Here is a 171,117-nt window from a genome sequence, read left to right as displayed (position 1 = left end):
GTGGCAGAAACCTCCTTACAGTCGGACTGCCCCACGCTCAGCACTAGAATGCCTGAGCTAGACGCAGTACTAACTCGTCTTGCCTCGTATGATCGCCGAGGCAGACTCGTGTCGCAAGTAATTTATAGAAAAAGGAGTAAAAAATGTCTAAAAAATTGACTTTCCACTGCGTCAGTGGCAGAAACCTCCTTACAGTCGGACTGCCCCACGCTCAGCACTAGAATGCCTGAGCTAGACGCAGTACTAACTCGTCTTGCCTCGTATGATCGCCGAGGCAGACTCGTGTCGCAAGTAATTTATATAAAAAGGAGTAAACAATGTCTAAGAAAATAACATTTTACTGCGTCAGTGGCAGAGACCTCCTTACAGTCGGGCTGCTCCACGCTCAGCACTAGAGTGTCTGAGCTAGACGCAGTACTAACTCGTCTTGCCTCGTATAATCGACGAGGCAGACTCGTGTCGCAAGTAATTTATATAAAAAGGAGTAAAAAATGTCTAAAAAATTGACTTTCCAGGAAATCATCCTTACTTTGCAACAATTTTGGAATGACCAAGGTTGTATGCTTATGCAGGCTTATGACAATGAAAAAGGTGCGGGAACTATGAGTCCTTACACTTTCCTTCGTGCTATCGGACCTGAGCCATGGAATGCGGCTTATGTAGAGCCATCACGTCGTCCTGCTGACGGTCGTTACGGGGAAAACCCTAACCGTCTTTACCAACACCACCAATTCCAAGTGGTCATGAAACCTTCTCCATCAAACATCCAAGAACTTTACCTTGAGTCTTTGGAAAAATTGGGTATCAATCCTTTGGAGCACGATATTCGTTTCGTTGAAGACAACTGGGAAAATCCTTCAACTGGTTCAGCTGGTCTTGGTTGGGAAGTTTGGCTTGATGGGATGGAAATTACTCAGTTCACTTATTTCCAACAAGTCGGTGGATTGGCAACTGGCCCTGTGACTGCGGAAGTTACCTATGGTTTGGAGCGTTTGGCTTCTTACATCCAAGAAGTAGATTCTGTATATGATATTGAGTGGGCTGATGGTGTAAAATACGGAGAAATCTTCATCCAGCCTGAGTATGAGCACTCAAAATATTCATTTGAAATTTCAGATCAAGAAATGTTGCTGGAAAACTTTGATAAGTTTGAAAAAGAAGCTGGTCGTGCATTAGAAGAAGGCTTGGTGCACCCTGCCTATGACTACGTTCTCAAATGTTCACACACCTTTAACCTGCTTGATGCGCGTGGTGCGGTATCTGTAACAGAGCGTGCAGGCTATATCGCTCGTATCCGTAACTTAGCTCGTGTCGTAGCCAAAACCTTTGTCGCAGAACGCAAACGCCTAGGCTACCCACTTTTAGATGAAGCAACACGAGCTAAACTCCTAGCAGAAGACGCAGAATAGTGAGTAATACTGTGCTCTAAAATCGTTAGAGGCAAGTCGAAGACTTGCTAGAGGGATATGCACTGCTGTACTGTTATGTGGGGATTTTTGAAACCTTAGGGTCAAAAATCAGTCAGCTAAATCCACTTTGATGAGACTGTTGGAAATCTTGATCAATATTGCATTAGATTTCCATACAAACTCACAAAGTTAGTTAGCTACGTCCCCAGTACCTAAGGTGCATATCAAAAAAAGATTGAAGAAAATGTAAAGGAAAAAACATGACAAAAAACTTATTAGTAGAACTCGGTCTTGAAGAATTACCAGCCTATGTTGTCACACCAAGTGAAAAACAACTAGGCGAAAAAATGGCAGCCTTCCTCAAGGAAAACCGCCTATCTTTTGAAGCTATTCAAACCTTCTCAACACCACGTCGTTTGGCTGTTCGTGTGACTGGTCTTGCAGACAAACAGTCTGATTTGACAGAAGATTTCAAGGGTCCAGCAAAGAAAATTGCCTTGGATAGTGATGGAAACTTCACAAAAGCAGCCCAAGGATTTGTCCGTGGAAAAGGATTGACTGTTGAAGATATCGAATTCCGTGAAATCAAGGGTGAAGAATATGTCTATGTCACTAAGGAAGAAATTGGTCAACCAGTTGAAGCCATTGTTCCAGGTGTAGTAGACGTCTTGAAGTCCTTGACTTTCCCTGTCAGCATGCACTGGGCTAACAACACCTTTGAATACATTCGTCCTGTTCACACTTTAACTGTTCTTTTAGATGAAGAAGAGTTTGATTTGGATTTCCTTGATATTAAGGGAGGGCGTGTGAGCCGTGGCCATCGTTTCTTGGGACAAGAAACCCAGATTCAGTCAGCTTTGAGCTATGAAGAAGCCCTTCGTCGTCAGTTTGTAATCGCAGATCCACGTGAACGTGAGCAAATGATTGTTGACCAAATCAAAGCAATCGAAACTGAGCATGGTGTACATATCGAAATTGATGCGGATTTGCTGAATGAAGTCTTGAACTTGGTTGAATACCCAACTGCCTTTATGGGAAGCTTTGATGCCAAATACCTTGAAGTTCCAGAAGAAGTCTTGGTGACTTCGATGAAAGAACACCAACGTTACTTTGTTGTTCGTGATCAAGATGGAAAACTATTGCCAAACTTCATTTCTGTTCGTAATGGAAATGCAGAGCATTTGGAAAATGTTATCAAAGGAAATGAAAAAGTCTTGGTAGCCCGTTTGGAAGACGGAGAATTCTTCTGGCGTGAAGACCAAAAATTAGTTATTTCTGACCTTGTTGAAAAATTAAACAATGTGACCTTCCATGAGAAAATTGGTTCCCTTCGTGAACACATGATTCGTACTGGTCAAATTGCTATTCTCTTGGCAGAAAAAGCAGGCTTGTCAGCGGATGAAACGATTGACCTAGCCCGTGCAGCAGCCATTTACAAGTTTGACTTGTTGACAGGTATGGTTGGCGAATTTGACGAGCTTCAAGGAATTATGGGTGAAAAATATGCCCTTCTTGCTGGGGAAACTCCAGCGGTAGCAGCTGCTATTCGTGAACACTACATGCCTACATCAGCCGAAGGAGAACTTCCAGAGAGCAAGGTCGGCGCAGTGCTTGCCATTGCAGATAAATTGGATACGATTTTGAGTTTCTTCTCAGTAGGCTTGATTCCATCAGGTTCTAATGACCCGTATGCCCTTCGTCGTGCGACCCAAGGTGTGGTTCGTATCTTGGATGCTTTTGGTTGGCACATTGCTATGGACGAGCTGATTGATAGCCTTTATGCTCTAACATTTGACAGCTTGACTTATGAAAATAAGGCAGAGGTTATGGACTTTATCAAGGCTCGTGTTGATAAGATGATGGGATCTACTCCAAAAGACATCAAGGAAGCCGTTCTTGCAGGTTCAAACTTTGTTGTGGCGGATATGTTGGAAGCAGCAAGTGCTCTCGTAGAAGCAAGCAAGGAAGAAGACTTTAAACCATCTGTTGAATCACTTTCTCGTGCCTTTAACTTGGCTGAGAAGGCAGAAGTAGTAGCTACAGTTGATTCAGCTCTCTTTGAAAATGAAGAAGAGAAAGCCTTGGCAGAAGCAGTAGAATCACTTGTTTTGTCAGGGACTGCAAGTCAACAATTGAAACATCTCTTTGCGCTTAGCCCTGTCATCGATGCCTTCTTTGAGAATACTATGGTTATGGCTGAAGATCAGACTGTTCGACAAAATCGTTTGGCAATCTTGTCGCAATTAACCAAGAAAGCAGCTAAACTTGCACGTTTTAACCAAATCAATACCAAATAAAATCTGTTAAACGGATTAAATCTTATCATAAAGGAGAGAAACATGGATCCTAAAAAAATTGATCGTATCAACGAACTTGCTAAAAAGAAAAAAACAGAAGGCTTGACCCCAGAAGAAAAAGTAGAACAAGCCAAACTACGTGAGGAGTACATCGAAGGTTATCGTCGCACTGTTCGTCATCACATTGAGGGAATCAAAATTGTAGACGAAGAAGGGAACGATGTTACACCAGAAAAACTACGCCAAGCCCAACGTGAAAAAGGCTTACATGGCCGTAGTCTTGATGATCCAAATTCATAATCAGTATTCTTTCTTTTAACAAAGATAGATGAAATAATAACCAAAAGACTAGCAGACACAAACTGCTAGTCTTTTGTCACTTAAAAAGGAACCAAAATGGTTCCTAAAACGGCTCTATCATTAGTAACTTGCACCGGCTGTAGCGTCTGCGCCACCACCGTGACCTCCAGCATCACTTGAATCAGAAGCTCCAGATGTAGCATCTGCTCCGCCATGTCCTCCAGCAGGAGCTGCAGCATTTCCACCAACTAGACGTTGACCAGTTGTTTCCAAGTACCAATCGAGCCATGGTTGGAAATTGAAGATGATTTCATTGATTCCAGCATATGAACCATCTGGATAGTACATTGCCTTGTAGTTATGTGTATTGATAACACCTTCAGGTGTTCCCGGCACAATTGTACGGACATATTCTTGATCTCCGTTACGTAGTACACCGACAACCCATTCAACGTTTTTCATTCTTTCAGGTGGTAGGGAAGCATGTACTGTTCCTAGTCGGCTACCTGCTTGAACGCGCACACGTTTACCATACATTGTATTTGGATCTTGATGGGCGTTATTATAGTACAAGAATTGGTTATTATCATCCGCATATGTCAACTCAAATGGCATTGCTTTCAAGAACATATCAATTTGGTTAACTGTCAAGATACCGTGGTCTAATTTAACGTAAGTATCTCCTGAAACAGCTCCAACAAGCTCAGCTGCTTTTTCTACCCATTCAGGATCATCAGGGTCAACACCTTGAATTGTAGTTGCGATTGGTTTTGTACAATATAAATCTTCTGGTGCGATTGGTTTTGGTTTTTTCAATTTTGAAACGACTCCCACATATTTTACAAAGTTGTCTAAACATGTTTCAAGGAAATTAACAGTTCCTTCATTTGTTATATTCCCATCAACATCAAAAGCTTCTTTGGCTTTACCAAGAAGGAATTCATTTCCTGGAAGAGTGTAGGCATTGACACCTGGAGCGTCAAGAATCTTACGAAGGTGAACTTGGGCACGAGAAGTACCTTGGTCGTAGTAAGAAGCTCCCACAATCATAACTGGTTTGTTTTCAAATGGATGAACTTCGTATGAAAGCCATTCAAGAACCGATTTTAGAGAAGCTGAGATTGTGTGGTTGTGCTCAGGAGTAGCAATAATGACACCATCAGCACGAGTAATTTTGTTATATAAATAACGTAATTGGAAACTTTCATCCCATTTTTCGTCTTGGTTAAACATTGGAACTTCATCAATTTCGAGAACTTCTAATTCAAATTTGAGTTTGAAGTGACGGCGGATGAATTCCAAGAGTTTACGGTTATATGATTGATCGTAGTTTGATCCTACAAGTCCAACAAATTTCATTCTTTTTGGTCTCCTATCTTACAAATTTTCCCAGTCAAAGTCTTCAGCATCTTTGCGAAGTAATTCTTGTGCATTACGCAATTTTTCTGTGATTTTTACAAAGATACGGAAGTCGTCAAAAGTAGCATCCAGTTTTTTGATAACATCAAGATCCACTAGGTCTCCACTTGGGTTAAAAGCTTGAAGAGAATGTGAAAGCAAGAATTCATCTGGAAGGACACTTGCTTTGATTTCTGGAGCATTCAAGATTTGGCGAAGTTGCATTTGGGCGCGTGATGAACCGAGTGTACCGTAAGAAGCACCTGTAATCATGATTGGTTTGTTCAAAAGTGGGTAAATACCATAAGACAACCAAGCAAGAGCGCTCATCAAAACAGCTGGGATAGAGTGGTCGTACTCAGGAGTACCGATAATAACGCCATCTGCTTCTTCAATTTTAGCAGCAATTTCCAATATTTCAGCAGGTACTTGCTTGTCAGCTGGTTTATTGAAGACAGGAATGTCTTTGATTTCAACAAGTTCAATTTCAGCTTTGTCAGCAAAGTGTTTTTGCATGTATTGAAGCAATTGACGGTTTGTAGAACGTTTTGAATTTGTTCCAACAATAGCAATAAGTTTTAACATGAGATTTCCTTTCTCTTTTTACATAATACAATTTTAAAACTCCATTGAAACAGTTGTCTCTATAGAGTAGGAATTCCTGAAGAACAGCTTAGGTGACCTTCCTTATCGATGAGGATAGCTTCGATGCCCTTCAAACTTTCGACTTGCCAGAGGATAGAAGCTGGTCTTTCTCCAAATAGACGAGTTGTCCAGATTTCACCATCGACTGATTTATCAGAGATGATTGTTAGACTTGCTAGTTCCGTTTCAACAGGATATCCTGTTTGACTGTCAAAAATGTGATGGTAATCTTGTCCATCGACGGTCAGGTGACGTTCATAAATGCCTGAAGTCACGACAGATTGATTGACAACAGGAATGGTCATTAAGTGATTTCCCCTCGGATTGGCTGGGTCTTGAATACCTATTTGCCAAGGCTGATTTCCTCTTGCCTGATTTTTTCCAATGGTCAGGATATTCCCTCCCAGATTGATTAAGGCAGATGTCACTCCCTCTTCTCTCAGAAATTGGGCAACCTTATCCGCACTGTATCCTTTGGCTAAACAACCAAGATCGATTTTCATTCCTCTCTTCTTTAAGAATACAGTGGAAGTAGAAGAATCTAACTCGATATCATGAGGATTGATTAGAGGCAGCACCGCTTCAATTTCTTGAGGCTGGGCGACCTTGGCATCTGAAAAACCGATACGCCAGGTTTGAATTAAGGGACCAATACTGATGTTGAGATGGCTAGAGGGCGCTAGGCTATGCTCTAATCCAAGTGAAATCAGTTCAAACAGGTCTGGATGAACTTTGACTGGAGCTATTCCAGCTTGATGATTGATTTCCATCAACTCAGATTCCTGACTATTGGCATTGAAGCGGTATTCGAGCTCTTTGAGCAAGTCAAAGGATTTTTGGAGCAAGCTATCGGATCGCTCATCTACTAATGAAATAGTGATAGTAGTCCCCATTAGCCGTTCGGAATGTGAACTAAGAGGCAATCTACCAACTCCTTTCTCTTATAGAAAATAAGTTGTAATATCAAATAATTATCTAAATTGAAGCCCTTACATTTTATTTTCATGTTATTAGAATACCATAAAGTTAGAATTTTAACAAATAAAATTTGGAAAAAGTCAAGAAATATGCTCATAAAATTCATTAGTCTTGAAATCAGGATAAATGGGGAATTATTTTTGATAAAAAATGCTGAAATAATAGTAAACCACTTGTAAACGCTAACAGTAAATGGTATACTAGTAAGGTAAATTTAGAATGAAGGCAGGAAATTTTTTATGAGTAAAATCGTTGTAGTCGGTGCTAACCACGCTGGTACAGCATGTATCAATACCATGTTGGATAATTTTGGAAATGAGAACGAAATTGTTGTATTTGACCAAAACTCTAACATCTCTTTCCTAGGATGTGGAATGGCTCTTTGGATTGGTGAACAAATTGACGGTGCTGAAGGCTTGTTCTATTCTGATAAAGAAAAATTGGAAGCTAAAGGTGCTAAGGTTTATATGAATTCACCAGTTCTTTCAATCGACTATGATAACAAAGTAGTTACAGCGGAAGTTGAAGGAAAAGAGCACAAAGAATCATACGAAAAATTGATTTTCGCTACAGGTTCTACACCAATCTTGCCACCAATCGAAGGTGTTGAAATTGTTAAAGGAAACCGCGAATTTAAAGCAACTCTTGAAAACGTACAATTCGTGAAATTGTACCAAAATGCTGAAGAAGTTATCAATAAACTTGCTGATAAGAGCCAACACCTTGACCGTATCGCCGTTGTTGGTGGTGGTTACATCGGTGTTGAACTTGCTGAAGCCTTTGAACGTCTTGGAAAAGAGGTTGTCCTTGTTGACATCGTAGATACTGTCTTGAACGGTTACTATGACAAAGACTTCACACAAATGATGGCGAAGAACTTGGAAGACCACAACATCCGCTTGGCGCTTGGTCAAACTGTTAAAGCAATTGAGGGTGACGGTAAAGTTGAACGTTTGATTACTGATAAAGAAACTTTCGATGTGGATATGGTCATCCTTGCAGTTGGTTTCCGTCCAAACACAGCCCTTGCAGATGGTAAGATTGAACTCTTCCGTAACGGTGCTTTCCTTGTAGACAAGAAACAAGAAACTTCAATTCCAGGAGTTTATGCAGTAGGTGACTGTGCAACTGTTTATGATAATGCTCGTAAAGATACAAGCTACATCGCTCTTGCTTCAAATGCTGTTCGTACTGGTATTGTTGGTGCTTACAACGCTTGTGGACATGAATTGGAAGGAATCGGTGTTCAAGGTTCAAACGGTATCTCAATCTACGGCCTTCACATGGTTTCAACTGGTTTAACTCTTGAAAAAGCAAAAGCAGCAGGTTACAATGCGACTGAAACAGGCTTTAACGATCTACAAAAACCAGAATTCATGAAACATGATAACCATGAAGTAGCCATCAAGATTGTCTTTGATAAAGATAGTCGTGAAATTCTTGGCGCTCAAATGGTATCACGTGATTCTGCTATCAGTATGGGAATCCATATGTTCTCACTTGCTATCCAAGAGCATGTGACAATTGATAAATTGGCATTGACAGACCTATTCTTCTTGCCACACTTCAACAAACCATACAACTACATCACAATGGCTGCCCTTACAGCTGAAAAATAAAAATGATGAACTATCTGGCCTTAAGTTAAGGTCAGATAGTTTTTTAGTCAATCTGTACCCATACAATTATGGTTTTTTTATCTTGTGATTCATTCTGTTCTGACTTAAAATGAAATGGTAGCTACCAATACAAATAATGAGGATAAAACAAATGACTGAAAATCGTTATGAACTAAATAAAAACTTGGCACAGATGCTTAAAGGCGGGGTTATCATGGATGTTCAGAATCCTGAACAGGCTCGTATTGCAGAGGCTGCTGGCGCGGCAGCTGTGATGGCCTTGGAGCGGATTCCAGCTGATATTCGTGCAGCTGGTGGTGTTTCCCGTATGAGTGATCCAAAGATGATTAAGGAAATCCAAGAAGCGGTTAGTATTCCAGTAATGGCCAAGGTCAGAATCGGGCATTTTGTTGAAGCTCAGATTTTAGAGGCTATTGAAATTGACTATATCGATGAGAGTGAAGTTTTATCTCCAGCTGACGATCGTTTCCATGTGGACAAGAAAGAATTTCAAGTACCTTTTGTCTGTGGGGCTAAGGATTTGGGAGAAGCCTTGCGTCGTATCGCTGAAGGTGCTTCTATGATTCGTACAAAAGGAGAACCGGGTACAGGAGATATTGTCCAAGCTGTTCGCCATATGCGTATGATGAATCAGGAAATTCGCCGCATTCAAAACTTGCGTGAGGACGAACTTTATGTTGCTGCCAAGGACTTGCAAGTCCCTGTAGAATTGGTCCAATATGTCCATGAACATGGGAAATTGCCAGTTGTTAACTTCGCAGCTGGAGGCGTTGCAACGCCAGCAGATGCTGCGTTGATGATGCAATTAGGGGCAGAGGGTGTCTTTGTCGGTTCAGGTATTTTCAAGTCAGGAGATCCTGTTAAACGAGCGAGCGCCATTGTTAAAGCTGTGACTAACTTCCGTAATCCTCAAATCCTAGCTCAAATCTCTGAAGATTTAGGAGAAGCCATGGTTGGTATCAATGAAAATGAAATCCAAATTCTCATGGCTGAGCGAGGAAAATAGATGAAAATCGGAATATTGGCCTTGCAAGGTGCCTTTGCAGAACATGCAAAAGTGCTAGATCAATTAGGTGTCGAGAGTGTTGAAATCAGAAATCTAGATGATTTTCAGCAAGATCAGAGTGACTTGTCGGGTTTGATATTACCTGGAGGTGAGTCTACAACCATGGGCAAGCTCTTACGAGACCAGAACATGCTGATTCCTATTCGAGAAGCAATTCTATCTGGTTTACCAGTGTTTGGGACCTGTGCAGGCTTGATTTTGCTGGCTAAGGAAATTACTTCTCAGGATGAGAGTCATCTAGGAACTATGGATATGGTGGTCGAGCGTAATGCTTATGGGCGCCAATTAGGAAGTTTCTATACGGAAGCAGAATGTAAGGGAGTCGGTCAGATTCCAATGGCCTTTATTCGTGGTCCGATTATCAGCAGTGTTGGAGAAGATGTAGAAATTCTAGCAACAGTGGACAATCAAATCGTTGCAGCCCAAGAAAAAAATATGTTGGTAACTTCTTTTCATCCAGAATTGACTGATGATGTGCGCTTGCACCAGTACTTTATCGAAATGTGTAAAGAAAAAAGTTGAGACTGAATGTCTCAACTTTTTTACATGTAATAAACAATAGCGATGTATTGGAGTGCGGACGCAGCTAGGATAAAGAGATGCCAAATCATGTGGAAATAAGGTTTTTTCTTGGCGTAAAATCCAGCTCCAACTGTATAAGAGAGTCCGCCAGTTACCATGAGACTCCAGAAAATTGGCGTTGTTTGACTGATAATGGCAGGAATGATAGTCAGAACCAACCAGCCCATAATCAGGTAAAGAGCAAGGCTAAATTTCTCATTGACCTTTTTAGCAAAGATTTTATAGAGAATACCAAAGATAGTCGTTCCCCATTGGATGGCAATAATCAGATAGCCAAACCAGTTATTCATCAAAGTCAGTACGACAGGTGTATAAGAGCCAGCAATGGCAACATAAATCATAGAATGGTCAATAATTCTCAAGACATATTTGTGGGTTGAACCATAGGCCATAGAGTGATAAATGGTGGATGATAGAAACATGAGAAAGAGACTAATAACGAAAATGGAAACGCCGATAGATGATAAAAATCCGTGTGCCTCATAACTATAGGTGGATGAAATGGGGAGTAAGATGAGCATGATGACTGCACCTACGGCATGGGTCACACTATTAGCAATCTCTTCTCCAAAACTGAGTTGTTTGCTGAGTTTAAGACTAGTGTTCACTTGATTACCTCCTCTTGAGTATGATGGATTAAGGCTAGGGTTTGATGATAGAGTTTAACGGTTTGGCAGCTGGTTTGGATAATGGGGTTAGCTGGATCAATTCCTTGGTTCATGTAGTCCACAAAAGCATCGTAGAGTTGGTCTGAACTTGCTTGAGTTTGGAGAGTATTCAGTGTCTGAGCTATTTCTTGAATCGAAAATACAGATTTGAGGGTTGTGATAGCAATCAGACGGGCAATCTGTTGGCGTTGGTATTTTTTCTTGTCAGGCTTTGTCAGATAACCATGTTTGACATAGTTATTGACCATGGATGCTGTTAGACCCTTATCTTTATCTGGAGAGACAGGGGCGCAGACCTGATTGACATAGAGTAAAACCTGGTCCAGATAGAGGTCAATGTTTGGAATTTCTGCCCATTTTGGGTAGGAAAAGGTAGTTTTCATTTTCAACTCCTTTTTATCTAGTTTTGATAACTAGATTATAAAATAACAAAAACAGAAAGTCAAGTTTTAACTGCTTGTGAAAAGGCTTAAATTATGCTATGATGGGAGAAACTAGTCAGAAATGAGGAGAAAAGATGGAGATTCGTTTAGCTTTTCCAAATGAAGTAGATGACATCATGCAAGTGATGGAGGATGCTAAAAAATGTTTAGCGGATGCTGGTAGTGACCAGTGGCAAAATGGTTATCCAAATGCTGATATTATTATTGAAGATATTATCTCAGGTCAAGCCTATGTAGCCTTGGAAGATGGAGAACTATTAGCCTATGCTGCTGTGACCAAGAGTCCAGAGGCAACCTATGAAGCCATTTATGAAGGAAAATGGCAAGCTGGAGAGTCAGAATACCTAGTCTTTCACCGTATCGCTGTGGCAGCAGATGTCCAGGGACAGGGGGTTGCTCAGACTTTCCTAGAAGGCTTGATTGAAGGATTTGATTACCTAGATTTTCGATCAGATACGCATGTTGCAAACAAGGCTATGCAACATATTTTTGAAAAACTCGGATTTAAACAGGTTGGTAAGGTTCCAGTTGATGGCGAACGCTTGGCCTATCAAAAATTGAAGAAATAATGCAAAAGAAGTACGTAAAAATGCGCTACTTTTCGCCAATAGGAACCTTGTCTTTGGTTGCCGACGAGCAATATCTGTATGGCATTTGGGTGCAGGAGCAGAAGCATTTTGAGAGGGGACTAGGAGATGAGACGATAGAAGCAGTTGTTAGTCATCCCATTTTAGACCCAGTTATTACTTGCTTAGATGCTTACTTTAAAGGAAAGTCTCAGGATTTATCCAACTTGCCCTTGGCTCCAATCGGAACAGATTTTGAAAAGCGAGTTTGGTCCTATTTACAGGAAATTCCTTATGGTCAGACAGTGACCTATGGTCAAATAGCCCAAGATTTGCAAGTGGCTTCTGCTCAAGCAATTGGTGGAGCGGTGGGACGCAATCCTTGGTCTATCCTAGTACCTTGTCACCGTGTGCTGGGAGCAGGCAAGCGTCTGACAGGTTATGCTGCAGGAGTGGAAAAGAAAGCCTGGCTCTTGGAGCATGAAGACGCAGATTTTAAAGATAGAAACAATAGAAAGTGAAACACATGTTAGAATTTATCGAATACCCAAAATGTTCAACTTGTAAAAAAGCAAAACAAGAATTAAACCAACTCGGTGTGGACTATAAAGCCGTTCATATCGTCGAAGAAACACCTAGCCAAGAAGTCATTTTAAACTGGCTAGAAACCTCAGGGTTCGAGTTGAAGCAATTTTTTAACACCAGTGGGATTAAATATCGTGAATTAGGGCTGAAAGATAAGGTAGGAAGTCTGTCAAACCAAGAAGCGGCTGAGTTACTAGCAAGTGACGGTATGTTGTTAAAACGGCCCATTTTAGTAGAAAATGGAACTGTTAAGCAAATTGGTTATCGAAAACCTTATGAAGAATTGGGATTGAAATAGTTTTTACTTATCTCTTTGATAGATAAAATATATAACCTCCCTGTTTCAAAGTATGATAAACTAGTAGGTAGACAAAGTCTGTATCTGACCGTAGCAAATAATTTCATTGACGGCAGAAGTATGGTAGAATGAATCATTATCAGGAGAGGATGTTTTTATGAATGTTACAACGATTTTAGCATCAGATTGGTACCAAAACTTGATGCAATTGATTCCGGATGGCAAGCTGTTTAGCCTGCGTTCGGTCTTTGATGGAATCCCGAGAATTGTCCAACAACTTCCAACAACGATTATGTTGACAATTGGTGGTGCCTTTTTTGGCTTGGTTTTGGCGCTTCTTTTTGCCATTGTGAAGATCAATCGTGTTAAGATTTTATATCCCTTGCAGGCCTTCTTTGTTAGTTTCTTAAAAGGGACACCGATTTTAGTGCAACTAATGTTGACCTACTACGGAATTCCTTTGGCTTTGAAAGCCCTCAATCAGCAATGGGGCACTGGTCTCAATATCAATGCGATTCCAGCTGCTGCTTTTGCGATTGTCGCCTTTGCCTTTAATGAGGCAGCTTATGCTAGTGAAACCATTCGTGCAGCCATTCTCTCAGTTAATCCTGGTGAGATTGAGGCGGCACGCAGTCTGGGCATGACCCGAGCACAAGTTTATCGTCGAGTGATTATTCCAAATGCAGCAGTTGTGGCGACTCCAACCTTAATCAATTCCCTAATCGGCTTGACCAAGGGAACTTCCCTAGCCTTCAGTGCGGGCGTTGTGGAAGTCTTTGCCCAAGCTCAGATTTTGGGTGGAGCTGATTACCGCTATTTTGAACGCTTTATCTCCGTTGCCCTTGTTTATTGGGTAGTCAATATCGGAATTGAAAGCCTCGGTCGTTTCATCGAGAGAAAAATGGCTATTTCTGCACCTGATACAGTGCAAACAGATGTGAAAGGAGACCTTCGTTAATGATTAAGATTTCGAATTTAAGCAAATCCTTTTCAGGACAGACTGTCTTGGATCATCTGGACTTGGATATTCAAAAAGGGGAAGTTGTAGCCTTGATTGGTTCTTCAGGAGCTGGAAAATCAACCTTTCTTCGCAGTCTCAATTATCTTGAAACACCTGACAGTGGCTCGATTCAGATTGATGATTTCTCTGTTGATTTTTCTAAGATCACTCAAGAAGAAATCCTTGCCCTACGCCGTAAGCTGTCTATGGTTTTCCAACAGTTTAATTTGTTTGAACGCCGCACGGCACTTGATAATGTGAAAGAAGGCTTGCTTGTTGTCAAGAAATTATCTGACCAAGAAGCAACCAAGATTGCCAAGGAAGAGTTGGCTAAGGTTGGGCTTTCTGACCGTGAAAACCATTACCCTCGCCATTTATCAGGTGGACAGAAGCAACGGGTTGCCCTAGCACGTGCTCTTGCCATGAAACCAGATGTCTTGCTCTTAGACGAACCAACTTCAGCCCTTGACCCAGAATTGGTCGGTGAAGTAGAAAAGTCTATTGCAGATGCTGCTAAGTCAGGTCAGACCATGATTTTGGTCAGTCATGACATGTCCTTTGTAGCCCAAGTGGCTGATAAGATTCTCTTCTTAGATAAGGGGAAAATCATCGAGTCTGGAACACCGGATGAGATTATCCACCATCCTAAAGAAGAGCGGACAAAAGAATTCTTCGCTAGTTACAAACGGACTTATATTTGATATAATAGATAAAGGAAAACTCAGTTAGCTGGACTAGCTGAGTTTACTCTTTAAAAAAGAAAGAAATGAGAGAAATCATGCTACTGCAACTATTTTCTTTATATTTCGAGAGTTTGATCTTGACCACCATCCTCGTCCTGATTTTTTTAGGGATTTGGATTGGACTGAGAGCCATGTCGGGAGTTGATAAGACAGCCAAGGCTCGCCAAGCCCATCTCTATGATATGATTATGATTGGAGTCTTGGTTGTTCCAGTATTATCCTTTGCGGTTATGAGTTTAATTCTTGTTTTCAAGGCATAATCCTTGCTTGATTGACAAGAAAGAGTTAGAATAAAGATAGTTACAACAAGAAAGAAGGAATCTATATGTACGATACTATTATTATCGGTGCTGGACCTGCAGGGGTGACTGCAGCCTTGTATGCTGCTCGAAGCAATTTGAAAGTAGCCTTGATTGAAGGTGGTCTGCCAGGCGGTCAGATGAATAATACATCTGATATCGAAAATTACCCAGGATATGCTAATATTAGTGGGCCTGAATTGGCTGAAAAGATGTTTGAACCGCTTGAAAATCTTGGTGTTGAGCACATTTATGCTTATGTTGAAAATGTCCAAGATCATGGTGATTTTAAGAAAGTGATGACCGATGACCAAACATATGAAACTCGTACAGTTATCGTAGCAACTGGTTCTAAACACCGTCCTTTGGGAGTACCTGGAGAAGAAGAACTAAACAGTCGTGGTGTTTCATACTGTGCCGTGTGTGATGGTGCCTTCTTCCGTGACCAAGATTTGTTGGTAGTTGGTGGCGGAGATTCAGCTGTCGAAGAAGCCCTCTTCTTGACTCGTTTTGCTAAGACTGTTACCATTGTTCACCGTCGTGACCAACTTCGTGCCCAAAAGGTTTTACAAGACCGCGCCTTTGCGAATGAGAAAATCAGCTTTATCTGGGATTCTGTAGTCAAGGAAATCAAGGGTGAAAACCGAGTAGAATCTGTCGTATTTGAAAATGTGAAAACAGGTCAAGTGACAGAGCAAGCCTTTGGTGGTGTCTTTATCTATGTTGGTTTGGACCCTGTTAGCGATTTTGTTAAAGAATTGAATATTCAAGACAAGGCTGGATGGATTGTGACAGATAATCACATGAAAACTGCAGTTGATGGTATTTTTGCGGTTGGAGATGTTCGCTTGAAAGACCTTCGCCAAGTTACAACAGCAGTTGGAGATGGAGCTATCGCTGGTCAAGAAGCCTATAAATTTATCACAGAACATAGTTAATCATAAAAAAGTTTCCAATCAGATGACTGGAAACTTTTTTATAGTCTATTTCGAAAAACTTCGTACATAAGAATGGCTGCAGCAACACTGGCATTGAGACTTTGAACATGTCCATTCATAGGAATGGTAATCATTTCATCGACCTGTTTTTTGATGTTGCTAGAAATGCCTTTTCCTTCATTTCCAATGATGAGGGCGATTTTTCCTTTTGTATTCCACTTGTGGCAAGGAGTACCGTTCATATCCGTTCCAAAGGTCCAGAAGCCTTCATCCTTGAGTTTGTCTAAGGTTTGACTGAGATTGGTTACTCGGGCGATTGGAACATGCTCAATAGCACCTGTGGCCGTTTTGGCAACGACAGGAGTAACGCCGACAGCACGGTGCTTGGGAATGATGACCCCTGAAACATTGGTCGCATCAGCGGTTCTTAAGATGGAGCCTAAGTTGTGAGGATCAGTTAACCCGTCCAGAATCAATAGCAAAGGATTTTCTTCTTGACGCGTTTGGGCAAGAATGTAATCTAGCTCGCTATAGGCAAATTCAGACACTCGTAGAACAAAACCTTGGTGAACAGCACCTTCAGTCATCTCAGAGAGGGATTTTTTTGAAGTCCAAGAAATGGACACCTTCTTTTCTGTAGCCAGTTCTTTGACTTTCTCAACATTCTTACCTCGGAGATCTTCTTGGAGGTAAAGTTTGTTTCCTGTGTTTGCAAGGAGGGCTTCGGTAACGGCGTGGACGCCATAGACAATATCATTTGTTTTCATGCCTCTATTATAACACAAAACCCCGTCTTGCAACGGGATTTTCTTTATTCCAGAATCAGTAAACCATCTTTAACTGCAAATGGGTCTTTTTCATTGATGCGATCGTAAAACATGATTCCGTTAATGTGGTCAATTTCATGCTGAACAACGATGGAGTTGTAGCCTTTGAGTTTGATGCGGTGTTTTTCGCCATCCTTGTCAAAGTAGTCAACAGTGACGCGAGCATGACGCACCACATAGCCAGGCACGTTGCGGTCAACAGATAGGCAACCTTCTCCTTCGCCAAGAGCAGCGTCTTGAACCGAGTGAGAGACGATTTTTGGATTGTACATAATAGCTTGCAAGTCGTAGGCTTCCTCTGGAGTTTCGCCTTCTTCAACAATATTAGGTACCAAAACAGCGATAATGCGTTTTGAGATATCCAACTGAGGAGCAGCCAGTCCAACCCCACCGCGGAGCCCCATTTTTTCAGCCATGACAGGATCTTGGGAATGTTTGAGGAATTGCATCATCTTTTCGCCAAGGATGATTTCTTGGTCAGACAAGGGAAAAGTGACTTCCTCAGCAACCGCGCGTAGAGTTGGGTTCCCTTCGCGGATAATATCGTTCATATCAATTAAGTGAGCAGCTTTTGTAATACGTTCTATAGCAGACATTTTCTCTCCTTTCATTACCTCTACATGATAACACAAAATGACAAGGATTGAAAGCATTATATCCTTTAGGATTTATAGAAAATAGATAGCGAAAAATAGATAGGAAGTTCAATTCAATTGTGAAAGAATTACTTATCTGTGATATAATAAAAAGAAAAGGCTTGCATAAGAAAGTAGGGAGAATGAAGATGCAAAGAAGACAAGATAGAAATCAGGGTGGTTTAGCTTTTCGTTTTATGAAGGGCCTGGTAAACTTTTTTAGGAGTTATCGCAAGTGGAGCAATAAAGGATTTGTGGCGGTACTCTTGCTAGCAGTTGCTTTATCAATGGGCTTGGTCTTGTTGTTTGAAAGTTTCCAAGGCATGCCTCTGACCAGTCAAAAACGAGATACTATTTCTCAAGAGGGGACTAAGCAAAAGTCTCAGGAGCAGGAAGAGGAAAAAACTGCCAGAATTATGGCCCACGGGGATTTGCTCTACCACGATGGACTTTTCTTTTCAGCTAAAAAAGAAGACGGTACCTATGACTTTCATGAGAATTTTGAGTATGTGACACCTTGGCTTAAGCAAGCAGATTTAGCTATTGGTGACTTTGAAGGAACCATTAATAAGGATCATTATTTAGCAGGCTATCCTCTCTTTAATGCTCCTGCTGAAGTTATGGATGCCATTAAGGATGCAGGTTATCATGTGCTGGATTTAGCTCATAATCACATTTTGGATTCGCAAATTGAGGGAGTTATTTCAACGGCCGATATTATTGAGAAAGCTGGAATCACTCCAATCGGAGTTTATACGCATGAACCACGTGATCAGGCTCCGCTGGTCATTAAGGAAGTGAATGGTATCAAGATTGCACTGTTAGCCTATTCCTATGGATTCAATGGAATTGAACAGTATATTTCTCAGGAAGACTATAATCGTTATCTTTCAGATTTAAACGAAGATAAGATGAAGGCTGAAATTGAACGGGCGGAAAAGGAAGCAGATATCACCATTATCATGCCTCAGATGGGTGTTGAGTATCGATTGGAACCAACTGAAGAACAAAAAGCTCTTTATCACAAGATGATTGATTGGGGGGCGGATATCATCTTTGGAGGGCATCCTCACGTTGTGGAACCATCTGAAACGGTTGAAAAAGATGGAGACAAGAAACTCATTATCTATTCAATGGGGAACTTCATTTCCAATCAACGGATTGAATCTATGGGAGATGAAGAAAATGCTAAGTGGACTGAACGTGGTGTTCTTATGGACGTGACCATTAAGAAGAAGGATAGAAAAACAACTATCGGAACAGCTAAAGCTCATCCTACTTGGGTCAATCGAACACCAAAGGGAACCTTTTCACCAGAAGGCTATCCTTTATATCATTACCAAACCTATATCTTAGAAGATTTTATCGAGGGTGGCAGTCATCGTGATCAATTAGATGAAGCGACTAAGGAACGAATTGATACAGCCTATAAAGAAATGAACGAACATGTGGGATTGAAGTGGGATTAGTTTGAATCCAGAGGAAAGTAAATGACGATTAAAGTAATTGCGACAGATATGGATGGAACCTTGCTGGATGCTAGAGGCCAGCTGGATCTCCCACGATTGTAAAAGATTTTAGATCAGTTGGATAAAAGGGGCATTCGTTTTGTTATCGCGACGGGCAATGAAATTCACCGCATGAGGCAACTACTGAGGTACTTGGTGAATCGAGTGGTTCTGGTTGTTGCTAACGGTGCTCGTATTTTTGAAAACAATGAACTGATTCAGGCTCAGACATGGGATGACGCCATTGTCGATAAGGCTTTGGCTCATTTCAAGGGTCGAGCGTGTCAGGACCAGTTTGTGGTAACGGGGATGAAGGGTGGTTTTGTCAAAGAAGGTACTATTTTTACAGACCTTGAAAGTTTTATGACTCCAGAAATGATTGAAAAATTCTACCAACGGATGCAATTTGTGGATGAGTTAATATCTGACCTCTTTGGTGGTGTTCTCAAGATGAGTATGGTTGTTGGTGAGGAACGTTTGAGTTCGGTTTTGGAAGAAATCAATGACCTCTTTGATGGCCGTGTTCGTGCTGTATCGAGTGGCTATGGTTGCATTGATATCCTTCAAGCTGGGATTCATAAAGCATGGGGCTTGGAAGAATTACTCAAGCGTTGGGACTTGAACCCCCAACAAATTATGGCTTTTGGTGACAGTGAAAATGATGTTGAAATGCTTGAAATGGCTGGAATTGCCTATGCGATGGAAAATGCTGATGATAAGGCCAAAGCTGTGGCGACTGCTCTAGCACCAGCCAACAGCCAAGGAGGAGTTTACCAAGTCTTGGAAAACTGGTTAGAAAAAGGAGAATGAAGTGGCAGTACAGTTATTAGAAAATTGGCTCCTAAAGGAACAAGGTAAAATTCAAACCAAGTATCGTCACCTAAATCAAGTTTCTGTTATAGAGCCAGATGTTCTTTTTATTGGGGATTCCATTGTTGAATATTATCCTCTGCAGGAACTATTCGGGACTTCGAAGACAATTGTCAATCGAGGAATTCGTGGCTATCAGACAGGACTGTTATTAGAGAATCTAGATGCGCATCTGTACGGTGGGGCAGTAGATAAAATTGTCCTTTTGATTGGGACAAATGATGTCGGAAAAGATGTGCCTGTGAATGAGACTCTCAATAATCTCGAAGCTATCATACAGTCTATTGCTTGCGATTATCCATTAACTGAGATTAAATTGCTTTCTATTTTGCCAGTCAATGAGGGAGAGGAGTACAAGCAGACAGTCTATATCCGCACGAATGAAAAAATTCAGAATTGGAATCAAGCCTATCAAGAACTTGCCTCTGCCTATATGCAGGTGGACTTTGTGCCAGTTTTTGATAGTTTGACAGACCAAGCAGGCCAACTCAAAAAAGACTATACAACTGATGGGCTGCACCTCAGTGTTGCCGGTTATCAGGTTTTGACCAAAGCTTTGAAAGACTATCTTTACTAAATAGCTAAATAATGTTAAATTTGAGCATAATATCTTGTAAAAAATTCTAAAATCCTTTAAAATAAAAAGTGACGGAGGAATTTATGAATGTAAATCAGATTGTACGGATTATTCCTACTTTAAAAGTTAATAATAGAAAATTAAATGAAACATTTTATATTGAAACCCTTGGTATGAAGGTCTTGTTAGAGGAGTCAGCCTTTCTGTCACTAGGTGATCAAACAGGTCTTGAGAAGCTGGTTTTGGAAGAAGCTCCCAGTATGCGTACTCGTAAGGTAGAGGGAAGAAAAAAACTGGCCAGATTGATTATCAAGGTGGAAAATCCCTTGGAAATCGAAGGACTCTTATCTAAGACAGATTCGATTCATCGATTATATAAGGGGCAAAATGGCTACGCTTTTGAAATTTTTTCACCAGAAGATGATTTGATTTTGATTCATGCGGAAGATGACAGAGCAAGTCTAGTAGAAGTAGGAGAAAAGCCAGAATTTCAAACAGATCTGGAGTCAATTTCTTTAAGTAAATTTGAAATTTCTATGGAATTACACCTCCCAACGGATGTAGATAGTTTCTTGGAACTATCTGAGATTGTGCCATCACTTGATTTTATACCAGCTCAGGGGCAAGATTTGACTGTGGATAATACGGTTACTTGGGACTTATCTATGCTCAAGTTCTTGGTCAATGAACTAGATATAGCAAGTCTTCGCCAGAAGTTTGAGTCTACCGAATATTTTATTCCTAAGTCTGAAAAATTCTTCCTTGGTAAAGATCGAAATAATGTTGAATTGTGGTTTGAAGAAGTATGAAGTGGACCAAGATTATTAAGAAAATAGAAGAACAAATCGAGGCAGGGATCTATCCCGGAGCCTCTTTTGTGTATTTTAAGGACCATAAATGGACAGAGTTCTATTTAGGCCAGAGTGACCCAGAGCATGGCTTGCAGACAGAGGCAGGACTAGTTTATGACCTAGCCAGTGTCAGCAAAGTTGTTGGCGTTGGCACCGTTTTTACTTTTTTGTGGGAAAAAGGTCAATTAGATATTGACAGACCAGTAACAGATTTTTTACCTGAGAGTGATTATCCAGACATCACTATTCGCCAGCTCTTAACTCACGCTACAGATCTTGATCCTTTTATTCCCAATCGTGATCTTTTAACAGCTTCTGAATTAAAGGAAGCGATGTTTCATCTCAAGAGACGAAGTCAACCAGCCTTTCTTTATTCGGATGTCCATTTTTTGCTGTTGGGTTTTATTTTGGAAAGAATCTTTGATCAAGATTTGGATGTGATTTTACAAGAACAAGTCTGGAAACCGTGGGGAATGACGGAAACCCAATTTGGACCTGTTGAGCTTGCTGTTCCAACCGTCAGAGGTGTAGAGGCAGGTCTGGTACATGATCCCAAGGCTCGTCTCTTGGGCAGACATACTGGTAGTGCTGGTTTATTTTCGACTGTAAAGGATTTACAAATCTTTTTAGAACACTATTTAGCAGATGATTTTGCAAGAGATTTGAGTAAAAATTTTTCTCCTTTGGATGACAAGGAACGTTCTTTGGCATGGAATTTGGAAGGAGATTGGCTAGACCATACGGGCTATACAGGTACCTTTATCATGTGGAATCGTCAGAAGCAAGAAGCGGCTATTTTCCTATCGAATCGTACCTATGAAAAGGATGAGAGAGCTCAATGGATTTTGGATCGCAATCAAGTGATGGACTTGATTCGTAAAGAAGAGTAAGGAGAGACATGTCAAACAGTTTAAAAGGGACTTTATTAACAGTTGTGGCTGGGATTGCTTGGGGCTTGTCAGGAACGAGTGGCCAATACCTGATGGCACACGGAATTTCGGCTCTGGTTTTGACCAACTTGCGCCTTTTAATCGCTGGTGGGATTCTCGTGCTCTTGGCTTATGCTACTGCAAAGGATAAAATGCTGGCCTTTTTAAAGGATAGAAAGAGTTTGCTGTCTCTTCTTATTTTTGCTCTAATTGGTCTCTTCCTCAATCAATTTGCCTATCTAACTGCTATTCAGGAAACCAATGCAGGTACTGCAACAGTGCTTCAGTATGTTTGTCCTGTCGGAATTTTGATTTATAGCTGTATCAAGGATAAGGTGGCTCCGATGCTAGGAGAAATTATTTCCATCATATTAGCCATTGGAGGGACCTTCCTGATCGCCACTCATGGGCAGTTGGACCAGTTATCTATGACACCTGCAGGCCTGTTCTGGGGTCTCTTTTCTGCCTTGACTTATGCACTTTATATCATTTTGCCCATAGCCCTGATTAAGAAGTGGGGGAGCAGTTTGGTCATTGGTGTGGGAATGGTCATAGCAGGTTTGGTCGCCCTTCCTTTTACAGGGGTTCTACAGGCCAATATACCGACCAGTCTTGATTTTCTCCTTGCTTTTGCAGGTATTATCCTTATCGGGACTGTCTTTGCCTATACAGCCTTTCTAAAAGGAGCCAGTCTGATTGGGCCGGTCAAGTCAAGTTTGTTGGCTTCAATTGAGCCAATTTCGGCTGTTTTCTTTGCCTTCCTAATCATGAATGAACAATTTTATCCCATTGATTTTCTTGGTATGACAATGATTTTAATTGCAGTAACTCTGATTTCTTTGAAAGATTTACTCTTAGAAAAATAAAAAGACTCTTTGTCCGTGACAGAGAGTTTTTTGCATAGTATTTTATACTCAATGAAAATCAAAGAGCAAAATAGGAAACTAGCCGCAGGCTGCTCAAAGCACTGCTTTGAGGTTGTAGATAAGACTGACAAAGTCAGTCACATATATAATCCAAGGTGACGTTGACGCGGTTTGAATTTGATTTTCGAAGAGTATTAATTATTTTCAAGATAAAATTCAAAACGTTCGCCTACATATTGACTTTTTACGTATTCAAAAGCAGTACCATCTTCTAGGTAAGAAACCTGAGTCAGACCAAGAATAGCATGTCCTTTTTCAACTTCTAAATAGTGGGCAATCTTTTCTTTAGCGAGGCGAGCATAGATGGTCTGCTGTGATTTACCGATACGGTAGCCGTGTTTTTGTAGGGTTTGGAAGAAATGACTGGTGATTTCTTCTTTTTTAAAGTTCCTAATGAATTTTTCAGGAATAGAAGCAACTTCATAAACCAGAGGAACATTGTCGGCATAGCGAACACGTTCCATTCGGATAATGTTTTCGGTTGGAGAAATTCCTAACTTAGCAACTTCTTGCTCATTGGGAATGGTTTTTCTGTAGGAAATGAGTTGGCTAGAGGGAACTTTACCTTGGGCCTTAACAATTTCAGTAAAACTGGTTGTCCCTCGCATCTTTTCTTGTACTCGAGTACTGGAAACAAAGGTGCCGCTTCCTACACGACGCTCTAAAACGCCTTCTTCGACTAATAGAGATACAGCTTGGCGAAGGGTCATACGACTGACCTCAAACTGCTCTGCTAAATCTCGTTCACTAGGAAGCCTCTCCCCAATAGCCCAACGATGCTCGTCAATATCCTTTTTAATCTGATCATGGATTTTCATATAAGCGGGTAGCATATTTTTCACTTCATTTCTATCTTTTCTCTATTGTACCCTAATAAACTAGAAAAAGTCAAACTTCTCCTTGTTTAGTTGGTAATTCGCCCTTATTTGTGATAGAATATTGAAAAAAGATATTTCTTTTGAGAAAGGAAAAAGATGAGCAACATTTCAACTGATTTGCAAGATGTAGAAAAAATCATCGTATTGGACTATGGTAGCCAATACAACCAGCTGATTTCACGCCGTATCCGTGAGATTGGTGTTTTTTCAGAACTAAAAAGCCATAAAATTTCAGCTGCTGAAGTTCGTGAAATCAATCCTGTAGGAATTATCCTTTCAGGTGGTCCAAACTCTGTATACGAAGATGGTTCATTTGATATTGACCCAGAAATCTTCGAACTCGGAATTCCTATTTTGGGAATCTGTTATGGTATGCAGTTATTGACCCATAAACTTGGAGGAAAAGTTGTTCCTGCAGGTGACGCTGGGAATCGTGAATACGGTCAATCAACTCTTACTCATACACCATCAGCTCTTTTTGAATCAACACCAGACGAGCAGACTGTTTTGATGAGCCATGGTGATGCGGTTACTGAGATTCCTGCTGACTTTGTTCGTACAGGTACATCAGCTGACTGCCCATACGCAGCCATCGAAAACCCAGATAAACACATTTACGGTATCCAATTCCACCCAGAAGTTCGTCATTCTGTATACGGAAATGATATCCTTCGTAACTTTGCCCTTAAGATCTGTAAGGCTAAAGGCGACTGGTCAATGGATAACTTCATCGATATGCAGATCCAAAAAATCCGTGAAACAGTCGGTGATAAACGTGTCCTTCTTGGTCTATCAGGTGGAGTTGACTCATCTGTCGTTGGGGTTCTTCTCCAAAAGGCTATTGGCGATCAATTGATCTGTATCTTCGTAGACCACGGTCTTCTTCGTAAAGGTGAAGCAGATCAAGTTATGGACATGCTTGGTGGTAAGTTTGGTTTGAATATCGTCAAAGCAGACGCTGCTAAACGTTTCCTTGACAAACTTGCTGGCGTTTCTGACCCTGAACAAAAACGTAAAATCATTGGTAATGAGTTTGTGTATGTATTCGATGACGAAGCAAGCAAGCTCAAAGATGTGAAATTTCTTGCTCAAGGTACGCTTTACACCGACGTGATCGAGTCTGGTACGGATACAGCTCAAACTATCAAGTCGCACCACAACGTGGGTGGTCTTCCAGAAGACATGCAATTTGAATTGATTGAACCACTCAACACTCTTTATAAAGATGAAGTTCGTGCCCTTGGTACAGAGCTTGGTATGCCAGACCATATTGTATGGCGCCAACCATTCCCAGGACCAGGACTTGCTATCCGTGTCATGGGTGAAATCACTGAAGAGAAACTTGAAACTGTTCGTGAATCAGATGCTATCCTTCGTGAGGAAATTGCTAAAGCTGGTCTTGACCGCGATATCTGGCAATACTTCACAGTTAATACAGGTGTTCGTTCAGTTGGTGTTATGGGTGACGGTCGTACGTATGACTATACAATTGCAATCCGTGCCATCACCTCTATTGATGGTATGACTGCTGATTTTGCCAAAATTCCTTGGGATGTCCTTCAAAAAATCTCAGTACGTATCGTAAATGAAGTAGATCACGTTAACCGTATCGTCTACGATATTACAAGTAAACCACCTGCAACAGTTGAGTGGGAATAAGAAAAATTACAATAAAAAGGCTTTGAAATCAATGTTTCAGAGCCTTTAATTAAATAATCGCAAACAATTCGCAAACAAAGGAGAAATAAGATGTGTGATGATATTTTTATTAAAACAATTATTGAAAAATTACCTAAAATAGATGATAAAAACGCTTGGGACTTACTTGGTTTTGTAAATGAAAAGAAAGAAGTTTTCCCATTTGGAAATGATTCAAAAATAATAGGACGATTATTTGAAGTGATAGTATATCCATATTTGCTTGAAGTTGCAGAGGAGTTAGGATATAAGTTGTTTGAATCTGAAAAGCAGACAGTCTATCCAGATTTTTATTTCTTGAAACCTGATAAGAAAAGAATTGCACTTGATATTAAAACAACTTATCGACAATTTGATAAACAAGGTCAAATTAAAGAGTTCAATTTTACAGCTGGAAGTTTTACTAGTTACTTAAGAAATGGAACTAAAAATATTGATGGTAATTATAGTGAATATGATAAGCATTATATTCTAGGTTTTCTATATTCAAGGAATGAAAGTGCAAGTATTAGAAAGGTTAATTTAGAATCAGAAGACATTTCTTCAATAGTACCAGCTTATAAAGATGTAGAATATTTTGTTCAAGAAAAATATAAAGTAGCTGGTACAAGTAAAGGAAGTGGAAATACAGATAACATTGGAACCTTTAAATCTAAAATAATTAAGGATTTTCAAGATGGTAATGGTCCTTTTAGTAAATTAGGGAACGACCTTTTCCATATTTATTGGGAAAATTTTCCTAAATATAAAGATTCTCAAGAAGTAAAAGATAAACTCTTTAATAACTTAGAGACATTTACAGAGTGGGGAAAAGAAACTAAACAATTATCAACCGAACAATTAACACGACTTGAAAAATATTTATCAGTTGAAACAAATAAAGAATGTGAATAATAAAAAAAGGATACACTTTGTATCCTTTTTTATTTAGAATAATAGAATTTGTTGTTGTTCGTGATAAACTTCTTCTAAATTCAAATGTTTTTCACTTATTACTAGGGCTTCTATCATTTTATTTCGATTAGATTCCTTTGCTCCTAAGTGATAAAAATGTTCAGTAGTTAACAACTTTCCATCCGTCCATTTTTCCATGTGGGTATTTTTTCTATACTGATTTTCGTACCACATACTAAAGGCGTATCCTGCTTTTCCTTTTTGAGTAAGTTCTGCGAGTAATGTCGCGTATTCTTCACTCCAAGAATCATAATATCCATCATATCGATCAATGTACGGAGGGTCTAAATAAACAAAGTCATTTTCTCCCATCATCTCAAATGCTTTAGTGAAAGGAATACAGATAAATTCCCAATCTTTACCCTTCATTATTTTTTCAATCCATGAAACTTGATTTACAATTTTTGTAATCAATGCTTTTTGAAATCTCTCTGGTTTTCGTCCAAAAGGAACATTATAATTACCTTTATTATTAAAACGTATCATTCCATTAAAATTGGAACGTTGTAAAAATAAAAAATCTAAAGAGCTATGTTCTTTATTAAATCTATCTCTAACTTCATAGTAATAAGATGTCTTATCAGCCGGAGTACTAGATAATTTAGTTGCTTCATTTTCTAAAAAAGTTCTAACTGTTTGAGCAGTAATCTTCTTTGATTGAATATCTTTGTAAAATTGAATGATATAGGGATTGGTGTCACTAAAAATAGCCTTCTGTGGTTCTAAATTAAAACCTACTACACCAGATCCCATAAATGGTTCAAAGTATGTTCCTTTACCATCCCACTTTATTGATTCAGCAATAAATGGAACTAATTTAGTTTTTATTCCTTGGATTTTAATAGGTGGTACTTTAGGTGTGATAATTTTTTTAGGTAACAATTGTAATTCTCCTCCCCTACTATATGTATTCTATTATAGCATTTTTTATACTTTTTTCTTCAAAAACTGATTATAAACTTCTCCTCTTCCTAAAATGTAAAGTTAAACGCATAAAATATTTAACACTACAAAAAATAGTCAAATAAATGCATTCTGCATTCAAAATTGGTCTAATCATTGTTAGTTCTCCTTTATATAATTTCAGTGTTGTAATTATTTCACGCCACTGTTATAAAATAAGTGTCGTGTTTTGTCGACACATAAAATTGAAATAAAAAAAATAGGCTTGAAGCCTAAATTTTTCCGTGACGCACTAAAAGAGAACCCCTCACTATCATTCTGATAACAAAAGAAGTGGTTACATAATTTGTTTCTGTATATAGAGGTAAAATCTTTTTTAACTCAGCAATATCATCAATAGTAGTTTGATTTACTTGTAAATCAGTTCGAGTTTTTGGGGCACTTCGTTCTTCAACTTGAGACCCAAATTTTAATACTTTATCCCAGTTTTGTTCAGCAGTAATTTTTTTAGAATCTAAATAAGCTTGATTTACGACAAACCCATTAGTAAGATGAAGATTATCAAATTCTCCAGTTGCTTTTATTTCTTTTTTTAGAGTATCGATGCTATTTCGTGTTTCTATTGCTAATCTGACAGCTAATCTCACTATCTCACCACCTTTTTTTACTAATACTATTATACAAAAAATGTTGTGTTTTTGCTACACATTAATTTCAACTCTGTAAACAATTTACAAATAACAGAAATTAATTTTAATAAATTCTTATAAAAATAACTGAGTATAAATCCTTAATTTCACACTATATCGAACCTTATCAATTTAGAAAACAGTTGAGTGGGAATAGTCATCTAAGAACTAATTTATATAGTATAACGGGCCAGTATCTTTGGATACTGGTTTTTGCTCTTTCCTAAACTTTTTGAATACTTGTTAAAACTGGGGTAATTTTCGATTGTTTAACAGTTATTATGCAAAGTCTAAAAGATTAGAATTGTCAAAACAATCTGTCTAGGCTTGATTTTATGGCTTATTTACTATAAAATGAGAAGGAAAAATGTCAAACTTTTATATTGCAAATAGGAGAAATTATGACAAAAACATTAAAACGTCCTGAGGTTTTATCACCTGCAGGGACTTTAGAGAAGCTAAAAGTAGCTGTTCAGTATGGGGCAGATGCTGTCTTTATCGGCGGTCAGGCCTATGGTCTTCGTAGCCGAGCAGGTAACTTTACCTTTGAACAGATGGAAGAAGGCGTCCAGTTTGCTGCCAAGTACGGTGCCAAGGTCTATGTAGCGGCTAATATGGTTATGCACGAAGGGAATGAAGAGGGAGCTGGTGAGTGGTTCCGTAAACTGCGTGATATCGGAATTGCGGCAGTTATTGTGTCTGACCCAGCCTTGATTATGATTGCAGCAACAGAAGCACCAGGTCTTGAAATCCATCTCTCTACCCAAGCAAGTGCCACTAACTATGAAACCCTTGAGTTCTGGAAAGAGCTAGGCTTAACACGTGTCGTTTTGGCGCGTGAGGTTTCAATGGAAGAATTAGCTGAAATTCGCAAACGTACAGATGTTGAGATTGAAGCCTTTGTCCACGGAGCCATGTGTATTTCTTACTCTGGGCGTTGTACTCTTTCAAACCACATGAGTATGCGTGATGCCAACCGTGGTGGTTGTTCTCAGTCTTGCCGTTGGAAATACGACCTTTACGATATGCCATTTGGGAAAGAACGTAAGAGCCTTAAGGGAGAGATTCCAGAAGAATTTTCAATGTCAGCCGTTGATATGTCTATGATTGACCATATTCCAGATATGATTGAAAATGGAGTGGACAGTCTTAAGATTGAAGGGCGTATGAAGTCTATTCACTACGTATCAACAGTAACCAACTGCTACAAGGCGGCTGTGGATGCCTATCTTGAAAGTCCTGAAAAGTTTGAATCTATCAAACAAGACTTGATTGATGAGATGTGGAAGGTTGCCCAACGTGAATTGGCAACAGGTTTTTACTATGGTACACCATCTGAAAATGAGCAGTTGTTTGGTGCTCGCCGTAAAATTCCTGAGTACAAGTTTGTTGCTGAAGTGGTTTCTTATGATGACGCAACACAAACAGCAACTATTCGTCAACGAAACGTCATTAACGAAGGCGATCAAGTTGAGTTTTATGGACCAGGTTTCCGTCATTTTGAAACTTATATTGAAGATTTGCACGATGCTAAAGGCAATAAAATCGACCGTGCTCCAAATCCAATGGAGCTATTGACTATTAAGGTGCCTCAACCTGTTCAAGCAGGAGACATGGTTCGTGCATTAAAAGAAGGACTCATCAATCTTTACAAAGAAGATGGAACTAGTGTCACAGTTCGAGCTTAATGTAGTTGTTTAGTTTTAAAAAATTATGCAAAGCTCCATATACAACACTTAAACGAGATTAAAGAATGGCGAAATCCCTTGATGTGCAAGGGATTAGCTGTCCTTTTTTATTTTTTAAGTGATAAAGTCGGAGCTTAGGTATCCAAAGCCTATCAAATTAAACAAAGAAGCGATGCCGTCGATATTTTGAAATTATATATTTAAACTAAAAACTCTCTATCTTTTTGTGGTAGAGAGTTTTTTTGTTAATAAAATTTTACAAAATGACATTTATATATTGCATTAAGTTAGATATATGATATAATGTTGTTAAAAAGAGGCGCAACTTTTTAAACTCAATAAGAATCAAAGAGCAAACAATGAATATTAATGGAGGAATAAAAAATGGAAGTTATAAATGTAAGTAAGCATTATGGCCATTCAATCATTCTCAAAGGTATAAATTTTGCACTTAATAAGGGTGAAATTGTTGGTCTAGTAGGGAGAAACGGAGTTGGTAAGAGTACATTGATGAAAATTCTTGTTCAGAATAATCAACCGACTGCAGGGAATATTATAAGTAGTGATAATGTTGGGTATTTAATCGAAGAACCAAAGTTATTTTTATCTAAAACAGGTTTAGAGAATTTAAAATATTTGTCAAATTTATATGGTGTTGACTACAATCAAGAAAGATTTGGGAGTTTGATTCAAGAGTTAGATTTGACTCAGTCTATTAATAAAAAAGTAAAGACCTATTCTTTGGGTACAAAACAAAAATTAGCTTTGCTTCTAACTCTCGTTACGGAACCTGATATATTGATTTTAGATGAACCGACTAATGGTTTAGATATTGAATCATCACAAATAGTTTTAGCGGTTCTAAAAAACTTAGCTTTAAGTGAAAATGTGGGAATTTTAATATCGAGTCATAAATTAGAAGATATTGAAGAAATTTGTGAGAGAGTTCTTTTCTTGGAGAACGGGCTTTTGACATTTCAAAAAGTAGGAAAAGATAGTCATAATTACTTGTTTGAGATAGCTTTCTCATCAGCTACAGATAGAGACATTTTCCTTACCAAACAAGAATTTGGGGATATTGTTCAGGAAGAGGGACTGAAAATTACTATGTCTGGGAATATTCAAAGTAGTGAGCTTTTTAAATTTTTTAACGAAAACTCTATTAAAGTAGTTGATTTTGAAACTAAAAAAGAGACGCTTAAAGATATTTATCTAAATCGTTCAAAATAAAGGAAGGTTATAATCATGAAATTAAATAAATTGAATTTTCTTAAGGAAAATATAAGAGATTTATATTCATCAGGCGTAATATATCTAGGATTGGTTATCTCGTTTATACCGCCTATACTGGTTACATTCTTTATTCTAAAGACTCAAGGGACATCACTTGGTATTAAGCATATTTCAAATTTTTATGCTATGCTCGGTATGTTAATGGCTGTTATACATGCTAACCGAATTATTAGCAGGGATTTTTCCCACAATACGATCAGTTTATTTTATAATCAACAGAAAAATCGGATGATTTACGTCTTGTCCAATTTTCTATATGCCATCTCAGTTTCCATTATCTATGCTTTGAATGGTATTGTGTTACTAGTCATCGTAAGTAAATTGGGTGTTCCAGGTGATTTAGGATTAGATTTTATTGTAGCCATTGTAGTCAATACAATTTTGTTAGTCCTATTTTATTTTCTATTATCTTACATTTTCTATTTATATAAATTGAAAAGTGGCTTGGTATTTGGTATTTTAGTAGCTTTACTACTCTTTGTCCCTAATATATTAAATACGATTATGATGAATACTAGTAATGATTTGTTTATCAAAGCGATTGAACTTCTTCCTTTTTATTCCTTACCTGTATTTGTTGCTTCAAATACGATGTCTATTAGTCAGTATCTTGTGGTAATCACTACAATCATTTTATTGTATTTTTTCACTCTCAAGAAAAGCAAGGAGTATTCATTTTAGTTTCATTTAGTATTATTTTGTAGACTTAAAATCTAGTAAAAAATCAGTCATCTTGCTATGCTCCTGCTCTTGCTGTTTACCACGTTTTTGACTTATACTAGACTCATTTCCAAAAGCATTATATAATAGTGATATGAAATCAACTAAATAAGAAATACAAGCAATCAAAACTCGCTTAAAAGACCCTACTAAAGCTAATACTAAACAAAAAATCAAATAGCAAACTAGGAAGTTTATTTCAAACAATCCAACATACTGATTTTAGGCTGAAGATAATATTGGAGTGCTAATTAATGAGGTTATAATAAATAGCTGACAGCTTGTGTTGGTTTTGGATTTTTTAAGAGTAGATGAGTATTAAAACTATAAGGAGGACGCAGGTGGCTAAAAATTTAAAATTAAAATTAGCTCGGATAGAGCTTGATTTAACACAAGGTCAACTGGCAGAGGCTGTGGGGGTGACGCGCCAGACTATAGGCTTGATAGAAGCAGGGAAATACAATCCTAGTCTCTCCCTTTGCCAGTCTATTTGCAGATGCTTAGGAAAAACTTTAGACCAACTATTTTGGGAGGAAGAAGATGGTAAATAAATTTATTCATTATCAATTACTTGACGAAAGAGAAGAACAACTAATCAATAAAGCTGGGGCAGAGTCTTTTTCACTCTTTATTGGGCTTGTACTTCTAAGCTATTTGGTGGCAGTGTTGGCTCCCTCTCTTTTTAATCCGAATTTTCTAGTCTATACCCTGATAGTAGGAATTTTCTTCTTTTTCAATCGTGCCCGTTATCTGGGAGTGACCTACTATAGTCGTTTTCATTTTACGATTTTGGGTTGTTTTTGTCTAACCTTGGCTATTACGGCTCTTTTGATGTTGCAGAATTATCAATTCAACATAGAAATTTATCAGTACAATCCTTTGAACGTTAAATACCTATCTGCTTGGGCGATTACTTATGTCATTTACCTTCCATGGGTCTTTATTGGCAATCTTGGTCTGAAGAGCTATGGTGAATGGGCTCAGAAAAAGTTTGAACAAGATATGGATGAACTAGAGAGTGGTGAATAGCTTGTTACTCTTTTCTCAATCCAGCTAAAATGTGATATAATAGTACTAATTTATTGGAATACATGAAAGTTCTTGAAAATTTTCATGGGTTTCTAGCTAAGGAAGTAGGAAAAGTATGTATCCAGATGATAGTTTGACATTGCACACGGACTTGTACCAGATTAACATGATGCAGGTTTACTTTGACCAGGGGATTCACAATAAAAAGGCGGTTTTTGAGGTGTATTTCCGCCAGCAGCCTTTTAAGAACGGCTATGCGGTTTTTGCTGGTTTGGAAAGAATTGTGAACTATCTTGAAGATTTGCGTTTTTCAGATAGTGATATTGCCTATTTGGAGTCGCTGGGCTATCATGGGGCATTCTTGGACTACCTCCGCAATTTCAAGTTGGAGTTGACCGTTCGTTCTGCCCAAGAAGGAGACCTGGTTTTTGCTAATGAACCGATTGTGCAGGTGGAAGGCCCTCTAGCCCAATGTCAGTTGGTCGAAACAGCCCTTTTGAACATCGTCAACTACCAGACCTTGGTGGCGACTAAGGCAGCTCGTATTCGCTCGGTTATTGAAGATGAACCCTTGATGGAGTTTGGGACACGTCGGGCTCAAGAAATGGATGCGGCTATCTGGGGAACACGCGCAGCGGTGATTGGTGGTGCTAATGGAACCAGCAATGTGCGTGCTGGTAAACTCTTTGATATTCCTGTCTTGGGGACTCACGCCCATTCCTTGGTGCAGGTTTATGGTAATGATTATGAGGCTTTCAAGGCTTATGCTGCGACCCACAAAAATTGCGTCTTTCTTGTGGATACCTATGATACCCTTCGCATCGGAGTTCCAGCTGCCATTCAGGTGGCGCGTGAGCTAGGAGACCAGATTAACTTTATGGGTGTGCGGATTGACTCTGGGGATATTGCCTACATTTCCAAAAAAGTCCGTCAGCAACTGGACGAGGCTGGCTTTACAGAAGCTAAGATTTATGCTTCTAATGATCTAGATGAAAATACTATCCTCAACCTCAAGATGCAAAAGGCCAAGATTGATGTCTGGGGTGTGGGTACCAAGCTGATTACAGCCTATGATCAGCCAGCTCTTGGGGCAGTTTACAAGATTGTTGCGATAGAAGATGAAAATGGTCAGATGCGCAATACCATCAAGCTGTCAAATAATGCTGAAAAAGTGTCTACGCCAGGTAAGAAGCAGGTGTGGCGCATTACCAGTCGTGAAAAAGGTAAGTCAGAGGGTGACTACATTACTTATGACGGTGTGGATGTCGCTAGTATGACAGAAATCAAGATGTTCCATCCGACTTATACTTACATCAAGAAGACCGTTCGTAATTTTGATGCCGTTCCTCTCTTAGTGGATATCTTCAAAGACGGAAAATTGATTTACAACCTGCCTAGCTTGACTGAGATTCAGGATTATGCTCGTAAGGAATTTGACAAGCTTTGGGATGAGTACAAGCGCGTGCTCAATCCGCAGCATTATCCAGTGGATTTGGCGCGTGATGTATGGCAAGACAAGATGGACTTGATTGACAAAATGCGCAAGGAAGCCCTTGGTGAAGGAGAAGAAGAATGAGTTTGCAAGAAACGATTATCCAAGAATTGGGCGTAAAACCAGTGATTGATACCCAGGAAGAAATCCGTTGTTCTATTGATTTCTTAAAAAGATACCTGAAAAAACATCCCTTTCTTAAAACTTTTGTGCTAGGGATTTCTGGAGGGCAGGACTCGACTTTGGCAGGTCGTTTGGCTCAACTAGCTATGGAAGAACTGCGAGCAGAAACGGGAGACGACAGCTACAAATTTATCGCTGTCCGCCTGCCTTATGGAGTACAAGCCGATGAAGCAGACGCTCAAAAAGCCCTAGACTTCATCCAGCCAGATGTCAGTTTAGTCGTCAATATTAAGGAATCAGCTGACGCTATGACAGCTGCTGTTGAAGCGACAGGTAGTCCTGTTTCAGATTTTAACAAGGGCAATATCAAGGCTCGTAGTCGTATGATTGCCCAATATGCCCTTGCGGGTGCCCATAGTGGAGCGGTCATTGGGACAGACCACGCCGCGGAAAATATCACAGGTTTCTTTACCAAGTTTGGTGACGGTGGTGCAGATATTCTCCCTCTTTATCGCCTCAATAAACGTCAAGGAAAACAACTCTTGAAGGAACTTGGTGCAGACCCAGCCCTTTATGAAAAAATCCCAACAGCAGACCTAGAAGAAGATAAACCAGGTCTAGCTGACGAAGTAGCCCTCGGAGTCACTTATGAAGAGATTGACGACTACCTAGAAGGCAAAACAATCAGCCCAGAAGCCCAAGCAAGAATCGAAAACTGGTGGCACAAAGGCCAACATAAACGCCACCTACCCATCACCGTATTTGATGACTTTTGGGAGTGAAAACCTCCAGTGGAGGTTTTCAGCCTCTCACCTAGAAATGAGAAAGTGAGAGAAGGTTCGGGGAACCTTTTTAGCTTCTTGCCCTGAAATTAAAAAGCAAGAAAAACCTCCAGTGGAGGTTTTCAGCCTCTCACCTTGAAATAAAAAAGTGAGAGTAGGTCTGGGGGATCTTGAACCCCGAGTTTAGAAATAAGAAAATGAGGCAGATTCGGTAACTCGAAGAGTTCGATTTCATCGTCTTACCCCTGCAACGATGACTAGGTTTGAAAAAGCTTGCTAGAGCGCATTTCAAACCAGGCAGCGACTGCGTCAAGAAATTAGAAGACAAACTCGTTTTCTAGCTGTTACTGAGTTGAGCCTTTTTACTACGAGCATAGAAATAAGGAAGTGAGGTAGCATCATGAAAGCTATCGGTACGCAAATATTACAGACAGAACGTTTGATTTTAAGAAGATTTGTGGAGAGTGATTCAGAAGCTATGTTTCAAAATTGGGCTTCATCCGCTGAGAATCTGACCTATGTTACCTGGGATCCCCATCCTGATGTCGAGGTGACTCGAAATTCGATTCGTAACTGGGTTGCTTCCTATACTAATCCCAACTATTACAAATGGGCTATTTGTCTCAAAGAAAACCCAGAGCAAGTGATAGGAGATATCAGCATCGTTGCAATAGATGAGAACAATTCTTCTTGTGAAATTGGCTATATTTTAGGAAAAAACTATTGGGGTCGTGGTCTTATGACAGAGGCCTTAAAAGCTGTCTTGGACTTTTGTTTTACTCAAGTAGGATTTCAAAAAGTCAAAGCTCGATATGCCAGTCTCAACCCAGCTTCAGGTCGTGTCATGGAGAAGGCTGGAATGTCCTATCTACAAACGATTGTTAATGGTGTAGAGAGAAAAGGCTATCTTGCGGATCTTATTTATTATCAGATAAGTAGGGAAGAATGTTGAATTCTATTTTCTGTTTCCATCGAAGTCAACTATTTATTGTAAATACAATAATTGGCATCCCAAGTTTATTTACAACTTTAAAATAGCACATTGATTAGCACAAGACAAATGTTCTAGTTCCTTCTTTAATCTTGTTTAGTATTAGTTAAAAAATCGCTTTAATCTTGTAACTAAGAGGGAGCTAATCGACTAGATTCTCCAGCCGAACAGGTGGTAATATGTTTTTTTATAGTGTAATCCTAGCTGTTGTTAAATTTAAAATAGAATCCTCTATCGAGTTAGGGAATTAAATTCAACCAATTTTATTTATGTTTCTCTATCGAAATATCTAACATTAAAATAGTCTCATTCTGATGAGCAAACTATTCGATTGTTACTGCATAGTTGTATAAGGAATGATGAAAGATGAGTGAAAATTATCAAGTTGGAATATTTGTATCTAAATATATTAGCATGTATTTGGATAAGATGTCTGCAATCCTCTATATATGAGATTGATTACGATATAGTTAAAGTGTTAGTTCAATAATCAATATATCATTCTAAGTTTATTTGATATATGGAACATATTATTTAACATTTGCCAGAAAAGATGCTACTACTAGAAGTAGTAACTTTTAGAAGGAGGATGTAATGGCAAAATCTAATACCAATAAGCGCTATGCATTACGTAAACTCGGAAAGATTTTTGGTTCTGTGATGGTCGGGCTAACTTTATTTTTAGGAGGAGTCCTGAATACAAGTTTTGTTCATGCTGATGGAACAGGAGTGACATTTATTAAAGACGATACCCGCCGTAAAGGAGAGGAACCGGAGACTGATGTTGATGAAGTAGGAAATATTATTGTTAAGGTTCCGGCTAAGGATAGCGTTGAAACAAAAGTAATTCCAATCGAAACAGAATATGAAGCGGATCCAACTCTTGATAAAGGGGAAAAGAAAGATGATCCAACTCGGCCAGGTGAGGCAGGAACTGAAACCATCACAACCACTTACAAAATTGAAGGCGGTAAGGCAGTTGAAGATAAGAAGACTAGTGAAGTAACAACGCCGATGGTTAAGAAAGTAGTTAAGGTCGGGACAAAACCGACTGAAACAACTGAGCCTACAACTTCCACGGAAGTGAGGTATGAAAAGGATCCAGAACATACAAGAGGAAGCCAACCTACGACTATTCCAAGCGAAGATGGACTGAAAACAGTTACGACTAGTTATAAAGTTGATTCTAAGACAGGCGATATTAAGGTAGCAGATGTTTCGGAGACGGTTACTAAAGCAGCTACACCTATTATTGTTAAGGTTCCGGCTAAAGATAGCGTTGAAACAAAAGTAATTCCAATCGAAACAGAGTATGAAGCGGATCCAACTCTTGATAAAGGGGAAAAGAAAGATGATCCAACTCGGCCAGGTGAGGCAGGAACTGAAACCATCACAACCACTTACAAAATTGAAGGCGGTAAGGCAGTTGAAGATAAGAAGACCAGTGAAGTAACAACTGCGATGGTTAAGAAAGTAGTTAAGGTCGGGACAAAACCGACTGAAACAACTGAGCCTACAACTTCCACGGAAGTGAGGTATGAAAAGGATTCAGAACATATAAGAGGAAGTCAACCTACGACTATTCCAAGCGAAGATGGACTGAAAACAGTTACGACTAGTTATAAAGTTGATTCTAAGACAGGCGATATTAAGGTAGCAACTGTTTCAGAGATGGTTACTAAAGCAGCTACACCTATTATTGTTAAAGTTCCAGCTAAAGATAGCGTTGAAACAAAAGTAATTCCAATCGAAACAGAGTATGAAGCAGATCCAACTCTTGTTAAAGGGGAAAAGAAAGATGATCCAACTCGTCCAGGTAAGGCAGGAACTGAAACCATTACGACTACTTATAAAATCGAAGGTGGTAAGGCAGTAGAAGATAAGAAGACTAGTGAAGTAACAACTGAGATGGTTAAGAAAGTAGTTAAAGTTGGGACAAAACCGACTGAAACAACTGAGTCTACAACTTCCACGGAAGTGAGGTATGAAAAGGATTCAGAACATATAAGAGGAAGTCAACCTACGACTATTCCAAGCGAAGATGGACTGAAAACAGTTACGACTAGTTATAAAGTTGATTCTAAGACAGGCGATATTACGGTAGCAACTGTTTCAGAGATGGTTACTAAAGCAGCTACACCTATTATTGTTAAAGTTCCGGCTAAGGATAGCGTTGAAACAAAGGCTATTCCAATCGAAACAGAGTATGAAGCAGATCCAACTCTTGTTAAAGGGGAAAAGAAAGATGATCCAACTCGTCCAGGTAAGGCAGGAACTGAAACCATTACGACTACTTATAAAATCGAAGGTGGTAAGGCAGTAGAAGATAAGAAGACTAGTGAAGTAACAACTGAGATGGTTAAGAAAGTAGTTAAAGTTGGGACAAAACCGACTGAAACAACTGAGTCTACAACTTCCACGGAAGTGAGGTATGAAAAGGATTCAGAACATATAAGAGGAAGTCAACCTACGACTATTCCAAGCGAAGATGGACTGAAAACAGTTACGACTAGTTATAAAGTTGATTCTAAGACAGGCGATATTACGGTAGCAACTGTTTCAGAGACGGTTACTAAAGCAGCTACACCTATTATTGTTAAAGTTCCAGCTAAGGATAGCGTTGAAACAAAAGTAATCCCAATTGAAACAGAATATCTCGATGACCCAACTCTTGATAAAGGTCAAGAAATAGAAGAAGCAGGAGAAATTGGTGAAATTACGCTTACTACAATCTATACTGTAGATGAACGTGATGGAACAATTGAAGAAACTACTTCTCGTCAAATTACTAAAGAGATGGTAAAAAGACGTATAAGGAGAGGGACGAGAGAACCTGAAAAAGTTGTTGTTCCTAAGAAATCATCTATTCCTTCGTATCCTGTATCTGTTACATCTAACCAAGGAACGGATGCAGCAGTAGAACCAGCTAAACCAGTTGCTCCAACAACAGGCTGGAAACAAGAAAATGGTATGTGGTATTTTTATAATACTGATGGTTCCATGGCAACAGGTTGGGTACAAGTGAATGGTTCATGGTACTATCTAAACTCTAACGGTTCCATGGCAACAGGTTGGGAGCAAGTTGATGGTTCATGGTACTATCTAAACGATAATGGTTCTATGGAGACAGGTTGGCTACAAAATAATGGTTCATGGTACTACCTCAACAGCAACGGTTCTATGAAAGCCAACCAATGGTTCCAAGTTGGTAGTAAATGGTATTATGTAAATTCATCGGGTGAGCTAGCGGTCAATACAAGTATAGATGGCTATAGAGTCAATGATAATGGTGAATGGGTGCGTTAATAGATTCCTCCCTGCAACACAATTGATAATAGTATATCTGAATATATAATTATGTATAAAAAGCTATAGATAAGCTTATCTTATAGCGACTATAAAAAGTGAACAAACCTAGTCTTCTATACATTAGAATTCAGGTTTGTTCACTTTTTGTTTAATACTCAATGAAAATCAAAGAGCAAACTAGCCGCAGGTTGCTCAACGCACTGCTTTGAGGTTGTAGATAGAACTGACGAAGTCAGCTCAAAACACTGTTTTGAGGTTGTGGATGAAGTTGACGCGGTTTGAAGAGATTTTCGAAGAGTATAAGTCTTTGATTTTGAGACTAAGGAGAGTCAGGGTCAAAGTAGTGAATGATTCTGAAACAACTCATAATAGTCTCTTGAGAGGACAGATAAGAGTAACAAATATGGTGCTACTCATATGTCTTGCATTTTGATTTACAAACAGCGAAGAAAATATAGGAAGCTGAAATAAAATATAGATGAATCAATTTGGAGAGTCAACGCAATCTATTGTAGGTATAATATCTTAGTGATTTATTGGTATTAGAAGATTTAGAGAGATTCTTTCTCAATAGATAAACATGGCGTCACCAAAACTAAAGAAGCGGTAGTGTTCTTGAATGGCATGGTGATAAGCGTCTAAGACCAATTCGCGACCTGCAAAGGCAGAAACCAACATGACCAGAGTTGATTTTGGCAGGTGGAAATTGGTTGAAAAGGCATCCACGACCTTCCATTCATAGCCAGGTTTGATAAAAATACTGGTCCAGCCAGAATCTGCTTGGATTTGTCCATCAAACTTGGAACCAATAGTCTCCAAGGTGCGGATAGAAGTGGTTCCAACAGCGATGACGCGACCTCCATTTTCTTTAACCGAGCGGAGGGTGGCAGCAGCTTCCTCAGAAAGTTGGTAAAATTCTGAGTGCATTTCGTGTTCGTCCAGATTATCCACAGAAACAGGTCTAAAGGTTCCGAGTCCGACATGAAGAGTCAGATAGACTAGATGAACACCCTTAGCTTGGATTTCTGCCAGCAATTCTTTAGTGAAGTGTAGTCCAGCAGTTGGTGCAGCAGCAGAGCCACTTTCCTTGGCGTAAACGGTTTGATAGCGTTCACGGTCATCCAGTTTTTCGTGGATATAAGGTGGCAGAGGCATTTCACCCAGACTTTCTAAGACTTCTAGGAAAATTCCTTGGTATTCAAAGCGGACAATGCGGCCTCCGTGAGTCAATTCTTCCGTAACGACAGCGCTGAGGCGACCATCACCAAAGCTGACACGAGTACCGACCTTGAGGCGTTTGGCAGGTTTAGCCAGAACTTCCCACTCATCTCCACTAGTATTTTTAAGCAGGAGAAGTTCCACATGACCTCCTGTTTCCTCTTTTTGACCATAGAGGCGGGCAGGGAGAACGCGGGTGTCGTTCATGACAAGGGCGTCACCAGGTTCCAGCATATCAATAATAGAGTGGAAGTGTTTATCCTGCATTTCTCCAGTCTCACGGTTGACAATGAGGAGTTTAGAAGCGTCCCGTTTTTCAAGGGGCGTTTGGGCAATCAATTCCTCGGGTAAGTGGAAATCAAAATCAGCTGTATTCATATATCTGTTCATTCTTTCTAAGTTCTAATCTTATCCATTATAACATGTTTCAAGTTTGGGCGCTCTTTTTTTGAAAATTAAATCGTTTTCACTTGACAAAAATTGGTCTATACCATATAATAAATATAGATTGAAACGGAGGATAAAAAGATGAAAGTTATTAAAGTTGAAAACCAAATCGAAGGTGGAAAAGTTGCTTTTGAGATTTTGAAGGAAAAATTGGCCAATGGAGCTCAAACACTAGGACTTGCGACAGGAAGTAGCCCACTTGAATTTTACAAGAAAATTGTTGAGAGTGACCTTGATTTTTCAAACCTAACCAGTGTCAACCTTGATGAGTATGTAGGTCTTGATGGGGACAATCCACAGTCTTACCGTTACTTCATGCAAGAAAACTTGTTCAACCAAAAACCATTTAAAGAAAGTTTCTTACCTCGTGGAGTTAAGGACAATGCTGAAGCTGAAGTTGAACGCTACAACCAAATTTTGGCTGACCATCCAGTTGACCTCCAAATCTTGGGAATCGGTCGCAATGGACATATCGGATTTAATGAACCTGGTACTCCATTTGACAGTAAAACGCATCTAGTCGAACTGGATCAGTCTACTATCGAAGCCAATGCTCGCTTCTTTGACAAGATTGAAGATGTTCCAACCCAAGCCATTTCAATGGGAATTAAAAACATCTTGGATGCCAAGTCAATTATTCTCTTTGCTTACGGCGAATCAAAAGCAGAAGCCATTGCCGGCACCGTGTCTGGTCCAGTGACCGAGAACCTACCAGCAAGTAGCCTCCAAAATCACCCTGATGTGACGATTATTGCGGATGCTGAGGCGCTTAGCTTACTTGAAAAATAAAAAGCAATATTCTATTGAACGCTTTCAACTCTTGTATAAATGGAAGAAAAAATCAAAATTAAACCGCATTTTTTCTTGACAATTATTCCCTTTACGTGTAAAATAGAATAGATCTTGAACTTGAAGGGAGTGAAAAAAATGTCTAAAACAGTAGTACGTAAGAATGAATCTCTTGACGACGCACTTCGTCGTTTCAAACGTGCGGTTACTAAAGCTGGTACTCTTCAAGAAACACGCAAACGTGAATTCTATGAAAAACCTTCTGTAAAACGTAAACGTAAATCAGAAGCAGCTCGTAAACGTAAAAAATTCTAATTAGAAATGAAAGGCTGGAGAAATCTAGTCTTTTTTCTTTCAATACTCTTCGAAAATCTCTTCAAACCTCGTCAACGTCGCCTTGCCGTAGATATGGTTACTGACTTCGTCAGTTTCATCTACAACCTCAAAGCAGTGCTTTGAGCTGACTTCGTCAGTTTCATCTACAACCTCAAAACAGTGTTTTGAGCAACCTGCGGTTAATTTCCTAGTTTGCTCTTTGATTTTCATTGAGTATAAATAAATACTCCAAAGCCTGCAAAAATCTGAAACTTCCTCCCACAATTTGATATAATAGTAAAAAGAACTCGATTGAAGGAGGAAATGATGTCGGTTTTAGTAAAAGAAGTGATTGAAAAGCTTAGACTAGACATTGTCTATGGCGAACCAGAATTGCTTGAAAAGGAAATCAATACAGCGGATATTACGCGACCTGGTCTTGAAATGACAGGCTATTTTGACTACTATACGCCAGAGCGGATTCAACTTTTGGGGATGAAGGAGTGGTCTTATCTGATCAGTATGCCTTCCAACAGCCGCTATGAAGTTTTGAAAAAAATGTTTCTACCTGAGACACCTGCGGTCATTGTTGCCCGTGGTTTGGTGGTTCCAGAGGAGATGTTAAAGGCTGCTAGAGAATGTAAGATTGCTATTTTAACCAGCCGTACGGCTACTAGTCGTTTGTCTGGAGAGTTATCTAGCTATCTGGATTCTCGTTTGGCAGAACGGACTAGTGTGCACGGTGTCTTGATGGATATCTATGGGATGGGTGTATTGATTCAGGGAGATAGTGGAATCGGTAAGAGTGAGACAGGTCTGGAGCTTGTCAAACGTGGTCACCGTTTGGTAGCCGATGACCGTGTTGATATCTTTGCCAAGGATGAGATTACTCTCTGGGGTGAACCAGCTGAAATTTTGAAACACTTGATTGAAATTCGTGGGGTTGGGATTATTGATGTTATGAGTCTCTACGGTGCCAGTGCTGTCAAGGATTCTTCACAGGTTCAGCTTGCTGTCTATTTGGAAAATTACGATACGCATAAAACTTTTGATCGTCTTGGAAACAATGCAGAGGAACTTGAAATTTCTGGCGTAGCCATTCCTCGTATCCGTATCCCAGTTAAAACAGGTCGTAATATTTCTGTCGTGATTGAGGCAGCTGCCATGAATTATCGTGCCAAGGAAATGGGCTTTGATGCGACCCGTTTGTTCGAAGAACGGCTGACCAATCTCATCGCTCGAAATGAGGTGACTAATGCTTGATCCAATTGCTATTCAACTAGGCCCTCTAGCCATTCGTTGGTATGCCTTATGTATTGTGACAGGCTTGATTCTTGCGGTTTATTTGACCATGAAAGAAGCGCCTAGAAAGAAGATCATACCAGACGATATTTTAGATTTTATCTTGATAGCCTTTCCTTTGGCTATTTTAGGAGCTCGTCTCTACTATGTCATTTTCCGTTTTGATTACTATAGTCAGAATTTGGGAGAGATTTTTGCCATTTGGAATGGTGGTTTGGCCATTTACGGTGGTTTGATAACTGGGGCTATTGTGCTCTATATCTTTGCTGATCGTAAACTCATTAACACTTGGGATTTTCTAGATATTGCGGCGCCTAGCGTCATGATAGCCCAAAGTTTGGGTCGCTGGGGCAATTTCTTTAACCAAGAAGCTTATGGTGCAGCGGTGGATAATCTGGGGTATCTACCTGCCTTTATCCGTGACCAGATGTATATTGAGGGGAGCTACCGTCAACCGACTTTCCTTTATGAGTCTCTATGGAATCTGCTTGGCTTTGCCTTGATTTTGATATTCAGAAGAAAATGGAAGAGTCTCAGACGAGGTCATATCACTGCTTTCTACTTGATTTGGTATGGTTTCGGTCGTATGGTCATCGAAGGCATGAGAACAGATAGCCTCATGTTCTTTGGTCTTCGAGTGTCTCAATGGCTATCAGTTGTCCTTATCGGTCTCGGTATTTTTATCATTCTTTATCAAAATCGAAAGAAGGCCCCTTACTATGTTACAGAGGAGGAAAACTAAATGTTAGAAGTCGCATATATTCTTGTAGCCCTAGCTTTGATTGTCTTTTTAGTCTATCTAATCATTACTGTACAAAAGCTTGGACGTGTGATTGATGAAACAGAAAAGACGATTAAAACCTTGACTTCAGATGTGGATGTGACCTTGCATCATACCAATGAATTGCTGTCTAAGGTTAATGTCTTGGCAGATGATATCAATGTCAAGGTGGCAACGATTGATCCACTCTTTAGTGCTGTTGCAGATTTATCTCTATCCGTTTCAGACCTCAATGACCATGCGCGTGTCTTGAGTAAGAAAGCTTCATCAGCTGGTTCAAAAACACTCAAGACTGGGGCAAGTTTGTCAGCTCTTCGTCTTGCAAGTAAATTTTTCAAAAAATAAAAAAGGAGAATCCTTATGGGTAAATTATCCTCAATCCTTTTAGGAACCGTTTCAGGTGCAGCTCTTGCCTTGTTTTTAACAAGTGACAAGGGCAAACAAGTTTGCAGTCAGGCTCAAGATTTTCTGGATGATTTGAGAGGAGATCCTGAGTATGCCAAGGAGCAGGTCTGTGAAAAACTGACAGAAGTCAAGGAGCAGGCTACAGATTTCGTTCTGAAAACCAAAGAACAGGTCGAGTCAGGTGAAATCACTGTGGACAGTGTACTTGCTCAAGCAAAATCATGTGCTCGTCAAGCGACAGAAGTATCAAAAGATCGATTCAATAATCTCAAAGAGCAATGGCAAGAAAAGGCCGGAACTCTTGATGACTCAGAAGAGATTGTGATTGATATTAGAGACGAAAAAATCTAGATTTGACAGAGAGGGAAACCTCTCTTTTTGTTCGGAATGATATAATATGTTGATATTTTATAAATAAAAATTTTTAACTTTATTTGATAGAATAAATCGTTTTATATTTGTGTAAATATAGTAAAACTGGTATAATTGAGCTGTGATGGCTGTGATGGCTGTGATGGCTGTGATGGCTGTGATGGCTGTGATGGCTGTGATGGCTGTGATGGCTGTGATGGCTGTGATGGCTGTGATGGCTGTGATGGCTGTGATGTTATTTGCCTATAGCAATCATCATAGTGATTTTTGTAGCTTAACTCTTTTTAAGGAGTTGAAGTTAGAAAGATTGCTTTTTTATTATATTTTCCTTAGGAGAAGAAATGGAACACAAATCGAATTCATATAAAGTAAATCGACAGCAACGTGAAAAGGTACTGCGCTTTTCGATTCGTAAATATAGCTTTGGTGCAGCTTCAGTAGCTGTTGCGGCATTGATGTTTTTGTCTGGGCATCAGGCTGTTCGAGTTGAGGCTGCTCAAGTTTCAGATACTACTGAAGCACCGGTTATCCCAGATAAAGAAGAGGCTCATACTGCTACAATAGTAGATTTGCCTAAAACAGAAGATTCTCTAACTACAGGTAAAGAAGAAAAATCACTAACCACTGCTGAGAATCCGGCTGAGACTTTATCTGAGAAACTACCTGAAACTTCAACTGAGAATGCATCTGAAAACGAGACTACTGCCCTTGATAAAGAGGTAGTTGAAAAACAAACATTAGATAAGACTAAATTACAAGCTAATATTACAAAAGTTCAAGAACTCTTGGATAAGGTCGACAAGGAAAAAGCTCCAGCTTCGACCCTTGCCGCAATCCAGGCAGATTTAGAAGCAGCTAATAGTGTGCTTAATAACAATAGTCTTGAATTGACACAAGCTGAAATTGATGCAATCGCTAAAAAACTTAATGAGAAGATTTTTGTCTTATCTTCGATGCCTAAGATAAATGCGCCTAAGAAGGTTTTAAAAGAAGGTGAAAATACGATTGCCAATACTGGGTCTCGTGATTCACGTAATGGCGAAACCATGGAAGAAGGATCTGATCTTCGCTCAGCACCTATTGATAAAAATACCAAACGTGGTGAATTAGGAATCGTTGTAGCCAACTCTGGATTTATTACAGGATATGCAACACCATCTTCAAAAATTGAGATTAAGAGAAATGGTACAACTGTGCTGACTTCTAAATTAGATGACACAGGAGCCTTCAAATTAAATGCTCCAGGTATTGAAGTTGGAGATGTGGTTGAATTAGTGGTTAATGGCCAAACTGTTACTACTACTACAGTAAAACAAACAGACACAGTAGCTTTTAATGATAGTTTAGCAGGAATTGCTCAAGTTGATGGATACACAGCGGCAGAAGCAGATGTTGAAGTAACAGTCGGAGGAAAAACTTATACTACCAGATCGCAAACAAATGGTTACTTTACAGTGAATGTTGATACGAACTTAATGGTAAACGATGCGGTTGTTACAACTGTTATCAAAAAGAATGGTCAAGAAGTTGGTCGTGGAACAAGTACAGTACGTAACACGAAAGTAACAGACTTCGGGGTTGGTTGGATTAAAAACCCTATGATTAACTATTCACATCGTGACGTGTTCTCTCCAGATACAAAACAATATGCCTTCGTAAGTAAGGGAACTGCTGATCAAGCCTATGACAATATTCGTGTTTACCGTGAAATGCGTATTGAAAATAATGGGGATAAATATTATTACTGGATATTAGATTCAGGGCCAAGACCAAATGGATTGGCTGGTGTTTCTAAAAAAATTTCACTTGCGATTCCACGTACGGTTGGAGATCCTTATGAATTTACGTATACAAAATACCAAGATGGAAAACAGACCTTCCATAAGGATTATGTTAGTGCATCAGCATGGGAGTATGAACACTCTGCTTTTCGTGCTTATGTAAAAGATGGCGTCCGACGTTCAGGGGCGGCTTATACTGAAAATGTAGACGGATGGCTTAAATATATAAACCCAGAGGCTGGTACTAGACTGAATAATTGGAGGTTTAATATTTATCGTAAAAATAGCGGAGATGGTACAGAACCTAACAACGATGCCTTTTCTCGTGTTAGTGATATATTGGGGATTCGTAAAGATGGTCTTGAATACAATCTTGTTCGAGGTGTTATAGAAGACAGAATGAACGTAGTTGCAGGGCAACGTTCAATTATTACTTTCAAGACGAAAATTCTTGAAGGAAAAGAGCTAAATGATAGTATTATGTCGGATTGGGGAGATAAAAACACTAATAACCCTATGCTTGACGAAATAAAAAAACGTCTAGCCAATGACCCATTCCTTGCTTATGGAGGATATACAGAGGGTGGATATAGACGCTATAGAACTGGTGAAAATGCAATTATCGGTGTATTACCGTTGAAACCAGACGAAGCAGCTAAATATAATCTTAAACCAGTATCTAAAGAGCAAACAACTAATAAAGGTGTCGTTCCAGATGCAATTAATAGTATTGCTAATACAAAAGACTTACCTGCTGGTACAACATACCGTTGGTTTAAAGATCCAGATGTATCAAGACCTACAGCACCAAATGTACCTGTGTATGGTAAAGTGGAAGTCATTATTCCAGAACGTGGAACATTTATTGTAGATGCACCTGTGCATGTTTTAGAAGATAAGGAAAAAACACCAGAAGCTCCATCAGCAACAGCAAAAGAAGATGGATCTGTAACAGCTAAACCGCAAGATTCAACAAAAGTAGATAAAATTAAAGTTAGCTACACAGGAGAAGATGGTTCTAATAAGACGGCTGAAGGAAATAAAGGTGGAAATGGAACGTGGACTGTTGTGAACAATCCAGACGTTCAAATTGATGCAAGTACTGGTGAAATCACAATCCCAGCTGATAAAGTCAAAGACAATACAGAAGTAACAGCAGTAACAACAAATGGAAACAGTGATGAATCAGCTCCAGCCAAAGCAACTGCAAAAGCACCAAAACCTGAAAAACCAATCTTAACTGCACCAAATAACGGTAATGTAACAGCAAAACCACAAGATCCAGCCAAAGCAGATAAAATTACGGTTACTTATAAAGACGAAGATGGAACAAATGTAACGGTAGTAGGTAATAAAGGAAATGATGGTACATGGACTGTTGTGAACAATCCAGGTGTAACTATTGATTCTAATACAGGTGAAATTACAATTCCAGCTGATAAGGTAAGAGATAATACCGTAGTAACAGCTATCACAAAAAATGGAAATAGTGTTGACTCAGACCCAGCAACAGAAACAGCAAGAGCACCAAAACCAGAAAAACCAATAGTAGTAGCAAATGAGGATGGGTCTGTAACAGCAAAACCACAAGATCCAACCAAAGCAGATAAAATTACGGTTACTTACACAGGAGAAGATGATTCACCAAAAACAGTAGTAGGAACAAAAAATCCATTTAATCAATGGATTTCAGATGATCCAGAAATCAACATCAATGAAGACACAGGTGAAATTACAATCCCTGCTGAAAAAGTAAAAAATGAAACAGTTGTAACAGCTATCACCAAAAATGGAACGAGTGATGATTCAGAACCAGCAAAAGCAACTGCAATAAAACCGGATAATGAACCACCTATTTTAACACTATCTGCTAACAACCTAAAAGTAGTAGAAGGCGAAACTATAACATTTAGAGTAAAAGCAAAAGATGATAAAAATGTTACTTTTGAAGCGACTGAATTTTTAGCTAAATATTTTAAGAGGTACAATGTTGGAACAACAGGAGTAGTGTCGTCTAGATATGTGAAAAATACAGAAAAAGAAAAAGAAATAGAGATTACAATTAATACTATAGCTGAAGATGTTGGTAAACAAAATACAATTATATTTAACGCAACAGATGATGCAGGAAATAAAGCTACACCAGTGATTTTCTCATTTGATGTAACACCACGTGATAGAACAGCACCAACGATTTCAGCTAATGGAGCTACAGTTACAAATCGTGAGGAAATTATACCAATTCCAGTAACAGCTAAAGATAACGATGGTGGAGTTGGAATGCGTGAAGATACTCCAATCGAAGTAAAAGACTTACCAGATGGATTGAAATTTGAAAATAATCAAATCGTAGGAACTCCAACTGGAGCCTCAGGAGTAACAAAAGTAACGATTACAGCTTATGATAAGAATGATAATAAGGCTGAAAAAACAATTGAAATTGTAGTTAAAGGACAAAATGACAAGTATAACCCAGTAGGAATCAATCGAACAGTTCCTAAAAACTCAACACCTAACGCAGAAGATAGTATTGGAAACAAACAAGATTTGCCACAAGGAACAAAATATCATTGGTTAACGCCACCAGATACGAGCCAAGGTGGACAAACTGTCTCGGCAGTTGTTGTGGTAGAGTATCCAGATAAAACAACAGATAACGTTAGTGTAAATATTAGTGTACCTACGAATTTGACAGCAGAAGTTACGAAACCAAATGAAGTTTTGGAGAAACGTGCAGTTGACTCTAAAAAAGTTGTCACACCAAATAAAGAGGGTTCAACGATTGCAACGCCAGATGAAGTGAATGGATTAACAGTTAATGGAGAAGGTAAATTAACAGGAACGCCAAAAGTAGAAAATTGGGGCAAAGACGAAGAAAAACGTGCTATCACAATTCCAGTTAAAGTTACGAATGGAAACGAAGAAATCACAGTAAGCGTACCAGTTACAATTTTACGTGATACGGATGGAGATGGAGAACCAGACACTACAGATCCAGATGATGACGGTGACAAAATTACGGATGAGGAAGAAAAGGCAAAGGGAACAGATCCAAAGATTTTTGATAAACCAGACAAGCCAACCTCATATGGTCTAACAGGAGCAGTAAAACCATCTACTGTTACTGAGAATAAACAAGTGACTGAACCAGGAGTTGTTACACCAAATAAGACAGGATCAACGATTGAAACACCAGCTTCTGTAAATGGATTAACCGTTGATAATAATGGAAGTTTAACAGGAACTCCAAAAGTAGACTCTTGGGGTGAAGGTGAAGAAGAACGTGATATTACTATCCCAGTAAAAGTTAAGAAGGATTCGGAAGAAGCTAATGTAAGTGTACCGGTTAAAATCCAACGCGATACAGACGGAGATGGCAATCCAGATGTGACAGATACAGATGATGATAACGATGGAATTTCAGATGACGATGAAAAGAGAAATGGAACAGATCCAAAAGTAGCAAATGGTCTGACAGGAATCGTTACAGCTCCAGCTAAAGTGAAAGAAAAAACTCCAGTACCGACACCTTTACCAAAAGTCGTAACACCGAATAAAAAAGATGCAACAATTGAGCCATCAAATCCAGAAAATGGTTTAACCGTTAATGGAGAAGGTAACTTAGAAGGAACACCAACAGTCAATAAATGGAATGACGGTGAAGAAGAACGCAATATCACAATTCCTGTTAAAATTACGAGAGAAAAAGACGGTAAAAAAGAAGAAGCTACGGTATATGTTCCAGTGACAATCCAACGTGATACAGACGGAGATGGAACTCCGGATGTTGACGATTTAGATGATGATAACGATGGAATTTCAGATGAGGATGAAAAGAATAATGGAACAGATCCAAAAGTAGCAAATGATCTAACAGCAGCAGTTACAAAACCGAATGTAGTGCTGGAGAAAAAAGAAGTTACTCCAAAAGAAGTTGTCACTCCAAATAAAAAAGATGCAACAATTACTACAACTACGCCAGAAGTGAACGGTCTGACAGTTAATGGAGAAGGTAAATTAACAGGAACTCCAACAGTGGACAATTGGGGCGATGATGAAGAAAAAACTATCAACATTCCGGTTAAAGTTACAAAAGATGTTGAAAAAGTAACGGCAAATGGTAAAGAAACTGTTACGGAAACTGTTAATGTTGATGTTCCAGTCACAATCCAACGTGATACAGATGGAGATGGAACACCAGACGTTTTAGATACAGATGATGATAATGATGGAATTCCAGATGATGTAGAAAAGAGTAATCATACAAATCCAAAAGTTCCTGATAATCTAACAGCAATAGTTGCTTCACCAACTAAAGTTAAAGAGAAAAAACCAGTAACTCCAACAAAAGTTGTCACACCGAATATGCCAAATTCAGCAATTACGACAGAAAATCCAATGAATGGCTTGAAAGTCAATAATGAAGGTAACTTAGAAGGAACACCGTCAGTAGATAATTGGAAAAAAGACGAAGAAGAACGTCATATCTTAATTCCGGTTAAAGTAAAAAATGGTGATAAAGAAATCATAGTAAAAGTTCCAGTAACAATCCAACGTGATACAGATAATGATGGAATCCCAGATTCAGAAGACACAGATGATGATAACGATGGAATCCCAGACACTGTAGAGGATACAAACGGAACAGATCCAAAAGCTGCAAATGATTTAGAAGTAGCAGTTACAAATCCAGACAAAGTGAAGGAGAAACAACCAGTTACTCCAATAAAAGTTGTAACTCCAAATAAAGAAGGTTCAACGATTGTAACAAACGCCCCAAATGGAACAGTGAACGGACTAAAAGTCAATGATAAAGGCGAACTGGAAGGAATCCCAACAGTAAATGATTGGGATAAAGAGGAAGAAGAACGCCCTATCGACATTCCGGTTAAAGTTACTAAAGTTGTAGAAAAATTCACAGAAAATGGTAAAGAAGAAGTAACGGAAGAAAAAGACGTAACAGTTCGAGTAACAATCCAACGTGACACAGATGGAGACGGAGATCCAGATGTTACAGATACAGATGATGATAACGATGGAATTCCAGATGAAGTTGAAAAAGCAAATGGAACAGATCCGAAAAATGCAAACAACCTAACTGCAAAAGTTTCAGATCCAACTAAAGTTACAGAGAAGAAACCAGTTCCTTCAACATTAGCGAAAGTTGTCACACCGAATAAAGACGGTTCAACAATTACAACAGAAAACCCAGTAAATGGATTAAGTGTTGATAAAGATGGTAAATTAACAGGAACACCGAGCGTAACTAATTGGGGTAGTGATGAAGAACGTAAAATCACCATTCCAGTTAAAGTTAAGAATGGTGATGAGGAAATTCGAGTAGAAGTTCCAGTTATTATTCAACGTGATACAGATGGAGATGGAGATCCAGATGTGACAGATAAAGATGATGATAATGATGGAATTTCAGATGAGGAAGAAAAGAAAAACGGAACAGATCCAAAAGTTGCTACAACACAAACTCCTGTGGAAATAACTATTACACGTGAGAAAAATGGAGACGCAATTGTTACACCGAAAAAACCAGACGGAAAACCGTACCCTAAAGATACGAAGGTAGAAATTCCAGGTGAAAATGGAACAACAATAGTAGTAACGATAGGTGACAAAGGTTTTGGAACAGTACCAAATGATCAACTTCCAAAAGGTGAAGTACCAGGACAAGGTGTCGTAACAGAACCAAACAAACAACCATCAAAACCAGTAGATGTAACAACGCCAGTTCGTAAGACACCAACGGTAGAGTTGACTCAAAACCCAAGCACAGGAGATGTTACAGTAACACCGAAGAAAATAGATGGCTCAAACTATCCTACAGGAACTACTGTAACAATCCCAGGCAAAGATGGAAAAACGATTGATGTAGTAATCGGTGAAAATGGTTCAGGTACAGTTGCAAATGGTGATTTACCAGAAAGAGATGTACCAGGAACAGCTATCATTACAGAACCAAATCAAAAACCATCACAACCAGTGAATATTACAACACCAGCTAAAAAGGTTCCAACACTACAATTAGATCAAGATCCAAAAACTGGAGATGTCACAGTAACACCGAAAAAACCAGATGGAACAACATATCCATCAGGAACTAAGGTAGAAATTCCAGGGAAAGATGGAAATCCAATCACTGTAACAATTGGAAAAGATGGTACAGGAAAAGTTCCTAATAATGATTTACCGGATGAAGATACTCCAGGAACAGGTAAGATTAAAGAAGATGGTAAACCAGAGGTAGAGATTAAGGTAGAAACACCGAAAAAAATTGACCCTAGTGCGCCAGAAACAGCACAAGTAGGGACAATTGAAATCACAAGAAAACCAAACGGAGATGCTGTAGTTACACCTAAGACCACAGATGGAAAAAATTATCCTAAAGATACTAAAGTGAAAATTCCAGGAGAAAATGGAACAAGCATCGTAGTAACGATAGGAGAAAATGGTTCAGGAGAAGTACCGAATGACCAACTTCCAAAATATGAAGTACCAGGAAAAGGAACAGTAACAGAACCGAATAAGAAACCGTCACAACCAGTGGCTGTAACAACACCAGCTCGTAAGACACCAACAGTGGAAATGGAACAAAATCCAAACACAGGAGATGTAACGGTAACACCGAAGAAACCAGATGGAACAACATATCCACCAGGAACGAGGGTAGAAATTCCAGGAAAAGATGGAAAAACTATTGAAGTAACACTTGACAAAGATGGCAAAGGTACAGTTCCGAATAATGATTTACCTGATGAGGATACTCCAGGAACAGGTAAGATTAAAGAAGATGGTAAACCTGAGATAGATGTTAAGGTAGAAACACCGAAAAAAATCAATCCAAATCATCCAGCTACAGAACAACCAACTGAAATTGACATCACAAGAAAACCAAATGGAGATGCGATTGTTACACCTAAGAAACCAGATGGAACACCATATCAAGCAGGAACGACTGTGAAAATTCCAGGAGAAAATGGAACACCTATTGTTGTGACAATCGGAAAAGATGGTTTTGGATTAGTTCCGAATGACAAACTTCCAAAAGATGAAGTGCCAGGAAAAGGAATAGTAACAGAGCCAGGAGCTAGACCGTCACAACCAGTGGATGTGATAACGCCTGCTCGTAAGCCGTCAACTATACGTTTGGATCAAGATCCAAAAACTGGAGATGTAACAGTGATTCCTATGAAGCCAGGTGGAGGAACATATCCACCAGGAACTAAGGTCGAAATACCAGGTAAAAATGGTAATCCAATTGTAGTAGAAATCGGACAAGGTGGAACAGGAACAGTTCCAAATAACGACTTACCAGATGGAAATGTACCTGGAACAGGTAAGATTACAGAACCAGGAAAACCAACTACGGAAGCTCAGGTGCTAACGCCAGGTAAAATCAATCCAATCGCTCCTCAAACAGACCAATCAGGTAAGATTGAAATTACAAGAAATCCAAATGGAGATGCAGTAGTTACACCTAAGAAACCAGATGGCTCAACATATCCATCAGGAACTAAGGTTGTGATTCCAGGAGAAAATGGAACATCTATTATTGTAACGATTGGAGATAACGGCTCAGGAACAGTTCCAAATGATAAACTTCCAAAAGAAGCTGTCACAGGAAAAGGAATTGTAACAGAGCCGAATAAGAAACCGTCACAACCAGTAGCTGTAACGACACCTGCTCGTAAGACTCCAACAGTAGAGCTGACACAAGATCCAGCTACAGGAAATGTCACCGTCACACCGAAAAAACCAGATGGAACAACATATCCACCAGGAACTACGGTAGAAATTCCAGGGAAAGATGGCAAGCCAATCGTTGTACCAATCGGAAATGATGGAACAGGAACAGTTCCAAATAATGATTTACCTGATGAAGATACTCCAGGAACAGGTAGGATTAAGGAACCAGGTAAGACAACAGTTGAAGTTAAGGTAGAAACACCGAAAAAAATTGATCCTACTGCGCCAGAAACGGCAGAATTAGGTACAATTGAAATCACAATAAAACCAAATGGAGATGCAGTCGTCACACCGAAGAAGAAAACAGATAAAACAACGTATCCGGAAGGTAGTAGGGTGAAAATTCCAGGAGAAAATGGAACATCTATAGTAGTGACAATTGGAAAAGATGGCTCAGGAACAGTTCCAAATGACCAACTTCCAAAAGAAGCTAAACCAGGAAAAGGAACCGTAACAGAACCAGGTAAGAAACCATCTAATCCGGTGGATGTAACAACCCCAGCTCGTAAGACACCAACAGTAGAGTTGAATCAAGATCCAAATACAGGGGATGTGACGGTAACACCTAAGAAACCAGATGGAACACTATATCCAGAAAATACTAAGGTAGAAATACCAGGTAAGAATGGTAAACCTATCGTCGTAATAATTGGAAAAGACGGAAAAGGAACTATACCTAATAAAGATTTACCAGATGGAATAGAACCAGGAAAAGGAACGATTACTGAACCAGGAAAAGATCCTGTAGAAGTAATTGTAACAACCCCAGCCCGTAAGATACCAACACTAGATGTTTATCAAGATCCAAATACAGGTGACGTTACAGTAACGCCTAAGAAACCAGACGGTTCAACATATCCACCAGGAACGAAGGTAGAAATTCCAGGTAAGAATGGCACACCAATTGTCGTAATAATTGGACAAGACGGAAAAGCTACAATACCAAACAGTGAATTACCAGACGGTAAAGTTCCAGGTACAGGTAAGATTACTGAACCAGGTCAACCAGCTGTAGAAGTTCCAGTAGAAACTCCAGCTAAGGTAACACCAGCAACACCAACAGATACAAATCCAGTTGCACCAGTGACACCTGATACGCCAGTCAAACCTGACACTAATGGAGGTTCTGGTCAAGATACACCTGCGCCTATGCCTGCACCAACAACTCCAATTCCAGATGCAGTTACACCGAATGCAGATCATGAAGATACTACAGATGCTAGTGATAACGGAGCTAAATCAAATGATTCTCAAAATGTATTGCCAAATACAGGAACAGAATCAAATGCGACTCTTGCATCTCTAGGACTTCTTGGTATTCTAAGTGGTCTCGGACTTGCTCTTAGAAAGAAAAAAGAAGACTAAAAATTTAGTCAAATGAACATTCATTCTTTTGTATTGTAAAGACAAACTAGATTGGTTCTGGGAATCGTGTTCGTCATAAAATACAAAGAATGTTTAGATAAAGAAAGCGAACAATGCTAGGATTTTGTTAAAGGGAATTCTAAGTATTGTTCGCTTTTGTGGTATAATAATTACTATGCAGAAAAAACCAACGTCAGCCTATGTGCACATTCCATTTTGTACCCAGATTTGTTATTATTGTGACTTTTCAAAAGTTTTTATCAAGAATCAGCCAGTCGACAGTTATTTAGAGCATCTGTTAGAAGAGTTTCGTTCTTATGATATTCAAAAGTTGAGAACCCTCTATATCGGTGGTGGAACACCGACAGCCCTGTCGGCTACGCAACTAGAGGTGTTATTGAAGGGCTTGACTAAAAACTTGGACCTGTCTGTCTTAGAAGAGTTGACCATTGAGGCAAATCCAGGGGACTTGGATGCGGATAAAATTGCTGTTTTGAAGAACTCGGCTGTCAATCGTGTTTCGCTAGGTGTGCAAACCTTTGACGACAAAATGCTGAAAAAGATTGGGCGCAGTCATTTGGAGAAGGATATTTATGAAAATATCGACCGCCTGAAATTGGCTGGTTTTGACAATATCTCTATCGACTTGATTTATGCGTTGCCTGGTCAGACCATGGAGCAGGTCAAGGAAAATGTGGCTAAAGCCATTGGGTTGGATATTCCCCATATGAGTCTGTATAGCTTGATTTTGGAAAATCACACGGTCTTTATGAATCGTATGCGACGAGGGAAATTACCTCTGCCTAAGGAGGAACTGGAAGCTGAGATGTTTGAGTACATCATCGCAGCGCTGGAGCGAGCTGGTTTTGAGCATTATGAGATTTCCAATTTCTCCAAACCCGGTTTTGAAAGTCGTCACAATCTCATGTACTGGGACAATGCTGAATACTATGGCATCGGTGCTGGAGCATCTGGTTATGTCAATGGAGTGCGCTATAAAAATCATGGTCCCATTCGTCATTATCTCAGTGCAGTTGAGGAAGGTAATGCTCGCATCACAGAAGAGCACCTGAGTCAAAAGGAGCAAATGGAAGAAGAAATGTTCTTGGGGCTCCGCAAGAAATCAGGGGTCTCTATGGCGCGATTTGAAGAAAAATTTGGACGGTCTTTCGATGGACTTTATGGAGAAATTGTCAGAGACTTGGTTCAACAAGGTCTCATGCAAATAGACGGTGATCGCGTGCGCATGACAAAAAGAGGTCTCTTTTTAGGAGACATCGTAGCAGAACGATTTATTTTGGAGTAGGATGATGGGCTTAACTTATCAAATGAAAATGAAAATTCCTTTTGATATGGCTGATATGAACGGTCATATCAAGCTTCCAGATGTGATTTTGCTGTCCCTGCAAGTTTCAGGGATGCAGTCGATTGAACTGGGAGTTAGTGATAAGGCCATTTTGGAAAACTATAATCTGGTCTGGATTATCACAGAATACGATATTGAGGTGGTTCGTTTGCCTCGTTTTGCGGAAGAAATTACCATCGAAACGGAAGCCCTGAGCTACAATCGACTCTTTTGCTACCGTCGCTTTACCATTTATGATGAAGCGGGGCAGGACCTTATCTACATGATGGCGACCTTTGTTCTCATGGATCGAGACAGTCGAAAAGTCCATGCTGTCGAACCTGAGATTGTGGCTCCTTACCAGTCTGATTTTGATAAAAAACTTATCCGCGGGCCAAAGTATGAGTCCTTGGAAGAGCCAATCAGTAAGGATTACCATGTTCGTTTTTACGATTTGGATATGAATGGTCATGTCAATAACAGTAAATACTTGGACTGGATTTTTGAGATCATGGGAGCGGACTTTTTGACCCACTATATTCCCCAAAAAATTAACCTCAAGTATGTCAAGGAAGTTCGACCAGGTGGGGTGATTACATCGGATGTTGAACGGACTGGACTGGAAAGCAAGCATGAGATTACAAGCGACGGTGCGACCAATGCCCAAGCTATCATCGCTTGGCAAGAAATAAAAAAGGATTAGGGAGAAATAGATGAAATATAAAGGCTATTTAATTGATTTAGACGGAACCATTTATAAGGGGAAAGACCGAATTCCAGCAGGAGAGGCTTTTGTCCATGAATTGCAAAAGCGGGACATTCCCTATCTCTTTGTGACCAACAATACAACCCGCACTCCAGAGAGTGTTCAGGAGATGTTGGCTCAGAATTTTAATATCGATACGCCCCTATCGACTGTCTACACAGCTACTTTGGCGACTATCGACTATATGAATGACTTGGGTCTTGAAAAGACGGTCTATGTCATCGGAGAAGCAGGGCTCAAGGAAGCCATCAAGGCGGCTGGTTATGTGGAAGACAAGGATAATCCTGCCTATGTGGTAGTAGGTCTGGACTGGCAAGTCGACTATGAAAAATTTGCGACAGCAACTCTGGCTATCCAAAAGGGTGCTCACTTTATCGGAACTAATCCAGACCTCAACATCCCGACAGAACGAGGGCTTTTGCCAGGTGCTGGTTCACTGATTACCCTTCTTGAAGTAGCAACACGAGTGAAGCCTGTTTATATCGGAAAACCAAATGCCATCATTATGGACAAGGCGGTTGAGCACTTAGGCTTGGAACGTGAAGAATTAATCATGGTTGGGGACAATTACCTGACTGATATTCGAGCAGGGATTGACAATGGCATTCCAACGCTCTTAGTGACAACAGGTTTTACTAAGGCAGAAGAAGTAGCAGACCTTCTAATCGCACCGACACATGTGGTTTCTAGTCTTGCGGAGTGGGATTTTGATGAAAACTAAACTGACCTTTTGGAGCTCTATGCTCTTTCTCCTCTCCCTCTCAATCCTTTTGACCATTTATTTGGCTTGGATTTTTTATCCGCTGGAAATTCAGTGGTTGAACTTAATGGATAGGGTCTATTTAAAACCAGAAACCATTCAATACAACTTTCATATCTTGATGGATTACCTGACCGATCCTTTTAGTCAGGTCTTGCAGATGCCAGATTTTCGTTCGTCAGCAGCTGGGCTGCACCATTTTGCGGTGGTCAAGGACCTCTTTCATCTAGTTCAACTAGTTGCTCTAGTGACATTACCAAGTTTCTATGTCTTTGTCAAAGGGATTGTGAAAAAGGGCTTTTTATCTTTATTTAGTAAGGGACTTCTGACTCTAGTAGTTTTGCCTTTGGTGATTGGTCTTGGGGGAGTTTTGATTGGTTTTGACCAATTTTTTACTCTTTTCCATCAAATTCTCTTTGTGGGAGATGATACCTGGCTTTTTGATCCAGCCAAGGATTCAGTTATTCTGATTTTGCCAGAGACCTTTTTCCTTCATGCTTTTCTTCTCTTTTTTGCCCTCTATGAAAGCTTCTTTGGCTATCTGTGTCTAAAAAGTCGTAAGAAGTGAAAAGAAAGATGTTTTTAATTTATATATATAAAAATGTATATCATTTGAAATCATTGTTAAGAGTGAATTAACCAAATCCAATTGTATCAATCGTTCGCGAACAGTCTATTTTTCTTGAAAAAATAGGCTTTTTTTCTAAAAATCTCTAGTCAAGCGCTTTATTTTTTTGTATAATAGAAGTAGCAAAGTATAGATAAGAAGAGAAAAGCATGATTACACTATTTCTATCACCGAGCTGTACATCATGTCGTAAGGCTAAGGCCTGGTTAGAAAAACATAAGGTTCCCTTTGTGGAACACAATATTATGACCAGTCCTTTAACAAGAAAAGAATTGCAACACATCCTTTCCTTGACCGAAAATGGTACTGATGACATCATTTCAACTCGTTCAAAAATTTTTCAAAAATTGAATATTGATGTAGAGAGTATTTCGGTATCGGAATTACTTCATTTGATTGAGCAGTATCCTAGTCTTTTGCGTCGTCCAATTATTATCGATGCTAAACGTATGCAGATCGGTTTTAATGAAGATGAGATTCGTGCTTTTCTCCCTCGTAGTTACCGTAAGCAAGAGCTAAAAGAAGCAAGAATGAGAGCTGGTATTAGTTAATGAACAAACAGTATAGTTACCCACTAGATTTGTCGTGGAGCACTGAAGAACTTGCTTCAGTGCTTTCTTTTTTTAATGATGTTGAAGCTGCCTATGAAAGCAAGGTAGAGGCTCAAAAGTTACTGGGCTCCTATAAGGGATTCAAAGCGGTTGTGCCAAGCAAGAGCGAAGAGAAACGTTTGGGACGAGAATTTGAAACAGTTAGTGGCTATTCGCTTTACCGAGCGGTTCAGGCTGCCAAGGAAAAAGGGGAAGGAAAGATTTCTCTTGGAAAGTAAATTTGAATTTGCCAAAGAGCTTGTCAAGAGGGCGGGCCAGTACATCCTTGACCATATGCAGGAAGACTTGCGTGTTGAGACCAAGTCCTCTCCAACAGATTTAGTGACCAGACTGGACAAGGAAGTTCAGGAGCTCTTGGTTGGTGAGATTTTGTCTCGTTATCCTGAGGATAAGATTTGTGCTGAAGAAGGTTGTCTGCGAGCCTCGGTTCAAGAGGGCAAGGTTTGGGTCATTGATCCCATTGATGGTACCAATAATTTTGTGGCTCAGCAGGAAGATTTTGCTGTCATGATGGCTTATTTTGAAAATGGTCAGGGGCAGTTTGGACTGATTTATGATGTGGTCAAAGGGGATTGTTACCATGGTGGTGGAGCCTTTCCAGTTTGTCGAAACGATAAGCTCCTAGCTCCCTTTAAAGCCAAACCACTTGGAGATTTTCTCATTGCGGGAAATAGTGGCATGCTGGAAACCAACGAATGGGGGCTGGCTGATTTGAGTCGAGCAGTACTTGGTGTTCGTGTCTATGGGAGTGCGGCCATTAGTTTTGCCAAGATTTTGTCAGGGCGTTTATTGACCTATGTCACTTATCTGCAACCATGGGATTATGCTGCAGCTAGTATTTTAGGGGAAGGTCTGGGCTATCGGGTGGTGACCCTTTCTGGTAAAGCTCCTGATTTTCAAACCAGACAGCCGGTCATGATGGTGCCTCTTGAGATGCTGGAGGAAATTCAGTCCTATATTTACGAAAGGAAAAGAACTTAAATGCAATTTCCAGAAGGATTTGTTGAAAAATATGAAGAGATACTAGGAGATGAGGCAAGAGATTTTCTTGCCTCTTTTGAGGAGGAAGCGGTTTCGGCTTTTCGGGTCAATCCTTTAAAAGAAGCGCCAGTTTCCTTTCCTGATGACATTCCTCAAACTCCTTGGGGACATTATGGGAAGGTTTCAGGGAAATCGCCTGAGCATGCTACTGGTTTAGTTTATTCGCAAGAACCCGCTGCCCAGATGGTTGCTCAGGTAGCCCAGCCCAGTCCTGGTATGAAAGTCTTGGATTTGGCTGCTGCACCGGGTGGAAAATCAACTCAGTTGGCAGCCTATCTAGCTGGAGAGGGCCTTCTCGTTTCCAATGAAATTTCAAGCAAACGGGCTAAGATTTTGGTTGAAAACATGGAGCGCTTTGGAGCGACAAATGTTGTGGTGACCAATGAATCTGCTGACCGTTTGGCCAAGGTCTTTAAAGGCTATTTTGATTTAATCGTTCTCGATGCCCCTTGCTCTGGTGAAGGAATGTTCCGTAAGCAGCCAGATGCTATGGACTATTGGAGCTTAGATTATCCAAGTCAATGTGCTAGCTTGCAAAGAGAAATTCTGGAAGATGCAGTGACCATGCTAGCAGAGGGTGGTCGTCTGGTTTATTCAACCTGTACCTGGGCACCAGAGGAAAACGAAGAGATCGTCAATTGGCTGCTGGAAGAGTATGATTTTGATTTGCTGCCAGTAGAGCATATCAATGGAATGGTAGCTGGTATTGACCTGCCAGAAACGGCTCGGATGTACCCTCATCAGTTTAAGGGAGAGGGTCAGTTTGTAGCTCATCTACAATTTAAAGGAGGAAATCCAGCCCCTAAATGTAAGACAAGTAAGAGCAATCTCAGCCGTGAACAAGTTGCCTTGTGGCAGGAATTTGCCCAAAAACATTTGAAAATCAATCTAAGGGGTATCTTGCAGACTTTTGGGGACCAACTCTATCTCCTGCCAGAACTTTTGCCAGATTTAGGGAAACTCAAGATTGCTCGGAATGGACTGCATCTAGGGACCTTTAAGAAGAAACGCTTTGAGCCTAGTTTTGCTCTTGGTCTAGCCTTGAAACCGAGTCAGGTCAAGCAGTCGGTTGAAATTGCCCAAGAGGAGTTTGTAAAGTATGCGGCTGGAGAAACTGTTCAGCTGGCAGAAAGTTTGCCAAATGGTTGGTACCAAGTTTTAGTTCAAGGAAATGGTTTGGGCTTTGCAAAGGTTACTGGAAATGTTTTGAAAAATTATTTTCCTAAAGGCCTCAGATTCAAGTGAAAATGCTAGTCAAAGTAGCTTGTCTATGTTATAGTGGAAATATGGATTTTTTTCAAATTATCTTTCATTTTAAGTCAAAATTGGTGGGAAAGGTAACTAAGCAAATTTCTAGTTAAACCAAGCTAATACTCTTCGAAAATCAAATTCAAACCGCGTCAACGTCGCCTTGCCGTATATATGTGACTGACTTCGTCAGTCTTATCTACAACCTCAAAGCGGTGCTTTGAGCAGCCTGCGGCTAGTTTCCTAGTTTGCTCTTTGATTTTCATTGAGTATAAGAACTTTAGTTGGCTCCCAATTTTCAAAAGAAAAACATAAATAAAAAGTTGAAAAAATTCACGGCATTCACCATTATTTTCAAGGAGAAAAACAGTGAAAAAAAGGAAAAAACTCGCTCTATCCCTTGCAGCTCTTTTGCTGGCAGGTTCTTTGGCGGGATGTGCTAGCTGGATTGATCGTGGAGAATCCATGACAGCTGTTGGTTCAACGGCTCTTCAGCCCTTGGTCGAAGCAGCAGCAGATGAATTTGGCTCTATGCACATTGGAAAAACAGTCAACGTCCAAGGTGGAGGATCTGGTACAGGTCTGTCTCAGGTTCAGTCTGGAGCCGTTGATGTAGGAAATTCAGACGTATTTGCCGAGGAAAAAGACGGTATAAACGCATCCGCTCTAGTAGACCACAAGGTTGCTGTAGCGGGCTTGGCAGTGATTGTAAACAAAGAAGTTGACGTTGAAAATCTGACAACTGAACAACTCCGTAGCATCTTCACAGGTCAAGTGACCAACTGGAAAGAGGTTGGTGGGAAAGACCTAGCCATTTCCATTATCAACCGCGCGGCAAGTTCTGGTTCGCGTGCAACCTTTGATAGTGTTATCATGGATGGCCAATCTGCCGTGCAGAGTCAAGAACAGGATTCAAATGGGATGGTCAAAAACATTGTTTCCCAGACACCAGGAGCCATTTCTTACCTAGCCTTTGCCTATGTGGATGACTCGGTGAAACGCATGAAGTTGAATGGCTATGAGCCGATTGCAGAAAATGTTACAAGCAATAACTGGCCTTTGTGGTCTTATGAACACATGTACACCCTAGGTCAACCAAATGAATTGGTGGCAGAATTTCTCAACTTTGTCCTCTCAGATGAAGCGCAAAGTGGAATCGTTAAGGGGATGGGTTACATTTCTGTCAAGGAAATGAAGGTTGAAAAAGATGCTGCAGGAACGGTGACAGCGCTAGAAGGGAGTCACTAATGAATCAAGAAGAATTAGCTAAAAAATTACTTTCTCCCTCAAAGAACTCCCGTCTAGAGAAATTAGGAAAAGGCTTGACCTTTGCCTGTCTGTCTTTGATTGTTATCATTGTGGCCATGATTTTGATTTTCGTAGCCCAAAAAGGTTTGTCGACCTTCTTTGTAAATGGGGTCAACATCTTTGATTTCCTCTTTGGGCAAACTTGGAATCCTTCAGGTAAACAATTTGGTGCCCTTCCCATGATTTTGGGTTCCTTTATTGTCACCATCCTATCAGCCCTTATCGCAACTCCTTTTGCCATTGGTGCGGCAGTCTTTATGACGGAAGTCTCACCAAAAGGTGCTAGAATCTTGCAACCAGCCATTGAATTGCTAGTCGGGATTCCTTCAGTCGTGTATGGATTTATCGGTTTGCAGGTCGTAGTTCCCTTTGTCCGTAGTGTCTTTGGTGGAACTGGTTTTGGGATTTTGTCAGGTATTTTTGTTCTCTTTGTCATGATTTTACCGACGGTAACCTTTATGACAACGGACAGCTTACGTGCGGTGCCTCGTCATTACCGCGAAGCTAGTTTGGCTATGGGAGCCACTCGTTGGCAAACCATCTGGCGCGTAACCTTAAAGGCAGCGCGTTCAGGGATTTTCACCGCAGTGGTCTTTGGGATGGCGCGTGCCTTTGGTGAGGCTCTGGCCATTCAGATGGTGGTCGGAAACTCAGCCGTAGTCCCAACTTCATTGACAACACCTGCTGCAACCTTGACCTCTGTTTTGACCATGGGTATTGGAAATACCGTTATGGGAACAGTTGACAATAATGTTCTCTGGTCACTGGCCTTAGTCTTGCTTTTGATGAGTTTGGCCTTCAACAGTGTGATTAAATTGATTACGAAAGAAAGAGGAAAGAAAAACTATGCACGCTAAGAAATTAGATAAAATTGCAACAGCTGTCCTCTACTCAATTGCAGGAATTATCGTTGCCATCTTGGCATCCTTGATTCTTTATATCTTAGTTCGTGGTTTGCCCCACATCTCTTGGTCTTTCTTGACTGGCAAATCATCTTCTTACCAAGCAGGCGGAGGGATTGGAATTCAGCTCTATAATTCTTTCTTCCTTCTGGTCATCACCTTGATTATCTCTGTACCTTTGTCCATGGGAGCTGGGATTTTCCTAGCTGAATATGCCAAAAAAGGTCCTGTGACCAATTTTGTCAGAACCTGTATTGAAATCTTGTCTTCACTGCCATCTGTGGTTGTGGGTCTCTTTGGTTATTTGATCTTTGTAGTTCAGTTTGAGTATGGATTTTCAATCATTTCAGGTGCCTTGGCTTTGACAGTCTTTAACTTGCCTCAGATGACTCGTAATGTCGAGGACAGTTTGAAACATGTTCACCATACGCAACGTGAGGCTGGTCTGGCCCTTGGGATTTCTCGTTGGGAAACTGTGGTCCATGTGGTCATTCCAGAAGCACTACCAGGTATTGTAACGGGTGTCGTCTTGGCCTCTGGTCGTATCTTTGGTGAGGCTGCGGCTCTTATCTATACAGCAGGGCAATCTGCACCAGCACTAGACTGGTCTAACTGGAATATTCTCAGTGTGACTAGCCCAATCTCTATCTTCCGTCAAGCAGAAACCTTGGCTGTCCACATTTGGAAAGTTAATAGTGAAGGAACCATTCCTGATGGCACCATTGTATCAGCAGGTTCTGCGGCCGTGCTCCTCATCTTTATTCTCATTTTTAACTTTGGAGCCCGTAAACTCGGAAGTTACCTACATAAGAAATTAACCGCTGCCTAAAGGAGAAGCCATGTCAAAATATAATTGGGATGAAAAGCATATCATCACCTTTCCTGAAGAGAAAGTGGCCCTCTCTACTAAGGATTTACATGTTTACTACGGTAAAAATGAATCTATCAAGGGCATCGATATGCAATTTGAAAAGAATAAAATTACGGCCTTAATTGGCCCTTCTGGTTCAGGGAAATCAACCTACCTCCGCAGTCTCAACCGTATGAATGATACCATTGATATTGCCAAGGTAACAGGTCAAATTCTCTATCAAGGGATTGATGTCAACCGTCCAGAAATCAACGTTTATGAGATGCGTAAGCACATCGGTATGGTCTTCCAACGACCAAATCCCTTTGCCAAGTCTATCTACCGCAACATCACTTTTGCCCATGAACGTGCAGGTGTTAAGGACAAGCAAGTCTTGGATGAAATTGTGGAAACCTCTCTTCGTCAGGCTGCCCTTTGGGACCAGGTCAAAGACGATTTGCACAAGTCAGCCTTGACCCTATCAGGTGGTCAGCAGCAACGTCTCTGTATCGCTCGTGCTATCTCCGTTAAACCAGATATTCTCTTGATGGATGAGCCAGCGTCAGCCTTGGATCCGATTGCGACAGCCCAGCTGGAAGAAACCATGCTGGAATTGAAGAAGGACTTCACCATCATCATCGTGACCCATAGTATGCAGCAGGCTGCGCGTGCTAGTGACTACACAGGATTTTTCTACTTGGGTGACTTGATTGAGTATGATAAGACGTCTAATATTTTCCAAAATGCGAAACTACAGTCAACCAATGACTACGTAACAGGACACTTTGGATAGAAAGGAAACAGTATGACAGAAGCGATTTTACAGGTATCAGACCTGTCCGTTTACTACAATCAAAAAAAGGCCTTGAATAGTGTTTCCCTATCTTTCCAACCTAAGGAAATTACAGCCTTGATCGGTCCATCTGGATCAGGGAAGTCAACTCTTCTCAAGGCTATCAATCGCATGGGGGATCTCAATCCAGAGGTGACCACAACTGGTTCAGTGGTTTACAACGGCCACAATATCTACAGTCCGCGTACAGATACAGTTGAATTGCGGAAGGAAATCGGCATGGTTTTCCAACAACCAAACCCTTTTCCTATGTCTATCTACGAAAATGTTGTTTACGGGCTTCGTATCAATGGAGTGAAGAATAAGCAGGTTCTGGATGAAGCGGTAGAAAAAGCCTTGCAACGAGCTTCTATCTGGGATGAGGTCAAGGACCGCCTGCATGATTCAGCTATCGGGCTTTCAGGTGGACAGCAGCAACGTGTCTGTGTTGCCCGTGTCTTAGCAACCAGTCCTAAAATCATTCTCTTGGATGAACCGACTTCAGCCTTGGACCCTATCTCTGCTGGTAAGATTGAGGAAACCTTGTATGGTCTAAAAGATAAATACACCATGCTCTTGGTTACGCGTTCCATGCAACAAGCCTCTCGTATCTCTGACAAGACAGGATTTTTCCTTGATGGAGATTTGATCGAGTTTAACGATACCAAGAAGATGTTCCTCAACCCACAACACAAGGAAACAGAAGATTATATTTCAGGAAAATTTGGATAAGGAGATAAATGATGTTACGTTCTCAATTTGAAGAAGATTTAGAGAAATTGCATAACCAGTTCTATGCTATGGGACAAGAAGTGCTATCCCAAATCAATCGTACAGTGCGTGCCTTTGTTACGCATGACCGTGATTTGGCCAAGGAAGTCATCGAAGATGATGCAGAAGTAAACGAATACGAAGTGAAGTTGGAGAAGAAATCATTTGAAATGATTGCCCTCCAACAACCGGTTTCTCAGGACTTGCGTACTGTTTTGACAGTCTTGAAGGCTGTATCTGACTTGGAACGTATGGGGGACCATGCCGTTTCCATTGCCAAAGCGGCAATTCGTATGAAGGGGGAGCAACGCATCCCAGCTGTTGAAGAAGAAATCAAGAGAATGGGGCGCGATGTCAAGAATTTCGTCGAAGCAGCCCTTGAACTCTATCTGAATGGTTCAGTAGACCAGGCCTACGAAGTAGCAGCCATGGATGAAAAAATCAATCATTACTTTGATAGCATTCGTGACTTGGCTACAGAAGAAATCAAGAAAAATCCAGATGCCATCGTTACAGGTCGTGATTACTTCCAAGTGATTGCCTTCTTGGAACGTATTGGAGACTATGCTAAAAATATCTGTGAATGGGTTGTTTACTTTGAAACAGGTAAGATTGTCGAACTATAAAACAGGTTCATTCTGTATAAAAAGGAGCTGGAAATCAACTGACGGCTCCTTTTATTGAATGAAAAAAATATTTTTAAGATAAAAATTCAAAAAAGCACTTGACAAGTAGCTTGAATAGCGTTATAATTATACAAAATCAACAGAGAGGTTGTTTATTTATGAAATCAAAAAAATGGATATTTGTTTTATGTAGTTTTCTTGCAAGTTTCTTCTTAGTAGCTTGCCAGTCAGGTTCGAATGGTTCTCAGTCAGCTGTTGAGGCCATTAAGCAAAAGGGGAAATTAGTTGTGGCGACTAGTCCTGACTATGCACCTTTTGAATTTCAGTCTTTAGTTGACGGGAAAAATCAGGTAGTCGGTGCGGACATTGATATGGCTCAAGCTATCGCTGATGAACTTGGGGTGAAGTTGGAAATCTCAAGCATGAGTTTTGACAATGTTTTAACCAGTCTTCAAACTGGTAAGGCTGACCTAGCAGTTGCGGGAATTAGTGCTACTGACGAGAGAAAAGAAGTTTTTGATTTTTCAATCCCTTACTATGAGAACAAGATTAGTTTCTTGGTTCGTAAAGCTGATGTAGAAAAATACAAGGATTTAACTAGCCTTGAAAGTGCTAATATTGCAGCCCAAAAAGGGACTGTTCCAGAATCTATGGTCAAGGAACAATTACCAAAAGCACAGCTGACTTCCCTAACCAATATGGGGGAAGCAGTTAATGAATTGCAGGCTGGAAAAGTAGATGCTGTTCATATGGATGAGCCTGTTGCCCTTAGCTATGCTGCTAAAAACGCGGACCTAGCTGTCGCAACTGTCAGCTTGAAGATGAAGGACGGCGAAGCCAACGCAGTTGCCCTTAGAAAAAATAGTGCTGATTTGAAAGAAGTGGTGGACAAGGTCATCCAAAAACTCAAGGATGACGGCACCTACCAAAAATATCTTGAAAAGGCAGCAACCTTAACAGAAGTTGAAGAATAATACTCAATGAAAATCAAAGAGCAAACTAGGAAGCTAGCCGCAGGTTGCTCAAAGCACTGCTTTGAGGTTGTAGATAAGACTGACGAAGTTCAGCTCAAAACACTGTTTTGAGGTTGTGGATAGAACTGACGAAGTCAGTAACCATATCTACGGTAAGACGACGCTGACGTGGTTTGAAGAGATTTTCGAAGAGTATAAAAAAAGCAGAGTTGGAAGTCATTCCAATTCTGCTTTTAAATAGTTTAAAACCTTTTCCAGATTGTCTAAGGATACCTTGGCAAATTGATAAGGACAGGCATCCAAGTAAGCCTCTTCAAAGAAATCCAAGCCCAGTTGACTGTGTTTGAGACTGGCGATTTTAGAATACTGTCTCAAGTCTAGTAATAAACCATCGTGTAGGGGATAATGAGGAAGGGGACAAGGTGTTTTGGTTAAACTTTTCTCGAGTTGTTTTTGGTAGTCTTCTTGATTGGACAAGCGAGCTAGACGGTTTTTCTCAAACAGTTGACTGTCAATATAGAGTGACAGAGCTTTTTGCATGATGAGGTTGCTGTCGTAGTCTAGGATATTTTTGTAGGCCACAAAGGCTTCTTTAATAGTATTTGGAAGAATGAGCGCCGTAATCCGCAGGGCTGGAAAGAGGCTGGTTGAGAAGGACTTGATATAAATGACGCGCTCTTCTGTATCCAGATAGTGGAAGGTCTGGCCCTTCTTGGAGTCCAAATCACCTAGATAGTCGTCCTCTACGATATAGACACCGTACTTGGTAGCTAAGTCAAGGATAGCTCGTTTGTCCTGCTCAGAATAGGAATGCCCCAGAGGATAGTGAAAACGAGGGATGGTATAGAAAAACTTAATTTTTCCTGTTTTGAAGTGACTTTCCAGCTCCTCCAAGTCAATCCCATCAATGCCTCGTTCAATGGTTTGATAGTCCAGACCTTGAGCAATCAAGAGTCGATTCATCCGATGATAGGTCGGTTGTTCCACCAAGATTTCCTTTGCTTGGCTAGGGAAGGATATTTGAGAAAGGATAAACAGGGCTTGTTGGGTCCCAGAAGTCAATACTAGTTGGTCAGCCTTGCAGTAGAGGGCTTGATCAAAGAGGAGTTTATGAATAGACTGTCTTAGGTCTTCTAATCCTTCTTGATTGTCATAGTAGTTGAAGAGGTAGTTTTCCCGTCCAATCAAGGTTTCATTGACGCAGAGTCGGAAATCGTCATAGGCACTGGCATGTTCGTCAGTGACTTCGATTTCTAGGTCCTGGTGTTGCCCTTGCTCTAAGACATAGTAGCCACTCTGGGGCTTGGCATAGAGGTATTGTTCGTGCCGTAATTCCAGCAGGGCACGTTGAATGGTGTCCTTGCTACAGTGAAAGTCAAGGCTCAGTTGACGGATAGAAGGCAGGCGACTTCCCGTTGGAAAACGTCCAGACTCGATACCGTTTTTCAGATAGGAAACGACCTCTTGGTACTTGCTTTGTTTCTTCATTCCAGACCTCCCTTGATTTTGTTACATTGTACCTTTTTTTTTCCTTCTTGGCAATGTCTAAAGTGTTTCTCTCGTTCACATCTAGGGGCAAATGTGGTATACTTAGGAGTAAGATTTATAGAATAATAGACAAGAAAGAGAATGGATAAGAACGTGCAGGAACCAGTGAAATTATTTCAATACAATACCCTTGGAGCCTTGATGGCTGGCCTTTATGGTGGTACTATGACAGTAGGAGAATTGCTAGAGCATGGTGACCTTGGTTTGGGAACCTTGGATTCCATTGATGGGGAATTGATTGTCTTGGATGGCAAGGCTTATCAGGCCAAAGGATCAGGCGACCAGCCAGAAATTGTGGAGGTGTCACCAGATGCCCTTATTCCTTATGCAGCAGTAGTACCGCACCAGGCAGAGGTCATTTTCCGCCAGCGCTTTGAGATGACAGACAAGGAATTGGAAGAGCGAATCGAGTCTTATTATGATGGGGAAAATCTTTTCCGCTCAATTAAGATTCGTGGCGAATTTTCACATATGCATGTGCGCATGATTCCCAAGTCGACACCAGATACCAAGTTTGCTGATGTCGCGACCCATCAACCGGAATATAGTCGTGACAATGTGGCGGGGACCATTGTTGGTTTCTGGACGCCAGAGATTTTCCATGGAGTCAGTGTGGCAGGCTACCATCTGCACTTCATTTCAGATGATTTGACCTTCGGTGGTCATGTCATGGACTTTGTCATCAAGGAAGGTATTATCGAGGTGGGAGCTGTTGACCAATTGGACCAACGTTTCCCAGTCCAAGATCGTCAATACTTGTTTGCTAAGTTCAATGTTGATGAGATGAAAAAAGATATTGAAAAGGCAGAATAGGAGAAGAAAATGAACATTCATATCATTATTACCATTGTGTTTTTGCTGACTTTTCTAACAGAGAGCATTTGGTATGCCAAAAAGAAATACCAGATTAATCTAGCTGTCTTGGGCTTGGGTGCTGTTGCCTTCTTTGTTTCTTCGCAGATTTTAGAAAAACTGGTGCATATCTTAGTTTTACATCCTCAAAAAGACGGTAGTATTGCCCTCTTGCAAGACCATCCGCTTGTCTATATCATCTATGGCCTAGCCATGGCAGCATTTTTTGAGGAAACTGCTCGTCTTATTTTCTTCAAATGGTTGGAGAAAAAGAGAAGTTTGGAAAAGGCAGACGCCTTGGCCTATGGGTTAGGGCATGGTGGCTTGGAGTTGATTTTCCTAGGTCTTACTAGTTTGCTTAATCTCTACTTCGTTCTCTCAGCAGTTCAAACGCAGAATCCACAGGTCATGCAATTGCTGTCTGAAAATATGTTGAAAACTATCCAGTCGCTATCAGTCTGGCAGATTTATTTGCTTGGTTTTGAGCGAATCTTGGCCCTAGGTTTCCAATTACTCTTGACTGTTTGGGTTTACCAAGCTGTTCGCCAGAAGAAATGGATTTATCTCCTAGCAGCCTATGGCCTACATGCCTTCTTTGACCTAGCACCATCTCTAGTCCAAGTTGGCTGGTTGACAAATCCAACCTTGGTTGAAGTTGTCCTAGCACTTGAGCTCATTCTGGTTGCCTATGGAACCAAGGCTATCTTTTGCAAAAAATCATAAAAAGAGGGGAAACCTCTTTTTCTTATGCAAAAACCAAACAAGGTCTTTTTATGGTCGTCAAATGGTCTTAAAAATGGTATAATGGAATGAATTTTGTAAAAGGAAGAGTGACATGTCTGTAAGAGAAAAAATGCTTGAAATCTTAGAAGGAATTGATATCCGTTTCAAGGAACCCTTGCATAGCTATAGTTATACAAAAGTAGGTGGAGAGGCTGATTATCTGGTCTTTCCACGAAATCGTTTTGAGTTGGCGCGCCTTGTGAAATTTGCCAATCAAGAAAATATCCCTTGGATGGTCCTTGGAAATGCCAGCAACATTATCGTTCGTGATGGTGGGATTCGCGGATTTGTCATCTTGTGTGACAAGCTCAATAACGTTTCCGTTGATGGCTATACCATTGAAGCTGAAGCTGGTGCCAACTTGATTGAAACAACTCGCATTGCCCTTCGTCATAGTTTGACTGGCTTCGAGTTTGCTTGTGGCATTCCAGGAAGCGTTGGCGGTGCTGTCTTTATGAATGCGGGTGCCTATGGGGGCGAGATTGCCCATATCTTGCAGTCTTGTAAGGTCTTGACCAAGGATGGAGAAATCGAGACCCTGTCTGCCAAGGATTTGGCTTTTGGTTACCGCCATTCAGCTATTCAGGAGTCTGGTGCAGTTGTCTTGTCAGCTAAATTTGCCCTAGCCCCAGGAACCCATCAGGTTATCAAGCAGGAAATGGATCGCTTGACGCACCTACGTGAACTCAAGCAACCTTTGGAATACCCATCTTGTGGTTCGGTCTTTAAACGTCCAGTAGGGCATTTTGCAGGTCAATTAATTTCAGAAGCTGGCTTGAAAGGTTATCGTATCGGTGGCGTAGAAGTCTCAGAAAAACACGCAGGATTTATGATCAATGTTGCTGACGGAACGGCCAAAGACTACGAAGACTTGATTGAGTCTGTTATCGAAAAAGTCAAGGAACACTCTGGCGTTACTCTTGAGAGAGAAGTCCGTATTCTAGGTGAAAGCAAGTAGGAAGCTGTAGTTGAAAAGCTGCTGCTATGTCATGGAAAGGGGGTGAAAGCCTATCGTTAGTGCAGAAGAATGTAGGCAGTTCAATTTCCTACACGAGGTAGTAGCGGCCTGACAGAGCCCTGATCTGTTAATCTATGAAAAAGAAGGAATAAATGACAATTGAAAAAACCAATTATTGAATTCAAAAACGTCTCAAAAGTTTTTGAAGACAGCAACACTAAGGTTCTCAAAGACATCAACTTTGAGTTGGAAGAAGGGAAATTCTACACCCTTCTAGGCGCATCTGGTTCAGGGAAATCAACTATCCTTAACATCATTGCAGGTTTACTGGATGCGACGACAGGAGATATTTTGCTGGATGGTGTCCGTATCAATGACATTCCAACCAACAAGCGAGACGTCCATACAGTCTTCCAATCCTATGCCTTGTTTCCACATATGAATGTGTTTGAAAATGTTGCCTTTCCGCTCCGCTTGCGTAAAATTGACAAGAAAGAAATCGAGAAACGCGTAGCGGAAGTTCTCAAGATGGTTCAGTTGGAAGGTTACGAAAAACGTTCCATCCGTAAACTCTCTGGAGGACAACGTCAGCGTGTGGCTATTGCCCGTGCCATCATCAACCAACCCCGTGTGGTTTTGCTGGACGAGCCTCTGTCAGCGCTGGACTTGAAATTAAGAACAGATATGCAGTACGAACTGCGTGAACTGCAACAACGATTGGGCATTACCTTTGTCTTTGTCACTCACGATCAGGAAGAAGCCTTGGCTATGAGTGACTGGATTTTCGTTATGAATGATGGCGAGATTGTCCAGTCTGGAACACCTGTGGATATCTACGATGAGCCGATCAATCACTTTGTTGCCACCTTTATCGGTGAGTCAAATATCTTGCCAGGAATCATGATTGAGGACTACTTGGTTGAGTTCAACGGCAAACGCTTCGAAGCGGTTGATGGTGGGATGAAGCCAAATGAACCTGTTGAGGTTGTTATTCGTCCAGAGGATTTGCGGATTACCCTTCCTGAAGAAGGCAAGCTCCAAGTTAAGGTCGATACCCAGCTCTTCCGTGGGGTTCACTATGAGATTATTGCCTATGACGAACTTGGAAATGAATGGATGATCCACTCGACTCGCAAGGCCATTGTGGGTGAGGAAATCGGTCTGGACTTTGAACCAGAAGACATCCACATCATGCGTCTCAATGAAACCGAAGAAGAGTTCGATGCCCGTATCGAAGAATACGTGGAAATCGAAGAGCAAGAAGCAGGTTTGATCAATGCAATCGAGGAGGAAAGAGATGAAGAAAACAAGCTCTAAACTCTTTGTAGTGCCCTACATGCTTTGGATTGCACTCTTTGTCCTGGCACCCTTGGTATTGATTTTCGGCCAATCCTTTTTCAACATTGAAGGACAATTCAGTTTAGAAAATTATAAGTCCTATTTTGCGTCACAAAACTTGACCTACCTAAAAATGAGTTTCAACTCTGTACTCTATGCAGGAATTGTGACCTTTGTGACCTTGCTTATCAGCTATCCAACAGCCCTCTTTTTGACCCGTCTCAAGCACCGTCAACTCTGGCTTATGCTGATTATCCTGCCTACTTGGATCAATTTGCTCCTTAAAGCCTATGCTTTTATCGGGATTTTTGGTCAGAATGGCTCTATTAACCAATTCTTGGAATTTATCGGAATCGGTTCACAGCAATTGCTCTTTACCGATTTCTCCTTCATCTTTGTCGCAAGCTACATCGAGCTTCCCTTTATGATTTTGCCGATTTTCAATGTCTTGGACGATATGGATAACAATCTCATCAATGCCAGCTATGACCTCGGTGCGACCAAGTGGGAGACCTTCCGTCATGTCATCTTCCCTTTATCGATGAACGGCGTGCGAAGTGGAGTTCAGTCGGTCTTTATTCCAAGCTTGAGTCTCTTCATGCTGACCCGTTTGATTGGTGGGAACCGCGTTATCACCTTGGGGACAGCCATTGAGCAGAACTTCCTGACCAATGACAACTACGGTATGGGTTCAACCATCGGTGTGATTCTCATTCTGACCATGTTCATCACCATGTGGGTGACCAAGGAAAGGAGAGAACGATGAAAAAATTTGCCAATCTATATCTGGGACTGGTCTTTCTTGTCCTCTACCTGCCTATCTTTTACCTGATTGGCTACGCCTTTAATGCAGGCAACGACATGAACAGCTTTACAGGCTTTAGTTTGAGCCATTTTAAAACCATGTTTGGCGATGGTCGTCTCATGTTGATTGTGACTCAGACCTTTTTCTTGGCCTTTCTGTCAGCCTTGATAGCGACCATTATCGGGACTTTCGGTGCTATTTACATTTATCAGTCTCGTAAGAAATACCAAGAAGCCTTTCTTTCCCTCAATAATATCCTCATGGTTGCTCCTGATGTTATGATTGGTGCTAGCTTCTTGATTCTCTTTACCCAACTCAAGTTTTCACTTGGATTCTTGACAGTTCTTTCCAGTCACGTGGCCTTCTCCATTCCTATCGTGGTCTTGATGGTCTTGCCTCGACTCAAGGAAATGAATGGCGACATGATTCATGCGGCTTACGACTTGGGAGCCAGTCAATTTCAGATGTTCAAGGAAATCATGCTTCCTTACCTGACACCGTCTATCATTGCAGGTTATTTCATGGCCTTCACCTATTCGCTAGATGACTTTGCCGTGACCTTCTTTGTAACGGGAAATGGCTTTTCAACCCTCTCAGTCGAGATTTACTCTCGAGCTCGCAAGGGGATTTCGCTAGAAATCAATGCCCTGTCTGCCCTTGTCTTTCTCTTTAGTATTATCCTAGTTGTTGGATATTACTTTATCTCACGTGAGAAGGAGGAGCAAGCATGAAAAAACTCTATTCATTTTTAGCAGGAATTGTAGCCATTATCCTTGTCTTGTGGGGAATTGCGACTCATCTCGATAGTAAAATCAATAGCCGAGATAGTCAAAAACTGGTTATCTACAACTGGGGAGACTATATCGATCCAGAACTCTTGGAGCAATTCACAGAAGAAACAGGAATCCAAGTCCAGTATGAGACCTTTGATTCCAACGAAGCCATGTATACCAAGATTAAGCAGGGTGGAACGACTTATGATATTGCCATCCCAAGTGAGTACATGATTAACAAGATGAAGGACGAAGACCTTTTGGTGCCACTTGATTATTCAAAACTTGAAGGAATCGAAAATATCGGACCAGAGTTTCTCAACCAATCCTTTGATCCAGGTAATAAATTCTCTATTCCTTACTTCTGGGGAACACTGGGAATTGTCTACAATGAAACTATGGTCGATGAAGTGCCTGAGCATTGGGATGACCTCTGGAAGCCAGAGTATAAGAACTCTATCATGCTCTTTGATGGGGCGCGTGAGGTGCTGGGACTAGGACTCAATTCGCTAGGCTACAGCCTCAACTCCAAGGATACCCAGCAGTTGGAAGAGACAGTGGACAAGCTTTACAAGCTCACTCCAAATATCAAGGCTATTGTGGCGGACGAGATGAAGGGATACATGATTCAGAATAACGCTGCTATCGGCGTGACCTTCTCTGGTGAAGCCAGCCAAATGCTAGAAAAAAATGAAAATCTACGCTATGTGGTACCGACAGAAGCCAGCAACCTTTGGTTTGACAATATGGTCATTCCCAAAACAGTCAAAAACCAAGATGCAGCCTATGCCTTTATCAACTTTATGTTGAAACCTGAAAATGCTCTCCAAAATGCGGAGTATGTCGGCTATTCAACTCCAAACCTACCAGCCAAGGAACTGCTACCAGAGGAGAAAAAAGAAGACAAAGCCTTCTATCCAGACGCTGAAACTATGAAACACCTAGAAGTTTATGAGAAATTTGACCATAAATGGACAGGAAAATATAGCGACCTCTTCCTGCAGTTTAAAATGTATCGGAAGTAGGAGTTAGCAGTCACGAAACGAATCAGTTAGAGCTGGTTCGTTTTTTTTTGAATCAGATGGAAGTGTCAGTATGAAATTGAAAAATTCAATTCTCAATAAACCTTTGAAAAAAATATTTAAGCCCTTGACCGTTATTAAGACCTTCTGTATAATGATATAAGAGAGATTATGCAAAATTTTCCATATAAATAAAAGAGAAATACAATATGAATGAAAAGATATATTTGAAGGATATTTTCAGATTTAATGAGTTATTGTCACAATCGGAGTATAAAGGGTATCGTATTAAGTTACGATTTAACAAGAATTGGGATGATTATAGTTTTGTTGATGATTATATCAGTGGATCTGAAGATTTTTTACCATGGATTTTAAGTAATGGTTCAGATAAAAAAAGTCGAAATCGTAGAAACGAAATTCAGTTTCAATTTATAGAAGTGGAGTATCATAAATGGCTCTTTGTTGGGGCCTATCTTATAAAAGAAACGAATAGTCAGATAAAGCAAGTGACCTATGGGAACCATCATGTTAAGTTCGCTTTAGCTGAACGATTAGAAGAGTATGATAAGTTTATAGAAAAAGTTTTGGTTAATCATACTAATACAGGTCAATCATGGTTTTATGTTAATCCTAAAATAATTGAATCAGTTGTAGTAGAATCTGTAAACAGTATTTCCTATTTTAATCAAACGTCTCATTTTCCAGGTTATGAAAATATTTCATTTTCTTATCAAGAATTAAAGAAAAATTGGGCAAACAGTTCTTGGAGACAATATCTATCAGCTGTTTATGGTGTCTATGTTATTACTGATGTTAGGACAGGAAAGCTCTATGTAGGTTCTGCTTATGGAGATAATGGAGTTTATGGAAGATGGTCTACATACTTAAGTGAAGGATATGATAAATCCGAAATGGAAGAAAATCGTTATCCGAATAAAAGATTGTGTGAGATAGTCGAAAAATATGGAATAAGTTATATTAAAAAGTATTTTCAATATAGTATATTAGAGATTTTTCCAAAGAATGAAGTTGGAAAACAAAAGGCACTTCAACGTGAACGATATTGGAAGAAAGTATTAAAATCTAAAGAACATGGTTATAATGCAAATTAGGAGAGGCTATGAATAATTTGAATGATTGGGAAAAAGCTCGTCGAGAAGAAGAATTGAATCAAGAGCTAAAAAGACAGAATAACTTGTTGGAACAGCAGAGATGGGAACAGCAGTTTTCTAACCAAAAACAACAGGCAGCACTAGATGAACAAAATCGTCTTGCTCGAGAACAACAAGAAACATTAAAAGAGAGAAATGAGTTAGAACGTCAGAGGCAATGGGATGAGGAATCTCGACATCAAAGAGAGTTAGAATTACGTATTGAGCAACAATATAAAGATAATATATTTGATTTAAAAAAACTGTGGGCCAAAGCTGAATCAGAAAATGAGAGAGGGAGAATTCAGATACTCTTAGCAGAAGCAGAAGCTGACTGGAATGAGTATATACTGGAGAAAGAGAGAGAAGCAGAAAGAAAGCGATTGGCTACAGAGCAATTTCAAATAAAACAGCAGGAAGAAAGAGAACAGAATGAATTATTAGAGCGCCGTAGACAGAAAATTAGTAGGATAAAGTGGTTTTTTGGAATAGTTATAAGCTTACTTTTATTAGTGATAATTGTAACTTTTTTCATAGGTATGAATAAGTCTAAATCATCTCATAATAGTACTAAGCAATCAACTCAATCATCTAATTCAGCAACCTCCACAAGTTCTACAAAGCAAGCTTCTCTTGGTGGAAATAAATCTAAAGATAAACAAACTTCATCAACAAGTTCTGCTTCTTCTAGACCACAGGCTACAAAAGTATATATTGGAAACCTTATTGGTTTAAGTAAATCTGATGCTATATCAGAATTGAAGAGTAGAAAAATTACTGAGAATCATATAAAAGTTGAGGAAGAAGAAAGTGATGAATATTCTCCCGGTACAATTTTACGTCAGAGTTTATCGGAGGGAACTTTATATGATTTGAATGATTCATCCGATATTATTTTGACTGTTGCAAAAGAACGAACTAGCGCTACAATGCCAAATTATGCAGGTTCAAGTTTTGAATTTACCAAAAATAATTTAATCACATTGTTGGTATTAAAGAAGCCAATATTGAAAGAGTAGAAGTTTCAACTGCTCCTGAAGGTACATCGGAGGGAACTGTAGTAGATCAAAGTCCGAAAGTAGGAGAGGAAGTTGATTTGAAACGTACACGAGTTAAAATTTCAATTTATAAGCCCAAAAATTCTCAAACATCACGAAGTAGATCTAGATAAATTAAGAGGTTAATGCAGAAAGTTAACTTATGGCTAACACATGCTATTTGGTTAGAATCATTTCCAGTTGACGCAAGTTCAAAAAAACGTTATAATAAGAAAGTTGAGAATTGATTTTCTCTTGTCTTAGTCCAGAGAAATGGCGGTGCTGCGAGCCATCTAAGCTAGAAAGTCATGCTACTCAATTTAACAATTGCATAAGAACAAGAGAATGACAAGTTCATTGAATGAAGGTGGTACCGCGGTTTTTCGCCCTTCGTGATATGAGCTTGTCTTTTGATTTTTGGAGGTGTTGATGAAAACATTTCTTGTCAAACAAAAGTTTCGTCTTGGAGGCGAACGCTTCGCTATCAAGGATGACAGGGGAGAAATCGCCTATCAGGTGGAGGGATCATTTTTTAAGATTCCCAAAACTTTTACCATCTATGATGTGGCTGGTGAACAAGTCAGTCAGATCAGTAAAGAAATCTTGACCTTGCTTCCTCGTTTTGAGATTCAGCTTAGGGATGGCTCGAGTTTTGTCATTCGTAAGAAGTTGACCTTCTGGCGAGATAAGTATGAGTTTGATAATCTAGGTCTTCGTATCGAGGGCAATATCTGGGATTTGGATTTCAAATTGCTGGATGATCGCGATCAGCTGATTGCGGAAATTAAGAAGGAACTCTTCCATCTGACCTCTACCTATACCGTAACGGTTCTTGAGGATGCTTATGCAGACCTAGTCATTTCTCTCTGTGTCGCGATTGACTATGTGGAAATGCTGGAAAGCCAATCACATTAAACAAGTAATAAGGAGACAATATGAAACAACTATCTAGTGCACAAGTCCGCCAAATGTGGCTTGATTTCTGGGCGACCAAAGGACACTCTGTAGAACCATCAGTGAGTTTGGTTCCTGTAAATGACCCAACACTTTTGTGGATCAACTCTGGGGTAGCAACCCTTAAGAAATACTTTGATGGGACTATCATCCCTGAAAATCCACGTATTACCAATGCCCAAAAAGCGATTCGTACCAACGACATCGAAAACGTAGGGAAGACAGCACGTCACCATACTATGTTTGAAATGTTGGGGAACTTCTCTATCGGGGATTACTTCCGTGACGAAGCTATCACTTGGGCTTATGAGCTTTTGACAAGCCCTGAGTGGTTTGACTTCCCAGCTGAAAAACTTTACATGACTTACTATCCAGATGATAAAGATTCTTACAACCGCTGGATTGAGGTAGGAGTGGACCCAAGTCACTTGATTCCGATTGAGGACAACTTCTGGGAAATCGGTGCAGGACCTTCTGGACCTGATACAGAGATTTTCTTTGACCGTGGAGAAGCATTTGACCCAGAAAATATCGGTCTTCGTTTGCTTGCAGAAGATATTGAAAACGACCGTTATATCGAAATCTGGAACATCGTTTTGTCACAATTTAACGCAGACCCTGCTGTTCCTCGTAGCGAATACAAGGAATTGCCACACAAGAACATTGATACGGGCGCTGGTTTGGAGCGTTTGGTGGCCGTTATCCAAGGGGCTAAGACCAACTTTGAAACAGACCTCTTCATGCCAATCATTCGTGAAGTAGAGAAATTGTCTGGTAAGGTCTATGACCAAGATGGCGACAACATGAGCTTCAAGGTCATCGCAGACCACATCCGTTCACTTTCATTTGCTATCGGTGATGGTGCCCTTCCAGGAAATGAAGGCCGTGGTTATGTCCTTCGTCGTCTCCTTCGCCGTGCTTCTATGCATGGTCAAAAATTGGGAATCAACGAGCCTTTCCTTTACAAACTCGTTCCAACTGTTGGAAAAATCATGGAAAGCTACTACCCAGAAGTGCTTGAAAAACGTGACTTTATTGAGAAAATCGTTAAGAGCGAAGAAGAATCATTTGCGCGTACTCTTCACTCAGGTCAACACTTTGCCCAAGGCATTGTAGCAGACTTGAAAGAAAAAGGTCAATCTGTTATCGCTGGTTCAGATGTATTCAAACTCTATGATACTTATGGATTCCCAGTTGAATTGACTGAAGAAATCGCTGAAGAAGCTGGTATGACTGTGGACCGTGAAGGCTTTGAAGCAGCCATGAAAGAACAGCAAGAACGCGCGCGTGCCTCAGCTGTTAAAGGTGGTTCAATGGGTATGCAAAATGAAACCCTTCAAAACATCACTGTAGAAAGTGTCTTCAACTACAATGCTAGCCAATTGTCTTCTAAATTGGTGGCTATCGTGGCTGACAATGCAGAAGTAGAAGCTGTATCAGAAGGAACTGCCTCACTTATCTTTGCGGAAACGCCATTCTATGCTGAAATGGGTGGACAAGTAGCTGACCACGGACAAATCTTGGATGAGTCAGGTAAGGTCGTAGCTACTGTGACCAATGTTCAAAAAGCTCCAAACGGACAAGCTCTTCATACAGTTGAAGTTCTTGCACCGCTTGCTTTGAATCAAGAATACAAATTGGCAATCGATACTAATCGTCGTCACCGTGTTATGAAAAACCACACAGCGACTCACTTGCTTCACGCTGCTCTTCACAATATCCTTGGAAACCACGCAACACAAGCAGGATCTCTTAACGAAGTTGAATTCCTTCGCTTTGACTTTACCCATTTCCAAGCAGTAACTGCAGAAGAATTGCGTGCGATTGAACAGCAAGTCAACGAAAAAATCTGGGAAGCTCTTGAAGTGAAAACAGTTGAAACGGATATTGACACTGCCAAGGAAATGGGAGCTATGGCTCTCTTTGGTGAGAAATACGGTAAAGAAGTCCGTGTTGTTACTATCGGTGACTACTCTATCGAGCTTTGTGGTGGTACCCACGTTGGCAACACTTCTGAAATTGGTCTTTTCAAGATTGTCAAAGAAGAAGGTATCGGATCAGGAACTCGCCGTATCTTGGCAGTGACTGGTAAGGAAGCCTTTGAAGCTTACCGTGAACAAGAAGACGCTCTTAAAGCTGTCGCAGCAACCTTGAAAGCACCTCAAGTCAAGGAAGTACCTCACAAGGTAGAAGGACTTCAAGAACAACTTCGTCAACTTCAAAAAGAAAATGCTGAATTGAAAGAAAAAGCCGCAGCTGCAGCCGCAGGCGATATCTTCAAGGATGTGAAGGAAGTCAATGGTCATCGTTACATTGCTAGTCAAGTTTCTGTATCAGATGCAGGTGCCCTTCGTACCTTTGCGGACAACTGGAAACAAAAAGACTACTCTGATCTTCTTGTCCTAGTTGCTGCTATCGGTGACAAAGTCAATGTCCTTGTAGCAAGCAAGACAAAAGACCTTCATGCAGGAAACCTTGTCAAAGAATTGGCACCAATCGTCGATGGACGTGGTGGTGGTAAACCAGACATGGCCATGGCAGGAGGAAGCAACCAAGCTAAAATCCAAGAATTGTTGGATGAAGTAGCAGGTAAATTGTAATCAAGTAATACTCTTCGAAAATCAAATTCAAACAACGTCAGCTTCGCCTTGCCGTACTCAAGTACAGCCTGCGGCTAGCTTCCTAGTTTGCTCTTTGATTTTCATTGAGTTTAAAGATCTATCCATTTGGGTAGGTCTTTTTATGACTACAAAAAAGCCAACCCCCCTTGGACCTGGCTTGATAATCATTGGCAATTAGATTGCATTGGCTGCCCAGACACTTACGGATCTAGCTGAGACTGGGAATTGTCCATAACCTTCTTCATTAATTGTAATTTGACCTTGGTGGTTTCCAAGTAAATCTACAAAGGTTTGGTTAGCCCATTCTTGGCCGACAAACATTGACTTGTTATTTTCTTGGTCATTTGAAATCAAGACTGCGATTGGGGATTGATGTTCAGCACCTGAACGTACCCAACCGATACAGTTAGGGTCATCAAAGTAGTCTGTTTGATCTCCATAGGCCAAATCTTTTCGGATGGTTAGGAGGCGGTCAAGGACTTCTTTGAAATCTTGTTGAGCATATTGCCCTGAAATCCCATAGTAGTCGCCGTAAAAGACACATGGAAGGCCATTTTGGCGTAACAGAATGAGGGCATAGGCTGCTGGTTTGAACCATTCTTCAACGGTAGACTCAAGAGCCTGACCTCGTTGGGTATCGTGGTTGTCGACAAAAGTCACAGCCTTGTCAGGTTTGAGTTCAACCAAGCTATCTGTAAAAATACCACGAAGGTCATAGTTGGAACCTGCTCGGCTAGCATCAAAGAGATTCTGGTGGAGACGAACATCGACAAGGTCAAAGCGTTCTTCCGTTTTTTCGAGATAGTCCAGATTGGCTTCCTTGTCTGGATTCCAAAATTCACCGAAAACATAGAAATCCTCACCGTATTTTTCCTTCATATCACGGATGAAATTGCGCATGAAGAAAGAGTCGATGTGCTTGACGGCATCCAAGCGGAAACCAGCTACACCAGTTGTTTCCATGAACCAGTCAGCCCAGTCATAGATATTTTGGATGACTTCAGGATGTTTAAAATCTAGGTCGGCATACATGAGGTAGTCGTAGTTACCGTTTTCGTTATCGACCAATTCCTCATTTGCCCAACCCTTGTTGTCCCCTTGAATCAGATAAATCCCAGACTTACGACGTTTGGCATCGTAGTCTGTACCTGTGAAGTGGTACCAGTGCCAGTGGAAGTCATTGTAGGTATCTTGGCGACCATCGAAGGTAAAACTAGTCCAGCCATTGATGGTGAAGGGTTCTCCAAGTTCAACTGTACGGTCTACAGGATCCACTTCGATGACCTGAAAGGCTTCCATGTGATCGGCCGCAGCCTTATGATTGAGAACTACATCGGCCATTGGTTGAATTCCCTGTGCTTTTAGGGTTTGAATAGCTTGAAGATAGTCTTCTTTGAAACCATACTTGGTGCGGACAGTCCCTTTTTGGTTAAACTCTCCAAGGTCAAATAAGTCATAGACCCCATAGCCCACATCTTTTTCATTGGTAGCCTTAAAAGCTGGTGGCATCCAGACGTGACTAATTCCCAGATCAGCTAGGTGTGGAGCATCTTCAGCCAGACGCGTCCAGTGCTGGCCGTCGTGGGGCAGATACCATTCAAAGTATTGAATGAGTGTTTGATTTTGCATTGTTTTTCCTCTTACTTGTCAATCTTGTTCTTTATTCTATCATAAAGTATCTCCTAACGCAAACGTTTGCGCAAAATAGAAGGAAACTATTTTAACTACTTAAAATAAAGTATTGATTTTTTTGTATCAAAGTGCTAGTATAATAGTATGTAATATAGATAAAGATAGGAGTCATCCCATGATTGAATTTCAAAATGTTAGTAAGTTGTATGGTGATAAAGAGGCCTTGAGCAATCTCAATTTGCAGATTGAAAATGGGGAGATTATGGGCTTGATTGGCCATAATGGGGCTGGAAAATCGACCACTATAAAATCCCTAGTCAGTATCATTTCACCCAGCAGTGGTCGTATTTTGGTAGACGGTCAGGAGTTATCGGAAAATCGCTTGGCTATTAAACGAAAGATTGGCTACGTAGCAGACTCGCCTGACTTATTTTTACGCTTAACGGCCAATGAATTTTGGGAATTGATCGCCTCATCCTATGATCTGAGCAGCTCTGATTTGGAAGATAGTCTAGCTAGGCTATTGAATGTTTTTGATTTTGCTGAAAATCGTTATCAGGTCATTGAAACCCTTTCTCACGGAATGCGTCAGAAAGTCTTTGTCATCGGAGCACTCTTGTCTGATCCTGATATTTGGGTCTTGGATGAACCCTTGACAGGTTTGGATCCTCAGGCTGCCTTTGATTTGAAACAGATGATGAAGGAACATGCACAAAAAGGCAAGACAGTCTTGTTTTCAACCCATGTCCTAGAGGTAGCTGAGCAAGTTTGTGATCGGATTGCCATTTTGAAAAAGGGACATTTGATTTATTGTGGTAGCGTAGAGGACTTGAGAAAAGACCATCCAGACCAGTCTTTAGAAAGTATCTATCTTAGCCTTGCTGGTAGAAAAGAGGAGGTTTCAGATGCGTCTCAAGGTCATTAAAAAATTAGTTGATATCAATATCCTTTATTCATCTCAAGAAGCTAATCTGGCTAACCTACGAAAGAAGCAAGCTAAAAATCCTGGAAAAAAAGTAAATGTTTCCGCTAGAGTCCTAAGTTCTTACATTTTTTCCAGTCTCTTGATGCTTTTCATGTTTATAAATATAGCCTTTCGTTTTCCTTTTGAGGAAATGCCAAGTTTTTTTAGTAGCATGGTTGCTATTTTACTGGTGCTTGCCTTTTCAACTTCTTTCACTGCATTTTACAATGTCTTTTATGAGAGTAAGGATTTGGTATCGTATAGGCCCTATGCCTTTAAAGAATCAGAGATTATAATGGCCAAAGGTCTGTCTGTCCTCTTGCCAGCTCTAGCTGGAATTGTACCAATCCTAGCTTATTTTCTGGTCCTCTACATTAGGCTAGCACCTTCTCTTTGGCTGGGTTTGCCTTTGATGCTACTGTCCTTGACCTTATTATTTGTCTCTGTTACTTTAGTGATGGTAGTGGCAGTGCATTTCTTGGCTCAGACTAGGGTCTTCAGAAAGTATCAGTCTATTTTTGCCAATGTGATGATTGGGATAGGAGTTCTCATACCTTTAATATTTGTCCTCTTTCTACAGTCGACTTTTGGAAGTATTGTTGACAAAGTTAGAGACATTCCATTTCTCCTTTATCCTCTTCATATCTTTTACAAAATAGCAGTGGAGCCTTTTTCGACAGAAGCCATACTGGGTCTGCTCGCTTGGATAACTCTAACTGTCTTCTTACTTTACCTGACCAAAAAGAAGGTTCTTCCTCATTTTTATGACGTGATTCTGCTTAACAGTGAGGAGAAGGTCAAGAAAGAACGTCGCAATAAGGAGAGAATTTCAACTACTAATAAAAAGGGCTTTTTCCGTATGGTTTTACGCTACCACCTCACCCTCTTGGGACAGGGAACTGGCGTGGTTACAGTGCTTTTTACAAGTGCTTTCCTTCCTTATCTCATGATGATTGGTCTGATTTCCAAAATCCGAGATTCTCAGATAGTTCCATATATTCATCCTCTATACTGGTTACCCTTGTTTTTTGTAGGAGTGTTTATAGCAGTTGTCAATAACAATATCACCAGCCTGCATTCAATTGCTTTATCCTTGGAGAGGGAAAATGTTGATTTTCTGAAGAGTTTACCCTTTGATTTTGCTCGTTATGTGAAAGTGAAATTTTGGATTATATTTGCTGTCCAGTCCTTTTTACCAGTTCTGACTTTACTTGGCTTTTCTCTATATCTAGGCTTGCCCATCCTTTCGATGATTTACCTTCTTGTGGCATGGATCCTTGCCAGTGTTATCCTTTCTTGCCACCATTACCTTAAGGACGTGAAAAATCTGTCAACCAATTGGAGTAGTATTACTGACCTGGTGAACCGTTCAAATCGTATAGTAGCAATAGTTTTGATTTTTATTTATAGTGCAATCTTAATGGCCCTTGTAATAGGGAGCTTATTCTTGGTTCGGTCTCTCGCCCCTGTCCTTGCCATCAGCTTGGGAGTAGGAGTTCTTATCCTCTTGCTTGCTCTTGCTATTTTTGGATATCATTACTACCTGTCACGCATATTGACAGAAATAGAAAAAAGATGAGCTAGTTGGTCGCTTGCTTGATAAATTCAATTCTACAAACGCTTTTATAGTTTGTTATAATGTAGTTGTAAATGATTAAGATTGGTAATCAAAAAATATAGGGAGGAATGTTTTGAATAAGAAATATAACATAGTTCTATTTTTGTTGTTTATAGTTTATTTATTGGGATATTTTTCAATTTCAAAAACTTTCATTCCTATAATGTGTGTGATCCAAGTGTTTTTGATAGAACATATATTTAAAGTTCGAAATAGAATGATGCAAATAGGCGAAATTTTAATTATTGTTGCTTCTATAATATTATTTATTGATAGTATATTGAGTTTGTAACAAAAGGCTTTTCTATAAAATTAAATTTTCCAGATACCTGCTGAAGCTGATTTATCTTCTACTATCTACGTCACTAAACTTGACAGACATATATTGTAGTTACAACCTCTCTACCTATAATCTCAAAGTTAATCTGAGGCTAGTTTTTTAGTTTGCTCTTTGATTTTCATTGATAAAAAGAAATGCTCCTCCACGATGGAAGAGCATCTTTTATTGTGATTTTGATTCGGTTTCTGCCGACTCGGGATGGAGTTCTTGGTAACTTGGTGCCTTGAAAAGGTCAGCACTGGTCTTACCTTGTCGTTGGCTAAAGAGACTGGTTGATTGACTACCTTTTTCCTGCTCAATCTTTTGAAGAATTGGTAAAGAATTGAGGTAAGAAATACTTTCAGTATCAACTTTTCCAAGATGATCTGCTTGGTAGAAACGGATCAAATCGCCAGTTTGAATCTGGTCGCTGATTTTCAGCTGTTGACTGGCTGCCTGACGAACGCTTTCCAGTTCGGTCTGAGTTTGTTCATCAAAATTGCTGATTTCAAGACCGCTCTCAGTATAGTAGGTTCGTCCGTCGTAGCTGGTATATTTGGGTGTGACGAAGGAATTGGCAGTCCGAAAGGCAACGATTTCTTGATGATCTGGAGACAGAAGGTCTTGGCCGACTTGAAGGAAGGAATTGGACTCAATACCAAGGAGGTGTTCGAGAGTCGGTAAGATATCGATTTGTCCACCGTAGGTATTGATGATTTGCCCCTTTTCATAACCAGGCATGACCACCATAAAAGGCACTCGTTGCAACATGGCATTGTCGTAATTCGACCAGTTCTCAGAAGTCTTGCCAATCAAGGGTGCCAGCTCAGGATTGCGGGAGTTGGAAATCCCATAATGGTCTCCGTAAATGACGATGATGGATTTTTCATAGAGGCCACTTTCTTTGAGATAGTCAAAGAAAGCCTTGATGGCACTGTCCAGATAGTTGGCGGTTTGGAAGTAGCCGTTGATTGTTTCATCTTTGGTCTTAGCCAGTGGGAAACCAAGCTCATCGCCTGTCAGATTGCTAGCATAGGGATAGTGATTGGACACTGTGATATACTTAGCATAAAAAGGTTGCTGTAAATGCTCCAGATACTGAATAGAATCTTTCATCATGATTTTATCATTTAAACCATATTGGAAAGAATTGCTACTGTCCTGCTTGGTGAAGTAGGAAGCATCAAAGAAGTATTGGTAGCCCCATTGTTTGTAGGTCGTATTTCGGTTCCAGAAGGTCCCAATATTACCGTGAAAGACAGCACTTGATTGGTAGCCATTTTTCGATAGGATAAAAGGCGCTGCCTGCTGGGTATTGGTACCACCGTAATTGACCATAAAGGAACCTTGGTCAAGTCCAAACAAACCAGTCTCCAGCATGGTTTCTGCATCTGAGGTCTTCCCAGCCTTGACTTGGTTAAAGATATTCGAAAAGGCTAGGGTTGATTGCGAATGGTAGAGGGAGTTGAGGAAGGGAGTGACTTCATGCTCAGTTCCATCTATGTTGAGTTTATAGTCAAGCAGGAACTGTTGGAAACTCTCCAAGTGGAGATAAATCACATTTTTTCCTTTGGCAAGGCCAAAATAGTCTGGATTGGGTTTAGCAGAATGTTCTTGAATATAATCTGTAATAGGTTGCAGGTCGGTCTCAGAGGCCTTGGCACGTTCCTTGTTGGCGCTGTAGGATTGGTTGGCACTATAACCTAGAAAAGCTGGTAAACTGAGGGCGCGGACAACATAATAATTCGAAAATCCTCGCGACAGGAGATCGGGACGTTCAATTTCAGCCAAGAAAAGATTAGCAGAAAAGAGCAGGGCTGAGAGAGCAGTGATAGCAACACTGGAGCGGAATTTGAAGGGTCTCCTATCCAGTTGGATGAATTTTTTATAGAAAAGGAAAGCCAGCAATGGGAAATCCATAAAATAGATGAAATCCCAAGGACGCAGTAACTCTAGTTCTGCAGTGCCGACAGACACCTTGCTGACCACCTTCATGGTATTAGCCGTGATAAAGTCGCTAAATTCTCGATAGTAAAAGACGTTAGAATAAAGCCAAATGAATAAAAGGCTATAAATAGCTATACTCAGGCCATAAAAAATCTTGGTTGACCGAGCATAGAGGGCTAGAGCCAGCAGGAGTAGTCCCAAGGGAAGGGGATTGAAAAAGGCGATAAAGGCAAGGTAATTTCCCTGCAACTTGCCCACTTGAATATCTAAATTAAAGTCAACGGCATAGGCTAATAAGGTTTTGAGCCAATATAGGATTAAAAGGGTTAGGACAAAACCCAGTCTGGTACCGACGGCTTTTTGGATTTTGTTAAAATTGCTTTTCACACATTTACTTCCTAATTTTTTATTAGTATTAGTATACCATTTTTTAAAAGAAGAGTAAAAAAGCAAGGGTAGTTTCTTTTTTGAGAATTGTCTAAAAGTTTGATATAATGGTAGTTATGAATAGAATAAGAGTCAGCAAAAGGGGTGAAAAGAAGCTCGCTAAGGGGCTAGTTTTACTAGAAGCCAGTGATCTTGAGAATGTCAATCTTAAGAATCAGGAAGTAGAAGTGCAGAGTCAGGAAGGAACCTTTCTTGGGACTGCCTACCTTTCGCAGCAAAACAAGGGCTTGGGCTGGTTTGTTAGTAAGGACAAGGTGGCCTTCAATCAAGCTTTCTTTGAAACGCTGTTTAGACAAGCTAAAGAAAAGAGAAGCGCCTACTATCAAGATGATTTGACAACTGCCTTTCGTCTCTTCAACCAAGAGGGAGATGGCTTTGGTGGTCTGACAGTGGACCTTTATGGCGACTATACTGTCTTTTCTTGGTATAACTCTTATGTTTATCAGATTCGTCAGACCATCTCAGAAGCCTTTAGACAGGTTTTTCCTGAGGTGTTAGGGGCCTATGAGAAGATACGCTTTAAGGGTTTGGACTATGAATCAGCCCATGTTTATGGTCAAGAAGTACCTGACTTTTTCACTGTTTTGGAAAATGGTGTCTTGTATCAGGTCTTTATGAATGATGGTTTGATGACAGGAATTTTCCTAGACCAGCATGAAGTTCGAGGTAGCTTAGTTGACGGTTTGGCTATGGGTAAATCCTTGCTCAACATGTTTTCTTATACAGCAGCCTTTTCAGTGGCTGCGGCCATGGGAGGAGCAAGCCAGACTACTTCGGTTGATTTAGCCAAACGTTCACGAGAATTGTCTCAAGCGCATTTTCAGGTAAATGGGCTCAGCACAGACGACCATCGTTTTATAGTCATGGATGTCTTTGAATATTTCAAATACGCTAAGAGAAAATGCTTGACCTACGATGTGATTGTCCTAGATCCGCCTAGCTTTGCTCGGAACAAAAAACAAACATTCTCTGTGGTCAAGGATTATCACAAGTTGATATCCCAGAGTCTTGAGATTTTAAATCCGGGAGGAATTATCATTGCCAGTACCAATGCTGCTAATGTTTCCCGTCAGAAATTTACAGAACAAATTGATAAAGGCTTTGCAGGAAGAAGTTACCAGATTTTAAATAAATACGGTCTTCCAGCAGATTTCGCCTATAATAAAAAAGATGAAAGTAGTAATTACCTCAAGGTGATTAGTATGAAGGTTAGTAAATGAAATTAATCGTTTCAGTAATGCCAAGAAGTTTAGAGGAGGCCCAGGCTTTGGACGCCACGAGGTACCTGGATGCCGACATCATTGAATGGCGTGCCGACTATCTGCCTAAAGAAGCGATTTTGCAGGTGGCTCCAGCTATTTTTGAAAAATTTGCAGGTCGTGAATTGGTTTTCACGCTGCGAACTCGTTCTGAAGGGGGAGAAATCGAACTTTCTCCAGAAGAATATATCCATCTGATCAAGGAAGTGGCGCAACTCTATCAACCAGACTATATTGATTTTGAGTACTATAGCTACAAGGATGTTTTTGAGGAAATGCTGGACTTCCCAAATCTCGTTTTGAGTTACCACAATTTCCAAGAAACACCTGAAAATATGATGGAAATCTTGTCAGAGTTGACGAGCCTAAATCCAAAACTTGTTAAGGTTGCGGTGATGGCTCATACGGAGCAGGATGTGCTAGACTTGATGAACTATACACGGGGATTTAAAACCCTCAATCCTGAACAGGAATATGTAACCATTTCTATGGGCAAGGTGGGCAAGGTCTCTCGTATCACTGCGGATGTGACGGGTTCGAGTTGGTCTTTTGCCAGTCTGGATGAGGCTAGTGCCCCAGGTCAGATTTCTCTAGCCAACATGAAAAAAATTCGGGAGATTTTGGATGAAGCTTGATGGCTATACACGTTTAGCTGCCGTTGTTGCCAATCCTATTAAGCATTCTATTTCCCCCTTCATCCACAATAGGGCCTTTGAGGCGACAGCTACCAATGGTGCTTACGTGGCTTGGGAGATTGAAGCGGCTGACTTGGCAGAAACAGTGGCCAATATTCGTCGCTACCAGATGTTTGGTATCAACCTGTCCATGCCCTATAAGGAGCAGGTGATTCCTTATTTGGATGAGCTGAGTGACGAAGCGCGCTTGATTGGTGCAGTTAATACGGTTGTCAATGAGAATGGCAATTTAATCGGATATAATACAGATGGCAAGGGATTTTTTAAGAGCTTGCCTTCTTTTATAATTACAGGTAAGAAGATGACCCTGCTGGGTGCAGGCGGTGCGGCCAAGTCTATCTTGGCACAGGCTATTTTGGATGGTGTCAGTCAGATTTCTGTCTTTGTTCGTTCCGTTTCTATGGAAAAAACAAGACCTTACCTAGACAAGTTACAGGAGCAGATAGGCTTTAAAGTGGACTTGTATGCTTTAGAAGATGTTCCTGAACTGCAAGTAAGGATTGCTGAGTCGGATTTACTTGTCAATGCGACAAGTGTAGGGATGGATAGTCAATCATCTCCAGTTCCTGAAAGCATCAATTTGCCAGAAACTCTCTTAGTAGCAGACATCATTTACAAGCCTTTTGAAACCCCATTTTTGAAATGGGCTAGAAGTCAGGGCAATCCAGCAGTCAATGGTCTGGGAATGTTGCTCTATCAAGCTGCAGAAGCTTTTCAACTGTGGACAGGAAAGGAAATGCCAACAGAAGAAATTTGGCAGTCCTTAACAGAAAAATACCAATAAAGAAAAGGAGACTCTCCTATGAAAATCAGAATCGATATTCCTCATCATCCTTATGATATTCAGATTGAAAAAGGCTGTCTGGCTCAGGCTGGTCAATGGTTGCGAGAACTCTGGCAACCACAAAAGGTAGTCATTGTGACAGACAACCATGTAGCTTCTCTTTATGCAGAGAAGGTCAAGCTCAGCCTAGAAGATGCTGGTTTTCAGGTGGCAGTATTTGACTTTTTGGAAGGGGAAGAAAGAAAGAATTTAACCACTGTCCAGAAAGTCTATGAATTTCTAGTTAAGCAGGGGTTGACTCGTAGCGATGGAATCGTGGCTCTTGGTGGTGGTGTTGTTGGCGATCTGGCTGGTTTCGTAGCCTCTACCTATATGCGGGGAATTCACTTTGTTCAGATTCCGACCAGTTTGACAGCTCAGGTTGATTCTTCTATCGGTGGAAAGACAGGTGTTAATACTCCATTTGCTAAAAATATGGTGGGGACCTTTGCCCAGCCAGACGGGGTTCTGATTGATCCGCTTGTCCTTGAAACGCTCGGAAAGAGAGAGTTGATTGAAGGAATGGGTGAGGTCATCAAGTATGGCTTGATTGAGGATCCAGCACTTTGGGCTCTCTTGACGGAGCTAGATGGTTCTGTAGAGAGCATTCTGGAACATGCAGAAACCTTGATTGAACATTCTTGTCAGGTTAAGCGCAAGATGGTGGTTGAGGATGAGTTGGACAATGGTGTTCGCCTTTACCTCAACTTTGGCCACACTATTGGTCATGCCATTGAAGCGACTGCCGGTTATGGTAAAGTCATGCATGGTGAGGCTGTTGCCATGGGAATGGTACAGATTTCCAAGGTTGCTGAGGAAAAAGGTCTCATGCCAGTTGGCATAACTCAGTCCATCACAGAAATGTGTCAGAAATTTGGCTTGCCTGTTGACTATGAGAGCTGGGATGTTGACAAGCTTTATCAGGCTTTGACTCATGATAAGAAAGCGCGTGGCAATACCTTGAAATTGGTCTTGGTGCCAGAGCTCGGTTCTGCAACCATCCACCCAGTTTCTCTGGAAGAGATGAAAGACTACTTGGTAAAATAAGGAGAACGTATGAGATATTTAACTGCAGGAGAATCACACGGTCCCCGTCTGACGACTATCATTGAAGGAATTCCAGCTGGACTTCCTTTGACAGCTGAGGACATCAATGAGGATTTGAAACGTCGTCAGGGTGGCTACGGCCGCGGTGGTCGTATGAAGATTGAGAGTGACCAAGTTATCTTTACTTCGGGTGTTCGCCATGGGAAGACTACTGGGGCTCCCATTACCATGGATGTCGTCAATAAGGACCATCAGAAATGGCTAGATATCATGTCTGCGGAGGACATTGAAGACCGCCTTAAAAGCAAACGAAAAATCACCCATCCTCGTCCAGGTCATGCCGATTTAGTTGGGGGCATCAAGTACCGTTTTGATGATTTGAGAAATTCTTTAGAACGTTCATCAGCTCGTGAAACCACCATGCGGGTGGCAGTTGGAGCAGTAGCCAAACGCCTCTTGGCTGAACTGGATATGGAGATTGCCAACCATGTCGTAGTCTTTGGTGGCAAGGAAATCGATGTACCTGAAAATCTGACAGTCACTGAGATTAAGGAAAGAGCTGCCCAGTCTGACGTTTCTATTGTCAACCAAGAAAGAGAACAGGAAATCAAGGATTATATTGACCAAATCAAACGTGACGGTGATACCATCGGTGGGGTTGTGGAGACAGTCGTTGGAGGTGTTCCAGTTGGTCTTGGTTCCTATGTCCAATGGGACAGAAAATTGGATGCACGATTAGCCCAAGCTGTTGTCTCTATAAATGCCTTTAAAGGGGTAGAATTTGGTCTTGGATTTGAGGCTGGTTATTGTAAAGGAAGCCAGGTCATGGATGAAATTCTCTGGTCTAAAGAAGACGGCTATACTCGCCGTACAAACAATCTAGGTGGCTTTGAAGGCGGTATGACTAATGGGCAACCGATTGTTGTTCGTGGCGTCATGAAGCCCATTCCTACTCTCTACAAACCACTCATGAGTGTGGATATCGAAACCCATGAACCCTACAAGGCAACTGTGGAGAGAAGTGATCCGACTGCTCTTCCAGCTGCAGGTGTAGTTATGGAAGCTGTTGTGGCAACGGTTTTAGCACAAGAAATCCTCGAAAAATTCTCATCAGACAATCTAGAGGAATTAAAAGAAGCAGTGGTCAAGCACCGAGACTATACAAAGAACTATTAAGGAGTTTCTATGGCAAAAACAGTCTATATCGCGGGCCTTGGATTGATTGGTGCCTCGATGGCCCTTGGTATCAAACGCGATCATCCAGATTATGAAATTTTAGGTTATAATCGCAGTCAAGCTTCGAGAGATATTGCCTTGAAAGAAGGCATGATTGACCGTGCAACGGATGATTTTGCTAGTTTTGCTCCTTTGGCAGATATCATCATTCTCAGCTTGCCAATCAAGCAAACCATTGCTTTCATTAAGGAGTTGGCCAACTTGGACTTAAAAGAAGGCGTGATTATCTCAGATGCTGGTTCGACCAAGTCAGCCATTGTAGATGCGGCGGAGAACTATTTAGCTGGTAAGCCTGTTCGCTTTGTCGGGGCCCATCCCATGGCTGGTAGTCACAAGACAGGGGCTGCTTCTGCGGATGTCAATCTTTTTGAAAATGCCTATTATATCTTTACACCTTCGAGGCTGACAAGTCCTGACACACTTGAGGAAATGAAGGACTTACTTTCAGGTCTTCATGCTCGTTTTATCGAGATTGATGCCAAGGAGCACGATCGAGTCACTTCTCAGATTAGCCATTTTCCTCATATTCTGGCTTCTAGTCTCATGGAACAGACCGTGGTCTATGCTCAAGAACATGAGATGGCAAGGCGTTTTGCTGCCGGTGGTTTTCGAGATATGACCCGAATTGCGGAAAGCGAGCCAGGTATGTGGACCTCCATTCTCTTGTCCAATCGTGAAACAATTTTAGATAGAATTGGGGATTTCAAGGAGCGTTTGGACGAGATTGGACAAGCTATCAGTAAGGGTGATGAAAACCAAATCTGGAACTTTTTCAACCAAGCGCGTGAGCAACGTCAGGCCATGGAAATTCATAAGCGTGGTGGTGTGGATAGTTCTTACGACCTCTATGTCGACGTTCCCGATGAAGAAGATGTCATCTTGAGGATTTTGGAACTACTACGTGGAACTTCCTTGGTCAATATTCATATCAACGAGGAAAACCGTGAGGATATTCACGGGATTCTACAAATTTCATTTAAAAATGCTCAAGACTTGGAAAGAGCTGAGCATCTAATAACAGAAAATACCGACTACACAGTCGTTGTCAAATAAGGAGAAAAATATGCCTAAAATAGAGCCTAGATTCATATTTGGTATTATCTTTATTTCTTTTATCTTACTTAGAGCTTACGCTGTTAAAAAAGATGTGAAAACTACTTCAGAAGCTAGTGTTGAGACAAAAAATGAACCATCCAACAAGGAAATAAGTTAAGAGAAAACCAATTCAAAGTATGTAGACGATAGAATTATTAATGAGTTTATCAATAGCTATAATCAAAATTCTAATAGCCCATTGGAAAATATCAAAAAAGGAAATATAAAAATAAAATATTTCGCATCAAGCTACGGATACTACTTGGAACTTTTACATGCAATTGATACTGCTAAAATCAACGTAACAATAAATCAGACAAATGAAAATAGTGAATCTGGTGTTGCAGGAATGAAAGAAGTATTTCATGATATTGTTAAATCGATTGAATCATCCTTATCTGATGATGAGATAGAGAACTATTTTGATAATCTTATGTCAAATGAAATAAAAACAGGTTCTAATTTAGGAACTTTGAAGATCGAGTATATACCAGATAAGGAATTAAGGAATGGACATTCAAGAGGTCATATAAAAGTGATTGCACAATAATAAAGACCACAGAGTGACTAGTAATTTTAAAAGAAATGAATAAGGAGAACATCATGTCAAATATTTACGATAGTGCAAACGAACTCAGTCGCGGCCTACGCGAATTACCAGAATACAAGGCTGTCAAAGCGGCTAAAGATGCGATTTCAGCAGATGCTGAGGCAAGCAAAATCTTTACAGAATATGTTGCTTTCCAAGAGGAAATTCAAAGATTAGCGCAGACAGGTCAAATGCCAGATGCATCCTTCCAAGCGAAAATGGAAGGCTTTGGTAAACAGATTCAAGGAAATAGCCTCTTGTCAGAATTCTTTACTAAGCAACAACAATTGGCAATTTACCTTTCTGACATTGAAAAAATTGTTTTTGAACCAGTTTCAGAATTGCTAAAATAAGAAAATAACTATCATAAAGTCAGGAATTTTTAAGGAATTTCTGACTTTTTATGATAAAATAAGTAAAAGTATTGCAAGTATGAGGTCCAGTATGAAACTAAAAACAAACATTCGCCACTTACATGGCAGTATCCGCGTTCCAGGTGATAAGTCTATCAGCCACCGTTCCATTATCTTTGGAAGTTTGGCTGAGGGTGAGACCAAGGTTTATGATATTCTGCGAGGTGAAGACGTTCTTTCGACCGTGCAGGTTTTTCGTGACCTTGGTGTTGATATTGAGGATAAAGATGGGGTTATTACCATTCAAGGTGTCGGTATGGACGGCCTAAAAGCTCCGCAAAATGCTCTTGATATGGGAAATTCTGGAACCTCGATTCGTCTGATTTCAGGTGTTCTTGCTTGTGCAGACTTTGAAGTAGAAATGTTCGGAGACGACAGTCTATCCAAACGTCCTATGGACCGTGTGACGATTCCACTGAAAAAAATGGGTGTTAACATTTCTGGGCAAGCTGAGCGAGACCTGCCTCCCCTTCACTTAAAAGGGACGAAAAACCTAAGACCTATTCAGTATGAGTTGCCAATTGCCTCTGCCCAAGTTAAGTCAGCCTTGATGTTTGCAGCTTTACAAGCTAAGGGGGAGTCAGTTATTATCGAAAAAGAATGCACCCGTAATCATACTGAAGATATGTTGCAACAATTTGGTGGTCATTTAAGTGTGGACGGCAAGAAAATCACAGTCCAAGGGCCACAAAAATTGACAGGACAAAAGGTGGTTGTTCCAGGAGATATTTCCAGTGCAGCCTTTTGGTTGGTCGCAGGTTTGATTGTTCCAAACTCTCGTCTAGTGCTGCAGAATGTGGGGATCAACGAAACGCGCACCGGTATTATTGATGTCATTCGCGCCATGGGTGGAAAATTGGAAATAACTGAAATCAATCCAGTCGCTAAATCTGCTACTTTGACTGTTGAGTCTTCTGATTTAAAAGGAACAGAGATTGGTGGCGCTTTGATTCCACGTTTGATTGATGAATTGCCTATTATTTCCCTACTTGCGACCCAAGCCCAAGGTGTTACAGTTATCAAGGATGCTGAGGAGCTCAAGGTCAAGGAAACAGACCGCATTCAGGTTGTGGCAGACGCCTTAAATAGCATGGGAGCAGATATTACTCCTACAGCAGATGGAATGATTATCAAAGGAAAATCAGCCCTTCACGGTGCTAGAGTCAATACGTTTGGAGACCATCGTATCGGAATGATGACAGCCATTGCAGCCCTTTTGGTTGCAGATGGAGAGGTGGAGCTTGACCGTGCAGAAGCCATCAATACCAGTTATCCTAGCTTCTTTGATGATTTGGAGAGCTTGATTCATGGCTAAGGTATTACTAGGATTTATGGGGGCTGGCAAATCGACTATTGCAAGAGGCTTGGATCCTAATTACCTTGATATGGATGCCCTGATTGAGAAGCGCCTAGGTATGTCCATTGCGAATTTTTTTGCTGAAAAGGGAGAATCAGCCTTTCGTCGGATAGAATCAGAAGTTCTAGCTGAGTTACTACAAACAGATCAAGTTGTGTCAACTGGTGGGGGAGTGGTTATTTCTCAGCGAAATCGTGACTTACTCAAGACTAATACAGATAACATCTACCTGAAAGCCGATTTTGAAACCCTCTACCATCGTATCGCAGCTGATAAGGACAATCAGCGCCCGCTTTTTCTAAATAATAGTAAGGAAGAACTAGCAACAATTTTCCAAGAAAGACAGGCTTGGTATGAGGAAGTGGCTAGTCGGGTTTTGGATGTGACCAAGTTAAGCCCAGAGGAAATTATAGAGGAACTGAGATGAAAATTGCTTATCTAGGTCCCAAGGGATCATTTTCACACCACGTTGTGCAGACAGCTTTTCCTCATGAGGAATTGCAGGCCTTTGCCAATATTACAGATGTCATCAAGGCTTATGAGCAAGGATTAGTGGACTATTCTGTGGTGCCAGTTGAAAATTCTATTGAGGGTAGTGTTCATGAAACCTTGGACTACCTTTTTCATCAGGCTCGCATTCAAGCAGTTGCAGAAATCGTTCAGCCTATTCATCAGCAGTTGATGGTGGTTCCAGGCCATACTAAGATTGAAAAGATTTTTTCACATCCACAGGCCTTGGCTCAAGGAAAGAAATTCATCGATGAACAGTATCCAGAGGCTCAAATAGAGGTGACTGCTAGTACAGCTTATGCGGCCCGCTTTATTTCCGAACATCCAGATCAGCCCTTTGCAGCAATTGCACCTAGAAGTTCTGCTGAAGAATATGGCTTAGAACTGATTGCCGAGGATATTCAGGAAATGGAAGCCAATTTCACACGCTTCTGGGTTTTGGGAGCTGAAGGTACAGCCATTCCCTTGCAAGCACAAACTGAGAAAATGACTTTGGCCTTGACCTTACCTGACAACCTTCCAGGTGCACTTTATAAGGCACTGTCGACCTTTGCTTGGCGAGGAATTGACTTAACAAAAATTGAAAGTCGTCCACTCAAGACAGCACTGGGAGAATACTTTTTCATTATCGATGTGGACTATGCTGATAAGGGCCTGGTCCACTTTGCCCAAAAAGAATTAGAAGCCATCGGAATCCAGTATAAGGTTCTGGGTGCCTATCCTATTTATCCAATATCAGACCATGGAAAGGAGAGAAGATGAGTAAAGAAAATCCTCTCAGTCATCATGAAAAATTACGTTATGATTATTTGCTAAAAAATATTCACTATCTCAATGAGAGAGAAAAAAATGAGTTTGCCTATTTGCAAGAAAAGCTAACTCTTGCTAGGGTAAATAGTAGTTCCAGCTTGGAACAAGAAAGAGAAGAGCAGGTTGACTTACCAAGCTATGCGAACCGGAGTCGCTCACAATCCAAATCACAAGCACACTCTGCTCCTCCCAAAAAGAAAAGACGGAAGCTCCGTCTTAAACGCATTTTTATGGTGATTTTCTCTCTTCTAGTCTGTGTGGCTTTGACCATGGTATTCATGTTTTTGCGTGGTTACCAAGATGCTAGCGCAAAGAAAACTGCTGATGCTAAGGCAGCACAGGTTCAAGTTTTTAATGGTCAAGATACTAGAGATGGAGTTAATATTTTGATCATGGGGACGGACGGTCGAATCGGTCAAAATAGTGCTGAGACGCGGACGGACTCTATTATGGTCTTAAATGTCGGAGGTTCGGACAAGAAAATCAAGCTAGTCAGTTTCATGCGTGATAATTTGGTCTATATAGATGGTTATAGTCAAGTGATTAACGGTAGAAAACAGACGGATAACAAGTTAAACGTAGCCTATGAGTTAGGAGAACAAGAGGGGCAAAAAGGGGCAGAAATGGTTCGCCAAGTCTTGAAAGATAATTTTGACTTGGACATTAAGTACTATGCCTTGGTTGATTTTCAGGCCTTTGCAACAGCGATTGACACGCTTTTCCCTGATGGGGTGACGATTGATGCCCAATTTTCAACATTGAATGGGCGTCCACTAACAGAAGCTACAGTCGGAGATGATTTACACGCTACTGAGACTGAGTCCCCAACCCAAACCATCAAAGTCGGAAAACAGCAGATGAATGGCTCGACCCTGCTCAATTATGCTCGTTTCCGTGATGACGATGAGGCGGATTACGGCCGTACAAAAAGACAGCAACAAGTTTTAACAGCAATTTTAGAGCAAATTAAAGATCCTACTAAACTTTTCACTGGTTCTGAAGCTCTTGGAAAGGTTTTTGCTATGACCTCAACCAATGCACCCTATACTTTCCTCCTAACAAACGGTTTATCTGTTTTGGATGGAGCAAAAAATGGTATTGAAAAGCTGACGATTCCAGAACTTGGTGACTGGGTAGATGCCTATGATGTTTATGGAGGCTTGGGTTTGCTGGTCGATCAAAACAAATATCAAACCAAGCTCGCTCAAATGGGCTTGAGATAAGATAATACTCAATGAAAATCAAAGTGCAAACTAGGAAGCTAGCCGCAGTCTGCTAAAAACACAGTTTTGAGATTGTAGATAAGACTGATGAAGTCAGTTACCTATACCTACGGCAAGGTGAAGCTGACGTGGTTTGAAGAGATTTTCGAAGAGTATAAGACAGAAGAATCAAAGTTTGAAGGCTATTTATCTAGCAGTCAGGCTTTGATTTTTTACAGTCTGCAATAGATTTTCACCCCCTATTTGTGGTATAATGAAACGATACGATAGAAAGAATAATGAACAATATGACTGATTTAAAAGCAATTCAGGCTCGTAGTCTGGAGATGGCTGAATATTTTGTGGCCTTTTGTAAAGAACATGATTTGCTTTGTTACCTCTGTGGAGGGGGTGCTATTGGTGCCCTTCGAAACAAGGGCTTTATTCCTTGGGACGACGACCTAGACTTTTTTATGCCCCGTAAAGATTATGAGAAATTAGCAGAATTATGGCCTCGTTATGCAGATGAACGTTATTTCTTGTCAAAGAGTCACAAGGATTTTGTCGATCGTAATCTTTTTATTACCATTCGTGACAAGGAAACTACCTGCATTAAACCTTACCAGCAAGATTTGGATTTGCCACATGGTTTGGCTTTGGATGTTTTGCCTTTAGATTATTATCCTAAAAATCCAGCTGAGCGGAAAAAACAGGTTCGTTGGGCACTGATTTATTCTCTTTTTTGTGCTCAAACTATTCCAGAAAAGCATGGCGCACTTATGAAATGGGGAAGCCGTATTTTACTGGGTGTGACTCCAAAATCTCTCCGTTATCGCATTTGGAAAAAAGCTGAGAAAGAAATGACCAAGTATGATTTGGCTGAGAGCGATGGAATTACGGAACTATGCTCAGGTCCTGGTTACATGAGAAACAAGTACCCAATCGCATCCTTTGAAGACAATCTTTTCCTACCATTTGAGGGGACAGAGATGCCTATTCCAGTTGGTTATGATGCCTATCTCAGTACTGCTTTTGGGGATTATATGACGCCACCACCAGCAGACAAGCAGCTACCGCATCATGATGCTGTCATCGCTGATATGGATAAGTCTTATACAGAATACAAGGGAGAATATGGTGGCTAAGAAAAAAATCTTATTTTTTATGTGGTCTTTTTCTCTCGGAGGTGGAGCAGAGAAGATTTTATCTACCATTGTTTCAAATCTGGATCCAGAAAAGTATGATATTGATATTCTTGAAATGGAGCATTTTGACAAGGGATACGAATCAGTTCCTAAACATGTAGGCATTTTAAAATCCTTTCAGGATTATCGCCAAGCCAGATGGTTACGAGCTCTTTTGTGGAGAATGAGAATTTATTTTCCAAGACTGACTCGGCGCTTGCTTGTGAAAGATGACTATGATGTTGAAGTTTCCTTTACCATTATGAATCCACCACTGTTGTTCTCTAAAAGAAAAGAAGTCAAGAAAATCTCTTGGATTCATGGAAGTATCGAAGAATTTCTTAAGGATAGCTCCAAAAGAGAATCACATAGACGCCAGTTGGATGCTGCGGATACCATTGTAGGAATTTCGAATAAAACCAGCAATTCTATCAAGGAAGTCTATCCAGATTATGCTTCGAAATTACAGACAGTCTACAATGGATATGATTTTAAGACTATTTTAGAAAAATCTCAAGAGAAGATCGATATCGAGATTGCTCCTCAAAGTATCTGTACCATCGGACGGATTGAGGAAAATAAGGGTTCTGACCGTGTGGTGGAAGTGATACGGTTATTGCACCAAGAGGGGAAAAACTATCATCTCTATTTTATCGGGGCTGGTGATATGGAAGAGGAACTGAAAAAACGAGTCAAAGAGTATAAGCTTGAGGACTATGTACATTTCCTTGGTTATCAAAAAAATCCTTATCAATATTTGTCTCAGATGAAGGTCCTCTTGTCTATGTCTAAACAAGAAGGTTTTCCTGGTGTTTATGTGGAATCCTTGAGCCTTGGAATCCCTTTTGTCTCTACGGATGTTGGAGGGGCTGAGGAACTATCACAAGAAGGAAGATTTGGACAAATCATTGAGAGCAATCAAGAGGCAGCTCAGGCAATTACGAACTACATGACCTCTGCCTCAAACTTTGATGTCGATGAGGCTAGCCAATTCATTCAACAATTTACAATTGCCAAACAAATCGAACAAGTAGAAAAACTATTAGAGGAGTAGCATGGAAACTGCATTAATTAGTGTCATTGTGCCAGTCTATAATGTGGCGCAGTACCTAGAAAAATCGATAGCTTCCATTCAGAAGCAGACCTATCAAAATCTGGAAATTATTCTTGTTGATGATGGTGCAACAGATGAGAGTGGTCGCTTGTGTGATTCAATCGCTGAACAAGATGACAGGGTGTCAGTGCTTCATAAAAAGAACGAAGGATTGTCGCAAGCACGAAATGATGGAATGAAGCAGGCTCACGGGGATTATCTGATTTTTATTGACTCAGATGATTATATCCATCCAGAAATGATTCAGAACTTATATGAGCAATTAGTTCAAGAAGATGCGGATGTTTCGAGCTGTGGTGTCATGAATGTCTATGCTAATGATGAAAGTCCACAGTCAGCTAATCAGGATGACTATTTTGTCTGTGATTCCCAAAAATTTCTGAGGGAATACCTCATAGGTGAAAAAATACCTGGAACGATTTGCAATAAGCTAATCAAGAGAGAGATTGCAACTGCCCTATCCTTTCCAAAGGGATTGATTTACGAAGATGCCTATTATCATTTTGATTTAATCAAGTTGGCTAAGAGGTACGTTGTTAATACCAAACCCTATTATTACTATTTCCATAGAGGGGATAGTATTACGACTAAACCCTATGCAGAGAAGGATTTAGCCTATATTGATATCTACCAAAAGTTTTACAATGAAGTTGTGAAAAACTATCCAGATTTGAAAGAGGTTGCTTTTTTCAGATTGGCCTATGCCTACTTCTTTATTCTGGATAAGATGTTGCTAGATGATCAGTATAAACAGTTTGAAGCCTATTCCAAGATTCATCGTTTTTTAAAAGGCCATGCCCTTGCTATTTCTAGGAATCCAATTTTCCGTAAGGGGAGAAGAATTAGTGCTTTGGCCCTATTCATAAATATTTCCTTATACCGATTCTTATTACTAAAAAATATTGAAAAATCTAAAAAATTACATTAGAACGGGGGTGAGCAAGTGATTGATGGAAAACGATTATTATTTAGTTTGACCATAGTCAGTTATGCCTTGACGCTAGTAAGTGGAATTGTGTATCTGTTTAATAATAACAATGTTAGCTTGCTTTCTACTTTATTGTTCTTACTGGTTAGTAGCTTAATTGCTTGTTGGAATGATATCAAGTATTACTTAATCCATTTTATTTTCTATTTAACCATTTTTGTTTTTCTGGTATCAAGGCCAACCATTGATTACTTTAGGGATGGAGCTTTGGATACCTATCATCCCATAGCCTATCGTTTTGCCTTTATAGTCGTCATGGTTTCGATTCTGGGCTTGACCACAGGAGGCGTACTGGCTCGTTACTTCATAGCTAGGAAGAAAATAAAAGTAGCAAATATAGGAAGTTCTCTAAAAGAGGTTTATATCAAGCGGTTACGCTTTGTTTCGCTAGGAGTTTTTCTTCTCACCTATCCTTTCTATTTCATTCGGTTATTTGAACGGCTCCTGTATCGCTTGCAGACGTCCTACTATGCCTACTATGCAAATTTTGAAAGTAAACTGCCTTATTTTACCTACATTTTATCTACCTTTACGGTCTACGCAATGTGTATGTATCTGGCAACCAAGCCAAAGAAATTGCAGGCAACAGCAGTGCTTGTCTCCTTTATTGCAGCTAATACTATTCATTTGGCAATCGGGACACGAAATCCCTTTATTTTAAGTATTTTATTTGCTTTTGTTTATTACTTTATGAGAGAGCAAACTGAAAAGGGAAAATGGATTGGGTTTAAAGAAAAGTTAGCGATTTTTGTGGGTTCTCCTATTCTCATGTTAGCGATGGGAGTGCTCAATTATGTACGGGATAATGTCCAAGTTTCCCATACAGGTTTCTGGGATATCCTGCTTGACTTTATCTATAAACAAGGAACCAGTTTTGGCGTTCTGGCTCGAGGTTTTCTATTTAACAGTAGCCTCCCTTACCGAGATTTCCGTAATTTTACTTTTGGTCCTGTCCTTGATTATTTTGCAAGGGGAAGCTTGGGGGCTATTTTCGGAGGAAAAGCCTTTGAACATACAACCAATAGTGTGGAGCTAGCTATTGATAGTAATAGTTATGCCCACAATTTGTCCTATCTTGTTTTGAACAAGGAATATTTGAAAGGACATGGTATCGGAAGTAGTTATATCATGGAGTTGTATACAGATTATGGTATGATAGGAGTCTTTCTACTTAGTCTCTTACTCGGTATGCTATTTATAGCCATGTTGCAAGTAGCCTATCGCTCTAGAACAATCTTATTTGCCTTGTCCTTACTCATCTTGAATAATCTATTCTTTATGCCAAGAAGTAGCTTTTCAGAAAGTTTCTTCAATCTATTTACAATGCAATTCTGGGGAATTGTTCTTGTGATTATATTTGTAGCAAAAATGCTTACAAAAGAGAACCAGTATCTACTAAACAAAGGAGAAAAAAATCATGTTTGAACATTATTCAGTAGCTGATTTGTTTGCAAATCTTTATAAAAAACGAAAAGTAAATATTTTAGCTCTTATCGCTTTATTTGCTCTCATTGCTGTACCATTTACAATTAAAGCAGTTAGGAATAAAAACACTGTCAAAGATACAACAAGTTATTCAACTTATCTTAGTTATAAAATCACTCCTCCAGAAGATTCAGCTAAAACGATTTTGAATCATCAAATTGGTGGTTATAGTGATTTTTATGGGAAATTGATTGATGGTAATTTGAATGGAGCTTATCTTTTCAATGATGTAGAACCCAGTGAGTTGAAAAAAATTGCCAGTGAATTAGACACGACAGAAACAACCTTGAAAAATTCAACGAATGACTATTGGTGGAAAAAATTGACCGTCTACTATATGATTGACGATGCAGGGGTTGGTGTGAAAATTTTGACACCAAGTAAAGATGTCAATGACTTGTTAGAGCGAAAAATTGATGGATTGATTGAGAAATTTAAACATGTCTATGCAAATGTAAAAATTGAAAAATTGGAAACCATCAACTCTAAAGAATTGAATGCAAATGGTGAAACAGCGCTTGGCTTAAATGTGAAAAATCTGATTCTTCGTTTAGCTGTTATTGGAGTGGTTTGTGTGATTTTGGTTGTGATGGGAAATGTATTGGTTTATCTCTTTAACCCAACAATCAATAGAGCAGGTGATTTTTCTCAGTATCAAATTGATTTTGTAACAGAGATTACAACAATTGCTAACCTAGCAGATGTTTTGTCATACAAAAACGCTGGACAGGAATTGACCATCGTTAGCTCAAATAAAGCTATCCTAGATAAATTGAAACAGAGTCAAGAAGCTTTAAAAGGAATGCATTTTGTCGATTTACAAGATGTGCCATCGCTTTTGGAAAGAGATACAGTCCTTCTTGTTGAAGAGTACGGAGTGACTCGTTATAAGAAATTTGAGCAAAGTCTTCAAATTCTCAGAAACTTAAATCGTTCTATCCTCGGTGTAGCAACCTTTAAATTATAAGGATTCTGATGCATCAGGTCTTCAAAGTTGGCTAAGAGCCGATTTTGAAGGCTTTTTCTATTTGTTAGCAGAAATTTTCTTTTATACTCAATGAAAATCAAAAATCAAACTAGGAAGCTAGCCGCAGGTTGCTCAAAACACTGTTTTGAGGTTGCAGATAGAGCTGACGTGGTTTGAAGAGATTTTCGAAGAGTATTATAGTCTTCTACAGAAGTTACCCTATGGAAAATCTATCCCGACAGAGGAGCCTTCTTTTGATAAAATCGTAAAAATCTAGTATAATAGATAGAACTGAAAGTATGAGGTTACTAGCAATGAAAATGAAACAAATTAGTGATACAACTTTGAAAATCACGATGTCTTTAGAGGATTTGATGGATCGAGGCATGGAGATTGCTGACTTTCTTGTTCCTCAAGAAAAAACAGAAGAGTTCTTTTATGCTATCTTGGATGAGTTAGAGATGCCTGATAGCTTTCTAGATACAGGTATGTTGAGCTTCCGTGTGACTCCAAAACCTGATAAGGTAGATGTCTTTGTAACCAAATCAAAGATTGACCAAAATCTAGATTTTGAAGACTTATCGGATTTACCAGATATGGAAGAATTGGCTCAAATGTCGCCAGATGAATTTATCAAAACCTTGGAAAAGAGCATTGCAGAAAAGACTAAAGATGATATTGAAGCGATTCAATCTTTAGAGCAAGTCGAAGCCAAGGAAGAAGAGCAGGAGCAAGCTGAACAAGAAGTTGAGAACAAGAAAGAGCCCTACATCTATTACATCCTTTCTTTTTCTAAGTTAGCTGATTTGGTGGCTTTTTCAAAGACAGTGACTTTTGAGATGGAAACTTCTGAACTCTACAAAATGAACGAGCGCTATTATTTGACCATTCTAGTGGATATTGAAAATCATCCAAGTCCATATCCAGCTTGGCTTTTGGCTCGTATGCGCGAGTTTGCGGACGATAGTGACATCAGTCGCTCGGTCTTGCAAGAGTATGGTCAAGTCTTGATGAATCACGATGCAGTACTTAATCTGCAAAAGATTGGATAATCCTTTCTGGAAAATTATTTCTAGATTTTAGGAAGAGCGAATCATCTGATTCGTTTTTTCTTTTTATACTGAAATAGTGATTTACTATAATAGGAATTTTCACAAAATTCTGTTATAATGGCTATATTAGAAAATTTCGAGGAGACAAACATGACAGTTAAAATTGCTTTACTAGGATTTGGTACCGTTGCAAGTGGCGTGCCTTTCCTCCTAAAGGAAAATGGAGAAAAAATCAATCAATCAGCACATTCAGATATCGAAGTTGCCAAGGTATTGGTCAAGGATGAAGATGAAAAGAATCGCTTGCTTGCAGCAGGGAATGACTTTAACTTTGTAACCAATGTAGATGATATTTTATCAGATCAAGACATTACGATCGTAGTGGAATTGATGGGACGTATCGAACCTGCTAAAACCTTTATCACTCGTGCCTTGGAGGCTGGCAAACACGTTGTTACTGCTAACAAGGACCTTTTGGCTGTCCATGGCGCAGAATTGTTAGAAATCGCTCAAGCTAACAAGGTAGCACTTTACTACGAAGCAGCGGTAGCTGGTGGTATTCCAATTCTTCGTACCTTGGCAAATTCCTTGGCTTCAGATAAAATCACGCGAGTGCTTGGAGTAGTCAACGGAACTTCTAACTTCATGATGACCAAAATGGTGGAAGAAGGCTGGTCATACGATGATGCTCTTGCGGAAGCGCAAAGACTTGGATTTGCAGAAAGTGACCCGACAAATGACGTAGATGGAATTGATGCAGCCTACAAGATGGTGATTTTGAGCCAATTTTCCTTTGGCATGAAGGTTGCATTTGACGATGTAGCCCACAAGGGAATTCGTAACATCACACCAGAAGATGTAGCTGTAGCCCAAGAACTTGGCTATGTAGTGAAATTGGTTGGTTCTATCGAGGAAACTCCTTCAGGAATTGCTGCAGAAGTGACTCCAACCTTCCTACCTAAAGCACACCCGCTTGCCAGTGTGAATGGGGTAATGAACGCTGTTTTTGTAGAATCTATCGGTATTGGTGAGTCTATGTACTACGGACCAGGTGCAGGCCAAAAACCAACTGCAACAAGTGTTGTGGCGGACATTGTCCGTATCGTTCGTCGCTTGAATGATGGTACCATTGGCAAAGACTTCAACGAATATAGCCGTGACTTGGTCTTGGCAAATCCAGAGGATGTCAAAGCAAATTACTACTTCTCAATCTTGGCACCAGACTCAAAAGGTCAGGTCTTGAAGTTGGCTGAAATCTTTAATGCCCAAGAAATTTCCTTTAAGCAAATTCTCCAAGATGGAAAAGATGGTGACAAGGCGCGTGTTGTGATCATCACACACAAGATTAATAAAGCCCAGCTTGAAAATGTCTCAGCTGAATTGAAGAAGGTTTCAGAATTCGACCTCTTGAATACCTTCAAGGTGCTAGGAGAATAAGATGAAGATTATTGTACCTGCAACCAGTGCCAATATCGGGCCAGGTTTTGACTCGGTCGGTGTAGCTGTAACCAAGTATCTTCAAATCGAGGTTTGCGAAGAACGAGAAGAGTGGCTGATTGAACACCAGATTGGCAAATGGATTCCTCATGACGAGCGTAATCTCTTGCTCAAAATTGCTTTGCAAATTGTACCAGATTTACAATCAAGACGTTTGAAAATGACTAGTGATGTTCCCTTGGCGCGTGGTTTGGGTTCTTCCAGCTCGGTTATTGTAGCTGGGATTGAACTAGCCAACCAATTGGGGCAACTCAACTTGTCAGACCATGAAAAATTGCAGTTGGCGACCAAGATTGAAGGACACCCTGATAATGTAGCTCCAGCCATTTATGGTAATCTCGTTATTGCAAGCTCAGTTGATGGACAAGTTTCTGCTATCGTAGCAGACTTCCCAGAGTGTGATTTCCTAGCCTACATTCCAAACTATGAATTGCGTACTCGAGACAGCCGTGGCGTCTTACCTAAGAAATTGTCTTACAAGGAAGCTGTTGCAGCTAGTTCTATCGCCAATGTGGCGGTTGCGGCCTTGTTGGCAGGAGACATGGTGACAGCTGGGCAAGCAATCGAGGGAGACCTCTTCCATGAACGCTATCGTCAGGACTTGGTGAGAGAATTTGCGACGATTAAGCAAGTAGCCAAAGAAAATGGTGCCTATGCAACCTATCTCTCTGGTGCCGGGCCGACAGTTATGATCTTGGCTTCTCATGGCAAGATGCCAACGATTAAGGCAGAATTGGAAAAGCAACCTTTCAAAGGCAAACTGCATGACTTGAAGGTTGATACCCAAGGTGTCCGTGTAGAAGCAAAATAAAGAATAGAAGATAGGATGGGGAAAGTCTCGACTAGGGGCCTTCCTATCCTTTTTTTGAAAAGAAGTTTATACTCAATGAAAATCAAAGAGCAAACTAGGAAACTAGCCGCAGGTTGCTCAAAGCACTGCTTTGAGGTTGTAGATAAGACTGACGAAGTCAGCTCAAAACAGTGTTTTGAGGTTGTGGATAGAACTGACGAAGTTAGCTCAAAATACTGTTTTGAGGTTGCAGATGTAAGGTGACGTGGTTTGAAGAGATTTTCGAAGAGTATTAGTTAAAAACTTGATAAAGGAGAAATAAAGATGACAGAAATTTATCTAGCAGGCGGTTGTTTTTGGGGCCTAGAGGAATATTTTTCACGCATTTCTGGAGTGCTAGCAACCAGTGTTGGCTACGCTAATGGGCAAGTCGAAACGACCAATTACCAGTTGCTCAAGGAAACAGACCATGCAGAAACGGTTCAAGTGATTTACGATGAGAAGGAAGTAGCATTCAGAGAGATTTTACTTTATTATTTCCGTGTCATCGACCCTTTATCCATCAATCAACAAGGGAATGACCGTGGACGTCAGTATCGGACCGGTATATATTACCAGGATGAAGCAGACTTGCCAGCTATCTACACAGTGGTGCAGGAGCAGGAGCGCATGCTTGGTCGAAAGATTGCAGTGGAAGTGGAGAAACTACGTCATTACATTCTAGCTGAAGATTACCACCAAGACTATCTTAAGAAAAATCCTTCAGGTTATTGTCATATCGATGTGACTGATGCTGAGAAGCCATTGATTGATGCCTCTAACTATGAAAAGCCTAGTCAAGAGATGTTAAAGGAAAGTTTATCAGAAGAATCCTATCGTGTTACCCAAGAAGCTGCTACAGAGGCTCCATTTACCAATGCCTATGACCAAACCTTTGAAGAAGGGATTTATGTAGACATCACGACGGGTGAGCCACTCTTTTTCGCCAAGGATAAGTTTGCCTCAGGATGTGGTTGGCCAAGTTTTAGCCGTCCGATTTCCAAGGAATTGATTCATTATTACAAGGACATGAGCCATGGAATGGAGCGAATCGAGGTTCGTTCTCGGTCAGGCAATGCTCACTTGGGTCATGTTTTCACAGATGGCCCTCGGGAGTTAGGTGGCCTCCGTTACTGTATCAACTCTGCCTCTCTGCGCTTTGTGGCCAAGGATGAGATGGAAGAGGAAGGATATAGTTATCTATTGCCTTACTTAAACAAATAAAACAGAGATGGTGGGCGCTTCCCACTTTCTTCATTTCTAGAATACGAATAGAAGGGATTTATGAAACACTTATTATCTTACTTCAAACCCTACATTAAGGAATCGATTTTAGCCCCTCTGTTCAAGCTGTTAGAAGCTGTGTTTGAGCTCTTGGTTCCCATGGTGATTGCTGGGATTGTTGACCAATCCTTGCCTCAGAGAAATCAAGGGCATCTCTGGATGCAGATTGGCCTGCTCCTTATATTTGCAGTGATTGGCGTTTTAGTGGCCTTGATAGCTCAATTTTACTCAGCAAAGGCAGCAGTAGGTTTTGCCAAGGAATTGACAAACGATCTTTATCGTCATATTCTTTCCTTGCCCAAGGATAGTAGAGATCGTCTGACCACTTCTAGCTTGGTGACTCGCTTGACTTCAGATACCTACCAGATTCAGACTGGTATCAATCAATTCCTGCGTCTCTTTTTGCGAGCGCCTATTATCGTTTTTGGGGCAATCTTTATGGCCTATCGCATCTCAGCTGAGCTGACTTTCTGGTTCTTGGTCATGGTTGTCATTTTGACCATCGTCATTGTAGGACTCTCTAGACTGGTTAATCCTCTCTACAGTAGTCTTAGAAAGAAAACGGACCAACTGGTTCAGGAAACACGCCAGCAATTACAAGGGATGCGGGTTATTCGTGCTTTTGGTCAAGAAAAACGAGAGTTACAAATTTTTCAAACCCTTAACCAAGTCTATGCTAGATTACAAGAAAAGACAGGTTTCTGGTCTAGTTTATTAACACCTCTGACCTATCTGATTGTTAATGGAACTCTTCTCGTTATTATCTGGCAAGGCTATATTTCTATTCAAGGAGGATTGCTAAGTCAAGGTGCTCTCATTGCCCTTATTAATTATCTCCTACAGATCTTGGTGGAATTGGTCAAGCTCGCCATGCTGATCAATTCTCTAAACCAGTCTTACATCTCTGCTAAGCGAATCGAGGAAGTCTTTGCTGAAGCTCCAGAGGATATCCATTCAGAATTAGAGAAAAAGCAAGTTACCAGTGATCAGATTATACAAGTTCAAGAACTGACCTTTACCTATCCTGATGCGGCCCAGCCTTCTTTGAGAGACATTTCCTTTGATATGCAGCAAGGGCAAATCCTTGGTATTATTGGGGGAACAGGTTCTGGTAAATCAAGCTTAGTACAACTCATCCTTGGACTTTATCCAGCAGACAAGGGGAGCATAGACCTTTATCGAGATGGATTTAGTCCTCGTAATCTTGAGCAGTGGCGGTCTTGGATTGCCTATGTGCCCCAAAAAGTCGAACTCTTTAAGGGAACTATTCGTTCCAACTTGACTCTAGGTTTCAATCAAGAAGTAAGAGACCAAGAACTCTGGCAAGCCTTGGAAATCGCGCAAGCCAAGGATTTTGTCAGTGAAAAGGAAGGACTCTTGGATGCCCTAGTTGAGGCAGGAGGTCGAAATTTCTCAGGTGGACAAAAACAACGGTTGTCTATCGCACGAGCAGTCTTGCACCAGGCACCGTTTCTCATCTTAGATGATGCTACCTCGGCACTGGACACTATCACTGAGTCCAAACTCTTGAAAGCTATTCGAGAAAATTTGCCAAATACGAACTTAATTTTGATTTCTCAACGAACATCGACTTTACAGATGGCAGACCAGATTCTCCTCTTAGAAAAAGGTGATCTCCTAGCTATCGGCAAGCACGAGGACTTGATGAAATCTAGTCAAGTCTATCGTGAAATCAATGCATCCCAACATGGAAAGGAGGACTAGCATGAGACGACAAACTGCAAACCAGACTCTCAAACGTTTGGCCAAAGATTTAGCAAGCCATCCCTTCCTCCTTTTTCTAGCCTTTCTAGGAACTATTGCCCAAGTTGGTTTATCAATTTACCTACCTATTCTGATTGGGCAGGTCATCGACCAAGTCCTAGTGGCTGGTTCTTCACCAGTTTTTTGGCAGATCTTTATTCAAATGATCTTGGTGGTCATAGGAAATACCCTTGTGCAGTGGGCCAATCCTCTCCTCTATAATCGCCTAATTTTCTCTTATACCAGAGACTTACGAGAGCGAATCATCCATAAGCTCCATCGTTTACCGATTGCCTTTGTGGATCGGCAAGGCAGTGGGGAGATGGTCAGTCGGGTGACAACAGACATAGAACAGTTGGCAGCTGGCTTGATCATGATCTTTAACCAATTCTTCATTGGTGTCTTGATGATTTTAGTCAGCATTCTAGCCATGATTCAAATTCATCTCCTCATGACTCTTTTGGTCTTGCTGTTGACGCCACTGTCTATGGTAATCTCACGCTTTATTGCCAAACGCTCCTATCATCACTTCCAAAAGCAAACAGAGACGAGGGGAATTCAGACTCAGTTGATTGAAGAATCGTTGAGCCAGCAGACCATTATCCAGTCCTTTAATGCTCAAGAAGATTTTATCCAAAGACTGCACGAGGCGAATGCCAACTATGCAGGTTATTCGCAGTCAGCTATCTTTTATTCTTCAACGGTCAATCCTTCGACTCGCTTTGTCAATGCGCTTATTTATGCCCTTCTAGCTGGAGTGGGAGCTTATCGTATCATGATGGGTTCCACCTTGACCATTGGGCGTTTAGTGACTTTTTTGAACTATGTTCAACAGTACACCAAGCCTTTTAACGATATTTCTTCAGTGCTAGCTGAGTTGCAAAGTGCTCTGGCTTGTGCAGAGCGCGTCTATGCTGTCTTAGAAAGTCCTGAGGTTGCTGAAACAGGCAAGGAAGTCTTGACCAGTGACCAAGTTAAGGGAGCTATTTCCTTTAAACATGTCTCTTTTGGTTACCATCCTGAAAAGATTTTGATTAAGGACTTATCTATCGCTATTCCAGCTGGTAGCAAGGTTGCCATTGTTGGTCCGACAGGTGCTGGCAAATCAACCCTTATCAATCTCCTCATGCGTTTTTATCCCATTAATTCAGGAGATATCTTGCTGGATGGGAAATCCATTTATGACTATAGTCGTGCCTCTTTACGCCAGCAGTTTGGCATGGTGCTCCAAGAAACCTGGCTCAAGCAAGGGACTATTCATGACAATATTGCCTTTGGAAATCCTAAAGCCAGTAGGGAGCAGGTGATTACTGCTGCCAAAGCAGCCAATGCGGACTTTTTCATCCAACAGTTGCCACAGGGATACGATACCAAGTTGGAAAATGCAGGAGAATCTCTCTCTGTTGGGCAAGCCCAGCTCCTGACCATCGCCCGAGTCTTTCTGGCTATTCCAAAGATTCTTATCTTAGACGAAGCAACTTCATCCATCGATACGCGGACAGAAGTGCTGGTACAGGATGCCTTTGCTAAACTCATGAAGGGGCGTACAAGCTTTATCATTGCTCACCGTTTGTCAACTATTCAGGATGCAGATTTGATTCTTGTCTTGGTGGATGGCGATATTGTGGAGCATGGCAATCATCAGGACCTCATGGCTAGAAAAGGCAAGTATTACCAAATGCAGCAAGCTGCAGCTTTTAGCTCTGAATAAGCCATTCTCTTTTGAAAGTTTATGGACGAAAAAAGTTGCCTTCGGGTGACTTTTTTGTTACAATAGCTAGAAAAATTGTTCACTGTAAATTGTCTTTTAGAAAAGGAGCCTAGAATGAAAGTCTTTCATCATGTAAATATCGTGACTTGTGACAAAGATTTCCATGTTTATCTAGATGGAATCTTAGCTGTTAAGGATTCTCAAATAGTCTATGTCGGTCAAGAGCAGTCAGAGATTTTAGAGCAAGCTGAGCAGATTATAGACTATCAGGGGGCCTGGATTATGCCTGGTTTGGTCAATTGTCACACCCATTCTGCTATGACAGGATTGAGAGGAATTCGAGATGATAGCAATCTCCATGAATGGCTTAATGACTATATCTGGCCAGCAGAAGCAGGATTTACTCCCGACATGACTACAAGAGCGGTTAAAGAAGCTATGATAGAGATGCTCCAGTCGGGAACAACAACCTTTAACGATATGTATAATCCCAATGGTGTGGATATTGAACGGATTTATCAGGCAGTGAAAACTTCCAAGATGCGTTGTTATTTCTCACCGACTCTTTTTTCTTCAGAGGCAGAGACAACTGCTGAGACCATAAGCAGAACTCGAGCAATCATTGAGGAAATTATTGGATATAAAAATCCAAATTTCAAGGTGATGGTAGCCCCACATTCTCCCTACAGCTGTGATAGAGACTTGCTGGAAGAAAGTTTAGACATGGCAAAAGAGCTTGCTATTCCAATCCATATCCACGTGGCGGAGACCAAGGAGGAGTCAGGAATTATCCTGAAACGATACGGCAAACGCCCCCTCGCCTTTCTTGAAGAACTGGGTTACTTAGATCATCCGTCTGTCTTTGCTCACGGGGTCGAATTAAACGAGAGAGAAATTGAACGCTTGGCAACTTCTCAAGTGTCTATTGCCCACAATCCTATTAGTAACCTCAAACTGGCATCAGGGATTGCTCCTATCATTCAACTGCAAAAAGCAGGAGTAGCAGTCGGAATTGCGACGGATTCGGTTGCCTCCAATAACAATCTAGATATGTTTGAGGAAGGACGGACTGCAGCCCTTCTTCAGAAGATGAAAAGTGGGGATGCCAGCCAATTCCCTATTGAAACAGCTCTCAAGGCACTAACAATCGAAGGGGCTAAGGTCCTAGGAATGGAAAATCAGATAGGAAGTCTAGAAGTCGGCAAGAAGGCAGATTTTCTCGTTATTCAACCACAAGGCAAAATTCATCTCCAACCTCAGGAAAATATGCTTTCTCACCTCGTCTATGCTGTTAAATCCAGTGACGTTGATGATGTTTATATCGCTGGAGAACAGGTTGTTAAGCAAGGCCAAGTCCTAACAGTAGAACTTTAAAAGAAAAATCACGAAAAAAGTTTGCAAAAGTCTTGCATTCTTTTTTTGACTATGCTATACTTATATACGGTTTGAAAAAACTGCCTAAGACAGTAGGGGAGTTCGACTCATAAATATCCTACCGAGGACAAAACGTATCATGTAAAAAGAAGCGTATTGTACTTTCGTGTCTAGGTTTGGGCGCGTTTTTCTTTTGAAAAATTTCCCCAAGCAAAATAATAACGGAGGTGAACACACTAATGAGTGAAGCAATTATTGCTAAAAAAGCGGAACTAGTTGACGTAGTAGCTGAAAAAATGAAAGCTGCTGCATCTATCGTCGTTGTAGACGCTCGTGGTTTGACAGTTGAGCAAGATACAGTTCTTCGTCGTGAGCTTCGTGGAAGCGAAGTTGAGTATAAAGTGATTAAAAACTCAATCTTGCGTCGTGCAGCTGAAAAAGCTGGTCTTGAAGATCTTGCATCTGTATTTGTTGGACCATCTGCAGTAGCATTTTCTAACGAAGATGTTATCGCACCAGCGAAAATCTTGAACGACTTTTCTAAAAACGCTGAAGCACTTGAAATCAAAGGTGGTGCAATCGAAGGCGCTGTCGCATCTAAAGAAGAGATTCTTGCTCTTGCAACTCTTCCAAACCGCGAAGGACTTCTTTCTATGCTCCTTTCTGTACTTCAAGCGCCAGTGCGCAACGTTGCTCTTGCAGTCAAAGCGGTTGCAGACAACAAAGAAGACGCAGCTTAATCTTAAGCTACGCAGCGTAGCCTAGCTACGAAAATCTATTATAAATTTAAAACATATTTGGAGGAAATAACAATGGCATTGAACATTGAAAACATTATTGCTGAAATTAAAGAAGCTTCAATCCTTGAATTGAACGACCTTGTAAAAGCTATCGAAGAAGAATTTGGTGTAACTGCAGCTGCTCCTGTAGCTGTTGCTGCAGCTGGTGCTGCTGACGCTGGTGCTGCTAAAGATTCATTCGACGTTGAACTGACATCTGCAGGCGACAAAAAAGTTGGCGTTATCAAAGTTGTACGTGAAATCACAGGTCTTGGACTTAAAGAAGCTAAAGAACTTGTTGACGGTGCACCAGCACTTGTTAAAGAAGGCGTTGCAACTGCAGAAGCTGAAGAAATCAAAGCTAAATTGGAAGAAGCTGGAGCTTCAGTTACTCTTAAATAAGAGGCATATACCAATTAGAATTCGGGATACTATAGTATCAGCCTTTTAGAATCGTGAACACATTTTAGAAACTGATAAATTAATTTAGTTTCCTACCAAAAACCCTACCAAAAATTAATTTGGCAGGGTTTTTCTTTTTAATAAAATTATTTTGGAGAACAGGGTTCGTTTTAAATGACCAGAAGTAAGCTATGTATAGATTCGAATTATAGTAGAATTTCGTATTTCAAATTTTGTAGAAATTTTTAAGACCCCTGACTATCGTTGTCACTATTTTGCAAAACATAAAAAATCAGAGTCAGATTTAGATTTTGCGGAATTTGTCTTTCAAAATCGGGGAAATCCAGATGAATTACAACACCAATTTGGTTTTATCTATGGTGTTCAGACTGATGACAATCCACCCCAAGCTTTAGCTCGTTTTCGTCAGAATGAAATTACAAAAGAAGAAATGCTTGCTGAGTTTAGAAACCCCTATTCTTTTAAATAATTATCCATTCACAACCAATCTTTTTGTGATATAATGAAAATAGAGAAGGTTTATCAATCAAAAACAGGAGAGGAGTTACAAAAATGGCAGTAGTATCATTGGAAAATAATATTAAACTATATAGTTCAGAATTATTTCAAGCACTGTTAAAAGCCTCCAATTATAAATTGGATGAGCGTATTGCTCAGACTGTTACAGAAGTCTATGCTCGTAATCTAGATTATTCTGATCCTGAACGGATGCATGTTGGTGTAACTTCTGTTGCTAACAATTTGCTTACAAAAATTAAACAAGAGTATTTTAATGTATAGTATTTTGAAAAGCCACCGAAAAAGGAATTACTCTTTAAGGTGGCTTTTATAGAAGTAAAGTTTAGGCTAGAAAAACAAGAAATAACGCACCATTTTTGGTGCGTTTTGCTTTTTTATGCTATAATGGATTTATAAAAATAAAGGAGTTTGCCATGATTGGAAAGAACATAAAATCCTTACGTAAAACACATGACTTAACACAACCCGAATTTGCCCAAATTATAGGAATTTCTCGCAATAGCTTGAGTCGTTATGAAAATGGAACTAGTCCAGTCTCTACGGAACTAATAGATATCATTTGTCAGAAGTTTAATGTATCTTATGTTGATATCGTAGGAGAAGACAAAATGCTCAATCCTGTTGAAGATTATGAATTGACTTTAAAAATTGAAATTGTGAAAGAACGAGGTGCTAATCTATTATCTCGACTCTATCGTTATCAAGATAGTCAGGGAATTAGCATTGATGATGAATCTAATCCTTGGATTTTAATGAGTGATGATCTATCTGACTTGATTCATACGAATATCTATTTAGTAGAAACTTTTGATGAAATAGAGAGATATATCGGTTATTTGGATGGAATTGAACGTATGTTAGAGATATCTGAAAAACGGATGGTAGCCTAATGGAAATCCAAGATTATACCGATAGTGAATTCAAACATGCTTTGGCACGGAATCTTCGTTCTCTGACAAGAGGAAAAAAGTTCAGTAAGCAACCTATAGCGATTTTGCTTGGAGGGCAAAGTGGTGCTGGCAAGACTACAATTCATCGTATTAAACAGAAAGAATTTCAAGGAAATATTGTTATCATAGATGGCGATAGTTTTCGTTCTCAGCATCCACACTATTTAGAACTGCAGCAAGAATATGGCAAAGATAGCGTTGAATACACCAAGGATTTTGCAGGGAAAATGGTAGAGTCTTTAGTAACCGAATTGAGTCATTTGGGATACAATCTTTTGATTGAGGGAACTTTACGAACGATAGATGTTCCAAAGAAAACAGCACAACTCTTGAAAAGTGAGGGATATGAAGTACAATTAGCCTTAATTGCGACAAAGCCCAAATTGTCCTATCTGAGCACCCTTATCCGATACGAAGAACTGTACGCTGTCAATCCAAATCAAGCACGCGCAACTCCAAAAGAACATCATGATTTCATTGTAAATCATCTAGTTGATAATACACGACAATTGGAAGAACTGGCTATCTTTGAAAGAATTCAAATTTATCAACGAGATAGAAGTTGTGTATATGATTCAGGAGAAGATAAAACTTCAGCAGCAGAAGTGCTACAAGAATGCCTCTTCGGAAAATGGAGCAAGGTAGAGAAAGAGATGTTGAAGGTGGGGGAAAAGAGACTTAATGAATTACTTGAAAAATAAACAATTGATATTTTTAGGAGAGTAGAAGTGAGAGGATTTAATAACAAGATAAAGTTTGTTTATCAAGAACTAACAAATTCCAAAGAGAAATTCGGTAGCTTTCACAAGACTTTAATTCATTTGCATACACCTGCTTCTTATGATTACAAGCTATTTTCTAATTGGACTGCAACGAAATATAGAAAAATTACTGAAGATGAACTATATGATATATTTTTTGAAAATAAGAAAATAAAAGTTGATAAGACAATTTTTTTTAGTAATTTTGATAAGGTTGTTTTTTCTAGTTCAAAAGAATATATTAGTTTTCTTATGTTAGCAGAGGCAATCATAAAAAATGGAATAGAAATAGTTGTAGTAACTGATCATAATACTACCAAAGGTATTAAAAAGTTACAAATGGCAGTCTCAATCATAATGAAAAATTATCCGATTTATGATATACATCCTCATATTTTACATGGAGTAGAAATTAGTGCAGCAGATAAATTGCATATTGTATGTATATATGATTATGAACAAGAGTCATGGGTTAATCAATGGTTAAGTGAAAATATTATAAGTGAGAAAGATGGAAGTTATCAACATTCACTGACTATCATGAAAGATTTCAATAATCAAAAAATAGTTAATTATATTGCTCATTTCAATAGTTATAACATTTTGAAAAAAGGTTCTCACTTATCAGGTGCATATAAACGAAAAATTTTTTCTAAAGAAAACACACGATTTATTGGTGTTAAAAATATAAATTCTGTTGAAGGTTCTAGAAAAAAACTATTAACAGATTTTAATTGTGAGCCCAATTTTCTATTAGATAATGATTCTCACGAAATTGATTCACTCGGGAAGAACAATCTGTGGTTGAAAGGTGGAAAAATTTCTTTCAAGATGTTTCAAGAAGCATTGTTTGATTATAATGTATCAGTTAGTTTATGTGAGCCAAGCTTTAAACAAAAGTCCTATATAAAAGGATTATATATAGAAAATCGTGGGGAAAATAGAAGTTTTCTTGCAGGTGATAAGTTAAAAAAAGATAAAGACTTCTTTTTAACATTTTCACCATCTATGAATTGTTTAATTGGAGGGAGAGGTACAGGTAAAAGCACATTAATTGATATGTTACAATTTGTACTTTCTCAAGATTGTGATAAGCAAAGCAAATTGGAATTTCTATGTAACCATGCAAATGCTTTTGTACTCTATGTTTTAGAAGAAACTGAATATATTATTGAAGTTAGTTTGCCAGATGTCAAACAAGAAAATAAGGATAATATTTTACAATATTATGGGCAAAATCGAGAGAATAGGTTTGGCTATTCTTATATATTTAATTCTGACTCTATTAAAGAATGGACACGGTCTCAGTACACAAAAGTTTATAAAGTTGAAGGTAACCATTTTAAATTAGTTGATAAAACTAGAATTTTAGAGAAAATGTTTGATAGGAGATATTCTGTTAATGAGTTAGTTAAAACAGCTGACGGTGAAAAAATTACAGAATTTATTTCTAATTTAATGATTAAAAATAAAAAATTACCGAGACCAGACTATGGGCTAAGAACTCAGACACTCGAATCGTTTGAAGCAAAATTAAAGGAACTTGATGAATATTTAAAACAGCGGAAGCAATTAATACTCGAAATTATTGAGGATTTTAATGAAACTCAGATTGGTAAGTTAAGAATTTGTTATGAGCAAATTGATAGATGGGAAGAACCGCATTTCGAAAATTATCTTTTCAAGAATAATCGTTCTTCGTTTGATAATTATAGAATTAGTATGCAAGATGTAGCAGACGTTTTATATCTTATCTATCGGGAATTAGGATTGAAAGAATTTGTTAAAGTCATTGTAAGACAAAATATCCCTAATAAGTATTTTATGCTTTTAAAAAGTATCTCTGAAGATAATTTTGCAAAACAAGAAAATAATTGGAGAGATAAATCTGAAATTAATGGATACAACATTACGCATTTAAAAAAGAGTATCTACTCTTTAATTGAAAATAGTAGTTTATTAAATGAGTTTAAAAGAGTTTTAAAAGAGCATGTAGCTAATGAAAGGTTATTTTTGGAGTTTAATATTAACTCGAAAGAATCTTCGCACCAACTTGATATTGTCTATAAAGAAGTTGGTGTATTAAGTTTGGGACAAAAAGTTGTAGCCATGCTTGATTTTTTATTAGCATATAGTGATTATTCTAAAGACTTCAGACCATTGATTATTGATCAGCCTGAAGACAATCTAGACAATCGTTATATTTACAGGCATTTAGTTCAGCAGTTTAGAGATGTGAAAGCTCAACGTCAAATTATTTTAGCAACACATAATGCTACAATTGTAACAAATTCTATGACAGATCAAGTTGTTATTATGGAGTCAGATGGAGTTAACGGATGGATTGAATCACAGGGATATGTTAGTGAAAAATATATAAAAAATCATATCATCAATCAATTAGAGGGAGGAAAAGATTCCTTCAAGCATAAAATGTCTATATATGAGACGGCTTTATCAGAGTAGAGTCAGAAAAAGTAGGTTAGAAATTTAGCCTACTTTTTTCTTTGTCCGACAGGCATAGTGTACATCTGAGGTACAAGTCCTCTGTGGATATTTGTTGCAGCAATCTAAATCGTTTGATGATTTTTTAGAGAAAGCAAAGCAGTTGTATGTTCAGATTGATTTTAGTCAAAAGCATAGCCGTTTTTTGATGACAGATAGAACGATGATAAAACCAATTCGAGGACGCCAACTCAGCAAACGAGATTTATATGATGAAGAATTTTTTAGAATACATTTTGCCAAACAAGAGATTGAAAGTCGTTTAGAATTTTTGTTGAACCGTGTCAATTCTTTAGAAGATTTAATAACAAAAGCAAAAGAATTGAATCTAACCATTGACTTAAAACAAAAAAATGTAACTTTTATCCTGGAAGAAGATAATCAAAAGATAAGCCTGAATCATAAAAAAATTAGCGATAAGAAATTGTACGATGTTCAATTTTTTAATCGTTATTTTGAAGATAGAGAAGTTAGAGATATTCAAGCATTAGAAAATCTTCAGGAAGATTTTCAGACTTTTCGAGAGGAGCAGCATAAGGAGAAAGTCTCCGCTGAAGAAATCGAGGAAGCCTTCAAGAAATACAAGGAAAAACGAGATGCTATCCATGAGTTTGAGATTGAACTTACGGATAATCAGATAGAGAAGTTGGTTGATGATGGTATCTATATCCGGGTTTCGTTTGGTATTAAACAGAGTGGACTCATCTTTATTCCTAACTACCAGCTAGATATTTTTGAGGAAGACAATCAGAAAAAATATAAAGTCTACATTCGAGAAACGTCTTTTTACTTTGTCTATAATAAAGAAAACAAGGATAATAATTGTTTCATCAAGGGTAGGACTTTAATCAGATAATTGAGCAACGATAGCCAAAAACTCCCATATAGACGACCAACTTTAAAAAGTCTTTAAGACAAGATTTCTGAAATTAATCTTATGATTGAACTATCTAACACGAACAAACAATACCAAGAAATCAAAGATGAGCTTGTATTAGAAATTGCAGAGATTGATATGAAGCTAGAAGAAACCCAAGAAAAAATCGCCACCTTAAACAAGATGGTGGAAGTCCTTATCAATTTGAAGAGTGAAGATCATGAGACTAGAAAATTAGCTAAGTATGATTTTGCCCAAATGAACATGACGGAATCAATAACGTTAGATCGACTCAATACAGATATTTTAAAATTACAACAGGAACTTGGTAATGAAATTAATGAATATGAGGAGATAGCTAGAAGACAGGATTCGTTTGTGAAAATTATTAATACCAATAAATTTACAGTCCTAAAATTTCACGAGAATGCTTTACTAGAATAATAGTATTTACGACTAATTCGTTAAAATATAGAGAATAATTTCATTTATTTTTTATTTACTAGTTTATTAAAATGATCAGTATGGTGTAATCTTAACTTGTCTTCTCTTAAAATATCGAGAACTTGTATGGCCTGTTTCATTTTTTCAATTCCACTACTTAATTGGCGTTTAAATTCATAGTATCCAGTTGCATAGAGAAAAACTGTCTGTTCATAGAAGTTAAATTCATTATCTAATAATGTTTTTATCTCACTAATTAAATAGGAACAATTAGAAAATTTTTCCTCATCTATACTAAGAATTAAACAATTTATAGCAAGTTGAGTGACCATTCGTTTATTGGTTTTATTCAGAGAAGAGTAGATATAATTCTTTAACAATTCCTTTGTCAATAAGAAGTAGGAATTGTAGTTAATTGTTCGTGCACAGTTACCAAATATAATAATCTCATAGTAACCCCATTTTTCGACTTTAAAAAGATAGTCTGTCAGTTGAAGTAGTTCTTCATCTGATGGAATGATCCTCGAATCCATTGTGTGCAGAATGGATTTTACCATAGTTTTCTCTAAAGGATCTAGAGTGTAATTTGTAGTGTCAGATAGTAGGCACGCTATATTATCAATACTTTGTGATGAGTATTGTTTACGAATATATTGAACTAGGTTAGCAAATGATTCACTATTGGTGTAGTCATCATCGTGTAAAATAAGAAACTCATCTAGGGTAACGTGCAACTTGTCTAAAATATTGATTAGTCTAATACATGAGATTTCTGATTCTCCACGTTCGAATCGAGATATTTGAGATTTAGAAAGATGCTCGTCAGCAACAGAACATAAACTGATTTGTTTTCCTTTACGAACTTTTCTGAGTGTGATACCAAGTTTTGATTTCATAATTTTCCCGTTTTCCCAACAAAAAAGTAATTGATTCTTATTTATTGTACAATAAATAAAAACTGAAAGGAAGTCTAAATATGAAGAAAATTTTAAAAAATTCCCCAATTTTATTGTTGGTAATGGATATTATTATTGTCGGTGGATAAAATGTTTAGGTGTATACCTAAGAGTCTGGGACAAAAAGATTTTGATTTTAGGAATTCTTGATTATAAATTTTAAAAATCGATAGATTAGACAAAAAAGCGAATAAGACAGAATTCTGAGTGTCAGATAACTCGTTTTGTTAGCTTTTTATATTTAAGGTTAGACTTTTGTCCCAGACTCTTAGTACTGGTTGGAGGATACGATGAAAGATAGTATGGTTAATTATTGGTTAAATTATTTTCCGGAGTATAGTTTAGAAACGTTTGAAGTAGAATAGATATTAAGGGCCTATCTTTCTCTTATTCCAAAGACTCAGCTCCTGTAATAGAAAATTTAAATTTGACTATTGATTCAGGACAGAGAATTGCACTAGTCGGTCAACCGGGGTCAGGAAAAAGTACGTTATCAAAAATACCATCAGGATTATATAAGATTGATACAGGAAAAGTTTTATTTGATGGTGTAAATATTAATCAAATAGATAAAAAAATATTAAGTCAAAATTTAGGAGTAGTTCCACAGGATTCATTTTTATTGAACAGAAGTATTCTTGATAATATAACTTTAAAGCACGAAGTTACTTCACAAAAGATAGAGGAAGTTTGTAAAGCAGTTCAAATCTATGATGAAATCATGGCTATGCCGATGAAATTTAATACTATCATCTCAGAGATGGGTTCAAATATTTCAGGTATTCAAAGACAACGGATAGCACTGGCACGTGCATTAATAAATAATCCTAGTATTGTAATTTTAGATGAGGCAACTAGTGCATTAGACACTATTAATGAGGAAAGAATAACAAAGTATATAAAAAGTCAGGGCTGTACTCAAATAATTGTAGTTCACAGATTGTTATCGATTAAGGATGCGGGATATTATTTTTGTAATGAAAGGTGGTAAGATTGTTGAGTCAGGAAATCATAAGTACTTAATGGCTCTTGGTGGAGATGACTAGAGCTTATATACAAAAAGGAAATGAGGTGTACAGAAAATGAAGAAAGAAAATGAATATGTAATTTCAACAGCAGCCTCACTAGGGGTGATGATTGGAATAGTGTTTGCAATTTTTTTAGATTTTCCAGTTGAATATGGTATTTCTTTAGGCTTGTTGAATGGAATAGTATTGGGTTCGCTGATTGTTTACAAAAACAATAATAATTAAGCATAATTTTTTGCTGTAAACTAACGAGTAGAGATGGCTATAGTTGAAATTATAAATCTAACAAAAAACTTTAAAGATATTGAAGTTATTCATAACACTTCATTTTATTTAAATAATAGAGCGACTACATTAGTAGCTTAAAAACATGATTAAACCGTTATTCTTAGGACTAGCGGTTTTTATTTTTATGTGCCAGGGGGCAAAAAAGGGGGCGAGTAAGTAATTTTCCAACTGTTTAATTCAAGCTAAAAATCCCCAATCGTAGTGATTGAGGATTGAGCAAATAAATCTTAAACAATACCTTGTGCAATCATAGCGTTTGCTACATTTTCAAAGGCAGCAATGTTTGCTCCTGCAAGGTAGTCTTTATCAAGACCATATGTTTCTGAAGTTGTTTTAGCTGTGTTAAAGATGTTTGTCATGATGTCTTTGAGACGTCCATCAACTTCTTCACGAGTCCATGAGAGGCGAAGGCTATTTTGGCTCATTTCAAGGGCGGAAACGGCTACACCACCAGCGTTGGCAGCTTTGGCAGGTCCGTAGAAGATACCATTTTCCTTGTAAACTTTGATGGCATCAAGGTCGCTTGGCATGTTGGCACCTTCAGATACACAGATAACGCCTTGAGCAACCAAACGTTTAGCTGCTTCACCGTTGATTTCGTTTTGAGTCGCACATGGAAGAGCGATGTCATAGTTTCCAGCGTAAGTCCATACAGAACCTTCATGATAAGTAGCAGTTGCTTTTTCAGCAGCATACTCAGTCAAACGAGCACGACGTTTTTCTTTAACATCTACTAAAAGATCGAAGTCAATACCGTTTTCATCGATGACATAACCATTTGAGTCAGAAACAGAGATAACTGTTGCACCGAGTTCAATCGCTTTTTGAAGAGCGTATTGAGCAACGTTACCAGAACCTGAAATGACCACTTTCTTACCAGCAAAGCTATTACCGTTAGCTTTGAGCATTTCTTCAGTGTAATAAACCAAACCGTAACCAGTTGCTTCTGGACGAATCAAGCTACCACCAAATCCAAGAGGTTTACCAGTCAAGACACCAGCATCAAATTGATTAAGGCGTTTGTACTGACCGTAAAGGTAACCAATCTCACGTCCACCAACACCGATATCACCAGCAGGTACGTCAAGTGATGGTCCGATGTGTTTTTGCAATTCAGTCATGAAGCTTTGGCAGAAGCGCATCACTTCAGCATCTGTTTTACCTTTAGGATCGAAGTCTGATCCACCTTTACCTCCACCGATAGGAAGTCCAGTCAAGACGTTTTTGAAGATTTGTTCAAATCCTAGGAATTTCAAAATCCCTTGGTTAACAGTTGGGTGGAAACGAAGTCCGCCTTTGTATGGTCCAACAGCTGAGTTGAATTGAACACGGTAACCACGGTTTACTTGAACTTTTCCATCACGGTCAACCCAAGGAACACGGAAAGAAATCACGCGCTCAGGCTCAGTAATACGTGCCAAGATATTTTCTTCGATATACTCAGGGTGTTTTTCAAATACAGGTTCCAAAGTGTTGAAAAATTCTTCAACAGCTTGGAGGAATTCAGCCTCGTGCCCGTTACGAGCTTTTACAGTTTCAAACACGCTTTGGATATATTCTTTAGCAGATGTCATATCGTTCTCCTTTTATTGTCATATTTTATTACATGAGTCATTATAGCAGAATTTTTTTTCACTGTAAAGAAAAAAACAGAAATTTTCTAAAAATTCTTTCAATTCAGTTTTTGGGACTTTTTGAAAATAGATAAAAAAACGAACCTTTTTCTTGGAAATATCTTTCTCAAAGAGAAAATCTGAAAATATGCTATAAGAAAAGAAAATGTTTAGCAATTCAGAAATCACTTGTTAATTTATCCGTGATATGTTAGATTTGCCAGCAAAACTATGACCATTTTGGAGGAAAGCAATATTTACATCCCCTTATTCAGGGCAGGATTTTCTATACAAGTATAGATGTCTTGCTGGAGTTGGATCATGGAACCCAAGCGGTTATTGAGATTTAGAACTATCATCAGAATTTTTTCATTAGACTTGTTCGGTAACCATAAAGTACTATACTATTCATGAACAAGATCCAGAAAAAGTAGCCTTATTTCTGAAAAATTTTAATAGTTTAAAGTACCTAGCACCTGTTTATATTGATGAAACAGGATTCGATACTTATTTTTATCGAGAGTATGGTCGCTCTTTAAAAGGTCAGATAATAAGAGGTAAAGTATCTGGAAGAAGATATCAGAGGATTTCTTTGGTTGCAGGGCTCACAAATGGTGAGTTAATCGCTCCAATGACCTACGAAGAGAGGATGACGAGCGACTTTTTTGAAGCTTGGTTTCAGAAGTTTCTCTTACCAACATTAAATACACCCTCAGTTATTATTATGGATAATGTAAGATTCCATAGAATGGATAAGATAGAACTCTTGTGTGAAGAGTTTGGGCATAAACTTTTACCTCTTCCTCTCTACTCACCTGAGTACAATCCTATTGAGAAGACATGGGCTCATATCAAAAAGCACCTCAAAAAGGTATTACCAACTTGCAGTACTTTTTACGAGGTGCTTTTGTCTTGTTCTTGTTTCAGTTTGTTATAAACGCCTAAGATAAGAGCTATACTAGGTAAATAAAAATCTCTATACTATCTGAAAGTGAAGATTACTCACTGTGAGATAGTATAGAGTCTTTTTGTTGTGTTAAATTATCCTACCCATTCACCATTGTCATTGACACGGTAGCCGTCAGGTGTAGTCGTATTGATTGAGAGTGCACCAGAACTATAGGCATAGTACCATTTGCCAGATACTTTCATCCAGCCTGTTTTCATAGCACCTGAGCTATCAAGATAATACCAGCTACCATTATCTTTGAGCCAACCAGTCTTCATAGCGCCTGAACCGTCGAGATAGTACCAAGTACCGTCTTTTACCCAGCCTGTTTGCATCCAACCAGAGTTGTCAAAGCGATACCAAGTTCTATTTATTTTTTCCCATCCATTACTCGTGTATGAGCCGTCATTGTGTTTAAACCACCAACGTCCGTTTGATTGAATCCAACTTCCGAAGTATTGAGAATGATTGAACCAACTTCTTAGTCGATTAAGAAATTCGGCAGGGTCATTGGTCTCATCGTCTAGTTTCTGACTTGAATTTGTATTTGCAGTTTTGGTTTTATGAGTTCCGATAGCCTTCAAGTCTTTGTCAAAAAGATTCGCCTTAGTCGCAAATGTTTGAATCTGAGAAGAATTTGTTTCTGTATATTGAATGGCCTTTCCATAACTACCAGCTAGTTCTTCAGAGCCACCAGATGCTGTTCCGAAACTTTGTGCAACGGTAATCCATCCATTTTGAGTGACAGGGTTTTCAAAGGCTGCAAGCCCCATATAGGTCAATTTTGGGTTAATTAAGGATTCGTAGTGTCCAGTTTGACCTGCAACACTGACACCACTACGAGATTTAACATAATCGGCTTTTTCATCATACCATTGCTGGATGGCCTTCATAAATCCATTGTAGTTCCAAGCCAAATTTTCTGAAAGGGAGAAATTTCCTGTAGGCCAAGCACTCCAAATGTCCTTACTAGACAAGCGTGTGTGATCAATGGTGATTGAAGCTTCTGCTGCACGAACGAAGGCTGTTTTTTCTAGTGCAGTTGACCATTTGATAGGAACGTAGCTAGTAACTAGGCCTTCATCTGCCGCCTCTTTTCGAATGGCATTGATACGGTCTAAAATAGCCTGCTTATCTGGCGTCAAGAAAGTCCCTTCAATTCCAACTAAGCTAGTACCGGCAGAAGTACTAGTTACCTCTGAGTTCAAGATATTGTAGGATTGACCATTGATTTCTTGAGTGGAAACCAACCTATCATTAGCGGCTACTGATTGTGATGTAAGAGTTCCAGCTCCTAACAAGGAAAGTACTAAAACTGTAGTAAGTGTGAACTTTTTAGTTTTATTGTTCATTTTGTGTCCTCCTATTTTTATTATAACATCTCTACTGGGCAGAGTAAACTAAAATTCGGTATAGCTAGGGACTAGATTTATTTTAAATTTAGATGTTTGCAAAAATTTTTCTTAAATTTGGTGTATAATATAAATAGATGATTTTAATGAAATCTACTCGACTTGTTCGATAACTATCTGAAGCGAGATTAGGTGTTCAGAAATTGAATTTTTAAGGTTCCCACTTAGTCATGCTTTTTAGGTTTCACATTTTTAAATAAGCTAAACACTCCATGATATCATATAAAATATAGTTTAGAGGATGTAGAACAAATCTTCCTTCATCAAGGAAGTTAAAGAACTCAATAACACAGGGATTCCATTCCCCTAGAAAGGTTAAATAAATGAAATCATATAAGAAATTTACGATTCTTGCTCTGGCTCTTCTTGGATTTACTAGCCAAACAGTTCTAGCTAATGATACTAGTCATTCTGAGAATAACTATATCGCTAGTTCAACTACTAGCTCTGCAAGTGATTCTCAAGCAGCTACAGAAAACCAGCCAACGACTCCTAGTTCGAGTAAGCAGGAGACAAAGCCAACTCTTCCTACTGAGTCTAAGCTACAAACTGGTTGGGTAAAAGAAGACGGGAAGTGGACTTATTATAGTCAAACGGGTGTCAAATTTACAGATACTCTTTATGAGGGCTACCTATTTGATAAGAATGGTTACTTACTTGAAAATAGCTGGTATCAGATGGCTAACAAGTGGTACTACGCCAATGGCTCAGGAAAATATTTGTCTAACCAATGGAGTCAAATCAATGGTAAATGGTATGCATTTGATCAAAATGGTACCATGATGGCTAATACCTGGAAGGGAAATTATTACCTGAAGTCCAGTGGGGCTATGGCAGATAAAGAATGGGTGTACGATCCGAGCTACTCTAGCTGGTTTTATCTCAAGTCAGGTGGGCACTATGCTGAACAGCAATGGGTTGGCTCTTACTATCTAAAATCTGGTGGCTACATGGCTCACAAAGAGTGGATTTATGATCAAGATTATAAAGCTTGGTATTATCTTAAAGAAGATGGCGTTTATGTCACTGGAACTTATACTATTGATGGAAGTAGTCATTTTTTCAAAGATAATGGTAAATGGGTGCAAGAACTTCCAAAAGGATTTGAAAAGGGGCGCTATAGTAAGACTATTTTCCTAGATCCTGGGCATGGTGGACGTGATTCGGGCGCTTACTATTATGGAATAGCTGAAAAAGATTTGAATCTACAGGTCTCTCGTAAATTACGGAAACGTTTAGAAGAACTTGGCTATACAGTTTTAACATCTCGTGATAGTGATGTGGATGTTGACTTTGTGACAGAGCGTTCTCGTATGGTAAATAAAACGAATGCAGACTTCTTTATTAGTATTCATTTTAACGCTACTGGGAATGACACAACACTGAATCTGGGAATACAGACTTATTCTTATAAGGAAGAAGTGGGTTATCCGAGCAAGATTAACCAGTACTGGCATAATAATCCAGACCGTATAAGTGAAAGTAATCGTTTGGCAGCTGACCTTCATTCATCTCTCTTGACTGAGACAGGAGCTAGAGATGCTGGGCTTTTGCAAGCCACCTTCGCTGTTCTTCGTGAGACTGCGAAACCTGCTGTGTTATTAGAGTTGGGTTATATGGATAATCCAGAAGAAAACCAACGAATCCGTAGTGATCAATACCAAAATAAGTTAGTTGAAGGTATTATTAAAGGAATTCAAAAATATTACGCTGGAAATTAAGAAACTAGATCAAACTAAGCTTTGGAGATTGTCCTAGGCTTAGTTTTTTATTGGTAAGGAACTGAAAATCAAGATAAGGAAGACTAAATCTTGTCAAATTAAAAAACTTTGTACTCTGGAAACCATCGTGTGGCTATCTAGAGTGCAAAGTTTTTTTGAGTTTCTAGTTAAAATGAAGACTGTATTCTTTATAATTACAAGGCTATTAAGGGAGCAGTGGACATTAAAATGATGATTTTGAGTTTTTGTTATTTTTGCTTTGGAGCAAGGTAACATAGTCACTTTTGGTGTGAAATAAGTGGGAAAGAAAAACAGTTCTTTGAGTCTGGTCGATAAAGTAAAGCAAGATATACTGACCGATAATTTTTCCTCGTGTTGGGTACTTACTGTTGATTTTTAGTCCTATTTTTTCATCTGCATCAAAGCCAGCTTCAGGAAAAGTTTCTAAACTTTTTAAGCCGTCTAAAATTTTGGCTACAGTATTCTTAGCCGACTGGGGTGATAAAAGAACAGTGCTGATGTAGTTATGGATACTGTCAATTGCCTGACTCACTTCAGTAGATAGAATCACTTTATAAATCATATCGTAGCCTCATGTCATCTAGGGAAGTTCCTTGTCCGGATTCATATTCTCTTAAGGCGCGTTCAGATTGGGCTTGTAGCTCCTGAATCAATCGTTCACGGTGTAAATCTTCTGCAGTTTTTATTGGCAAATCCTGTTCGAGAACAATCTGCTCGATAAAAAGACTAATAGCATCCGTCATAGTCATTCCTTTTTCCTTGATGATAGCTCTAGCTTGTTCCATTGATGACTCGTTGATTTTAAAATTGTATTGCTTAGTAAGTGATGTAGCCATGATATATCTCCAATCTATACGATATATAGCTAGTATATATCTTTTATATTTTTTAGGCAAGAAAAAACTCTATACTCTGGAAACCATTGTTTGGTTATTGAGAGTGCAAAGTTTTTTGAGTCTGGAATATGAAAACAGCAGTTGATTTCAAGAAACAAAAAAACAGCCGAAGCTGTCTTTTTATCATTATTTGAGACCGTATTTTTTGTTGAAACGATCCACGCGTCCATCTGCTTGAGTGAACTTTTGACGTCCAGTGTAGAATGGGTGTGAGTCTGATGAAATTTCCACACGGATCAATGGGTAAGTTTCGCCTTCGAACTCAACTGTTTCGTTAGAGCGTTTTGTTGAACCGCTAAGGAATTGGTAACCAGTAGTTGTGTCCATGAAGACAACTGGGCGATATTCTGGATGGATATCTTTTTTCATTTTGCAATATTTCCTTTCTGCCATGGTCTCTTTGCGAGCCATAGATTGTTACCATACTAGTCTATCAGATTCTAAAAAGTTTGGCAAGTATTTTATCAGTTTTTAAGCAAGTTTTTTAACTTTTGATAGATGATTTCGTTTTCTTCTATACTATAGGAATTAGCACCGCTTGCTAGAGGGTGGCCTCCACCATCATGTTCTTTGGCAATTTCATTGATAGGATGGATTTTACTGCGTAAGCGAACTCGGTAGTGGCCATCAGCCTGCTCTACAAAAATTCCCCAGATACTGACGCTGTCAATACGTCCAGGTGCACCGACAATGGTTGCAGTTTCAGCATCGGTAACATTGAATTGTTTCAAGACTTCTTGACTCAGGATAACGCGCGCCGCGCCATTTTCATCCACTTCCAGATGGTCGTAGATGTAGCCTTGAAGTTTAGCAATTTTGTAACTCATAGTGTCCATTTTGCGAGTGAGAGCCGCAAAGTCAAAGTTCTGTTCTCTCAAATAAGCAGCCAGACGAAGAGTCCGTGCAGTCGTAGAAGGATAAAGGAAACGACCTGTATCACCGATAATTCCTGCAAAGAGCAACTCAGCAGCGCAATCTGACAAGGACAGTTGAGTTATTTGGGCAAATAGGGTAATCATCTCACTAGCGCTACTTGAACTAGTGTCCACCCAAGATAGGTCACCATATACATCATCATTTGGATGGTGGTCAATCTTAATGAGAAAATCACCTTGAATATAGCGTTTATCATCAATACGAGCAGTATTCGCCGTATCACAGACGATGACCAGTGCACCTTGGTAGGCACTATCTTCAATAAGATCCATTTCAGCCATCCAAGTAAGAGTTGGTTCATCAAAACCAACTGCTTTGATGGTTTTTTCTGGGAAATGATGTTTGAGAAGAGCTTTCAAGCCCACCTGACTTCCCAAGGCATCAGGATCTGGTTTCATATGACGATGAATGATAATCGTGTCGTATTCTTTAATTTTTTCTAAAATTTGATGGCAAATGTCCATAAATAACCTCAATTCTTTCTCATTTCATTGTAGCACAAGAATTTTTATTTTTAAAATGAAAAAGATGTGATATAATGGAGAAAGATAAATTGAGGAGGACGATATGGCATTAGCAAAAATTGTATTTGCCAGTATGACCGGTAATACCGAAGAAATTGCAGATATTGTAGCAGACAAATTACGTGACTTGGGCTTGGATGTCGATGTTGATGAATGTACAACTGTTGACGCTTCAGACTTCTTGGAAGCAGACATCGCTATCGTTGCAACCTATACTTATGGTGATGGAGAATTGCCTGATGAGATGATGGACTTCTACGAAGACCTAGCTGACCTCAACTTGAATGGCAAAATCTACGGAGTGGTCGGATCAGGAGATACCTTCTACGATGAATTCTGTAAGGCTGTCGATGACTTTGACCGCGTTTTTGTAGCGACAGGAGCAGAGAAAGGTTCAGAGTGTGTTAAAGTTGATCTTTCTGCCGAGGAAGAAGATATTGAACGCTTGGAACAATTCGCAGAAGAATTGGCTGCTAAAGTAGGATAAGTATAAAACTGCGCTGATGTAATCAATCAGTGCAGTTTTTTATCGTGAGTTGAGATTTTACTAGCCTATTTGGTAGCTTTTTGATACAATAAATCAAATAAAGGAGGAGACTGTATGGATTTAGATAGTATTCGTCAAGAAATTGATCAAATCGACGACCAAATTGTCAAACTGTTAGAAGAAAGAATGCATTTAGTTGAAGGGGTTGTTGCTTATAAGAAGGCTTCAGGGAAACCGATTTTAGATACTAAGAGAGAAGAAGTTATTTTTGAAAAGGTTAGGAGTCGTGTAGAGGACAAGCGCTATCAGGAGACTATTGTCGCAACGTTTTCGGACATACTCAAACGTTCGCGTGATTATCAGGATCAAAATATCAAATGAAAAAAGAACAATTTTATCTGCTAGGGATTTTTCTAGCTGCTATGTTAGGCGGACTTGTCCGCTATCTAGTTTCCACTTGGTTACCAGCCAGTCCAGACTTTCCTTGGGGGACTCTCTTTGTCAACTATCTGGGAATTTTCTGCCTGGTTTATCTTGTCAAGGGTTATCTGGTTTATAAGGGTACTAGTAAGGGATTGGTTTTAGCGCTAGGGACGGGTTTTTGCGGAGGTTTAACAACCTTTTCTAGTCTCATGCTTGATGCTGTGAAACTGCTTGATACAGGGCGTTATCTTAGTTTAGTCCTGTATTTGCTTTTGAGCATCGGTGGCGGACTGCTTTTAGCTTACTATTTAGGGAGGAAAAAATGGTAATCGTCTATCTTGCAATTGCTTGTGGTTTCGGAGCTTTAGTGCGCTATTTCTTTTCCCGCTATAATCAAGCATCTAAATTGCCCCTCGGAACGCTCATAGCCAATCTTTTAGGTTGTTTTTTAATTGGATTATTCTACAATCATGTGGAGTCTAAGGAAGTCTATGCTATTCTAGCAACAGGATTTTGTGGTGGTTTAACGACTTTTTCGACCTTTAATGATGAACTCCAAAGACTGTTAAGTGATAAGAAGGTATTTTATTCTTATCTGGCTTTGACCTACCTAGGTGGTTTGGTTGCGATTTTTTTAGGAATTCTGTTGTAAATTTCTTTACTTTTTTGTGAAAATTTGGTAAACTGTATCTTGTGTGTAATGGACGCACAAAAATACAGTTTATCCGCTGAGGAAGATTCCTCAAGATTGACAAAGATAGGAGAATAAAATGAATCCATTAATCCAAAGCTTGACTGAAGGTCAACTTCGTACTGATATCCCATCATTCCGTCCTGGTGACACTGTTCGTGTACACGCGAAAGTTGTCGAAGGTAACCGTGAACGTATCCAGATTTTTGAAGGTGTTGTTATCGCACGTAAAGGTGCTGGTATCTCAGAAAACTACACAGTTCGTAAAATCTCTAACGGTGTAGGTGTTGAACGTATCTTCCCAATCCACACTCCACGTGTTGAAAAAATCGAAGTTGTACGTTACGGTAAAGTACGTCGTGCGAAATTGTACTACTTGCGTGCTCTTCAAGGTAAGGCAGCTCGTATCAAAGAAATCCGTCGTTAATTCGACTAAAAAACTCTGCTTTTCAGCAGAGTTTTTATCTAGCTCCCTTAGTTCAATGGATATAACAACTCCCTCCTAAGGAGTAGTTGCTGGTTCGATTCCGGCAGGGGGCAGTAATTAGACATCAAAGAAGTTTGTCAAAAAGTCCTTGATATTAAAAGAACGCATAATATAGGGGATTTATGTACTGACCCCCAAAAGTTAGATTTTTTCTGTCTAACTTTTGGGGTGCAGTTCATTATCTCCATAATATTATGCGTTTTATTATTGAAAAATTTGGGCAATCATCAGATAAAATTGAGACTATATCGAGTATATAAATGTTTGTATAATCAATTTATTCAAAATCGTCAAGTTCTAAATTATTTAAAGGACTATAACATTCATATTTCTTTAAGTAATTGTTTATTTCTTCAGCAGTAGAACAAGGTAAATTAACTCTTAAATAGTCAATATCTTCTTTAGATAAAAAATGATTTACATTCAAAATTGAGAAGCGAAATAATGCTTCATCAAAAGCAAAATCATAATCGTCATCAGATAATGATTCCATTAATGTTTGAATATGTTTTAGTGAGTAGTCAGGTATCGAATCGGGATAATATACTGGATAATCAGTGGCTGAAAAATTGTTTTCTAATCCTGAACTAGTAATTATCAAAGATTCTATGTAATATATTAAAGAATGTTTAATATTACCTTCTTGTTCCAAATGTCTTCCTTGAGCCTTTCGTGTGTTAGATAAACATCCAAAATCTCCTGATACAGTATTCCTATGAGCTTGTTTATTTAAAAGACTCCATTTTATATCACCAAAAGTTGCTTTAAAAGAGATATTATTTTTTTCTTTACAATAATCTTCCATAGTTATGTCTTTATCATAGTATGCTTTGATATAGTCACTATGTTCGATAATAAGATTTTGTGCTTCTTTTGTTAGTTTAAATTCGAACGGAATATCTAATTTGTCAACGTTGATATTATTAATTATTCTTGTAATTAATTCTGCTTTTTTTCCAGAAGTAGGTAAATTATGTTTAGATAATATAGTTTTTAATTCTACTACTTTAAGATATGATAAAGTCTTATTTTTAGTGAAGTATCCTAATTTGTATAATTGATTGTGTGTAGATTCAGGGTCAATTTGAAGAGAGTATTTAAAATATCTTGGGAAATTATAATTTCTCCCTGTTTTTTGAGTCCAATCTATGAGTATGAGTTGCCCAGGAGTAAGGCCGCACTCTAATTTGTTTAGGTAAAAATTGTTACAATCAGAATTTGTGTCTCTATTATGATTATTTTGTTTTAAATTAAATAGTTTGCTAAAAAAATTCATTGGATTATATTGCTAATCAATTCTTATTGAAAAATGATACTTTTACAGTACCCATGTACGGATAGCATGGGCTACGCCGGATTCATCGTTAGATTTAGTGATGTATTTGGCGATTTTTTTGATTTCTGGATTTCCGTTTTCCATGACTACAGGGTTGCCAACGACTTCCAGCATGGCACGATCATTTTCTTCGTCACCGATAGCCATGGTTTCATCTTTGGTCAATTCGAGTTTTTCAGCTAAATGAGTAATAGCTGAACCCTTATCTACATTCTTTTTAAGGAGTTCGAGGTAGAAAGGAGCAGATTTGTTAATAGAGTAGCGTTCGTAAAATTCTGCTGGAATTTTTTCAATGGCAGCATCGAGAATTTCTGGTTCATCGATAAACATACATTTAACGATTTCCTTGTCAGCCATTTCTTCAGGTGTGCGGTAGAAGATTGGCATGCTGACGAGGGTTGATTCGTGCACAGTGTATTTTCCGATATTGCGATTGGCAGTGTAGATACCGTCCTTGGTAATGGCATGCATGTGGACACCGAGCTTGCGACTGAGGAATTCCATATCCAGATAATCCTCATAAGACAAAGATTCGCTGATAATCTCATGGCCTGTAGCAGTTTCTTGGACAAGGGCACCATTGAAGGTCACGACATAGTCGCCTTCATCTCTCAACTGCAAGTCATCCAGAAGTTTGGCAACACCTGCGATAGGGCGGCCTGTTGTAATCACGACTTTGACACCAGCTTTTTTGGCATCTTGGATGGCAGAAAAGACTTCAGGAGTAATCTCCTTTTGGCTATTGACTAGGGTTCCGTCAATATCGACGGCGATTAGTTTAATACTCATAAATTTCCTCTTCTAGTTTTTATTTGGGGTAAAATGATCGTTCTCAATCAAGTGTAAAAATTGCTGGGTAATGCTTGCAAAGATGCTGTTTTGGTCCAACATTTCTTTCGGAAAATAGAAACGATTATCTCCGTGACGACTACCAGCAAGGGATTGGACGATAGGAGACAGGCTAGAGAGCTCTGCCAGTTGACCATTCTTTTGTAAAATCTCAATCTGTGTTCGTGGATTTTCAGATTCGGGACGATAGATATCATAAGGGAGGTCAAAGTTCTTATGAATGGCAGTATAGTAGTCGGGATCAAAGCCAATGTCCTCAACCAATTTTCTCATGCTGGCGAGCTGGTCTTGGTCTTCTTGTGAAAAAGTAATGGATTTAAAGACCTTGCGGTTGACAAAGCGTTGCGACAAGTCTGCAAGAATCTTATCAGGACTGGTCATCCAGAGCTGGAAGTAGGTATTCATCACACCATCATCCAGAGCTAGATAATCAGACAAGGTCACATTTTTTTCAAAGAAAGGTAGGAGGTGTGGAGAAGTTCGGGCAAAGAAGTCTTTTTCTTTAGGATAGAGTTCCTTGGCGCGTTTGAGGAGATTTTGCAGGAGAACTTCCATGGCGCGTGTTGCTGGGTGGAAATAAACCTGCATATACATCTGGTAGCGACTGAGGACGTAGTCTTCGATGGCATGCATGCCATTGCGCTGAAAGGCAATACCGTTTTCGACAGGACGAATGACTCGGAGAATTCGAGTTAGGTCAAATTCCCCATAAGATGCTCCTGTAAAATAGGAGTCGCGCAAGAGATAGTCCATGCGGTCTGCATCAATCTGACTGGAAATGAGTTGCACAACCTGCTTGTTAGGGTAGGTATGGTCTATGACACTGGCAACTTTTTCTGGGAAATCGGGCGCTACTTGTAGTAAGACTTGGTGAATCTCTGTCTCAGGACTTTGAATAATCTCCTGAGTAATGGCTTCGTGGTCTGTATCAAAGAGATGTTCAAAAGTATGGGAGTAGGCACCATGCCCAAGGTCATGTAGGAGAGCAGCTGTCATGGTCAAGAGAGACTCGGCAGGATTCCATTCCTCAGGATATTTTTCTTCGAAAATCTCTGTGATGCGTCGTGCAATTTCATAGACTCCTAGACAGTGAGAGAAGCGACTGTGTTCTCCACCGTGGAAGGTATAACTGGAAGTCCCCAGTTGCTTGATTCGACGCAAACGCTGAAATTCTTTTGTATTGATCAAGTCATAGATGATTTGATTATTGACATGGATGTAGTTGTGAACTGGGTCACGGAATACTTTTTCGTTCATATGACCATTATAGCAAAATCCTGCTCTTTTTGGTAAAATAGTAGGACAAGAGACAAGAAAGAGGACTTGATGTGAAGATTCGGATGCGAAATAGGATTCAGTTTGATGAGCAGTTGGAAGTGATTGACCAGCTTTATGATGTGGAAGTGCATGAAAAAGGAGATTATAGCTACCTGCTTTTCTATAATGAGGAAAAGGAAAAAGTGGTTATTAAATTTCATGGTCAAGAACTGGTGATGAGTCGATTTTCCAATCCCAAGACCATTATGCGCTTTTTAAAGGATAGTGATAGTTTAGCCTATATTCCGACACCTATGGGCATGCAGGAGTTTATCATCCAAACGAGCCGTTATGAAGTTGATGGGCAAAAGATTCATTTAGATTATCAACTACAAAATCAAGAGGGACAACCCTTTGCCAGCTATCAATTGGAAATTACTTGGGGCTAGTCTCTTGTCTTGTTCAAATTTAGCTAGCTATCTTCTCGGATTAGCCTGCTAATGTGGTAGATTAGGCTAATTTTTGGTATAATAAAAGTTATGGAAATTGAAAAAACCAATCGTATGAATGCGCTCTTTGAATTTTATGCAGCGCTTTTGACAGATAAGCAAATGAATTATATCGAGCTCTACTACGCTGATGATTACAGCCTTGCTGAGATTGCCGAGGAGTTTGGTGTCAGTCGTCAGGCTGTCTATGATAATATCAAGCGGACAGAAAAGATTCTGGAAGATTATGAGATGAAATTGCACATGTACTCGGACTACATTGTCCGCAGTCAGATTTTTGACCAGATTTTGGAGCGCTATCCCAAGGATGACTTTTTGCAGGAGCAGATAGAAATTTTAACAAGCATTGATAATAGAGAATAAGAGGAAGAAAAATGGCATTTGAAAGTTTAACAGAACGTTTGCAAAACGTCTTTAAAAATCTACGTAAAAAAGGAAAAATCTCTGAATCTGATGTCCAAGAGGCAACCAAAGAAATTCGCTTGGCCTTGCTTGAGGCCGACGTTGCCTTGCCTGTTGTAAAGGACTTTATCAAGAAAGTTCGTGAGCGTGCAGTCGGGCATGAGGTCATTGATACCCTTAATCCTGCTCAACAGATTATTAAAATTGTAGATGAGGAACTGACAGCTGTTTTAGGTTCTGATACGGCAGAAATTATCAAGTCACCTAAGATTCCTACCATCATCATGATGGTTGGTTTGCAGGGGGCTGGTAAAACAACCTTTGCAGGTAAATTGGCTAACAAACTCAAGAAAGAAGAAAATGCCCGTCCCTTGATGATTGCGGCGGATATTTATCGCCCTGCTGCTATTGATCAGCTTAAGACCTTGGGACAACAGATTGATGTGCCTGTCTTCGCTCTTGGAACAGAGGTTCCAGCTGTGGAGATTGTACGTCAAGGTTTGGAACAAGCCCAAGCTAATCATAATGACTATGTCTTGATTGATACGGCAGGTCGTTTGCAGATTGATGAGCTTCTGATGAATGAGCTTCGCGATGTGAAAACACTAGCTCAACCAAATGAAATTTTGCTCGTCGTTGATGCCATGATTGGTCAAGAAGCGGCCAATGTTGCGCGTGAGTTTAATGCTCAGTTGGAAGTGACTGGGGTCATCCTTACCAAGATTGATGGGGACACTCGTGGTGGTGCTGCTCTATCTGTTCGTCATATTACTGGAAAACCAATCAAGTTCACTGGTACAGGTGAAAAGATTACGGACATTGAAACCTTCCACCCAGATCGCATGTCTAGCCGTATCCTTGGTATGGGGGATATGCTCACTTTGATTGAGAAAGCTTCTCAAGAATACGATGAGCAAAAAGCCCTTGAAATGGCTGAGAAGATGCGTGAAAACACCTTTGATTTCAATGATTTCATCGATCAATTGGATCAGGTGCAAAACATGGGGCCAATGGAAGACTTGCTCAAGATGATTCCAGGTATGGCCAACAATCCAGCCCTTCAAAACATGAAGGTAGATGAGCGCCAGATTGCGCGCAAACGTGCCATTGTGTCTTCCATGACACCTGAAGAACGTGAAAATCCAGATTTGTTAAATCCGAGCCGTCGCCGTCGTATCGCAGCTGGTTCTGGAAATACCTTTGTCGAAGTTAATAAATTCATCAAAGACTTTAACCAGGCTAAACAGCTCATGCAGGGAGTCATGTCTGGTGATATGAACAAGATGATGAAGCAGATGGGAATCAATCCAAACAACCTTCCAAAAAATATGCCAAATATGGGAGGAATGGATATGTCTGCCCTTGAAGGAATGATGGGACAAGGCGGTATGCCTGACCTGTCAGCTCTCGGAGGGGCAGGAATGCCAGATATGAGCCAAATGTTTGGTGGCGGACTAAAAGGTAAAATCGGTGAATTTGCCATGAAACAGTCTATGAAACGCATGGCTAACAAAATGAAAAAAGCGAAGAAGAAACGTAAGTAAGACAAGAGATTGATGCAAATCTCATTTGATGAGAAAATGAAGTAAAAATTTCTATGATAAAACGTATAGTATCAAGGTTTTAGAATACCTGATATTATACGTTTTTTGATTTTAACAATTTACAGATATTTGTATTATAGTGTACGAAAAAATCCACTCAGTTGTCTGAGCGGATTTGGTGTTTAGACATTTAATCTTTATTTTCGTATGGTAAGATCAAGTTCAAGATGATTCCTGTCATAGCTGATAGGGCAGTACCTGAAAGGGTAACTGGACCAAGTTTAAGGATAGCTCCTCCAAGTCCAAGGACCAACATAGCACTTGCGATGATCAGGTTTCGCATTTGAGCGAAATCAACACGTTCTTTAATCAAAACTTTCAAACCGTTGCTGGCGATAACTCCGTAGAGAAGGATTGACATACCACCAAGTACAGCATTTGGAATGGTTGAAATCAAGGCAGTGAATTTACCAAGGAAGCTAAGGGCAATCGCGATGAAGGCAGCGTTACGGATAACTGAGACAGAAGCGATACGAGTCATACCGATAACCCCAGTATTTTCTCCGTAAGTTGTATTGGCTGGTCCACCAAGGAAGGCAGAAACAGAAGTTGCGATACCGTCACCAAGAAGAGTACGGTGAAGACCTGGTTCTTTCAAGAATTGACGGCCACAGATTTGACCCAAAACAGTATGGTCTCCGATATGTTCAGAAATTGTTACGATAGCAATTGGTAAGATGGCGATGGTTTCTGGCCCAAAGTAAAGATTGTACTCTTTAAAGGCACCACCTGTGCTAAATGGCAAGTAGAAACCAGGAATCTCGAACCAGTTAGCTTTAAGAACTGGTGTAAAATCAACCAAGCCAAGAGTTAGTGCGAAGAGGTAACCACCGATAATGGCAAAGAGGAAAGGAATGATTCGTAGGAAGCCTTTTCCTTTTGTATTGATAAAGGCAGCAATCAAGAACGTAACAACGGCTACAAGAGCATTTTTCCAATTTCCGTCTGCTACAAGACCTGCATTGGTAACAGCTGAACCTGCAAGTCCAAGACCGATAACGATGATCATAGGACCGATAATGATTGGTGGCAAGAGTTTATCAATCCATTTTGTTCCTACAAATCGGATGCTGGTAGCAACAAGGACATATACCAAACCAGTCAAGATAACCCCTGTTTGAGCAGCAGATACATCACCACCCATTTCTTTCATAGCAAGTGACATTGCTGTGATAAAGGCAAATGAAGAACCTAGATAAACTGGAACTTTAAAACCAGTAGCAATCATGTAGATGAGTGTTCCAACACCTGAAGCAAAAAGGGCAACAGATACAGGCATTCCCAAAATCAATGGTACCAAGATGGTCGCTCCAAACATGGCGAAAACGTGTTGGAAACTAAGGAGAATTCCTTTTCCAGCTGAAGGACGTTGGTCAACGTCTAGTAACAAATCAACAGTTGATTCTTGTTTCATATAAACCTCACTTTTGGGCATCAAAAAAGAGCCCATTATTTTACAGCAATAGGCCCTCAGAGTAAGACTTCTCTAAAATCTAGACTTTAAAGAGTTTTAAATATTTCTGCGTCTTCGTCACCTCACGGGATGACATTAAAAACCTTTGCTTGTGATAGTATAGCAAAAATTACAAACTTTGTAAATATTTTTTTACTAAAAAGATTAAAGTGGGCGTTTATTGGGCATGCCAGCCTTACGTGGATATTTATTTGGTGTTTCCTTTTTCTTTTCTACCACTGTGATGTAGCGCGGATCTCCATTAGGTAGAGCGTAGCTGAGATTGTCTTCGACCTTACTAAAAAGGAGGTTGAGGGCATTCTTAGCTTCTAACAACTCCTCAGGCGCATTGCTGGCCTTGAGTGCCAATAGTTTCCCGCCAACTTTAAGGTAGGGAATAGTCAATTCAGACAAGACCTGCATACGGGCTACAGCACGAGCTGTTACAAAATCATATTGAGCACGGAAGTTTTTGTCTTGGGCAAAATCTTCGGCACGTCCATGGTAGAAATGAACACCGTCCAAATCCAGTTCTTGAGCCAACAGTTGGAGGAAGTTGATGCGCTTATTGAGTGAATCAATGATAGTCACATCTAGCTGAGGATAGAGGATTTTCATCGGCAGACTAGGAAATCCTGCCCCAGCTCCGATATCAAGAAGTTTGATAGTTTCATTGGGAATCAAACCTTGAAGAATGGGTGCAATCGAATCGTAAAAATGTTTGAGATAAACTTCTTCCTTATCCGTAATGGCTGTTAAATTAATCTTTTCATTCCACTCGACTAAGAGCTCAAAATAACGTTCAAATTGTTTTTTTTGCTGGTCAGAAAGTGGAAGATTTTGCTCGGCAAGCAAGTTGTAAAATGTTTCTGGTTTCATAGTTATTTCCTTCTTTAGTATCATCTTATTTTACCACAATCATTAAAAATTTGATATACTGGTACTAATCTAAAAGCAGAAAGGACTTATATAATGACTTGGATTATTCTTGGAGTTTTAGCTCTTATTGTTATTTTTGTGATTGTTAGCTATAACGGTTTGGTTAAAAATCGTATGCAAACAAAGGAGGCTTGGAGTCAGATTGATGTTCAGTTGAAACGTCGAAATGATCTCTTGCCAAACTTGATTGAGACTGTAAAAGGTTATGCCAAATATGAAGGTTCTACCCTTGAAAAGGTGGCAGAACTGCGTAACCAAGTGGCGGCAGCGACTTCACCAGCAGAAGCTATGAAAGCTAGTGATGCCCTTACTCGTCAGGTTTCAGGTATTTTTGCAGTTGCAGAAAGCTATCCAGATTTGAAAGCTAGTGCCAACTTTGTTAAATTGCAAGAGGAGTTGACAAACACGGAAAATAAAATTTCTTACTCTCGTCAACTCTATAACAGTGTTGTCAGCAACTACAATGTAAAATTAGAAACTTTCCCAAGCAATATTATCGCTGGAATGTTTGGATTTAAAGCAGCAGATTTCCTTCAAACACCAGAAGAGGAAAAGGCAGTTCCTAAAGTTGATTTTAGCGGTTTAGGTGACTAAGATGTTGTTTGATCAAATTGCAAGCAATAAACGAAAAACGTGGATTTTGTTGCTGGTATTTTTCCTACTCTTAGCTCTTGTTGGCTATGCGGTTGGTTACCTCTTTATGCGGTCTGGGATTGGTGGTTTGGTTATCGCACTGATTATCGGCTTTATCTATGCCTTGTCCATGATTTTTCAATCGACAGAGATTGTCATGTCCATGAATGGAGCGCGTGAGGTGGATGAACAAACGGCACCAGACCTCTACCATGTAGTGGAAGATATGGCTATGGTCGCTCAGATTCCTATGCCCCGTGTTTTCATCATTGATGATCCAGCCTTAAATGCCTTTGCGACAGGTTCTAATCCTCAAAATGCGGCTGTTGCTGCGACGTCAGGTCTATTAGCTATCATGAATCGTGAGGAGCTAGAAGCTGTTATGGGACATGAAGTCAGTCATATCCGTAATTACGATATCCGTATTTCGACTATTGCCGTCGCCCTTGCTAGTGCTATCACCATGCTTTCTAGTATGGCTGGTCGTATGATGTGGTGGGGTGGCGCAGGTCGCAGACGAAGTGACGATGACAGAGAAGGAAATGGCTTAGAAATCATTATGCTCGTGGTTTCCCTACTAGCTATCGTGTTGGCTCCCCTCGCTGCAACTTTGGTGCAACTAGCTATTTCTCGTCAGAGGGAATTCCTAGCTGATGCTTCCAGTGTTGAGTTGACGCGCAATCCTCAAGGAATGATTAATGCCCTACGTAAGTTAGACAATAGTAAACCCATGAGTCGTCCTGTCGATGATGCCAGCAGTGCACTTTATATCAATGATCCTAAGAAAGGTGGAGGGTTCCAAAAACTCTTTTATACCCACCCACCTATCTCAGAACGGATCGAACGTTTGAAACAGATGTAAAAGAATCCAGAGGTCGTCTCTGGATTTTTGCTATGTTGCAAATTTATAAATCGTCTAAATTAACTAGCTCCAAACCGTGTTCTGTCAAGCGGTAGATGCTTGAACAGACCTCTTTTAAGAAACGACGGTCATGCGAAACAGTGATGAGACCGCCCGGATAGGTTGCAAAGAGTTTCCTGATGTGGGGTTGAGAAGTGGGAGAAAAGTTTCGTGTAGGTTCATCCAACAGGAGAAAGTTTGGTTTGCACAAGACTAAATCCAAAAGCAGGAGTTTACCCTGTTGTCCGCCAGATAAGGAGCGAATTTGATGCTGCATTTCTGGATAACTGAAATTGAGACTGGCTAGGTGAGATTGGATTTTTTGTAGTTCCTCTTTTTCCCCAGTTTTGCTGAGATAGGCTATTGGTGATAAATCTAATTGTAGTTTTTTATGGTAATCTTGTGGCATAAAACCAAGTAAAATCTCTCTTTTATCATTCAGAAGTTGCTGTAATTTGGCTAACAGAGTTGATTTCCCAACACCATTTGGGCCGATGATACCAATTTTTTCTTGGCCACGGACAGTTAATTGTAGTTCTTGCACCAAAATTCGGTCGCCAATGGATAAATTTTCTTTTTCCAGTTGGATTAAGACTTTAGAAGCAGGTAATGGCTGTATATCTGAGAAGAAAAGTCTGATTTCTTCCTCTTCAAGTGGCTTTTGGGTCATGGACTGAGCTGCCTTTTCGTAGCGTTTTTCTTGAGAGAGGATATTTTTCATCTTTTTAGCCAATAGGCGACCGGTAGTACTGTCTTTGGTAGCTCGAAGCGCAGTTTCTACATTTTGCTTGACTCGCCGATGTTTTTCCATGGTTTTATCATAGGCTCTTTGGTCGTTAGCAGCTTGTTGGCTTTGTTTGGTAAAATTAGCCTTTCTCTGGTCGCTATAGCTATCATAGTCTAAATACTCTACTAGCGTTTCTGCTTCTTTACGGTGCTTGACCAGTCGCAAGTGAACAATAGTGTCTGCCGTTTCAGAAAGAAAGTCTTCATCATGGGAAATGAAAATAACAGTTTGCCGAATTTTTCGAATCTGACCTTTTAGCCAATCAACCGTCTTAAGGTCCAGATCATTTGAAGGTTCATCTAAAAATAGAATCTCAAAGGGTTTGGCTAACTCATGGATGAGCTGAATTTTCAAAGCTTCGCCCCCTGATAGACTGCCAATTTCTTGGTTGCTAGCGAAACGGTCGCTATCAAAATGCAATTCCTCAGCCAAACGATAGAGGATACTGTAGTCTAAATCAGTAAAATCCAAAAAGAAGTAGTCGTGTAGACTTTTCTTTTTCAGCTCTTCGGGGAGTTTTTGAGGAATGTAAGCGAGTGACTGATAGTCAGACTGGATGTCACCCCTGATAGTGAAATCAGGCAAAGATTCCCCCATTAAAGTTTTAAGCAAGGTTGATTTACCATTTCCTTCTTCGCCGATGATAGCTACCTTTTCCCCGTCTTGGATGATCATGCTGAGGTCAGAGACAAGGTCTCGTAAATTTTTGTTCTGTGTGATGGTCAGGTGATTGATTTTTATCATATGATTACCCTTTCTAGAATGTTGATAGTGCATAACAAAAAGCTCTACTTTACCTAGTAGAGCCAAAGTCTATGTCAAAAAAACTCTATCAATACTCTTCGAAAATCTCTTCAAACCACGTCAGCGTCGCCTTACCGTAGATATATGTAACTGACTTCGTCAGTCTTATCTACAACCTCAAAGCAGTGCTTTGAGCAACCTGTAGCTCGCTTCCTAGTTTGCTCTTTGATTTTCATTGAGTATAAAATGCCAGAAAAAGAGCATAAGAGCACACAAAAAGAGACAAAAACAAGATCTACTAAATAAAGGTTCTTTATTTGATAGACTTAGTTGTTCATGTCTCCCTTACCTCCGAGTATTAGTACCTCTATCCTATACCTTTCAGGAAATTTTGTCAACAGAAAACTGGAAATTCTATGCTCTAAAATCCAAAAACAGGTACCTAAAGAGTTAGTACGTGTTTGACATGCTCGTAATGGATTTTATCATAGTTTCGCCAAGCAGTGCGTGCTTGATCGTTTAGTTTTAGGCTACCCAGTCCAATCAGAGGACTGGTGGGTTGGTAAAATTTCTCAAGATCAATTAAGATACTGTTGTTCAACTTTTCCGTTTTTTTGAGCTCTTGCATAGTAGTGTTTAGCAGCTCTTGTAGTCTAATATCATCTGCCGTACCCTGTTTACAGTTTTGGTAGCTTTTATTTAACTTGGATAGGAGTTGAATGAGTTTCTTGTCTTCCATGTGAGCATCCTCCTTGATCTGATGTAGTATAGCAATAAAAAAAACAAAAATGTCATAGTAAATATGTAAAAAATTCGAATTTTATTTACAAAGTTTGGTGGGCTGATTTGTAGGCTTTTCATGGTATAATCAAGAGAGTAAATCTTTATGGAGGAAGTATGAAATTAAATATTCAAGAAATTCGTAAGCAGTCTGAAGGCTTGAACTTTGAACAAACGTTAGACTTAGCCGCAGACCTGCGTGCACGTAATCAAGAAATTTTAGATGTAAAAAATATCCTTGCAGTTGGGAAAGTACAGTACGAAGACTGTATGTATTTCTTAGATTATCAACTATCTTATACCATTGTTCTTGCTTCAAGTCGCAGTATGGAGCCAGTTGAGTTAGTTGAATCTTATCCAGTTACGGAAGTTTTCATGGAAGGCGCAACCAACCAGCTAGATCAAGAAGTGCTAGATGATGATTTGGTCTTGCCTATCGAAAATGGAGAACTTGATCTTGCTGAGAGCGTGTCAGACAATATCCTACTAAACATTCCTATCAAGGTCTTGACGGCTGAAGAAGAGGCTGGTCAAGGATTTGTGTCAGGAAATGACTGGCAAATCATGACTGAGGAAGAATACCAGGCCCAACAAGCAGTTAAGAAAGAAGAAAATAGTCCTTTTGCTGGCTTACAAGGACTATTTGATGGAGACGAATAATGGTCTTGTCAAAAAAACGAGCACGAAAGGTGCTAGAAGAAATCATTGCTTTGTTTCCAGATGCCAAGCCCAGTCTTGATTTCACCAATCATTTTGAACTCTTGGTTGCGGTCATGTTGTCAGCCCAGACAACGGATGCAGCGGTAAATAAGGCCACGCCAGGTCTCTTTGCTGCCTTTCCAACGCCACAAGCCATGTCTGTTGCAACAGAAAGTGAAATTGCTTCACACATTTCTCGCCTGGGACTGTATCGAAATAAGGCTAAATTCCTTAAAAAATGTGCCCAACAGTTACTAGACGATTTTGATGGTCAAGTCCCTCAAACACGTCAGGAATTAGAGAGTTTGGCAGGTGTTGGTCGCAAGACAGCCAATGTTGTCATGAGTGTAGGATTTGGGATTCCAGCTTTTGCAGTGGATACTCATGTGGAGCGTATTTGCAAACACCACGATATCGTCAAAAAATCAGCGACACCACTTGAGGTGGAAAAGCGGGTCATGGATATCTTGCCGCCTGAGCAGTGGTTAGCAGCCCATCAGGCCATGATTTATTTTGGAAGAGCCATTTGCCATCCTAAAAATCCAGAGTGTGACCAGTACCCACAGTTATATGACTTTAGAAATTTATAAGATGGTGTACCAAAAGTTTTTGCTTGATTTTAAGCATGCTTTGTGCTATAGTAAGTGATAATTAAATATTCCTTTAAACCTGTCCCGTGAGGCAGGCAAGGAGCGTGATAAAGTAGAAGGGTGAAGTCTATACTGTTTGCAGTAGGGTTCGCTTGGCTATACATTTCAAGTCTCCTTGTTTAAGGAGACTTTTCTTTTTGGAGGTTTGTCATGAAGACAAAAGAAGTTGTAGACGAATTGACCGTCAAACGAGCGATTACGCGTATTACTTATGAGATTATCGAACGGAACAAAGATTTGAATAAGATCGTCTTGGCTGGTATTAAAACTCGTGGTGTCTTTATCGCCCACCGAATCCAAGAACGTTTGGAACAGCTAGAAAATCTTTCAGTTCCTGTTGTGGAATTGGATACTAAACCTTTCCGTGATGATGTTAAAAGTGGAGAAGATACTTCTTTGGTTTCTGTCGATGTGACAGACCGTGAAGTTATCTTGGTGGATGATGTGCTTTATACAGGTCGTACCATCCGTGCTGCTATTGATAATATTGTAGGTCATGGTCGTCCTGCGCGCGTGAGTCTTGCGGTGCTAGTTGATCGTGGACATAGAGAATTGCCAATCCGTCCAGATTACGTTGGAAAAAATATCCCAACTAGTCGTTCTGAAGAAATCATCGTAGAGATGGCAGAACTTGATGGTCAAGACAGAGTTCTGATTACTGAAGAAGCTTAGAAAGCTAAAGGAGTGGCCATGTCAGAAAATCAACAAGCATTGAACCATGTGGTGTCCATGGAAGACCTCACTGTCGATCAAGTGATGAAATTGATCAAACGAGGGATTGAGTTTAAAAACGGAGCTCAGCTTCCTTATGAAAACCACCCGATTGTTTCCAATCTTTTCTTTGAGGATTCTACACGGACGCATAAGTCCTTTGAAGTGGCAGAGATTAAACTGGGGCTTGAACGACTTGACTTTGATGTGAAGACTAGTTCGGTTAATAAGGGTGAGACACTTTATGATACCATTTTGACTCTGTCTGCTTTAGGAGTTGATGTCTGTGTGATTCGCCACCCAGAGGTTGATTACTACAGAGAGTTAATTGCTAGTCCCACGATTACGACTTCCATTATCAATGGTGGAGATGGTTCGGGCCAACACCCTAGCCAGAGCTTGCTTGATTTGATGACCATTTATGAGGAATTTGGCCACTTTGAGGGTCTCAAGGTTGCGATTGCAGGTGACTTGGACCATTCACGTGTTGCCAAATCCAATATGCAGATTTTGAAACGCTTGGGAGCTGAACTCTTTTTCGCTGGACCTGAGGAATGGAGAAGTCAAGAGTTTGCAGACTATGGACAGTTTGTAACCATTGATGAAATCATTGATCAGGTGGATGTCATGATGTTTCTCCGTGTGCAACATGAACGCCATGATAGTGGTGCAGTTTTTTCAAAAGAAGACTACCATGCCCAACATGGCTTGACTCAAGAACGTTACGATCGTTTGAAAGAAACAGCAATCCTCATGCACCCAGCTCCAGTCAATCGTGATGTAGAAATCGCAGACCACTTGGTTGAAGCACCAAAATCACGGATTGTCCAACAAATGACCAATGGTGTCTTTGTTCGAATGGCAATCTTAGAATCCGTACTGGCGAGTAGAAACGCCAACTAAAACACAAGACGTTAAAAGACGCCAGTGAGCGTCCACGAGAGGTGAAAATATGACAAAAAGACTTCTAGTATTAGAAGATGGCACAGTTTTTGAAGGCAAGGCCTTCGGATCAGATATTGATGTAACAGGTGAAATCGTCTTTAACACAGGGATGACCGGCTATCAAGAATCCATCACAGACCAGTCTTATAATGGACAAATCTTGACTTTTACTTATCCTTTGGTAGGAAATTATGGAATCAACCGTGATGATTACGAATCCATTATTCCAACTTGTAAGGGAGTCGTTGTTTTTGAAGAAGCACGTAGAGCAAGTAATTGGCGCAACCAAATGACCTTGGATGAATTTTTGAAAGCCAAGAAAATTCCAGGTATTTCAGGAATTGATACGCGTGCCCTTACCAAGATTATCCGTAAGCATGGTACTATGCGTGCAACCTTGACCCATGTTGGGGACAGCATGGACCATGTGACGGACCAGCTCCAAGCGACAGTCTTGCCGACAGATAATATCAAGCAGGTTTCTACTAAAACTTCCTATCCAGCTCCAGGAGTTGGTTTGAGCGTGGTGTTAGTGGACTTTGGTCTCAAGCACTCAATCCTACGTGAACTTTCTAAACGCAACTGTAATGTGACCGTTGTTCCTTATTCGACAACGGCTGAAGAAATTCTCCATCTCAATCCTGACGGAGTTATGTTGTCAAATGGTCCAGGTAACCCAGAAGATGTTCCACAAGCACTGGACATGATTCGTGGTGTGCAAGGAAAAATTCCAATCTTTGGTATTTGTATGGGGCACCAACTCTTTGCCATGGCAAACGGTGCTAAGACCTATAAGATGAAATTTGGACACCGTGGATTTAACCACGCGGTACGTGAAATTGCTACAGGACGTGTAGACTTTACTAGCCAGAACCATGGTTATGCGGTCAGCCGTGAGGACTTGCCAGAGCACTTGATCATTACCCACGAAGAAATCAATGATAAGTCAGTGGAAGGTGTGCGTCACCGATACCAACCTGCTTTCTCTGTTCAATACCATCCAGATGCAGCCCCTGGTCCACACGACGCTAGCTACCTATTTGACGAGTTTATCGAGATGATGGAAGCTTTTAAACAATCAAACTAAGAACGAGTAAAAGCTCGTCGGAGAATTTATGTAACTGAACACGGACGGAAAGCTCGGAATTTAGAGAAACCAACTTGGATTGTCAATCCTTCCTTGGTTTTCTAAAATTCAATCGCTTTCTATTCGTCCTTTGTATCTTATTTAATGGCAACCCGAGAGTTGCCGAATAGAAAGGCAGGTCGTTTCTTTTAGTCGCTATCAGGCGAACTAAAAACTCCCTGCACTAGATTTTTTACCGAAAAGTATCGTTTCGCTAAAAAATCGTCGGAGAATTTATTTAATGTCGCCCTGTGAGGCGACGAATAGAAAGGAGAAGGGTGGTCCGTATTTGCTAAACTGAATACGGGCTACGGACGGTGCTAAAAAGATAGTTATTCCTAGAACTGATAGTTCTTCGTCATAACTCCTATTTTAGCTTTGTCCGCTTGACGCCCTTAATATCTTATAAATGCCTAAACGTACTGATATTCAAAAAATTATGGTGATTGGTTCTGGTCCGATTATTATTGGTCAGGCTGCTGAGTTTGACTATGCTGGGACCCAGGCTTGCTTGTCCTTGAAAGAGGAAGGTTATGAGGTTGTTTTGGTTAACTCAAATCCTGCAACCATCATGACGGACAAGGAAATTGCTGACAAGGTTTATATTGAACCGATTACACTTGAGTTTGTGACTCGTATTCTTCGTAAGGAACGTCCAGATGCCTTGCTTCCAACCCTTGGTGGTCAGACAGGGCTCAATATGGCCATGGAATTGTCTAAAAATGGTATCCTCGATGAGCTTGGTGTTGAACTTCTGGGAACTAAATTATCTGCTATTGACCAAGCGGAGGACCGTGATCTCTTTAAACAATTGATGGAAGAGCTCAACCAACCCATTCCAGAATCTGAAATTGTCAACACAGTCGAAGAAGCAGTTGCCTTTGCAGCAACAATTGGCTACCCAGTCATCGTCCGTCCAGCTTTTACACTTGGTGGTACTGGTGGTGGTATGTGTGCCAACGAGGAAGAATTGCGTGAAATCGCTGAAAATGGTTTGAAATTGTCACCTGTTACCCAGTGTTTGATTGAACGTTCCATTGCTGGTTTCAAGGAAATCGAGTACGAAGTCATGCGTGACTCAGCTGACAATGCTTTGGTTGTTTGTAACATGGAAAACTTTGACCCCGTTGGGATTCACACAGGGGATTCCATCGTATTTGCCCCTGCGCAAACCATGTCAGACTATGAAAACCAAATGCTTCGTGACGCAAGCTTGAGCATCATTCGTGCCCTTAAGATTGAAGGTGGATGTAACGTTCAGCTGGCCCTTGATCCACATAGCTTTAAGTATTATGTTATCGAAGTAAACCCCCGTGTATCGCGTTCGTCAGCCCTTGCTTCTAAGGCGACAGGATATCCGATTGCTAAGTTGGCTGCTAAGATTGCAGTTGGCTTGACCTTGGATGAGGTTATCAACCCAGTTACAGGTTCAACCTATGCCATGTTTGAGCCTGCCCTTGACTACGTGGTTGCTAAGATTCCTCGTTTCCCATTTGACAAATTTGAAAAAGGTGAGCGCCGTCTTGGTACCCAGATGAAGGCGACTGGAGAAGTCATGGCAATCGGTCGTAACATCGAGGAATCTCTCCTTAAGGCTTGTCGTTCCCTTGAAATTGGGGTTCATCACAATGAAATACCTGAACTTGCATCAGTTTCTGATGATGCCTTGATTGAAAAGGTTGTGAAAGCCCAAGACGATCGTCTCTTCTATGTATCAGAAGCTATTCGTCGTGGTTATACACCTGAAGAGATTGCTGAATTGACTAAGATTGATATCTTCTATCTGGATAAACTCTTGCATATCTTTGAAATTGAGCAAGAATTGGGCGCTCATCCACAAGATCTAGAAGTCTTGAAAACAGCCAAACTCAATGGTTTCTCAGACCGTAAGATTGCTGAACTATGGGAAACGACTGCAGACCAAGTCCGTCAGCTTCGTTTGGAAAACAAGATTGTCCCAGTCTACAAGATGGTCGATACCTGTGCGGCGGAGTTTGACTCTGAAACACCATATTTTTATTCAACCTATGGTTGGGAAAATGAATCTATCAGATCTGATAAGGAATCTGTACTAGTCCTAGGTTCTGGTCCAATCCGTATCGGTCAAGGGGTTGAGTTTGACTACGCAACTGTTCACTCGGTTAAGGCTATCCAGGCTGCTGGTTATGAAGCTATTATCATGAACTCAAACCCAGAGACTGTTTCAACAGACTTCTCTGTGTCTGACAAGCTCTACTTTGAACCATTGACTTTTGAAGATGTTATGAACGTCATTGACCTGGAGCAACCAAAAGGAGTTATCGTTCAGTTCGGTGGTCAAACAGCTATCAACCTTGCGGAGCCATTGGCTAAAGCAGGTGTGACGATCCTTGGTACACAAGTTGCTGACCTAGACCGTGCCGAAGACCGTGACCTTTTCGAGCAAGCTCTCAAAGAATTGGATATTCCACAGCCACCAGGACAAACGGCAACCAATGAAGAAGAAGCAGTGCTTGCAGCTCGCAAGATTGGCTTCCCAGTTCTCGTTCGCCCATCTTATGTCTTAGGTGGACGTGCTATGGAAATCGTTGAAAACGAAGCAGACCTTCGTTCTTACATGCGAACTGCTGTTAAGGCTAGTCCAGACCACCCAGTTCTTGTCGACTCTTATATCGTTGGGCAAGAGTGCGAAGTTGATGCCATTTCAGATGGTAAAAATGTACTCATTCCTGGTATCATGGAGCATATCGAACGTGCCGGTGTCCACTCAGGTGATTCAATGGCAGTTTACCCACCACAAACCTTGTCGCAAAAGGTTCAGGAAACTATAGCAGACTATACTAAACGCCTAGCAATCGGTCTTAACTGCCTTGGAATGATGAACATCCAGTTTGTCATCAAGGATGAAAAAGTCTATGTTATTGAGGTCAATCCACGTGCCAGCCGTACCGTTCCATTCCTTTCTAAGGTAACCAATATTCCTATGGCTCAAGTAGCGACCAAGCTCATTCTTGGTCAAAACCTTGAAGAACTTGGCTACCAAGATGGACTTTACCCTGAAAGCACCCGCGTTCATATCAAGGCACCTGTCTTCTCCTTTACCAAACTAGCTAAGGTAGACAGCTTACTTGGTCCTGAAATGAAGTCAACAGGTGAAGTTATGGGTTCTGATGCTACTTTGGAAAAAGCTCTTTATAAGGCCTTTGAAGCTTCTTACTTACACTTGCCAACCTTTGGTAACGTTGTATTTACCATCGCTGATGATGCCAAAGAAGAAGCCTTGGACTTGGCTCATCGTTTCCAAAATATTGGCTATGGAATCCTCGCGACAGAAGGGACAGCAGCCTTCTTTGCTAGTCATGGTCTGCAAGCTCAACCAGTTGGTAAGATTGGTGATGACGATAAGGATATTCCAAGTTTTGTTCGCAAAGGAAGAATTCAAGCTATCATTAATACAGTAGGAACTAAACGAACTGCTGATGAAGATGGTGAGCAGATTCGCCGTTCAGCTATTGAACATGGAGTGCCCCTCTTCACAGCTCTAGATACAGCTAACGCCATGCTCAAAGTATTGGAAAGCCGTAGTTTTGTCACAGAAGCAATTTAATACTCAATGAAAATCAAAGAGCAAACTAGGAAACTAGTCGCAGGCTGTACTTGAGTATGGCAAGGCGACATTGACACGGTTTGAAGAGATTTTCGAAGAGTATAAATAGGAAAATAAGTTGGACAAAAGGTCTTTAAGAAGATAAGGAAAACGCATAATATCAGGTGCCGAAAGCCTTGATATTATGCGTTTTGTTGTGGGGGACTTACTTCATTTTTTCCTGCAATTGAGTTTTTTCCAAGTCTCACTCAATACTTTGTATAATTGCCCTTAATCAGTTTTTGCGATAAGCTTTAATACTGTGACTATACCACTCTTGCATTTCCTTTGATGGTGGTGTCATATAATCCCCATACATCTGAGTTAAAAATTGGTCATATTTTTTTGGAACTGGTAACATACGACCTTCAAACTCAGTTAAGATGAGTTCTTTAAAGGTATCAACTGGGAAGACTTCTTTCATTCCTTCCTTACCGATCCCAACTCCTCCTTCATATTGAGGAGTGCTGGTTGCAGCATTTTTGATTAGCTGATCAATTTTCTTGTAAAAGTAACGGGGATTGACCACTCGGAGGGCGTACCAGCTACATAATCTTAGAAAATCTTTTAATTTGCTGTCACCGTGAACTGCGCGTGATTTTTTGATATAAGCTAGTTGACGAAGGGCTACATACTTATAACTCTTGTCTACAATGCTCAAGTCTGTAAAGCGATCAATTGGGAAGACATCGATAAAGAGGCTGGTGTCATGACGCTTGTACTTAACATGGTCTTCGATAACAGTAGAAGTATCCAAAATCGATGCGAAATTATGGAAGTACCAAGAAGAAGTGTCGTAGGAGAGAACCTTATAGCGAGGGTGATTTTCTTCTTCAATAATCTTCAGTAAACGCTCATAATCCTCACGATAAAGGGAAATATCAATATCATCATCCCAAGGAATCATGCCTTTGTGGCGGATGGCTCCAAGCATGGTTCCATAACTGAGAAAATAAGGAATATCATGTTTCTTACAAGTCTCATCAATATAGTCTAGCAGGGCTAGTTGAATTTCTTTAATTTCTTTTTTTTCTAAATATTGCATCCTAATCCTCCAATTTATAAGCGTGAAATTCATGACTGTAGAAGCGTTTTTCTTCTGGTGGTAGGGTCATATAATCTCCATAAAATTGTGTCAAAATAGTATCATATTTTTCAGGTGCGGGAAGGCTTAAATTCTCAAAGGGCAAATCGATTGTTTTATCAAAAGTACCACTTGGGAAGACTTCCTTTTCCTTAAATTTAGAAGGGATAAAAGCCATATACTGCCCATTCTCACGGCTATATTTTTGAATTTCTTTCTCGATTTTATTTGCGAAATAACGAGGAGAAACCGGTCGAAGGAGCAACCAAAAGACTGTTCGTATCCAATCTTTTAAAAGGCTATCCTTATAGACAATATTTTTATGTTTACTGAAAGACAGAAGTTTGAAGCTTTCCAGTTTATAACAAGTATCAATGACCTTAGGATCATCAAAGCGATCCATAGGGAAAATGTCGATAAAGACACCAGACTCATAGGTTTTCGTATTTCGAGTATCAATAATTTTAGTCGTACTGTCGGTTATTTTGATAAAGTTGTTAAAGTAGTTTTTATCCGTTTCTAAGGAAAGGAGCTTATACTTGCTTTTTTCCTTTTGAAAAATGTTTATAAATCGTTGGTAATCTTCTCGAGGCATTGACAAATCAATATCGTCGTCCCAAGGAATAAAGCCCTGATGTCGAACTGCCCCAATCAGAGTACCGTAGTTAATAATATAGTTGATATTGTGCTTTTTGCAGAGAGTATCAATATAATCCAAAATTTCTAATTCAATTTGTTTGGCATCTTCAATGGTTAGTTGTTTCATTTTATACTCCTATGATCTTTTGAATCTATTTTTTAAGGCTAGGACATGGTTTAAAAATTCATAGAAAATGCTATCTTTTGTGAAGACGAGTAGACCAATATAAGAGATGGCTGATAGCAAGACAATCAAACCAGTATTCATCAAAAATGGTAAATTAATGATCATATCCACAGGATACAAGAAATTAATCAGGAAATAAATTCCTACAAAGGAAAGTGAAAAGAGCGAGTATCGAACAGTATAGCTAAAGATATGTCCTAAGTGAATAAGTTGTTTCCTATGGATGAAAATGATATAGAAAACAAGTAGAGAGGCCTCTGATAGCATAGTTGTCAGTAAGTAGTATTCAGGAGCCACGATATGGTTGAAAAAGAGGAGACTATTTAAGCCCAAATTGAGTAGCCCAGCAAAGACTGTGTAAACTGTGATACGTTTTTCATAGCCATTTGTAAAGAGAATTTGGGAACCAAGAATGGTATCTAGTGCCAGGATAATCGTCCGAAAAGCGAAGAGAGAGGTCAAGATGCCACCTCCAATATATTTTTCACTACCGTAAAGGAGGATGGCATTTGGGCCTAAAACCATGAGACCAAAACTCAGTGGAATGATAAAGAAGTTAAAGATTCGACTACCTCTATTAACCAAGGAAACATAGGCTTCCTTGTCTCCTTTCCCCAGATAGTAACTGAGACGAGGCACACTAACTCCAATTGCACCTGTTACCACACCAGCTATAACGGTCACAATTCGCTGAGCCATGGTATAGTAACTAACGTTGACATCAATCCCTGTTTTAACGAGGAAGAGACGGTCCAAAAATGTGAAGAGCATATTGGCATTGGCAAAGACCAACATGGCTGTTAAAGGGAGAAAGAGCGGTTTAAAATCACTTAGGTGGATTTTAACAAGCTTAATGTCTCTTTTAATCCAAAAATAACTAATCAGATAGTTAATCAGCGTCGATAAACTCATCACGAGTGTGTAGACAACAATATCGTGTTCATTTTTGACAAACAGGAAAATAGATACCAGCATCAGGATACGGATGAAGGCAGTCTTGTAAAAAAGAAAACTGTAATTTTCCAGAGCTTCATTGACCCACTCGATTGAAAAAATCTGGGCAATGAGTTGAATCCCCATAACAAGGTAGACTTTTTTGACGATTGGATTATCTGTAAAGAAGAGAGGATAGGCTAGGATATAGACAGCGGTGGTCAAAATCGTACAAGCTATGCACAAATAAAAAAGACTAGAGAAGGTTCTATTCAGATCTTTTTTGTTATCCTTGACATTACTGATGGCCCGTAAACCGTAGTTATAGACTCCATAAGTTGCAAAGGGTAAGAAAAATGACAAAATTGTGTCGACTGAGTTGAAGTAACCATAGTCAGTTCGGTCCAAGACACGCGCGACGTAGGTCCCAGTTAGGATGGGAAAAATAATATTCAAGACACGAATTCCCATATAAGATAGAGCATTTAATTTTATACTTTTCATTCAATTTACCTCGTTTTTCATTATATCATAAAGTCAGCTAATAAGAAATGAAGGGCAGTAATACTCTTCGAAAATCAAATTCAAACCACGTCAGCGTCGCCTTACCGTACTCAAGTACAGCTTACGGCTAGCTTCCTAGTTTGCTTTTTGATTTTCATTGAGTATAAGTCAAGTAATCACTTTGAAGTTTCAAATCTTAATTTTAAGTTTTCTTTAAGGAAAGTATATTATTCTGAAGGACTCTAAAATTTCACAGCCATTTATTGGTAATGACGACAGAATTCCTAATCATTACTAGAAATGGGCTAGTTTCTTTGAATAATAGAACTGCTGAATCCTTCTATTCTAGAAGGGGAGGGCCGGTATTTCTTTCATGATAGGACTAGATTGTGGTATAATAGAGAGAATAAGTTTTTTTAGTAAGACAAAGGAGAAAATAGATGATTTATGCAGGAATTCTTGCTGGTGGAACTGGCACACGCATGGGGATCAGTAACTTGCCAAAACAATTTTTAGAGCTAGGTGATCGACCTATTTTGATTCATACAATTGAAAAATTTGTCTTGGAACCAAGTATTGAAAAAATTGTAGTTGGGGTTCATGGAGACTGGGTTTCCCATGCAGAGGATCTTGTAGATAAATATCTACCTCTTCATAAGGATCGTATCATCATTACAAAGGGTGGTGCTGACCGCAATACAAGTATTGAGAAAATCATTGAAGCCATTGATGCTTATCGTCCGCTTACGCCAGATGATATCGTTATTACCCACGATTCTGTTCGTCCATTTATTACACTTCGCATGATTCAGGACAATATCAAACTTGCTCAAAATCATGACGCAGTGGATACAGTGGTAGAAGCGGTTGATACTATCGTTGAAAGTACCAATGGTCAATTTATTACAGATATTCCAAATCGTGCTCACCTTTATCAAGGACAAACACCTCAAACATTCCGTTGCAAGGACTTCATGGACCTTTATGGATCTCTTTCTGATGAAGAGAAGGAAATCTTGACAGATGCATGTAAAATCTTTGTGATCAAAGGAAAAGATGTGTCCTTGGCCAAGGGTGAATATTCAAATCTGAAGATTACAACAGTAACAGATTTGAAGATTGCAAAAAGTATGATTGAGAAAGACTAGTAAAATGATTAATCAAATTTATCAACTAACTAAGCCCAAGTTTATCAATGTCAAATACCAGGAAGAGGCTATTGACCAAGAGAATCATATCCTCATCCGCCCTAATTATATGGCGGTCTGTCATGCGGATCAGCGTTACTACCAAGGAAAACGTGATCCCAAGATTTTGAATAAAAAGCTTCCAATGGCAATGATTCACGAGTCATGTGGAACCGTTATTTCTGACCCGACAGGAACCTACGAGGTTGGGCAAAAAGTTGTCATGATTCCCAATCATCCTCCTATGCAGAGTGATGAAGAATTCTATGAGAACTACATGACAGGGACTCATTTCTTGTCTAGTGGATTTGATGGCTTTATGAGAGAGTTTGTTTCTCTTCCTAAAGATCGTGTGGTGGCTTATGATGCTATCGAAGATACGGTTGCAGCCATTACAGAGTTTGTCAGTGTCGGCATGCACGCTATGAATCGTCTATTGACCCTTGCTCATAGCAAGCGGGACCGAATCGCTGTTATCGGAGATGGAAGTTTAGCTTTTGTAGTTGCCAATATTATCAACTATACTTTGCCAGAAGCAGAGATTGTGGTTATTGGTCGTCATTGGGAAAAATTGGAACTTTTCTCTTTTGCCAAAGAATGCTATATTACGGATAATATTCCTGAAGATTTGGCCTTTGACCATGCTTTTGAATGTTGTGGTGGTAATGGTACTGGACCGGCTATAAATGACCTGATTCGCTATATTCGTCCTCAGGGAACGATTCTCATGATGGGCGTTAGCGAGTATAAAGTCAATCTCAATACACGCGATGCCTTAGAAAAAGGCTTGCTCTTGGTTGGTTCCTCTCGTTCTGGTCGCATCGATTTTGAAAATGCCATCCAAATGATGGAAGTCAAGAAATTCGCAAATCGTCTTAAAAATATCCTTTATTTAGAAGAACCTGTAAGAGAAATTAAAGATATTCACCGTGTCTTTGCAACCGATTTAAACACAGCCTTTAAAACAGTGTTTAAGTGGGAAGTATAAGTGCTGGAGGTTAATTGTGGAGAAAATCATTAAAGAAAAAATTTCTTCCCTACTTAGTCAAGAAGAGGAAGTCCTCAGTGTTGAACAACTGGGGGGAATGACCAATCAAAACTATTTGGTCAAAACAACAAATAAGCAATACATTGTTAAATTCTTTGGTAAAGGGACAGAAAAGCTTATCAATCGACAAGATGAAAAGTACAATCTTGAACTACTAAAGGATTTAGACTTAGATGTAAAAAATTATCTTTTTGATATTGAAGCTGGTATCAAAGTAAATGAGTATATCGAATCTGCGATTACGCTTGATTCAAGGTCAATCAAGACTAAATTTGACAAAATTGCTCCAATATTACAAACTATTCATGCTTCTGGCAAGGAATTAAGAGGAGAATTTGCTCCTTTTGAAGAAATCAAAAAATACGAATCTTTGATTGAGGAAAAAATCCCTTATGCCAACTATGAAGCTGTTCGAGAAGAAGTCTTCTCCTTAGAGAAAAGACTGGCTGACTTAGGTGTTGACAGAAAATCTTGTCATATCGATTTGGTGCCTGAAAACTTTATCGAGTCACCACAAGGACGACTTTATCTGATTGACTGGGAATATTCATCAATGAACGATCCAATGTGGGATTTGGCTGCTCTCTTTTTAGAGTCTGAATTCACTCGTCAAGAGGAAGAAGACTTCTTGTCTCACTATGAGAGTGAGCAAACACCTGTCTCTCGTGAAAAGATTGCCATTTATAAAATTTTACAAGATGCTATTTGGAGTCTATGGACAGTCTACAAAGAAGAGCAAGGTGCAGATTTTGGTGACTATGGTGTGAGTCGTTATCAAAGAGCTGTTAAAGGTTTGTCATATTATGGAGGTTCTGATGAAAAATAAAAATGGAGTTTCTTTTGGTCTACTCTCAGGTATTTTCTGGGGTTTAGGTCTAACGATTAGTGCTTATATCTTTTCGATTTTTACAGATTTGTCGCCCTTTGTGGTGGCCGCTGCTCACGATTTCTTGAGTATCTTTATCTTACTAGCTTTTCTCTTGGTAAAAGAAGGAAAAGTTCGCCTCTCAATTTTCTTAAATATTCGCAATGTTAGTGTTATCATCGGAGCCTTGCTAGCAGGCCCTATCGGTATGCAGGCCAATCTTTATGCGGTTAAGTATATCGGAAGTTCCTTAGCTTCATCAGTATCCGCTATCTATCCTGCGATTTCAGTTTTATTAGCTTTCTTCTTTTTGAAGCACAAGATTTCAAAAAATACTGTATTTGGGATTGTCTTGATTATTGGAGGGATAATTGCTCAGACCTATAAGGTTGAACAGGTTAATTCCTTCTACATTGGTATTCTCTGTGCTTTGGTTTGTGCCATTGCATGGGGAAGCGAGAGTGTTCTTAGCTCTTTTGCCATGGAAAGTGAATTGAGTGAAATCGAAGCCCTCTTAATCCGTCAAGTGACTTCATTCTTGTCCTATCTTGTGATTGTGCTCTTCTCTCATCAGTCATTTACCGCAGTAGCCAATGGACAATTGCTAGGTCTCATGATTGTCTTTGCAGCCTTTGATATGATTTCCTACTTGGCTTATTATATCGCTATCAATCGCTTGCAACCAGCCAAGGCTACAGGATTGAACGTGAGTTATGTAGTTTGGACTGTCTTGTTTGCAGTTGTTTTCTTGGGTACACCGCTAGATATGCTGACAATTATTACGTCACTTGTCGTCATTGCTGGAGTTTATATTATTATTAAAGAATAAAGGAGATTCGTGTGAAAGCCATTATCTTAGCAGCGGGATTGGGAACTCGCTTGCGTCCTATGACTGAAAATACCCCTAAAGCCTTGGTTCAGGTTAATCAAAAACCTTTGATTGAATACCAAATTGAGTTTCTAAAAGAAAAAGGGATCCATGACATCATCATCATCGTTGGTTACCTTAAAGAACAATTCGATTATTTAAAAGAGAAATACGGAGTTCGACTCGTTTTCAATGATAAATACGCTGACTACAATAACTTTTACTCTCTCTATCTTGTAAAAGAAGAATTGGCCAACAGCTATGTTATTGATGCAGATAACTATCTCTTTAAAAATATGTTCCGCAATAATCTGACACGTTCGACTTATTTTAGTGTTTATCGTGAAGATTGTACCAACGAATGGTTCTTGGTCTATGGAGATGACTACAAGGTTCAAGACATTACTGTTGATAGTAAGGCAGGTCGCATCCTTAGTGGTGTATCCTTCTGGGATGCTCCAACTGCAGAAAAGATTGTCAGCTTTATCGATAAGGCTTATGCAAGTGGCGAATTTGTTGATCTCTACTGGGACAATATGGTTAAGGATAACATCAAAGAGCTAGATGTCTATGTTGAAGAATTAGAAGGTAATAGCATCTATGAGATCGATAGTGTCCAAGACTATCATAAATTAGAAGAAATTCTTAAAAACGAAAATTAAAGATTTTGTATGTGAGTTATAGTCTCGATAAAAATAGTTACATCAAAATGAAATAGGAATTAGGTGAATCAATTGGGGAAGTCAAATTAGTGTGTTCGTCTCCTATTTCAATCTACTATACAAGAAAAGTGCAAATAAGAAATCTCCAGATTAGGAACCATCAGTGAGTTCTCTAGTTTGGAGATTTTTCAATATACTTCGTTATTGGACGGTTACAATTGAGTGTTATCTAGCTTCTGGCTCATTTATTTGTTGATTTAGCCCCATCCCTATCCAGCGGATATGTCGGTGTAATGGAATCCCTAGACAGAGGCGAAACTAAGTCCTTATTTAGTACTCGATCTGTTCCTTGTTGAACATAAGCCACGATAAGACGTAGCGGTTTATCGCCTATGGATTGCTTTTTATACTGAGTCGGATATAATACTGATGTTCCATCTGCTCCTACTAGCCCCCATGCAACGATGTCATAACCTTCTGCTGAGGTTTCAATTCCACCAAAATTTTCATTATGTCCACCTTGAACCAAGTACATTTTCAATTGAGAGCCTTGCGGAATATTAGAACTAGAGAATCCATTTGGTGGAGTAGGAATTTTCCCCTTAACTATAGGTTTTTCTCCTGCTTTTTCCTCTACATCTTGTTGAGCAGTCTTTCCTGGATTTAGTGGAGATTCATCAAATTCTGGTTTTGGTAGTTGATACAGAACCTCTTGAATCTTACTAGACACGTGACCGCTTCCTTCAGTTACTGTTAAGGTTGTATTGTATAGCCCATAGAGATTTTTAGGAGACTGACCGGTAATAGTTAAAACAGCTCGTTTTCCATTACTATCAATTCTTGTTTTGATTGTAGCCCAAGTTTTACCGTCCTTACCCACCGTTGGGAACCCTGATAAAGAAATATTTCTAATAGTTCCAGTTTCTACAGTAGCAATATATTTTAAAGGTATCTCGTTTAAGTTTTGACCGTTATATAAATTACGAGTGTCTCTTTCTCTTCCTGAATCATCCCTAGATCTTTTTTCGTTCCCGGTACTTCCTGTAGCAAACCCATAAACAAGACCGGAAACACTTCTACGATTCCTGGTTCCTCCAGTTTCCTCTGCATCTTTCTTTAGATGAGCAGCCTTTTTATACTCCTCAAGTGCAGCATTAAAGACCTCCTGATTGACAAGCCCATTTTCTGATTGCCCCAATGCTTCGTTGAATTTATCATAGGCTTCCTTGAGTTTTTGGACTTGTTCTGGATTTTCAGTGCTGGTCTTCAGTTCTTGGAGGAGATGATGGATTTTGTCCGATAGAGGATAGCTTCCTCTACCTAAATAGGAGATTTTAACTTTGATTTAACAGAGATAGAATCATAATAAGAATGATACAGCAAACTGAAGCTAGAATAGTAGACCTTGTTTTCTAAAATATTGTTAAAAATTAGTTTGAATTTCTCAACTAATTTTATTCAGTTACTACTTTATTATGCTATAAAAAATCAAACGCTCCCTTCTCATGATGGCAAAAACCAGTATGTAACAAAAAATTAATAATTCTGACATTTCAAGATACAGAGCTTGCAATCATTGATAAAATCAGCTACCATGAGTAAGTAAGTAAGTAAGTAAGTAAGTAAGTAAGTAAGTAAGTAAGTTTTATTGTCCCGATTATGATATAATGATTAAGCTAGATAAACTGTGCTAGTAGGAGAAACGATCTTTTCCGCTAGATGTAAACATGAAACTTCCTTTCCTAAAAAACATGACAAAATGATTAATAATTGCTAAGCCTACTAGACAGTTACCCTAGTTTTTTGAATAGAATGAATAGATAAAAAGGGGTTACGAACATGACGCCAGAAGAAATGTACCTGACAGATCGATTGGATGTACAGATAGCTCATTTTTTAAAGAAAAGCGTTCAACATCGTAGACGCTATAAGGTATTAAAAATAACAGAAATTGTGGCAGGTTTCCTCATAGCTGTCTTTTGTGCTATTCCTATGCCAGGTGATCGCTACCGTTTGATTTCGGTTGCCTTGTCCAGTTTAGGCTTGCTGTGTGAAGGGATTCTCAATTTGTATAATGCCAAGGAACACTGGATTTCTTACCAAAAGACTGCGCAACTCCTGGAAAGGGAAAAATTCCTCTATCAATGTCAAACAGAGAAATATGCAGGAAAAACCAAGGCTTTTGCCCTATTTGTCAAGACATGCGAAGGTCTTATCTCAGAGGAGATTAACCAGTGGGAAAGTATCCAGTCAAAAGAAGTGGCAGCTAGTGCAGATGCTCCAGAGAAAAAAGAATAGGAGGTGGAGGAAATGTATCAATCCAGCTACCTATTGCCCTTGCTCTGGTTGAAAAAAGAAGCCGATAAAGAAGAGATGAGCGCAACTCAGTGCCAGATATTTTTCTTTTACTATCAACTGTTTGAACTCTTATTTGCTAGAGAAAGCGACTTGAAAGACTTATGTCTGGGAAGGCAAGGTTTTTATTTCTCGCAGTTAGAGAAAGATTTGCTTTCTGGAGTTTCCCACTTTCTAAAAACCTTGGAGGGGAAAGGGACTCTCAAGGCTAATCAAGAAGTATCAGCTCGCAAAGCTCTTTTTCTAGCCTTGACAACTAGCCAGTCAGATTGGCAGGAGTTAGCTCCTGTTTTTGATTTTTATCAGGCTGTCGGGAGGCTTGAACATCCTTCTCTCTTGAGTTCTCAGGACAGACAACATCTGATGTGGATTTACCAGTCAGCTTTGGAGAAGGATTATAGTGTCAAGGTAATTGGCGACAAGCATTTTGTATTGAAGAGACAAGATGCTACTAAATTGACAGGGCGCCAAACTCAAACTTTGGAAATTCTGAGCCAATCAGAAGACTTGGTCAATCCTGTCTATGTTACATTAGGAGAAAAGGGGGTGCTCTTGCTTGATTAAGAGAGGAGATGTTGTAGCTCTTTATTTGCCTTTTCCGACTATTAGTAGCGATTTGGCTGTGAAGAATCATATGTATATTTGTATTGACAACAGCATGACTAAAAACAAAGAGTTAGTTAAAAATCAGACCTTCAAACCAGCTCTCTTGACCAGACGTTTGGTCAATAACTTTATGATAGAAGAGCCGGATTTAGCTCGTAATCCTTTTACAAGACCAACCTTGATTGACTTAGATAAGGTATTTATGTTGGATAATACGGTCATTCCGACTTCTTATCTAGCCAGACGGCGACGCAATGTCTCAGAAGAATTGTACGAGGAAATTTTGGATCACTTAGTCCAACCACGGCTGATTTCGCTGAACAAGTCTGAGTTTATGCAACTCAATCCAGGAACTTATTAGGAGGTAGAAGATGACAAATAAAGCAGTAAATGACTTTATACTAGCTATGGATTATGATAAAAAGAAACTCTTGACCCATCAGGGAGAAAGTATTGAAAATCGTTTCATCAAAGAGGGGAATCAGCTACCCGATGAGTTTGTTGTTATCGAAAGAAAGAAGCGGAGCTTGTCGACAAACACAAGTGATATTTCCGTGACGGCTACCAATGATAGTCGCCTCTATCCTGGAGCGCTTCTCGTAGTGGATGAGACCTTGTTAGAGAACAATCCCACTCTTCTTGCGGTCGATCGTGCTCCGATGACTTATAGTATTGATTTGCCTGGTTTGGCAAGTAGTGATAGCTTTCTCCAAGTAGAAGATCCCAGCAATTCAAGTGTTCGCGGAGCGGTAAACGATTTGTTGGCTAAGTGGCATCAAGATTATGGTCAGGTCAATAATGTCCCAGCTAGAATGCAGTATGAAAAAATCACGGCTCACAGCATGGAACAACTCAAGGTCAAGTTTGGTTCTGACTTTGAAAAGACAGGGAATTCTCTTGATATTGATTTTAATTCTGTCCATTCGGGCGAAAAGCAGATTCAGATTGTTAATTTTAAGCAGATTTATTATACAGTTAGCGTAGATGCTGTTAAAAATCCAGGAGATGTATTTCAAGATACTGTAACGGTAGAGGATTTGAGGCAGAGAGGAATTTCTGCCGATCGTCCTTTGGTCTATATTTCGAGTGTTGCTTACGGGCGTCAGGTTTATCTCAAGTTGGAAACTACGAGTAAGAGTGATGAAGTAGAGGCTGCTTTTGAAGCTTTGATAAAAGGAGTCAAGGTGGCTCCTCAGACAGAGTGGAAGCAGATTTTGGACAATACAGAAGTGAAGGCAGTTATTTTAGGGGGCGACCCGAGTTCGGGTGCCCGAGTTGTAACAGGCAAGGTGGATATGGTAGAGGACTTGATTCAAGAAGGCAGTCGCTTTACAGCAGATCATCCAGGCTTGCCGATTTCCTATACAACTTCTTTTTTACGGGACAATGTAGTTGCGACCTTTCAAAACAGTACAGACTATGTTGAGACTAAGGTGACAGCTTACAGAAACGGAGATTTACTGCTGGATCATAGTGGTGCCTATGTTGCCCAATATTACATTACTTGGGATGAATTATCCTATGATAATCAAGGTAAGGAAGTCTTGACTCCTAAGGCTTGGGACAGAAATGGGCAGGATTTGACGGCTCACTTTACCACTAGTATTCCTTTAAAAGGGAATGTTCGCAATCTCTCTGTCAAAATTAGGGAGTGTACAGGACTTGCCTGGGAATGGTGGCGTACGATTTATGAAAAAACCGACTTGCCACTAGTGCGTAAGCGGACGATTTCTATTTGGGGAACGACTCTTTATCCTCAGGTAGAGGATAAGGTAGAAAATGATTAGGAGAGAAGAATGTTTGCGACAAAAAGAGTGAATGGCGATTTGTTTTCAGGACTTATCACAGATGTGGATGAGGAAATCATGAATAGCGATCAAAATCGCCTTGATATTGATACTATTGTCATCCACCATAATGGTGGGCTGAGTGATGAGGGGGCTAGAAGTACTTGGTATGTCTCTACAGGTCATGGCACATCTGCTCACTATCAGGTGACTCCTGATAAGATATGGGGGTGTGTTGGTGAAGAGAGCGTTGCCTATCATGCTGGCAACTATGAAGTCAATCAGCGTTCGATTGGTATTGAACACTTAAATAACCGTGGGGAACCTGACTGGACTATTGCAGAGGAAACCTACTGGAACTCAGCACGTTTGATTGCAGATATTTGTAATCGTTATAATTTACCAATCAATCGTGAGACCATCCATCCTCATCAAGAATTTACAGCTACAGATTGCCCTGGTGGGATTGATCTCAATCGGCTCATCCGGATGGCAGCTGAGATTCTTGCTGGAGATAGTTTCCAAGTTTCAAAAGAGGAACAGCCTCGAGATGGGGATGGACAGCGCCTAGTGCGTGTGGTGGATGATGACCTCTACATCCGAACAGGCCCAGGTCTGGCTTATCCTGACAAAGGTTTTTGTCCTCTTGGGACTTTTACCATCATGCAGGTAGAAGAAGCAGATGGCTATACTTGGGGTTTGTTGAAGTCAGGTAGGGGCTGGATCGCACTAGACTATACAGAAGAAATCAAATAGAAAAAGGAAGGAAGAAAGAATGAAACAAAAATATGAAGGAAACCACAAAGGGGAGAAGGTTTTTCGTTATTCGATAAGGAAGTACCACTTCGGTGCTGCCAGCGTTGCCGTTGCTGCGCTGATGTTTTTTGCCAACGGGACAGTACAGGCACAAACACCTGACATTTCTCCAGCGACAGAAAGCGGAACGACTAGAACCAGCGCCCTTGTAAGCGATTCCTCGGGGGGGATCTGAAGAGCTAAGTGAAGAAACTCCTGATACAGACCCTAGTCAGCCAGAGCAACCTATCCAAGGCAATCGAGAAAACCAAGAGGCTTCAGATAAAAACAAGTCTCTAGTAAAAGATAGCGAAGAAGGCAAGGGAGAAAAACAAGCAGAAGAAGCAAGTCGTCCTACTGTAGATAAGTCACTTGCCGAGTCGGCACAAACCAGTCTGCAAGCTCTACTTGCCAATCTGACACTGGACTCAATGAAAGAACTTCACGCTCGTGTAGAAGCAGGTCTAGCACAAGCTAAAGCTGTTCTTGAAAATCCAAACTCCAGTCAAGAAGAGGTCAATGCCCAAGTTCAAGCCATGAAAACCTTGACTGAGGAGGTCAACAAGGCTTTGGCAGGTGGACTCACATCCCCAGCTCAGCTTGGAGAAGGAAGTGGTGCGACTCAGAGTGAACCAAGTCCGACTCCTAAACGAGGGCGAGGTCGTAGGGGGCAACTAACCCCTCCTGCCACGCCGGCACCAGCAGAAAATCAAGAAGCCAAGGAGACGGAGGAGGAAGCTACAGACTACACAAATGGTCAGGGTAGCTATCCTTTATCGGACAAAATCCATAAACTCCTCCAAGAACTGAAGACCAGCACTGAAAATCCAGAACAGATCCAAAAACTGAAAGAGGCTTACGATAAACTCAATGAAGCATTACAGACGAAAGAAGATGGACTTGTCAATCAGGATGTCTTTAATGCTGCACTTGAGGAGTATAAAAAGGCAACCCAATTAAAGAATGGTGTGGAAAAAGGTATCAGCGATAGTCCTAAATCTAGGAAAGCGAGAGCAAGCTCATCTCTGAGAGTTGGAAAAGTTAGACCTGGTAGAGATGAGTATTCCAACTATCCTGAGGATACTATTGGAGACTACAAACTCCAAGGTTATGGTGTAAGCTTTAAGGCGATGTCAGATGGGAAAACGATTCGAGAAATTAGCATTACAGGAATTGAGGGTTTAAATCTAACTGTATCCAAATCTGGCGAAGGAACTTCTGTAGCTCGTCTGAAACTAACAGGAGACATTCCTAGAACCGAGTTCGGTGTCAGAAAATATACAGTTAAGGCTGTGGATAGTTCGGGACATGAACAAATATATCAGGGAGTCTTCCGTTTTCCTGTTCCAAAAGCTAGTTTTATTACAACAAATAAGCAACTTGAGGGCAAGGCAGGAACTATTCCTCAGGACCCAACTTACCAGGATGTAACTAAGTATATTCAAGCTAAGCTTCCTGGTCCAGTAAATCAAAAAAATGTACCAGACGGAGCCGAATTACGTGTCTATCTAGTGAGAGGAGGAAGAAATTACGATGGATACGATGTGCAAATCCCACATGCAAGAGGATTTACGAAGATTGCAGATGGACTCCCAAATAGTCAAGGAGTGGTAACTTTTACTCCTGATAGATTCAAAAAATACGGTGTAGATAAATTAGGAACAGATGAGCTTAAACTAGTGGCTATGATTGTACGCTCAGGTACGGATACACCACTAGATGGAGAGGGAGCTATATCGTTGCTGTCTGATACTGGTATCCGTGCGACAGTTGATAAGAGCAATCTCTCTACCAAGACTCAAGAGCTAGAAAACATCTTACAACAAGAAGATCCAACGATCACCAACGGTAAGACAGAAGACAGTAAACGAGTTTATGCGGAAGCTAAAGAGAAGGCAAACCAAGCGGTTACAAAAGCGAAGGAAGTTCAACGAGACGGCAGCGCTTCTGAATCAGATGTTAGTGCGGCAGAAAAAGCCTTAACTAAAGCCAAGACTGACCTTGAAAATGCCAAGACTGGCTTGAGAAATGTTGATAAGAATCAATTATCGACCAAGACTCAAGAGCTAGAAAACATCTTACAACAAGAAGATCCAACGATCACCAACGGTAAGACAGAAGACAGTAAACGAGTTTATGCGGAAGCTAAAGAGAAGGCAAACCAAGCGGTTACAAAAG

Annotated in this window: 162 protein-coding genes, 1 tRNA gene, 5 pseudogenes and 1 other annotated feature; of the genes and pseudogenes, 134 read left to right on the top strand and 34 right to left on the bottom strand. The window is 39.8% G+C overall.

Annotated features, from left to right (window positions below; translation table 11 throughout):
* The first annotated feature begins 491 nt into the window (after nt 1-491).
* The 3 genes from glyQ (at nt 492) to OVN23_RS01540 (ending at nt 4,006) form a co-directional block, all read left to right on the top strand.
* Complete coding sequence (gene glyQ / locus OVN23_RS01550) at nt 492-1,409, top strand: glycine--tRNA ligase subunit alpha (protein ID WP_000038733.1); 918 nt, start codon at nt 492-494, stop codon at nt 1,407-1,409.
* 260 nt (nt 1,410-1,669) lie between these two features.
* Nucleotides 1,670-3,706, top strand: a complete 2,037-nt coding sequence (glyS, locus tag OVN23_RS01545) for a glycine--tRNA ligase subunit beta (protein WP_267240258.1) — start codon at nt 1,670-1,672, stop codon at nt 3,704-3,706.
* A 42-nt stretch (nt 3,707-3,748) separates the two neighbouring features.
* Nucleotides 3,749-4,006: a DUF896 family protein gene (locus tag OVN23_RS01540; RefSeq protein ID WP_050261374.1), complete on the top strand. Its 258-nt coding sequence runs from the start codon at nt 3,749-3,751 to the stop codon at nt 4,004-4,006.
* A gap of 120 nt (nt 4,007-4,126) precedes the next feature.
* Here OVN23_RS01540 and OVN23_RS01535 read toward each other — a convergent pair whose 3' ends face one another.
* Genes OVN23_RS01535 through OVN23_RS01520 form a run of 4 tightly spaced genes read right to left on the bottom strand, consistent with a single transcriptional unit; the run spans nt 4,127 to nt 7,124 of the window.
* Nucleotides 4,127-5,365, bottom strand: a complete 1,239-nt coding sequence (locus OVN23_RS01535) for an NAD(P)H-dependent oxidoreductase (protein ID WP_164226729.1) — start codon at nt 5,363-5,365, stop codon at nt 4,127-4,129.
* An 18-nt stretch (nt 5,366-5,383) separates the two neighbouring features.
* Nucleotides 5,384-5,989: an NADPH-dependent FMN reductase gene (locus OVN23_RS01530; protein ID WP_000915941.1), complete on the bottom strand. Its 606-nt coding sequence runs from the start codon at nt 5,987-5,989 to the stop codon at nt 5,384-5,386.
* A 59-nt stretch (nt 5,990-6,048) separates the two neighbouring features.
* The gene (locus tag OVN23_RS01525; RefSeq protein ID WP_267240257.1) at nt 6,049-6,972 is read right to left on the bottom strand and encodes an FAD:protein FMN transferase; all 924 of its coding nucleotides are present in this window, start codon (nt 6,970-6,972) and stop codon (nt 6,049-6,051) included.
* Nucleotides 6,942-7,124 carry a hypothetical protein gene (locus OVN23_RS01520; protein WP_267240261.1) on the bottom strand — a complete coding sequence of 61 codons (183 nt, stop codon included), beginning with the start codon at nt 7,122-7,124 and terminating at the stop codon, nt 6,942-6,944. Before OVN23_RS01520 ends, OVN23_RS01525 begins: the two co-directional genes overlap by 31 nt.
* A 142-nt stretch (nt 7,125-7,266) precedes the next feature.
* On the opposite strand from OVN23_RS01520, the gene nox reads away from it, so the two are divergent.
* The 3 genes from nox to pdxT all read left to right on the top strand — a co-directional run bounded on the left by nox (nt 7,267) and on the right by pdxT (nt 10,255).
* Nucleotides 7,267-8,646: a H2O-forming NADH oxidase gene (nox, locus tag OVN23_RS01515; RefSeq protein ID WP_267240256.1), complete on the top strand. Its 1,380-nt coding sequence runs from the start codon at nt 7,267-7,269 to the stop codon at nt 8,644-8,646.
* 151 nt (nt 8,647-8,797) lie between these two features.
* On the top strand, nt 8,798-9,673 hold the full coding sequence (gene pdxS / locus OVN23_RS01510; protein WP_000138517.1) for a pyridoxal 5'-phosphate synthase lyase subunit PdxS: 876 nt from the start codon (nt 8,798-8,800) through the stop codon (nt 9,671-9,673).
* Entirely contained in the window at nt 9,674-10,255 is a 582-nt protein-coding gene (gene pdxT, locus OVN23_RS01505) for a pyridoxal 5'-phosphate synthase glutaminase subunit PdxT (RefSeq protein WP_267240255.1), read from the top strand. It abuts the gene before it with no gap.
* Nucleotides 10,256-10,275: 20 nt separating this feature from the next.
* Here the strand turns inward: pdxT and trhA are convergent, their stop codons facing one another.
* Complete coding sequence (gene trhA / locus OVN23_RS01500; RefSeq protein ID WP_078238367.1) at nt 10,276-10,923, bottom strand: PAQR family membrane homeostasis protein TrhA; 648 nt, start codon at nt 10,921-10,923, stop codon at nt 10,276-10,278.
* Nucleotides 10,920-11,366 carry a DUF1836 domain-containing protein gene (locus tag OVN23_RS01495; RefSeq protein ID WP_173229229.1) on the bottom strand — a complete coding sequence of 149 codons (447 nt, stop codon included), beginning with the start codon at nt 11,364-11,366 and terminating at the stop codon, nt 10,920-10,922. Before OVN23_RS01495 ends, trhA begins: the two co-directional genes overlap by 4 nt.
* Nucleotides 11,367-11,500: 134 nt before the next feature.
* Between OVN23_RS01495 and OVN23_RS01490 the strand changes: the two genes are divergently transcribed.
* From OVN23_RS01490 to trxB, 7 genes are all read left to right on the top strand, one after another.
* Nucleotides 11,501-11,995, top strand: coding sequence for a GNAT family N-acetyltransferase (locus OVN23_RS01490; protein WP_173229231.1), 495 nt, complete (start codon nt 11,501-11,503; stop codon nt 11,993-11,995).
* Complete coding sequence (locus OVN23_RS01485; protein WP_173229233.1) at nt 11,995-12,513, top strand: methylated-DNA--[protein]-cysteine S-methyltransferase; 519 nt, start codon at nt 11,995-11,997, stop codon at nt 12,511-12,513. The genes OVN23_RS01490 and OVN23_RS01485 overlap by 1 nt, the downstream gene beginning before the upstream one ends.
* Nucleotides 12,514-12,518: 5 nt before the next feature.
* Nucleotides 12,519-12,875, top strand: coding sequence for an arsenate reductase family protein (locus OVN23_RS01480; RefSeq protein WP_000889092.1), 357 nt, complete (start codon nt 12,519-12,521; stop codon nt 12,873-12,875).
* A 157-nt stretch (nt 12,876-13,032) separates the two neighbouring features.
* The gene (locus tag OVN23_RS01475) at nt 13,033-13,833 is read left to right on the top strand and encodes an amino acid ABC transporter permease (protein WP_001103446.1); all 801 of its coding nucleotides are present in this window, start codon (nt 13,033-13,035) and stop codon (nt 13,831-13,833) included.
* Complete coding sequence (locus OVN23_RS01470) at nt 13,833-14,576, top strand: amino acid ABC transporter ATP-binding protein (protein WP_049511344.1); 744 nt, start codon at nt 13,833-13,835, stop codon at nt 14,574-14,576. The genes OVN23_RS01475 and OVN23_RS01470 overlap by 1 nt, the downstream gene beginning before the upstream one ends.
* A 77-nt stretch (nt 14,577-14,653) precedes the next feature.
* Nucleotides 14,654-14,878 (top strand): DUF4059 family protein, encoded by a 225-nt coding sequence (locus OVN23_RS01465; protein ID WP_000926599.1) that lies wholly within the window; start codon nt 14,654-14,656, stop codon nt 14,876-14,878.
* A gap of 65 nt (nt 14,879-14,943) precedes the next feature.
* Nucleotides 14,944-15,855 carry a thioredoxin-disulfide reductase gene (gene trxB, locus OVN23_RS01460; protein ID WP_173229235.1) on the top strand — a complete coding sequence of 304 codons (912 nt, stop codon included), beginning with the start codon at nt 14,944-14,946 and terminating at the stop codon, nt 15,853-15,855.
* A 38-nt stretch (nt 15,856-15,893) separates the two neighbouring features.
* On the opposite strand, the gene rlmB is transcribed toward trxB, so the two are convergent.
* Nucleotides 15,894-16,622: a 23S rRNA (guanosine(2251)-2'-O)-methyltransferase RlmB gene (gene rlmB, locus OVN23_RS01455; protein WP_173229237.1), complete on the bottom strand. Its 729-nt coding sequence runs from the start codon at nt 16,620-16,622 to the stop codon at nt 15,894-15,896.
* 44 nt (nt 16,623-16,666) lie between these two features.
* A complete protein-coding gene (gene def / locus OVN23_RS01450) occupies nt 16,667-17,278 on the bottom strand; it encodes a peptide deformylase (RefSeq protein ID WP_004260025.1) in 612 nt (203 codons plus the stop codon).
* A 188-nt stretch (nt 17,279-17,466) separates the two neighbouring features.
* Here def and OVN23_RS01445 point away from each other — a divergent pair, with 188 nt between their 5' ends.
* From OVN23_RS01445 to OVN23_RS01420, 6 genes and pseudogenes are all read left to right on the top strand, one after another.
* A complete protein-coding gene (locus OVN23_RS01445; RefSeq protein WP_173218669.1) occupies nt 17,467-18,786 on the top strand; it encodes a CapA family protein in 1,320 nt (439 codons plus the stop codon).
* 21 nt (nt 18,787-18,807) lie between these two features.
* Nucleotides 18,808-19,635: pseudogene (locus tag OVN23_RS01440) on the top strand (HAD family hydrolase).
* Between the two features lies 1 nt (nt 19,636).
* Nucleotides 19,637-20,272: a GDSL-type esterase/lipase family protein gene (locus OVN23_RS01435; RefSeq protein WP_173235038.1), complete on the top strand. Its 636-nt coding sequence runs from the start codon at nt 19,637-19,639 to the stop codon at nt 20,270-20,272.
* An 83-nt stretch (nt 20,273-20,355) separates the two neighbouring features.
* Nucleotides 20,356-21,081: a CppA family protein gene (locus OVN23_RS01430; RefSeq protein WP_173235036.1), complete on the top strand. Its 726-nt coding sequence runs from the start codon at nt 20,356-20,358 to the stop codon at nt 21,079-21,081.
* Nucleotides 21,078-22,013 carry a serine hydrolase domain-containing protein gene (locus OVN23_RS01425; RefSeq protein WP_267240251.1) on the top strand — a complete coding sequence of 312 codons (936 nt, stop codon included), beginning with the start codon at nt 21,078-21,080 and terminating at the stop codon, nt 22,011-22,013. The genes OVN23_RS01430 and OVN23_RS01425 overlap by 4 nt, the downstream gene beginning before the upstream one ends.
* 8 nt (nt 22,014-22,021) lie before the next feature.
* Nucleotides 22,022-22,918, top strand: coding sequence for a DMT family transporter (locus OVN23_RS01420; RefSeq protein WP_173235032.1), 897 nt, complete (start codon nt 22,022-22,024; stop codon nt 22,916-22,918).
* Between the two features lie 194 nt (nt 22,919-23,112).
* Here OVN23_RS01420 and OVN23_RS01415 read toward each other — a convergent pair whose 3' ends face one another.
* Nucleotides 23,113-23,811 carry a GntR family transcriptional regulator gene (locus OVN23_RS01415; RefSeq protein WP_173233293.1) on the bottom strand — a complete coding sequence of 233 codons (699 nt, stop codon included), beginning with the start codon at nt 23,809-23,811 and terminating at the stop codon, nt 23,113-23,115.
* A 141-nt stretch (nt 23,812-23,952) separates the two neighbouring features.
* Between OVN23_RS01415 and guaA the strand changes: the two genes are divergently transcribed.
* A complete protein-coding gene (guaA, locus tag OVN23_RS01410; protein ID WP_173233295.1) occupies nt 23,953-25,515 on the top strand; it encodes a glutamine-hydrolyzing GMP synthase in 1,563 nt (520 codons plus the stop codon).
* 90 nt (nt 25,516-25,605) lie between these two features.
* A complete protein-coding gene (locus OVN23_RS01405; protein ID WP_173218675.1) occupies nt 25,606-26,448 on the top strand; it encodes a type II restriction endonuclease in 843 nt (280 codons plus the stop codon).
* A gap of 33 nt (nt 26,449-26,481) precedes the next feature.
* On the opposite strand, the gene OVN23_RS01400 is transcribed toward OVN23_RS01405, so the two are convergent.
* The gene (locus OVN23_RS01400; protein ID WP_173218676.1) at nt 26,482-27,390 is read right to left on the bottom strand and encodes a Dam family site-specific DNA-(adenine-N6)-methyltransferase; all 909 of its coding nucleotides are present in this window, start codon (nt 27,388-27,390) and stop codon (nt 26,482-26,484) included.
* A 293-nt stretch (nt 27,391-27,683) separates the two neighbouring features.
* Nucleotides 27,684-28,058, bottom strand: a complete 375-nt coding sequence (locus tag OVN23_RS01395) for a hypothetical protein (RefSeq protein ID WP_173218677.1) — start codon at nt 28,056-28,058, stop codon at nt 27,684-27,686.
* A gap of 443 nt (nt 28,059-28,501) precedes the next feature.
* Here OVN23_RS01395 and OVN23_RS01390 point away from each other — a divergent pair, with 443 nt between their 5' ends.
* The 10 genes and pseudogenes from OVN23_RS01390 (at nt 28,502) to OVN23_RS10380 (ending at nt 39,524) form a co-directional block, all read left to right on the top strand.
* Entirely contained in the window at nt 28,502-29,788 is a 1,287-nt protein-coding gene (locus OVN23_RS01390) for a peptidase U32 family protein (RefSeq protein WP_173218678.1), read from the top strand.
* Between the two features lie 384 nt (nt 29,789-30,172).
* The gene (locus OVN23_RS01385) at nt 30,173-31,018 is read left to right on the top strand and encodes an ABC transporter ATP-binding protein (RefSeq protein ID WP_173218680.1); all 846 of its coding nucleotides are present in this window, start codon (nt 30,173-30,175) and stop codon (nt 31,016-31,018) included.
* Nucleotides 31,019-31,033: 15 nt separating this feature from the next.
* The gene (locus tag OVN23_RS01380; protein ID WP_173218682.1) at nt 31,034-31,762 is read left to right on the top strand and encodes a hypothetical protein; all 729 of its coding nucleotides are present in this window, start codon (nt 31,034-31,036) and stop codon (nt 31,760-31,762) included.
* A 380-nt stretch (nt 31,763-32,142) separates the two neighbouring features.
* The gene (locus OVN23_RS01375; RefSeq protein ID WP_049525060.1) at nt 32,143-32,352 is read left to right on the top strand and encodes a helix-turn-helix transcriptional regulator; all 210 of its coding nucleotides are present in this window, start codon (nt 32,143-32,145) and stop codon (nt 32,350-32,352) included.
* Nucleotides 32,342-32,830, top strand: a complete 489-nt coding sequence (locus OVN23_RS01370) for a DUF6773 family protein (protein WP_173218684.1) — start codon at nt 32,342-32,344, stop codon at nt 32,828-32,830. The genes OVN23_RS01375 and OVN23_RS01370 overlap by 11 nt, the downstream gene beginning before the upstream one ends.
* A gap of 115 nt (nt 32,831-32,945) precedes the next feature.
* Entirely contained in the window at nt 32,946-34,406 is a 1,461-nt protein-coding gene (locus OVN23_RS01365) for a nicotinate phosphoribosyltransferase (RefSeq protein WP_267240250.1), read from the top strand.
* A complete protein-coding gene (gene nadE, locus OVN23_RS01360; protein ID WP_267240249.1) occupies nt 34,403-35,227 on the top strand; it encodes an ammonia-dependent NAD(+) synthetase in 825 nt (274 codons plus the stop codon). The genes OVN23_RS01365 and nadE overlap by 4 nt, the downstream gene beginning before the upstream one ends.
* A gap of 400 nt (nt 35,228-35,627) precedes the next feature.
* Complete coding sequence (locus OVN23_RS01355) at nt 35,628-36,179, top strand: GNAT family N-acetyltransferase (protein ID WP_000643818.1); 552 nt, start codon at nt 35,628-35,630, stop codon at nt 36,177-36,179.
* A gap of 633 nt (nt 36,180-36,812) precedes the next feature.
* Nucleotides 36,813-37,700: pseudogene (locus OVN23_RS10385) on the top strand (G5 domain-containing protein); the annotation flags it as partial.
* Nucleotides 37,680-39,524 (top strand): G5 domain-containing protein, encoded by a 1,845-nt coding sequence (locus OVN23_RS10380; protein ID WP_413777631.1) that lies wholly within the window; start codon nt 37,680-37,682, stop codon nt 39,522-39,524. The pseudogene OVN23_RS10385 and the gene OVN23_RS10380, both read left to right, overlap by 21 nt.
* 570 nt (nt 39,525-40,094) lie before the next feature.
* On the opposite strand, the gene queA is transcribed toward OVN23_RS10380, so the two are convergent.
* Entirely contained in the window at nt 40,095-41,123 is a 1,029-nt protein-coding gene (queA, locus tag OVN23_RS01340) for a tRNA preQ1(34) S-adenosylmethionine ribosyltransferase-isomerase QueA (protein WP_267240259.1), read from the bottom strand.
* Between the two features lie 150 nt (nt 41,124-41,273).
* On the opposite strand from queA, the gene OVN23_RS01335 reads away from it, so the two are divergent.
* A complete protein-coding gene (locus OVN23_RS01335) occupies nt 41,274-41,981 on the top strand; it encodes a glucosamine-6-phosphate deaminase (protein WP_267240248.1) in 708 nt (235 codons plus the stop codon).
* 138 nt (nt 41,982-42,119) lie between these two features.
* A complete protein-coding gene (gene rpsU, locus OVN23_RS01330; protein ID WP_000048054.1) occupies nt 42,120-42,296 on the top strand; it encodes a 30S ribosomal protein S21 in 177 nt (58 codons plus the stop codon).
* A 39-nt stretch (nt 42,297-42,335) separates the two neighbouring features.
* Here the strand turns inward: rpsU and OVN23_RS01325 are convergent, their stop codons facing one another.
* Nucleotides 42,336-42,527: a hypothetical protein gene (locus OVN23_RS01325; RefSeq protein ID WP_267240247.1), complete on the bottom strand. Its 192-nt coding sequence runs from the start codon at nt 42,525-42,527 to the stop codon at nt 42,336-42,338.
* A gap of 96 nt (nt 42,528-42,623) precedes the next feature.
* Between OVN23_RS01325 and hprK the strand changes: the two genes are divergently transcribed.
* From hprK to OVN23_RS01220, 21 genes are all read left to right on the top strand, one after another.
* The gene (gene hprK / locus OVN23_RS01320) at nt 42,624-43,559 is read left to right on the top strand and encodes an HPr(Ser) kinase/phosphatase (protein ID WP_267240246.1); all 936 of its coding nucleotides are present in this window, start codon (nt 42,624-42,626) and stop codon (nt 43,557-43,559) included.
* A complete protein-coding gene (lgt, locus tag OVN23_RS01315) occupies nt 43,552-44,340 on the top strand; it encodes a prolipoprotein diacylglyceryl transferase (protein WP_267240245.1) in 789 nt (262 codons plus the stop codon). Before hprK ends, lgt begins: the two co-directional genes overlap by 8 nt.
* Nucleotides 44,341-44,724, top strand: a complete 384-nt coding sequence (locus OVN23_RS01310; RefSeq protein ID WP_173233324.1) for a DUF948 domain-containing protein — start codon at nt 44,341-44,343, stop codon at nt 44,722-44,724.
* Nucleotides 44,725-44,739: 15 nt separating this feature from the next.
* Complete coding sequence (locus tag OVN23_RS01305) at nt 44,740-45,135, top strand: YtxH domain-containing protein (protein ID WP_267240244.1); 396 nt, start codon at nt 44,740-44,742, stop codon at nt 45,133-45,135.
* A 145-nt stretch (nt 45,136-45,280) separates the two neighbouring features.
* Entirely contained in the window at nt 45,281-45,523 is a 243-nt protein-coding gene (locus OVN23_RS01300) for a hypothetical protein (RefSeq protein WP_267240243.1), read from the top strand.
* Nucleotides 45,498-56,060: a YSIRK-type signal peptide-containing protein gene (locus OVN23_RS01295; protein WP_267240242.1), complete on the top strand. Its 10,563-nt coding sequence runs from the start codon at nt 45,498-45,500 to the stop codon at nt 56,058-56,060. The genes OVN23_RS01300 and OVN23_RS01295 overlap by 26 nt, the downstream gene beginning before the upstream one ends.
* Before the next feature lie 175 nt (nt 56,061-56,235).
* Complete coding sequence (gene hemW / locus OVN23_RS01290; protein WP_112444131.1) at nt 56,236-57,366, top strand: radical SAM family heme chaperone HemW; 1,131 nt, start codon at nt 56,236-56,238, stop codon at nt 57,364-57,366.
* Between the two features lie 4 nt (nt 57,367-57,370).
* On the top strand, nt 57,371-58,108 hold the full coding sequence (locus OVN23_RS01285; protein ID WP_112444284.1) for an acyl-ACP thioesterase domain-containing protein: 738 nt from the start codon (nt 57,371-57,373) through the stop codon (nt 58,106-58,108).
* A gap of 10 nt (nt 58,109-58,118) precedes the next feature.
* Nucleotides 58,119-58,892 carry a TIGR01457 family HAD-type hydrolase gene (locus OVN23_RS01280; protein ID WP_112444128.1) on the top strand — a complete coding sequence of 258 codons (774 nt, stop codon included), beginning with the start codon at nt 58,119-58,121 and terminating at the stop codon, nt 58,890-58,892.
* Nucleotides 58,882-59,499 (top strand): TIGR01906 family membrane protein, encoded by a 618-nt coding sequence (locus OVN23_RS01275; protein WP_112444126.1) that lies wholly within the window; start codon nt 58,882-58,884, stop codon nt 59,497-59,499. Before OVN23_RS01280 ends, OVN23_RS01275 begins: the two co-directional genes overlap by 11 nt.
* Nucleotides 59,500-59,708: 209 nt before the next feature.
* Nucleotides 59,709-60,110: a Spx/MgsR family RNA polymerase-binding regulatory protein gene (locus OVN23_RS01270; RefSeq protein ID WP_000631259.1), complete on the top strand. Its 402-nt coding sequence runs from the start codon at nt 59,709-59,711 to the stop codon at nt 60,108-60,110.
* Nucleotides 60,110-60,388, top strand: a complete 279-nt coding sequence (locus OVN23_RS01265; RefSeq protein WP_112444124.1) for a UPF0223 family protein — start codon at nt 60,110-60,112, stop codon at nt 60,386-60,388. The genes OVN23_RS01270 and OVN23_RS01265 overlap by 1 nt, the downstream gene beginning before the upstream one ends.
* Complete coding sequence (locus OVN23_RS01260; protein ID WP_112444122.1) at nt 60,378-61,151, top strand: inositol monophosphatase family protein; 774 nt, start codon at nt 60,378-60,380, stop codon at nt 61,149-61,151. Before OVN23_RS01265 ends, OVN23_RS01260 begins: the two co-directional genes overlap by 11 nt.
* Nucleotides 61,152-62,456 (top strand): RsmF rRNA methyltransferase first C-terminal domain-containing protein, encoded by a 1,305-nt coding sequence (locus tag OVN23_RS01255; protein WP_267240225.1) that lies wholly within the window; start codon nt 61,152-61,154, stop codon nt 62,454-62,456.
* Between the two features lie 372 nt (nt 62,457-62,828).
* On the top strand, nt 62,829-63,707 hold the full coding sequence (locus OVN23_RS01250; protein ID WP_267240224.1) for a phosphate ABC transporter substrate-binding protein PstS family protein: 879 nt from the start codon (nt 62,829-62,831) through the stop codon (nt 63,705-63,707).
* Entirely contained in the window at nt 63,707-64,624 is a 918-nt protein-coding gene (pstC, locus tag OVN23_RS01245) for a phosphate ABC transporter permease subunit PstC (protein ID WP_001070903.1), read from the top strand. The genes OVN23_RS01250 and pstC overlap by 1 nt, the downstream gene beginning before the upstream one ends.
* Nucleotides 64,614-65,498 (top strand): phosphate ABC transporter permease PstA, encoded by an 885-nt coding sequence (gene pstA, locus OVN23_RS01240; protein ID WP_000543046.1) that lies wholly within the window; start codon nt 64,614-64,616, stop codon nt 65,496-65,498. Before pstC ends, pstA begins: the two co-directional genes overlap by 11 nt.
* Nucleotides 65,499-65,508: 10 nt before the next feature.
* A complete protein-coding gene (pstB, locus tag OVN23_RS01235) occupies nt 65,509-66,312 on the top strand; it encodes a phosphate ABC transporter ATP-binding protein PstB (RefSeq protein ID WP_000049848.1) in 804 nt (267 codons plus the stop codon).
* A gap of 12 nt (nt 66,313-66,324) precedes the next feature.
* Entirely contained in the window at nt 66,325-67,083 is a 759-nt protein-coding gene (pstB, locus tag OVN23_RS01230; protein WP_267240223.1) for a phosphate ABC transporter ATP-binding protein PstB, read from the top strand.
* An 11-nt stretch (nt 67,084-67,094) separates the two neighbouring features.
* Nucleotides 67,095-67,748 (top strand): phosphate signaling complex protein PhoU, encoded by a 654-nt coding sequence (phoU, locus tag OVN23_RS01225; RefSeq protein WP_000946458.1) that lies wholly within the window; start codon nt 67,095-67,097, stop codon nt 67,746-67,748.
* Nucleotides 67,749-67,906: 158 nt separating this feature from the next.
* Nucleotides 67,907-68,722 (top strand): ABC transporter substrate-binding protein, encoded by an 816-nt coding sequence (locus tag OVN23_RS01220; RefSeq protein WP_000837372.1) that lies wholly within the window; start codon nt 67,907-67,909, stop codon nt 68,720-68,722.
* Nucleotides 68,723-68,938: 216 nt separating this feature from the next.
* Here OVN23_RS01220 and OVN23_RS01215 read toward each other — a convergent pair whose 3' ends face one another.
* Entirely contained in the window at nt 68,939-70,210 is a 1,272-nt protein-coding gene (locus OVN23_RS01215) for a PLP-dependent aminotransferase family protein (protein ID WP_173219171.1), read from the bottom strand.
* 141 nt (nt 70,211-70,351) lie between these two features.
* Between OVN23_RS01215 and budA the strand changes: the two genes are divergently transcribed.
* From budA to alaS, 11 genes and pseudogenes are all read left to right on the top strand, one after another.
* Nucleotides 70,352-71,083, top strand: coding sequence for an acetolactate decarboxylase (gene budA / locus OVN23_RS01210; protein ID WP_000360295.1), 732 nt, complete (start codon nt 70,352-70,354; stop codon nt 71,081-71,083).
* A gap of 9 nt (nt 71,084-71,092) precedes the next feature.
* Nucleotides 71,093-71,845 (top strand): YhfC family intramembrane metalloprotease, encoded by a 753-nt coding sequence (locus OVN23_RS01205; protein ID WP_173219168.1) that lies wholly within the window; start codon nt 71,093-71,095, stop codon nt 71,843-71,845.
* Nucleotides 71,846-71,957: 112 nt separating this feature from the next.
* The gene (murB, locus tag OVN23_RS01200; RefSeq protein WP_055356681.1) at nt 71,958-72,863 is read left to right on the top strand and encodes a UDP-N-acetylmuramate dehydrogenase; all 906 of its coding nucleotides are present in this window, start codon (nt 71,958-71,960) and stop codon (nt 72,861-72,863) included.
* 159 nt (nt 72,864-73,022) lie between these two features.
* Entirely contained in the window at nt 73,023-74,180 is a 1,158-nt protein-coding gene (locus tag OVN23_RS01195; RefSeq protein ID WP_042750955.1) for an ABC transporter ATP-binding protein, read from the top strand.
* Nucleotides 74,161-74,967, top strand: coding sequence for an ABC transporter permease (locus OVN23_RS01190; protein ID WP_000753801.1), 807 nt, complete (start codon nt 74,161-74,163; stop codon nt 74,965-74,967). The genes OVN23_RS01195 and OVN23_RS01190 overlap by 20 nt, the downstream gene beginning before the upstream one ends.
* Entirely contained in the window at nt 74,964-75,737 is a 774-nt protein-coding gene (locus OVN23_RS01185) for an ABC transporter permease (protein WP_000712740.1), read from the top strand. Before OVN23_RS01190 ends, OVN23_RS01185 begins: the two co-directional genes overlap by 4 nt.
* On the top strand, nt 75,734-76,804 hold the full coding sequence (locus OVN23_RS01180) for an ABC transporter substrate-binding protein (RefSeq protein WP_023939757.1): 1,071 nt from the start codon (nt 75,734-75,736) through the stop codon (nt 76,802-76,804). The genes OVN23_RS01185 and OVN23_RS01180 overlap by 4 nt, the downstream gene beginning before the upstream one ends.
* 206 nt (nt 76,805-77,010) lie before the next feature.
* Nucleotides 77,011-77,916, top strand: coding sequence for a GIY-YIG nuclease family protein (locus tag OVN23_RS01175; protein WP_173219165.1), 906 nt, complete (start codon nt 77,011-77,013; stop codon nt 77,914-77,916).
* Between the two features lie 722 nt (nt 77,917-78,638).
* Nucleotides 78,639-79,114 (top strand): annotated as a pseudogene (locus tag OVN23_RS01170) (PASTA domain-containing protein); the annotation flags it as partial.
* A gap of 307 nt (nt 79,115-79,421) precedes the next feature.
* Nucleotides 79,422-79,907 carry an LURP-one-related/scramblase family protein gene (locus OVN23_RS01165; protein WP_173228992.1) on the top strand — a complete coding sequence of 162 codons (486 nt, stop codon included), beginning with the start codon at nt 79,422-79,424 and terminating at the stop codon, nt 79,905-79,907.
* Between the two features lie 20 nt (nt 79,908-79,927).
* Nucleotides 79,928-82,546, top strand: coding sequence for an alanine--tRNA ligase (gene alaS / locus OVN23_RS01160; RefSeq protein WP_267240178.1), 2,619 nt, complete (start codon nt 79,928-79,930; stop codon nt 82,544-82,546).
* 195 nt (nt 82,547-82,741) lie between these two features.
* Here the strand turns inward: alaS and OVN23_RS01155 are convergent, their stop codons facing one another.
* Nucleotides 82,742-84,196, bottom strand: a complete 1,455-nt coding sequence (locus OVN23_RS01155) for an alpha-amylase (RefSeq protein ID WP_267240177.1) — start codon at nt 84,194-84,196, stop codon at nt 82,742-82,744.
* Between the two features lie 178 nt (nt 84,197-84,374).
* On the opposite strand from OVN23_RS01155, the gene OVN23_RS01150 reads away from it, so the two are divergent.
* Nucleotides 84,375-85,124, top strand: coding sequence for an ABC transporter ATP-binding protein (locus OVN23_RS01150; protein WP_267240176.1), 750 nt, complete (start codon nt 84,375-84,377; stop codon nt 85,122-85,124).
* On the top strand, nt 85,105-86,742 hold the full coding sequence (locus OVN23_RS01145) for a hypothetical protein (RefSeq protein ID WP_267240175.1): 1,638 nt from the start codon (nt 85,105-85,107) through the stop codon (nt 86,740-86,742). The genes OVN23_RS01150 and OVN23_RS01145 overlap by 20 nt, the downstream gene beginning before the upstream one ends.
* A 541-nt stretch (nt 86,743-87,283) precedes the next feature.
* Here the strand turns inward: OVN23_RS01145 and OVN23_RS01140 are convergent.
* Nucleotides 87,284-89,434 (bottom strand): LTA synthase family protein, encoded by a 2,151-nt coding sequence (locus OVN23_RS01140; RefSeq protein ID WP_173253367.1) that lies wholly within the window; start codon nt 89,432-89,434, stop codon nt 87,284-87,286.
* A gap of 116 nt (nt 89,435-89,550) precedes the next feature.
* Between OVN23_RS01140 and OVN23_RS01135 the strand changes: the two genes are divergently transcribed.
* From OVN23_RS01135 to OVN23_RS00970, 34 genes and pseudogenes are all read left to right on the top strand, one after another.
* A complete protein-coding gene (locus OVN23_RS01135) occupies nt 89,551-90,714 on the top strand; it encodes a class I SAM-dependent rRNA methyltransferase (RefSeq protein WP_267240174.1) in 1,164 nt (387 codons plus the stop codon).
* On the top strand, nt 90,711-91,388 hold the full coding sequence (aroD, locus tag OVN23_RS01130; protein ID WP_261045898.1) for a type I 3-dehydroquinate dehydratase: 678 nt from the start codon (nt 90,711-90,713) through the stop codon (nt 91,386-91,388). The genes OVN23_RS01135 and aroD overlap by 4 nt, the downstream gene beginning before the upstream one ends.
* The gene (locus tag OVN23_RS01125; RefSeq protein WP_267240173.1) at nt 91,378-92,232 is read left to right on the top strand and encodes a shikimate dehydrogenase; all 855 of its coding nucleotides are present in this window, start codon (nt 91,378-91,380) and stop codon (nt 92,230-92,232) included. The genes aroD and OVN23_RS01125 overlap by 11 nt, the downstream gene beginning before the upstream one ends.
* A gap of 18 nt (nt 92,233-92,250) precedes the next feature.
* Nucleotides 92,251-93,318, top strand: coding sequence for a 3-dehydroquinate synthase (gene aroB, locus OVN23_RS01120; protein WP_267240172.1), 1,068 nt, complete (start codon nt 92,251-92,253; stop codon nt 93,316-93,318).
* Between the two features lie 9 nt (nt 93,319-93,327).
* Nucleotides 93,328-94,494: a chorismate synthase gene (aroC, locus tag OVN23_RS01115; RefSeq protein WP_267240171.1), complete on the top strand. Its 1,167-nt coding sequence runs from the start codon at nt 93,328-93,330 to the stop codon at nt 94,492-94,494.
* Nucleotides 94,495-94,503: 9 nt separating this feature from the next.
* Complete coding sequence (locus tag OVN23_RS01110) at nt 94,504-95,607, top strand: prephenate dehydrogenase (RefSeq protein ID WP_112444086.1); 1,104 nt, start codon at nt 94,504-94,506, stop codon at nt 95,605-95,607.
* 10 nt (nt 95,608-95,617) lie between these two features.
* Complete coding sequence (locus OVN23_RS01105) at nt 95,618-95,767, top strand: hypothetical protein (RefSeq protein ID WP_173214114.1); 150 nt, start codon at nt 95,618-95,620, stop codon at nt 95,765-95,767.
* 81 nt (nt 95,768-95,848) lie between these two features.
* Nucleotides 95,849-96,199 (top strand): hypothetical protein, encoded by a 351-nt coding sequence (locus OVN23_RS01100; RefSeq protein WP_267240170.1) that lies wholly within the window; start codon nt 95,849-95,851, stop codon nt 96,197-96,199.
* A 53-nt stretch (nt 96,200-96,252) separates the two neighbouring features.
* Nucleotides 96,253-96,591 (top strand): YlbF/YmcA family competence regulator, encoded by a 339-nt coding sequence (locus tag OVN23_RS01095; protein ID WP_000065980.1) that lies wholly within the window; start codon nt 96,253-96,255, stop codon nt 96,589-96,591.
* A 91-nt stretch (nt 96,592-96,682) separates the two neighbouring features.
* On the top strand, nt 96,683-97,966 hold the full coding sequence (gene aroA / locus OVN23_RS01090) for a 3-phosphoshikimate 1-carboxyvinyltransferase (RefSeq protein ID WP_173214118.1): 1,284 nt from the start codon (nt 96,683-96,685) through the stop codon (nt 97,964-97,966).
* Nucleotides 97,959-98,435: a shikimate kinase gene (locus tag OVN23_RS01085; RefSeq protein WP_173214120.1), complete on the top strand. Its 477-nt coding sequence runs from the start codon at nt 97,959-97,961 to the stop codon at nt 98,433-98,435. The genes aroA and OVN23_RS01085 overlap by 8 nt, the downstream gene beginning before the upstream one ends.
* Entirely contained in the window at nt 98,432-99,280 is an 849-nt protein-coding gene (gene pheA / locus OVN23_RS01080) for a prephenate dehydratase (RefSeq protein ID WP_267240169.1), read from the top strand. The genes OVN23_RS01085 and pheA overlap by 4 nt, the downstream gene beginning before the upstream one ends.
* Nucleotides 99,277-100,551, top strand: coding sequence for a polyisoprenyl-teichoic acid--peptidoglycan teichoic acid transferase Psr (gene psr / locus OVN23_RS01075; protein WP_173219123.1), 1,275 nt, complete (start codon nt 99,277-99,279; stop codon nt 100,549-100,551). Before pheA ends, psr begins: the two co-directional genes overlap by 4 nt.
* A gap of 87 nt (nt 100,552-100,638) precedes the next feature.
* On the top strand, nt 100,639-100,779 hold the full coding sequence (locus OVN23_RS01070) for a hypothetical protein (RefSeq protein ID WP_173219174.1): 141 nt from the start codon (nt 100,639-100,641) through the stop codon (nt 100,777-100,779).
* 50 nt (nt 100,780-100,829) lie between these two features.
* A complete protein-coding gene (locus OVN23_RS01065) occupies nt 100,830-101,675 on the top strand; it encodes a LicD family protein (RefSeq protein ID WP_173219120.1) in 846 nt (281 codons plus the stop codon).
* Nucleotides 101,665-102,768 carry a glycosyltransferase gene (locus tag OVN23_RS01060; protein WP_173219117.1) on the top strand — a complete coding sequence of 368 codons (1,104 nt, stop codon included), beginning with the start codon at nt 101,665-101,667 and terminating at the stop codon, nt 102,766-102,768. The genes OVN23_RS01065 and OVN23_RS01060 overlap by 11 nt, the downstream gene beginning before the upstream one ends.
* A 1-nt stretch (nt 102,769) precedes the next feature.
* The gene (locus OVN23_RS01055; RefSeq protein WP_173219114.1) at nt 102,770-103,756 is read left to right on the top strand and encodes a glycosyltransferase family 2 protein; all 987 of its coding nucleotides are present in this window, start codon (nt 102,770-102,772) and stop codon (nt 103,754-103,756) included.
* A gap of 15 nt (nt 103,757-103,771) precedes the next feature.
* Nucleotides 103,772-105,241 carry an O-antigen polysaccharide polymerase Wzy gene (locus tag OVN23_RS01050; RefSeq protein WP_173219111.1) on the top strand — a complete coding sequence of 490 codons (1,470 nt, stop codon included), beginning with the start codon at nt 103,772-103,774 and terminating at the stop codon, nt 105,239-105,241.
* Nucleotides 105,234-106,268 carry a prephenate dehydratase gene (locus OVN23_RS01045; RefSeq protein ID WP_173219108.1) on the top strand — a complete coding sequence of 345 codons (1,035 nt, stop codon included), beginning with the start codon at nt 105,234-105,236 and terminating at the stop codon, nt 106,266-106,268. Before OVN23_RS01050 ends, OVN23_RS01045 begins: the two co-directional genes overlap by 8 nt.
* Before the next feature lie 314 nt (nt 106,269-106,582).
* Nucleotides 106,583-107,320 carry an adaptor protein MecA gene (gene mecA, locus OVN23_RS01040; protein ID WP_000782687.1) on the top strand — a complete coding sequence of 246 codons (738 nt, stop codon included), beginning with the start codon at nt 106,583-106,585 and terminating at the stop codon, nt 107,318-107,320.
* A gap of 150 nt (nt 107,321-107,470) precedes the next feature.
* On the top strand, nt 107,471-108,757 hold the full coding sequence (locus tag OVN23_RS01035; RefSeq protein ID WP_173219105.1) for a homoserine dehydrogenase: 1,287 nt from the start codon (nt 107,471-107,473) through the stop codon (nt 108,755-108,757).
* 1 nt (nt 108,758) lies between these two features.
* Entirely contained in the window at nt 108,759-109,628 is an 870-nt protein-coding gene (thrB, locus tag OVN23_RS01030; protein ID WP_173219102.1) for a homoserine kinase, read from the top strand.
* A gap of 75 nt (nt 109,629-109,703) precedes the next feature.
* Nucleotides 109,704-109,871: a hypothetical protein gene (locus tag OVN23_RS01025; RefSeq protein ID WP_267240168.1), complete on the top strand. Its 168-nt coding sequence runs from the start codon at nt 109,704-109,706 to the stop codon at nt 109,869-109,871.
* A gap of 60 nt (nt 109,872-109,931) precedes the next feature.
* Complete coding sequence (msrB, locus tag OVN23_RS01020; RefSeq protein ID WP_173219099.1) at nt 109,932-110,870, top strand: peptide-methionine (R)-S-oxide reductase MsrB; 939 nt, start codon at nt 109,932-109,934, stop codon at nt 110,868-110,870.
* Nucleotides 110,871-110,930: 60 nt separating this feature from the next.
* A complete protein-coding gene (locus tag OVN23_RS01015; protein ID WP_173219096.1) occupies nt 110,931-112,655 on the top strand; it encodes an ABC transporter ATP-binding protein in 1,725 nt (574 codons plus the stop codon).
* A 1-nt stretch (nt 112,656) separates the two neighbouring features.
* Nucleotides 112,657-114,405, top strand: coding sequence for an ABC transporter ATP-binding protein (locus OVN23_RS01010; protein WP_112444054.1), 1,749 nt, complete (start codon nt 112,657-112,659; stop codon nt 114,403-114,405).
* Between the two features lie 114 nt (nt 114,406-114,519).
* Nucleotides 114,520-115,779, top strand: coding sequence for a TRZ/ATZ family protein (locus tag OVN23_RS01005; RefSeq protein ID WP_173219093.1), 1,260 nt, complete (start codon nt 114,520-114,522; stop codon nt 115,777-115,779).
* 65 nt (nt 115,780-115,844) lie between these two features.
* Nucleotides 115,845-115,980: a sequence feature (ribosomal protein L10 leader region), on the top strand.
* 38 nt (nt 115,981-116,018) lie between these two features.
* The gene (gene rplJ, locus OVN23_RS01000; protein ID WP_001287277.1) at nt 116,019-116,519 is read left to right on the top strand and encodes a 50S ribosomal protein L10; all 501 of its coding nucleotides are present in this window, start codon (nt 116,019-116,021) and stop codon (nt 116,517-116,519) included.
* 72 nt (nt 116,520-116,591) lie between these two features.
* Nucleotides 116,592-116,960 carry a 50S ribosomal protein L7/L12 gene (rplL, locus tag OVN23_RS00995; protein WP_001196965.1) on the top strand — a complete coding sequence of 123 codons (369 nt, stop codon included), beginning with the start codon at nt 116,592-116,594 and terminating at the stop codon, nt 116,958-116,960.
* Between the two features lie 573 nt (nt 116,961-117,533).
* Nucleotides 117,534-117,761, top strand: coding sequence for a hypothetical protein (locus OVN23_RS00990; RefSeq protein WP_050243459.1), 228 nt, complete (start codon nt 117,534-117,536; stop codon nt 117,759-117,761).
* Between the two features lie 152 nt (nt 117,762-117,913).
* On the top strand, nt 117,914-118,390 hold the full coding sequence (gene pezA / locus OVN23_RS00985) for a type II toxin-antitoxin system antitoxin PezA (RefSeq protein ID WP_112445231.1): 477 nt from the start codon (nt 117,914-117,916) through the stop codon (nt 118,388-118,390).
* Nucleotides 118,390-119,151, top strand: coding sequence for a type II toxin-antitoxin system toxin PezT (gene pezT / locus OVN23_RS00980; protein WP_173253370.1), 762 nt, complete (start codon nt 118,390-118,392; stop codon nt 119,149-119,151). Before pezA ends, pezT begins: the two co-directional genes overlap by 1 nt.
* Nucleotides 119,152-119,178: 27 nt before the next feature.
* Nucleotides 119,179-121,677, top strand: a complete 2,499-nt coding sequence (locus OVN23_RS00975; RefSeq protein ID WP_267240167.1) for a Spaf_1101 family AAA-like ATPase — start codon at nt 119,179-119,181, stop codon at nt 121,675-121,677.
* Nucleotides 121,678-121,765: 88 nt separating this feature from the next.
* A pseudogene (locus OVN23_RS00970) lies at nt 121,766-123,037 on the top strand (SAG1250 family conjugative relaxase); the annotation flags it as partial.
* A gap of 44 nt (nt 123,038-123,081) precedes the next feature.
* Here the strand turns inward: OVN23_RS00970 and OVN23_RS00965 are convergent.
* Nucleotides 123,082-123,933: a helix-turn-helix domain-containing protein gene (locus OVN23_RS00965; RefSeq protein ID WP_050243183.1), complete on the bottom strand. Its 852-nt coding sequence runs from the start codon at nt 123,931-123,933 to the stop codon at nt 123,082-123,084.
* Between the two features lie 487 nt (nt 123,934-124,420).
* Here OVN23_RS00965 and OVN23_RS00960 point away from each other — a divergent pair, with 487 nt between their 5' ends.
* On the top strand, nt 124,421-124,984 hold the full coding sequence (locus OVN23_RS00960) for an ATP-binding cassette domain-containing protein (RefSeq protein ID WP_226946486.1): 564 nt from the start codon (nt 124,421-124,423) through the stop codon (nt 124,982-124,984).
* 91 nt (nt 124,985-125,075) lie between these two features.
* Nucleotides 125,076-125,246, top strand: a complete 171-nt coding sequence (locus tag OVN23_RS00955; protein WP_050243184.1) for a hypothetical protein — start codon at nt 125,076-125,078, stop codon at nt 125,244-125,246.
* A gap of 290 nt (nt 125,247-125,536) precedes the next feature.
* On the opposite strand, the gene gdhA is transcribed toward OVN23_RS00955, so the two are convergent.
* The gene (gene gdhA / locus OVN23_RS00950) at nt 125,537-126,883 is read right to left on the bottom strand and encodes an NADP-specific glutamate dehydrogenase (protein ID WP_267240166.1); all 1,347 of its coding nucleotides are present in this window, start codon (nt 126,881-126,883) and stop codon (nt 125,537-125,539) included.
* Nucleotides 126,884-127,316: 433 nt separating this feature from the next.
* Here gdhA and OVN23_RS00940 point away from each other — a divergent pair.
* Nucleotides 127,317-127,859, top strand: a pseudogene (locus OVN23_RS00940) (transposase); the annotation flags it as partial.
* Between the two features lie 104 nt (nt 127,860-127,963).
* Here the strand turns inward: OVN23_RS00940 and OVN23_RS00935 are convergent.
* Entirely contained in the window at nt 127,964-129,223 is a 1,260-nt protein-coding gene (locus OVN23_RS00935; RefSeq protein ID WP_267240165.1) for an N-acetylmuramoyl-L-alanine amidase family protein, read from the bottom strand.
* A gap of 383 nt (nt 129,224-129,606) precedes the next feature.
* Between OVN23_RS00935 and OVN23_RS00930 the strand changes: the two genes are divergently transcribed.
* On the top strand, nt 129,607-131,004 hold the full coding sequence (locus OVN23_RS00930; RefSeq protein ID WP_267240164.1) for an N-acetylmuramoyl-L-alanine amidase: 1,398 nt from the start codon (nt 129,607-129,609) through the stop codon (nt 131,002-131,004).
* Between the two features lie 223 nt (nt 131,005-131,227).
* Here the strand turns inward: OVN23_RS00930 and OVN23_RS00925 are convergent, their stop codons facing one another.
* The 4 genes from OVN23_RS00925 to OVN23_RS00910 form a co-directional block, all read right to left on the bottom strand.
* Nucleotides 131,228-131,587 (bottom strand): type II toxin-antitoxin system RelE/ParE family toxin, encoded by a 360-nt coding sequence (locus OVN23_RS00925; RefSeq protein WP_000639592.1) that lies wholly within the window; start codon nt 131,585-131,587, stop codon nt 131,228-131,230.
* A complete protein-coding gene (locus tag OVN23_RS00920) occupies nt 131,577-131,861 on the bottom strand; it encodes a type II toxin-antitoxin system RelB/DinJ family antitoxin (protein WP_000235835.1) in 285 nt (94 codons plus the stop codon). The genes OVN23_RS00925 and OVN23_RS00920 overlap by 11 nt, the downstream gene beginning before the upstream one ends.
* A 186-nt stretch (nt 131,862-132,047) precedes the next feature.
* Complete coding sequence (locus tag OVN23_RS00915) at nt 132,048-132,290, bottom strand: type B 50S ribosomal protein L31 (RefSeq protein ID WP_000710764.1); 243 nt, start codon at nt 132,288-132,290, stop codon at nt 132,048-132,050.
* 95 nt (nt 132,291-132,385) lie between these two features.
* Nucleotides 132,386-133,321 carry a DHH family phosphoesterase gene (locus OVN23_RS00910; RefSeq protein ID WP_267240163.1) on the bottom strand — a complete coding sequence of 312 codons (936 nt, stop codon included), beginning with the start codon at nt 133,319-133,321 and terminating at the stop codon, nt 132,386-132,388.
* 103 nt (nt 133,322-133,424) lie between these two features.
* On the opposite strand from OVN23_RS00910, the gene OVN23_RS00905 reads away from it, so the two are divergent.
* The 6 genes from OVN23_RS00905 (at nt 133,425) to OVN23_RS00880 (ending at nt 135,522) form a co-directional block, all read left to right on the top strand.
* Nucleotides 133,425-133,868 carry a flavodoxin gene (locus OVN23_RS00905; protein WP_001162125.1) on the top strand — a complete coding sequence of 148 codons (444 nt, stop codon included), beginning with the start codon at nt 133,425-133,427 and terminating at the stop codon, nt 133,866-133,868.
* A 114-nt stretch (nt 133,869-133,982) separates the two neighbouring features.
* Nucleotides 133,983-134,249: a chorismate mutase gene (locus OVN23_RS00900; RefSeq protein ID WP_049500393.1), complete on the top strand. Its 267-nt coding sequence runs from the start codon at nt 133,983-133,985 to the stop codon at nt 134,247-134,249.
* Nucleotides 134,246-134,620, top strand: a complete 375-nt coding sequence (gene crcB / locus OVN23_RS00895) for a fluoride efflux transporter CrcB (protein WP_049500395.1) — start codon at nt 134,246-134,248, stop codon at nt 134,618-134,620. Before OVN23_RS00900 ends, crcB (OVN23_RS00895) begins: the two co-directional genes overlap by 4 nt.
* Nucleotides 134,614-134,943 carry a fluoride efflux transporter CrcB gene (crcB, locus tag OVN23_RS00890; RefSeq protein ID WP_237446804.1) on the top strand — a complete coding sequence of 110 codons (330 nt, stop codon included), beginning with the start codon at nt 134,614-134,616 and terminating at the stop codon, nt 134,941-134,943. The genes crcB (OVN23_RS00895) and crcB (OVN23_RS00890) overlap by 7 nt, the downstream gene beginning before the upstream one ends.
* Nucleotides 134,944-135,061: 118 nt before the next feature.
* Nucleotides 135,062-135,409, top strand: a complete 348-nt coding sequence (gene rplS / locus OVN23_RS00885) for a 50S ribosomal protein L19 (protein WP_001068669.1) — start codon at nt 135,062-135,064, stop codon at nt 135,407-135,409.
* A 41-nt stretch (nt 135,410-135,450) separates the two neighbouring features.
* Nucleotides 135,451-135,522 (top strand) — tRNA-Arg (locus OVN23_RS00880).
* Nucleotides 135,523-135,746: 224 nt separating this feature from the next.
* Here OVN23_RS00880 and OVN23_RS00875 read toward each other — a convergent pair.
* The 3 genes from OVN23_RS00875 to OVN23_RS00865 are packed head-to-tail and all read right to left on the bottom strand — an operon-like array spanning nt 135,747 to nt 138,911.
* A complete protein-coding gene (locus OVN23_RS00875; protein ID WP_262080104.1) occupies nt 135,747-136,745 on the bottom strand; it encodes an SAP domain-containing protein in 999 nt (332 codons plus the stop codon).
* 42 nt (nt 136,746-136,787) lie between these two features.
* Nucleotides 136,788-137,594 (bottom strand): sugar-phosphatase, encoded by an 807-nt coding sequence (yidA, locus tag OVN23_RS00870; protein WP_267240158.1) that lies wholly within the window; start codon nt 137,592-137,594, stop codon nt 136,788-136,790.
* Nucleotides 137,595-137,606: 12 nt separating this feature from the next.
* Nucleotides 137,607-138,911: an HD domain-containing protein gene (locus OVN23_RS00865; RefSeq protein ID WP_173219064.1), complete on the bottom strand. Its 1,305-nt coding sequence runs from the start codon at nt 138,909-138,911 to the stop codon at nt 137,607-137,609.
* A gap of 71 nt (nt 138,912-138,982) precedes the next feature.
* Between OVN23_RS00865 and OVN23_RS00860 the strand changes: the two genes are divergently transcribed.
* The 3 genes from OVN23_RS00860 (at nt 138,983) to ffh (ending at nt 141,366) form a co-directional block, all read left to right on the top strand.
* Nucleotides 138,983-139,360, top strand: a complete 378-nt coding sequence (locus OVN23_RS00860; protein WP_218764602.1) for a DUF1934 domain-containing protein — start codon at nt 138,983-138,985, stop codon at nt 139,358-139,360.
* 90 nt (nt 139,361-139,450) lie between these two features.
* Nucleotides 139,451-139,783: a putative DNA-binding protein gene (locus OVN23_RS00855; protein ID WP_000402066.1), complete on the top strand. Its 333-nt coding sequence runs from the start codon at nt 139,451-139,453 to the stop codon at nt 139,781-139,783.
* A gap of 11 nt (nt 139,784-139,794) precedes the next feature.
* A complete protein-coding gene (ffh, locus tag OVN23_RS00850) occupies nt 139,795-141,366 on the top strand; it encodes a signal recognition particle protein (RefSeq protein ID WP_112445211.1) in 1,572 nt (523 codons plus the stop codon).
* A 190-nt stretch (nt 141,367-141,556) separates the two neighbouring features.
* Here the strand turns inward: ffh and OVN23_RS00845 are convergent, their stop codons facing one another.
* Nucleotides 141,557-142,840, bottom strand: coding sequence for a uracil-xanthine permease family protein (locus OVN23_RS00845; protein ID WP_173214156.1), 1,284 nt, complete (start codon nt 142,838-142,840; stop codon nt 141,557-141,559).
* A 204-nt stretch (nt 142,841-143,044) separates the two neighbouring features.
* Nucleotides 143,045-143,758, bottom strand: coding sequence for a 16S rRNA (guanine(527)-N(7))-methyltransferase RsmG (rsmG, locus tag OVN23_RS00840; protein WP_112445207.1), 714 nt, complete (start codon nt 143,756-143,758; stop codon nt 143,045-143,047).
* 93 nt (nt 143,759-143,851) lie between these two features.
* Here rsmG and OVN23_RS00835 point away from each other — a divergent pair, with 93 nt between their 5' ends.
* A complete protein-coding gene (locus OVN23_RS00835; RefSeq protein ID WP_000219833.1) occupies nt 143,852-144,412 on the top strand; it encodes a LemA family protein in 561 nt (186 codons plus the stop codon).
* 1 nt (nt 144,413) lies between these two features.
* Entirely contained in the window at nt 144,414-145,313 is a 900-nt protein-coding gene (gene htpX, locus OVN23_RS00830; RefSeq protein ID WP_000895740.1) for a zinc metalloprotease HtpX, read from the top strand.
* A 43-nt stretch (nt 145,314-145,356) separates the two neighbouring features.
* Here the strand turns inward: htpX and OVN23_RS00825 are convergent, their stop codons facing one another.
* Together OVN23_RS00825 and OVN23_RS00820 are read right to left on the bottom strand one after the other, a co-directional pair.
* Nucleotides 145,357-146,916 carry an ATP-binding cassette domain-containing protein gene (locus OVN23_RS00825; protein WP_267240157.1) on the bottom strand — a complete coding sequence of 520 codons (1,560 nt, stop codon included), beginning with the start codon at nt 146,914-146,916 and terminating at the stop codon, nt 145,357-145,359.
* Between the two features lie 409 nt (nt 146,917-147,325).
* Nucleotides 147,326-147,622 carry a hypothetical protein gene (locus OVN23_RS00820; protein ID WP_000389599.1) on the bottom strand — a complete coding sequence of 99 codons (297 nt, stop codon included), beginning with the start codon at nt 147,620-147,622 and terminating at the stop codon, nt 147,326-147,328.
* A 158-nt stretch (nt 147,623-147,780) separates the two neighbouring features.
* On the opposite strand from OVN23_RS00820, the gene OVN23_RS00815 reads away from it, so the two are divergent.
* The 6 genes from OVN23_RS00815 (at nt 147,781) to carB (ending at nt 155,380) form a co-directional block, all read left to right on the top strand.
* Nucleotides 147,781-148,323, top strand: a complete 543-nt coding sequence (locus tag OVN23_RS00815; protein ID WP_000773219.1) for a YceD family protein — start codon at nt 147,781-147,783, stop codon at nt 148,321-148,323.
* A complete protein-coding gene (gene nth, locus OVN23_RS00810) occupies nt 148,323-148,952 on the top strand; it encodes an endonuclease III (RefSeq protein ID WP_000244446.1) in 630 nt (209 codons plus the stop codon). Before OVN23_RS00815 ends, nth begins: the two co-directional genes overlap by 1 nt.
* A gap of 210 nt (nt 148,953-149,162) precedes the next feature.
* The gene (pyrR, locus tag OVN23_RS00805; RefSeq protein ID WP_000850023.1) at nt 149,163-149,684 is read left to right on the top strand and encodes a bifunctional pyr operon transcriptional regulator/uracil phosphoribosyltransferase PyrR; all 522 of its coding nucleotides are present in this window, start codon (nt 149,163-149,165) and stop codon (nt 149,682-149,684) included.
* 18 nt (nt 149,685-149,702) lie between these two features.
* The gene (locus tag OVN23_RS00800) at nt 149,703-150,626 is read left to right on the top strand and encodes an aspartate carbamoyltransferase catalytic subunit (RefSeq protein WP_001293848.1); all 924 of its coding nucleotides are present in this window, start codon (nt 149,703-149,705) and stop codon (nt 150,624-150,626) included.
* Between the two features lie 49 nt (nt 150,627-150,675).
* On the top strand, nt 150,676-151,755 hold the full coding sequence (locus OVN23_RS00795; protein ID WP_267240156.1) for a carbamoyl phosphate synthase small subunit: 1,080 nt from the start codon (nt 150,676-150,678) through the stop codon (nt 151,753-151,755).
* 448 nt (nt 151,756-152,203) lie between these two features.
* Nucleotides 152,204-155,380 (top strand): carbamoyl-phosphate synthase large subunit, encoded by a 3,177-nt coding sequence (carB, locus tag OVN23_RS00790; RefSeq protein ID WP_267240155.1) that lies wholly within the window; start codon nt 152,204-152,206, stop codon nt 155,378-155,380.
* A gap of 274 nt (nt 155,381-155,654) precedes the next feature.
* On the opposite strand, the gene OVN23_RS00785 is transcribed toward carB, so the two are convergent.
* From OVN23_RS00785 to tacF, 3 genes are read right to left on the bottom strand one after another with little or no spacing between them, the layout of a single operon-like run.
* The gene (locus OVN23_RS00785; protein ID WP_050278221.1) at nt 155,655-156,464 is read right to left on the bottom strand and encodes a LicD family protein; all 810 of its coding nucleotides are present in this window, start codon (nt 156,462-156,464) and stop codon (nt 155,655-155,657) included.
* A gap of 1 nt (nt 156,465) precedes the next feature.
* Nucleotides 156,466-157,269: a LicD family protein gene (locus OVN23_RS00780; RefSeq protein WP_166736714.1), complete on the bottom strand. Its 804-nt coding sequence runs from the start codon at nt 157,267-157,269 to the stop codon at nt 156,466-156,468.
* A 9-nt stretch (nt 157,270-157,278) separates the two neighbouring features.
* Nucleotides 157,279-158,766 carry a type IV teichoic acid flippase TacF gene (gene tacF / locus OVN23_RS00775; RefSeq protein WP_166736713.1) on the bottom strand — a complete coding sequence of 496 codons (1,488 nt, stop codon included), beginning with the start codon at nt 158,764-158,766 and terminating at the stop codon, nt 157,279-157,281.
* Between the two features lie 440 nt (nt 158,767-159,206).
* On the opposite strand from tacF, the gene OVN23_RS00770 reads away from it, so the two are divergent.
* From OVN23_RS00770 to OVN23_RS00750, 5 genes are read left to right on the top strand one after another with little or no spacing between them, the layout of a single operon-like run.
* On the top strand, nt 159,207-159,914 hold the full coding sequence (locus OVN23_RS00770) for a 2-C-methyl-D-erythritol 4-phosphate cytidylyltransferase (RefSeq protein ID WP_267240154.1): 708 nt from the start codon (nt 159,207-159,209) through the stop codon (nt 159,912-159,914).
* Between the two features lie 4 nt (nt 159,915-159,918).
* On the top strand, nt 159,919-160,941 hold the full coding sequence (locus OVN23_RS00765; RefSeq protein ID WP_049524202.1) for a ribitol-5-phosphate dehydrogenase: 1,023 nt from the start codon (nt 159,919-159,921) through the stop codon (nt 160,939-160,941).
* Between the two features lie 16 nt (nt 160,942-160,957).
* Entirely contained in the window at nt 160,958-161,827 is an 870-nt protein-coding gene (locus tag OVN23_RS00760) for a phosphotransferase family protein (RefSeq protein WP_267240152.1), read from the top strand.
* The gene (locus tag OVN23_RS00755; protein ID WP_173261669.1) at nt 161,817-162,695 is read left to right on the top strand and encodes a DMT family transporter; all 879 of its coding nucleotides are present in this window, start codon (nt 161,817-161,819) and stop codon (nt 162,693-162,695) included. The genes OVN23_RS00760 and OVN23_RS00755 overlap by 11 nt, the downstream gene beginning before the upstream one ends.
* 11 nt (nt 162,696-162,706) lie before the next feature.
* A complete protein-coding gene (locus OVN23_RS00750) occupies nt 162,707-163,396 on the top strand; it encodes a sugar phosphate nucleotidyltransferase (RefSeq protein WP_000643960.1) in 690 nt (229 codons plus the stop codon).
* Between the two features lie 241 nt (nt 163,397-163,637).
* Here the strand turns inward: OVN23_RS00750 and OVN23_RS00745 are convergent, their stop codons facing one another.
* Complete coding sequence (locus OVN23_RS00745; protein WP_267240151.1) at nt 163,638-164,594, bottom strand: hypothetical protein; 957 nt, start codon at nt 164,592-164,594, stop codon at nt 163,638-163,640.
* A gap of 641 nt (nt 164,595-165,235) precedes the next feature.
* Between OVN23_RS00745 and OVN23_RS00740 the strand changes: the two genes are divergently transcribed.
* From OVN23_RS00740 to OVN23_RS00710, 7 genes are all read left to right on the top strand, one after another.
* Nucleotides 165,236-165,694, top strand: coding sequence for a DUF4231 domain-containing protein (locus OVN23_RS00740; RefSeq protein WP_031222784.1), 459 nt, complete (start codon nt 165,236-165,238; stop codon nt 165,692-165,694).
* A gap of 12 nt (nt 165,695-165,706) precedes the next feature.
* Nucleotides 165,707-166,315: a hypothetical protein gene (locus OVN23_RS00735; RefSeq protein WP_267240150.1), complete on the top strand. Its 609-nt coding sequence runs from the start codon at nt 165,707-165,709 to the stop codon at nt 166,313-166,315.
* Nucleotides 166,308-166,718, top strand: a complete 411-nt coding sequence (locus OVN23_RS00730; RefSeq protein ID WP_078144186.1) for a hypothetical protein — start codon at nt 166,308-166,310, stop codon at nt 166,716-166,718. The genes OVN23_RS00735 and OVN23_RS00730 overlap by 8 nt, the downstream gene beginning before the upstream one ends.
* 10 nt (nt 166,719-166,728) lie before the next feature.
* A complete protein-coding gene (gene ply / locus OVN23_RS00725) occupies nt 166,729-168,144 on the top strand; it encodes a cholesterol-dependent cytolysin pneumolysin (protein WP_267240148.1) in 1,416 nt (471 codons plus the stop codon).
* A 9-nt stretch (nt 168,145-168,153) separates the two neighbouring features.
* The gene (locus OVN23_RS00720; protein ID WP_173214611.1) at nt 168,154-168,900 is read left to right on the top strand and encodes an N-acetylmuramoyl-L-alanine amidase; all 747 of its coding nucleotides are present in this window, start codon (nt 168,154-168,156) and stop codon (nt 168,898-168,900) included.
* 19 nt (nt 168,901-168,919) lie between these two features.
* Entirely contained in the window at nt 168,920-169,135 is a 216-nt protein-coding gene (locus tag OVN23_RS00715) for a YSIRK-type signal peptide-containing protein (RefSeq protein WP_267240147.1), read from the top strand.
* 235 nt (nt 169,136-169,370) lie between these two features.
* Nucleotides 169,371-171,117, top strand: a 1,747-nt coding sequence (locus OVN23_RS00710; RefSeq protein WP_267240146.1) for a hypothetical protein, incomplete at its 3' end; no start/stop codon positions are given.

It is taken from the genome of Streptococcus sp. Marseille-Q6488, assembly GCF_946902925.1.
Taxonomy (GTDB): domain Bacteria; phylum Bacillota; class Bacilli; order Lactobacillales; family Streptococcaceae; genus Streptococcus.
The sequence above is the reverse complement of the archived record's forward strand: the minus strand, read 5'-3'. Positions and strand labels throughout refer to the sequence as shown.

Bases quoted from the DNA above. Each gene is read 5' to 3' on its own strand.
- OVN23_RS01010 (WP_112444054.1), top strand. From the start codon at position 112,657: ATGAGACGACAAACTGCAAACCAGACTCTCAAACGTTTGGCCAAAGAT.
- OVN23_RS01310 (WP_173233324.1), top strand. From the start codon at position 44,341: ATGTTAGAAGTCGCATATATTCTTGTAGCCCTAGCTTTGATTGTCTTT.
- mecA (WP_000782687.1), top strand. From the start codon at position 106,583: ATGAAAATGAAACAAATTAGTGATACAACTTTGAAAATCACGATGTCT.
- OVN23_RS00740 (WP_031222784.1), top strand. From the start codon at position 165,236: ATGACGCCAGAAGAAATGTACCTGACAGATCGATTGGATGTACAGATA.
- OVN23_RS01085 (WP_173214120.1), top strand. From the start codon at position 97,959: ATGGCTAAGGTATTACTAGGATTTATGGGGGCTGGCAAATCGACTATT.
- def (WP_004260025.1), bottom strand. From the start codon at position 17,278: ATGTCTGCTATAGAACGTATTACAAAAGCTGCTCACTTAATTGATATG.
- OVN23_RS01390 (WP_173218678.1), top strand. From the start codon at position 28,502: ATGACAAAAACATTAAAACGTCCTGAGGTTTTATCACCTGCAGGGACT.
- OVN23_RS00765 (WP_049524202.1), top strand. From the start codon at position 159,919: ATGATTAATCAAATTTATCAACTAACTAAGCCCAAGTTTATCAATGTC.
- OVN23_RS01045 (WP_173219108.1), top strand. From the start codon at position 105,234: ATGTTTGAACATTATTCAGTAGCTGATTTGTTTGCAAATCTTTATAAA.
- pheA (WP_267240169.1), top strand. From the start codon at position 98,432: ATGAAAATTGCTTATCTAGGTCCCAAGGGATCATTTTCACACCACGTT.
- OVN23_RS01005 (WP_173219093.1), top strand. From the start codon at position 114,520: ATGAAAGTCTTTCATCATGTAAATATCGTGACTTGTGACAAAGATTTC.
- OVN23_RS00780 (WP_166736714.1), bottom strand. From the start codon at position 157,269: ATGAAACAACTAACCATTGAAGATGCCAAACAAATTGAATTAGAAATT.
- pdxS (WP_000138517.1), top strand. From the start codon at position 8,798: ATGACTGAAAATCGTTATGAACTAAATAAAAACTTGGCACAGATGCTT.
- psr (WP_173219123.1), top strand. From the start codon at position 99,277: ATGAGTAAAGAAAATCCTCTCAGTCATCATGAAAAATTACGTTATGAT.
- OVN23_RS01015 (WP_173219096.1), top strand. From the start codon at position 110,931: ATGAAACACTTATTATCTTACTTCAAACCCTACATTAAGGAATCGATT.
- OVN23_RS00795 (WP_267240156.1), top strand. From the start codon at position 150,676: ATGACAAAAAGACTTCTAGTATTAGAAGATGGCACAGTTTTTGAAGGC.
- OVN23_RS01430 (WP_173235036.1), top strand. From the start codon at position 20,356: ATGAATGTAAATCAGATTGTACGGATTATTCCTACTTTAAAAGTTAAT.
- OVN23_RS01070 (WP_173219174.1), top strand. From the start codon at position 100,639: ATGAAGTCAGTTACCTATACCTACGGCAAGGTGAAGCTGACGTGGTTT.
- hprK (WP_267240246.1), top strand. From the start codon at position 42,624: ATGTCGGTTTTAGTAAAAGAAGTGATTGAAAAGCTTAGACTAGACATT.
- rplL (WP_001196965.1), top strand. From the start codon at position 116,592: ATGGCATTGAACATTGAAAACATTATTGCTGAAATTAAAGAAGCTTCA.
- pstB (WP_267240223.1), top strand. From the start codon at position 66,325: ATGACAGAAGCGATTTTACAGGTATCAGACCTGTCCGTTTACTACAAT.
- trxB (WP_173229235.1), top strand. From the start codon at position 14,944: ATGTACGATACTATTATTATCGGTGCTGGACCTGCAGGGGTGACTGCA.
- OVN23_RS01415 (WP_173233293.1), bottom strand. From the start codon at position 23,811: ATGCTACCCGCTTATATGAAAATCCATGATCAGATTAAAAAGGATATT.
- guaA (WP_173233295.1), top strand. From the start codon at position 23,953: ATGAGCAACATTTCAACTGATTTGCAAGATGTAGAAAAAATCATCGTA.
- OVN23_RS01135 (WP_267240174.1), top strand. From the start codon at position 89,551: ATGAATAGAATAAGAGTCAGCAAAAGGGGTGAAAAGAAGCTCGCTAAG.
- rsmG (WP_112445207.1), bottom strand. From the start codon at position 143,758: ATGAAACCAGAAACATTTTACAACTTGCTTGCCGAGCAAAATCTTCCA.
- pezT (WP_173253370.1), top strand. From the start codon at position 118,390: ATGGAAATCCAAGATTATACCGATAGTGAATTCAAACATGCTTTGGCA.
- OVN23_RS01495 (WP_173229229.1), bottom strand. From the start codon at position 11,366: ATGAAAACTACCTTTTCCTACCCAAAATGGGCAGAAATTCCAAACATT.
- pdxT (WP_267240255.1), top strand. From the start codon at position 9,674: ATGAAAATCGGAATATTGGCCTTGCAAGGTGCCTTTGCAGAACATGCA.
- OVN23_RS01295 (WP_267240242.1), top strand. From the start codon at position 45,498: ATGGAACACAAATCGAATTCATATAAAGTAAATCGACAGCAACGTGAA.
- pstC (WP_001070903.1), top strand. From the start codon at position 63,707: ATGAATCAAGAAGAATTAGCTAAAAAATTACTTTCTCCCTCAAAGAAC.
- OVN23_RS01425 (WP_267240251.1), top strand. From the start codon at position 21,078: ATGAAGTGGACCAAGATTATTAAGAAAATAGAAGAACAAATCGAGGCA.
- OVN23_RS00825 (WP_267240157.1), bottom strand. From the start codon at position 146,916: ATGCACTATCAACATTCTAGAAAGGGTAATCATATGATAAAAATCAAT.
- OVN23_RS01110 (WP_112444086.1), top strand. From the start codon at position 94,504: ATGGCAAAAACAGTCTATATCGCGGGCCTTGGATTGATTGGTGCCTCG.
- OVN23_RS01355 (WP_000643818.1), top strand. From the start codon at position 35,628: ATGAAAGCTATCGGTACGCAAATATTACAGACAGAACGTTTGATTTTA.
- OVN23_RS01470 (WP_049511344.1), top strand. From the start codon at position 13,833: ATGATTAAGATTTCGAATTTAAGCAAATCCTTTTCAGGACAGACTGTC.
- crcB (WP_237446804.1), top strand. From the start codon at position 134,614: ATGGTAATCGTCTATCTTGCAATTGCTTGTGGTTTCGGAGCTTTAGTG.
- OVN23_RS01055 (WP_173219114.1), top strand. From the start codon at position 102,770: ATGGAAACTGCATTAATTAGTGTCATTGTGCCAGTCTATAATGTGGCG.
- OVN23_RS00925 (WP_000639592.1), bottom strand. From the start codon at position 131,587: ATGATTTATAAAGTGATTCTATCTACTGAAGTGAGTCAGGCAATTGAC.
- OVN23_RS01125 (WP_267240173.1), top strand. From the start codon at position 91,378: ATGAAGCTTGATGGCTATACACGTTTAGCTGCCGTTGTTGCCAATCCT.
- OVN23_RS01165 (WP_173228992.1), top strand. From the start codon at position 79,422: ATGAAAACATTTCTTGTCAAACAAAAGTTTCGTCTTGGAGGCGAACGC.
- lgt (WP_267240245.1), top strand. From the start codon at position 43,552: ATGCTTGATCCAATTGCTATTCAACTAGGCCCTCTAGCCATTCGTTGG.
- OVN23_RS01380 (WP_173218682.1), top strand. From the start codon at position 31,034: ATGAAATTAAATAAATTGAATTTTCTTAAGGAAAATATAAGAGATTTA.
- OVN23_RS00990 (WP_050243459.1), top strand. From the start codon at position 117,534: ATGGCAGTAGTATCATTGGAAAATAATATTAAACTATATAGTTCAGAA.
- OVN23_RS01155 (WP_267240177.1), bottom strand. From the start codon at position 84,196: ATGCAAAATCAAACACTCATTCAATACTTTGAATGGTATCTGCCCCAC.
- pstA (WP_000543046.1), top strand. From the start codon at position 64,614: ATGCACGCTAAGAAATTAGATAAAATTGCAACAGCTGTCCTCTACTCA.
- OVN23_RS01535 (WP_164226729.1), bottom strand. From the start codon at position 5,365: ATGAAATTTGTTGGACTTGTAGGATCAAACTACGATCAATCATATAAC.
- rlmB (WP_173229237.1), bottom strand. From the start codon at position 16,622: ATGAAAACAAATGATATTGTCTATGGCGTCCACGCCGTTACCGAAGCC.
- OVN23_RS00915 (WP_000710764.1), bottom strand. From the start codon at position 132,290: ATGAAAAAAGATATCCATCCAGAATATCGCCCAGTTGTCTTCATGGAC.
- rplJ (WP_001287277.1), top strand. From the start codon at position 116,019: ATGAGTGAAGCAATTATTGCTAAAAAAGCGGAACTAGTTGACGTAGTA.
- phoU (WP_000946458.1), top strand. From the start codon at position 67,095: ATGTTACGTTCTCAATTTGAAGAAGATTTAGAGAAATTGCATAACCAG.
- OVN23_RS01205 (WP_173219168.1), top strand. From the start codon at position 71,093: ATGAACATTCATATCATTATTACCATTGTGTTTTTGCTGACTTTTCTA.
- aroA (WP_173214118.1), top strand. From the start codon at position 96,683: ATGAAACTAAAAACAAACATTCGCCACTTACATGGCAGTATCCGCGTT.
- OVN23_RS01370 (WP_173218684.1), top strand. From the start codon at position 32,342: ATGGTAAATAAATTTATTCATTATCAATTACTTGACGAAAGAGAAGAA.
- OVN23_RS01190 (WP_000753801.1), top strand. From the start codon at position 74,161: ATGAAGAAAACAAGCTCTAAACTCTTTGTAGTGCCCTACATGCTTTGG.
- OVN23_RS01405 (WP_173218675.1), top strand. From the start codon at position 25,606: ATGTGTGATGATATTTTTATTAAAACAATTATTGAAAAATTACCTAAA.
- OVN23_RS01385 (WP_173218680.1), top strand. From the start codon at position 30,173: ATGGAAGTTATAAATGTAAGTAAGCATTATGGCCATTCAATCATTCTC.
- OVN23_RS00865 (WP_173219064.1), bottom strand. From the start codon at position 138,911: ATGAACGAAAAAGTATTCCGTGACCCAGTTCACAACTACATCCATGTC.
- crcB (WP_049500395.1), top strand. From the start codon at position 134,246: ATGAAAAAAGAACAATTTTATCTGCTAGGGATTTTTCTAGCTGCTATG.
- OVN23_RS00910 (WP_267240163.1), bottom strand. From the start codon at position 133,321: ATGGACATTTGCCATCAAATTTTAGAAAAAATTAAAGAATACGACACG.
- OVN23_RS01095 (WP_000065980.1), top strand. From the start codon at position 96,253: ATGTCAAATATTTACGATAGTGCAAACGAACTCAGTCGCGGCCTACGC.
- OVN23_RS00900 (WP_049500393.1), top strand. From the start codon at position 133,983: ATGGATTTAGATAGTATTCGTCAAGAAATTGATCAAATCGACGACCAA.
- OVN23_RS01465 (WP_000926599.1), top strand. From the start codon at position 14,654: ATGCTACTGCAACTATTTTCTTTATATTTCGAGAGTTTGATCTTGACC.
- OVN23_RS01485 (WP_173229233.1), top strand. From the start codon at position 11,995: ATGCAAAAGAAGTACGTAAAAATGCGCTACTTTTCGCCAATAGGAACC.
- pezA (WP_112445231.1), top strand. From the start codon at position 117,914: ATGATTGGAAAGAACATAAAATCCTTACGTAAAACACATGACTTAACA.
- rpsU (WP_000048054.1), top strand. From the start codon at position 42,120: ATGTCTAAAACAGTAGTACGTAAGAATGAATCTCTTGACGACGCACTT.
- OVN23_RS01325 (WP_267240247.1), bottom strand. From the start codon at position 42,527: ATGAAAATCAAAGAGCAAACTAGGAAATTAACCGCAGGTTGCTCAAAA.
- OVN23_RS00715 (WP_267240147.1), top strand. From the start codon at position 168,920: ATGAAACAAAAATATGAAGGAAACCACAAAGGGGAGAAGGTTTTTCGT.
- OVN23_RS01255 (WP_267240225.1), top strand. From the start codon at position 61,152: ATGCAATTTCCAGAAGGATTTGTTGAAAAATATGAAGAGATACTAGGA.
- OVN23_RS01305 (WP_267240244.1), top strand. From the start codon at position 44,740: ATGGGTAAATTATCCTCAATCCTTTTAGGAACCGTTTCAGGTGCAGCT.
- htpX (WP_000895740.1), top strand. From the start codon at position 144,414: ATGTTGTTTGATCAAATTGCAAGCAATAAACGAAAAACGTGGATTTTG.
- OVN23_RS01270 (WP_000631259.1), top strand. From the start codon at position 59,709: ATGATTACACTATTTCTATCACCGAGCTGTACATCATGTCGTAAGGCT.
- OVN23_RS01220 (WP_000837372.1), top strand. From the start codon at position 67,907: ATGAAATCAAAAAAATGGATATTTGTTTTATGTAGTTTTCTTGCAAGT.
- ply (WP_267240148.1), top strand. From the start codon at position 166,729: ATGACAAATAAAGCAGTAAATGACTTTATACTAGCTATGGATTATGAT.
- OVN23_RS10380 (WP_413777631.1), top strand. From the start codon at position 37,680: ATGGTTAAGAAAGTAGTTAAGGTCGGGACAAAACCGACTGAAACAACT.
- tacF (WP_166736713.1), bottom strand. From the start codon at position 158,766: ATGAAAAGTATAAAATTAAATGCTCTATCTTATATGGGAATTCGTGTC.
- OVN23_RS01180 (WP_023939757.1), top strand. From the start codon at position 75,734: ATGAAAAAACTCTATTCATTTTTAGCAGGAATTGTAGCCATTATCCTT.
- OVN23_RS01280 (WP_112444128.1), top strand. From the start codon at position 58,119: ATGAAATATAAAGGCTATTTAATTGATTTAGACGGAACCATTTATAAG.
- gdhA (WP_267240166.1), bottom strand. From the start codon at position 126,883: ATGACATCTGCTAAAGAATATATCCAAAGCGTGTTTGAAACTGTAAAA.
- ffh (WP_112445211.1), top strand. From the start codon at position 139,795: ATGGCATTTGAAAGTTTAACAGAACGTTTGCAAAACGTCTTTAAAAAT.
- OVN23_RS00735 (WP_267240150.1), top strand. From the start codon at position 165,707: ATGTATCAATCCAGCTACCTATTGCCCTTGCTCTGGTTGAAAAAAGAA.
- OVN23_RS01150 (WP_267240176.1), top strand. From the start codon at position 84,375: ATGATTGAATTTCAAAATGTTAGTAAGTTGTATGGTGATAAAGAGGCC.
- glyQ (WP_000038733.1), top strand. From the start codon at position 492: ATGTCTAAAAAATTGACTTTCCAGGAAATCATCCTTACTTTGCAACAA.
- OVN23_RS00930 (WP_267240164.1), top strand. From the start codon at position 129,607: ATGAAATCATATAAGAAATTTACGATTCTTGCTCTGGCTCTTCTTGGA.
- OVN23_RS01445 (WP_173218669.1), top strand. From the start codon at position 17,467: ATGCAAAGAAGACAAGATAGAAATCAGGGTGGTTTAGCTTTTCGTTTT.
- OVN23_RS00755 (WP_173261669.1), top strand. From the start codon at position 161,817: ATGAAAAATAAAAATGGAGTTTCTTTTGGTCTACTCTCAGGTATTTTC.
- nadE (WP_267240249.1), top strand. From the start codon at position 34,403: ATGAGTTTGCAAGAAACGATTATCCAAGAATTGGGCGTAAAACCAGTG.
- OVN23_RS01540 (WP_050261374.1), top strand. From the start codon at position 3,749: ATGGATCCTAAAAAAATTGATCGTATCAACGAACTTGCTAAAAAGAAA.
- OVN23_RS00815 (WP_000773219.1), top strand. From the start codon at position 147,781: ATGAAATTAAATATTCAAGAAATTCGTAAGCAGTCTGAAGGCTTGAAC.
- OVN23_RS00905 (WP_001162125.1), top strand. From the start codon at position 133,425: ATGGCATTAGCAAAAATTGTATTTGCCAGTATGACCGGTAATACCGAA.
- OVN23_RS00875 (WP_262080104.1), bottom strand. From the start codon at position 136,745: ATGAATTTTTTTAGCAAACTATTTAATTTAAAACAAAATAATCATAAT.
- carB (WP_267240155.1), top strand. From the start codon at position 152,204: ATGCCTAAACGTACTGATATTCAAAAAATTATGGTGATTGGTTCTGGT.
- OVN23_RS01185 (WP_000712740.1), top strand. From the start codon at position 74,964: ATGAAAAAATTTGCCAATCTATATCTGGGACTGGTCTTTCTTGTCCTC.
- alaS (WP_267240178.1), top strand. From the start codon at position 79,928: ATGAAACAACTATCTAGTGCACAAGTCCGCCAAATGTGGCTTGATTTC.
- OVN23_RS00820 (WP_000389599.1), bottom strand. From the start codon at position 147,622: ATGGAAGACAAGAAACTCATTCAACTCCTATCCAAGTTAAATAAAAGC.
- OVN23_RS00800 (WP_001293848.1), top strand. From the start codon at position 149,703: ATGTCAGAAAATCAACAAGCATTGAACCATGTGGTGTCCATGGAAGAC.
- OVN23_RS01025 (WP_267240168.1), top strand. From the start codon at position 109,704: ATGAAAATCAAAGAGCAAACTAGGAAACTAGCCGCAGGTTGCTCAAAG.
- OVN23_RS01300 (WP_267240243.1), top strand. From the start codon at position 45,281: ATGGCTGTGATGGCTGTGATGGCTGTGATGGCTGTGATGGCTGTGATG.
- queA (WP_267240259.1), bottom strand. From the start codon at position 41,123: ATGAATACAGCTGATTTTGATTTCCACTTACCCGAGGAATTGATTGCC.
- OVN23_RS01475 (WP_001103446.1), top strand. From the start codon at position 13,033: ATGAATGTTACAACGATTTTAGCATCAGATTGGTACCAAAACTTGATG.
- OVN23_RS00855 (WP_000402066.1), top strand. From the start codon at position 139,451: ATGGAAATTGAAAAAACCAATCGTATGAATGCGCTCTTTGAATTTTAT.
- OVN23_RS01035 (WP_173219105.1), top strand. From the start codon at position 107,471: ATGACAGTTAAAATTGCTTTACTAGGATTTGGTACCGTTGCAAGTGGC.
- OVN23_RS00920 (WP_000235835.1), bottom strand. From the start codon at position 131,861: ATGGCTACATCACTTACTAAGCAATACAATTTTAAAATCAACGAGTCA.
- budA (WP_000360295.1), top strand. From the start codon at position 70,352: ATGGATAAGAACGTGCAGGAACCAGTGAAATTATTTCAATACAATACC.
- msrB (WP_173219099.1), top strand. From the start codon at position 109,932: ATGACAGAAATTTATCTAGCAGGCGGTTGTTTTTGGGGCCTAGAGGAA.
- OVN23_RS01060 (WP_173219117.1), top strand. From the start codon at position 101,665: ATGGTGGCTAAGAAAAAAATCTTATTTTTTATGTGGTCTTTTTCTCTC.
- OVN23_RS01275 (WP_112444126.1), top strand. From the start codon at position 58,882: ATGAAAACTAAACTGACCTTTTGGAGCTCTATGCTCTTTCTCCTCTCC.
- pstB (WP_000049848.1), top strand. From the start codon at position 65,509: ATGTCAAAATATAATTGGGATGAAAAGCATATCATCACCTTTCCTGAA.
- aroB (WP_267240172.1), top strand. From the start codon at position 92,251: ATGAAAATCAGAATCGATATTCCTCATCATCCTTATGATATTCAGATT.
- OVN23_RS01365 (WP_267240250.1), top strand. From the start codon at position 32,946: ATGTATCCAGATGATAGTTTGACATTGCACACGGACTTGTACCAGATT.
- OVN23_RS01285 (WP_112444284.1), top strand. From the start codon at position 57,371: ATGGGCTTAACTTATCAAATGAAAATGAAAATTCCTTTTGATATGGCT.
- hemW (WP_112444131.1), top strand. From the start codon at position 56,236: ATGCAGAAAAAACCAACGTCAGCCTATGTGCACATTCCATTTTGTACC.
- OVN23_RS01335 (WP_267240248.1), top strand. From the start codon at position 41,274: ATGAAAGTTATTAAAGTTGAAAACCAAATCGAAGGTGGAAAAGTTGCT.
- OVN23_RS00835 (WP_000219833.1), top strand. From the start codon at position 143,852: ATGACTTGGATTATTCTTGGAGTTTTAGCTCTTATTGTTATTTTTGTG.
- OVN23_RS01105 (WP_173214114.1), top strand. From the start codon at position 95,618: ATGCCTAAAATAGAGCCTAGATTCATATTTGGTATTATCTTTATTTCT.
- glyS (WP_267240258.1), top strand. From the start codon at position 1,670: ATGACAAAAAACTTATTAGTAGAACTCGGTCTTGAAGAATTACCAGCC.
- yidA (WP_267240158.1), bottom strand. From the start codon at position 137,594: ATGAGTATTAAACTAATCGCCGTCGATATTGACGGAACCCTAGTCAAT.
- OVN23_RS00955 (WP_050243184.1), top strand. From the start codon at position 125,076: ATGAAGAAAGAAAATGAATATGTAATTTCAACAGCAGCCTCACTAGGG.
- OVN23_RS01480 (WP_000889092.1), top strand. From the start codon at position 12,519: ATGTTAGAATTTATCGAATACCCAAAATGTTCAACTTGTAAAAAAGCA.
- rplS (WP_001068669.1), top strand. From the start codon at position 135,062: ATGAATCCATTAATCCAAAGCTTGACTGAAGGTCAACTTCGTACTGAT.
- nth (WP_000244446.1), top strand. From the start codon at position 148,323: ATGGTCTTGTCAAAAAAACGAGCACGAAAGGTGCTAGAAGAAATCATT.
- nox (WP_267240256.1), top strand. From the start codon at position 7,267: ATGAGTAAAATCGTTGTAGTCGGTGCTAACCACGCTGGTACAGCATGT.
- murB (WP_055356681.1), top strand. From the start codon at position 71,958: ATGTCTGTAAGAGAAAAAATGCTTGAAATCTTAGAAGGAATTGATATC.
- thrB (WP_173219102.1), top strand. From the start codon at position 108,759: ATGAAGATTATTGTACCTGCAACCAGTGCCAATATCGGGCCAGGTTTT.
- OVN23_RS01175 (WP_173219165.1), top strand. From the start codon at position 77,011: ATGAATGAAAAGATATATTTGAAGGATATTTTCAGATTTAATGAGTTA.
- OVN23_RS01420 (WP_173235032.1), top strand. From the start codon at position 22,022: ATGTCAAACAGTTTAAAAGGGACTTTATTAACAGTTGTGGCTGGGATT.
- aroC (WP_267240171.1), top strand. From the start codon at position 93,328: ATGAGATATTTAACTGCAGGAGAATCACACGGTCCCCGTCTGACGACT.
- OVN23_RS01065 (WP_173219120.1), top strand. From the start codon at position 100,830: ATGAACAATATGACTGATTTAAAAGCAATTCAGGCTCGTAGTCTGGAG.
- OVN23_RS01520 (WP_267240261.1), bottom strand. From the start codon at position 7,124: ATGAGCATATTTCTTGACTTTTTCCAAATTTTATTTGTTAAAATTCTA.
- OVN23_RS01215 (WP_173219171.1), bottom strand. From the start codon at position 70,210: ATGAAGAAACAAAGCAAGTACCAAGAGGTCGTTTCCTATCTGAAAAAC.
- OVN23_RS01145 (WP_267240175.1), top strand. From the start codon at position 85,105: ATGCGTCTCAAGGTCATTAAAAAATTAGTTGATATCAATATCCTTTAT.
- pyrR (WP_000850023.1), top strand. From the start codon at position 149,163: ATGAAGACAAAAGAAGTTGTAGACGAATTGACCGTCAAACGAGCGATT.
- OVN23_RS01530 (WP_000915941.1), bottom strand. From the start codon at position 5,989: ATGTTAAAACTTATTGCTATTGTTGGAACAAATTCAAAACGTTCTACA.
- aroD (WP_261045898.1), top strand. From the start codon at position 90,711: ATGAAATTAATCGTTTCAGTAATGCCAAGAAGTTTAGAGGAGGCCCAG.
- OVN23_RS00785 (WP_050278221.1), bottom strand. From the start codon at position 156,464: ATGCAATATTTAGAAAAAAAAGAAATTAAAGAAATTCAACTAGCCCTG.
- OVN23_RS00720 (WP_173214611.1), top strand. From the start codon at position 168,154: ATGTTTGCGACAAAAAGAGTGAATGGCGATTTGTTTTCAGGACTTATC.
- OVN23_RS00965 (WP_050243183.1), bottom strand. From the start codon at position 123,933: ATGAAATCAAAACTTGGTATCACACTCAGAAAAGTTCGTAAAGGAAAA.
- OVN23_RS01265 (WP_112444124.1), top strand. From the start codon at position 60,110: ATGAACAAACAGTATAGTTACCCACTAGATTTGTCGTGGAGCACTGAA.
- OVN23_RS00770 (WP_267240154.1), top strand. From the start codon at position 159,207: ATGATTTATGCAGGAATTCTTGCTGGTGGAACTGGCACACGCATGGGG.
- OVN23_RS00935 (WP_267240165.1), bottom strand. From the start codon at position 129,223: ATGAACAATAAAACTAAAAAGTTCACACTTACTACAGTTTTAGTACTT.
- OVN23_RS00845 (WP_173214156.1), bottom strand. From the start codon at position 142,840: ATGAAACAAGAATCAACTGTTGATTTGTTACTAGACGTTGACCAACGT.
- OVN23_RS01490 (WP_173229231.1), top strand. From the start codon at position 11,501: ATGGAGATTCGTTTAGCTTTTCCAAATGAAGTAGATGACATCATGCAA.